A 223713-nucleotide genomic window follows, 5' to 3' on the forward strand; every position below is an offset into this window, starting at 1 on the left:
GCTTTTACCTCGCCACCCGGCTTTCTTTTAGCGATTAAGCCAGTCAGCAACCTCGCCGTACGTCCCGCGATACACAATCTTCTCCGCTTTCTTCTCCAGCTGATAGCCGTACATCGGGTCGTAATAGTCCTTCAGCAGCGGCGCAAGCCAGCTGAAGTGCGCGTTCGTGCTGCCAGAGCGTTGCTGTTCCAACAGCGCGGAATCTAACAGCGCGGTGAATTCTGCATACCGCTGCAGCCCCAGACGGCGGCGAATGGCGAACAGGCCGTGATGCAGGTACTCGCTGTACGCCTTCCAGCCTGCCTCTTCACCGTAGGCAGCAGAAAAATCCGCCCACATATGGTCGAAATACTCTTCGCGCAGGCGCTCAAGGCGGACGTCAAACGGGTCTTCGACGACAACGATAGGGGCTTCAGCCATGCGATCGCGCAGGCACTCCGGCAGGTGGTTGGAGCCAATCATCCGGCCCTCGTCTTCCAGCACCCAGCGAGAGGCGTCTTTTTTCAACAGCTCAACCGCAAGATGGTTTTCAAAGCTGGCCTGGGAAAGCTGCGGCGTGAGCGTGCGGCCAAACGACGAACCGCGGTGGTGCGCCAGCCCTTCCAGATCGATGCCCTGCGCGTGCTGCTTCACCAGCAGGGTTTTACCGTTCCCGGTGCAGCCGCCGATAAGCACCATCGGCTTTTGTGACTGCTCGAGGGTCACCTGAATCGCCGTCTGACGCAGGGCCTTATAGCCGCCGCGGATCAGCGGGTAGTCGACACCCGCCTCTTTTAGCCAGGCCTGTGAGATATGCGAGCGTTGGCCGCCGCGCGCGCAGCAGAGATAGCCCTCCGGGTGGGCAAGGCTGGCCTCGCGCCAGGCGTTGATACGTGCCTCACGCGTCTCGCCGTTCACCAGGCTATGGCCGAGCGCCAGTGCGGCGTCCGGTCCCTGCCGTTTATAGCAGGTGCCGACGGCAGCGCGCTCGTCATCGTTCATTAAAGGCAGGTTAAACGCCGCAGGCATCGCGCCCTGGGCGAATTCGATCGGCGCGCGAACGTCGATTAAAGGGGTATCAGACGCGAGGATCGCGCGATAGTCCGTTCCATCGTTCATGGTTATTCCAGAAGAAAACTCAGCAGCAATGGGCGGGGATTGTACGCCGGGGAAGGGGAAGGTCAACTCCCCGGCGTAGATGTCTTACCTGAGCTTTGACTGTGCCCAGACAATTCCGCTCGCGTATTCCGGCGGCAGGAGAGGGATCATCGCTTCCAGCGTGGCGCTCAGGCGATCGGTATCACTGTCGTTCAGGTTCAGGTGACCGACCTTACGGCCTGCGCGAACCTCTTTGTCATACCAGTGCAGATGCACCAGCGGTAGCTTCAGCCAGTCGTAGTTCAGATCGGTGCCGATCAGGTTGATCATCACCGACGGGCTGTTCACCACCGGCTGCGGCAGCGGCAGGTCGGTGATCGCGCGCAGGTGCAGCTCGAACTGGCTGATGGACGCGCCGTTTTGCGTCCAGTGGCCGCTGTTGTGCACGCGCGGTGCCAGCTCGTTAATCAGCAGGCCGGACGGGGTGATAAAGCACTCCATCGCCATCACGCCGACATAGCCCAGTTCGTGCATGATGGCTGAGAGCATCTCTTCCGCCTGCGCCTGCTGGTCAGCATTGGCGTGCGGGAAGGCGACGCTGATGCGCAGAATGCCATCCTGATGCAGGTTATGCGTTAGCGGGTAAAAAACGGTGTGCCCGTCATGCCCGCGCGCGCCCACCAGGGACACTTCACCGCTGAAGTTAATGCCCTGCTCAACGATGCACTCGCCGTAGCAGTCGTCCGGCAGCTCGGCGGTGTCGTCTGCGCGTAAACGCCACTGGCCGCGGCCGTCGTAGCCGCCCACGCGACGCTTCACGATCGCCAGCTCGCCCAGCATCGCGAAGACGTCATTCCACTCGCTTTTATCGGACAGGAGCTGCCACGGTGCGGTTGCCAGGCCGAGTTTGTCGAACAGCTGCTTTTGCGTCAGACGGTCGGCGATGACAGGGAACACGTCGCGGTTAACGAAGGCGTTATGACGCGCCAGCTCGCGGGTCAGCGCGGTTTCCGGCCAACGTTCGATCTCGGCGGTGATCACGCTCTGGTGGAACGGTACGGCTTCAGGTTCAGCATCCAGCCCGACGGGCCAGACGGCAATACCCAGCGGCTCACCGGCCTGACGCAGCATGCGGCCTAACTGGCCGTTACCGAGAACGCAAACCTGCTTCATGCCGCACCCCGCGGGTCCGGGTTATCCAGCACCTCGTCGGTCTGGGCTTTACGCCATTCGGCCAGACGCTGGTGCAGGTCTTTATCGTGAGTCGCCAGGATTTGGGCTGCAAGCAGGGCTGCGTTTGCCGCACCCGCTTTGCCAATCGCCAGCGTGCCGACCGGAATACCGCGCGGCATCTGGACGATGGAGTAGAGGCTATCCACACCGCTTAACGCGGCGCTTTGTACCGGGACGCCCAGAACCGGCACCAGGGTTTTGGCGGCAATCATGCCTGGCAGATGTGCTGCGCCGCCCGCACCGGCAATAATCACCTCGTAACCGTTCTCTTCGGCGCTTTCGGCGAAGCTGAACAGTTTGTCCGGGGTACGGTGCGCGGAGACCACTTCGACGTGGTGCGGAACATTCAGGATGTCAAAGATTTCGGCGGCGAACTGCATGGTAGCCCAGTCGCTTTTGGACCCCATCACGATGGCGACACGCGCCGGATTATTGCGGGAAGACATGCGTCTTAAAACTCCTGTGGTGCGAAACACACTGCTTTCGAGGGCACAGAGAATAGCATGTTATACGGGCAAGGAAAACGGTTGCGTGGCTGAGAAATAAGCGAAGCGACGAGAAAAGGTTAAAACGGAAACGCGATCAGTTCGACACCTTCTGGGGTGACTTTGACCATCGATCCCTCAGTGTGCCAGGCACCTAATACCACGCGGTGGGCGGGTTCGCCGTTGGCGGTAAGGGAATGCACGTCAGGACGATGGGTATGGCCGTGGATAAGCCACTGGACGTGATGCTTCTCCATCACGTTCACGACCGCCTGCGGGTTCACGTCCATGATGGTCATGGATTTGCTGCTGTTGGCGGCCTTGCTGCCCGCGCGCATTCTTGCGGCGATGCGGTTGCGGATAAACAGCGGCAGGGCGAGGAATAGCGTCTGGATCCACGGTGTATGGACCTTAGCACGAAACGCCAGGTAGCCGGTATCATCGGTGCAGAGCGTGTCGCCGTGCATGATCAGGACGTTGCGGCCATACAGGTCGAGCACCTGCTCTTCCGGCAGCAGCGTCATGCCGCTTTCGCGGGCGTAGCGCTGGCCTATCAGGAAGTCACGGTTGCCGTCAATGAAGTAGCAGGGGACGCCGGAATCTACCAGCGCGCGAATGGCGGCTGCCATTTCACGGTGCAGCGGGTTAGGGTCGTCGTCGCCAATCCAGGCTTCAAAGAGGTCGCCCAGGATGTACAGCGCGTCGGCGCTTTTCGCTTCACCGCGTAAAAAACGCAGAAAACCGGCGGTGATCGCCGGTTCTTCCGTTTGCAGATGCAGATCCGCAATAAAGAGTGTCGCCACGAATTACTCGCTGACGGTCACGCTTGTAATCACAACGTCTTCTTTAGGAACGTCCTGGTGCATACCGCTGCGGCCAGTAGAGACGGCTTTGATCTTGTCAACCACGTCCATACCTTCAACCACTTCTGCGAATACGCAGTAGCCCCAACCCTGCAGGCTTTCGCCGGAGAAGTTCAGGAAGTCGTTGTCAGCCACGTTGATGAAGAACTGCGCGGTTGCAGAGTGTGGTGCCTGAGTACGGGCCATCGCCAGCGTACCGCGGGTGTTTTTCAGACCGTTGTTCGCTTCGTTTTTGATCGCTTCTTTGGTCTCTTTCTGGTTCATGCCAGGTTCAAAACCGCCGCCCTGGATCATAAAGCCGTTGATCACGCGGTGGAAAATGGTGTTGTTGTAGAAACCTTCGCGGCAGTAGTCCAGGAAGTTTTTAACTGTTTCAGGCGCTTTGTCATCAAAGGTCTTGATTACGATATCGCCATGATTAGTGTGGAAAGTAACCATTTTTGCATCCTGTTCCGTTATTGTGGTACGTCGACCCGCGTTCGGGTCATCTATAGGGGCTTGTTATAGCATAACCACAGGATGCGATCACCTTGCATTGTGTGCTGCTTCGGGTTTGAATTACGGGTAGAATACCCGGTTTTCGTCCACACACGTGTTTACATGGAATCTTCGATGTTAAAAATCTTTAATACAATGACGCGCCAAAAAGAGGAATTTAAACCTATCCATGCCGGGGAAGTCGGCATGTACGTGTGTGGTATTACGGTTTACGATCTCTGTCACATCGGCCATGGCCGTACCTTCGTCGCTTTCGACGTGGTGTCCCGCTACCTGCGCTTCCTGGGCTATACGCTGAAATATGTGCGTAACATCACCGATATCGACGACAAAATCATCAAGCGCGCTAATGAAAACGGCGAAAGCTTTGTGGCGCTGGTGGACCGTATGATCGTTGAAATGCACAAAGATTTCGACGCCTTAAACATTCTGCGTCCGGACAGCGAGCCGCGCGCGACCCACCATATCCACGAAATTATCGACATCACCGAAAAGCTGATCGCACGCGGTCACGCCTACGTTGCGGACAACGGTGACGTGATGTTCTCCGTGCCGACGGACCCAACCTACGGCGCGCTTTCCCGTCAGGATCTGGACCAGCTCCAGGCCGGCGCGCGCGTTGACGTGGTTGACGTGAAGCGTAACCCGATGGACTTCGTGCTGTGGAAAATGTCCAAAGAGGGTGAACCAAGCTGGCCATCCCCGTGGGGCGAAGGCCGTCCGGGCTGGCACATTGAATGTTCGGCAATGAACTGCAAACAGCTGGGCAAACATTTCGACATTCACGGCGGCGGTTCAGACCTGATGTTCCCGCACCACGAAAACGAAATCGCGCAGTCCACCTGCGCCCACGGCGGCGAGTACGTTAACTACTGGATGCACTCCGGGATGGTAATGGTTGACCGCGAGAAGATGTCGAAATCGCTGGGCAACTTCTTCACCGTGCGCGACGTGCTGAAGTACTACGACGCGGAAACCGTGCGCTACTTCCTGATGTCCGGCCACTATCGCAGCCAGCTGAACTACAGCGAAGAGAACCTGAAACAGGCGCGCTCGGCGCTGGAGCGTCTGTACACCGCGCTGCGCGGTACCGACAGGTCTGTTCCTGCGGCAGGCGGTGAGGCGTTCGAAGCACGCTTTGTTGAGGTGATGAACGACGACTTCAACACCCCGGAAGCCTATTCCGTGCTGTTCGACATGGCGCGCGAAGTGAACCGCCTGAAGTCAGAAGATATGGCCGCGGCGAATGCGCTGGCGTCCCATCTGCGTAAGCTCTCTTCCGTGCTCGGCCTGCTGGAGCAGGAGCCGGACGCGTTCCTGCAGAGCGGCGCGCAGGCGGACGACAGCGAAGTGGCGGAGATTGAAGCGCTGATTAAGGCGCGTCTGGAAGCGCGTCAGGCGAAAGACTGGGCGGCGGCCGATGCGGCGCGTAACCGTCTGACCGAGATGGGCATCATTCTGGAAGACGGCCCGCAGGGGACGACCTGGCGCCGTAAGTAAGTCTGTAACGCCCGGTGGCGCTTACGCTTACCGGGCCTACAAAATCACGATCGTAGGCCGGGTAAGGCGTAGCCGCCACCCGGCTTTCTTTTACCGCCGTCTCCACCACAACAATCCCATCAGCACGACTCCCGGCAGCCACACCCACAGCAGTTCCGAGATAATGACCTGATGCCCGTACGGCGTGGTGTAGCGCGACAGCGCAAACGGCGCGACCTTGATCACCTGCCACGGCGCAAAGAAACGTTCATCCGACCACGGCCACAGCCAGCCGACGCCTTTCCCGCCTGTCGTTATTGAATCCAGCAGGCTGTGCGACAGCAATGACACCGTTAAAAACAGCCAGCAGCGCGTCAGGCTGGCCCGGAACCATCGTCTGCCAATCAGCACGCAAAGTATTGGCACCACAAAGGCGAACAGCAGTGAGTGGGTAAAGCCGCGATGGCCAAAAATATTCCCGTAGGCGACGCCGAATTTGAACGCCAGCACGTCAGCGTCGGGCAGCATGGCGAGCACGATACCGGCAAACAGCAGGCGGGGAGGGATGACTTTAGTTCCCAGACCTAAGCCCAGGCAGAGCGGAACAGCAGCGTGCGTAATAACGGTAGGCATTGCGATTATCCATGGCAAATCATGGAAATATAGCAGCGAATTCGCGTTTACAAACCTGTGCTAAATTCTGATTTTACGCCGATTCGCGCGCGATAAGCTGTCCGGAGAGGGTAATGCGCTGGGTTTGCAAGTCCGGCTCTTTCAGCTTGCGGATTATCAGCCCCGCCGCCTGACGCCCGGTTTCGTCACTGGCCGAGGAGACGTAGGTGAATGACGGTGATGTGAGGTTAACGTGAAGCATATCTTCAAAACCGATCAGCGCCACCTGCTGAGTTAAGAACACATCTTTCCCCACGGTGCGACCCACCTGATGAATGCCGGAGATAGAGCCGATCATGGCATCCGGCGAATGGCAGAGCAGGGCGGTGATGGCGTTATTTTTTTCCAGCAGCTGGCGAGTCGCCATCGCGGCGGCCTGCGTGTCGTCGCTGCAGGCCGGTGAATAGTCATCGCGCCAGACCAGTCCGCTTTGCGTCATCGCGCTGCGAAAACCGAGCAGGCGCTGCTCGCGGATAAGGCAGCCCTCGCGTCCGCCAATATAGGCGATCGTGCGGTGTCCGCGCTCGATGAGATAGCGCGCGGCCAGGTTCGCCGCCTGGCGGTTGTCGCGCATCACCAGATTGCATTTTTCATCAATCAGAGACTGCGAGACCACTACCAGCGGAAGCGGACACTGGCGAATTTGCTCCGGCAGAGCAGAGGTGCGGGTGTCAGAAGCAAGATAAATGACGCCTGCGACACCCTGCTGCTTAAACGACAGCAGGGTCCGTTCCAGATGTTCCCGGTCGTTCAGCGGCTGACCGAGAAAAACCATGTATCCCTGCTTCTCCAGTTCCTGAACAATGCTTGCCATCACCTTGATGGAAAAGCTGTCGCTGAAGTCGCGCAGGATCAGGCCGATAAGATTGGAGGTGTTGGCGCGGAGGTTGGCAGCGGCGACGTTATGAACATAGCCCAGCGTATTGATGGCAGCGTTGACCTTCCCGATCGTTGCCTCTGAGATTTTCCCTTTCTGGCGTAGCACCAGCGAGACGGTTGAGACCGACACGCCCGCGTGCTTTGCGACATCAATAATGCTGACTTTCTTCAAAACCGCTCCCTGAAATTAACCGATAATCAGCCAGATAAGACACGTCTCTCAGCGTACAGGAGACGTGTCGTTCAGGCATCTTATTATTTGCCGATCATGGTGGACATGGTCTGGGCGATAAACTGTGCTCTGGCACCGAAAATCACCTGAATACCGTTATCGCCGACGAAGACCACGCCGCGCGCACCGAGTCCGTTAAGACCGTCTTTATCTACCGCGTCGCTTTTTGCCACTTCCAGACGCAGGCGGGTGATACAGGAGCCAACCGAATCGATATTCTGCGCGCCCCCCAGCAGGCTGATGATTTCGGTGGCAAGTTCGGAATCGGACTTGTCATTCGCACTGGCGGTCACTTCGGTACGGCCCGGCGTTTTCACGTCGAAACGGCGGATCACAAAGCGGAAGGTAAAGTAGTAAATCAGCCCCATTGGGATACCGATGATAACGGCGCTCAGGAAGTTGGTCTGGTAGCCGTTAAACGACGGCAGGATCCCGAAAGACAGGTAGTCGATAAAGCCTGCCGAGAACGACTTGGCGATGTGCGCATGCAGCAGGTACATGGTCATGTACGCCAGGCCCGCCATGATGGCGTTGAAGACGTACAGGATCGGCGCCACGAAGATAAAGGTGAACTCAACCGGTTCCGTAATACCCGTCAGGAAGCAGGTCAGCGCCGCAGAGAACAGAATACCGGCCGCGATTTTCTTATTCTTCGTGTGCGCTTCGTGGTACATCGCCAGGCACGCCGCGGGCAGCGCAAACAGCATCAGCGGGAACTCGCCCTGCATGAACTTACCGGCGTTCTGGTAGGTGTCGCTGCTGAAGGATTTCACCCCTTCTTCCAGCATCTTGAACCAGATGGTCTGGTCGCCGTGGATCACCTGGCCCGCCTGGGTGGTGTAATCCCCGAACGAATACCAGAAGGACGGATACCAGATGTGGTGCAGGCCGAGCGGGATCAGCGCGCGCTCCACCAGACCGAAGATAAAGGTCGAGGCCGCCTGGTTGTCGCCGTTCACCACCACGGAGAGGGCGTCGATACCGGCCTGGATATGCTGCCACACGTACGGCAGCAGCAGACCGAGCAGGAACGACAGTAACGCCGTCGCAATCGCCACAAAACGTTTACCGGAGAAGAAGCCGAGGAACTCCGGCAGCTGCATGGTGTGGAAGCGGTTATAGCACCAGGCCGCGAGAATACCGCAGATCAGGCCGCCGAAGACGCCCATCTGCAGCGTCGGGATGCCGACCACCATGGCGTATTTCCCGCCCTGAGAGGCCATTTCCGGCGTGATGCTTAGCACGGTGCTGATGGTGATATTGGTGACAAACACCGACACTGCCGCAGAGAGCGCCGCGATGCCGGACTCCGACGCCAGACCCACGGCAGAGCCGATGGCAAACAGCATCGGCAGGTTATCAAAGATAACCCCGCCTGCGTTCATCATCAGCGGCAGGTGGAACTTATCGCCGAAGGCCAGAAGCAGGCCCGCAGCGGGAAGCAGTGAAATTGGCAGCATTAAGGCGCGACCAATCATCGATAACTTAGACAGCGATTTAACAAACCCTGATATCAGACTCATGCTGATTTCCCCCGAGTAGCGCTTTTTTGGCGCTGTTATTGTAAGTAGAACGTTTTAGTAGAACGTTCTACTTATCGTGGGGAAAGAGTGAAAAACGCGCAACTGAAATCTCACCTTTCAACAGATGAAATAGTGATTATTTGAAGTTGATCGATAAATAACCGTGATGGGTGTGAGGGGATGGTGAGTGAAATTGCCGGGTGGCGGCTTCGCCTTACCCGGCCTACAAACGGAGAGAGTACGTAGGCCCGGTAAGCGCAGCGCCACCGGGCATCAAACGGCTCAGGCCGTAACGGTCACGCTCTGACCTTCAAAGCTCACGGTCTGACCCGCGACAATCTTGCAGCGCTTGCGGGTTTCCACCGCACCGTCGACTTTCACTCGCCCGTCGGCAATAACGATTTTGGCCTGCGCACCGCTTTCGCTCCAGCCTTCCAGCTTGAGCAGATCGCACAGCTCTACGTGCGGGTGTTTGCCTAATGAAAATGTGGCCATCTTATGCTTCCTCTACGTCGTGGTACTCTTCGCATGCCTGCAAAGTATTCTGAATCAGTGTTGCAACGGTCATCGGGCCCACGCCGCCCGGGACCGGCGTAATGTATGAGGCACGCGCCGCGGCATCTTCGTACACCACGTCGCCGACCACTTTGCCGCTTTCCAGACGGTTGATGCCCACGTCCACAACAATCGCACCCTCTTTAATCCACTCGCCCGGAATAAAGCCCGGCTTGCCGACCGCGACGATCAGCAGATCGGCATTTTCGACGTGGTGACGCAGGTTTTTGGTGAAGCGGTGGGTCACGGTGGTAGTGCAGCCCGCCAGCAGCAGCTCCATGCTCATCGGACGGCCCACGATGTTAGAGGCGCCAATCACCACGGCGTTCAGGCCGTAGGTGTCGATGTTATAGCGCTCCAGCAGCGTCACAATGCCGCGCGGCGTACACGGGCGCAGACGCGGCGCGCGCTGGCACAGGCGACCCACGTTGTACGGATGGAAACCGTCCACGTCTTTATCCGGTGCGATACGTTCCAGCACCTTCACGTTGTCGATGCCCGCAGGCAGCGGCAGCTGTACCAGAATGCCGTCGATCTCGTTATCGGCATTCAGGGTGTCAATAAGTTCCAGCAGTTCCGCTTCGCTGGTGGTTTCAGGCAAATCGTAAGAGCGGGAGACGAACCCCACCTCTTCACACGCTTTGCGTTTGCTGCCGACATAAATCTGCGATGCCGGGTTGCTGCCAACCAGCACAACGGCCAGCCCGGGGGCGCGTTTTCCGGCGGCTTTACGCGCCTTCACTTTTTCAGCGACCTCAGAGCGCACCTGCTGCGCAATCGTTTTACCGTCAATAATCTTTGCTGCCATCAGAGAGAAGATTCCGTCTGTAACGTTTGAAAGGGGGGATTGCCTATATTTTGTCAGAAGCGAGCGCCGCTGTCAGTCACCCTTTGCGAGATTTCATCACGGGGCCGCAAAACCTTGTGGAAGGTATGGTCAATTTCCTAGGTGGGAATAGGATGTGACCTGGTAAAATGGCAGTGTTTTGACATATTTTAAAATAGTTTCCTGAGCTACTTTGTCTCCTCCGAAATAAGCTTTCAATTAATCAATTGAACGTATTTCTTATTCCCGATTATCCGCGGGAAGGGTTATTTACATTTTAAAGGAATAGACATGAAACTCAGCAACATTGCTTCTACTGTTATTGCAACTTTGGCCCTGGTCGCGGGTGCCGCTCATGCAGAAGATACCACAACGCCTGTTTCCGTTAATGGCGGTACCGTGCATTTCAAAGGTGAATTAGTGAATGCTGCGTGTTCAGTAAATACTGATTCTTCCGAGCAGACGGTTAATCTCGGTCAGTACCGTACCGCGAAATTCACCAAAGTGGGTGACACCACCTCCAATATTCCGTTCACCATCGAACTGAACGATTGCGATCCGCTGGTTGCGAAAACCGCTGCGGTGGCATTCACCGGTCAGATCGACGCGACGGATAAAACCCTGCTGGCGGTCACCTCTGGCAACAACGACAACACCGCGAAAGGCGTGGGTATCGAGATCCTCGACAGCAAATCCAGCGTCCTGACCCCAGACGGTGCCACCTTCTCTGCCGCGCAGAGCCTGATTGAAGGTACTAACACCCTGAACTTCACCGCGCGCTATAAAGCCACTGCTGCGACCACCGAGCCAGGCCAGGCGAACGCTGACGCTACCTTCGTGATGAAATACGAGTAATGCCTGAGTACAGGGATGTGGTCGACCTCAGGGAGGAGGTCTTTTAATCGCTAATGCCGGGAACGAAGGATGACAAGGACTGGGATACTGTTTTTTGCCCTTGCGATTGCCTCAGCGGTAAACGCACATACCGTGGTAATCGACGGCGGCAAGGTTCACCTGAGAGGGGAACTGGTCAACGGCGGCTGCGCCGTGGCGCCTGATAGCCAGAATATGCGCGTGGATATGGGGCAGTACCGCACCAACTCATTTTCCGGCGTCGGCAGTTTTTCCACGGTAAACGTGCCTTTCACCGTACGGCTGCTCGACTGCAGCGTGGACGTTTCTCGTACCGTGGGGATCCAGTTTCAGGGCGCAACCCCTGCAGAAGATCCGCAGGTTTTCCTGGCGACATCGCGGCCAGGTGAAGCTCCTGTCAGCAGCGGCGTTGGTCTGGCGCTTTTCGACGAACAACAACGTCAGATTATCCCGAACGCCACGGCGGTCAGCTGGCTGCCCATTGATACCCGCGAGCTGGCGTTTCATTTCAGCGCTCGCTACCGGGCGATTTCCGAACACCTCGTGCCAGGCAATATTCAGTCGGATGTCTGGTTTACGTTGATTTATCCCTGACGCCTGCGAACACATTATTAAAGGTACGGTTGTGATGAACACCCTGATTAAACCCGGACTGTTTTTATCTTTTATTTTGATGATGGTTTCTGCCTGTGCAAATGCATCCGGCGGAATTGCGCTGGGCGCGACGCGCGTGATTTATCCGGCAGATGCAAAACAGACATCGCTGGCGATCACCAACAGTAACAAGCAGGAGCGTTATTTAATTAACGCGTGGATTGAAAACGCCAGCGGGCAAAAAGAAAAAACCTTTGCCGTCACGCCGCCGCTGTTTGTGAGCGAGCCGGACAGCGAAAACACACTGCGCATTATTTATGCCGGGCCGACCCTGCCCGCCGATCGCGAATCGCTTTTTTACATGAACGTGAAGGCAATTCCGTCAGTGAGTAAGGCGAAAACAGAGAACAATAACGTGCTGCAGCTGGCCATTCTGTCACGCATCAAGCTGTTTGTGCGCCCGGCTAACCTGTCGATGCCACCGGAAGAGGCGCTCTCCCAGCTGCGCTTTGAGCGCGTCGGGAACCACCTGAAGGTGAGCAATGCTTCGCCCTACTACGTCACGCTGGTCAACCTGAAGCTTGGCGGCCAGACGCTGGAAAACCTGATGGTCGCGCCGAAAAACTCCGCACAGCAGGTGCTGCCAACCGCAGCCAGCGGCACGCTCTCCTGGCAGAGCGTCAATGATTACGGCGCTATTACTCCGGCGCGTAGCGTCAATCTATGAGCAGAGTCAGGGCGATGAACACTCAATGGCGTTACTGCCCGGTTGCACTGGCATTGATGACAACGCTCTGGCCGCACGCCGGCTGGAGCGAAAGCTACTTCAACCCGGCTTTTTTGTCCGACGACGCCGCCAGCGTGGCGGATTTGTCGCGTTTTGAACAAGGACACCAGCAGGCGCCGGGCGTCTATCGCGTGGACATCTGGCGCAACGATGAGTTTATCGGCACGCAGGACGTGCGTTTTGAACAAGCCGAAAACACGCCACCCGTCGCGGGCGGGTTAGCGCCGTGCATTACGCGCGCGATGCTCGACCGTTTCGGCGTCAACATTGCGGCGTTCCCGGAACTGGCAAACGTGCAGGGGGAGACCTGCGTTCCGCTGACGACGGCTATTCCCGGCAGCGAAACGGCCTTCAACTTTGCGTCATTGCGCCTGAACGTGAGCCTGCCGCAGGTGGCCATGCAAAACAGCGCCCGGGGCTACATTCCGCCTGAACAGTGGGATGAAGGCATTCCCGCCGCCCTGTTGAATTACAGCTTTACCGGCAACCGCGGCAGCGATGACGACAGCTATTACCTGAACCTGCAGAGCGGGCTGAACTATGGTGCCTGGCGATTACGCAATAACGGCGCGTGGCGTTACACCCAAAGTAACGGTCAGCGTCACAGCAACTGGCAGAATATTGGCACCTGGGCTCAGCGCACCGTCATTCCGCTGAAAAGCGAGCTGGTGCTGGGCGACAGCAATACCGGTAACGATGTTTTCGACAGCGTCGGCTTTCGGGGCGGGCGGCTCTTTTCCTCCGACAGCATGTACCCGGACAGCATGCAGGGCTACGCGCCAACCGTACGCGGTATTGCCCGCACGCCAGCCAAGGTAGCGATCCGCCAGAACGGTTATGTCATTTACCAGAGCTATGTCCAGCCTGGGGCGTTTGCCATTACCGACCTTAACCCAACCTCATCAAGCGGCGATCTTGAGGTAACGGTAGAAGAGAAGGACGGTAGCCAGCAGCGTTACACCGTGCCTTACTCCACCGTGCCGTTGCTGCAGCGTGAAGGACGCTGGAAATATGACCTGGTGGCGGGGGATTACCGCAGCGGCAACAGCGAGCAGGACACGCCGTTCTTCGCTCAGGGAACGCTCATTACCGGCCTGGCCGACGGCTATACGCTGTACGGCGGCACGCAGCTGGCGTCACGCTATACCGCGATTGCCCTCGGGGCCGGGAAAAACCTCGGGGACTGGGGGGCGGTCTCGCTCGATCTCACCCATGCCCGCAGCCAGCTCGCGGATGACAGCCGCCATGAAGGGCAGTCCCTGCGCTTCCTCTACGCAAAATCCCTTAACGGCTTCGGCACCAACTTCCAGCTGCTGGGCTATCGCTACTCTACCAAAGGGTTCTACACCCTGGACGATGTGGCGTGGCGCTCAATGGAAGGCTACCAGTATGGCGAAGGTCAGGACGATGACGGCGTGCCGGACGTGCAGAGTTATCACAACCTGACGTGGAACAAAAAGGGGCGCTTCCAGCTCAACATTTCCCAGTCGCTGGGGGATTACGGCTCGGTTTACCTCTCCGGTAGCCAGCAGAGCTATTGGGGCACCAGCGAATCTAACGTCTGGTATCAGCTGGGCTATGCGGGTGGCGTGAAGGGGATCAACTACTCCGTCTCCTGGTCGTGGAACAAGGCCGTTGGGATCGACGGTACGGACCGGATTGCATCGTTTAACGTCTCCGTGCCGTTCAGCCTGTTTACCCGTCACGGCTATCGCCGCGATAGCGCCATCGACAGAGCCTACGCTACCGCTTCTGCCAGCCGTAACAGCGACGGCGATACCAGCTGGCAGACCGGCGTGAGCGGAACACTGCTCGAAGACCGCAACCTGAACTACAGCGTCACGCAGGGGCACGCCAGCAATAATGGTGCAAGCGGCAGCGCCAGCGCCAACTGGCAGGCGACCTACGGCACGCTGGGCGTGGGCTACAACTACGCCCGCGACCAGCACGATCTCAACTGGCAGCTTTCTGGCGGCGTGGTGGGGCATTCAGACGGGGTGACCTTCAGCCAGCCGCTGGGCGACACCAACGTGCTGATCAAAGCACCGGGGGCATCAGGCGTCAGTATTGAAAACCAGACCGGGGTGAAAACCGACTGGCGAGGCTATGCCGTGATGCCGTATGCCACCGTCTACCGCTACAACCGCGTGGCGTTGGACACCAATACCATGAGCAACAACACCGACATCGAAAATAACGTGAGCAGCGTGGTGCCGACCAAAGGGGCGCTGGTGCGCGCCAGCTTCGATACCCGTATTGGCGTGCGCGCCCTGCTGACCGTCACGCTCGGCGACCAGCCCGTGCCGTTTGGCGCGGTAGTGCGTGAAACGCAAAGCGGCGTCACCAGCATGGTGGGGGATGACGGGCAGATTTACCTCAGCGGGCTGCCGCTGGAAGGTGAGCTGCTCATCCAGTGGGGCGACGGAAAACAGTCCCAGTGCCGTGCAAGCTATCACTTACCACCGGAAAGCCTGAACCAGGCCATTACGCTGGCGGGGGCACGCTGTGAACGCTAACAGGAACCCAATCATGACCATTATCCGTAGCATAGTTGGCGCGGCAGTGTTGTGCAGCGCACTGCCCGCATGGGCCACGGTGTGCCAGAACTCCACCGGCGTGGCGAAGGATATTTCCTACGATCTCTCCAACGTGTTTAACAGCGCTAACAACAGGCCGGGGGAGATTGTCACCCTGGCGCAAAAATCTGGACTGGTGGGGGTGAATGCCATTTGTCCCCGCGGGACAACCGGTAAATCCACCATGCGCAGCTATGTCACCGACTTGCCCATTACCACGGTGATCGACAGCTATAAATATGTGAAGCTGAATGAGTACCTCGACGGCGCCATGCAGATCCACGATGACTTTGCGGGCACGTTCTACCCTCCCGCGAATTATATTCAGATGGGGCAGCACCCCAACGTACCGAATAACAAGGCTTTTCCGGTAACCGATTCCAAGCTGGTTTTCCGTCTGAGGGTAACGCGGCGCTTTATCAATATGGTGGTGATCCCGCAGCAGACCATGTTCAGGGTCTATGTCACGACGAAAACCGCCGATCCGCTTAATACGCCGGTCTATACCATTAGCTACAGCGGAACGATTCAGGTACCGCAAAGCTGTGCGATCAACGCAGGCCAGGTCGTGGAATTTGATTTTGGCGATATTGGTGCGTCGTTGTTTAGCCAGGCCGGTGCCGGAAATCGACCGCAGAAGGTTACGCCTCAAAGCAAAACCATTGCCATTAAATGCACAAACGTTGAAGCCAATGCGTATCTGACGATGCGTATCGAAGCGGAGAAAGTGTCCGGTAATGCGCTGGTTTCTAATAATCCCGATCTGGGGTTTGTGGTCGCTAACGAAAGCGGCACGCCGCTGACGCCTAACACGCTCACCAGCAAAATTCCGTTCCGCCTGGATGACAGCGCTCAGGCACAGGTCGGCATTCGGGTCTGGCCTGTGAGCGTGACGGGCAACAAGCCTGCCGAGGGCCGTTTCACCTCGCGCGGCTATCTTCGCGTGGATTACGATTAAGGAGGAGCAATGGGACACTGGAGCAGGTACATTGCTGCGGGAGTACTGATGATGCTTCACGCTGGCGCTCAGGCGGCCACGGCGTTGGGGGAAATCAATATTGAGATGTCCGGCAACATCGTCGATTTCACCTGCGTGGCCGAAGGCAATGACAGCGATAAGGTCGTCACGCTCGGCACCTGGCCGACGAAACAGCTTAGAACCACGGGGAGCCGCACGCAGCCCATGCCGTTTACGCTGAAGCTGACCGGCTGTCCTCCTGGCGCAGCCTCCATTACGTTTTCGGGAAAAGCAGACGGCAGCGACAGCGGTTTGCTGGCGCTCAATGATGGCAGTACGGCGGGTCAGGTTGCCGTGGAGATCCGCGATGCGGATAAAACACGGCTGGATCTTCAGCAGGCCAGCCAGCCGGTGACGGTCGATGCAGAAGGTAATGCGGTACTGTCGTTCTATGCCAATTATATTGCCACAGCGGATAACCCTCAGCCGGGACGGGCAGATGCGGATGCCACGTTTATGATCAATTATAATTAGCGCTGACCGCACTCCCTGCAACTCACTTAAGTTGCGGGGAGTGAATTCAGTTTATAGCAGTTCGTGTGCTTTCGCGTAATCTATTAATTCTACAATGCTCTGGACGCCGAGCTTGGAATAAATATTGGATTTGTGCGCGCTAATGGTTTTGTTGCTTAATAGCAACTGCTCGGCAATCTCCTTATTGGATAATCCATTCGCCAGATAGCGTAACACCGTGACTTCGCGATTCGATAATGGCATATCCGGCGTGATACCTTTCCCGGAGCCCAGATGATTTATAAAGTTCAGCGTTTCTGACGGGAAAAAAGAATAGCCCATCAGTATCATTTCCACCGCGTTGTAGATCTCACCCAAATCTTTTCGCTTACTGACAAAGCCATTGGCCCCTGCGCGAATGGCGCGTCCTGCGTAAAACGACTCTGATTTTGACGAGAGGAACAGAACCTTGATGTCTTTGTTTAGGTTTCTGATTCTCTTGAGTAATGAAAACCCATCGGTTCCCGTCAGTTCGATGTCCAGGATAACCAGGTCGATGGGGTGATTGCGAATACAATCAAGCACTTCATGGCTATCGCCAGACTTGAGTTTGACGATGATATTTTATTTTTCTGTAGCAGGACTTCTATCGACATTCTGACAATAGGGTGTTCGTCCATAATGATAACGGATGCCGGTTTCATTTTTAATGCCTCAGATTGTTAAAAGCGTTATGCGGAGTTTTGTTCAAACTCTCGAAATGCCGGAAGGATATAGATGGTGATCCTTATACGGTAGTAATTCCCTGGAAAGAGCGAAAGCATCCTTGTTAACGTAGCGAGTAAATTAATGCCTCAGCGCGGTTATCTCATTTGGCTGGTGTGGCAAAAAGGTTTTTCTTATTCATATTTGCAACGCATCTTATTATACCGTGTAAGTTTTCTCCGAAAACCCTGTAAATTAATCCTGGTCCATTGCTTTGTATTATCTTCTGGATCTGAATCGCTATTATTTTAAATTTAGCGCAAATGTCCTGCTATTCCATTTACCACATTTTTTCATCTTTATGTAATAACAAAAAATGACATATATCACTTTATGTTAATTGTTTGTTAACAAAACGAGGTGGGGAAAGTGGTGCGGCGCGTGCACGGCAAGCGCAAAAAATAGGCGGGATCGGGCGTGGCATCTTCATCTGAAAGCCAGGAGTGGCCCGCAAGATAAACCTAAAATTGAACAGCAGGATATGCTGTAACCTGCGCTTACCGCACCTGACCCGTACAGATCAGTCGCTTGTTTTTACATCATTATCATCTTTTTAACGGACTCCCTCATCGCTTAACGGATGGTGGAAAGTGCTGAGATAGGCATTTTCAGTGATATTTCACGTGGTTCAAGAGGATAATTTAGGAATAGTTGCAAATTCGATGAAATTGTTAAATTAAAACAAAAAATTAACATTATCGGTAAGTTATTTCTTAAAGGTCTTTAGGAATGAACGGGTTAATGCCTAAGTCAAAACGTGCAGTCTGAGAGATTATTAAGAAGGTGCAGCAATTCCTGGCGGTGGTTTAACCCCAGCTTGGTCAAAATGCAGCCGAGACGATAGATAATGCGGCTATAGGGGTGGTTTTGAATCAGAGCAATCTGACGTAACGTTTTGCCACGAGACAGCTCTTGTAAAATGGGCCATTCACTGCGCGTGAACCACTCTTTCACCGAGCCTTGCGGCGGCTTTGTTTCCAGCAGGTACTGCTGCAGTGCCGCAGCGGGCAACTGACGTTCAAGCACATGAAAGGGCCCCGCCGCTTTGCAGAACAGGCGGGTATCGTAATCATCTGCCCTGACAAGCAGATGAGGGGTAAGAAAAGGCGGGTAGAGACTATATCGTCTTAGCTGATCCAGTTTGTCGATCAGAGCCGTGGCGCGGCTGTCGATATCGACTACCAGACGCGCGGATGGCCACTGATTCAACGCGCTTAAGGCATCTTCCAGCACTGGATAGTCAGAGCAACAGCTTAGCGGGAAATTCCCGTTCAGCATTCCGGTGCGCAGGTAATGATCTTCCGTGACCAGAATGATAAACGGGGCGTCAGTTTTATGGGTCAGGTTGGTGGACTGGCTCAAAAATTCGAGTCGGTCAAAGAAGGGGGGAGCAAAAGGCGAGCGTGTAAATCCCAGTGCGTCACTTCCTGTACGACGCCGACGGTAACGGCGCACTGTCATTCCCATGGCCTCCCTCCTGGAGATGGCTGTTTAATCCTCCGGCCATGTCCAGGATGGCCAGTAATACCCCTGGCCGAGTTGTGCCCCTGCCTGGCGTGCGCAGGAACGATCCCGTTCAGTCTCAATACCTTCGATAAGCACCTTCCCGGCAAGCCGAAAACAGCGGGAAACCAGTTCCCCCAGCGCAGGGGTGGCGCGCATACGCCAGAAGGTTTCTTTATCGATCTTTATGCCGCTGAGTGGCAGCGGCCAGGATAAGAAGGGCTGGACAACGCTATCGTCAACGTCATCCAGCCAGATGCGGTGACCCTTTATGGTCAGCTGCTTCAGGCGCTGGGCCACCACTTGCCGCTGTGTATCGGAGAGTGTGAAAAAGTCGACAGGGTCGACAATCTCTATATTCAGCGGCGGGCTTCGCAGTTGCAGCAGACGCTGAAAAAGTTCTGGCACCATGAGTACGGTTATCGGCAGATTGATGAAAATATTGTGACAGGCGAGCGCGTTTTTTAGCACACGGAGCTGCACTTCCAGCAGCATAAGCGACTGTTCTGCCGATTGTTTGCGGAAAAAATCTTCACTTTGCAGCGTGGGTGACAGAACGCTGAGCACCTCAACGCCGATCCTGTGTGAAGAGGCGAGGGCAACGATGGGCTCAAGTTTGATGCCGGTGATATCATGAGAAATGTGCTTTAGCCGGGGAGGCGTATAGGTCAGGTTTTGCGCTGTCACTCCATTGTCCTGTTGTCTGTCAGCCTCCAGGCGGCCGGGATACCTTGCACCAGTGTGACGAGGTGGCCTACAGGAAAACAGCAGGCGTTACTTAAAAGCAGCTAAGCCTTTTCGCAGCGGTAAATTCTACGTGGGATGTAGTGAAAATGTTGAAAAAACAGCCGTATTTACAATCAGCTAGCCGTTATCGATACAGATCGGGGAAAAGGCATTGACTCACCTGCCATTGACCGTATAATTCCACGCGTTTCACCACCGCGAAGTTCACGCTTCTCTGTGCGCCCTTAGCTCAGTTGGATAGAGCAACGGCCTTCTAAGCCGTAGGTCGTAGGTTCGAATCCTACAGGGCGTACCATTTAGAAACAGGTACTTACGCCAGTTTCAACCCAGCCTGATTTTCTCCTTGTGTCGTATTTGTGTCATGGTTGCCAAAAATGGCATCTATTTTCCGCGCGTGTTCACTTAAATGGTTCGGCGCCAGGTGAGCATAACGACGGACCATCTCGATCGACTCCCAGCCGCCCATTTCCTGCAGAACTGACAGCGGCACACCGGACTGAATTAACCAGCTCGCCCAGGTATGCCGGAGGTCGTGAAAACGGAAGTCCTCTATACCCGCTTTTGCCAGGCCAATGCGCCAGGCGCTGTTATCGTCCACGCGCATTTTCCGGACCGCCGGAGTGACAGTTTTATCCGGGCGCGTCGATGGTTTCGTGTGAACGAATACCCACCTGGAACTTTTCCCGATCTGATCCCTTAACACCCTGCATGCGGTATCATTCAGAGCCACGCCGATAGCTTTGCCCGCCTTCGCGTTCTCCGGATTTACCCATGCAACCTTTCTCTGCATATCGACCTGCTGCCACTCCAGATCAATGATGTTGGAGCGGCGCAGGCCGGTTGCCAGTGCAAATATCACCACCGGCTTTATCGACTCCGGCATGCAGGCGATAAGCCGTTCTGCCTCTTCCCTGGTCAGCCAGCGGATGCGTTTGCTGATTGGCTTTTTGGTCTTAATGACGGGGGGCGCCTTTATCCATCCCCAGTCATTGGCTGCAGTTTTCAGCAGCGATCGCATAAAAGACAGGTGCTGGCTCTTTGTGGCCTGGCTTACTGGCTTTTCAGTGTACGGCGGCGGCTCCTTTCCCCGACGTATAGCAGCGTCCCGGCGCGACTCCCACACCTGGATGTGCTTGCGGTTGACCATCTTTGATACTGCTTCGTTTACCTGGTCCGCCGTGATGGTCGAAATATCCAGGCCGGAGAAATGCCGAAGGAAGTATTCGATTTTGGTCTTATCGTCATCGAGGGACCGCTTATGCTCTTTCTCACGGATCCACCTGATGCAACATTCCTCAAACGTCCTTGTCGGCAACTCCCCGATTTTATCCACACGCCACGCTTCTGCCTTTAGCCTGTCGTGCAACTCCTGCGCTTGTTTCTTGTCCCCCGTACCAAGAGATCGTCTAATTCTTTTCCCTGACGGCGTAACGAAATGACAGTGCCAGACGCCGCCTCTGAGGGTGATTGACATAAAATTTCTCCTTTATGTTCACCCGCGCTCGCGGAAACAGGATCGCGCGGGTCATGTAAATACGCAATACAGGCGACATCGGTTGTGCGGTATTTATTACCGATCTTCTTGCCTGCAAGCTGGCCTGAGTCGATGAGCCGATAGACGGTCCTAGGTGAAACCTTCAGGAGTTTTGCCGCCTTTTGCGCAGTGAGTGGCTCTGCTGTAACCATCTCCCCTCCTATGACATCGTTTTATAAAACTGCGGCTGGTCTGGCGTTGCCGCGCGGAGTTCGTATTCGAAGTGGATCTGGTAAGTGCCGCCGTCCCATGCGACATAAACCCGCGCCTTATCGTTTTCCGGCTCCAGCAGGCTTTCGACTATCCCCGTCAATCCACCGGTCTTCTTCTGGACTATTGCGCCCACATTAAAAGCAGCCATTGCACACCTTCCGGTTCGTGAAGAAATGAGATGAGAGCGCCCAGCACCATAAGTGCGGCGATGAGCCAGGTCATGGGGTTTGATTGCATGGTGAACTCCCAAAAAGAAGCCCGGCGCGGGGCCGGGCAAAAGGGATTGCGTGGCAGTGCTTTCGCACCCAATAGCCAGCTCATAACTGGCTATCAGTTGCGTCATGGTTTGATGTGGAGGCGCGGCTCGCCGTCTTTCGGCTCCGGCCACTGGCGCGCCATATTCACCTTCAGCTTTTCTTCCAGCGCCGCGGTGATTTGCTCATCGGTGATACCGGCGCGCCGCTGTGCGTCCCATAGCAGGAACTGCATATCAGCCCATTCGCTGAGGTCGCCGGGATCGGCGGCAGCTTCCAGCGCTTCTTTCGAAAGGTGTTTCAGCGGTCCGATAGGTCCGACATTACCGAAGGTCTTTTCTGACCATTCAGCGTGGCGCCGCCGGATCAGGTTTCTGGTGAACTGTGATTTCTTCGATTCGTAAGGTTTCACGCTCTCTCCTCATGCCGCACGCTGGGCGCGCAGCGTAAAATTACTTCCGCCAGGCGAAGGCAATCGGCTCTGGCGTAATCCACAGGTGGCGCATGTTCGCCACGTTCACCACATCAGAACCCCGCGGGTAAATCTCCACGGCATCCCGATCCCCATATCCAACGGCTGACTTTATCTCCTGCAACGCATCCCAGCTGATGCCATCCTTCCACCGGCCAGAACTGCCAATGCTGGTGGTGTTCACCGTTAGGCGGATGACGCCGTTCTCTTCCTGAAACTCCTGGACCAGAAAGTAAGAGTTAGCCCACACGTTGCTCCGCTTGGGGTCGTGGCATCGTACCGGCCACTGCGATTCCGGTACCGGCTTGAGTATTCCGATCACTTTTAAACTCCCCTCTGCTTATTCCTTAACTCGATAACACCTTGGCAATCCGCGCACGTTTGGCAGCCGGGGACGGCAACGCGCCTCGGATCGGGAATTGGTTCGTCGCATCCTTCACAACGCTCAGCTGATACGGCCTTGCGGTTTACTCGGTGAGCGGAAAGGGCAGCGTTGCGCTGAAGCTCTTCAATCTCTGCTGCTGTATCGATGATATCGGCCATGGTCAATGCTCCCGGAACTGTCGGTTAATTCGGTTGAAGGTGAACGCCAGCAATAAAAAAGGAGCCTTAAGCTCCTGGGTGATTAGTGCCTTCATGCTGCACCGCCTTGATTCTTCTCGGCTTCGACCGCCATCCGCTTAAGCCGTCGAGATAGCTCGGCGGCCAGAGTCTGGAATTCTTCCTCGGTCGCCACCGGGATCGGCACAAAGCGAATTCCGATGTGTGCGAGGTGGTTGGCGATTTCGAGGCTCTTCCTCAGATCAACTGGAGAGGCTTTGTTCATGCGGCTTTCTCCCCGGGTAATGGTTTCAGACCATCATTCAGCGTGCGCTCAAGGTTGGACAATATTCCTCGCAACCTCTTTACCTCTTCATCCTCTGTCAGGCGGCGCGTTGCTTCCCATAGCGTCCTTGTCAGTACATAGATAGGGACATTCGGGTCGAGGCCAAGCGCTTTCGCCAGATCTTGCTGAGCGTCGGTTAACCTTTCCTCAGATTCCTCCCGGCGCTTACGTCGGCGTTGCAACTCCTCTTCACTTTCCTGGCGCAGGTTCTTCAGCCTTTCATCGTTATCCCTAATGTGCTGCTCAAGGCGCTCCTTTGAACGATGTGCTCGACAAACAAGATCGGCGATTTCGTTGCCATGTCGCTTCATTAGTTTTTGGTCGCTGAGGTAGGTGTTGATTACGCGGCTTTTTATTTGGGTTCTCTCTGCCTGCCGGGTCATGCCGTCCATAAGCAGCTTCATCCAGGCATCGCGAGGAAGGGTATCAATCTGGCGCATGGTCGGCCCCTTGAGGGTATGCCATCCAGATTCCTTCCGGATCATCAAGCCACAACCATCTGGAATGTCGCTTTTCTTGAGCATGCCTTCAGGAACAGCAAAAACAACGCCGCCTGCGTAGTTGAAGTATTTGGTGTATTTGCCTGCTGTAACGTCAGCCCGGAAATCACTTACGCTGACTTTTACCTCATAGACGACAGGGCAGAACTTGCTGTAACTGTGAGCAATAGAGTAGACATCCGGTCGACACGTACCGGCGGGCCCTAGCTGCATGTCCTCCCAGCAGATGCGCGCTGTGTTCTGGCGCAAATGCTCTGCAAGGTCATGAGCAAGCTCGTTATGACCCCATTTTTTTGTTGTCATTGTTCGGCTCCAAACCGCCCGTTAAGGCGGCCAGTTTTGACGACGAACTCCAGGAGGCTAACTCCCAGAGCTTCAATTTTCTTGTGATGCTTGTTGATGATGGGAGGCACCGTTTCGTTCCAGTTTGGCTTTGGCTTCTTGCGCATGGCCTGCTGGATTTCTTCGGTGCAGCGGCGGCAGGCGGCGCGGATGGCGTTTTCATTTGCTGGCGTCATGCGGCCTCCGTTTTCACAACTTGGATGGCGCAGCCGGGCAGCAGTTCTACCGCGGCGGTGTCGCACTGATTTCCCCAGTGATCCCAGCCCGGCGCTGCGCTTCGGCTAAACAGCTCAATGCGCGGCACATCGCCGTAAAGCAGCTCCAGCCGGTGGCGCACCTCCCAAGGCTTTTCGCTGTGCGCGCCGAGCGGGCTGTAGACCACCTGCTTAATCCCGGCGTGCTTTCGCTCAAGCCCGGCGCCGCGGGTAGCAATCAGCAGGTCTTCAGTATTGGCCCGGGTGTGGTTGCCGCCGTTCATGCGCGTCTCGGCGTTAAGCAGATCGAGGAAGTCGTAAAAGTCGGTGATTTCACCCTCGGCCAGCGCCTTGCTGATGCGCAGCTCGGCGTTCTGATTCAGCTTCACCCAGGTAAAGCCCTTCATCGTGCGAATGGTAAATCCCCAGGCCTCGGCCAGTTCGATAGCCTCCTGGTTATGCGTGCCGGTGTACCACATCGCCAGCACCGCGTTTTCGGCGACAAGCTCCCACACAGGCAGGCGCTTGATGTCGATGAGCTTCATGGTGGGGTAGTGGTCGGCGGCGGCCCCGTTGCTGATGGTGTTGCCGTAAGACCAGGGAGGATCTGCATAGATAAGGGAGTATTTTCCAGTCATTACGAAACCTCACTCACAGAGTCCATAACGGGACGAACAAACAGATGTATCCATGCTAGCTTTCACAAGGTCATACACCTTTCCTCCTCTCCCTGTTTTTGCCCACTCTAGGACTTCATCAACTCCAGGGGTGTTCATTCCGCCGCGCGGGCCATAGAAGCCAGACCATTCAACTCGTTCAACATCAGGTGTAAGTCCATATAGTTGCACTTCCCTCCCTAGAGGAAGGCTGAACTGCTTCATCCACCTTTGGCTTATTTCTCCTACGCTCATCCAGTGAACCCAGCGACTTACAAGGCGAACCTTTAACTCCCATTGCCTGTGCTTTTCGATGTATTCAGGCCAGCGAGCTGCCGTCTCAGCTATTTCCTCTTTATTGCACAGCACGCAGTTCATGCACCCAACGCGCGCAGCTCCTTGCAGGTAAAGCGGATTTGGATTTATGCCAAAGTGCTTGTGAAGCGCGAAAACATCAGAAGCAGTCCATTGGTGGATTGGCAGGAAGTTATAAAGAAACTCCGGGTCCCGCTGATCAGTTGAAAACCTCTCGTACCCGGCACGCTTCGACGACTCATCCGACCGCACTCCGGACCACTGAACGATAATCTCACCATCATCCAACATGGGTTGCATGACAGCGTCGAATGCTATTTGGATCTTTAACTCATCTGTGCAGAAGCGGTCCCGTAGTTGAGGGAACTTGCCATGAAGCAAACAGGCATCAAGAAATGAATTTCCGCTTGGATGCAGAACAGAAAGCGCTGCCTCAAGTGGTGTCTGAAATTCAATACCCCACTTTTCAGCAGTACGCTGCCAGGCCTTGCCAAATTTGGTATCACTTCTTGCCAGGGAAGGCATGATAATCCCCCGGTAGGAGCCCATTCTTATTGCCTGTCGTTTGGTCCATGCTGAGCTGATGGCTTCGCGCCGACGTGAGAAATGCTCCTCTGAGTAAACTCGTTTAACCACGCTTATCGGTTTGCATCCGATTTGCTCATGAATCGTTTTACCGAACTCGATTGTCAGCTCGTGTTCGTTGTCGGTATCGGCCATGACACCTTGTACCTTGTCGCCGAACAGCGCGTTGGCGATCGCCATGGTGGCAGTGGAATCTTTACCGGCAGAAAAGTTAACGATAATTTTGTGGTCTTCGGGGATCCTGAATTCATCGACGTAATGCTGGTAAGCAGATTCGATTTCTTTAATCTTCTGGCCAATATCTGTCGGCACGATAATAATTGGTGCTTCGATCATGCTGCCTCCTGCCTTTCCCGATATTCCTCAGCGAGCCGCTGCGCCTTTAATGGATTGCTGACCACTTCACCCCATGGCATTAGCCAGCCGTTACCAATGAAGGGAAGGCAGAGTGTGCCAACCCTGATGTCGTCGTGAGCGTGAGTCATAGCGATGCCTTTCAGAAGGGGATGTCATCGTCGAACTGAGGATGCTGATTGCTCTGCGATACCTGACGGTTGGCCTGCTGCAGGCGCGATTCAGGGACCGCATTCGGATCCTGCTGATTACCACCCCATCCGCCGCCGCTATGTGATGGTGCGCCCCAGCCACCGCGAGACGAATCGTGAGGTTTGCGGTCGTCTTTGTCTTTCATGGTGCGCTCGAGTGTGGCGATCGCTTCCGCAGGTGTTTTGTCAGTGAATTCTTTATAGGTCAGACGACTTCCCGGCTGGAAAACATGTCTGACTTCGAATTTGTAGCTGTCACTGCCATCTGTCTTGGTGGTGAGGATTTTTTGCAGGAACAAGCCGACACGCTTACCTTCAAGAGCTGGCAGACACCATTCAGGACCGCTTTGCCCCTGTCGCTGTTGCGCCTGAGCGTCTTTAACCTGCGCAGCCCACATGATGGCGGCGATCAAACCCATACCAAAAGTCTGCGTGCCGTCGCGCCCGAGGAAGTTGATGCGCAGGAAGTTTGCTTTCTGGCCGTCAGCGTCGAGCGAAAGAACAAGCGCCTGCGACTGTGAGCCGTCCTTGCCGAACTCATACACAGCGGAGGTGATCACCCCTTCGTATGCGCCGGTTTCAGAAATGCCAGCGGAGGATCCTGCTTTGAGCGCTGCTTCTGCCGACTGCTGGTTCCAGGTAAAGCTGATTGGTTGGTTCATCGTTATCTCTCTTATAAGTCAGTGAATTCAGAAATTGCGTTGTCGAACGCCGCCAGGTCGTTATCCATGTCAGTCACTTCTGGCCCGAACAGGTCAGGAGGACATTTCACGGTGTCGTTGTCGTCGCCCTTCAACAGGAAAAGGTGTTTTCCGTCGCGCTTGATGATGCGCAGAACGATTGGGAAGTAGCCTTCGGGTGTGAGCTTTTCGTTAAGCATCTTGCCGACGGTCTTCATCCTGATTTTCCCTTCGCTCTCTTCGGTGTGAGCGAGGAAGTAAACGCGGAAGTCGTCAGGGAGCTGGGTTGCAGCTTCGATGATGCGCCAGGCGTGCTCCGCCATTTCGGTGAACTTGGTGTAGCCAGTCTCATAGGCCCGGTCCATGTTCTCGTGCTGCATGATGGCCTGGAAGTCATCAATGATGAGCATCCGGCGACCGCTACGCGCAGCGTTTTGGATTACTTCGAACAGATGCCGGGCATTTCTGATGTCGACCACGTTCCCTCGCTGAATAGAGTTATCCGGCAGGCGTTTACCGTGAAGCTTCCAGCCGTTATTGCGGAACGGAAGGGCCTTACGAATACATCGAGCGAGAATGGCATTTTCCGGGTTAACGTTGCGGATGCTGTACGTCTTGCCATACCCGGAGTCGGCAAGGATGAGAGTCATCACCGCCATAAGTCACCCCTTAATCCAGTGTTTGATGGTGAAGAGAATGTCTTCGTCGTCGCTGTTGCTGGACAACCAGCGGAGATAGCCAGGGTCGACCTTCGCAATTTCTTCAAAAGTCAGGCCCTTGTGCTTGCCGAACCGGATCGCCTTAATCAGTGACGGGCTGTTTGAAATGGCGCGCATTTCGCCAAATGTCCATTTCGCCAGGCGGCCCATGTAAAGAAGCAATTCAGCAGTGACGTAGCAGTCATACAGCGCGCGGTGTGCATACAGGCCTTCGGGTAGTTCAGGTTTCAGGCCAAGGCTGTAGCGCAGGTACTGGTTACTGTGGCTTGGGTGATCAGGGAGAAGGGCGCGGGCCAGCTTTGCAGTACAAATCCATGGCGCGTCGATTTGCGGCAGTTTAGACTTGTCGAACTTCGCGTTGTGCGCGACGTAAGCCTGCGCGCCAAGGTAACGCCCGATAACCTCGCCAATCAGCGGGGCGTCAGCGACCATATCTTCGGTGATGTGGTGGATGGCCATAGCCTCGAAACTGATCGCTTCAGTGGGCTTCACAAAGTCGCTCATGGGATTGCAAATAACACCGTCAACAATATCCACGCTGGCAATCTCCAGCACACTGCCTTCCAGGCTGGTAGTTTCGGTATCAATAACTCGCAACATGCTTAATCTCCGTAAGGTGGTCGTTAACTGCGTCAAATTCTGCGAGCTGGTGGGCCAGTGATTCGAGGTCTGCCGGCTGCAGGTCATACAGCAGGCAGAGCATGGCAACCATCAGCAATCCTGTCTGCTGAGTTACCATCGCGTTCTCCGTGATGTTTTGGTGCGGGAAGGGTTCTGGCGGAAGAACTTCTCAGCGCAGCCTTTGTCGTTGCAGAAATGTTTTTGTGACGTCGACATGTAGGTCGATACCGTCTGAACAATGCAATCGCTCTTATGGCGCCGCGCGCCGCAGTAAGCACACATTACAGAGCTGAGGTACTCGGTAGCCGAGTCGAGAATGATGCTTTCGGCAAAACTGCCGGGCACGCCACGGGAATCTACATACTCAATCATGTTCTCGGTGCGCCCGGCGCTGTTGGTGAATGACCCGCGCCCGGTAAGTTTGATGATTTGCCCGCCGAGTTTGAGTCGGGATCCTTCTGGCAAACTTGCCAGACGTTCAGAGGTTAATCGCTCGTAAGGTTGCATAAATACTCCTTAAAAAGTGCGTGCGAAGGACGCCCGCGTAATGCCAGGCCGATCGGTTGAATAGGGTGGTTACTGCTGCGCGATGGATTTCGCCGGGAACTCGCCGTTGCGGAGGATGCTTTCTACCGGCCAGCACTCAGCTGACACTTTCTGCTCTGTCGCTGCCTGGCTGCATTCCTGCTGGCTGTCGTATACGCCGAGAATCACATCCTGATAATCACCGTTGGTCATTGCCACGGTAAGGACGAGCGCGAATAAAGTTTCCATCAGTGAAGAGTCCTCCCGATGGCGACGGCGTAAAGACGCTTTGCTTCTTCCCACGCCGGAGCATTGCGATGGAGTACCGCGAACGACGCGAGCCGTTGGGCTTCTCTGATCTGCTGCTGGTTTACCATGATTTCCTCTTGGCCTTATCGCGGCGAACGGAACGGTTAATACAAGACTTCTGCGCTTGTGCGAAAAAAAAAAAAGTGGCGGTGGATGGCCGCCGGTTGTCATAACTAAGCCGCCTCGGTGAAGCGACTGAGGTATGAAAAAAGCCGCTGGTTAGGCGGACTTGATGGTGATGTCATCTGAATCGAGTATTCCTGAAACATCTATATGGGTTATCTTTATGCCCTCGCTGCCGTCCATTGGAGGCCAGCCTTCAACCCCTTCACCCTTCGACCAGTCGAACTCACTAACAACTCCGTAGGTGTTGTAGTTTTGACTCAGTGCAATGAGCAGAGCCTCCTTTGCCAGCATTACCAGCACCGCATTCAAAACTGATCCCTGGCGCTCCAGCCGGTAATCGGCGTTCGACCAGAAATTGTTAATCTCATGCAGCTTTTCATCGGTCATTACGTCGTGGTCTATCTCAACCGTTAGCTCCGCCTTCCAGTCATAGTCGACTGTGTATTTTTTAACGTTCCCCATCGCCTTACCCTCTGTCGTTACCCGCTGATGCGGGAGAAATGTTTTGGTGGTCTGGTGGCTGGAGTCGAACCAGCTTCCATCGGTGCGCTGCCGATTGGGTTACGCGCGCCTTGCGGTTTTCATCGCGAATTTTTGCCGCAAGCCTATTCCCTAGCTCGCCGTTGAGCTTCACCACACCCCAAAACATTCCACGGTGTGCCCCGGCATAATCCGGGGCTGAATGTTGGTTTTCAGTCGTCACTGTTACCTGTTACATAACTCCTCCGATACGGTGCGCCGCGTCGAAAAGGGTGGCAGCGGCTAGCCATTTGAACGTGATGCCCAATCGGGCGTGAAAGATTCTGTGATTCAGCCCAACCCACTCAACTTCGAATGGACTGGAATAAATCTCTTTGCGCTTCGCACCTCTCATCCCGTCAGTGTTGCCCGTTCCCACGCCTTTATCGCTCTCGCGAGGGGGTAGCCTTCTCACCGACCGGTTCGCCGCCGGTGATACGCCGCATTTTGTGCGTTGGGGTCTAAACAGGATTACTGAGTGCTGTTCCGACTTTGTATGTTGTTAAAAAGCAGGCGACTTGCTGTCCGCCGCTGGCTAACTTCGCTCAGCTGTCGATGTTTCGTTTCGATGAGTTGATAATCACAGAATGTGTTTATGTAGTCAACACGAAATGTGATTATAGTTGAACACAAATTGTGTTGTTATTGAATTCTATGGAAATTTATTTTTCGACAGGCATAAAAAAAGCCCACCTAAGTGGGCTTCAATCATGATGATGGTTCTGGAGAGGTTACTTGTATGTAGTGGTCCCTGGGTTTGTATACGCGTGATTAACAACGACGCCATCTCGGATCAATACCTCAAGAACCTTTTTCGAAACATCGACTTTTGGCTTAGTGGAGAACATTCTTACGGCTGCATTAGAAGTTACGTATTCGTAGATCCACTTAACTTCATTGTCGCTAACGATCTCCTTTTTCACTGGTTCACCCATCAAGCGGAGAAGGTCTGCTTCTGTAGTCTGCTTACTAACGATTTGAGAAATCTTTGTTTCATCAAAGTCTTTTCCAGCATGGGCTGTGCTCTTCATAACACATCCAGATAACAGCGCGGAAACTGCCAAAGCCAAAAATATTTTTTTCATTCCTAGTTCCATCCTCATTGGTCTTCAAAGCTTCATCATAGTTTGAATGGCAACACCAATAATTCTGCAGTTACCATTAATTGGGATCAGGGGATACTGCGGATTGAGGCCTTTGAGGTATTTATTACCGCCGTCGATAACCAACTTCTTGAATGTCGCCTCATTAGCGTCGGTAAGTTTAGCTATTACCAGGCTTCCATTTACTGGTTCTTTCCCGGTATCGACTAGAACCATCATACCCTCAGGGATGCTTAGTCCAACGGATGATGTCATAGAGTCACCCTGAACACGCAACCAGAAAGCCGTTCCCTCTATATGAGCGTCAGATTCATACCATTCCTCTATGTCTTTCAGAGTATATGGCTCATTAGCCTCACACCACGCCCCTGCGCTTACCCAGCTAATCAACGGATACTTTGCTCCTGGCTTGTAATGTCCGACAAAGTCATCCCCAAATAATAGCTCAGGGGCGGATATACCCAAAGCTTTGGCGATAACCTCTGCATCATCAACGCTCACACTACGTGTGCCCGCCTCATAGTTTCCTATGCGTGATTGCGAAGCCCACCCGCAAAGATCAGCCAAAGCCCTCTGAGAGAGGCCTTTTGACTCACGAATACGCTTAATTCTGCTGGCTATAGATTCATTTTTTTTCATACGCATATTTTTATCACGTAGCGTGTTGAAATGCCTTTCACGATTTGTGTTGATTAATAATCACGAATTGTGTTTAATGATGCTGAGTGACCATTCTTGAAAGGATCAGCATGAACAATATCGCCAACGAACGTAAGAAGCTTGGCATCACTCAATCAGAGTTAGCAGGTTCGTGCGGCTGGAACCAGTCCCGCCTTGCTAACTATGAAGCTGGCATACGAGCACCAGACCTGGATTCGTGCCGCCGCCTGGTTGAGGCGATGAATAAGCTTGGGAGCAATACATCTCTCGATGCGTTGTTTCCACCAAAAAATAACGCCGCCTGATTGGCGGCCCTAACCACGAAAGGGAAAGCAATGCATTCACTTGCGTATCAACACAATACCGGAATACACCCGGGAGCGGTGATAAACCGCGCTCAACCTAAGGCGGCGCCAGACCACGAAAAGATCCGCGATGCGGTCCGGGCATGGTCGTCGGCGCTGGACAATCAGGACGTGGTGTCAGCGCTGATCATCAACGAATACCGGGAGCAGGGCGGGACCGCCATCAGCTTCCCGGAGGACATCAGCCGGGCGCGCCAGAAGCTTTTTCGCTTTCTGGATAACCGTTTCGACTCTGAGCAGTACCGCGAGAACGTTCGCCAGCTGACGCCCGCAATCATGGCGGTACTTCCACTGGAATTTCGCAACCGCCTGGTACCGAAGAACGACACGATGTCGCTGATCGCATCAGCGATGAAAGAGTGTGCTGAAGCTAAACAGGCCGTGCTGCTGGACGCTCCAGAGCATCAAAAGCTGAAAGAGGTAAGCGAGGGTATAGCGTCGCTGTTCCGCCTCATGCCGGAGCAGGTGGGGCCTCTTATGACGATGGTTACGTCGATGTTGGGGGTTATGTGAGAACTACAGAAATGGCGAAAGCCGGTCTGCGCGAACAGAACCGACTTTCTGGTGCAAAAACGAGAGTAGTTGCAGGAGGAATAATGGCAAAAAAACCACGCTATTTCCATACCGCTGTACATAAAAACATTACCCGTGACCGCTTTGTCCGTTCCGTTAACCCGGAAGTGGCCGAAAAGATGCGCGCCATCCTGGAAGAACTGAAACGCAAGGAGAGCGGTCGTGGATAATCTCGCAAAAGTAATACCTTTCAGACCGTCTGTATCGGTCGTGGAGCGTCAGGTGGCAGATATCGATGATGGGTATACCCGCATCGCTAACGAGCTGCTGGAAGCGGTTATGGCTGCTGATTTAACGGCTCGCCAGCTGAAGGTCGTTCTGGCGGTGATCCGCAAAACCTACGGGTTCGGGAAAAAGTTTGACCGCATTACCAATACCCAGATTTCAGCGATGACCGGTATTCACCATACACATGTCTGCAAGGCCAAAAACGAGATGATTGCAATGAACATCATCGTTACCAATGGCCTGGCGATCGGGGTGAATAAGGTGATTTCTGACTGGAATTTCAGCATTAGCCAACATGGCAAAACATTAGCCGAAACAGCTAATGAAACATTAGCCGATTCAGCTAATACCCATAAGCCAACTCAGCTAAACACAAAAGAAACTATTCAAAAGAAAGAAAGAAAAGATCCCCCTAAATCCCCCAATGGGGGATGTGGCGGGCAGGAAGAGAAACCGGCTTCACAGAAAAAACCAGCAATCGACTATCAGGCTGTGATGTCAGCATACAACTCAACCCTGGGAGACAGATTGCCGCAGGCAGAGGCCCTTAACGACAAGCGTCGCCGTAATATCAAGCGTCTGTTGTCTGAGTTGAAAGAACCAACGGTAGAAGCAGTTGAGAACTATTTTTCAGCGTTCTCCCGTACTGCAAAGCCGTTTTATTTTGGTGACAACGACACCGGCTGGCGTGCCAGCTTTGACTACCTGTTGCGTTCCGAAACACTGGTTAAAACGCGGGAGGGTTCACTTTGAACACTGAACTCCTGACCGTACCTCATAACCTCGAAGCAGAGCAGAGCGTACTGGGTGGCATCATGCTGGATACCGGCAGCGAACGTTGCCAGAAAGCCATGGCCATGTTGAAACCTGAATCTTTCTATCTGCGTGCACACCAGGTGATCTTTGCAGAGATGCGCGAGCTGGTGGCAAAACAACGGCCGGTTGACCTGATCACCCTCATTGAGTCGCTGGAGGCTAAGAGTCTTGAAGAGATGGCTGGCGGTTTTGCCTATATGGCTGAGTTGTCCAAGAACACGCCGAGCGCAGCGAACATCGTTCACTACGCCATGGTGGTTCGCGAGAAGGCCATGGAACGCTACGGCATCGACATGACAACGAAGGCAACCGAACTGTTGTATGCGCGAAACGGGATGACTACAGCTGAGAAGTTTGAAGCAATTCAGAGCCTGTTCACGGAGATCAGCGATTACGCACGCACCGGTAAAAAGACCGGGCTCCGCTCATTCCATGACGCGGTATCTGACTGGACTGAAGAATTTGACGAACGCTGCAAGCCTAACGGTCGTAGTCGTGGGCTTTCTTCCGGGCTGCCGTCCCTTGACGATTTGCTGGGCGTTAAGCGCATCGTGCGAGGCAGTCTTTTCGTCATCGGCGCGCGACCAAAGATGGGGAAAACCACGCTGTACACGCAGATGGCCGTTAACTGCGCCACCGTGGAGAACGAGCCAGCATTGATGTTTTCGCTGGAAATGCCTGAAGGGCAGATGGTCGAGAAGATCACAGCCCAGCAGAGCCGCCTTACGCCAAACCTGTTCTACCCGGACATGACCAAAGAAGATTTCGGTTACCGCGGCGACTGGGATGGGGACATCCAGAAAGCGACCGGAGTGATGAGCGCGCTGATCGACACCAATAACCTGATGATTGACGACACTCCTGGCATTGGGCTGGCACATATCGTGGCTGAGGCACGCCGTATTAAGCGCGATCGAGGCAAGGTTGGCATGGTTCTGGTCGACTACCTGACACTGATGACTGCCGATAAGGCTGAGCGTAACGACCTGGCGTACGGGCTGATCACTAAAGGCCTGAAGATGCTGGCCAAGGAATTGGACTGCGTTGTCGTGCTGCTGACCCAGCTTAACCGAGATCTGGAGAAGCGCACCAACAAACGCCCACTGCCGAGCGATTCCCGCGACACCGGGCAGATCGAACAGGACTGCGATTACTGGTTGGCCATCTACCGCGAAGGTGCCTACGACGAAACCGTAAACCAGAGCGAAACAGAACTGCTTCTGCGACTAAACCGGCACGGCGAGACCGGTGTCGTGTACTGCCAGCAGCGCCACGGCGCGATTTATGACTGCGATCAGGAAGCTGCCAGTCAGCGCCGTCGCGAGAAAGAAACAAAACCTGCACAGCGAGGTGGATTCTGATGACTGGAAGAGAGGCTATCGAGTGGTATCTGGAAGGTTACGGCTCATTCACTGCGGAGCTGGTATGCGAAGCAACCGGAGTGTCCCGCTCTCAGGTGCTGGCGGCATCGTTCAAGATGCGACAGAACGGCGAGATCGTCCTTCGCGAACGTAACTGGCGCACCAATGTATACGTGGCAGCCGAAGACGACGAAGGGAAGCCGATCAACCGCGACGGCGAGAACACAATTTTCCAGGAGTGCCGCAACAGCGCGGCGATGAAGCGAGTATTGATGGTTTGGGGGAGGGTAGGGGTATGAGCGTGAAACGTTATGACGTAATGAGCTACAGCTTGGATGTGGACGGAAATTCAGGCCCATTTGTGAAACACGAAGAATACGCAGCACTTGAAGCCAGGTGCGCGGCACTGGCTGCGGAGTTGAGTGCATTCGAAAGAATCTGCAACGAGGCAGTGTTCATCACAGATGAGCACTATGAGCAATGCCCGCCAGAAGTGCAGAAAATGATTCGCTTTCTGGTTGTGTTGAAAATTCCTTCGTACCAGGCTTTCATGGCTGAAGTGCGGGCTCAGGGTGTGGAGATGTTAAGAGATTCTATTGCTGAAATTGAGGGCGGCATTGAAGACACGATCGATCTGCATCACTACTGCTCTGACTTCGCCGCCGAAGTTCGCAAAGGAGCGCAGTCATGAGCAACGCTATCGACGCGCACCTGACTGATGAGGTGATCAATGCAGCATTCGAAAACACGAATTTCGGTCGCTCTGATTTCCATACCATCCTGGCTGAAACAGTCATGAAGCGTGCGGCCGGGTATCACTCAGGATGGACCGCAACGACAATCTGCGCGCGCCTCGGCCTACTCGGTAAACAGGAGCGGCCAACCAAGCTCGGGCTGACGTTCGCTTTCCATCACTACTACAAGCCATGCGTGCGTGAAGCGCTGATGCCTTCCCAGGAGTCCGCCCAATGAGCAACATCGACAAACAGGCTGTGCAAGCAGTTGCCGATTTGAAAGCTGGTTACACCATCGGTCACGCTGATGTGGCAATCCTGAATGAGCTGATGCGTATCGCGCTGGCATCGCTCGAAGCGGAGGCTGTTTATTTTGTTGAAATTGAGGACGGGCAGGACATAAATGCTGGTCGCATAGAAGGGGGAAATAGACCTGATTTGAGCCTTCTTCCTGATGGCATTAACCATCTATACGCCGCCCCGCCAGCGTCGGTAGAAAACACAGGACTCCAGCGCAAGGCAGCAATTCACGATGCACTGTGCGAAAAGTACAACGTCGAATCACTCATTGATTTTGTTGAATGGCAAAGGAATCACATTGCTGAACTTGAAGCAGCACCGCCCGCTCCTGTTGGTCATGGTGAGGCAGAAGTAATGCCGGATTATCCTGGCTACGTAATGACGCAGCGCGAGTGCTTTGAGGCTGGCAAGAAGGCGGGGATGGCTGAACTTGTAACGACGGCTAACAAGTTGCCACCGCATGTTTACCGCGAGCTTGTTAATAGCCTGCGCGATACAGCAGTTAAGTATCAAGGATGTCAGCAGTTACGCGAGCAATTAAGCCGCACCTTGCAGGAGGTAATTGAGCCAGCAGCACCTCAGCAGGAGGTGAAGTGATGGACGCATTCAGAGAATTCAGCGCGACGGACTGGTTATTTTTCGCAACGCTGTTGATCGTATGGTTTTACATGGTCGCAAAAGCGTATAGCTGGTTAATAGGAGTACTGCTTCGCCGCGGTTGGAGATTGTGGAATCGCAAGGACGAGCAAACCCTGGCTATGGACTCGTTTTATGAGGCGTTCAGGCTGGCAGACATCGAACCTGGGCAGAGGGTGGTCATTACTACCGAAAGCGGAATGACGATCCATATCATCCGGCCAAAAGGTGATCGACATGCCTAACCCATTCGACGCAGGAAGGCTGTAAGAAAAAATAGCAAACTATTTCTAACTCATTGATATATACACATGTTTTACAATTTAACTGCTTCATTTCCTCTTGCTTGGTGGTACATTCATTTGGCGATGTAAAACCAACAGGAGGCGTTATGAGTATCGATCAACTTTGCATGAAACAAGAGTGTTGGGCATTGGAGATGCTTGGTAGGGTTGGCGCTTTAACACAGTGCCCTCATCATGAGGGCGCTTATGTTGATGAGGGCATAGAAGAGTCCGACATCTACAAATACGCAGCCGGAGCTTATAAAAAAAGCAACGGTAGTCATCTATTCGAAAGCTTTAAAGAGATGACTGATGCTGTTAAAAGCGCATACGAAGAGCACGGTGGAAATGATGTTTGCCCGCTGTGCTTTAAACGCGTGGACGACTAACTCATTGGCCTCTCCGGAGGCCTTTCTCTTCAGTTGATTTTGTTGAATCAACCGTCCATACTTTCTTTGCTGATGGTCTGAACACCCATTGGTGACTTCTGCGCATTTAAGGGGACTTAAATGCGACCACAATCTGAACTCCTCACCTTGTCACAGATGCAGAAATGCACCTGCGATTTCCTGCATTCTGCGTTACCTCTAGGAGGTGGCGTATGAAACAGCACTACTACATCGTTAACGACACCGTTAAACACAACCTTATCGAATACATCCGCACCCTACCGGTAAACCCTCGCGCGCCGATGGTAGTCGAGGCCCGGGATGAGACCCGCACCGACAAGCAAAACCGTCTGATGTGGCCACTGCTTAAGGACCTGTCTGATCAGGTGGTCTGGCACGGAGAAAAGCTAACCCGCGAAGAGTGGAAAGACCTCATTACCGTTCTGGTAAACCAGACGCAAGACCAGGAACAGAAATCCGCGCCGGGCATCAACGGCGGCCGCGTTTATTTCGGCGTCCGCACATCCAAATCCAGCAAACGCTACATGGTCGACGTCATCGAGGCGATTTACTGGTTCGGTACCGACCGCGGCGTGAAGTTCTCCGAAGCATCCAGTAAGCGCATCGCCTGGGCGCAAGAGTGGAGGGCTTCCCGTGGGTAGTCCTCTCGCACGCGTCATCACAAACGAAATCTTCCGCGTCCCGGCGCGCCGCCAGCGCAAGCAAGCGGTTAAGCCTTCCGACATCCCGACCATTAAGGGCTACACCGCCCGCCTGGTGGATCAGAAATGGCTGCGTCTCGCGGCACGGAGGAATCATGCGTAAACCATCCCGCCGTAAGTGCAAAGTATGCGGTGAATACTTCGTGCCGAAATTCCACGACATCCGGATCCGCTGGTGCTGCCCGGAACACGGCGCAATCCTCGCAATGGAAGAACGCGAGAAGGAGAAGGTGAAAGCCGCCGCTAAGCGAATCAAGGAGCAGAAAGAGGCAGAGAAGGCCGGGCGCAAACGCCGCAAGGAACGCCTGGCAGAGCTACGGCCTGCCGGGTACTACAAGGCGCAGGCTCAGCAGGCATTCAACGCCTACATCCGGGCGCGTGATGCTGATTTGCCATGCATCAGCTGCGGAGAGACCAATCCCCCGGATCTGCACGGCGGCCAGTGGGACTGCGGCCACTTCAAAACGGTCGGCGCTAACCCTGAATTGCGCTTTGAAGAGCGTAACGCCCATAAGCAGTGCAAATCCTGCAATGCCGGGGCTGGCAAGTACACCGCCAAAGAGGCGACGGTCGCGCAGCAATACGAAGCTGGTTTGGTCGCTCGTTACGGCCAGGAATACGTTGACTGGCTCAACGGTCCCCACGAAATGACCAACTACCGCCGGGAAGACTTCATTCGGATCCGCGATGAGTACCGCGTCAAGCTCAAAGCACTGAAACAGCGGGAGGCCGCATGAAACTTGAGTCTTTATTTCTGCTGGCCTTTTACCTCATTCCGCTGATCGCGATGGGCATTATCAGTCATATCAATTACAAAAAATGTCGCATTCAGTTCTCAGCAATCAGCAAAGGCATTCGGTTTCAAAGAAAGTACCAAATGCTGAAAAGCCTTCACCCAGACCGGGAGGACTTATGAATTTTTCAGAACTTCTCCGGTACCAGGCAGAAAGCGTTAAGCGCGCCAGCCTGCCGCCAGTAGCAAAGCATAGCCAGACCAAAACCAACCAGCCACATAAGGAAGCCGCATGAACAGTCAGCAACTGGAATACGTACGTCAGCAGCTCATTGTGGCGACCGCAGATCTGAGCAGGGCGACGAAAGGGCAGCTGGTAGCTTTCGCCGAGAACGCGCAATTCACCGCGACGGCGCGCAGCCGGGGACGGAAAAAGGTATTCGACAAGGATAAGCAGCACATGGTCAACCCTGACGGACCACCGATGAGCGGCAGCCAGTCCCGCGCCAAAGGCTCATCAATCGCGCTGGTTGGGCCGGTGGAGTTCGTGACCGCTTCCTGGCGCCGGGCTGTGCTGTCGCTTGAAGAGCACCAAAAAGCCTGGCTTCTGTGGAACTACAGCGAGAACATCCGCTTCGAGTACCAGGTGGCGATCACCCAGTGGGCGTGGGCAGAGTTCCGGGAACAGCTCGGCGCGAAGAAGGTGGCCGGCAAGACGATGGAGCGGCTGAAAAAACTGATATGGCTGGCCGCGCAGGACGTCAAAGAGGAACTGGCAGGGCGTGAGAAGTACGAATATCAGGCGCTGGCGTCGCTGGTTGGCGTAACGCCAAAGAACTGGTCAGAGACGTTTACGGACCGCTGGGTAGAGATGCGCCGCATCTTCCTGCGCCTGGACAGTGGAGCTTTATTGCAGGTTACGCGATCACGTTCACAACAAAAGGCGACAAATTTAGACTCAAGTCTTGCAAAACTGGATTGAAACGCATATATTTCATGTAAATCTGATATCGTCGCCATAGCTTCGTAGGTCGACAAAAAATTAAGAGCCTCGCTATCGTGCGGGGCTTTATTTTACATCCGAGAATTTTGCCCAAAGGTATTCCTTGAGGCGAGCGTTTCGGGTTGGGTGCGCCAAAGGAGCCATCGTAGGCCAGACCTCTTTGAGGGCGGCAGTGTCGCGAGAGCTGCAAACCGATGACCGCCGGGAAAGTCCGGCACCAGAAAGAATGACAGAGCCCGAGGTTTACACCTTGGGCTTTTTTATTTGCGGTACGCCGCACTCAGAACCCACTACCTGGGACCCTTCGGCCAGAGAGCCGACATTGCCTTACCCTCATCTTCCCGGCCTGTCGCCGGGTTTTTTTATTCAGGCCGCAGACAATCAATTCCAGATGCCCCGTAGCTATCGTGTCTGACGGCCTTTCCCCACTACACAAACAGCACCCCGTTTTTTCGGAGGTGATATGGCTAAACGTATGCAAGATAAAGAAAGCATTGCCGGAGTGTCATGGCTGATTGTCCTTGCTCTGTCATGCTGGGGCGGCCTGGTCCGATACCTTATTGACGTTAAGCAGAACAAAGCCACCTGGAGCTGGATCAACGCGCTGGCGCAAATTGCAGTGTCCGGCTTTACCGGTCTTATTGGTGGCCTGATCAGCGTTGAAAGTGGGCTGAGCCTTTACATGATTCTGGTTACGTCTGGCATTAGCGGAGCGATGGGCTCCGTGGCGCTAACGTACTTCTGGGAACGCCTGACGGGGATGAAGAATGCAAACCAGTGATAAAGGCATTGTCCTGATCAAAGAGTTCGAAGGCTGCAAGCTCACCGCCTACCAGGATAGCGTCGGCGTCTGGACGATCGGCTATGGCTGGACTCAGCCTGTCGACGGGAAACCAATCCGCGCCGGGATGACGATTAATCAGGAAACGGCAGAGCGTCTGCTGAAGACAGGACTGGTCAGCTACGAAAGCGACGTTTCCCGCCTGGTTAAAGTTGGCCTGACTCAGGGGCAATTCGACGCCCTGGTGTCGTTCACGTATAACCTCGGTGCCCGGTCACTGTCGACATCGACTCTCCTGCGAAAACTCAACGCCGGTGATTACGCTGGTGCAGCCGATGAGTTCCTGCGCTGGAATAAAGCTGGTGGCAAAGTCCTGAATGGCCTGACCCGTCGGCGTGAGGCGGAGCGTGCTCTGTTCCTGTCTTGATTGGCGCACTGGTTAAGCGTTACTGGCTGCAGTTGCTGGTGGTGGCGTTAATCGGTGTGCTGGCGTTCTTCGTGAACCACTACCGCGACAATGCCATCACCTACAAAGACCAGCGCGATAAGGCCATCAAGAACCTCACCCTGGCTAACGCCACCATCAAAGACATGCAGGCCCGCCAGCGCGATGTCGCTGCGCTGGATGCCAAATACACCGGAGAACTGGCTGATGCCAAAGCTACTATCGATCAGCTTGAGCGCGATGTTGCTTCTGGCAAGCGTCGGCTGCAGCTCAACGCCAGATGTCCCGCGAACGGAACGGCCAGCACCGGCGGCATGGGCGATGCTTCCGGCCCCAGACTTACTGACTCTGCTGAACGGGATTATTTCACCCTCAGAGAGCGAATCGTCACAGTGACGAAGCAGGTTGGCTATCTGCAGGACTACATCAAAGAACAGTGCCTTAATTAAAGAGGATTTATGAGCGAAGCAAAACCGCAAGACGGTAGCACCGTAAAGGGCTATCGAACTCTTACCGCTGACGATATCGCGCAAATGAATGAGCTGAAAGAAATTAGCCGTGATTTCTGTGAGAAGCTCGATATCGAACGCACTCACCTCTCTCTTGAGGTTGTAGAGACCAACTCTCAGGAGGCTGGCGAGCGTGCTAAAGCGCTGCGTTGCCTCGCCATTGCGCGTACCAAAATGCAGGAGGCCTGCATGTGGGCCTGTCGTGCTGTAGCGCGTCCAGATGCCGACTGCTAGCCATTACAGGAGCCCTTCGCTGAGGGGCTTCGATAATGATCTGTGTAACCCCGCAAGGATGGTGATCACATCTTGCTGACGGGTAAGCCGTAAGTGGCTAAGCACTTCTGAGAAGCAGAGCAAACGCTGCGACATAATTTATAAAATTCTGCAAAAGCCATTCTTTGAGTGGCTTTGACAGAATAACCGATCTGTTTATTCCTGGCTCTGTATCGATGTTTGCGGGGCTTATATTTCACAAAGCAGCAGGATATTCCAAAAATGGCTGACATCTACCAAATCACGCTAACCACCCAAACAGGAGAAACCTTCATCGGGAAGATGTCACGACGTCAGCCTGAGCTGGTTAACGGCTTTGTTCCGCTGGCTACTGAGACGGGCGAGTGGTTGTATTTCGCTCCAGCCGATGTGAAGCGCGTTCAATTCACGCCAGTACCGGCAGAGCAGCCAGCGGAAGATAAAACGGAGTAGCCAATGATTATGTCAACTAAAGTTTCTATCCGCCCGAAAATGAAGTCGATCCTTATCATTTCTGCTCTGCTTCACTGGGACTGGCTGGCTAACAAGTGCTTCAAAATCGAAACGGTAACGAGCGAAACTGTACAACTTTAAAGCGGTGAAACCCATGGCTAACGATGACGAGCGCAGGCCATTACCTAATCCGGCATTCGTCGACGAGTTCGCACCATACATCCGGCTGGCTCCAGCCTCTGGCGTGTGGGAATGGGTGCAGTCACAGTTCATTGCCGACACAGGCCATCTACATAACCCTGACCACTTTCACCTCGCAGATGCTGATATCGGCTTCCTGTGGGCTTCTCACGGATTCAGTAAAAAAGGCCGCATTGTGCTGGGGCAGGCTGAAGAAGTGATGTTTCGCGCCGGAGGCTGGCAGAAAGCCCGCATGGAGCAGCAAATGTATGAGTGGTTCGGGCATCAACCAGCCTACATCATCACACTGGCCGCTGATTACTGCCTGCAATGCTCTGACCTCGAATTCTGCGCACTGATAGACCATGAGCTCTATCACATCGCGCAGGAGGTTGATGAATTCGGAGCTCCGAAGTTCTACCGTGACAGTGGCTTACCCAAGCTATGTATGCGCGGTCACGATGTAGAAGAGTTTATCGGCGTGGTTCGTCGATACGGCGCGAGTGCAGATGTGCAGGAGTTGGTCGACGCCGCCAGGCAACCGGCTGAGGTGGCAAAAATTAACATAGCCAGAGCATGCGGAACGTGCCTGATGAAACTGGCTTAACCTTTGGATTGATCTGGAAGAATGGTGATTTATGGCTGCGCTAAAACCTGAAGTGAAAGCCTTCATCGTTCAACAGCTTGCCTGCTTTGATACGCCTTCGATTGTTGTCGAGGCCGTCCAGAAAGAATTCGGCATCCGGATCACCCCACAGCAGGTTGAGACACACGACCCGACGAAGGTTAGCGGCCGTGGACTGGCGAAAAAATGGGTGGCGCTATTCAATGCAACGAGAACCCGCTTTCAAACCGAAATAGCAGAAATCCCTATCGCGAATAAAGCGTATCGCCTGCGTGTGCTTGATCGCATGGCAACGCGCGCCGAGGGTATGAAGAATATGGCGCTCACTGCCGCGCTAATGGAGCAGGCGGCGAAGGAAGTAGGCGACGTCTACACCAACAAGCAGAAGGTGGAGCAAAACGTCATCGCCACACATAACGTCATGCCGGTTCCGTCATGCGACAACGTAGATGACTGGGAAAAAGCGGCGCAGAAACAGCAGGGCGAGGTATTAGGTGGATGAATTACAAAGCAGTATGGAAGCCACTGCCTGGCTCGCAATCCCTGTCGCTGAGTTGCCCGTGTAACGAGATTCTCTACGAGGGAACGCGCGGGCCCGGTAAAACTGCCGCGCAGCTTGCGAGATTTCGTCGCCTTGTTGGACTGGGCTATGGCTCATTCTGGCGTGGCGTCATTTTCGATACCGAGTATAAAAACCTCACCGACATCATCACGCAGTCAAAGCGTATGTATCGCCTGTTTAACGACGGTGCTCGCTATCTGGCATCAGCCAGTGAGCTGCGTTGGGTCTGGCCTACTGGTGAAGAGTTACTTTTCCGCTTTGGGAAAGAAGAGAGCGACTACTGGGATTATCACGGCCAGGAATTCCCGTTCATTGGCTTTAACGAGCTTACGAAACAGCAGTCGCCTGAATTCTACGAGATGATGTTTTCCTGCCGACGTTCATCGTTCCGGCCAGAAAACTACCCGCTGGCTGATGGTGGCCTGCTAAAGCCTATACCGCTGGAAACATTCAGCACGACAAACCCCTTCGGCATTGGTCATACGTGGGTTAAGAAGCGCTTCATTGAGCCAGCGCCACGCGGCACCATCATCCGCGAAACGCAGAAGGTATTTAACCCGCAGACCGAGAAAGAAGAGAACGTGACGCTAACTCGCGTTGCCATTCACGGCTCGTTCAAAGAAAACCCTTATCTCGACCCGCAGTACATCGCAACCCTGATGGCTATCAAAGACCCGAACCGGCGCAAAGCATGGGTAGAGGGATCGTGGGATGTGACAAGCGGCGGGCGTTTTGACCACCTGTGGAATGAGGCGCTGCACGTCATTAAGCCGTTCTGCGTACCGGATAGCTGGACAGTTGACCGATCGCATGACTGGGGTGAGTCGAAGCCGTTCTCTAACCTATGGTGGGCGCAGGCTGACGGCACAGCCGCCGAACTACCTGATGGTCGTCAGTTCTGCCCGCCAGCAGGATCGCTGATTCTGATTGGCGAGTGGTACGGTTGCCCGCCGGATGAACTGAACAAAGGGCTCAACATGTCATCGACGAACGTCGCTAAAGGCGTAGCGTGGATTGATAAAAGACTGGCTGGTGAAGAGGTAGACGAGCCGGAAGAAATTCAGCTCGATGGCGTGACGCAGGGGCAGCTTCATATCATGCCTAGCATATGCAGCGAGGTTATTCCTGGCCCGGCTGATGGTGCCATTTTCAATACCGGCGACAACGAGCTTTCCATCGCACAAAAAATGGAAGCGCAGGGCGTTACCTGGTTGCCAGCTGATAAGAAGCCTGGCTCCCGTATCAACGGCGCATCTCTTTTTGCGGATATGCTCGAAGCGGTGGTTGAAGGCGTGAAGCTGGAATCAGGTATGCCTGAGAAGCCAGCATTCTACGTTTTTGACTATTGCCGTGGCTGGATAAGCCGCATTCCGGTGCTCGTTCGTGACGATAAAAACCCCGATGACGTCGACACCCAGCAAGAAGACCACGACTGGGATGGAACACGTTATCGCGTACTGCATTCACCACAAAAAATCACCGGCATGTTGGTGCGATCGCGCTGACGGAGGACATCGTGACCGAAAGCGAAATGAAACAACAGCGCGCCAGTAACTCCAGTGTTGAGAGGGAGCGGAATAAAAACCTCTCAATGCTGTTTAACGGCACCAGTAATACCAAACGCCAGCGGCTCTATCAGGAGTTCGGTTACCCGCTGCACCTCACGTTTGATGATTTTTACCGGGCGTACAGGCGTAATGCCGTGGCCGGTGCTGCCGTGACGCGGATGCTTGACGGGTGCTGGGAAGACTACCCTGATATTTACGAAGGCGACCAGACAAAGGATGCGTCGAAGCAAACGGCGTGGGATAAGCGCGTCAATAAACTTCTGAAGCGCTGCTGGGAACAGATTAAAGGCTCAGACCGCCGTAACCTGGTTGGGCGTTACTCTGCGATCCTGCTGCAATTACGGGACAATAAAAACTGGTGGGAGCCAGTTGATAAGGTGGTGGTTGGCCGTCAGGAGGAAAAGGCACTCGTTAAGCTGATTCCTGCATGGGAAGCGCAAATCGACCCGGTTAACTGGGACGATAACCCTGACAGTGAGACGTTCGGCGAAGTGACGATGTATTCGTTTACCGAATTGCCGGTTGACGGAAACTTTGAGGCCAGACCAGGCCGAATCATCAACGTGCATCCGGATCGCGTAATAATCCTGGCTGAAGGCTCTGATGATGGCGTGATGACGTCAGGCAAGTCGTTGCTTGAGGCTGGATTCAACAAGCTGCTTGATATCGAGAAGGTTAGCGGTGGCGCGTCTGAGGGCTTCCTGAAGAACGCCAGTCGCCAGCTCAACTACTCGTTCAGTGAGAAGACGAACTTCTCCGCGCTTGCCAAAGCCCTTGGCGTTGCTGAGGGGCAGCTTGCTGAAGCGCTTGATCAGCAGGTCCGTCGCCTTAACGACAGCACCGACAGCGCCAGCTTTATGCAGGCTGGTACCGCTGAGGTGTTGAGTGTTGCAGCAGCTGACCCGGAGCCGACCTGGCGTACCGCGCTGAGCGAGTTCTGCGCGACCGTTCCTATCCCTGTGAAAGAGCTCGTTGGGATGCAGACGGGTGAGCGCGCCAGCACTGAGGATGCAAAGGGCTGGGGGCGCACAAGGATGAGCCGCCGAAAAGGCTTCCTGACCGACGTAATCACGGATGTGGTTTCACGCTTCTGGACGCTTGGCATTATTCCACCGGCTCAGAATGAAGAAATCACCGTAGGTTGGTCTGATCTTCTGGCACCGAGCCAGGCAGAGAAGATTGCCAACATGGACAAACTCGCGGACGTGGCCGTTAAGTCGACAAACGCGTTTGGACGCTCGGCTATCGAAGAGAACGAAATCCGCGCTGCTGGCGAACTGCAGCCACTGCCTGAGCTTGATGATGAGGTTCCGCCTGATGGCAACAAACCAAAACCTGATCCTCTGGCCGACCCTCAGTCAGAAGCCGAAAAGTCCGGTGATACCACGGTCGAAAGTTGACCCAACAATGTCGCGCAAGTCCGTCAGCAAGATGGAGCGCGATATTGAGGATCGGTATTACGCGATAAAGGTGGCGCTGAAAGCCCTGTTAGACCAGCGCCTTACCGGGCGAGAGCGAGAGGGAAACAGCCATAACTGGCACTTCCTTTGCCATGACCATGGCGAGGATATGCGGATCTACCAGGTCAACGCAGGCAAGTTCATCTACGACATGTCGAATCAGGAGCTGGCTGACCTGCTGGAGGCAGTGCAGGCCATTCTCGATGACCATCTGTTGGATGGCGGCGAGCAAAACCTTTGGGCGATGGATTACGTCGTCGCAGAAGCGCAGCGAGGCACGCTGGAGGCATTCAATAATCTCTCTCAGCAGTCGCAGGTGTACGCCAGCCAGACGACGCTACAGCAGCTTTTAAGCAGCCCCGGTTATCTGAACCAGATATCGGCAGCCAGGCTGACAACGTTCAGTGACTGGAAGGTCATCAGCGATACAGCCCGCGGCGACCTGACCAACATCATCACCGATGCGGTGGCTCGCGGTGTTAATCCTCGCGAGACGGCCAACGTCATCAGTAAGCGCCTCGATGTGTCGATGTCGAAGGCCAAGACCATCGCTCAGACTGAGCAGGTCGGCGCACTGCGGCAGGCACAATGGAACGAAACCGACTGGGCTGCAGACAGGCTGGGGCTGAATACCGGCCTGCTGTGGCTTTCAGCGCTCAAGCCAACGACGCGTACCTGGCACGCCAGCCGTCACGGTAAGGTCTACACCACCGAAGAGGTGCGCGACTTCTACGCCGAGAACGGTAACCGGTACAACTGCTACTGCAGCCAGATTCCGGCGCTGCTCAACGACGACGGCAGCATCTTCAACGAGGGCCTGGCGGATAAGCTGGCGAAAGAGCGTCAGCAGTGGACCACAAAGGAGGGCCGCATGATCGTAGTCATTGGCCTTTTACTGTTGCTTCTCGTGGTTCTGATTGTTATGGCGGCGGGTTCGGGATCAGCGGATCCTTGTTCGTGTCATCGCTGCGGTAAATATGTTCCTGCGCCAGCGCGCTTTTGCGGCGGCTGCCGACCAGCGCCACTAAGCGGGTATCAACCGAGTAAAACAACCTCATCAGGCAAAGTGCTGCCACCACCAAAACAACGCTAAGAGGACGCAACGTGAAGCTATCCAGCATCCACGTTAAATCCCTCGCCATCAACGCCTCCAACATCTCAACGACCACCATCAACGGCCAGGAACACTACGTCATTCGTGGTGCGGTTCCGATCGTCGATGACATCGTGATGAATGGTGGCCTGTACCCGGCGGAGGAGATTAACAACAGCTACCAGACGATGGAGCGCAAGTTAATGCCGATCGGCCACCCGATGGTGAACGGCAAATACGTCAGCGCCAACGACCCACAGGCGGTCAACGACTACTACGCCGGAGCGTGGGCTCAGAACGTCAGCAAGGCCAACGACAAGGTCGTGATGGACGTTTACGTCAATAAGGCTGTGGCAGACACCAAGCCTGACGGTAAGCGCCTTATTCAGCGCCTGGACGACATGATTTCCGGCAATAACGCCGACCCGATTCATGTCTCTACCGGTCTGCTGCTGAACAAAGAGCAAAAGGCCGGGGAGTCGAAGCAGAAGAAATACTCCTGGGTCGCTCACAACATGCAGTTCGACCACATCGCGATCCTGCTCGACGAGCCCGGCGCCGGGACGCCTGAAGAAGGTGTCGGCATGTTCGTTAACGCTGACGGTCAGGAGGCCGATGTTGAATCGACAAGCCTCATCGATGCGGCCAACAGCATGAAAGATGGCTGGTGGAATAAAGTGAAGTTCTTTATCAGCAACGCGTCAGAGATGTCATTCGACGACATCTACCAGGCGCTGCGCATGTCCATCAAGCAGGACGACAAAAAGTGGCGCTACGTCGTCAGCGTCTGGCCTGACCATTTCGTTTACGAAGAGGATGGTGAAAACGCCAAGCCGAAGCTCTTCGACCAGAAGTACCTCATCTCTGACAAGGTCGTAACGCTTGTCGGCGATCCAGTAGAAGTCGTGCGCAAACCAACTGAGTACGAAGTCAAAACCAACGGAGAAACAAACCCGATGAAAGAGAAGATGATCGCCGCGCTCAATGCCGCAGGCGTTAAAACCGAGGGGCTGACCGACGATCAGGTCTGGGATGCCTACAACCAGCAGATGCAGAAGAAAGAAGGTGGCGGCGACCCGGGCCAGGCTCAGATTAACTCTGACGCTATTACTGCCGCAGTGAATCTGGCACTGAAGCCGCTTACCGATGAAATCAGCACGCTGAAATCTCAGCTGCAGGCGAACGCAGAAAGCGACCTGAAAACTAAGCGCGATGCGGTTAAAGCGAAATTCTCGTTCATGACTGAAGCTGCGATCAACTCGCTGGCTGGCGACGCGCTGAACGACCTGTACTCACAGTGCCAGACCAGCACTGGGTTGAACCCATCGTTCCAGCAGGTCAATGCTGAAAACGACCAGTGGAAAGACTACGACCTCAACGCTGGCATCGATCAGGAGAAAAAATAATGGCTAACGTCATCTATCGTGGCCCGGTCGAGCGTGAGCCGGAAACCATCAACCTGCCTGTTGCTGCGGCGCTTAACCCAGGCGTGGCAGTGAAGGTTGCATCAGGAAAGCTCGCAGCAGCCGCTGATACTACAGGCCGCTGGCTCATCCTGGGCAACCGTCGTTTCATCGGTCAGGCAATCACCACCGCATATGCAGCTAACGAAACCGGCGTTGCATACCGCGTTGAAGGTGAGCAGGAATACAACGTTCGCCTGGCGGCAGCGGCCTATACGGTAGGCCAGGAACTGACCATCGGTACCGGCGGCGTATTCAAAGCGGCCGCAACCGGCAATCAGGTCGTCGCAACGTTCGACGAAAAAGCAGGGCGCACTCTGGCGGCGGAAGGTTTCGCCGACGTGGTGATCCTCTCCACTCCGTACGCCAAGGCATAAGGAAAACAAGAATGTTAAAGTTTACTCCACAACAGCAGGGGCTGATCATCAACGCGCGCCGTCGCTGGGACATGATGCAGCGCAATATGGCTGCACAGCATGGCTTTGCAGTCAACGACGCTGGCGGTCAGTTCATTGCGTTTGATGACCTCGTCGGTAACGCCTCCGTGCTGCCGAAAGATGTCTGGGGCGAATGGGACCGCTCTGCGATTACCGTTCAGCGCGACGTACTGTCAGTGTTTAACGACCTGGCCGCCAGCGTTTCCCGCCCGATGGCACTCGGTAAGATCGTTCACTACTTCATGACCCTGTCCGATTCCGGCGATGTAAACATCAGCCTGGATGGCCGCGGCAAGGCGAAGGGCGATCAGCCTGTCATGGATTACGAAGGTACGCCACTGCCTATCATCGACAGCGAGCTGACTTTCGGCTGGCGTCAGATGCTGGCAGCGCAGACTGAAGGATACTCTCTGGACAGCGATGCCATCTCCAACCATCAGCGCAAAGTGGCTGAGAAGCTGGAAGACATGGTGCTGAACGGCGATCCAAACATCAACGTCGGAGGCGCGACCATTTACGGCCTGCGCACTGCGCCAAACCGCGCAACCGGCACGCATGGTCTTGACCTGAACGGCGCAACCGGCGCTCAGTGGGTAGGCGCCATCTCCGCGCTGATTGCTCTGCTGCAGTCCAAGAATTTCTACGGCCCGGTAACCATCTACGTGAACTACAAAGACTGGTTCTACGCGTCTGTGAACGACTACGCGGCAAACTATCCGAAGACCATCCTGTCCCGCATCATGGAAATCCCTGGTGTTGCGGCGCTGGTTCCGGCTTCGAAGGTACCACAAAACGAACTGCTGGGTGTGGTTAAGCGCCGTGACGTTGTGCAGATCCTCAACGGCATGCCGATGACCATGCGCCCGAAAGCTCGCCAGAATCCGGAAGACGATTATGTCTTCTCCGTGCTGGCTGCTGCGGCGCCGCAGTTCAAACACGACGCGAATGGCCAGGCCGGTTACGCCCAGCTGACCAAAGCATAATTCATGGGGCTCAGGCCCCATCTTTTTTACGGAGGCCGTATGGCTGGTAAAGAACAAAAATGGTTGCTCACCCACGACAGCCACGAACTGAAAAAGGGTGAAGTATACAAAGGCGAGACTCTCCCGCTGTGGCTGGCAGGAAAAGCGATCCCGGTAAGCGACCAGGTCCTGGAAGTGGCGACACCTGCCGACGTGCAAAAGCTGCAGGCTGACCTCGACGAGGCCAATGGCAAAGTTGAGTCGCTGACCGCTGACAACACGAAGCTGCAGGCTGACCTCGAAGAGGCTCAGAAACAAATCGACGAGCTGAAGAAAAAGGCGAAATAACCATGGCTGACCCAATCACAGCGGCAGACGTGCAGGCGTTCCTCGGTGAATTGGGTTACACCATCCCGGGCGCGCTGCTGGAGCCGATTCTCTGCGTGGTGAACAAGATTATCCCGTGCCTCGATGGTGCGGGATATGACGACTGCACGGCAAAGCTCATCCTCATGTATGCCGCTGCGCTCATGGCGACGTCTTCCGGTGCCAGGCGAATAAAATCGCAGGGAGCGCCATCAGGAGCGTCACGTTCGTTCGATTATGGCAATGACAGCATCAATTGGTTGCGCGACTCACTGGCCCGGCTTGATACAAGCGGCTGCACCAGTGAGCTGCCGATCAGTGCGGGTAACAGCGTCGGCCTGTTCATGGTGGTCGGGGGCTGCTGATGACGTACAAATCAGTCAAGCACGGCCTGCCGCGTTCTTTCACCCGCGTCTGGGTGATGACCGATACCGGGCGGGAAACTACCGGCTACGTTAAATCGGACGGCGAGTGGTTCATCAACTGCCCGCGCATCCGGGCGACCGGCGCGAAGGTGCTGCGCTGGAAGGAGGGGTGATGTCATCGGTAGCGAACTGGAGCTATACCGCCACGGCGACCATCTGGCGCAAGCTGGAAGGCAATGACGAATGCGGCGATCCGCTGGGTTATGCCGAGCCTGAGCAAATCCTCTGTGATTACGAGGGCGGGCTCAGCAAGAAGTTAGCCAACCTTGGCGCTGAAATCGTCGTGAAGAACACTGTCTGGACTGAGTTCGCGCTGGCGGCAGCTGGTGATTACTTGCTGATTGGCGTATCGACGGAAGCCGACCCGGTTGTGGCCGGCGCCGACGAGGTGCGGCAGGTTATCCGTTACGCCGACACGTTCGAGCGAGTGGCGGATGATTACGCCATCCTGACGGGAGTGTAGCCATGGGCATAAAAGTGAAGGGCGTCAGCCAGGCGAAGAAGCACCTGAATGATGTCATCAACGACGTGAAGGGGCGCAAGGTGATTCGCGCGCTGCAGTCGGCGATGATACTCATCGGCGCCCGGGCGGCCTATTACACCCCGATCGACACCTCCACGCTGATTAACAGCCAGTTCCGCGAAATCGACGCTGGCGGCGTGTTCATCACCGGGCGCATTGGCTATTCAGCCAACTATGCCGCGTACGTCCATGAGGCGTCAGGTAAGCTGAAAGGCCAGCCGCGCGCGCACTTCGGTACAACCCGTGCCGGTCAGCAGTTCGGCGGCGGGACCGGAACGGGCAACTACTGGGATCCGCATGGTGAGCCTCAATTCCTGACCAAAGGCGCGAATGATGAGCGCGACAATGTCGACGCGGTGATGCGCAAGGAGCTTTCGCTATGACGCCTCTGATGCACGAGCGGGTGCGTAACATGTTCGTCGACGCCGGGCTAACGACCGGCTTCACGGTCCAGCAGTTGATGTACGACGACCCTAAGGATTTGGCTAAAGCCATAATCGTCTTCAGACCAAACGGCGGCTCGAATATCCGTACTGACCTCGGCTCTGAGTATCACGTCCTGGTTGATGTCGTAGGCGCGAAGGACAAGCGCAAAGACGCGCTCAATGCCGTGCAGCGCATCGTCGATTACGTCCAGGCCAACCCCATGGCTGACGAGTGTGTCGGCTACATCCAGAACATGGGCGCAATTCCCGCGCCGGTGCTCACAGAAGAAGGGCGAATAGTCTTCCGGCTCCAGTTCGCCTGCACTTACGGCGAATAGCCATACCAACCAAATAACCCGCTTCGGCGGGTTTTCTTTTATACGTCAAAGAGGAGTTTCACATGGCTAATTGCCAGAACTCGAACGAGCGCCTGTTCGGCGGTGCGGTCGTGCTGGAAGTCGCCGATGGCTGCCCGGACGTCAAACCACTGGAAAGTGAGTGGAAGGCGCTGGCTGCTGGTACGTCGAAAGGCTTCGACTTCAACCCGAACTCGGTTACCTCTGATGCGGATGACGGCGGCGGCTATGTCGAGACCATCATCACCAACAGTGACTTCACCCTGAGCTTTGAAGGTGAGGTGCGCAAGAAGGACAAGCTGGATCAGTACGGTGTCGGCAAGTTCATCAAGTACTTCGCTGACGAGCTGAAGGCCAAGCGCCAGCCTGGGATCTGGGTGCGCATGGACTATGGCCCGGTCGAATTCATCGGCTACATGAACATCACGGCGCTGAGTTCTGATGGCGGTACCAACGATATCGTCACCTTCTCTACCGAGTTCAAAGTCGGCGACGCGAGCACCATCGAAGTGAACGAAATCACTGCGGTTGCGGTGACTGGCGTGACGGTAACCCCGACAACCAGCACCGGCACGGCAGGCGGTACCAGCACCTTCACGGTGAATATCGCACCAACCGGCGCTACCAACAAAGACTTCACTGTAGCGACTACCGATGCGACCAAAGCAACGGCAACCGCCTCAGGCAACACCGTTACCGTGACGCGTGTCGCCACCGGCAGCGCGCAGATCATCATCAACACCGAAGACGGCAACTTTGTGGCCGTGCACACGGTTACCGTTACCTAGCGGACATTCCAAAGGGCGGCGTGCTGCCCTTGATAATGACCGTTTACTGGAAGGCTTATGACCGCTTTAACCGATATTGGCGAACTTTCCATCAGCGACAGCCGCGAAGGCGGGAAAGACTACCTGTTGCGACCTTCATTCGAGGCTATGACGAGGATCGGCACTCCGGAAGAGATTGTGCAGGCGTACGCCACCATCCACGGCAATGATGTCGCTCAGCTCATTGAGGTGTGCGCAGGCACGCTGGGGCGTTTCCCGGACTGGCTATCTCCATCATTCAATCGCGCTGCTGAGAAGCTGTTATCAACGAGCATGCTGGTGCTGCAGGCATGCTGCGATGACGATCTGACGCCAATGATTGGCGAGTGGAAGGGTTGGCGACACTGCGTCGTCTACCGCCCGGGCCAGATGCCGAAGAACGACATCATCGTGCTGGCGCAGCACCTCATGCAGCATGGCGTCGTCGGAAAGGCAAAGGTTCGCCAGCTACAGCGCCACGAAACAGGCGACAGAACTAACGAATTTAAAGCCTTCGACTACATCAGCGCGGCACGCAGCCACTTTGAAATGAACCGCGCAGAAGCATCGCAGTTAACGATGACCGAATTTCAGATGCTGCTGGCGGCGAAATATCCTGACCAGAAAGGCTTTACTCGCGAAGAGTACGACAGCATCGCCGACGAGTACCTGGCTAAACAGGCCGCACGCAGGGCAAAAGCAAAGCAATAACCGGAGAATGACATGGCAGGTGAGAAAAACGCCGGTAGCATCGTTTATGAAATCAGCGCCGACGTTGAGCCGCTGCTGCAGGGCGGGAAACAGGCCATTGATGCTCTGGATAAACTGGGTGCTGCAGCCCAGCAGTCCGGAAAGGGAATGGATAACCTCGATCAGAGCGCGTCCCAGACCGGTTCCGCGTTTACTGAACTGGCCGGTTATGCCAACTCCATGGACAACCAACTGCGCAAGCTGAACACCAACGTTAGCGGCATTGCCCGCGCAATGGAAGAGGCCCGCAGCGGTACCGGCGGCGCGAGCAGTGAATTTAGCCGTGCCGAATCCATCATCGAGGCGCTGGGTAACCAGCTGGCTGTGCTTGACGAGGCGCAGGAAAATGGCGCGCGAAGTGCCGCAGTTCTGGCTGCGCAGTTGCGCGCCGGGTCGAAAGCGACAGACGAAGAAAAGCAGAAGATCGGCGAATTGACCGGTCGACTGTTCGACATGAAAGGCGCTGCTGACACATCGATGGGCAGCAACAAGGGCTGGAAGTCCAGTATGCAGCAGGCCGGGTACCAGGTTCAGGACTTCATCGTGCAGGTGCAGGGTGGGCAGTCTGCGCTGGTGGCGTTCGCTCAGCAGGGCTCGCAGCTTGCCGGTGCATTTGGCCCTGGTGGCGCTGTATTGGGTGCGGTAATTGCGTTGAGCTCAGTTATCGCTGGCGTGCTGATTACTTCGCTGAATGGCGGTAAGAACGCCATGGATGCGCTGAAAGACGCAGCTGAAGCGATGGATAAGGTGATAACCATTTCCTCGCAAGGCGTGGCCGCTCTTTCCGACAAGTATGCTGCCCTGGCGCGTGTAAATGCCGACGTGGCAACTTTGCTACGTAATCAGGCGCTTCTTGAGTATAACCAGGCCATCTCGAAGATACCGAAGGCCATTAGTGACGCTTCTGATGCTTTCATTACGTTAGGCGATCGCGCACTGGCTGCGGTTGGCGGGGCGTCTCCAAGCATCAAGAAGTTCAACGATGAGCTTTCTGCGCTTGGTGTTACCACCACAGACTGGAGCCAGGCCATTCAGCAGGCCAACAGCCAGGGTCAATATGCCTCTGGTATTGTGAATTCGCTGTCATCAACGGTGAGCACCCTTTCTTCTCGCCTGGGCATCAGCAAGCAGTCAGCGTTTGATCTGGCAAGAGAACTCTCAGACCTGAGCAATAATCCTTCCCCGGAAGCACTTCAGGAACTGGCGAAAAAACTCCAGGAAATGAAGTCCTCCTCAAAGGATGGTCAGTCAGCCATTGCTGAGCTGGCAGGTAAGCTTGTCGATCTGGCGAGAGAGGCGGCCAACGCGAAGATCAACGTAGACAGCCTTAATAAGTCCACGGATAACCTCACTGCCGGGCAGAAGAACCTCATCAAGCAGTCAGAGCGCAACCTGGCACTTTCGAAGTTGCAGGGGGAGGCCCGGGCGCGGCTGCAGGCGCAATACGCCGCTGAAGATGCCGGGTTTGCGAAGGAAGATCCGCACGCCAAGCAGATGGAAGATGATGCTGCCGCTACGTACAAAAATACGCAGGCGCAGAAGACGCTTCAGTCCGAGCAGAAGAAAGGCGCAACACAGGCTGATTCTATTGCCCAGAAGCTGGCGAACCTCAAACAGCAGTCAGAACTTGCCGCCGACTCAACGAACAAGCTGAGTCGCGAACAGGCCATCCTGGCTGCACAGCAGTCGCTCGGGAAAGGCGCCACCAAGGAACAGGTAGCCCTGGCAGGTAAGTACGCGGCTGCAAAATGGGATACGGCCAACGCCCTCAAGGCGCAGGCAGCTGCCGAGAAACTCCTTCCAGAAGCGCGCGAAAACGCCAGCTATAAGCAGGATATTGAGGAACTGAATACGGCTTTGGCTGCGAAGAAAATCAGTCAGGAGCAGTTCAATCAGACTTCCGAGCGACTGGAAGCAACCCACCAGGCCAACCTTGCGAAAATCCGTGCCGATCAGGCTGTCAGCCCACAGCAGGAAGCCGCTGGCGGCGTAGACCCAGTGCAGCAACTGGCGAATGAAAATGCCCGTAAACTCGCGCTTATTCAGGCCTACGAGCAGCAGGGGATTATCACTCACCAGAATGCGCTCATGCTGCGCGCTACAGCTGACAAGGAGTATGAGCAGGCTCGCATCGCTGCACAGTGGGAGATTTTCCGTAATCAGAGCGCAGGTAATGAAGCATTGGCGGCGTCCTTCGATGCATTGGCCGGTAATGCGTCCAACGCCTTAACCGGCATCATTACCGGGAGTATGTCAGCGTCTGATGCCCTGCGCTCGATCGGGAATACCGTACTGAACAGCCTCATCAACACCTTCGTTCAGATGGGCGTTGAGTGGGTGAAGTCAGCCATCATGGGGCAGACGGCCACCACTGCAGCGGTTGCAGCATCGACCACTGCTCAGGCGGCAGGCATTGCCACTACCACGGCGACGTCTACCGCGGCGGCGGCGGCTACGACAGCGGCCTGGACTCCGGCAGCCATTATGTCATCCATAGCCTCATTCGGTGGTGCGGTGGCGATCGGCATCGGAGCTATGGCTGGCATCCTGGCGCTGTCTGGTAAGCGAAAGAACGGCGGGCCTGTTTCAGCAGGTGGGATGTATCAGGTAGGCGAAGGCGGCATGCCTGAGATTTACCAGGCCAGTACCGGTAAGCAGTACATGATACCGGGCGACAACGGCAAGGTGATCAGCAACAAGGATATGACTGCAGGAGGTGGCGGCGGGGTGATTTTAAACATCAACAATTACTCTTCAGCGTCGGTTGATGCTCAGGCTACGCAAGGCAGTGACGGTACCTGGACCATCGATGCATTCATAGCTGACATGAATAATGGTGGGCCAGCAAGTCAGGCCATTACCAGCAATTTGAACGTTAAGCGCACGCCAAGGGGGCAGGGCTGATGCCAATTATCGACTATCCCGACTGGCTGCCGCTGGCGCAGAAGGCCAGCAAAAACATGACGCTCGATACCGGGTTTCAGACCGATCAGCCAGCGGTCGGCCCGGCTATCTTCGAGAATCAAACCGACGACCTGAAAGTGACCTGGTCGCTGACGTGGATATTCACCCTGGCGCAGGAGCGCGCTTTCCAGCAGTGGCTGCGCAGCCCGAACTATCTCAACAGGGGCCTGAACTTGTTCCGTATGAATATCAACCTTGGCGGCAGTGGCCTGCAGTTGCAGGAGCTTCATTTCACACAGATGCCGGTGCAAACCAGTATCGACGGTGGGGTGGTGACCTGGACGGGGACGGTTATTGCGAACCACCTCTACAACGCCGACGACGAATTCGACGACGTGATTGTTGAGTTGCCGCCGCCATGGCCTTCAGTGCTGGATATCGTGGTTACGGGCTATCCAGATGGGCGCGATCCGGAATCATTACCGAGGGTGCCGTAATGCCGAGCTTCAGGGAGTATAAGCAGCAGCGACCGACGCGCGGGCTGTACGACACCATCATGTTCTACCATCCATCCTTTGGCTATGTGCGCCTGGTCGATAAGCAGTTCTTCCCGAAGACGCTTGGCGGCCAGACGTACACACCAGCCCGTTTTGAAATCGAAGAGAGCCAGCAGAGCGGTACGCCGGTGATCGACGCGACGGTGAAGCTTGGGCGGCTGTCTTCGGATATCAAAGTGCTGATGAAGCAGTGGAAGGGCGCAGCCCGTCTGACGGCCATCACAGCCACGCGGCAGATCTTCGACAGCGGCGACGTGTCTGTGCCGATTAAGTCCTGGCAGTTATACGTCAAGACGGTGGACATCGACGCTGATGCCGCATCGGTAACCCTTTCTGTCACCAACCCGCTGAACAACAACATCGGAAGGCTCTATGACCCAACGGAATATACCGGCCTGCAGTACCTCTGATTTCATCAGCAGGATGATCGGCGTGCCGTGGGCTAACCGTGCCTGCTCGTTCGATAAGGTGGATTGCTGGGGCTTGTGCGTGCTGTATTACCGGCACGTTCTCGGAATTGAGCTGCACCAGACGCCGGACTACGAAGCCGGTGAGGACTTCTTCACCTGCTATCAGGGTGATGTCGTTTTCTGGAACCAGGTCGACAAACCGGTCGAGGGCGGGATATTCGTCGGATACCGCGGTGCGCAACCGGCGCATGTTGGCCTGGTGCTGAACCGGATGGCGCTGCACTCGCGCGGCGAGAACGGAAGCGTACGCATGGACTCGTTGCTGGTCATTCAGCGGGCATTCACCAAAGTGGAGTTTTTTTCTTATGGCGTTGATTGAGCTTCAGCGTTTCCCGGGAACGCCAAAAGAACGCTACAGGGTGCCAAACGGCACCCTTTTTTATGACTGGCTTGCGGCCAATGACGCTACCTTTCACCGCGATCTGCTGATCGTCCGCAACGGCGTGAAGCTTAGCGATGACGATGAGCTGGAGTTTGAGCTGAGAGAACTGGACCGCATCCAGATATTCGACCAGCCAAAGGGGATTGTAGGCGACATCCTGAGCCCGATCTTTAAAGTGGTGGGGCAGGTATTTTCGTTCCTGGCGCCGAAGCCAGCCATCGCCAACAACGGCGGTAATACCGTCGACTCGCCAAACAATAGCCTGACCGGTCAGACAAACACCGCGCGTGTCTATAAGGCAAAACCGGACATTTACGGGCAGATTCGCTCTTTCCCGGATCTGATTCAGGAGTCGGTTTTCGAATACGTTCACCAGACATCTACGGATGGCGGCCTGAAGTACGTTACTGAGTGGATGTGCGTCGGTATTGGAAAATATGACCGTGAATCTATTCGCTACTCAGAATCTAGTCTGGGGAGCATGGCCGGTGCTGAATATCAGTTCTTCGAGCCAGGTGAAGTTATCCCGCAGATCGTTGAAGGCTACGGGTTCGATGATGTCGATGGGCAGGAGGTGCCGGGGCAGAACGAAGCCAGTGACTTCCCGATCGAAACAGCCACCGCAACGACTGTAGTCAGCGGCACCTACTCCGGCGGTCAGATAGCGATGAAAATCGTTAAGCAGGCTGATTTCGATTACTTCATGGGGCTGGTGTTGCCTCACGCGGTGACCTTCACCATCAACGTGACGTATAACACTGCATCAGGCAGCGTTACTACCGATGCGACATTCTCCGGAACGCTTATCTCCGCCGTTGAAACAAACGACGGTGCAGTGGTGAATCCGGTACGCTGGTACACGTTCACGATGAACCAGCTGGAGGGGCCGCAGGACATCCCGGCGAATGCCACGATCAACACCACGAAGTTCATCCTCAACGATAACGAGGCGCTGGTGGTAGGCCCGTTCTTCTCCCCGGTCGAGTCGACGCAGCTGTGGCTGCATACCCAGTCCAGCCTCGGCGGTAAGAAAGAGACCAACTGGAAGGTTGTCATCTGGAAAATTGACGATGACTACAACCAGGTGCCGGGCACGCAGCAGACGTTTACGTACCGGCAGACCACGCCTCACCAGTCGACGAGTGAGGTTTTCTACCGCACCGATAAAATCACGCCGACCGGCGGCTTCGGGAAGTATGCGGTCAGCTTCCAGCGCACGGATAACTCCGGCGACGCGTCACTGCTGAAGGTCGAAGAGATCCACAGCATCAACATCCGTACGAACGTTGTTCACCCGACCGACACGCTGGTACGGGTGAAGGTGAGGGCGACAGAGAACGCCCTTGGCAGCCGAGAGCGCAAATATAACGCGCTGGTGACCCGCCATACCATCACCTACGACCTTGACACGCAGACGGTGGATTACACGCTGCGACCGTCTCGCTCGTTCGCTGATGCGGTAGCACACACCTGGCTGATTATGGGTGGGCAGCCGGTCAGCAGCATTGACCTGTACGGGCTGTACTCGATTGCTGAAAGCCTGCCTGATGAGCGCTTGGGTTATTTCGACTATACCTTCGACGACGAGAACGACTCTCTCGGAGACCGGGTGCAGGCAATATGTAATGCGGCGTCTGTGTTGGCTTACTGGGATGACGGGGTGCTGACATTTACACGAGATCAGAAGGTAGACTACCCGGATGCAGTGTTCAACCGGGCAAACATGAAGACGGACGAGTACAAAATGACGTACGAGGCCACTTTGCCTGGTGGTTATGAAGGTGTGCAAACGTCATACGTTCACCCGACCACGAACAACAAGACGTACATCAACTACCGCGTGTTGAACGGCGATATCGTCGAACAGGAAGCCGAGAACCCGAACAAGCTGGAGATAGTCGGCTTCCGTAACGAGTATCAGGCGCGGGAGCGCGCGCTGCGCGAAACGAAGCGTCTGATCTACTCCCGGGTGAAGATGAACGCCAAGGTGTTCGAAGACGGGATAATTCAGGTTGGCAGCGTCATTCAGATGCCTGATATCTACGACAGCAACCAGCAAGGTGGTTACGTCACCGGCCGATCAGGGAATGACTTCGATACCAGCGAGCCGATCACCTTCACCGGTTCGATGTATGTACTGGTGACCGACAGCCTGGGTAATCCGACGCTGCGCTATCCTGCGGAGGCGCGGGCCGACACGAAGTACGGCTTCACTGCGGCAATACCCGACATTCAGCTCAACATATGGAACGGAGACACTGTACAGCTCCCGTCGCGCTACCTCATAGCGACCGTAGAGGAACTGGACAGTCAGCTATGGACGGTCAACAGCATCAAACCGAACACAGATAACACGGTATCTCTGACCGTCGCGGAATACAGCGACGCCATCTACCAATAAGAACCGTCCCCGACCAACCGAACCCGGACAACGTGCCGGGTTTTTTTATGGAATCAATATGGCTACGCAACCTACCAATTTGCCAGTTCCAAGCGAATCCTATCGCGACCTTAAATATAACGCCGGAAAAATTGACGAGTTCGTTACCTCACTGGTAAACACTTATGTAGACCGTTTCGGTAACGAGCATTACACCATCGAAGGTCTTCGCTGGCTGGCTCAACAGGCTATTGCTCAGTACGGATGGATCCTTGTCGACTCTTTCCAGGATGGCGCAGACATCACTCTGCCTAATCAGGCTCTTCGTGACGAAGATACCGGGGAATACTATCGCTGGGACGGTGCATTACCAAAGCATGTAGATGCTGGGTCAACCCCTGCCACATCAGGAGGAGTTGGTGTCGGTGCATGGATTGGTATTGGTGATGCTAGTCTTCGCGCATTGCTCGCAACGGTAGCAGGCGCCGGGATGGTTGGTGCAGCCGACAAGGATGGAAACCCGTCTACCGTTCAGGCTGAACTGGATGATCTGCATGAGCAGACGTCACATATCGGCGGTGACATTTCTGTAGTCGACTCAGTAGTGACTGCTGGCACATACAGTGATATGAGGTTCCTTGAGGGATTAAACCACTATACTGTCAGCAACTCTATTCCAAAGGATGTAGCCCTGCCTTACGATCATTTCGGCCTCACTATGAAGCTGCGAGATGGAAGAATAATTACCCTTTTCCGTAGGGCTCCAACTCATGTTGGTTCAAAAGGGGTAATTATGAAAACGGAGCTTCAACCTACAGGATGGAGCGCCCCTGTTCAGGTGTTATCTGATCCAACTCTTGATATGAGATGCGCCTCTGGTGGGGTTATGCCTAACGGTAACATTGTGCTCTGCACAAACCTTATGCAGACAGATAATACACCCAGAGACGTTGTGTTTTATGTGTCTAAGGATTGTGGGGACACCTGGACATTGATAAAAACGGTCACTGTAAGTCAGGCTGGAGGGTATGCGTACACAATTCCTTATGGTCTTGCCAATGTAATTGGAAATAAAGTAGTTATTCCTTTTTACAAAAGGGTCGGCACGGTCTTCTCTGTTTCATTTTTCCAGAGTAGCGATAGTGGAGAAACATGGTCAGATGGACCTGTTATTTACTCAGGTGCAAATGACTACAACGAAACTCAAATAGCTTGCATTGGTAAATACGCAATCGCCATATCAAGGGTAGCATCAGGAATAAGTGGTAAATTCCATATCTTTACCTCTACTGATGGAGGGGTAACCTGGGTTGATGCTGGCGACAGTAATTTTACTGGTGGTGACGGAGCTTATGTTGTTGCCCCTTCTCTTTTTGTAAGAAGGACGAAGTCAGGGACACCATATATTTTATTCCTCTATGTAGACAGAACGGCTCAGGTTCTTTACTACAGATATTCCACTCTGGCAAAAATAATCGCATCTGACCTGTCGTTTAGTGAGAGGGCGCGTGTTACTGGAGGACTGGCAAACAGCAGTGGTTACCAATCAGGATATTTCGAAGGGAACAGGCTGATAGGCATTGTCTGGAAAGAAACTGTCGAGCAAGCTGCAGCGCAGGGTGATTCTTTCGAGATATTTACTCCAGATATTCCAGACTTTGACTCTGGCTGGGTTAGCGTGGCTGCACTTCAGAACTACACCCTCTCTACTGGTTTCAATCAGAAGATCAGAGATCTTGATGTATTCTTTTCTCCTGATGCCAGTGCGGGCACAGTGCACAAGGTAAGCACTGGCCAGGTATCAACAACCGGTGCAGGTGCAGCGGTAGCATTGACCGATACGCAAATTGTATTGCGAACAGGCACCTATCCATATAGCAACTCTTTGTTTGGTTCATCAGGTGGGACAAACTACACTACCGGTTACTATAGGGTATATGGCTGGCTGTAATCGCTGGCAAGTGCTATATTCCCTCCAGGAATTATCCTGGTGGGAATGATGAAAACTAACAACAAGCTTGAATCAATACAGATACTTAGAGCCTTGGCTGCCTTTCTTGTGGTGTTCAATCACGTTGGCGCATATGTATACAGCCAGATGAAAGGAGACTCGTTCTTTATGTCTACCGGGTTCGTTTACATGGGTGGGTTCGGAGTGCATGTTTTTTTCTGCATAAGCGGATTCATCATGGCATATTCGCATAAAGGCGATCATGGCATAAGAAGTGCGCTGTCGTTCATGGGTAAGAGAGTGTGGAGGATATACCCTATATACTGGGTGTGGACTATTATCACTTTGTTCGCTCTCAAGCAGCAATATCTTTCAGATTTCAACCTGCTGGTCAACAGCTTAATTCTTACGCCTGACATCTATCCAAACGGCCAGGGTAGGTTGATTCTTGGTCAGGGGTGGACACTGCAGTATGAGATGTACTTCTATCTCGTGTTCGGTTTGTGCGTAGCCTTTGCGAATCGGTATTTATTCACGCTGATATCTTTAATTATTGTAGCAGTCATGATTTATGCCCCATCGCATATAGAAGGTCAATATTCATTTTTCTTCGGTAACAATATTGTTCTCGACTTTATTATGGGGATTTTATGCGCCTGGATTTATCGTAAATATTCTCATCTTTCTATCAATAACATAATCCCTGTAAGCATCTGCGTTCTTGGGTTTGCCGCATCATGCTGGCTAACGCTAAGCGTAGGAGGAATGGATCGCCTTTACTCTATGGGATTGCCTGCATTCATCATAGTGTTAGCATGCCCATTCATAAAAGTTAAAGATGGTGCATTCACCCGATTCCTGGTGTTCTGCGGCGAGGCATCCTATACAACCTATCTTTGCCACTTGATTTTCATTCCATTGGTGGCCTTATTGATACCCGCACTTCTACGACTTGGCGCACCGGTCGACATTTACATGGTTGCCGCATCTTTAATCGTTGCGACACTAACCCTCCCTGCATATTTATTGCTTGAAAAGCCAATCATCAACATAGCAAGAAAAATGACTTTCAGTCCAAACAGGATGCAACAGGCTGCATGAACAAGAACCCGCTCCGGCGGGTTTTTCACAACTAAATTTCAAGTATCTCCATCCACTTACCAATCAGCTTACTCGTCTCGCTTGATCTGCGCCCATGAACGATAATACTGTATGCACATACAGTTATTACCGGAGGTGCATCATGGGTTTTCCATCGCCAGCAGCAGACTACGTTGAAGAGCGCATATCGCTCGACAAGAGGCTCATCTCTCATCCATCATCCACGTACATGATGATAGCGGGCTCTACATACCTGCGAGCTGGCATAATGAAGGGCGCAATGCTTATCGTCGACTCGTCGCTGACACCAAAAGACGGCTCTCTTCTGGTGTGCGCACTTGATGGTGAGTTCAGGATCATGCGCTACAGAACACATCCGCAGCCGCATCTGGAAAACCCTGAGAATGGAAGGAGGGAGTCGTTACCGTTGAAGGACGATGTGTCGGACACATCGCGGCCGGTGTTTGGAGTGATCACCTACAGCATCAACGATGCTCGCTCAGGCGAGTTCGACGACTGCCCGGTGATGTGATGGGGAAAGGGCATAGCTATACCAGGCGGCATGGCTGTGCACTCTCTGTGTCACGGATGTGTCATGCATAGATGAATCATAACGAAACGCAGAAGCATATAACGACACGTAATGACACAAACCACGTGCGAGCGCGGAAAAACTAATGACATTACAGTGTGTTAAATAGTACTCTACGTTCTTCTAAGCCGTAGGTCGTAGGTTCGAATCCTACAGGGCGTACCATTCCGCATTACTGTCTTTCCAGCATGTTCATTTTCGTCTGTTTTCACGCTCAACCCTCTGCTCTTTCCTGAGCCCTGTACCTATTGTTTCTTATCCCTGATGCGTTCCTTTAATTAACGGAATAATAAATAGAAAGCTAATTAAAACCTGTTATTTTCCGTCTTAAGGTTTTCTTAATCTTATATCCAGCTCGCTTTCTAAATTAGATTTTTATCACCTTAAACCCCGGCGTGAAGATATTTTCCACTTTTACGACTAAACTGGATTGATACTAATTATCATTAGCGTTTTTGTATGCTTTAATCCTGTCGCACAACCCCTTCAGGGGTGAATCTCGTCGGTCTATTAAGGATATGTTCATGAATTCTCGCCTGCTGTCATGCTTCTCGCTTGCCTTGTTGTCTTCATCACTTTTCCTTTCTACACAATCAGTTGCTGCTGATAATAATCAGGGTATCGTTGTGTATAACGCACAGCATGAAAACCTGGTGCAGTCATGGGTTGATGGCTTTACGAAAGAAACGGGAATTAAAGTTACTCTGCGAAACGGCGGTGACAGCGAGCTGGGCAACCAGCTGGTTCAGGAAGGCAGCGCATCGCCTGCGGACGTATTTCTGACGGAAAACTCGCCGTCCATGGTATTGGTTGATAACGCTAAATTATTTGCGCCTTTAGATGCCGATACGTTAAAGCAGGTACCAGCGGAATTTCGTCCAGCGCACGGTCGCTGGATAGGCATCGCCGCGCGTAGCACCGTGTTTGTCTATAACCCGCAAAAATTAAATGAGACACAGCTGCCAGCATCGCTGATGGATCTGGCGAAACCTGAGTGGAAAGGGCGCTGGGCCGCGTCTCCGTCAGGCGCGGATTTCCAGGCGATCGTTAGCGCAATGCTGGCGCTGAAGGGCGAGCAGGCCACGCTGGACTGGCTCAAGGCGATGAAAACCAATTTCGTTGCTTACAAAGGTAACAGTACCGTGATGAAAGCGGTCAACGCGGGCCAGATTGATGGCGGCGTGATCTATCACTACTACCGTTTTGTCGATCAGTCCAAAACGGGTGAAAACAGCAAAAATACCCAGCTCTACTATTTCAAACACCAGGATCCGGGCGCATTTGTCAGCCTCTCTGGCGGTGGCGTGCTGGCATCCAGCAAGCATAAAGCGCAGGCGCAGGCCTTCATCAAATACATCACCGGCAAAGAAGGTCAGGAAAGCCTGCGTACCAACAACGCCTTTGAATATGCCGTTGGCGTGAATGCCGCGTCCAACCCGAAACTGGTTCCGCTGAAGGATCTGGATGCGCCAAAAGTGGAACCTTCCACGCTCAACAGTAAGAAAGTTATCGAGCTGATGACGCAAGCTGGCCTGCTGTGATCCTGAACGCAAAGTGAATGTCTTATGTCTGGTTTGAGTCTCGACATCGGTAAAAACCGCGTGCGGAAGCCTGTTCGCAGGCGTCCCGCGCTGCCGATGGTTGCGTTAGCTGTCTTGTTTTCATTACTGGCGCTTCTGCCTTTGGGCTTTATCATTGCCATCGGCATTGAGACCGGCTGGGAAACGATTAAGACGCTGGTGTTCCGCCCGCGGGTGGCTGAGCTGCTCAGCAACACGCTGTGGCTGATGGCGTTAGCGGTTCCGCTATGCATTGTGTTGGGCGTGGCGATAGCCTGGCTGACGGAGCGCACAATGCTTGCGGGACGAGGCGTATGGTCGGCGCTGGCGGTGGCCCCGCTGGCGATCCCCGCGTTTGTGCAAAGCTATGCCTGGGTAAGCGTGGTACCGGGCATGCACGGCCTTTCTGCGGGGGTGTTCCTCTCCGTTCTGGCCTACTATCCGTTTATCTACATGCCGGTTGCGGCGGTGCTGCGCCGTCTCGATCCCACGCTTGAAGATGTCGCCGCTTCGCTCGGATCGCCTCCCTGGCGGGTCTTTTCCCGCGTGGTGCTGCCTCAGCTTAAACTGGCGATCTGCGGCGGCGCGCTGCTGGTGGCGCTGCACCTGCTGGCGGAGTATGGCCTGTACGTCATGATCCGCTTCGACACCTTCACCACGGCCATTTATGACCAGTTCCAGTCTACGTTCAGCGGCTCGGCCGCGAACATGCTGGCGGGCGTACTGGCCTTATGCTGTCTGGCTATCCTGATGCTTGAAGGCGTCACGCGCGGAAAAACACGCTATGCGCGGATTGGCGCAGGCGCCGCGCGCGAGCAGAAGCGCTGGCCGCTTGAGCCTGCTATGGCGTGGCTGGGACAGCTGCTTTTTCTGACGCTGGTGCTGCTGGCGCTGGGCGTACCCTTAATCGTGTTGTGTCGCTGGATCTGGCTGGGCGGCGTGGAAAACTGGATGAGCGCCGATCTCTGGCACTCGCTGCGCCAGACGCTGATGCTCGGCGTGGGCGGAGCGCTGCTGACGACGGCGTGCGTGATCCCCATCGCGTGGCTCGGGATCCGTTATCCACACCGTATTTTCCGTATGCTGGAAGGGTGCATTTATATCACCAGCTCGCTGCCGGGTATTGTGACCGCGCTGGCGTTGGTCACGGTGACTATCCACTATGCCCGTCCGATTTATCAGACGGAAGTGACGCTGTTCCTCGCCTACCTGCTGCTGTTTATGCCCCGCGCGCTGATTAACCTCCGGGCCGGCATTGCGCAGGCGCCGGTTGAGCTGGAAAACGTGGCGCGCAGCCTTGGCAGCACGCCCGCTGAAGCATTATGGCGCGTCACCCTGCGGCTGGCCGCACCGGGCGCGGCGGCGGGCGCGGCGCTGGTTTTCCTCGGCGTCAGCAATGAACTGACCGCAACGCTGCTGCTGTCGCCACTGGGAACGCGTACGCTCTCCACCGGCTTCTGGGCTCTCACCAGCGAGATCGATTATGTGGCTGCGGCCCCTTACGCCATGCTGATGATCCTTATCTCACTGCCGCTAACCGCCATTCTTTATATGCAGTCTAAAAAAATTGCAGGGCTATGACATGCTTGAATTAACGTCCATTTCGAAATCGTTTTCCGATGCGCGGGTGCTTGATAATGTGAATCTGAGCGTTGCACCGGGGAGCCGAACGGCGATTGTCGGGCCGTCAGGGTCGGGAAAAACCACGCTGCTGCGTATTCTTGCCGGATTCGAAATGCCGGACAGCGGGCGCATTGTCATGCAGGGACGCACGCTGTTTGATGAACACAATTTTGTGCCCGCCCATCTGCGTGGGATCGGTTTTGTCCCGCAGGAAGGGGCGCTGTTCCCGCACCTTAATGTGGCTGACAACATCGCCTGGGGGCTGGACGGCACGCGGGATGAAAAACGTCAGCGGGTGGACGCGCTGATGGAGAAAGTCTCTCTGGACAGGCAGCTGGCAACGCACTGGCCGCATGAGATTTCCGGTGGACAGCAGCAGCGCGTTGCGCTGGCCCGCGCGCTGGCCCAGCGTCCGTCAGTCATGCTGCTCGACGAACCCTTTTCTGCGCTGGATACCGGGCTGCGCGCCATGACGCGCAAAGCGACCGCCGACCTGCTGGCGGAAGCAGGTGTGGCCTCCATTCTGGTGACGCACGACCAAAACGAAGCCTTGTCCTTTGCCACCCAGGTAGCAGTGATGCGCGGCGGGCGCTTCAGCCAGGTGGGTACGCCTTACGAGGTCTACTCCCGGCCCGTTGATGAAGAGACCGCGCTGTTTCTTGGCGATGCGGTGATCCTGCCTGCCCAGCTCTCCAGCGGGTACGCGATGTGCGCGCTGGGTGAAGTGCCCACGGACAATGCCCGTGCGACAGGAGAGGGCAGAGTGATGATGCGCCCGGAACAGCTGCGCGTAACGGCATGTGCCCCACATGAAAGCCCGGTCTCGATTATTGAGGTCGATTTCACGGGCCATTTGTCCACGCTCACCCTTGCCTTAGCCGGGCGACAGGAGCCTGTTGTTCTGAAAACGGTCAGTCAGGCTGGGTGGAACCCCGGCACGGCGGTGCGCATTGATATTGCGGGCGTCGCACGCGTTTTTGAATATTCTTAATATTCGTTAGTTATTTCATGCAATGGGTTGTTATAGAAGAATTTTCCTGTACGTGTGGAATTTCCTGAGATTCTCTACCATGCTCAATACACCTCATCATCGTGTGTGAGGTTTTTCGTAGTTGCTGATTAATCTCAAGGAAAAAAGGTTATGAAAAAAACGACTGCTATTTTGTTGGGAACCGCGTTTCTGTTTACCACTAATGCCTTTGCTGCAGAACTGCTGACGAAAAATGAATTTGAGAAAGTAGAATCACAGTATGAAAAAATCGGTACTGTTAATACTTCAAATGAAGTATCGATTGATGATGCGAAGAAAGAGCTGATTGAGAAAGCAGACAAACAAGGCGCTGATGTGCTGGTACTGACGTCCGGTAATACCAACAACAAAATTCACGGCACCGCCGATATCTACAAGAAAAAATAATGTTATTGCAGCCACCCCCAATGCGGGGTGGCTGTTCTCGTCCTGCTCCTCGTCATCATCCCTCCATTCTGATTAACCTCTTTTCGCGACCAGAAATGCGCGGTTACACTTGATAACGCATGGATAATGCGTATAGTTCTCATTTGCATTGCATTTACACCATTCTAAGGCCCGACCACGGGTCATTTTTGCGCGCACATTTAAACGAGTTAATTATGAACAACACCACAATGCATAAAACGCTGCTGGCGCTTGCCATTGGCGCAGTGACCCATTCCGCTCTGGCGGCGGATGAGAAAAAAGAGGACACCCTCATCGTCCAGGCTGCGGCGGAGAGTGATTTCACCCCCGGCGGTGACCAGCTGGTGCCTGCCTTCCTCGACGGGCAGGTGGCAAATGGCGGACGCATGGGGATGCTCGGTCAGCAGAACGCCATGGACGTGCCGTTCAACATCATCAGCTACACCTCGAAGCTGGTGGAAGATCAGCAGGCTAAGACCATTGCCGATGTCGTCGCCAACGACGCGGGCGTGCAATATGTTCAGGGCTACGGCAACAGCGCCGAAACGTTCCGTATTCGTGGCCTGAAGTTCGACGGCGATGACATGACCTTTGGCGGCCTGTCAGGTGTGCTTCCGCGTCAGGTGGTGGATGCCCAGATGGTCGACCGCATTGAGATCTTCAAAGGGGCCAACTCGCTGATGAACGGTGCGGCAAGCTCCGGCGTGGGCGGGATGATCAACCTTGAGCCGAAACATGCGGGCGAGACGCCGCAGGCAAAAGTGGGCGTCGACTACACCTCGGATTCCCAGATTGGCACCACGCTGGACGCGGGCCGTCGCTTTGGTGATAACGACCAGTTTGGCGCACGCGTGAACCTCGTTCATCGCGAAGGGGAAACCGGCGTGCCGAATGACCGCCGCCGCACCACGCTGCTTTCCACCGGCCTGGACTACAAAGGCGACCGCTTCCGCACCTCGCTGGACATGGGCTATCAGAAGAAAACCTTCCACGGCAGCCCTACCAGCGTCAATATTTCAGGGGTGGATTTCGTCCCTGAGCCGCCGAAAAATGACCGCAATTTCTCGCAAAAGTGGGCCTACAGCAATATCGAAAACGAATTCGGGATGTGGCGCAGCGAGTACGACATCACCGATGGCTGGACCGCCTATACCGGTCTGGGCGCGCAGCACGCGCACGAGGAAGGGATCTACAGCGCGCCGAAGCTGCTGGACAAGAGCGGCAAGGCCACGGTCAGCCGCCTCGACACCAACCGCATCAGCGACTCCGTCAGCGGGATGGCGGGCATTCGCGGTAACTTTGACACCGGTTTTGTCTCGCACAAGGTCAACGTCGGGTATTCAGCGATGACCAAAAACGAAAAAATCGCGTGGAAAATGTCGGCGGCGGCGGATAACCCGACCACTAACATCTATCACAACACCGGCGTTGATATGCCGGACAGCACCAACTTCAACGGCTCTGGCGGGAAATACAGCGATCCGCTGACCAGCGGGCGCACCCGTACCCAGGGCTGGCTGCTGAGCGATACGCTGGGCGTACTGGACGACAAGCTGCTGTTCACCGCCGGGGCGCGCCATCAGAAGGTGGTCATCCGCGGCTACAACAAAATCACCGGTGCGGAAAACGCGGCGGACGGTTTCGACGGCAGCCGCTGGATGCCCACCTACGGCGTGGTCTACAAGCCGTGGGAGGAAATTTCCCTCTACGCCAACCACGCCGAAGCGCTGCAGCCGGGCAAAACTGCACCTAACACCGCCACCAACTACGGCCAGAGCACCGGTATCGTTCACTCTAAGCAGAACGAAGTGGGCGTGAAGGCGGACTTCGGCCGCTTGGGCGGATCGCTTGCGCTGTTCGAAATCAAAATGCCGTCGGCAATCCTCGACGACAGCGGCCACTACGGCCTGGATGCCGAGCAGCGTAACCGTGGCGTTGAGCTGAACGTCTTCGGCGAGCCGATGCTGGGTATGCGTCTGAACGCCAGCGCCACCTGGCTGCAGGCCGAGCTGACCAAAACCAAAAACGGCGTCAATCAGGGTAACGATGCGATCGGTATTCCGAATTTCTACGCCGTGCTGGGCGCGGAATACGACATCAAGCCCGTTGACGGTTTGACAGCGACCGCTCGCGTGAACCACTCCGGCACGCAGTACGCTGACCTGGCAAACACCAAAAAGCTGGACAGCTACACCACGCTGGATCTGGGCATGCGCTATCGCTTCGCGGTGAACCACAATGCAAACCAGATGACCGTGCGCGCAGGCATCGACAACGTGACCAACGAGAACTACTGGGCCAGCGTAGACGATTCCGGCACCTACATCACTCAGGGCGAACCGCGGACCTTTAAGGTCTCGGTTGGCTACGAGTTCTAAGCGTTCCACCTCGTTATCCGGGGCAGGGATGCCCCATCCTTCCGTTATCGTGTTATAAAATTGTAACAAAAGCTTCTTACACTGGTCGCCACATTCTTACCAATTGCCAATGACAGGAAGCCGCTATGGGCAGACCCCTCAAATCCGTTTTCAAAAAAGAACATCGCGACGATATCGCTAACCGCAGCGCCAACCCGGTTTTCTCCGAGGTTGCCGAGGTGTTCCTTTCCCGCCGCCGTTTTTTGCAGGTGGGCGCCGTTGCGGGGGCTGCCGTTTCATTCCCCTTTCTGATCAAACCTGAAAGCGCTATTGCCGCGGTATCGAAGCCTTCCACGCTGGCGAAAGCGGTGTCGCTTGGGTTTAGCAGCATCCCCGTTTCCACGGAAGATACGGTAAGGGTGCCGGAAGGCTATATTGCTCGCCCGTTTTATCGCTGGGGTGACCCGACGGGAATTAAAAACAACATGCCAGCCTTTAAGCCGGACGCCAGCAACACCACGGACGAGCAGGCGGTGCAGGCGGGCATGCACCACGACGGGATGGCGTGGTTTAGCCTGCCTCAGGGAGCGCAAAACCCGGAGCATGGGCTGCTGGCGCTGAACCATGAATACATCGACAACGGAATGCTGTTTACGGACGGCACCGCGAACTGGAACCTCGACAAAGTCCGCAAGGGGCAGAACGCGATGGGCGTGTCGGTGGTGGAAGTGAAAAAAACGGGCAGTGAGTGGCAGGTGGTTCGCCCGTCCTCTCTCGCCCGCCGTATAACCGTCAATACGCCGATGCAGCTTACTGGCCCGGCGCGGCATCAGCCCTTAGTGAAAACCGCCGCCGACCCGCAGGGGGAACGCGTGCTGGGCACCATGCAAAACTGCGCTAACGGCCATACGCCGTGGGGCACCTATCTCACCTGCGAGGAGAACTGGTCGGATATTTTTGTCAAAAAAGCCGATCTTAACCCGCTGGAAAAACGCTACGGCATCAGCGACAGCGACGAGTCCTACCGCTGGAACGAAGTGGATGACCGGTTCAGCGTCGATAAAACCCCGAACGAACCTAACCGTTTTGGCTGGGTCGTGGAGATTGATCCCTACGACCCGACCTCCACGCCACGCAAACACACCGCGCTTGGCCGCTTCAAGCATGAGGGGGCGGCCGTCACGCTCGCTGCCGATAAGCGCGTGGTGGTGTATATGGGTGACGATCAGAAGTTTGAGTACATCTACAAATTTGTCTCGGACAACAAATACGATCCTGCGAACCGTGAAGCCAATATGCAGCTGCTGACGTCCGGCACGCTGTACGTCGCCAGGTTCAACGAGGAGGGGAGCGGCGACTGGCTGCCGCTGATCTTCGGGCAAAACGGCCTGGATAAAAGCAACGGATTTGAAAGCCAGGGCGACCTGCTGATTAAAACCCGCCTGGCGGCTGATGTGGTGGGGGCGACGAAAATGGATCGCCCCGAGTGGATAGCCGTCGATCCGCACGCCAGCGGCAGCGTCTACTGTACGCTTACCAATAACAGCGATCGCGGCAAGGAGGGCAAGGCGCCAGTCGATGCCGCCAACCCGCGCGCCAACAACGTGTTTGGTCATATTATGCACTGGCACGAAGACGGGGCCGATCCTGCCGCCGCACGCTTTAAATGGGATATTCTGGTCATGGCCGGGCGCACCGACGGCGACGATCCAAAGGCCAAAGGCTCCATGCAGGGCGCGGAATTCGGCAGCCCGGATGGCCTGTTGTTCGATCATCAGGGCGTCCTGTGGATCCAAACAGACGTCTCTTCCAGCACCATCAATAAGAAAGCGTACGAGGGGATGGGCAATAACCAGATGGTCGCTACCATTCCGGGCACTAACGAATACCGCCGTTTCCTTACCGGACCGCGCGGGTGTGAAATCACCGGCATTGCGTTTACGCCGGACAACCGAACGCTGTTCATTAACATTCAGCATCCAGGGGAGGGTGGGGATGATATTACCGATCCGGCCAATCCGCGCGCCGTCTCCAACTGGCCAGACGCCAGCCCGAACGGGCGTCCGCGATCGTCAACGGTGGTGATCGTCAAAGCGGACGGTGGGATCATCGGGTCGTGACCTTTATCTGCCGGGTGCATGCAGTGGCCCGGCGTTAAACTTGCTACCTCCAGCATGAAGTGTTAAAACGTGCCCCTTCTAAAAAAGAGACAGGGGTAGGGCGTGAAAGACGCGTCATCCGCTTCAGGCCATGGTAGCGCTGAAGCTTCGTCGGATCAGAATCCGACGCTGCAACGTGGTTTGCAAAATCGACATATTCAGTTAATTGCCCTTGGCGGCGCAATCGGTACCGGGCTGTTTCTCGGCATCGGCCCCGCCATTCAGATGGCGGGCCCGGCGGTTCTGCTGGGTTACGCTATCGCCGGGATTATCGCCTTCCTGATCATGCGCCAGCTTGGCGAGATGGTCGTTGAAGAGCCGGTTTCAGGCTCCTTCGCGCACTTTGCTTATAAATACTGGGGGCCGTTCGCAGGCTTCCTGTCCGGCTGGAACTACTGGGTCATGTTCGTGCTGGTCGGGATGGCAGAGCTGACCGCCGCGGGCATCTACATGCAGTACTGGCTGCCGGACGTGCCGACGTGGATCTGGGCAGCAGCCTTCTTCATCATTATCAACGCCGTTAACCTCGTAAACGTGCGCCTGTATGGCGAAACCGAGTTCTGGTTTGCGCTGATCAAGGTGCTGGCGATTATCGGCATGATCGGCTTTGGCCTGTGGCTGCTGTTCTCCGGTCACGGCGGCGAGCGGGCCACAATCGACAACCTGTGGCAGCACGGCGGCTTCCTGGCAACCGGCTGGAAAGGGCTGATCCTCTCACTGGCGGTGATCATGTTCTCCTTCGGCGGGCTGGAGCTGATTGGCATTACCGCGGCTGAAGCGCGCGACCCGCAAAAAAGCATTCCGAAAGCGGTCAACCAGGTGGTGTACCGTATTCTCCTGTTCTATATCGGTTCGCTGGTAGTGTTGCTGGCGCTCTATCCGTGGGTGGAAGTGAAGTCCGACAGCAGTCCGTTCGTGATGATTTTCCACGATCTGAACAGCAACGTGGTAGCCTCGGCGCTGAACTTCGTCATTCTCGTGGCGTCGCTGTCGGTCTATAACAGCGGGGTTTACTCCAACAGCCGCATGCTGTTTGGCCTCTCGGTGCAGGGCAACGCGCCGAAGTTCCTCACCCGCGTCAGCCGTCGCGGCGTGCCGGTCAACTCGCTGTTCCTTTCCGGCGCGATTACCTCTCTGGTGGTGCTGATCAACTACCTGTTGCCGAAACAGGCCTTTGGCCTTCTGATGGCGCTGGTTGTCGCGACGCTGCTGCTGAACTGGATCATGATCTGCCTGGCGCACCTGCGCTTCCGCGCGGCGATGCGCCGCAAGGGACGCGAGACGCAGTTTAAAGCGCTGCTCTACCCGGCGGGGAACTACATCTGCATCGCGTTCCTGGGGCTGATTCTGGTGCTGATGTGCACCATGGATGAGATGCGCCTGTCAGCGATGGTGCTGCCGGTGTGGGTGGTGTTCCTGTTTATTGCATTTAAGCTCTCGCGCAAAAAGTAGCGCGGTTTTCTCCCTCTCCCTGTGGGAGAGGGCCGGGGTGAGGGCACCAGACCGCACCACACTGCCTGCCTCCACGCCCGGTGGCGCTGCGCTTACCGGGCCTACAAAATCCCAAATAACCTCCAACCCAACCTTTATCGTGACCTCCCTCCCAATTCCGTTTCGATCCACAGGATTTTTATTTTGTAATCGATTACTTTTTATTTGAACTGTTTTGTAATCGATTACTTTTCCTGGGTGAGGCTCATCATGGTGTCAACAACTGAAAGTAGTGGAAAGGCGATAGCGCAGCACCGGCTGCTGGTGCCGCGACTGTCGCTGATGATGTTTCTGCAGTTTTTTATCTGGGGTAGCTGGTCGGTCACGCTCGGCCTGGTGATGACCCAGCACAACATGTCGCTGCTGATTGGCGATGCCTTCTCCGCCGGGCCAATTGCGTCTATTCTCTCGCCGTTCGTGCTCGGGATGCTGGTGGACCGCTTCTTCGCCTCGCAGAAGGTGATGGCGGTGATGCATCTGGCGGGCGCGGCCATCCTCTGGTTCGTGCCGGGGGCGCTGATTGCCGAGAACGGCGCACTGCTGATCGGCCTGCTGTTTGGCTACACGCTCTGCTACATGCCGACGCTGGCGTTGACCAACAACATCGCGTTCCACAGCCTGGCGAACGTGGATAAAACCTTCCCGGTGGTGCGCGTGTTCGGCACCATCGGCTGGATTGTCGCGGGCATTTTCATCGGCGTGACCGGCGTGGCGTCCAGCGTGACCATCTTCCAGGTGGCGGCGGCCAGTTCCGTGCTGCTGGCGCTTTACAGCCTGACGCTGCCGCACACGCCAGCCCCGGCGAAAGGCCTGCCGGTTAAGGTGCGCGATCTCTTCTGTGCGGATGCCTTTGCGCTGCTCAAAACCCGCCACTTCTTCGTCTTCTCCGTCTGCGCGATGCTGATCTCCGTCCCGTTGGGCACCTACTACGCCTATACCGCCTCATACCTGGCGGATGCCGGGATTGCCGACGTCAGCACCGCCATGTCCTTCGGGCAGATGTCGGAAATCTTCTTCATGCTGGTGATCCCGCTGCTGTTCCGCCGCCTGGGCGTGAAAGTCATGCTGCTGATTGGCATGCTGGCGTGGTTTGTGCGTTACGCCATGTTCGCGCTGGGCGTGAGCGAGGAGGGGCGCTTCCTGCTCTATATCGGCATCCTGCTGCACGGCGTGTGCTATGACTTCTTCTTTGTGGTGGGCTTTATCTATACCGACCGCGTGGCGGGTGAAAAGGTCAAAGGTCAGGCGCAGAGCATGATCGTGATGTTCACCTACGGCATCGGCATGCTGCTCGGCTCACAGATTTCCGGCGCGCTATATAACCGTCTGGTGGCGGGGCAAACCGTGCCGCAGGCGTGGGTGACATTCTGGTGGATCCCGGCGGTGGCAGCCGCGGCGATCGCGCTGATTTTCCTTCTCACGTTCAAGTATGACGATGACAAGGCGTAACGTTCAGGAGGTGGTATGAGGACGATGAAAGGACCCGGCATTTTTCTGTCGCAGTTTATTGGCGGGGAAGCGCCGTTCAACTCGCTCGACGGGCTGGCCGGGTGGGCAGCCGGGAAGGGTTATAAAGCGGTGCAGATCCCCTGCAATCATCCGCACATTTTTGATGTCGAAAAAGCGGCCGAGAGCCAGACCTACTGCGATGACATTACCGGCAAGCTGGCAGCGTACGGGCTGGTCATCAGCGAGCTGTCGACCCATCTGGAGGGGCAGCTTGTGGCGGTAAACCCGGTCTACAGCGACGCGTTTGACCACTTCGCGCCCGCCGCCGTGCGCGGCAACGATGCGGCGCGACGGGCGTGGGCGACGGAGAAGCTGAGGCAGGCGGCGGTTGCCTCGGCCAGGTTAGGCCTGAAAGCGCACGCGACCTTCTCAGGCTCGCTGGCATGGCCGTTTTTCTACCCGTGGCCGCCGCATAACGAGCAGCGTTTTCAGGATGCATTCGGGGAGCTGGCAGCCCGCTGGCGGCCGATTCTGGATGCGTTCGACGAGCAGGGCGTGGACGTTTGCTTTGAGCTGCATCCGGGGGAAGATCTGCACGACGGCGTGACCTTCGAGCGTTTTCTGGCGCGGGTAGATAACCATCCTCGCTGTAACATCCTTTTTGACCCAAGCCACATGCTGCTGCAGCAGATGGACTACCTGACCTTTATCGACATCTACCACTCGCGCATCAAGGCGTTTCACGTGAAGGATGCCGAGTTCCGCCCCAGCGGGCGCAGCGGCGTTTACGGCGGCTACCAGCCGTGGATCAACCGCGCCGGACGCTTCCGCTCGCTCGGTGACGGGCAGATCGACTTTAAGGGCATTTTCAGCAAGCTGACCCAGTACGACTATGACGGCTGGGCGGTGCTTGAGTGGGAGTGCTGTCTGAAGGACGGCGAAACCGGCGCGAGGGAAGGCAGCGAGTTTATCCGCCGCCATATCATCCCGGTCTCCGGGCGCGCGTTTGACGACTTCGCGGCAGGAGGCAAGCATGATTAACGTCGGGATTATCGGCAGCGGGTTTATCGGCCCGGCGCATATCGAGGCGCTCAGGCGCCTCGGTTTTGTGCAGGTGGTTGCCCTGTGCGACGGCACGCCTGCGCAGGCGCAGGAAAAGGCGCGAGCCTTAAATGTGCCGCATACCTACGGCAGCGTTGAGGAACTGCTCGCGCACCCCGATCTGCACGTGGTGCACAATTGCACGCCGAACCACCTGCACGCGGAGATTAACCGCCAGATCCTGCGGGCGGGCAAGCACGTGTTTTCCGAAAAGCCGCTGTGTATGACCCCTGACGAGGCGCGCGAGCTGCTGGCGCTGGCGGAGCAGGCGAGCGTGGTGCACGGCGTGAGCTTTGTCTATCGCCAGTTTGCAATGGTGCGCCAGGCGGCGAGCATGATGCGCGCGGGCGATATCGGACGGCTGTTCGCCTCGCACGGCAGCTATCTCCAGGACTGGATGCTGCTGGAAACCGACTACAACTGGCGGGTGGATGCCGCGCTCGGCGGTGCATCGCGCGCGGTGGCGGACATCGGCTCCCACTGGTGCGACACGGTGCAGTTTGTCACCGGGCGACGCATAACCGAGGTGATGGCCGATCTCGCCATCGTCTGGCCGACGCGCAAAGCCAGCGTGTCGGGCAATCAGACCTTTACCCACGATGTGCACGCGCAGTATGAAGACAAGCCGGTCACCACCGAAGACTTCGGTTCGGTGCTGTTCCGCTTCGACGACGGCAGCAAGGGCAGCTTTAGCGTCTCGCAGGTGAGCGCGGGGCGCAAAAATCGCCTGACGTTTGAGATCAACGGCAGCGAGCGGTCGGTGGCGTGGGATCAGGAGATCCCGCAGCGGCTGTGGGTCGGCCATCGCGCGCAGGCCAACCAGACGCTCACCGACGATCCGGGCCTGATGAACCCTGACGTGGCCGACAGCGCCCACTTCCCCGGCGGGCATATCGAAGGCTGGCCGGACGCCTTCAAAAACATGATGGCGCAGTTCTACCGCACCGTGCAGGCGGGCGCAATGCCGGAAAACCCGCCGTTTGCAACCTTCTACGACGGCGCAAACGTGATGTATATCATTGATGCGATAGTGAAAAGCCACCAGCAGCAGCGCTGGGTGCGCGTGGCGTATTGACGTGTTGCCCGGTTCGCCGGGCAACCGTTTTATGGTAGCCTGCATAAAACGCTAACCGCAGGATGTGTCGTCGCTATGTCAATTCAGAAAATCGCTCAGCTCGCCGGGGTCTCCGTGGCGACGGTCTCCCGCGTGCTCAACAACAGCGACACCGTGAAGGCGAAAAACCGCGAGCGCGTTCTGCAGGCGATCCAGGAGAGCAACTACCAGCCGAACCTGCTGGCGCGCCAGCTGCGCACCGCCCGCAGCTATATGATCCTGGTGATGGTCTCCAACATCGCCAACCCGTTCTGCGCCGAGGTGGTGAAGGGCATTGAAGAAGAGGCGGAGAAAAACGGCTACCGCATTCTGCTGTGCAACTCCGGTTCGGATATCGAACGTTCCCGCTCGGGCTTAAGCCTGCTGTCGGGAAAAATTGTCGACGGCATTATCACCATGGACGCCTTCTCGAAGCTGCCGGAACTGGCCGCGCTGATTGGTGCCGCGCCGTGGGTGCAGTGCGCCGAATACGCCGATGCGGGTGCGGTCTCCTGCGTGGGGATTAACGACGTCGATGCCTCTCAGCATGCCGTCAGCCAGCTGGCCGAGAGCGGCCGTACGCGTATCGCGATGATCAATCACGACCTCAGCTATAAATATGCCCGCCTGCGCGAGCGCGGCTACAAGAGCGTGATCCACCTGAAGGATCTGGACTATCAGGCGGTGGAATACGCCAGCGATCTCAGCTCGCGCGCCGGGATGGCGGCGATGGAAAATCTGCTGAAAGAGAACCCGCCGGACGCGGTGTTTGCGGTATCGGACACCCTGGCCGCAGGCGCACTGCGCGCGATTCAGCAGGCGGGGCTGCGGGTACCGGAGGATATCGCGGTCGTGGGGTTTGACGGCACAGAGCTGGCGGACATGATCTCGCTCACCACCATCGAGCAGCCGTCGCGGGATATCGGGCGCAAGGCGGTCGATCTGTTACTGAACAAAGTCGACAACCCGGATGCGCCCACGGAAAGGGTGATGATGGACTGGCGCTTTATTTCCCGCGCCAGTACCTGATTATTTTGCGATAACGCCCGCCAGGGAGCGAATATCGTTCCCGGTTGGCGACTGGTGAATACGCAGACCAAATTCATCCACCACCGCAAAAATATGGTCGAAGATGTCGGCCTGAATTTCCTCATATTCTGCCCAGATCACCGTGTTGGTGAAGGCGTATATTTCAATCGGCAGGCCGTTGGCATCCGGCGCGAGCTGGCGCACCATTAGCGTCATATCTTTGCGAATGCGCGGGTGGTTGCGCAGATATTCATTCAGGTAGGCGCGGAAGGTGCCGATATTGGTCATCTTGCGCAGATTTAATATCGATTCCCCCTCGCCGTTCTGCTGGTTCCAGAGGTTAATTTCCTCGTGGCGCGCGGCCAGATAAGGCTTCAGCAGCTTCGCCTGAATCAGCTTCTGCTGTTCCTGCTCGTCGAGAAAATGAATGCTGGTGGTATCGATATTCAGGCTGCGCTTAATGCGTCGACCGCCGGAGGCCGACATGCCGCTCCAGTTGATAAAGGCGTCGGAGACCAGCGCCCACGTCGGAATGGTGGTGATGGTGTTATCAAAATTGCGCACTTTTACGGTGGTCAGGCCGATGTCCGTCACCGTGCCGTTGGCACCGTATTTCGGCATTTCCAGCCAGTCGCCGAGCTTCAGCATGTCGTTGGCGGAGAGCTGAATGCCCGCCACCAGCCCAAGTATCGGGTCTTTAAACACCAGCATCAGAACGGCGGCCATGGCACCCAGACCGCTGATCAGAATCGCCGGGGACTGGCCGATCAGCAGGGAGATAATCAAAATCCCCACCAGGATAGCGCTCACCAGCTTGATGCCCTGGAAAATCCCTTTCAGCGGCAGCTGCGACGCGGTGGCCATTTTCTGGGACAGATTGAAAATCACGTCCAGCAGCGAGAAGAAGGAGAGCAGGGCATACACCATCACCCACAGCTTCGCGCAGGTGGTGAGCATTTCCGCCGCTTCGCTGCCTTTTTGCAGCCACAGTACCGCCTGAACGTTGACGATTATCCCCTGTAGGGTAAAGGCCAGACGGTGAAATAACTTATTCTGGGTAATGATCTGCAGCCACAAATGGCTGCTGGCCTGCGCGCGTTTTTCGAAAGCGCGGAGCACCAGCTTGTGCAGAATAAAATGAACCACGATGGCGGTAAGAAAAATGATACCAAAGATAATCACTAACGAGGTGGTGTGATTAATTTCAATCCCTAACTCTTCAACCTGAGCAATTAATTCCTGCATAACGTCTCCTGTATTGATGCAGCCCCATAATGGCGGCTGCGGATCTATTATGCAAATTCACAGGCTTATTTGGTGGCCTGACAGACCTTCACCGCGGGTAAACAGAGGCGATGACGCATGCGCAACGTCGCCAGCGCCAGCACCACCATCATCACCGTTTCCACCGTCAGGAAGACGTTAACCGCCTGAGTGTAGTCCCCGTGATGGTTTTGCAGCGCGTGCAGCAAGATTGCGCCAAAAATGGCCGGACCCAGCCCCAGCGCGGCCTGCTGCAGCGTGCTGAGAATGGCGCTCGCGGCACCCGCATCATCGGGCTGAATATCGCGCATCCCGATGCGGTAGAAGCTGTTCACGATCAGCGCCTGCCCGTAGCCGACCAGCCCGGTCGCAGGTGCCAGCGTCAGGGCGGTGTTATCCATTCCCCACACCCGGAACGTAACAATCAGCGCCAGCAGACCGGTAATCTGGATCGCCAGACCGGTCAGCAGAATGGTGCTGGTGCTGTAGCGGGCGATCAGCCGAGGGGCAAACCACGCGGAGATAAAGTAGGTCACGCCCAGCGCGATAAAACTGTTCCCGGACTGCCACGGCGCCATGCCAAGGCCGGTCTGCATGGTCAGTGCCATGCAAAACATAAACCCGGACCAGACGCTGAAAAAGAGCATCGCGATCAGCACACCAAAACGGATGCTGCTGAGCTGCATCAGACGCGGCGGGATCAGCGGGTGCGCATCCTCACGCTCTTTTTTACGTGCGTTCAGCATCATTAAATATGCCAGTGGAATAATGGCTAGCAGCGCGGCCTTCAGCGGCCACGACCAGTGCCACTGCGGGCCGAGCGCCATCGGGAACAGGAGGCAGCAGAGGATCATCGCCAGCAGCACGGTGCCGGTCCAGTCAATGCGTGACGGGGTATCGCGACGGGTTTCCGGCACGTAGCGGCGGCTCAGTGCCAGCACCACCAGACAAATCGGCACGTTGATGAAGAAGGCGTTCCGCCAGCCCAGCCCGGCGATATCCGCCGATACCAGCCAGCCGCCGCCCATTTGGCCGACGATAAACGCAATTCCGCCGATGCCGCCGAACAGGCTAATCGCTTTCGCGTGGGCGGTGCCTTTTAGCGTGACGTGCAGCGTCGCAAGAATTTGCGGCATGATCAGCGCCGCGCCTGCGCCCTGAACGATGCGCGCGGCCAGCAGCTGTTCGATGTTTCCCGCCATGCCGCACAGCAGCGAGGCCAGGCCAAAGCTCGCCACGCCCCACATAAACAGGCGACGGCGGCCAACGTTATCCCCCAGCTTGCTGCCGAGTGCCAGGCAGACGGCGAAGGCCACGCCGTAGAGCGCGACGATCAGCTCCAGTTCTGTAGCGGTGGCGTGCAGTGAGTGGGTGATGGAGTCCAGCGCGACGTTGGTGATTGAGGTATCAATCAGCGGCAGCATCTGGCCGGTTAACAGCAATATCAGGCCTGCGCGGCCCGGTGAAACAACTGACGTATTCATGGGATCTCCATTGCGTCATTCATCAGATGGTCGTAGCATCAACCATCTGATAAACGGGTACCAGTTCTTACTTATACTGGTACTGGCACTACCATGCAGGGGGATTTATGGCCTTGATGTCTGAACCCGTCATCTCACTTCAGGATGACACCCGAAAACAGCTGGGTGCTTTTTTACGCGCACGACGCGAAAGCCTCGATCCCCAGCGTCTCGGCTTGCCGCGCAGCGGTCGCCGCCGCACGCCGGGTCTGCGCCGTGAAGAGGTGGCGATGCTGGCAGACGTGGGCGTGACCTGGTACACCTGGCTTGAGCAGGGCAGGGACGTCAACCCGTCGAGCGCGGTGATGGCGGCCGTGGCGAAAGCCTTGCAATGCACCCCAACCGAGGCCCGACACCTGTTTGTTTTAGCCGGTTTGCCGCCGGGTGAAGCCCCGCAGGCGGTCTGCTGCGAGGGCATCAGCGAAGGCACGCGCCGCCTGCTTGATACCCTGCTGCCAAAACCTGCCAGCATCCAGAAGCCCAATTTCGATATCGTGGCGTGGAACGACAGCTTCGGCCACTTGATGGGCGTCGATTTTAATGAAATCCCGCCGGAAGACCGCAACTGTATTTACCTGTTCCTCACCCACCCGGCGTGGCGCGCGCGGCTCGGCAGACGCGACGACGTGCTGCCGATATTTGTCTCCTATTTCCGCGCGGCGATGGCCGAGCACCGGGGCGACCCGCTGTGGGAAGCGAAGCTGGCGCGCTTCTTTGCGGTGTCCGAAGAGTTTAAAACCCTGTGGCACCAGCGCAACGACGTGCGCGGCGTGGAGAACCAGCTCAAGCTGTTTACCCATCCCGAGCTGGGAGATTTCACGCTGCAGCAGATGTACTGGTACTCCGCGCCGCGAAACGGCTCGCGGCTGCTGGTCTATTTACCGGTGGATGAGGCGGGGGAAAGGGCGATGGCGTGGCTGGCGGAGCAGGGGAAATAAGTTTTTTGCGAGGTGTTTTCAGGGAATCAAAGCGGATCCGGTTCAGCTTTTTAAAAACGGGTAAGGTGGGACACGAAAAGCTAAATTAGCCTTTAATGCAAATTGCCTTATATGCTAATATCATCAGGGATGAATAACCGTGTTCAGACTCATCGTTCATAAGGCAGTCAGAGAAGAGATCCTCTTACTGCCCGCTGGGGTGAAGGCGAAGCTGATTCGCCAGCTTGATAAATTACGCGCTAACCCGACAGCACTGCGGGAACCTGACAGCAAACCCTTACCGCATGGTTTGTTCGAAATCAGAACCGTCGGGCTGATCCATACTCGGAGGATTTACGTTTATCAGCGGGACAAGACAATTTTTCTGCTGCGAGTGTTTATCAAGAAAACGCAAAAAACGCCCTCTGCTGAACTTCGTCTGGCACTGAAGCGACAACAGGAGATGTTGGATGAGCAAGAAGATTATTGACTGGGATGAACTCCGATCTGAGCTGTTAAGCGATTCAGAGGTACAGGCCTCTTTTGATGCTGAAGAACGAAAAGAGCGTTTGCGCGAAATGTTGGCGCAATGGCGAAACCAGGCCGGTCTGACGCGCGCACAGGTGGCGGAGCGAATGGGCGTCAGCGCACCCACCGTATCAAGAATGGAAGCGAATATAACCCGGGCGAGTCTTGATACCTTAACGCGTTATGCACTGGTGTGTGGGGTTAAACACCCGCAGATTACGCTCTATTGAAAACAGGCACGCCGGTAACGGGCGCGCCTGTAGAGATTAGCACTCAGTCACAATCGTGCTCAGCGGCAGGCGGGACTTCGGCAGCGTGGCGTTGAAATCTTCCACGCTGTGGTGCCCAACCGGCACCACCACCAGGCTGGTGAAGCCTTTCTCTTTCAGGCCAAACTCTTCGTCGAGAATAGCGGCGTCGAAACCTTCAATCGGCACCGCGTCCAGACCCAACGCGCCCACGCCCAGCAGGAAGTTGCCGACGTTCAGGTAAACCTGTTTCGCCATCCACTGGTCGTCATCTTTCAGATCCACGCGGTGCATGTCGGCGAAGTAGTGGCGGCCTTTATTGTTGGCGGCTTTGGCTTCCGGCGTGTTGAAACGGCCATCGGCCTCTTCCTGATCGACAACGCGCTCAAGCCAGGCATCGTCCATCGCGGTTTTCGCGCAGAACACCACTACGTGAGAAGCATCCAGCATTTTGCGTTCGTTGAACACATAGGTGCCCGCAGCGGATTTCGCCACGCGCGCTTTACCTTCCTCGGTGCTGGCAACAATAAAATGCCAGGGCTGGGAGTTGGTGCTGGACGGGCTGTACTGCAGCAGGGTTTTGATTTTTTCCGCTTCTTCAGCGGTCAGTTTTTTGGCTGGGTCGAACGCCTTGGTAGAGTGGCGTTTCAGGGCGACAGAAATGATATCCATAACAACTCCTGGTGATGAAATTCGCCCGCTCGCGGGCGCGAAAGGAAAGCAGAGTAACGCGCGAAGCGGGAAAAGATAAGGGCGATTCGAGCGCTTAATCTGTTCGGCTTAGCCGAACAATCAGGCCGGGCGTATCCGTTTCTGATCTTTTTTCGGCAGCTTATCGACCACCAGATTCCACGAGTCGTTGATGAAATCAGCGACCACCTCAGGCGTGATGTCATCGGTGCCGTAGAGTGAGATCCAGTGCTTTTTATTCAGGTGATAGCCAGGTTCAACGCCGCGATAAATCTGCTGATTCAACAGCGATTTTTCCGGATCGGATTTCAGGCTGACGTGAGGGCGTCCGCGTACAACCGCCATCAGCATAAAAATCTTTCCACCTACTTTAAACACGTCGTACTCGGGGCCGAACGGCCAGCAGTGTTCGGTGAAAGGCATCTCCAGCGCCACGCGTTTCGCGTGCTCCTGCAAGGACTTACCGTCCATCGCTATCCTCCTGAGCCAGCCCGCGCCACATGGCCTCAAAACCGAGCGCTTTAAAATCGACGGCGCGGGACGGATCGCGGGTAGCAAATTCCATTGTGGTTTCGGCCAGCGATAAGAAAATCGCATCGCCAAAGGTTTTAAATTCGTCGGACATAAACACCTGGCGCACCGAACGGCGGCACAGCTCGTGCAGCTCCGGGAACATATCTTTCACGGCCTGCTCCGTCTCGGCGTTGATCTTCTCACTGACGCCCAGCTGGCGAATGGCGGCGTGTGCGAGAGGGTTTTTGATCCCCCAGTCGACATAGCTGTTCCAGATGTTACGCGTATGCTCTTTTGGGCTGGTGAGTGAGCGATCCAGATTAGACAGCATCGCCTGGCAGAGATCCTGCTTCAGGTGGAGGTAAAGGGCATTCAGCAGATCGTCTTTGGTCGCAAAGTAGCGAAACAGGGTGCCTTCGGCGACGCCCGCATTACGGGCAATGAGCGCCGTTGAGGCGGCAATTCCCGACTGCGCAAACGCAGCGGTTGCTGCTTCCAGTAAGGCCTGTTTTTTATCTTCACTCTTCGGACGTGCCACTCAATTCTCCCCTTTGTCAAATGTAAAAAAACGTATTGAAGCATGCGGTTCATACCGCTGCAACGCGGAATGTCAAAGATCGAAAACGTCTTGACGATATATTCATCATATCTAATAATGAGTGCTTACTCACTCATAATCAAGCTTAACCCGCGTAAACCATCGGATGGGGCGCGTATTCGGGTCAGGAAATGAAAAAGCCTCTATTCATCTGCGTGGTGTTTGTCATGATTGTTGCTTCAGCTGCGAGTTTACCTTTTGTTCTGAACGCCGGATTCGGCCAGCCACCGCAGGGTGAGCAGCTCTCCGAAGTGGAAGCCTCCCCGCAGTATCGCGAGGGGAAATTCCACAATACGCTGCCGACGCCGGGTTATAACGGCGACAAAAACATGCTGGTCGCGACGTGGGAATTTCTGACCAAAAAAACCGAAAATGCGCGCCCGGCGCAGCCGCTGCCGCTGGTGAAAACCGATCTTGCGGGCCTGCCGCTGGAGCAGGACACCCTGGTGTGGCTCGGTCACTCCTCGTGGTACCTGCAGCTCGCGGGTAAACGCATTCTGATTGACCCGGTGCTCAGCAACTACGCCGCGCCATTCTCGTTCCTCAATAAGGCCTTTGCCGGTGAGTATCCGTGGCGCGCTGAAAGCATGCCGGAGATCGACCTGCTGATTATCTCGCACGATCACTACGATCATCTGGACTACGCCACCATCAGGGCGCTACTGCCAAAGGTGAAGCGCGTGGTGACGCCGCTGGGCGTGGGATCCCACCTGCGCTACTGGGGCATGAAGCCTGAGATTATTGACGAGCGCGACTGGAACCAGTCGGTGCGCGTCAGCGATGAATTGACGGTGCATGTTCTTCCGGCGCGTCACTTCTCCGGGCGCGGCATCAAGCGCGACCAGACCTTGTGGGGCAGCTTTATGTTCGTCACGCCAGAGCAGAAGGTTTATTACAGCGGGGATTCCGGCTACGGCCCGCACTTTAAGGCCATCGGCGAACAGTTTGGCGAGGTGGATTTAGCCATTATGGAAAACGGCCAGTACGACCAGGACTGGAAGTACATCCACATGCTGCCGGACGAAACGGCGCAGGCCTCGGCGGATCTCAACGCCAAAGCGGTGGTGCCGGGGCACAACGGGCGCTTCGTGCTGGCGAAACACACGTGGAACGATCCGCTGATCCAGCTGGCGCGCGCCAGCAAGGACAAAAATTATCGGCTGCTGACGCCGGAACTGGGTGAGCCCGTGCGGGTGAGTGATACCACTCAGGCATTTCGCGAGTGGTGGGAATAATGTTTAAGCGAGAAGCAGAGGGGGACAGCGGTATGACCATTTCCGCTCAAGTCATCGACACTATCGTCGAATGGATCGACGACAATCTGCACCAGCCGTTACGTATCGAAGAGATCGCCCGCCATGCGGGATATTCGAAGTGGCACCTGCAGAGGCTGTTTATGCAGTACAAAGGGGAGAGCCTCGGGCGCTATATTCGCGAGCGCAAGCTGCTGCTGGCGGCGCGCGACCTGCGTGAATCCAACGCTCGCGTGTACGATATCTGCCTGCGCTACGGGTTTGACTCGCAGCAGACGTTTACCCGCATATTTACCCGCACCTTCAACCAGCCGCCGGGTGCGTACCGTAAAGAGAACCATAGCCAGACACATTAACATGTCGCGTGTAGGCCGGGTAAGGCATAGCCGCCACCCGGCTTTTTTGTGGGCACAGTGCCCGTAAGTTGCCCGGTGGCGCTGCGCTTACCGGGCCTACAGATAACTACCAGCGATAATTCACCGTTGCCGTCACCGTACGGCCAATCCCGTAGAAGCACGCCGTATCGCTTGCGCACGACGCAACATATTTCGTGTCCGCCACGTTATTGACGTTGAACTGCACGCTCGCCCCTTTCAGGCTGCGGTTTATCTCGCCCAGATCGTAGCTCAGCATCGCGTCATACAGATCCACCGACGGCACTTTGAAGGTATTCTTCGCATCGCCGTAGCTGGTACCGATGTAGCGCATCCCCACGCCAGCGGTCAGGCTCTTCAGCGCGCCGCCCGGAACGGTATAGCTGGCAAACGCCGATGCCATATGCGCCGGAATACGCGCCGGGGTTTTGCCCTCGGTGCCCACGACCGTGGTGCTTTTGGTTTTTGCATCGGTGTAGGTGTACGAGCCAATCAGGTTGATGTTGTCCATCAGCGTGGAGTGGATTTCCGCCTCAACGCCTTTCGAACGCACTTTACCCGCGTTCTCGAACCAGCCTTCGGCGCTGTTGTAGGTCGCCACGTTGTCCTGGGTTAAATCGTACAGCGCGAGGGTCATCAGCGTACTGTCGACCGGCTGATACTTCAGGCCAATCTCGGTCTGCTCCCCGGTGGTTGGCTTGAAGGGGGCAACGCCCGGCGCGCGGTTGGTTTGCAGGTTCGGTTCAAACGAGGTGCTGTAGCTGACGTACGGCGACAGGCCAGAATCGAACGCGTACAGCAGGCCGGTTCGCCAGGTGAACTTGCTGTCGTTCTGCTGGGTTAAGCTGCCGTCGGTGAAGTCGTGAGTTCGCACTTCGCTCCAGTCGTAGCGCCCGGAGACCAGCCATTCCCAGCTGTTCCAGCTCATTTGATCCTGCAAATACAGCCCCATCTGGTCGAGATTTTGCTGCTCGTCGCTGGCGGTTTTGAAGGTGCTTTCATCCACGTTCACGCCGTACACCGGGTTCGTCCAGTCGAGGTCATACTGTGAACCGCTCCCGCGTTCCAGCAGCTGTTTATCTTTGCTGGTCTTGTAGTCGAACCCGCCGAGCAGGGTGTGGCTGACGCTGCCGGTCTCCAGCAGATACTCAAGCTGGTTATCCAGGCCAAATTCGTTGGTGGTGCGCTCTTCATGCTGCGCGCGTCGCGTCAATACCGTGCTGTTGGCCGCGCTGCTGGCGTAAACGAGGTAACGGTATTTTTGTTTGATGCTGGCGTAACGCGCGTTCTGGCGGAAGGTGAGGTCGTCGGCGAACTGATGTTCCAGCTCGTAGCCGATCGTCGTCTGCTCGCGCCAGGACTGGTTGTAATTCGGATCGCTGACGTTAAAGTCGCGCGGGATGTATTTCCCGTCGACGCTTTTGACCGTGCCGTAGGCGGGCAGGAAGTTGCGGTAGCCCGCATCCGGATCCTTCTGGTAGCTGGTCAGCAGCGTAAAGCGGGTCTGGTCGTTCGGGTACCAGGTGATAGCAGGCGCGATCGCCATCCGCGTCTCTTTATAATCATCCACCTGATTATGCTGGGTACGGGCGATACCGTTGACGCGATACAGCACGCGGCCGTCGTCGCTCAGCTTGCCGCCGAAATCAAACGCGCCTTCTGCCAGATCGTTATTGCCGGTACGGAACTGCACGTTATGGATGGATTCCGCGGTCGGGCGTTTGCTGGTCATGCTGATTAACCCGCCAGGGTTGACCTGACCAAACAGCACCGACGCCGGGCCACGCACCAGCTCCACGCGCTCCAGTAACCACGGGTCAATCGTACCCGTCTGGGACGAGGCTGTCGCGCCGAAGCTCAGGCCGTCGAGGAATTTCGGCACATAGCTAAAGCCGCGCACGAACACCTCGTCGTTACGGTTCGATGAGCCGCGGTACTCGGTAAACACGCCCGCCGAGTAGCGAAGCGCCTGCGATACGGACGTCACGTCCTGCATGTTCATCTGATCGCGGGTGATCACCGATACCGACTGCGGCGTTTTCACGATCTCCGCGCGGGTCTTGGTTGCGGAGAGCGTTTGGGTTGCCACAATCCCTTTTACCGGAGCGGTGGGGTCTTCACTCACGCTCTGCGTCACCGTTATGGTTTCTTCTCTATTTTCAGCCTGAGCCGCCACGCTGGTCGTCGCCAGACTCAGCAGCCAGAGTTGCATTATCTTATTATTCTTAAACATTTTTTCTACTCATCCTTGGTTGCTATCGCCATAAAAACACCGTTAAAACGCGTTAGATGATATTGCAAATTATTACCATTTGCATTAGCGTTGATAACAAATTTCGTCAGGGAACAAGCGGTAATGAAGAGGGTATGGAGCGGATTATTACTCGGGATAGGTGTGCTGCCTGCGGTGGCGGCAACCTGCGAACACTCTTCCCGGCAGGGAGACGTTCAGGGGAAGTTTGATGCCAGCGGTGAAGTCTGTTTTATGCTGCCAGAGCTTGCTGAAAATTATGTCTCCGCCACGCTGCATGGCGTAACGGATGCCCGCCTGCTGGATGGGCAAAACCGCCGCATTCGTACGCTGGTTGAAAATGGGCCCGCCGATGGCGAACACACGCTGCTTTTTGCCCTACCGGTAAAGCAGAGCACCTCGCTGGTCCTGCACGGCGAAGCGGGTAAACCCTGGCGTTTTCAGTGGCGGATGAAAGAGACATCTGCGCTACCGCGCGTACAGATGCTTGCACCTGAAAGCCCGACGCTTCAGGCGCTGGCAAAAGAGATTGCTGCCGGAGGGAGTACCGACGCGTTCTGGCAGACGCAGATTCGGCAGGGAACGCCGATGGTGGAGCCGGTAGACGCAGAACATAAGCGCGTCACCTTCCTGTGGCGCGGCGCGCGGGATAACGTCTTTATTCTCGGCTCACCGGCGGGGGATCACGACCCGCTGTTCCGCCTGGGCAACAGCGACGTCTGGTTCCGCAGCTATGTGGTGCCCGCCGACACGGTGATGCAGTACAAGCTGGCGCCCGATGTGCCGATCGTCGAGGGTTCCTCACGCGATCAGCGCCGCGCGATCCTCGTCAGTGCCCAGGCCGATCCGCTCAACCCGAATACCTTTGGTGAACAAAAGACGGATCGCTGGAACCGCTATTCGCTGCTCGATCTCAGCCCGGCACGCTATTGCTCCGTGCAGGCCATGGCCCAGCCGCTGGTCCACGGATCGTTAAGTCGCCAGAGCATCACCAGCAAAATCCTCGGTAATTCCCGCGAGGTGATGATCTATAAACCGCGCGGCGCACAGCCTGCACGCTGGACGCTCATCCTCTTCGACGGGCAGATTTATCAGGACGAGTACCATTTGGCTAACGTGCTGGATGGTCTGATCGCCCGCCATCATCTTCCGCCGATTAACGTGGTGTTTATCGACAGCCTCGATCACGCCCGACGCGGCAACGAACTGCCGCCGAACCCGGATTTCGCCGACTTTATGGCGCACGAGCTGCTGCCGTGGCTGCGCGGGCAGGGCATTGCGATGCAGCGGCAGAAAACGGTGCTGGCGGGGTCGAGCTACGGGGGAATCGCGTCGTCATGGGTCGCGCTGCGCTATCCGCGCCTGTTTGGTAACGTGCTGAGTCTTTCAGGTTCGTACTGGTGGGCACCGAAAGGGGAGGCTCCCGGCTGGCTGACGCGGCAATATCAGCAGTCGCCGCCGTATCCGGTGCGCTTCTGGCTGCAGGCCGGAAAGTTTGAAACCACGGGGCCGGGCGGGGGCATTTATCGCACTACGCAGGATTTCGAACAGGCGTTGAGGGAGAAGGGATATCGCGTCAGCTTCCATCCCTCATCCAGCGGTCACGACTACGCGGCCTGGTGTGAAGCGCTGATCCACGGTATGCGTGACTTCACCGGCTTACGACGCCAGTGAAAACCAGCGGCGCCAGACGAAACGCAGGATAAAGAATTCGATGGCGCCGAGGGCTAAAAACCACAGGCAGAACAGAATGGTGTAGAGCTGGTTCAGATCGACCATGTGAAAGGTCGTCATCAGCTTCTGCGCCAGCACCAGACCCAGCGACGGCGCGGGTAACAGCAGGCAAGAGATCAGGGCCAGCAATAAAATGCCCCCCGCCGTAAGCAGCGATTCTAACGGGTGTTTCATCGTAATGTTAATCGTCAGTTAAAAATGTCATTGTCCGGCATTCTGTAACGTAAAGCAATATCAGCCCCGCTGGCCTTTTTGAATAAAACAAAGACATTATTACTGCGAATAAATAACACTATACGACCCGGTGTTCATATTAATATCGCGTTATGTAAATAAATGTCCGTATCAGGAAAATAATTTTACAAATGTATAGGTGCTATAACCAATTAACGTGGCAATAACAATGGCTGCGACAATGTATAACGCCAGGCGTCGTCCGCGATAAATACCAAACATGGTTCCCCCTCGTTTAGCGTTGGTTTAGAAATATTTTGTAAAAATCAGGTCATCGAAATAGTTTTAATCAGTTTTGAATAACCGAGAAGTCATTATATTGCGGTAGATCAATTTTACCCGCAAGACTAAAAAATGAATTTATTTAGCCAGAAAGGAATTCAGGCTTCTGTTCACCGGATATTGAAGGAAAAATACGATGACCGAAAAAAAATTGTCCCCAAACATGCCGCCTTCCGGCGGGCTGGCATACCAGCAGACCGTCGAGCAGGTGCTCACTCACACGCAGAGCCAGGCCAGCGGTCTGGATCGTGCAGAGGCGCAGGCGCGTCTGCAAAAATCAGGTCCGAACGCGCTGCCGGAGAAAAAAGGTAAACCCGCCTGGCTGCGTTTTTTGGCCCATTTTAATGATGTGCTGATTTATGTCCTGCTGGCCGCCGCCGTATTAACGGCAGTAATGGGCCACTGGGTTGATACGCTGGTTATTCTGGGCGTCGCGGTAATCAATGCCTTAATTGGCCATATTCAGGAAAGCAACGCGGAAAAATCCCTGAAGAGTATTCGCAATATGCTCTCCAGCGAGGCGCGCGTTATTCGTAACGGCAGCCACGAAACGATACCCACAACTGCAATAGTTCCGGGCGATATTATTGTATTACGCGCGGGGGATCGTATTCCGGCGGATATGCGTTTAATCGAAGCGCATAATTTACGCGTGGAAGAGGCGATTCTGACCGGTGAATCCACCGTGGTGGATAAGCACACGAATCCGCTGAGCGGCGAACTGCCGCTGGGCGACCGCACCAATATGGTCTTCTCCGGGACGACCGTCAGCGCGGGCGGCGGCGTCGGCCTGGTCACCGCGACCGGTAAGGATACGGAGCTTGGCCACATCAACCAGATGATGGCGGGCATTGAAAAACACCGCACGCCGCTGCTGGTGCAGATGGACAAGCTGGGTAAAGCGATCTTCGCCATTATCCTGGCGATGATGGCCGCGCTGTTTATCTTCAGCCTGGTGTTCCGCGAGATCCCGATGGGCGAGCTGCTGCTCTCCCTGATTAGCCTGGCGGTGGCCTCCGTGCCGGAAGGTCTGCCAGCGATTATCTCCATCATCCTCTCGCTGGGCGTGCAGGCGATGGCGCGCAAGCGGGCCATTATCCGCAAGCTGCCGACGGTCGAAACCCTGGGCGCGATGACCGTGGTTTGCTCGGATAAAACCGGCACTCTGACCATGAACGAAATGACGGTCAAAGCCATCATCACCGCCGACGCCTGCTACCGCGTGGACGGCAACAGCTACGAGCCGGTGGGCAACATCTACCTGGAAGGCAGCGACGAGCCGGTCCACATCCAGCCGGGCACCGTTCTGGAGCAGTACCTGCGCACCATTGACCTCTGCAACGACAGCCAGATGATTCAGGACGAGCGCGGGCTGTGGGGCATTACCGGTGGGCCGACCGAGGGCGCGCTGAAGGTGCTGGCGGCGAAGGCCAGCCTTGAGCCGATGATGACCACGCTGGTTAACAAGATCCCGTTCGACTCGCAGTACAAGTACATGAGCACCCACTACCAGATTGGCGGTGAGGAGCAGATCCTGATCACCGGCGCGCCGGACGTGATTTTCGCCCTGTGCGCCGAGCAGCAGACCCGTAACGGTGCGGAAGCCTTCAACCGCGCGTACTGGGAAAGCGAGATGGAGCGCTATGCGCGTCAGGGGCTGCGCATGGTTGCCGCGGCGTTTAAACCGGCGAACGGCGAGCAGGAGCTGACGCACGACGACCTGAGCCACGGTCTGATCTTCCTCGGCATCGCCGGGATGATGGATCCGCCGCGTCCGGAAGCGATTGACGCGATTAACGCCTGCCAGCAGGCGGGGATCCGCGTGAAGATGATCACCGGGGATCACCCGCAGACGGCGATGAGCATCGGCCAGATGCTGGGGATCACCAACAGCGAGCAGGCGGTGACCGGCTACGAACTGGAGAAAATGGACGACGCCGCGCTGGCGGACGCGGCGGTGAAGTATGACATCTTCGCCCGCACCAGCCCGGAGCATAAGCTGCGCCTGGTGAAAGCGCTGCAGGATAAAGGCGAAATCGTCGGCATGACCGGTGACGGCGTGAACGACGCCCCGGCGCTGCGTCAGGCTGACGTGGGCATTGCGATGGGCATCAAGGGCACGGAAGTGACCAAAGAGGCGGCGGACATGGTCCTGACGGACGATAACTTCGCCACCATCGCCAGCGCGGTGAAAGAGGGGCGTCGCGTTTACGACAACCTGAAGAAGACCATCCTCTTTATCATGCCGACCAACCTCGCGCAGGGGCTGCTGATTGTGATTGCGCTGCTGGCGGGGAATATCATTCCGCTGACGCCGGTACTGATTTTGTGGATGAACATGGCGACCTCCGCCACGCTCTCCTTCGGCCTGGCCTTTGAGGCCGCCGAGCGCAACATCATGCGCCGTCCGCCGCGTCAGACCGGGCAGCACGTGATGGACGCCTACGCCGTCTGGCGCGTGGCCTTCGTCGGCACCATGATTGCCATCGCCGCCTTTGCGCTGGAAGCCTGGCTGGCCCCGCGCGGCCACAGCGCGGAGTTCATCCGCACCGTGCTGCTGCAGATGCTGGTCTGCGCCCAGTGGGTGTACATGATTAACTGCCGCAACACCGAAGGGTTCTCCCTGAACCGCGGCCTGCTGGCAAACAAAGGTATCTGGCTGGTGACGGGCGTGCTGTTCCTGCTGCAGGCGGCGATTATCTACCTGCCGTTTATGCAGATGCTGTTCGGCACCGAAGCGCTGCCGCTGCGCTACTGGTTCGTGACCCTGGCGGTGGCGGGCGTGATGTTCTTCGTCGTCGAAATCGAGAAGCGACTGACCCGCAGGTTCCGTAAGGCTGCATAACCTTTTGCCCTCACCCTAACCCTCTCCCACGGGGAGAGGGGACTCTGACCTCCCTCTCCCTGTGGGAGAGGGCCGGGGTGAGGGAAAACAACGCCGAGGTACTCCCATGAAATTCCCACTCCTGTTCGCGCTCCTCGCCTGCACCCTGCAACCCGCATTTGCCGCCGCCATTCCCGTCCGCGTCGCCGCCGTGGAGCAGACCGCCCACGCCGCCGAGCGTCAGATCCCGGGTCGCATCGAAGCGATTCACACCGTTGAGCTGCGCGCCCGCACGGAAGGCGTGATTACCAAAATCCACTTCCGCGACGGGCAGTACGTGAAAAAAGGTGACGTGCTGTTTGAGCTCGACGACGCCGAGCCGCGCGCCGCCCTGCGTCTCGCGCAGGCCGAGGTGAGAAGCGCCGAAGCCACGCTGCGTCAGGCGCAGCAGCAGCTTTCCCGCTTTGAAAGCCTGGGCAGCAACAACGCCATTAGCCGCCACGATGTGGACAATGCTCGCATGCAGCGCGACGTTGCCAGTGCCGCGCTGGAGCAGGCCAAAGCCCGCCTCGACACCCGCAGCGTCACCCTGAACTACACCCGCATCGCCTCGCCGATTGACGGACGCGTGGGGCACAGCAGCTTCCACGTCGGTAGTCTGGTCAATCCGGCGAGCGGCGTTTTGGTGGAGGTGGTCCAGCTCGATCCGATCCGCATCGCCTTTGCGCTGGAAGAGGGCGCGTTTGCCACCAAAGCCGGACAGCATGCGGATATCAGCGCCATGAAGCAGGCCTGGCAGGCGTTAATTGACAGCAACGGCCAGCGCGTCAGCGGTGAACTGACCTCCGTGGATAACCGCATCGACCCGCGCACCGCCAGCGTGATGCTGCGCGCCGAGTTTGCCAACCCGCGCCATCAGCTCCTGCCCGGCGGCAACGTGAACGTGACCCTGCGCCCGGCAAGCGAGCAGCCGGTTCTGACCCTGCCCGCCGCCGCGGTACAGCAGAACGGCGACGGGTTCTTTGCGTGGGTGGTTAACGCCGACGGCAAAGCCGAAATGCGCCCGCTGAAGGTCGCCGGACAGATCGGCCAGCAGTTCCAGATTACCTCCGGCGTGAAGCCCGGTGAGCGAGCAATCACTGACGGCGCGCAGCGCGTGCAGCCCGGCGCTGCCGTCCAGATACTGAATTAAGGAGCCATCATGCTGACGTTTTTCATCAAACGCCCGCGCTTTGCGATGGTGATTGCGCTGGTCATCACCCTGCTCGGGGCCATCGCGCTGAGGATTATTCCGGTAGAGCAGTACCCGCAGATCACGCCGCCGGTCGTGAATGTGTCAGCGTCATGGCCCGGCGCCAGCTCGGCTGACGTGGCGGAGGCCATCGCCACGCCGCTGGAGACCCAGCTGAACGGCGTGGATCACATGCTTTACATGGAGTCCACCAGTTCGGACGAAGGCACCTACAGCCTGAACATCACCTTTGCGGCGGGTACCGATCCGGATCTTGCCGCCATCGACGTGCAGAACCGCGTGGCGCAGGCCGTGGCGCAGCTGCCGACCGAGGCGCAGCAAAACGGCGTACAGGTGCGCAAGCGGGCCACCAACCTGATGATGGGGGTAAGTCTTTACTCACCGAATAACACCCACACGCCGCTGTTCGTCAGCAACTACGCCAGCACCCAGGTGCGCGAGGCGCTGTCGCGTCTGCCGGGCGTCGGGCAGGTGCAGATGTTCGGCGCGCGCGACTACAGCATGCGCATCTGGCTGCGTCCGGACCGCATGAACGCCCTGAACGTCACCACCGACGACGTGGCGCAGGCGCTGCGCGAGCAGAACGTGCAGGGGGCGGCAGGCCAGGTCGGCACGCCGCCGGTGTTTAACGGCCAGCAGCAGACCCTGACCATCAACGGGCTGGGGCGACTGAACCAGGCCGAAGACTTTGCCGACATCATCATCCGCGCCGGGGAGATGGGCCAGCTGGTGCGCCTGAAGGACGTCGCCACCATCGAGCTTGGCTCGCGCAGCTACAGCTCCGGCGCGCAGCTCAACGGGCACGACTCCGCCTACCTCGGCATCTATCCGACCCCATCCGCCAACGCCCTGCGCGTGGCCGACGCGGTACGCGCGGAGCTGGAACGCCTTTCGACGCGCTTCCCGGACGACCTGGTCTATGAGGTGAAATTCGACACCACCTCCTTTGTTGCCGCCACCATTAAGGAGATCGGCGTCTCGCTGGCGCTCACCATGCTGGCGGTAGTGGTGGTCGTTTCCCTGTTCCTGCAAAGCTGGCGCGCAACGCTGATTGTCGCGCTCGCCATTCCGGTGTCGCTGGTGGGCACCTTCGCGGTGCTCTACACGCTCGGCTACTCCGCCAACACCCTCAGCCTGTTCGCCATTATTCTGGCGCTGACCATGGTGGTGGATGACGCCATCGTGGTGGTGGAGAGCGTCGAAACGCTGATGGCGGAAGGGCAGAGCCGCACGGCGGCGACCGCGCTGGCGCTGCGCCAGATTGCCGGGCCGGTCATCGCAACGACGCTGGTGCTGCTGGCGGTGTTTGTGCCGGTGGCGCTCCTGCCGGGGATTGTCGGCGAGCTGTACCGCCAGTTCGCGGTGACGCTCTCGACTGCCGTGACGCTCTCAAGCCTCGTGGCGCTGACCCTGACGCCCGCCCTGTGCGCGCTGCTGCTGCGCCCGCGTCCGGAGAAACCTGCGGCACTCTATCGCGCCTTTAACCGCGGGCTGGACGCCACGCGCGGTTTCTACATCCGCATCGTGAACGTATTAAACCTGCGTCCGTGGCTGGCGCTGCTGGCCACCGCAGGCGCGGCGGCTGTGGTGGCGTTCAGCTTTACGTCGATGCCTAAAGGCTTCCTGCCGCAGGAAGATCAGGGCTACTTCTTCGCCAGCGTCCAGTTGCCGGAAGCGGCCTCGCTGGAGCGCACTGAGGCGGTGATGACCACGGCGCGCGAATTAATCGCCAAAAATCCGGCGGTGGAGGACGTGATTCAGGTCTCCGGATTTAACATCCTCAACGGCACTAGCGCCTCCAACGGCGGGTTTATCTCCATCATGCTCAAAGACTGGAGCGAGCGTCCGTCGCTGGACGAGGTGATGGGCACCCTGCAACGCCAGCTGCTGGCCCTGCCGGAAGCGACCATCATGACCTTCGCGCCGCCGACGCTGCCGGGGCTGGGCAACGCCTCCGGCTTTGACCTGCGCATTCAGGCGCAGGCGGGGCAGAGCCCGGCGGAGCTGGAGCGCGTGACGCGTGAGGTGCTGGCGAAAGCCAACCAGCACCCGCAGCTGAACCGCGTGTTCACCACCTGGAGCAGCAACGTGCCGCAGCTGACGCTGACCGTTGACCGCGAGCGCGCCGCCCGTCTCGACGTGCCGGTGTCGCGCATCTTCAGCAGCCTGCAAACGGCCTTTGGCGGCACGCGCGCCGGGGATTTCAGCGTGAATAACCGCGTTTACCACGTCGTCATGCAGAACGAGATGCAGTGGCGCGAGCGCGCGGAGCAAATCAGCGAGCTGTTCGTGCGCAGCAACAGCGGCGAGCGGGTGCGCCTCAGCAACCTCGTTACCATTACGCCGACAGTCGGCGCGCCGTTCCTGCAGCAGTACAACCAGTTCCCGTCCGTGTCGGTGAGCGGCTCGGCGGCGGAAGGGGTGAGCAGCAGCACCGCGATGGCGGCGATGGGCGAGATTCTGGCGGAAAACCTGCCCGCCGGGTACGACTATGCCTGGAGCGGCATGTCGTATCAGGAGCAGCAGACCGGCAATCAGGCGATATGGATCGTGCTGGCGGCGGTGGTGATGGCGTGGCTGTTCCTCGTGGCCCAGTACGAGAGCTGGACGCTCCCGGCGAGCGTGATGCTCTCGGTGCTGTTCGCCATCGGCGGGGCGCTGGTTTGGCTGTGGCTGACGGGCTATGCCAACGACGTGTACGTGCAGATCGGTCTGGTGCTATTGATAGCCCTTGCCGCCAAGAACGCAATTCTTATCGTGGAGTTTGCCCGCGCGCGGCGCATGGACGGGATGGCGATTGTCGATGCCGCGCGGGAAGGGGCATCACGCCGCTTCCGCGCGGTGATGATGACCGCCGTGTCGTTCATTATCGGCGTATTGCCCATGATGCTGGCGACCGGGGCGGGTGCCCAGAGTCGCCGCATCATCGGCACCACGGTGTTCAGCGGCATGCTGGTGGCGACCATGGTAGGGATCCTGTTTATCCCGGCGCTGTTCGTGCTGTTCCAGCGCCTGCGCGAGTGGGGCCACGGCCTTACGGACTCGTCGCCCACAGCTCGCAGTGCTTCTGAACCAGAGAAATAAGCGAACCGCCGTCGGCGATAAACTCCCGCATGCGCTGCGCCTCGCTCTTGCCCTGCTTTAACAGCAGGGCGATTTCATTGATTGCGCTCGTCGCGCCGAGCTTCTCGGCCGACGGCGCAACCTGCTCAAGGAGCCAGGCGATATCTTCCGCCACGGTTTTGTGCTCGCCGGTGTGCACGTCCGTCAATATCCCCTCCAGCCCGTAGCGACAGGCCTGAAAACGGTTAAAGCGGTACAGCAAAAAATCTTTTTCCTGATGCTTATAGGGCCGTGTGGTCAGCAGCCAGTGGGACGTCGCCTGAATCAGTCCGGCGATGTTAATCGCGTGGCCGAGCGTCAGCGGCGTATCCATCACCCGCACCTCGACGGTGCCGAAGTGCGGGCTGGGGCGGATGTCCCAGTGCAGATCTTTAATGCTGTCGATCATGCTGGTGGAACTCAGGCGGCGGAACAGCCCTTCGAACTCCTGCCAGCTGTTGACCCACGGCATCTGGCCGTTATCCGGGAACCCTGAAAAAATGTTCAGCCGCGACGAGGAGAACTTCGTGTCCGTGCCCTGCATGTACGGCGAGGCCGCCGCCAGGGCGATAAAGTGCGGGACAAAGCGCGACAGGCCGTGCAGCAGGTAGATGGCGTCATCCCCGGTCCGACAGCCGACGTGCACGTGCTGGCCGAACACCGTTGCCTGCAAAATCAGGTAGCCGAAGCGCTCAAGCGTGACGTTATAGCGCTCGTCGTCGCACACCTCCTGACGCTGCCACTTCTGGAACGGATGCGTCCCGCCGCCGCAGATCTGGATATGCTGCTCCGCCGCCGCGCGCAGAATGCTCTGCTGCATCACCGAGAACTGCGCGGCCGCCTGGTCGATGTTCTGGCACACGCCGGTGGCGATTTCGAGCATGCTTTCGGTGATATCGTGTTTGACCTCGCCGCCTTTGATGTCGTCTTTGACGGCGGCGATAAGCGCGGAGGAGTCCTGGCTCAGATCGAAGCCCGGCGGGTTAACCACCTGCAGTTCGAGTTCGATGCCGAGGGTAAAAGGTTCAGAGGATTTGAAATCAGGTAAAGGCATGGCGCACTCCGTTGTCTGTTGTGTGTTGAGTATAGACAACGGCGTGGCGCTCACTTTTCAGGGTGGTATAACTGTTAGCAGGCTTAGCGAAAAGGGGAGTTAACCATGTCTGACAATCCAGTGATTGCGCTGATTGGGCCTGGCGCAATTGGTACTACCATTGCCGCAGTGCTGCACGACGCGGGCCGCACGCCGCTGCTGTGCGGACGCACCGCGCATCCTGAACTGCGTTTGCGCGACGACGAGGGGGAAACCGTGGTGCCGGGTCCGGTATTAACCGATCCGGCCGTCATCACGCGCCCCGCCGATCTGGTGTTTGTGGCGGTGAAAACGACGCAAAATGCCGACAGCGCCGGGTGGCTGCGCGCGCTGTGCGATGAAAGCACGGTGGTCTGCGCCCTGCAAAACGGCGTGGAGCAGAAAGCCCAGCTGGAGCCGTGGGTCAACGGCGCGACGGTGCTGCCGTCGGTGGTCTGGTTCCCGGCGCAGCGCGAGCCGGACGCCTCCGTGTGGCTGCGGGCGAAGCCGCGCCTGACGCTGCCGGACGTGCCGCAGGCGCAGCGGGTGGTGGAGGCGCTTCACGATACGCGCTGCGCGGTTGAGCTCTCGGCAGATTTCGCCACTGTCGCCTGGCGCAAGCTGCTGCAAAACGCGGTCGCCGGGCTGATGGTGCTTTCTAACCGCCGCGCCGGGATGTTCAGGCGCGAGGATATCAGCGAGCTTTCACTGGCCTACCTGCGCGAGGGGCTTGCCGTCGCCCGCGCCGAAGGGGCGAAGCTGGGCGATGACGTGGCCCAGGAGATCCTGGCGAACTTCCAGCGTGCGTCCGAGGACCTGGGCACGTCGATCCTGGCCGACCGTCAGGCGGATCGCCCGATGGAGTGGGATATCCGCAACGGCGTGATCCAGCGCTACGGCCGCAAGCACGGGATTGCGGTGCCCATCAGCGACGTGGTGGTGCCGCTGCTGGCGGCGGGGAGCGAGGGGCCGGGTTGAGATACGGTAAAGACCCGGCCATTGTGCGCCGGGTGACTCTTACTTAGCCTGACGGGCTTTCTCTGCTTTCAACTCTTCCATGGTGGCCTCCAGAATCCAGAGGCATTGAGCACCGTCTACGGTTTCCAGCAGCGCCCTGCGGGTACGCTGATAAAACGCGTCGATTTCGGCGGGTGATTTCTCTAAAGGCGGAGTACAGACAATATCGCTGCCTACCATGTGCGGCCATTTTCCGGCATCAATGGAGCGGAGCGCTTTCAGCGCGGCGTCCGTATTTGTTGTGAGCGCAGCGGCCAGGGCATCCTCTAGCCGCTGCGCCTGATTCCCATCAGCCACGGCAGCCAGCGCTGGGGCTTGCTCAATCCAGTGTGCATCACCCGAGGCGATTCCCTTAAGTGCAGAAGACCAGTCAGTTACGCCAGCGAATGCCGGGGCTATAAAAGCAGATAGCAGCAGTACGATCGGGTATTTCATCGTACAACCTCAAGCTCGCCGCCGTCGCGGAGGATCTTACGCCTCGTTGACGGTGAGAGAATGATGCATCCCTCAGATGCAAAACCGGCGGGACCATACTTGTGGTCACCATGAATGCGAAATTCTGAGCGACCAAAACTTTCTCCCGAGGTTTGCTCAAGAATGATGATTATCGGTCCTTTAGAACCTATCCCAGAAGGGATTGTCAGAATGTCGTAACTGATAATTTCTGAAGGTGAAAAGATGACAGGCAGCAAATGGCGGATCAGCGATGAACTTTGGGAAAAAATGGCACCGCTTATCCCTGAGCACAAAACCTGCCATCCACTCGGTACGCACCGGAAACGCGTTGATAACCGCGCTGCCATGGACGCCATATTCTTCGTCCTCAGGACCGGTTGCCAGTGGAACGCCCTGAACGCCACCGGGATATGTTCATCGAGTTCTGCACACCGGCGCTTTCAGGAATGGCGCGATGCCGGAGTCTTCGAGCGCTTCTGGCAGAACGGTTTGCTTGCCTGCGGGCATCTGGACAGCATTGACTGGTCCTGGCTGTCAATGGACGGCTGTATCACCAAATCGCCGCTGTCAGGAACAAAAAAACAGGCCGTAACCCCACTGACAGAGGGAAACAAGGCGTAAAGCGCAGCCTTTTGACGGACGCCTGCGGGCTTCCTCTGTCGCTGGTTGTCTCAGCAGCGAACACGCACGACATCAAACTGGTTGCGGATACGCTCGATGCCCTTCAGACGGGTCGTCCGGGGCAAAAACTCAGACTCTGCCTGGACAAAGGTTACGATGCAGGCTGGCTGAAAACATATCTGCAGAGCCGCCGCTACGAGCCGCATATCCAGTCCCGTAAAGAAGAGTCAGATGCCAGTAAAAACACGGACTTCAAAGCCCATCGCTGGGTTGTCGAAAGAACTCATAGCTGGATGAATCGCTTTCGCCGGGTTCTGACACGATGGGAAAAGAAGACTGAAAATTACGAGGCCATGTTGCATTTTGCCTGTGGTCTTATTGTCTGGAATAAAGTCCTATTGAGATAGGCTCTTAGAATTCGAATGACCCGCGATTTTATACGTCCCGCGAGGCAGTGGCCCCAGTCCTTTCACATGCTGACGGTCCGGGTTGTTTTTATTTGTCAGAGCACCGGAATACCCGGTCTCAATTAATTTACCGTCTTTATACATCTTGCCGTTATGCTTGTCGGTTGGTTGCGCCACGCCGTGATTCAGTCCGATTATCTCGATACTTCCTTCACGACCATATATATCGACAGAGCCTTTTATATCGGCACCGCCATCATCTTTAAGCCATAAATAAGCGGGAATAGCCATTTGTATAAACTCCATTTAAGGAAATCCTGAAAAATCCTTTTGGTTTAGTGGGTTATGTAACTATTGCAACGCTAGCGTTTTCAAAGTGGCCCGTCAATTTTTGTACGGTATGGATATAAAACGATCTGCGGTTTCGTTGATGAAAATTAAGAAATGATGGGATCTTACAGTTTGGATCTGGATAAAGGGTTAATGATTAATATCGTGGTTTAACTTAAAATTTGATTAAGTGAATAAATGATTGCAAGTGTAATAAATAGTGGATCTGTTATTAGCGCTACATGAATTTGACGATTTATGAGTTAATTAATAGCTCCTGATAGCTCGTCAGAATACCCGCCAGCAAGTAGCGACAGGTTTGAAAAGGGTTAAAGCGGGAGAGCAGAAATCCTTTTCCTGCGTTTAAATGCCGCAATATGCGCGAAGGAATCCTGGCTCAGATCGTACCCCGCCGGGCTAACGGCCGCTGTTTTTCCGTTCGGCAAAGTAGTGGGCGGGCGTGCTGCCCATCGCTTTTCTGAACATGGTGATAAACGCATTCACCGATTCGTACCCGAGCGTTGTCGCCACGTTCTGGACGGGCACGCCGCTTGCCAGCTCCCGCAGGGCAATAATCAAATGCAGCTGCTGGCGCCATCGCCCGAAGCTTAGCCCCGTTTCGCGCTGCATCAGGCGGGCAAACGAGCGCTCGCTGAGGGCGAGCCGTTTCGCCCAGTCTTTCAGGGTGCTTCTGTCCTCAGGGCGGCTAACCAGCGCGTCGGCCATGGCGCGAATTTTCGGGTCGGCTGAGACCGGCAGGCTCAGCTTCTGCTGGGGCATGCTGGCGAGCTCGTCCAGCGTGACTTTGGTCAGCCTGGCGACGTGGCCGTCGAGGGAATAATCAACGCCCTCATGCGTCAGTCGATCGACCAGCTCCTTAATCAACGGCGAGATCGCCAGCGTGCAACACTTCTCCGGCAGCGCCGCCGCGCCGGGCTCAATAAACAGATAGTTCAGGTGCGCGTTCCAGGTCGCTTTCGCGCTGTGCGGGATCCCGCCTGGGATCCAGACGGCGCAGTCCGGCGGCACGATCCAGATATCGTTTTCCGCATAACAGCTGACCGCGCCGTAGCGGGCAATAATCAGCTGCCCCTTGCGGTGGGTGTGTACCGGCACTTCCGCGGCGTAATCCACGAAGTCCAGATGACGCGCCACGGCAGGAGAGGCGCTAGAGTCAGGGTCATACAGCGTATGAGCATGTTGAGGCTTCACGATTCTGGCAACTTTTAGGTATTTTTTGACAGAATAGAGTATTTAAGCGGGTCTGCAAGCCGGTAATAATCCCGGCATGAAAAACATTTTCTCTCATCCCGCGCTGCGAAACGACGCAGGGGCGCTGATCTACGCCGCGAAGAGTTTTGCCGCGGCGATGCTGGCTTATTACCTCGCGCTGTCGATCGGCCTTGAACGTCCTTCGTGGGCCATTATTACGGTTTACATCGTGTCGCAGACGTCGGTCGGGGCATCGCTGAGCAGAAGCCTCTACCGGCTGGCCGGTACGGTTGTCGGGGCCTGCGCGACCGTTCTGATTATCCCCACCTTCGCGAATACGCCGATCCTGTGCAGCGTTGTACTGACGGGTTGGATCGCGTTCTGCCTGTGGCTCTCCCTGCTGGAACGCACGCCCCGGGCGTACGCCTTCGTGCTGGCGGGCTACACCGCGAGCCTGATTGGCTTTCCGGCGGTGTCCGATCCCGGCGGCATCTTCAACGTCGCTATTGTCCGCGTGCAGGAGATCGCTATTGGGATTCTCTGCGCGGCGCTGATCCACCGCTACGTGCTGCCCGCGCGGGTATCGGGCCAGTTCAACGCTAAGCTATCCCAGACGCTACGGGCCGCGCGCGGGCGGGTGGCGGATACCTTAGCGGGCAAACCCGACGCGGCTTCCGGCCCGCTGCATCTGGCCCTGGCGCTGCAGTTCCTGCAGGGCATCAGCCACCATATTCCGTACGATTTTGCCCTCTCAGCCCCGGTGCGGCAGGCCAGAAACGCCATTCACGACCGGCTGGCGCGGCTCGTTATTGTCAACTGTGAATTACACGATCGCCTGCCCATGATAGGAACCCTGCCCGCCGACGTGCAGACGCTGCTGGAGAACGTTCGGGCCTGGCTCGCCGCTGAAAGCGACAGCCGCGGCGGCGAGGCGCTGCGGCACCGCAGCGCGAAGCTCATCGCGCGGTATGCCGCGCAGGCGCAGACGTTTGACGACGCGCTGCGGGTCAGTTTTATCCGCTACCTCTCGGAGGCCATCGCTCTTCTGCAGCAGTGCGAGCGCCTTTCCGGGGCCATCCGCCACGCGAAGCCTGTCTTCGGGGAGAAACAAACCCGTGCGGCAAAAGGCTACGTGTTCCACCGGGATCCCCTTACCGCAGCCCGCACGGCGCTGGGGGCTTTCGCCATTATCCTGAGCGGCTGCCTGGTATGGATCTTCTCTGCGTGGCCGGATGGCGCAACGGCGGTGTCAATACTGGGGGTCTGCTGCACGCTGTTTGGCAGCTTCGACACCCCGGCACCGCACATTGTGAAGTACATCGTTGGCTCGTTCTGGGGCGTGCTGATAAGCCTGCTCTACAGCTTTGCGCTGCTGCCGCAGGTGAGCGATTTCCCGGTGCTGGTGGCGGTGCTTGCCCCGGCGTATCTGCTGGCCGGGTCGCTTCAGGCGCGCCCGCCTACCACGTTTATGGCGATGGGGATCACCCTGACGCTGCCCATTCTGTGCGAGCTGGGTGCGCGCTACAGCGGAGACTTCGCCGTTGCGGCCAACACCGCCATTGCGCTCTTTGCCGCGACCGGCTTTGCCGTCATCAGCATGAGCCTGTTGCAAACCGTGCAGGCGGACGCCGCCATTGCGCGTCTGCTGAGCATCTGCCAGCGCGACATTCGCCGCAGTGTGAAGGGCACGCTGCGGGTGGATGAAACGCACTGGATCAACCTGATGATGGACCGCACCGCCCTGTTGCTGCCGCGTTTGCAGCGGAGTGAACATGCGCCAGAGCAGGCGCTTGACCGGCTGCTGCACGCGCTGCGTCTGGGGCTTTCGGTCATGCATTTACGCCGTGGTGACACACCGCCCGGCAGGGAGGTTGACGCGCTTTTTCATCAGATAAACGCCGCAGACCGCCACGCCTCACGCGAACGCATCGCAACACTTATCGCGCGCCATCTGCCTGCGGCAGATGAACATACGCGCCAGTTTGTCTTCAGGCTGGTGGATCTGCACTGTGCATTACGGGGGCCAGACCATGGTTAACGATCTCAATATCGGCGGTGTTTTTATCCCCGGGCTGCTGACGGTCGCCCTTGCCGCGCTGGTCTGCACGCTGAGCCTCGTGGCGCTTTTCTCTCTCAGCAGGCTCTACCGGCACCTGCCGTTTCGCCCGCTGCTGGACGTTTCCACCTGGATTGTCACCTTTTTCCTGCTGATGCAGGGCCTGACCGCGTTGGGGTTATTGTCATGAAATCACTGCTCTCTTTACTGGCTCGCTATGCGCTGACGTTAAGCGCGGCCGCAGCTGCCACGCTTCTGGCGTTTATGATGTGGAAACACTATGCGCAAACGCCGTGGACCCGCGACGGCCGCGTGCGGGCGGACGTGGTGCAGATTGCGCCGGACGTCTCCGGGCCGATCATCAGCGTGGCCGTGCGGGATAATCAGTGGGTGAACCGGGGCGATGTGCTCTACACCATCGATCCGCGCTGGCTAAGGCTGGCGGTGGCCAGCGCGCAGGCGGACGTCGAGTCGAAACGCCATGAAATGCTGATGCGCCAGGATGCGGCCCATCGCCGCACGCTGATTAAAAACGCCATCTCCAGCGAAGATTTGCAGCAAACCGGCAGCGCGGCGAACGTCGCGGCGGCCAACTATCACGGTGCGCTGGCCGCGCTGGATCTGGCAGAGCTTAATCTGGCGCACGCCACCGTCCGTGCGCCGGTTTCGGGGTACGTCACGCACCTGCGGCTTCGCCCCGGAGACTACGCGACGGCGGGGGAGACAAAGGTTGCCATCGTCGATGCCCACAGTTTCTGGGTGGTGGGATACTTTGAGGAGACCAGGCTGCGCCATATTCACGTCGGGGATGCCGCGCAGGTTGTGCTGATGGGGTATGAGCCTGTCATCACGGGTCACGTGGAGAGCATTGGGCATGGGGTTGGGGACAGCAATGATGAGACGGGCGGGCTGGGTCTGCCCGACGTCGAGCCTACCTTCAGCTGGGTGCGGCTGGCGCAGCGCGTGCCGGTGCGCATTCATATCGACACGCTGCCGCAGGGGATTGAGCTGGTGGCGGGGCTGTCGGCGAGCGTGGCGGTGGGGCAATAATCTGGGGATAGTCAGCCTTAAACACATATGCGAAACTTACCGCTTCTGAAAATATGTGGTGGGACCCGCTCAATGTCAGAACAACATTCGCAGTGCCTGTTCAGTGAAGGACTGATCAACGTTCCTGAGGGTTATCAGGATCGTACCGTCAACGTATTCGCGCCGTCCGCGGCGGATGCGCCGGCGTTCAACATCTCCCGCGATGCCCTCAATCCCGGCGAAGCGCTTGCCGCGTATATCGATCGCCAGCTCGCCCTGATGGCAAAGCACATCAAGGGCTGGAAGCAGGGTGAGCGCAGCGCCACTACGCTGGGCGACGGCCTTTCACAGGGTGAAACCGTCCATGCCAGCTACCTGCGCGACGGGAAACGCATCTGGCAGCAGCAGGCCGTGTTTAACGTCGACGGCGATAACATTCTGGTGTTCACCATGACCTGCACCCGCGCGCTGGGCGATGCCGACGGCGCGCTGTTTGGCGATCTTCTCAGGAGCTTCCGCTTCCACCATTAACTTCAGGGACCGTTGTTATGTTTGAAGCAGCACGCGTTGGTGATGATATCGGCCACTCCGGTGCGCTGGCCGGGATGATTGCCGGAACGATTGTCGGTGGCCTGATTGCCGCCGCCGGGGGCATTCTGGCGGGGGCCATGTTTATTGCGGGTCTCGGCGCTTCCTGCCTTGGCGTGGGCGTCCTGCTCGTCGGCGCCAGCCTCGCCGTGGGGTATTACACCGGGGAGCTGGCAACCGCCGCCCGGGACAGCATCGCGGACGCCGGGGCATCCAGCATGACGAAGAAAGGCGTCATCACCTCCGGCTCGCCCAACGTGTTTATCAACGGTAAACCCGCCGCGCTTGCCACCGATAGCACCGTCGACTGTTCTGACGACGGCTCGCAGCAGATGGCCGAAGGCTCTAAGCGCGTCTCCATTAACAGCCAGCCTGCGTCCCGCATCGGGGATCGCACCACCTGCGACGCGAAGGTGATGACCGGCTCGGACAACGTCATTATCGGCGGCGACCCGCAGCAAACCCTGCCCATTCAGTCTGAAGTGCCCGAGTGGCTCTACAAGGTCTCCGATCTGACCCTGCTGTTCGCCGGCCTGCTCGGCGGGTGGGGCGGTGCCGCTGGCAAAGTCGGGGCGCTCTCTAAGCTGCTGGGCAAAATCCCCGGTATCAACAAGCTGGCCCGTATCGCCTGTCGCGCCGGGACGCTGATGACCGGCGTGGCGGCCGCGGGGATCATCGCCCGCCCGGTGGATATCGTCAGCGGACAGAAGTTTCTCAGCGGGGATGATGAGCTGGACTTCGTCATGCCTTCCCGTCTGCCGGTGCGCTGGCAGCGCTACTGGCGCAGCGGCAACCCCGGCGACAGCGTGCTGGGCCGCGGCTGGAGCCTGTTCTGGGAAAGCCGCCTGGAGACGTATCAGGACGGCCTGGTGTGGCGCGCGCCGTCCGGCGATTACGTCGCCTTCCCGAAGGTCCCGAAAGGGCTGCGCACCTACTGCGAAAGCGAAAAAAACTGGCTTGAACATCATCAGGACGACAGCTGGTCGGTGTATGACGTTAGCGGCGAGCGCTGGCACTATGCGCCGCTTAAGGATGATGCCCCGTCGCTGCTCCAGCGCATCTCTGAACCCTGCGGCAACGATATCCTCTTCGAGTGGAATGCGGATAATACCCTGCATGCCCTGACCGACAGCGCGGGCCAGCGCGTGGTCTGCCGCTACGACCGTGACAGGCTCGTCGGCGTCTGGCTGGATGACGAGATCTGCATGGTCAGTTACGCTTATGATGAACAGCGCCAGCTGGTCTCCGTGACCGGCCGGGGCGGTAGCGTGCGCCGACGCTTCAGCTGGCAGGACGGGCTGATGAGCGCCCACGAGGACGCCAACGGCCTGCTGAGCGAATACCGCTGGCGGGAGATTGACGGCCTGCCGCGCGTGGTCGGCTTCCGCCATAGCGGCGGCGAACAGCTGACGTTCGAATACGATTTTGATAACGGCACCCGCCGCGCGACCCGCGAAGACGGCGCGCAGGCGCACTGGCTGGTGGATGACGACGACAACGTCGCGCGCTTCACGGATTACGACGGCCGCCAGACGACGTTTGTTTACCGCGACGGCGAGCTCTGCGACGTCATTCTGCCGGGCGGCGCAATGCGCCGCAGCACGTGGGACAAATATGGCCGCATGACCAGCGAGACGGACCCGGCGGGCCGCCGCACGGAGTATCACTGGCATCGCCTGACCGACCGCATCACCCGCACGGTGTACCCGGACGGCACCTCTGCGCAGGCCATGTATGACCTTCGCGGTCGCCTGCTGTCGGAAACGGATCCGGCCGGTAGCACCACCGCGTATCGCTATCCCGATGATGAAGAAAACCTGCCGGAGAGCATCACCGACGCCATCGGCGGCGTGGTGCGCCTGGTCTGGAACCACCAGGGGCTGCTGACGCAGCGCACCGACTGCTCCGGCAGCGTCACCCGTTTCACCTACGATCGCTTCGGGCAACTGATTGCCAGCGAGGATGCGGAAGGGAATATCACGCGGCGGGAGTGGAGCCGTGCCGGGCTGCTGAGCGTCGTGATCCATCCGGACGGCAGCCGCGAGTCGCTGGTGTGGAACGAACGCGGCCAGCTCACGGGCTGGCGCGACCCGCTGGAAAGCGAGGTGAGCTGGGCCTATAACGCGCTCGGCCTCCCGGTCAGCCTTACCGACCGTATTGGCCGCGTGCGCCAGTGGCGCTACGACCCGCGGGGTAACCTGCTGCGACTCGATAACGGCAACGGCGCGGAATACCGCTTCACCTACGACGCCGTGGGCCGCCCGCTCAGCGAAACGCGCCCGGACGAGACCGTGCGCCATATGGAATGGGACGCGCGAGGGTTCCTCTGCGCGCTCGAAGAAAACGGCCGGCCTGCCGCCGACGGCGGCATCGCCCGTCGCGTCCAGCAGTTCAGCTATGACGACAGCGGGCTGCTGATCGGGCGCACTCAGCGCCACGCGGAGTACCGCTACTTCCGCGACCTGAGCGGCCAGATTACCCGCATTCGTCGCACGCCAACCGCCGAAGGCGTTGCCCTGGGTATCGAAAGCGATGAGATCGCTTACCGCCACGATGCCGCCGGGCGCGTGCTGAGCGAGTCCGGTATTAACGGCGCGGTGGGCTACGAATGGGATGCCCTGAGCAACCTGACCGGCCTGACGCTGCCCGGCGAGCAAAAGCTGGCCTGGCTGCACTACGGCTCCGGCCACGTCAGCGCCATCCGCTTCGGGCAGCAGCTGGTGACCGAATTTACCCGCGACCGCCTGCACCGCGAGGTGCGCCGCACCCAGGGCGCGCGCGAGCAGATCCGTCAGTATGACAGCCTCGGCAGACGCACTCTGCAGCGCAGCGAATTGAGCACGGACGTGACCCTGCCGGAGCAGGCGCTACTGGAACGCCTGTACCGCTACACCGCGCGCGGCGAGCTTTCCGGCGTCAGCGACACCCTGCGCGGTAAGGTGGATTACGGCTACGACGCCGAAGGGCGCCTGCTGAAGCACTACGAGGCCCGCCAGGGGCACAGCCGCGCGCAGTTCAGCTACGACGCCGCGGATAACCTCGCCGCCAATGACGATCCTGTACCGGTTACGGATAACCGCCTGCAGCACTGGCAGGCGCTGTTTATGAAATACGACCACTGGGGCAACCTGGTCAGCCGCCGCAACGGGCTGTATGAGCAGCATTATGCGTATGACGCCGAGAACCGTCTGGTGTCAGCCCGGGGAACCGGGCCGGAAGGACGGTTTGAGGCGCGCTATCACTACGACGTGCTGGGCCGCCGCACGCGCAAAATCGTCACCACGACGCACGGCACTACCAACACCCGCTTCCTGTGGCAGGGCTACCGCCTGCTGCAGGAGCAGCAGGAGAGCGGGCTGTGCAGCACCTATGTATACGACCCGAATGAAGCCTGGAGCCCGCTGGCGCGGGTGGATCACCTTCGTGACCAGAGCAGCGGTGAGATTTACTGGTTCAACACCGACCTGAACGGCGCGCCGCTGGAAGTGACCGACGAGCGCGGCGCGGTGCGCTGGAGCGGCCAGTACGGCAGCTTTGGCGAGGTACGCCACCAGAGCGAAGGGTTCTCACGGCTTGTGAATCGCTCGGCGATGGCGCACCAGCCGCTTCGCTATGCCGGGCAGTACGCTGATGGGGAAACGGGGCTGCACTATAACCTGTTCCGCTACTACGACCCGCAGGTCGGGCGGTTTATTGTGCAGGATCCGATTGGGTTGAATGGTGGGTGGAACCTTTATCAGTATGCGCCAAATCCGTTGGGGTGGATTGATCCGTGGGGGTTAGCAGGTGTCAGGCTCCCAAGAAATAATGGCCATTGGGACGGTATACCAGGAGAAAGTAACTGGTATTCATATAATGACAAAGTTAATGCAGTTACATCGAACCAGCCTATACCTTTCAGTGAAGGAAGGCCTGATTTTTCTGCGTGGTCAAAAGGTACACTTACTTTCGAAGATGGTGTGCTGAATGGGACGGATAAAGATTTTTCAAAAGTATATAGTGCCATTGCAGAGAAAAAAGGCATTACGCAGAAAGCGGCTCAGAATTTGTTAAGGGAAAAAATGCTTACTCCACATCATCTGAGTGCGAATACTATAATTCTTGTCCCAAGAGATCTTCATGGCAATGTGCCACATATTGGCTCCGCATCAGATATGAGGAGGAAAGGAAAATGTTGAAAAAATTAGAGCACTTTGGAGCGAAACCGACATCATTACCATTAGATGAGCTGAAAAAGAGTTTAAATACATTAGAAACATCAATAGGGCCAATTCCTGAAAGTTATCGTGCCTATTTACTTCATTTTGGCGTTTCTGTTCTTTTTGATGTAAATATTGTTTTCAAGGCGTTACAACCATCTCCGTGGTCTGATGAGCAAGGAAACGATACGCTTGAGTCTTTGTACGGCCTTGCAGAATCGGGTAAAGAATATACTGTCTTTGAAATGGCTGATACATACCGGAATGATTTTCGCGATCAATGGTTACCGATAGGAGCCTCGTCTGGTGATAATCAAATCTGTCTTTGCCTCAAGGGAGGTATGTCGGGAGAGATTTGGTTTTGGGATCACGAGTCTGATCCAATATTCAATCATTCAGTAGTGACCTCCGGGCTGACGAAAATAGCAAACTCCTTCGATGAGTTTGTTGATATGCTTACTGCTCAGGATGATAAAATAGATGCATCAGGGGTAGTTAAAGTCGATCTTGATTTTTAATAAAAGTGTACTTGCGGTGATCCTGGCGAAGCCCATCTATTGCTGTAAGGTGGGTGTAGCTGGTGCAGCATATCACAGCAGCAACAGCCGCTTCGCTATGCCGGTAATATATACTTTGCCTTTTAAAAATAGCAATCTATAAAAGATTGGTGCGGGTACTATCTTCGGTTACTCTTAGGATACTAGCCATCTTAATGAACGCCAGACTTCCGATAAAATCTGTCAGGAGCAAAACGATTCAAGATAAGGACAACTGATGAGTAATGTTAAAAATCTTATCGCAGCGTGTATTAACTGCTATGAAGAAAATGATGTATTCACCATCGGAATAGGGGATGACAGTCATGATCCAAAAAATTTTATCATTATCGGACGATTCGATGAAGATGAATTACCCGTTAACGAATGCATTGGATTCCAGAGTGAGTCAACGAAATATGAGTTAACAGACTCTATTCGTTCTGTTCAGCTCACTGAAGACAAACTTGTGATCGTGCTTAATGAAGATGCCGTAAAAATGATTGGTATCAGGGAATATCATGTGGTCATTCCTGCAGCAAAAGACTCTAAATCGCTTGGAAAGTGTTTGAGGGGAGTGTTTGAAGGCAGTGACGTGCCTCTACAATTACCATAGGAGTTTTAGCCGCGACATGGCCAGCTTGGCTGCGTCACTTATTCTTAATATAGGAAAATATCATCCTAATCAATTCCCCACAAATGCACTTACCGGCACGCCAAAACGCTTCGCCAGCGCGCGCATATGATCCAGCGTTAACGTGCGCTGTCCATTGAGGATTCGACTCACCAGAGATTTCTTGCCTATCTCATTCTCAAAATCGCTCTGTGTGAGTTGGTACTGATCCATCAGCGTTCGCAATAACGCAACGCCTGACGGAATGCTGGCTACACGCGCGTTAAATTCTGCACACTCCGGAGACTCGTTTTCGTATTTATCGATCTTCGTAGTGAGCATCTCTACCAGCGGGCTATCGGGGTCATGCTCAATCAGATATTCCACCAATCCCAGAGCATCCTCGTAATCCTGACGCGACGGTCTTGAACCCAGGAAAGGAAGCTCGCTTGTCAGATCGTTTGCCGCTTTGATGGCTGCCGCATAGTTCATTCTTTCGTTCTCCGGTAGAGGTCCGTGAGCTTGTCATACTCTGCGTGAGTACTGATGTGTTTGATAAAGATCTTTCCCCGCTCAAAATCAGCAAAAAACATCACTCTTAAATGCCCGCCACCTACATCAATGACCCACCATTTTTCCCGGTATTTCATTCGATCCAGGCTGGGAAAGCGCTTTCGCATGTCGTCTGGTGATGGATAGTGTTTCTTTTTTAGTACCCGTTAGAGATCGTCCAAGGGCGTGCTTGATTAGGAAATTGTCAGGTGGCCGCGTCGAAAGGTGCTGTTGAGACTACGTGCATCTTTGCCCCTTGTTTCCAGACTGGAAGCATTATAGGTGATGGTTGGCGGGTTGACAATGTGGAAACTTTGATGGAATGCAGTTTTCATATACTCGTGATGACGTCGTTCATTTAATGAGTGTGAACACTGAATGAGGTGACCGTGAAAGAAATGTCCGCTTTGTGCCAGGAGCGGATGTTCGTTGCACTCCTGGATAAATACACAGCATTTTTTGCTTTAATCATAAAAAGCTAAATAGCTGCGCCGAATAGTAGATCACTTAAAGGGAACTCAGCCCGAATTGTGCGATCTGATCAATCGCCAAATCAAAACAAATCACCAACCGGACTGAGCGATGCCGATCATAGCACCAATACCCCGCGACGAACGCCGCCTGATGCAAAAAGCTATCCATAAAACACGCGATAAAAATTATGCCCGCAGACTCACCGCTATGCTGATGCTGCACCGGGGTAACAGTGTTAGTTGCGTTGCCAGAACGCTCTGTTGCGCCCGTTCATCTGTTGGGCGCTGGATTAACTGGTTCACGTTATCGGGTGTGGAAGGCCTCAAATCCTTACCGGCAGGACGCTCCCGACGCTGGCCTTTTGAGCATATTTGCACCTTGTTACGTGAACTGATAAAGCACTCTCCCGGCGATTTTGGTTATCAACGTTCACGCTGGAGCACCGAATTACTGACAATAAAAATCAATGAGATAACCGGGTGTCAGTTGCATGCAGGCACTGTGCGTCGCTGGTTGCCCTCTGCCGGACTGGTATGGCGCAGGGCTGCGCCAACGTTGCGTATCCGCGATCCGCATAAGGACGAAAAGATGGCGGCAATCCATAAAGCACTGGACGAATGCAGCGCAGAACACCCGGTCTTTTATGAGGATGAAGTGGATATCCACCTTAATCCCAAAATCGGTGCAGACTGGCAGTTGCGTGGACAACAGAAACGCGTGATAACGCCGGGGCAGAATGAAAAATACTATCTGGCCGGAGCGCTGCACAGCGGCACGGGCAAAGTCAGCTATGTGGGTGGAAACAGCAAGAGTTCGGCACTCTTCATCAGCCTGCTGAAGCACCTGAAAGGCACATATCGACGGGCAAAAACCATCACGCTCATCGTGGATAACTACATTATCCATAAAAGCCATGAAACACAGCGGTGGCTGAAAGGGAACCCGAAGTTCAGAGTGATTTATCAGCCAGTTTACTCACCGTGGGTAAACCATGTTGAGCGGTTATGGCAGGCGCTGCATGACACGATAACGCGTAATCATCAGTGCCGTTCAATGTGGCAGCTACTGAAAAAGGTTCGTCATTTTATGGAAACCGTCAGTCCCTTCCCGGGAGGACAGCATGGACTGGAAAAAGTGTAGCGGTATTAGGCGCAGCTATTTAGCTTTGAGCAAATTATCAGGTATATTTATTTGTTGCTGATTAAGAAAAATAACTATAATTTAGGTGATTAGCTTGTAGCAAACTAGAAATTTTAGGTCAGATATAGACATTACTTTTTCAACACATTTTGGTTGCAGTTAGCAGTAATTAATTTTAAATAACTACATTTCACCAGCAAGTTACCACACGACGTGTCATCTGATTAAACCAGAGAAAGCGGGCCAGTACATATACAACTGTTAGGCTGACAATTAACTTTCCCGAAAATTATAGAGGTAGCAGTGAGCGGAACAAATCGAGCAAAGATAACATTTTTAGAGTTGGTTATTCCTCCCATCTCTAATCAAGAAGCAGTTTGGTTTAAAGACGAACCTTTTGCCGAATATATGAAGCAAAGCGATTTCTACATGATTGGTGGAAAAGCCAAGTCAAAATTTTCTAATATTCGTGCCAATGAAGACAATAGCCAAATTTTCTTTGATGTTTTTGTAGGCGATGTTCATAAAAGCAGCGGGGTCATTCATATATATAAGTTGAAGCCAGTTATTGATTTTGAGGGTAATGACTTTGGTGTTGGTTGCGGGGGAGGGGCAATAGAGTTTTTCTACAAAAAAGATGGCGAAAAATTCTTATTGGCTAGATTTACACCAGAAAATATTCTATGGTATCGATCTAGAGGAGAAGAAGGCATATCAGGTTTAGATAATTATGCAGATGTTTTGGTCTATGATCTACTTTATGTCGGAATAGCAAAAAAAGGAGATAGTTATAGTCGTCTAATAGCTAAAGGACATCATGCGCGTCAAGAAATACTTTCTAATGAGCCACAGCGCTATCCTGGAGCTAGGGTTACTGATGAGATTTTTCTTTTCCTATTCCGCCCAGAGCCTTTATTTATCACTACGTTCGGCCCTGATAGTGATATAGATCTGGACTTTGGCTACGATCACAAAAAAATTATTGCAGATGCCGAGAAAGCCTTCGTAAGTTTGTTGCAGCCAAACTATAACACAGTCAGATTTAAACAATATCCAAAAGGTTCAGACGGATTATACGACTCTAAGCTAGATAGGTATGGTTACTCTATAGGGGAAGCTATCACTTTTAATACCCCTCACGGTCAAATTAAAGGAGGTAGAAATGGAGATTTAGGGGGGTTAAGTAACAAAGCTGATTTTATATCAGTCGACAAGGAATCTGCCAAAATTTTCATTTCAGGCGTTGATTTTCCTAATGATGAACCTAATGTCTAACAATCGCATGTTGGCGGACTGGTTTTCTGCTGCGATCTAAACCAGCCGCAAATATGGGCCTTATGTCTGCAATTCGCTCTTAACGAAAACTCAACAAACAACGCTGTACTTTGCATAAGGCCGAAATCCTGTTTTTTACCCAGCAGAACTCCGGCCTCCCATCACTCGCCTCAATGCGCCGTTATATACGGCTCCTTCACAAACTCCGCCAGCAGCCAAACCATATCATGCAGCAGCCCGGTCAGCTCTTTCGCTACACTAGGCGGCAGCGCACCGCCCAGCACCGCCAGCGTTAACGCTACGGCATAGTCCACCTGCAGCGTCGTCTCCTGCCAGCAGTCCGGCACGCAGGAGGTAATCTTTTCCCCTGCGATCAATAGTTCAACCAGATACGAAGGCAGTTTGGCATCGCAGCATTCCCGCAGCCGCTTCAGCGCAGCCAGCAATCGATTACAGAGTGTGGCAAACGTCACCGCGTCGTCAGTTTCCACCAGCACGCTTACATACGCAGTGCAGGCGTCAGCTAGTTCAAAGAGATCCGCAGAATCGGGAAGTTGTACGTGGAGAAGGTGATAAATAGCGCTTTCTTCAGTAAGCGCGTAAGAAAATCCAGGGATAGTAGCCATAAGGCATCCTCTTTATGCAAAAAAATATTAACCGCCCGATGAGTTCCTACGCTCAGAGGGGGTAGCGCTGACGGAGGTAGGAATACCGTGCATAAAGAAAAACGGCCAGCCTTTCGACTGCTCCGTCAGCGCCACCGTGATTCTAACGGGATATGCGCTGTCGCGACAAAAAATATCGCTTTATGCTAACGGGTTCCTACGCCCGGTTACGGATGTGCCGCAACGCAAGCACTTTACGACCGTGAAGAAGGGATGAAAAGGGATGCCCCTGAATTACATCAGGTTGCTTGCAGGTTTGCGAGGCGGCTTCCAGAAGGGCATTGCCGGGTGGCGGCTACGCCTTACCCGGCCTACAAAAACCACCAACCAAACCGGCGCTACCCCTCGCTCATCATCGCCAGAAACCGCTTCACCGTCCGCGAGCGTTCAAAACGCCGCCAGCAGAGCGCGATATCGGTATAAAGCTCCGGTGAGCTCAGCGCGTGGTAGGTGACATTCGGCGGAGAAATGGCCGCCATCGATTTCGGCACCAGGGCGAAGCCGCCGCCGGCGGAAACCATGCTCAGGGAGGATGAAAGCTGTGACGACTGCAGCGCGTGCTGCACGTCAATCCCGGCCCGTTCGCAGTTGCCGTAAACCCTGTCGTACAGGCCGGGCGCGACCTCCTGCGGGAAAAGCACCACCGGCGTATCACGCAGCTGATCCAGCGCCAGATCGCCGCTTGCTGCCAGCGGATGGTCGCGATGAAGCGCCACCACCATCGGCTCCCGGTCGAGGATTGTTAACTCGAACGCCTTGCTGCTCTCGCACGGCAGGCGCACGAAGGCGATATCCAGCTCACCCTCCGCCAGCATCGTCGTCAGCGAAGACATATTGGCTTCCACCTGGTGAACCTGCACCGCCATGTTCTGCACCTGGTACTGACGGATCAGGGCAAAAATTTTGGGATGAAAGGCGTCGGAGCTGGTGATGCCAATCGACAGGCTGCCGTTCAACCCGCGCGCGATGCCGCGGGCTTTCTCCAGCGCGGCATCGCTCAGCGCCAGGATCTTGCAGGCGTCCTCGTAGAAGGCTTCTCCCGCTTCGGTCAGCTCCACGCCCCGCGTCAGGCGTCTGAACAGCGGCGTACCCACTTCCTCTTCGAGCCGTTTGATCTGCTGACTCAGAGGAGGCTGTGAAATACCCAGCGCTTCGGCCGCCCTGGTGAAGTGTCGCTCGCGTGCAACCGCGACAAAATACCGCAGATATCGAAGTTCCATATCAAAAACGTCTCAAACCAGCATGGTTTCTATATTGGAACTCTCTGCTGAATCGGGTCAACATTTATTTAACCTTTATAAATAAAGTTGAAGAGGACCAGCACGATGCTGCATTCATCTGCCTGCGACTGTGAGGCCAGCCTGTGCGAGACCCTGCGGGGGTTCTCCGCCCAGCATCCTGACAGTGTGATCTATCAGACATCGCTAATGAGCGCCCTGCTAAGCGGCGTGTACGAGGGGGAGACCACGATCGCCGACCTGCTTTCGCACGGCGATTTTGGCCTTGGCACCTTTAACGAGCTGGACGGCGAGATGATCGCCTTCAGCAGCCAGGTCTACCAGCTGCGCGCCGACGGCAGCGCCCGGGCCGCGAAGCCGGAGCAGAAAACGCCGTTCGCGGTGATGACCTGGTTCCAGCCGCAGTACCGCAAAACCTTCGACGGGCCGGTCAGCCGCCAGCAGATCCACGACGTCATCGACCAGCAGATCCCCTCCGATAACCTGTTCTGCGCGCTGCGCATCGACGGCAACTTCCGCCACGCCCACACCCGCACGGTGCCGCGCCAGACGCCGCCGTACCGGGCGATGACCGACGTGCTGGACGACCAGCCGGTGTTCCGATTTAACCAGCGCGAAGGGGTGCTGGTCGGGTTCCGCACGCCGCAGCATATGCAGGGCATCAACGTGGCGGGCTATCACGAGCATTTCATCACCGACGATCGCCAGGGCGGGGGACATCTCCTCGACTACCAGCTGGAGAGCGGCGTGCTCACCTTCGGCGAAATCCGCAAGCTGATGATTGACCTGCCCGCCGACAGCGCGTTTTTACAGGCCAACCTTCACCCCAGCAATCTTGATGCAGCGATCCGTTCCGTCGAAAACTAACAGGAGAACTACCGTGAACAGTGAGAAACAGTCACGTCAGTGGGCGCACGGCGCCGATATGGTTGTCGGCCAGCTGGAAGCGCAGGGCGTGAAGCAGGTGTTTGGCATTCCGGGCGCGAAAATCGACAAGGTCTTTGACTCCCTGCTGGACTCCTCCATTGAGATCATTCCGGTACGCCATGAGGCCAACGCGGCGTTTATGGCGGCAGCGGTAGGGCGGCTGACCGGCAAGGCCGGGGTGGCGCTGGTCACCTCCGGGCCGGGCTGTTCCAACCTGATCACCGGCATCGCCACCGCCAACAGCGAAGGCGACCCGGTGGTGGCGCTGGGCGGGGCGGTGAAGCGGGCAGATAAAGCCAAGCTGGTGCACCAGAGCATGGACACCGTCGCCATGTTCAGCCCGGTCACCAAATACGCCGTTGAAGTGAATTCACCGGACGCGATTGCCGAGGTGGTATCGAACGCGTTTCGCGCCGCCGAGCACGGCAGGCCGGGGGGCGCGTTCGTCAGCCTGCCGCAGGATATTGTTGACCAGCCCGCGACGGGGGCGATTTTACCCGCCAGCGGCCCGGCGCTGATGGGCCCGGCACCGGAATCCGCCATTAACGACGTGGCGAAGCTTATCGAAAACGCCAAAAATCCAGTCATTTTGCTCGGCCTGATGGCCAGCCAGCCCGCGAACAGCGCCGCGCTGCGCACGCTGCTGGAGAAAAGCCGCATTCCGGTGACCAGCACCTATCAGGCCGCCGGGGCGGTGAACCAGGAACACTTCACCCGCTTTGCCGGACGCGTCGGTTTGTTCAACAACCAGGCAGGCGACAGGCTGCTCCACCTGGCGGATCTGATTATCTGCATCGGCTACAGCCCGGTGGAGTACGAGCCGTCCATGTGGAACAGCGGCGACGCCACGCTGGTGCACATTGACGTGCTGCCCGCTTATGAAGAACGTAACTACGTGCCGGATCTGGAGCTGGTGGGGAACATCGCCGAAACCCTGAACCTGCTCGCTAACCGCATCGAGCGTAAGCTGGAGCTGAGCCAGCGGGCATCAGAGATTCTGGTCGACCGTCAGCATCAGCGGGATCTGCTCGACCGCCGCGGCGCCTCGCTCAACCAGTTTGCCCTGCACCCGCTGCGCATCGTGCGCGCCATGCAGGACATCGTGAACAGCGACGTGACGCTCACCGTCGACATGGGCAGCTTCCACATCTGGATCGCCCGCTACCTCTACAGCTTCCGGGCGCGTCAGGTGATGATCTCCAACGGTCAGCAGACCATGGGCGTAGCGCTGCCGTGGGCGATCGGCGCGTGGCTGGTGAATCCGGGGCGCAAAGTGGTGTCGGTCTCCGGCGACGGCGGCTTCCTGCAGTCGAGCATGGAGCTGGAAACCGCGGTGCGCCTCAACGCCAACGTGCTGCACATCATCTGGGTGGATAACGCCTACAACATGGTGGCAATCCAGGAAGAGAAAAAATACCAGCGTCTTTCCGGCGTCGAGTTCGGGCCGGTCGATTTCAAAGCCTATGCCGACGCCTTCGGCGCGAAGGGCTTTGCCGTGGAGAGCGCGGACGCGCTTGAGCCGACGCTGCGCGCGGCAATGGATGTCGATGGCCCTGCCGTGGTGGCCATTCCCGTCGACTACAGCGATAACCCGCTGCTGATGGGCCAGCTCCATCTCAGCCAGATTTTGTGAATCAATATAAGGACAGAGAAATGCAAAAAGTTGCTCTCGTAACAGGCTCAGGCCAGGGGATTGGTAAAGCGATCGCGCTTCGCCTGGTGAAAGACGGCTTTGCCGTCGCCATCGCCGACTATAACGTTGAGACGGCGAAAGCGGTCGCCGATGAAATCACCCGCAACGGCGGTAAAGCCGTCGCCGTGAAGGTGGATGTTTCTGACCGCGAGCAGGTGTTTGCGGCGGTGGATAAAGCCCGCACCGCGCTGGGCGGCTTCGACGTGATCGTTAACAACGCCGGGGTCGCGCCGTCTACCCCTATCGAATCCATCACCCCAGAGATTGTCGACAAGGTTTACAACATCAACGTGAAAGGGGTGATCTGGGGCATTCAGGCCGCGATTGACGCGTTTCGTAAAGAGGGGCACGGCGGCAAGATCATCAACGCCTGCTCCCAGGCGGGCCACACCGGCAACCCGGAACTGGCCGTCTACAGTTCCAGCAAGTTCGCGGTGCGCGGCTTAACCCAGACCGCCGCGCGGGATCTCGCGCCGCTGGGGATCACCGTTAACGCCTACTGCCCGGGCATCGTCAAAACGCCGATGTGGGCGGAGATCGACCGTCAGGTCTCCGAGGCGGCGGGTAAACCGCTCGGCTACGGGACCGAAACCTTTGCCAAACGCATTACGCTTGGCCGCCTGTCCGAGCCGGAAGACGTGGCCGCCTGCGTTTCATACCTCGCCGGGCCTGACTCTGACTATATGACTGGCCAGTCGCTGCTGATTGATGGTGGGATGGTGTTCAACTAATAACGTAATACTAATAAGCTCTGACATGAGTTTTCCCCTGCCCCCGTGCAGGGGCTTTTTTTTGTCTCCTCCGCCATTGTGCATTACACTGCGCGCTGCAAAACTTTAGTCATTACGATCTGACAGGCGGTAACAGCGATGAACGGTACAATCACAACGTGGTTTAAAGATAAAGGCTTTGGATTTATCAAAGATGAAAACGGCGACAACCGCTATTTTCATGTGATTAAGGTCGCGAACCCCGATCTGATTAAGAAAGATGCCGCGGTGACCTTTGAGCCAACCACCAATAACAAAGGCCTCTCCGCCTATGCGGTGAAGGTGATCCCCGAAAGTAAGCACCTCTATATTGCGGGCGAGCGCGTGAAGCTCACTTCAATCAAATCCTTCGTGGTGTTCAGCGAAGAAGAGCCGGTTGATGCCAAAATCGACAAAGAGAACGCGGTGCTGTCGGTAGGGCTGCTGATGAACAGCATCAAGCCAAAGTCCGATAAAAAGCCGGGCGAAACGCGTTCGGTGAAGAAGCTGGCGATCACCACCTTCCAGAACACGACGATGATCTTTACCGAAGACGAGATCGACATCGACGCCACGGTGAAGCTGCTGAAGTGATTTTTTGCCGGGTGGCGGCTGCGCCTTACCCGGCCTACACGTTCTCTCTTCTCGTCCGCTTTTTAACCTGCTATAACAAATCCCTTACCTTTCAGGGAGTCAACGCCGTGCCCGAAATCAATCAACATGGTCAAACCGTTAACGATATCGTCCCGGACTGGAAATGCGCCCGCGTGTTAACCCGCACGCCGCTTACCGGCCAGTACTGCCGTCTTGAGCCGCTGGATGCGGAGCGTCACTCTTCAGATTTGTTCGAAGCCTATGCTCTGGGCGACGACAGCGACTGGACATGGCTTGCCAGCACGCAGCCGGAAAGCGTGGAAGCGACCGCGCACTGGGTACTGGGAAAGGTGCTGGACGATGACCTGGTGCCCTTTGCGGTGATCGATTTACGCACCGAAAAAGCGGTAGGGCTGGTGAGCTATATGGCGATCGAGCGGTTTCTCGGCTCGGTAGAAATCGGCCACGTCACTTGGTCGCGCAAGATGAAAGGCACCCGCATCGGCACCGAAGCGGTGTGGCTGCTGCTGAAAAACGCCTTCGAGCATAAGTACCGTCGGCTGGAGTGGAAGTGTGATTCGATGAATATCGCCTCACGTAGCGCGGCAGAGAGGCTGGGGTTTGTCTGGGAGGGACGGCTGCGCCAGAAGTTGGTGCGCAAAGGCCGCAACCGCGATAGCGATATGCTCTCTATTATTGACAGCGAGTGGCCGCAAAGGGACGCGGAGCTGCGCGCCTGGCTGGCGGCGGAGAATTTTGACGGGGAAGGGCGGCAGATTAAGCGGTTAGAGGAATTTCGGCAGTAATTTTCCCTCACCCTAACCCTCTCCCATAGAGAGAGGGAATAGGTTGTCACCCTCTCCCTGTGGGAGAGGGTCGGGGTGAGGGCATCAGGCAACTCAACGGCGAACCGGCGCCCCGTTCGCCACATAATACGCCGCCGTGCTCTTCGCCAGCGGCTCGCGCCCGCGAATGGCGTCGGCAATCTTTTCGCCAATCATGATGGTGGTGGCGTTCAGGTTGCCGGTGATAATCTGCGGCATAATCGACGCATCCACTACGCGTAACCCTTCCAGCCCGTGAACCCGGCCTTCGCCGTCAACCACCGCCATTTCGTCGTAGCCCATTTTGCAGGTGCCGCACGGGTGGAAGGCGGTTTCAGCGTGGTTGCGCACGAACTCGTCCAGCTGTTCGTCGGTCTGGCATTCGACGCCCGGGCTGATTTCACGACCGCGATACTTGTCCAGCGCAGGCTGGTGCATGATCTCGCGGGTGATGCGGATCGCGTCGCGGAACTCCTGCCAGTCCTGCTCGTGGGACATGTAGTTGAACAGGATCGCCGGATGCTGGTGCGGATCGCGCGACTTGATGCGCACGTGGCCGCGGCTCGGCGAGCGCATGGAGCCAACGTGGCACTGGAAGCCATGTTCTTTCACCGCGTTCGAGCCGTTGTAGTTAATCGCCACCGGCAGGAAGTGATACTGAATGTTTGGCCACTCGAACTCCTCGCGGCTGCGGATAAATCCGCCCGCTTCGAAGTGGTTGCTCGCGCCCACGCCTGTGCCGCCAAACAGCCACTCCGCGCCAATCTTCGGCTGGTTCCACCATTGCAGGGCAGGGTAGAGTGAGACCGGCTCCTTACATTCATACTGAAGGTACATCTCCAGGTGATCCTGCAAGTTTTCACCCACCCCGGGTAAATCATGTACCAGCGGGATATCAAACTGCTTCAGCAGTTCAGCGTTGCCCACGCCGGAGCGCTGGAGGATCTGCGGAGACGCGATGGCGCCCGCGCACAGCAGTACCTCTTTCTTCGCTGTCGCTTTTGACGGAATGGTGCTTTCGCCTTCCAGCCACTCGACGCCCACCGCGCGCTTGCCGTCAAAGATAATGTGATCGGTCATGGCGTGGGTGCGGATGGTCAGATTCGGGCGCGGTTTGGCCTGGTCCAGATAGCCGCGCGCGGTGCTGGCGCGTCGGCCCTGCGGCGTGACCGTACGGTCCATCGGGCCAAAGCCTTCCTGCTGATAGCCGTTAAGGTCGTCGGTGCGCGGGTAGCCCGCCTGCACGCCCGCCTCTACCATCGCTTCAAACAACGGGTTCACGCCCGGCTTAGAGGTGGTGACGCTCACCGGACCGTCGCCGCCGTGGTAGTCGTTCGGCCCCACGTCGCGGGTCTCTGCCTTGCGGTAATAGGGCAGGCAGTTGAGGTAGCTCCAGTGCTCCAGACCCGGTTCTATCGCCCAGTTGTCCAGATCCATCGCGTTACCGCGCACGTAGCACATGCCGTTGATCAGCGACGAGCCGCCCAGCCCTTTACCCCGTCCGCATTCCATGCGGCGATTGTTCATGAAAGGCTCAGGCTCGGTTTCATACGCCCAGTTGTAGCGCTTGCCCTGCAACGGGAAGGCCAGCGCGGCAGGCATCTGGGTGCGGAAGTCAAAGCGGTAGTCCGGCCCGCCCGCCTCAAGCAGCAGGACGGTGGTGTTCGGATCTTCAGTCAGTCGTGTTGCCAGTACGTTGCCGGCAGAGCCGGCTCCGATAATGATGTAGTCAAATTGCAAATAAACCTCCCGGTTAAAATATGGACTGGAATTTACCCATCTCAACCTGGATGGACTTCACCTGGGTGTAGCTCTGGAGCGTCATCACCCCGTTCTCACGGCCAATGCCGGAGTGTTTGTAGCCGCCGACCGGCATCTCTGCGGCGGATTCACCCCAGGTGTTGATCCAGCAGATGCCCGCTTCGAGCTGATGAATAGCGCCGTGGGCGCGGTTCAGATCGGCGGTGACGATGCCCGCCGCCAGACCGTAGTCGGTGTCGTTGGCGCGGCGGATCGCTTCTTCATCGGATTCATAGGAGAGGATGGACATCACCGGGCCGAAGATCTCTTCGCGCACGATGGTCATCTCGTCGGTGCAGTCGGTGAACACGGTCGGGGCCACCCACGCGCCGTTGTCAAAGCCGTCACCCTTCAGCACGTCGCCGCCGCACAGCAGGCGCGCGCCTTCCTCTTTGCCTTTGGCGATGTAGCGCAGCACGCTGTCGCGGTGCGGGAAGCTGACCATCGGGCCAAAGTTGGTGCGTTCATCGAACAGGTCGCCCGCGCGGATGCGGCCCACGCGCTCAACGATTTTCTGCTCAAACGCCGCCTTAAATTTCGCGGGCACGAACACGCGGGTGCCGTTGGTGCACACCTGGCCGGAGCTGAAGAAGTTCGCCATCATGGCGATATCTGCCGCGAGATCCAGATCCGCATCGTCAAACACTATCAGCGGCGATTTGCCGCCCAGCTCCATTGTCACTTCTTTAAGGGACGAGGCCGCCGAGTTCGCCATCACCTTTTTGCCGCTGGCCACGCCGCCGGTAAAGGAGACTTTCGCGATGCCCGGATGCTCGGTCAGGAACTGGCCGGTCTCTGCGCCCACGCCCGGCAGGACGTTAAACACGCCGTCCGGCACGCCCGCTTCGGTGTAGATTTCAGCAAGCTTCAGGGCGGTAAGCGGGGTCACTTCGCTCGGCTTGAAGATCATCGCGTTGCCCGCCGCCAGCGCCGGGGCCGATTTCCACAGGGCGATCTGGATCGGGTAGTTCCACGCCCCGATGCCCGCCACCACGCCCAGCGGCTCGCGGCGGGTGTAGACGAATGAGGTGTCGCGCAGCGGGATCTGGCTGCCTTCCAGCGCCGGGATCAGCCCGGCGTAATACTCCAGCACATCCGCGCCGGTGACGATGTCGACGGTGGAGGTTTCGGAATACGCTTTACCGGTGTCGAGGGTTTCCAGTTTTGCGAGCTCGTCGTTACGCTCGCGCAGGATATCGACGGCGCGACGCAGGATGCGCGAGCGCTCCATGGCGGTCATCGCCGCCCAGATTTTTTGCCCGCGCTGTGCGCTTTCCACGGCGCGGTCGACGTCTTCTTGCCCGGCGGCCTGCACGGTCGCCAGAACTTCACCGTTGGCCGGGTTGATGGTCTCGAAGGTGCGACCGCTGGTGGCGGATGTATAACCACCATTGATATAAAGCTGCTGTTCTGCCATTCGGGACATAAATCCTCCTCGGTTATTCGGTCGGTAAATGCTGGCTGATAAAGTGGCTGGTGAGCGATTGCGCCAGGGTTTTATCCAGCGGCTTGCCGCTCAGCGCGGCGCGCAGCCACAGCCCGTCGATCAGCGCCGCCAGCCCGTAGCCCGCCTCTTCGGCCTGTTCACGCGGCAGCTCGCGGCGGAACTCGTACACCAGGTTCGACAGAAGACGGCGGCTGCTCACCTGCTGCAGGCGGTAGAGCATCGGCTGGTGCATGCTGCTCGCCCAGAAGGCCAGCCAGGCCTTCATCGCCGCGCCGCTGGTCTGGGTTTCATCAAAGTTGCCGCCGACAATGGCCTGCAATCGCTGCTCCGCGCTGGCGTCCGGCAGGGCGTGCAGACGACTCAATACCGCGTCGCGCAGCTGGCCGGTGATGTCGCGCATGGTCGCTTCCAGCAGACCGTTTTTGTCTTTGAAGTAATGGCTGATGATCCCCGTGGAAACGCCCGCCCGACGGGCGATCTGCGCGATCGTCGCGTCATGCATACCCACTTCATTTATTGCTTCCAGCGTGGCGTCAATAAGCTGCCTGCGCCGGATCGGCTGCATTCCCACTTTGGGCATTTTTGCCACTCCATTCATCAGCGTTGGTTAACCATTAAAGCGGTTTTTGATTGGACGTTCAATATAAAATGTGTCTTAATTGTTGCGGATTTGAATTTCAATAGTTACAAAAACAGTGGGGATACTGGATGACAGACCTTTCACAGGACAGAGAAAAAGACAAAATCAATCCGGTCGTTTTTTATACTTCCGCCGGGCTGATTTTGTTGTTTTCCCTGACGACGATCTTCTTTCGTGATTTTTCTGCCGAGTGGATTGGGCGCACCCTGAACTGGGTGTCGAAGACCTTCGGCTGGTACTATCTGCTGGCGGCGACGCTCTATATTGTCTTCGTGGTCTGCATTGCCTGCTCGCGCTTCGGTTCGGTGAAGCTCGGCCCAGAGCAGTCCAAGCCCGAGTTCAGCCTGCTGAGCTGGGCCGCGATGCTGTTTGCCGCAGGCATCGGCATCGACCTGATGTTCTTCTCCGTGGCGGAACCGGTCACGCAGTATATGCAGCCGCCGGAAGGGGCAGGGCAGACGATGGAGGCCGCGCGCCAGGCGATGGTCTGGACGCTGTTCCACTACGGTCTGACCGGCTGGTCGATGTACGCCCTGATGGGCATGGCGCTCGGATACTTTAGCTATCGTTATAATTTGCCCCTCACCATCCGCTCTGCGCTGTATCCGATTTTCGGTAAAAAAATTAACGGCCCGATTGGCCACAGCGTCGACATTGCGGCGGTGATCGGCACCATTTTTGGTATCGCGACCACGCTCGGGATTGGCGTGGTGCAGCTCAACTACGGGCTGAGCGTGCTGTTTGACATCCCGGATTCGATGGCGGCGAAGGCGGCGCTGATTGCGCTGTCGGTGATTATCGCCACCATCTCGGTGACCTCCGGCGTGGATAAAGGGATTCGCGTGCTCTCCGAGCTGAACGTCGCGCTGGCGCTGGGGCTGATCCTGTTCGTGCTGTTTATGGGCGACACCTCGTTCCTGCTCAATGCCTTAGTGCTGAACGTGGGTGATTACGTGAACCGCTTTATGGGAATGACGCTGAACAGCTTCGCCTTTGACCGTCCGACAGAGTGGATGAACAACTGGACGCTCTTCTTCTGGGCGTGGTGGGTGGCGTGGTCGCCGTTTGTCGGCCTGTTCCTGGCGCGTATTTCGCGTGGGCGCACCATCCGTCAGTTCGTGATGGGCACGCTGATCATCCCGTTCACCTTTACCCTGCTGTGGCTGTCGATTTTCGGCAACAGCGCGCTGCACGAGATCATCCACGGCAATGCGACTTTTGCCCAGGAAGCGATGGCGCACCCGGAGCGCGGCTTCTACAGCCTGCTGGCGCAGTATCCGGCGTTTACCTTTAGCGCGTCCGTAGCGACCATTACCGGCCTGCTGTTCTACGTCACCTCGGCGGACTCCGGCGCGCTGGTGCTGGGGAACTTCACCTCGAAGCTCAAGGACATTAACAGCGACGCGCCGAACTGGCTGCGCATCTTCTGGTCCGTCGCCATCGGCCTGCTGACGCTCGGCATGCTGATGACCAACGGTATCTCGGCGTTGCAGAACACCACGGTGATCATGGGCCTGCCGTTCAGCTTCGTGATCTTCTTCGTGATGGCCGGGCTGTATAAATCGCTTAAGGTGGAAGACTACCGCCGCGTCAGCGCCAGCCGCGACACCGCCCCGCGTCCGCTGGGCGCGCAGGACAGGCTGAGCTGGAAAAAACGTCTCTCGCGCCTGATGAACTACCCCGGCACGCGCTACACCAGCCAGATGATGGAGACGGTCTGTTTCCCGGCGATGGAAGAGGTGGCCCAGGAGCTGAAGCTGCGTGGCGCCTACGTGGAGCTGAAAAACCTGCCCCCGGAAGAGGGCGAAAATCTGGGGCACCTGGATCTGCTGGTGCACATGGGCGACGAGCAGAACTTTGTCTATCAGATCTGGCCACAGCAGTATTCGGTTCCCGGCTTTACCTACCGGGCGCGCAGCGGGAAGTCGACCTACTACCGGCTGGAGACCTTCCTGCTGGAAGGCAGCCAGGGGAACGATTTGATGGATTACAGCAAGGAGCAGGTGATCACGGACATTCTGGACCAGTATGAACGGCACCTGAACTTTATCCATCTGCACAGGGAAGCGCCGGGGAATAGCGTGATGTTTCCGGATGTTTGAGGCTTGATCTGAAGAACCTACAAAGGCAGCGCCGCTGCCCTCATGCCGGGTGGCGGCGATGCCTTACCCGGCCTACAAAACCGGTTTATCGTAGGCCTGATAAGCGAAGCGCCATCAGGCGTTTAATGAGCATTGGATCTGAAGGGCAATATTTCCTTTCTTTATCTTCACCATTTTATTTTTCTTTATTTACTCGAGCCGCCTCGCATTTCCCTAATATTCGACCCCTGTACATTTATCCATGGCAGTATAATAGCGCCAGTTAACCCAGCACTGAGAACTTGAAAGAATAGGTAAAAAGGTAAGAAAAGGAATCGCGGTACAAAGGTGTGCGACCACCTCCATACCGCTAACCACAAACAACTAATACGGAGTTGATTATGGCTGCGAAGAATTCTATGCCAGAGCGAGCTATTGCCCAAACAGAAAATACAGATTTAGAGATTCAGCAAGAAAATCGCGAGAAGCTACGCAAAAAACGCATCCGAGCATTGCATGACGAGCCGGTTCACTCTGCGTATCTTCATGAAAGAGGAGAGGCGGATTCCGCCTGTGTGGAACTTTATACTCGAATGGAGCGCAACTATCTGCCGTTAACCGGCGCGTGGATAACCCGCGCAGGGTTTAAAGCAGGAATAGCCGTGAAGATCCGCGTGATGCCGGATTGTATTGTGATTACGCCGCAAAATTCCCGTGAGCTGTGGGGCTGTCTGGAAGGCGTCAGCGCGACATATACCAATAAGCTGAAGGTGATGAAGTGGCTGGAGACATTTCCGGGAGCGTTAATTGATACAGGGGATTTGCCCGTTAACGAAAGTGGAAAAGGGTAACGCTAAAGATTAACCAAGCGATCCTGGAAATGCCAGGATCGCCGTTTCTGAGCGGCAGCATGCATTGATCTTTATGAGCCAGGTAAATTATGCGTTACTCTTCTCTTTCTGAGCTGGTTTCATCCATGCATCGCCATAAAGAATATTGCCTTTCACATAATTCCACTGAATGCCCCGGAATCGAAGTCCCACCACTTCATGCATATTCGGGGCTGAGCTGCCCGGGTAATAAACATGCGTGAAATCCAGAGATGAGATCACCACGCTATCAAGCGTAATGGTGTAGATCTCTCTTTCTGCTCCCGCTTCAACAATTTCATAATATTTGATAATGGCTTTTTGGAGCCGTCTGCCCTCGCAGGCGGCAACGGCAAGATAAGGGCTCACTTTATCTAATTGCTTATGCACGGTAACCGGACTATGCTGCCGTGTTCCGGTCATATTCCCGGTATGGCTGTCCACTGCCTGTTTTATGCCGTAACTGCTGTTCATAATTTCGATAGCACCTTCCCGGCCTGGCATCATACAGTCGCCCTGAACCTGCATTCCGTTCTCATCGTAGAGAAATAAGTAAGCGGGTAATGACATTATAATTCTCCTAAATTAGTAAGCTGTCCGTCATTATCAATGAAAAATTCGTGGTGATATTTTTTATTATTTAAACCATAGCTAATAACATACGTATAGCCATACTCCCAATTCACATCTATGCAACTGTTAGGATAAGACCAACTGATTTTATTCCTTCCCGAACTTGTGATGGTAGTAATGTCGGGACCTTTGATGGAATCAATAGTGTAATAGTTCACGACATCTTTTTTATCATTACTAAAGCAAACATGGTTACCATCAATAAAAGTAGCTCTGGGATGAGACAACGGCGGGCAACCAGGGCACCCCGTCAGGAGAATACATAATGGTGAGATGAGCGTTATAGTTTTCATCCTGGGAATCCTTTCAGAATATTTTTATATTTTTGCAGCAGAGAATAAACGGGTTCATTCGAATTTATATCTCGATATTTTGGCAGGAATGTATATTTTTCAAACCCATAAAATTGTAATAACCAGTAGTCACTTACGATCGATGCTTGCTGTTCTAATCCGTAATGCAATAGATCTGCTTTATCAAAGCTATAGGTGTAGTCAGCAATACCAGAGAATAATCCCCTTGTTCTGACAAACATCCCTTTTTGGGCCTGCCAGACATGCATCATTTCATGCATGAATAGGTGTTTTTTATCTAACAATTTTTCTAATGAAAAATCCGGAGAATATGTGTCTTCTCTAAACCACATTTCCCCATTGGGACTCATCGCCACATCAACGGGTTGCAGATTAAAAGGAAGATAGCTTTCCCTGTGTACCCACACCAGATGATAACGGATGCTGTAACCGTAAAGCGTCTTCGCCAGGGCGATTTCACCAATTGTGAGCTGTCGGATCCCGCCCGGATTAATCGGGGTTCCCGAAGTGGGGTGAATTCTTTCATTAACCGGCATGTCAATTCCCTTTTATTAATATGGGTATTGGCCGTAAATAATACTCCTGACCGTGAGAGAAAAAAGAAAGCACATTTCCTAAAAATTCCGTCTGACAGTCCAGGTTGACACAACTTTAATGATAACCATTTTCATTTAAATATAGCCTGTGCTATACCTTATGGCACGGGCTAATTTTGCTTTGAATTTAATCACCTCAGGAGACTTCTGCGATGCACCCACGGCAAGGATTGAAGCGTCTGTTGCTCGGCGCGCTGCTCATGACTGCGACTACGACCGGCGCGCTGGCGGCTGAAAAGTTTCAGGTTATCACCACCTTTACCGTTATCGCTGATATGGCGAAAAACGTGGCGGGGGATGCCGCAGAGGTCACCTCCATCACCAAACCGGGCGCGGAAATTCACGAGTATCAGCCCACTCCGGGCGATATAAAACGCGCACAGAAGGCGCAGCTGATTCTGGCGAACGGCATGAATCTGGAACTCTGGTTCCAGCGCTTTTATCAGCACCTGAACGGCGTGCCGGAAGTGATTGTCACTAACGGCATTACGCCGATGGGGATCGGCGAGGGGCCGTATAACGGCAAGCCCAACCCGCACGCGTGGATGTCGCCGGACAACGCCCTGATTTACGTCGATAACATCCGCGACGCGCTGGTGAAGTATGATCCGGCCAACGCTCAGACCTACCAGCGCAACGCTGATGCTTACAAGCAGAAGATCACCGCCACTCTCGAACCGCTGCGCAAGCAGGTTGCGGAGATCCCGGAAGACAAGCGCTGGATGGTAACCAGCGAAGGTGCCTTCTCCTATCTGGCGCGGGATCTGGGGATGAAAGAGCTTTACCTGTGGCCGATCAACGCCGATCAGCAGGGCACGCCCCAGCAGGTGCGCAAGGTGATCGACCAGGTGAAAAAATATCATATCCCGGCGGTTTTCAGCGAAAGCACGGTCTCCGATAAGCCCGCGCGTCAGGTGGCGCGGGAAACCGACACCCACTACGGCGGCGTGCTGTACGTCGACTCCCTGAGCGCGGAAAACGGCCCGGTACCGACCTATATCGATCTGCTGAACGTCACCACCCGCACGCTGGTGCAGGGTATCCGTGACGGCATGAAGGAGTAACCATGCACAAGGGGATTGTTGTCACAGATGTGACCGTGACCTACCGCAACGGCCACACGGCGCTGCGCGACGCGTCGTTCAGCGTACCGGGCGGATCGATTGCCGCCCTCGTAGGCGTGAACGGTTCCGGCAAGTCCACGCTGTTCAAAGCGGTGATGGGCTTTGTGCGGGCGGCGAGCGGCACTATCACCATTCTGGGGCTGCCGCCTCACCGGGCGCTGCGCCAAAATCTGGTCGCCTACGTGCCGCAGTCGGAAGAGGTTGACTGGTCGTTTCCGGTGCTGGTCGAAGATGTGGTGATGATGGGCCGCTACGGGCACATGGGGTTTCTGCGTCGGCCCAAAGATCGCGACAGACAAATCGTGACCGACGCCCTGAAGCGCGTGGATATGCTCGAGCTGCGCCATCGGCAGATTGGCGAGCTGTCCGGCGGGCAGAAGAAGCGCGTGTTTCTGGCCCGGGCGATTGCCCAGCAGGGCGAGGTGATCCTGCTCGACGAGCCGTTTACCGGCGTGGACGTCAAAACCGAAGCCAGGATCATCAGCCTGCTGCGCGAGCTTCGCGACGAGGGCAAAACAATGCTGGTCTCGACCCATAACCTGGGCTCGGTCTCGGAGTTTTGTGATTACACGGTGATGGTCAAGGGCACCGTTCTGGCGAGCGGCCCGACGGAAACCACCTTTACCGCCGAGAATCTCGAGCGCGCCTTTAGCGGCGTGCTGCGCCACGTGGTGCTCAGCGGTTCGGAAGATCGCATTATTACCGACGACGAACGCCCCTTCGTGACGCACCGACAGGAGGCCAAATGAACGCGCTTCTCGAACCCTTCGGCTACGAGTACATGCTCAACGCGATGTGGGTCTCGGCGATGGTGGGCGGGCTGTGCGCGTTTCTCTCCTGCTACCTGATGCTTAAAGGCTGGTCGCTGATCGGCGATGCACTGTCGCACTCCATCGTGCCCGGCGTGGCGGGCGCTTACATGCTCGGGCTGCCGTTCTCGCTGGGGGCGTTCCTGTCAGGCGGACTGGCGGCGGGCAGCATGCTGTTTCTCAACCAGCGCAGCCGCCTGAAGGAGGATGCCATCATCGGGCTGATCTTCTCCTCCTTTTTCGGGCTGGGGCTGTTTATGGTCTCGCTCAACCCGACCTCGGTGAACATTCAGACCATCGTGCTCGGCAATATTCTGGCTATCGCCCCGGAGGATATCGTCCAGCTGGCGATTATCGGCGTGGTGTCGATGGTTATCCTGCTGTTCAAATGGAAAGATCTGATGGTGACCTTTTTTGATGAGAACCACGCCCGCGCCATCGGCCTGCGTCCTGAACGCCTGAAAATCCTCTTCTTTACCCTGCTGGCGGTCTCTACCGTGGCGGCGCTGCAAACCGTCGGCGCGTTTCTGGTGATCTGTCTGGTGGTCACCCCCGGCGCGACCGCGTGGCTGCTGACCGACCGCTTTCCGCGCCTGCTGATGATTGCGGTCGCCATTGGTAGCATCACCAGCTTCCTCGGCGCGTGGGCCAGCTACTATCTGGACGGCGCGACCGGCGGCATTATTGTCGTGGCCCAGACGCTGCTGTTCCTGCTGGCGTTCGTCTTTGCGCCGAAGCACGGGCTGCTCGCCAGCCGCCGTCGCGCACGTCGCGCGCAGGAGGCACATCCATGATGGCGCTGCTCCTTGAACCCTTCCAGTTTGCGTTTATGAACAACGCGCTGCTGATTTCACTCCTGGTGGCCGTGCCCTGTGCGCTGCTGTCGGTTTTTCTGGTGCTGAAAGGCTGGGCGCTGATGGGCGACGCCATGAGCCACGCGGTGTTTCCCGGTGTGGTGCTGGCGTGGATGATGGGCCTGCCGCTGGCGCTGGGGGCGTTTGTGGCCGGGTTGTTCTGCGCGGTCGCCACCGGATACCTGAAGGATAACAGCCGAATCAAGCAGGATACGGTCATGGGGATCGTGTTTTCCGGCATGTTCGGCGCGGGCCTGATCCTCTATATCGCCGTCAAACCCGAGGTGCATCTCGACCACATTCTGTTCGGCGATATGCTGGGCATTAACGGGATGGACATTCTGCAAAGCGGGATCGTGGCGGGGCTGATCGCGCTGGTGATTGGCCTGAAGTGGCGCGACTTTCTGCTGTTCTGCTTTGATTACCAGCAGGCGCAGGCGAGCGGGCTGCGCACCCGCTGGCTGCACTACGGCTTACTGTGCATGGTCTCGCTGACCATCGTGGCGACGCTGAAGGCGGTGGGGATTATTCTGTCGATTTCGCTGCTGATTGCCCCCGGCGCGGTGGCGGTGCTGATCACCCGACGCTTCCACATGGCGCTGCTGGTCGCGGTCGCCGTTTCAGCCCTCGTGTCGGTAAGCGGTGTGTATGCGTCGTTTTATCTCGACAGCGCGCCTGCGCCGACCATTGTGGTCCTGTTCGCGATGGTGTTTATCGTGACGTTTGTGGTGACCAGCGTGAAGGCTCGTCGCCAGGAGCGTGTGACAGCAGGGTGATGACCTGTTCACCGTGCTGCTGCCAGTGCAGGGGGAAGGCGGTGCCTTCTTCAAAGCCTGCCAGTTGACGGGTCAACGCCAGCGTGAGCGTCTTGTCGTCGAGCTTGGTAACGCGGGCGCAGTCAAAACCCATCCAGGCCTGTACCTGCGGAAAGTGGGCCTTAAACAGGCTCTCTTTGGCGCTGAAGACCAGCGTCAGGGCGAGGGCGAACGGGTATCCCTGGCGGGAAAGCACAGGTTCTTCCTGCGTATCAATAATGCCGTCTTTGATTTCCCTGGCTTCGTTTTCGGAGAGGATCGTTTCACAATCGATGCCGATAAGCGCCGGGTATTGCGTGACGACGGCTATCGCCTGCGTGCCGCTGTGGGTGATGCTGCCGGAAATACCTTGCGGCCAGAGCGGTTCCCCGCTGGGGCCGATGGCGGGCATGGTGTGGTCAGGTAAGGCGTGCGCGGCGGCGATGCGGCCTGCCAGGTGGTCGGCCTTGCGTTTGCGTCCGGCGTCAGCGAGCTGCGCGTGATGGGGGAGCCAGAGGAGATCGGCGTCGGTAAAGGTGGCGGGGTCGAAAGTGATGCGGTGGAGGGTGTGGCCGGCGAGAGAAAATGTGCTGTGGGTGGTGTGCATGGTTTTCCCTTCAGTATTGTGCGGCCTGATGCCCTCACCCCGGCCCTCTCCCATGGGGAGAGGGGGAAGTCACTGCCTTTATCAGAACCTCGTATTCACGCTCATATACCAGGTCCGGCCCGGTTCATTATACGTATACGCACCCGCACCGTACATATACGCACCGGTAGTGGTGTTGCCCGTGGTCTGGGCATTACCCGCGCGCCACTGGCGTTTGTCGAAGACGTTATCCACGCCGCCGGTCAGGCTGACGTTTTTGGTCATGTCCCAGGTCGCGCTCAGGCCCACGATGCTGTACGGGCTGACTTCGTCTTTCTCAGACCCGGTCACCGGCTGACCTTTGTAGTTGTACTTCTTCGGCTGCTGCTTGCCGTACCAGGTAAAGGTCGACTGGAGCGACACGTCCTGATGCACCTGCCAGCTCAGGGTGGAGTTCAGCGTGTACTCCGGAATGATCGACAGACGATCGCCGGTCTCCTTGTTCTTGCTCTGCAGCATGTAGGTGATGTTGTTGGTCCAGTTGATGGTGTCGCTGACCGGCACGTTCAGGGAGCCTTCCAGACCTTCGACCACCGCCTTCGGCACGTTTTCCCACTGGTAGATATCGGTGGTGACTTTGCCGGTGGACGTCTGGCCAATCGGCGCGTAGCCCGCTTCAATCTTGTTGCGATAGTCGTTGCGGAACCAGGTCACGCCCGCCAGCCAGCCGTCGCGTTTCCACTCCAGGCCAATCTCTTTGTTGATGCTGGTTTCAGCTTTCAGGTCGTCGTTGCCCATCATGTAGCAGCCCACGCCGTCGGAGCTTGCGTAGCAGCCCTGACCTTTGCTGTAGAGCAGGTAGTTCGGGTTGGTCTGGTACAGGCTCGGCGCTTTGTAGGCGCGCGCGATGCCCATCTTCAGCGTGAAGTCATCACCCAGACCTTGCGACAGGTTGAGCGACGGGCTCCAGTTATTGCCGACGATGGTGTGGTGGTCGAAGCGCAGCGCCGGGGTCAGCATGGTGCTGTCGGTCAGCTCCATGTTGTTTTCGGCGAACAGGGAGAAGATCTCCGCCGAGGTGTACGGGCTGCGGTCGTCGCTCATGCCCGGGATGGTGCCGCCCTGCAGGGTTTGCGAGAAGGAGGTGGAGTCCTTCATGCGCTGCTGGTTCCACTCGGTGCCCAGGGTCAGGTTCTGGTTGACGATGAAATCAATCGGCAGGTTGATTTCGCTGTGCAGCATCACGTCGGCCAGGTCGGTGTCGGTGAATTTATTGCTGTTGAACAGGCCTTCCGTACCGCCCGCCAGCCCTTCGCCCAGGCGGGAGTTGCGGGTATGTTCGTACTGCGCCCAGTTGCTGGTGGTGATACCGTTATCCCAGCCGCCGTTCCAGGTCACCGCGAAGTTCTGGCGGTAGATACGGTTAGTCTCTTTACCGTAGTTCTTCTTCACCAGCGCGTTGTCGTTGTTGGTGTTCTGCGTGTCGCCCGCGTAGAGGTTGTTCTGGCGGCTGTAGCCCGCCTCAAACTCAAGGGATTGCATAGGCGCGAAGTCCCAGCGCACCACGCCGTTGATGTCCTTGTTTTCCACGCCCTCACGGCCAGCCGGCAGGGTGTTGGCGTAGGCACCGGTACGATCGGACTGGTGGCCCTGGTTGATGTCCCATGCGTCGGCCTGGGTTTTGTCCAGGTTGCCGAACATGCGGAAGCTGAAATCGCCGCCCAGCGGACCGCTGAGGCTGAAGTTGGTGCGCTTGGTGGAACCTTCGTCCTTGTGTTCTGGCGCATTCAGGTAGGTGTTCCAGGAACCGTGCCACTGGTTGTCGAATTTTTTGGTGATGATGTTCACCACGCCGCCAGCCGCGCCGTTACCGTAGCGCGCGGCGGCCGGGCCGCGGATCACTTCGATGCGTTCGATCATCTCTGGCGGCACCCAGCCGGTATCGCCGCGGGTGTCACGCTCGCCGCGCCAGCCCAGACGGATGGAGTTACGGCTGGTCACCGGCTTGCCGTCGATCAGGATCAGGGTGTTTTCCGGGCCCATGCCGCGGATATCAATCTGACGGTTGTTCCCGCGCTGGCCGCTGGTGGAGTTTCCGGTCAGGTTAACGCCCGGCATGGTGCGGATGATTTCCGCCACGTCCCGCGCGGGCGGGTTTTTGCGGATTTCATCGGCGGTGATGGTCGACACGCCTGGCGCCTGCAGGTTCTGCTCGGCGGCGGTGATCACCATCGTGTCTTCGTGCTGCGCGGCGGTGGCGGTGTTGTCGTCTGCCAGAGCGGGCAGCGCGACACCATAAATCCCTAAATTGACCAGCAAGGCCAGAGAGTGAATCTTCTTATTCATTGTACGTCCCGCTTTTATGGTTATTTAATGAGCGCGCTTCCCACAGCGCGGGCATTACGCTATTGCAAATGCAAATAGTTATCAATAATATTATCAATAAAATTTGTCCTGAAACAAAAAAGACTGTTAAACATGAGGTTATAAGGGTGACGGCGTTAACAACGGGAAGTGAAGCCTGGTGGCAGTCGAAAAACGGGCCAGAATGGGAACGTCTGAAGGCGAGCTATCGCGTCACCTTCTGGTGGCGTGACCCGGCAGGAACGCAGAAAACGTCAACGGTTAAACGCGTCTGGCTCTACATCACCGGCGTGACCGATCATCATCAAAATGCCCGTCCGCAGTCCCTTGAACGTATCTCGGATACCGACGTCTGGCAGTGGCGGGGCGAGTTCAGCCCTGAATGGCGCGGCAGCTACTGTTTTATCCCCTCCGATAACGAAAATGATTTTGCCAGCGAAGTGTTTGAAGGCGAGCAGCCGGACCGCATGGCGCTGCGCGAAGGTTGGCGCAAGCTGTTGCCGCACGCGGTCTCCGACCCGCTGAATCCGCAGAGCTGGCGCGGCGGGCGCGGTCATGCCGTCTCGGCGCTGGAGATGCCGGACGCGCCCGTTCAGCCCGGCTGGGATCGTCCCGATACACCGTATCAGTCGCCGGTCTGCATTGAGTGGAACAGTGCACGTCTCAACAACCGCCGCCGCGTGTGGATTTTTACCACCGGCGATGATGACCCGGAGCGCCCGCTGGCGGTGCTGCTCGACGGGCAGTTCTGGGCCGAAAGCATGCCCGTCTGGCCTGCGCTGGCGTCGCTGACCCGCGACGGCAAACTGCCGCCTGCGGTCTACGTCTTAATTGATGCGATCGACACGGAACATCGCAGCCGGGAACTGCCCTGTAATCCCGATTTCTGGCTGGCGGTGCAGGAAGAACTCCTTCCTCTTGTGACAACAACCGCCTCGTTCAGCGACCGCGCCGATCGGACCATCGTGGCAGGCCAGAGCTTTGGTGGCCTCTCTTCGCTCTATGCGGGCCTCAACTGGCCGCAGCGTTTTGGCTGCATCCTCAGCCAGTCCGGCTCCTACTGGTGGCCGCACCGCGGCGCGCAGCAGGATGGGCTGCTCATCGAACAACTGAAAGCGGGTGAAAAAACCGCACGCGGGCTGCGCATTGTCCTCGAGGCCGGGCGCAACGAGCCGCTTATCTTCCGCGCGAATCAGGCGATTTTCGCCGAACTACACACGCAGCAGCCGATTTTCTGGCGTCAGGTTGACGGCGGACACGATGCGCTTTGCTGGCGCGGTGGGCTGACGCAGGGGCTGATGACCCTCTGGCAGCCGCTTATTCACTAACGGAGTCTGTATGGAATTCAGCAATCCTTTCGATAATCCGCAGGGACAGTTCGCCATTCTGCAAAACGACCAGGGGCAGTACAGCCTGTGGCCGCAGCAGTGCGAACTGCCCGCAGGCTGGCGCGTTGTCTGCGAGCCGCAGTCCCAGGAGGCGTGCCAGCAGTGGCTTGCCGGGCATTGGCAAACGCTTATCCCGTCCCATTTTGCGGAGGGGAGCGCATGAACCGTCTTCCTCTCGTTGCCGCCCAGCCGGGTATCTGGATGGCGGAGCAGCTTTCCTCCCTGCCAAACGCCTGGAGCGTGGCGCACTACACCGAACTGAAAGGCGACATTGACGCGCCATTGCTGGCAAAAGCGATTGCTGAAGGCATGATGCAGGCCGATACCCTGCGGATGCGTTTTACCGAGGATAACGGCGAGGTGTGGCAGTGGGTGGATGACACCTTCATTCTGCCGGAGCCGTCCATCGTTCGCGCTACCTCTCACGACGACGCCGTGGCGCTGATGGAGGCCGATCTTAACCAGAACCTGCGCGTCGACAGCGGGCAGCCGCTGGCGTTTCACCAGCTGATTCAGGTGGGGGCAAGCCACTGGTACTGGTATCAGCGCTATCACCATCTGGTGGTGGATGGCTTCAGCTTCCCGGCCATTACCCGCCAGATCGCCGCGATTTATACCGCCTGGAAAAAGGGTGAACCGACGCCTGCATCCCCGTTTACACCGTTTGCCGAGGTGGTGGACGAGTATCAGCGCTATCGCGACAGCGAGGCATACGCGCGCGACGGTGCCTTCTGGGCAGAGCAGCGCAAGCAGCTTCCTTCTCCGGTCTCGCTCTCTTCCGCGCCGCTGCCGGGACGCGCCGCCACTACCGACATTCTGCGCCTGAAAATTGCAATGGACGGCCGCGCCTTTAGCCAGCTTGCACAGGCGGCAGGGCAGGCGCAGCGCACCGATCTGGCGCTTGCGCTGGTGGCGCTGTGGCTGGGCCGCCTGACCGGACGGCTGGACTACGCCGCCGGGTTTATCTTTATGCGCCGCATGGGTTCCGCGGCGCTCACCGCGACCGGGCCGGTGCTCAACGTCCTGCCGCTGGCGGTCAATATCGACGCGCAGGAGAGCCTGCCCGCGCTGGCGCTGCGACTGGCTAACCAGCTGAAAAAAATGCGCCGCCATCAGCGCTACGACGCCGAGCAGATCGTACGCGACAGCGGGCGTGCCGCAGGCGACGAAGCGCTGTTTGGCCCGGTGCTGAACGTTAAGGTTTTCGATTATCAGCTGGATATCGACGGCGTGGAGGCCATCACCCATACGCTGGCAACCGGCCCGGTGAACGATCTCGAGCTGGCGCTGTTCCCGGACGAGCAGGGCGAGCTCCGCATTGAGATCCTCGCCAATAAACAGCGTTACGATGAGGCGACGCTTACCCGTCACGTGGCGCGCCTGAACGCGATGCTGCTGCAGTTTTCGGCTAATCCGGACCTGCGCTGCGGCGAAGTGGAAACCGTTTCAGAACAGGAATACGCGAAGCTCGCCCGCATCAACGATACCGGGCTGGCGCTGCCGTCTACCACGCTGGCGGATCTGGTGGCGGAGCAGGCGAGCAAAACGCCGGACGCCCCTGCGCTGGCGGATGTGCACATCGAACTGAACTATCGCCAGATGCGCGAGCAGGTCGTCGCGCTGGCAAACCTGTTGCGCGCGCGCGGTGTGAAGCCGGGCGACAGCGTGGCGGTGGCACTCCCGCGATCGGTGTTCCTGACGCTGGCGCTGCACGGCATCGTCGAGGCCGGTGCCGCGTGGCTGCCGCTGGATACCGGCTACCCGGACGACCGCCTGCGGATGATGCTGGAGGACGCGAAGCCGTCCCTGCTCATTACCACCGACGAGCAGCTCCCGCGCTTTAGCGATCTGCCGATTACGACGTTTAGTTACAACACACTGTTACCGGCTGAGAATGCGGAACCGCTGCGCCTGGCGACGCCGGAGCAGACGGCGTACATCATCTTTACCTCCGGTTCGACGGGACGCCCGAAAGGGGTCATGGTCGGCCATACCGCAATCGTTAACCGCCTGAAGTGGATGCAGGACCATTACCCTCTGACGGCGTTTGACGTGGTGGCGCAGAAAACGCCGTGCAGCTTTGACGTGTCGGTGTGGGAGTTCTGGTGGCCGTTTATCGCCGGGGCGAAGCTGGTGATGGCCGAGCCGGACGCGCACCGCGATCCGCAGGCGATGCAGAGTTTCTTCGCGCAGTACGGCGTGACCACCACCCACTTCGTGCCGTCGATGCTGGCGGCGTTTGTCGCCTCGCTGACGCCGGAAAACGCGGCGTGCTGCAAAACCCTTAAGCAGGTGTTCTGTAGCGGCGAAGCGCTGCCGACCGAGCTGTGCCGGGAGTGGGAACAGCTCACCCGTGCGCCGCTGCACAACCTCTATGGTCCAACGGAAGCGGCGGTGGATGTGAGCTGGTATCCGGCGTTTGGCCCCGAGCTGGCGGCGGTGGAGGGCAACAGCGTGCCCATTGGCTTCCCGGTGTGGAACACGGGGCTACGCATCCTTGACGCGATGATGCGCCCGGTGCCGTTCGGCGTGGCGGGGGATCTGTATCTCACCGGCATTCAGCTGGCGCAGGGGTATCTGGGCCGTCCGGACCTCACCGCCAGCCGCTTTATCGCCGACCCGTTTGCCCCCGGCGAGCGCATGTACCGCACCGGCGACGTTGCCCGCTGGCTGGACAACGGCGCGGTGGAATATCTCGGCCGCAGCGACGATCAGCTGAAAATTCGCGGCCAGCGCATTGAGCTCGGCGAAATCGACCGGGCGATGCTCGCGCAGCCTGATGTGGCCCAGGCGGTGGTGCACGCCTGCGTGTTCAACCAGGCGGCTGTCACGGGCGGCGATGCCCGCCAGCTGGTGGGATACGTTGTCTCCGAATCCGGCTTACCGCTGGATCGCGACGCGCTGCTGGCGTCGCTCAAAGCCCAGCTGCCGCCGCACATGGTGCCGGTGGTGCTGCTGCAAATCAGCGCTCTGCCGCTCAGCGCGAACGGCAAGCTGGACCGCAAGGCGCTGCCGCTGCCGGAGCTGACCAGTAAAACCTCCGGCCGCGCGCCGGAGACGGAAACCGAAGCCGCCGTCGCGCAGGCGTTTTCCGCGCTGCTGGGCTGTGAGGTGAACGACATTGAAGCCGACTTCTTTTCCCTCGGCGGTCATTCGCTGCTGGCGATGCGCCTCGCGGCACAGCTCAGCCGCGCGTTTGCCCGCAAGGTCACGCCGGGGCAGATTATGGTCGCCTCCACGGTGAGCAAGCTCAGCGCGCTGCTGGACTCGCAGATGAGCGACGAGCAGGCGCAGCGTCTGGGGTATGAAACCCTTCTGCCGCTGCGCGAAGGTAATGGCCCAACGCTGTTTTGCTTCCATCCGGCGTCCGGCTTTGCCTGGCAGTTTAGCGTGCTAGCGCGCTACCTCAGCCCGCGCTGGTCCATCATGGGCATTCAGTCATCGCGCCCGGAAGGGCCGATGCAGCAATGTGCGGATCTGGATGGAGTAATCAAACATCACCTGAATACGTTGCGTAAGCAGCAGCCGCAGGGGCCGTATTACCTGTTCGGCTATTCCCTCGGCGGCACGCTGGCGCAGGGCATTGCGGCGCGTCTTCGCGAGTTGGGTGAAGAGGTGGCCTTCCTCGGCCTGCTGGATACCTGGCCACCGGAAACCCAGAACTGGGCGGAGAAAGAGGCCAACGGCCTCGACCCGGAGGTGCTGGCGGAAATCGAGCGCGAGCGCCAGGCGTTTATCGCCGCTCAGCAGGGGCAAGGCTCCAGCGAGCTGTTTAGCGCCATTGAGGGCAACTACGCCGACGCGGTGCGGCTGCTCACCACGGCGCACAGCGCGCGGTTTGAGGGTAAAGCGACGCTGTTTGTCGCCGAGCGCACGCGAACGATGGATCCGCAGGTCGCGTGGGCACCGTGGGTGTCGGAGCTTGAGGTGTACAGCCAGGACTGCGCCCACGTGGATATCATTTCACCGCAGGCGTTTGAGAAGATTGGGCCGGTACTGAAGGAAATTTTAGTATAGTGCAAATGCCCGGTGGCGCTGCGCTTACCGGGCCTACGGGAGCCGAGTGTAGGCCGGGTAAGGCGCAGCCGCCACCCGGCAATTACCGCCGACCTAACGGCACCACCAGCGGCGTGCCCGCCACCGGATCGTCAATAATCATGCAGCGCATGCCGTAGATCCGCTCGATCAGCTCCGGCGTCACAATCTCCTTCGGCGCGCCCTGTGCCACAATCTCACCGTCTCGCAAGGCGATCAGATGCGTGGCGTAGCGGCACGCCTGGTTTAAATCGTGCAGCACCGCTGCCAGGGTATAGCCCTGCGTGCGGTTCAGCTCGCTCAGCAGCTCCAGCAGGTCAATCTGATGGCTGATGTCGAGCCAGGTCGTCGGCTCGTCCAGCAGCATGATGGAGGTCTCCTGCGCCAGCACCATCGCGATCCACGCGCGCTGACGCTGCCCGCCGGAAAGGGTGTCCACGCTCTGCTGGGCCAGGTCGGTAATCCCCGTCGCCTGCATCGCGCGGTTCACCGCCTCGTCATCCTCTTTACGCCAGCGGGTGAACAGCGGCTGGTGCGGGTAGCGCCCGCGCGAGACCAGCTCCTGTACCGTGATGTCTCCCGGCGTGGTGGCGTTTTGCGCCAGCAGCCCGATGCGCCGCGCCACCTCTTTGCTGGCGAAGCGCTGGATCTGCTCCCCGTCGAGGAACACGCTGCCTTCAGCCGGCGTCATCAGGCGGCTCAGCGTGCGCAGCAGGGTCGATTTGCCGCAGCCGTTCGGCCCGATGATTGCCGTAAAATGACCGTCCGGAATGGCGACGGATAAGTCACGGGCAATGATTTTTTTGCCGTAGCCGAGGGTAAGATTTTCGCCGCGCAAGCGGGTGGTTGTGTCTGTCATTTCTTGCGTGACTCCTGAACGAGCAAGACGATGAGGTAAATCCCGCCGAGGCTGACGGTCACCACGCCTACCGGCAGTTGATAAGGCATAAACAGCCGCTGGGCGCAGAGATCGGCGGCCAGCAGCAACAATGCGCCGCACAGCGCCGCCTGGGTTAAGCCCCAGCGCGCCGTCCCGCTAAGGCGGCGGGCGATGTGCGGTGCCACGAGGGCGATAAACGAGATCGGCCCGGCGATAGCGGTAGAGGCGGCAGTCAGCAGTACGGCGACCAGCATCAGCATCAGGCGCGAGCGCTCGACGCCCACCCCCAGCGCGCAGGCGCTGTCGTCGCCCATCTCCAGCAGGCGCATGCGTCGCACCAGCAGCAGCGCGCCGATAAACATCAGCAAAATCAGCGGCGCGGCGGGCCAGGTTTTACCCCACGTCAGGCCGTTGAGGGAACCGGCATACCACAGCCCGGCGGAGAGCGCGGTTTCCAGCGAAGCCTGTAGCAGAAGCCAGGTGTTAAACGCCATCAGCATGGCGCGGATGCCGATCCCGATGATGATCAGGCGGAAGGTGTCGATGCCGTTGCGCCAGGCCAGCGCCCAGATCAGTAATGACGTCAGAATGCCGCCCGCCATCGCCGTAAAGGTAATCGCCGTCAGGTGCTGACCAAACAGCACCATCGCCACCAGCACGCCGCTCCAGGCCCCGGTGTTGAGGCCCATCACGTCCGGGCTGCCGAGCGGGTTGCGCATCAGCGACTGGAATATCGCACCGCTCACCCCGAGCGCCGCGCCCACCAGAATCGCCATCGCCACGCGCGGCAGTCGCCACTCCGTCACCACCATGGTGATGTTGCGCGGCGCGCTGCCGAGCAGGGCGTTGAAGACCTGAGTGAAGTCGAGCGTCACCGCGCCGCTGCGCAGGCTCCAGACCGCCAGCAGCAGAATGGCGATAAGCAGCAGCGAGACGCTGGTGAGTAAACGACGGGACGGGGCCATCATGCGCCACCTCCGCGTTTACGGCGTACCAGGAAGATCAGCACCGGCGCGCCGATAAAGGCGCTGACCACCGAGACGCGCAGTTCACCGGGCACCAGCAGGCGGCCCAGCACGTCGGCAAACAGCAGCAGGGCAGGGGTCGCCAGCAGCGTGACCGGCAGCGACCAGCGGTGATCCGCCCCCACCAGCCAGCGCGCCATGTGCGGCATCATCAGGCCAATAAAGGCGATCGGGCCGACCACCGCGGTCGCGCTGCCGCACAGCACGGTGATGGCAAGCAGACCAATCAGCTGCGTGCGCGCCACGCGGTTGCCGAGGGCGGTCGCGGTGTCGCTGCCGAGACTCAGGCTGTTGAGCGCGCGGCTTAAAAACAGCGCCACGGCGGCAGCGATAATGACCGGGATCGCCACCACTTTTAACGTTTCAAGGGTGCGGATATCCAGCGAACCGGCCTGCCAGAAGCGCAACTGGTCGTAAACGTCCGGGTTGAGCAGGGCGATGCCGTTGGATAAGCCTTCCAGCACCGCCGCGAGCGCCACGCCCGCAAGCGTCAGGCGGACCGGACTCAGCTGGCCGCCGCCCTGGCTGCCGGTAAAGGCGACGACCAGCGAGGCGGCCAGCGCGCCGCAGAAGGCCATCGCCAGCTGTTCGGACGGAGAGGTCAACCCGAACAGCGCCGCGCCGAGCACGATGGCAAAGCTGGCGCCGGAGTTAACGCCGAGAATGCCGGGGTCCGCCAGCGGGTTACGGGTAAGGGTTTGCATCAGGGCACCGGCAAGGCCGAGCGCGCCACCCGCCAGCAGTCCGGCAAGCGTGCGGGGGAGTCGGGCGTCGAGCACGATAATGCAGTCGGCGCTCTGGCAGGTGCCGGAGAGTGCATCAACGATAACGGATGCGGGCAGCGGCTTCGCGCCGACCAGCAGGCTGAGTGCAACCGCAAGGCTCAGGAGCAGCAGTAAAACGGGCACGGCAACGGCGCGCACCGCAGAAGAGGAAAACGACATAGCAACATCCATGATTTGATAATGATAGTGATTATCGTTATCTATCTTATTTGGCTATGTTAGCATGTGCGCCCATGGAAAGGGTAGAAATAGACTCAAGGCTTTGTCATGAATCAAAAATCCTGGCTGCTCAACCTCAGCCTTCTGAAAACGCACCCGACGTATCGCGCCGTATTTATCGCTCGCTTTATCTCCATTTTGTCCCTCGGGCTGCTCGGCGTGGCCGTGCCGGTACAGATCCAGACCCTGACGCACTCCAGCTGGCTGGTGGGGTTATCCGTCACCTTAACCGGCGGGGCGATGTTCATCGGCCTGATGGTCGGCGGCGTGCTGGCGGACCGCTACGAGCGTAAAAAGCTGATCCTGCTGGCGCGCGGCACCTGCGGCGTGGGCTTTATCGGGCTGTGTCTGAACGCCATGCTGCCGGAGCCGTCGCTGATCGCCATTTACGCCCTGGGGCTGTGGGACGGTTTCTTCGCCTCGCTGGGCGTGACGGCGCTGCTGGCGGCAACGCCCGCGCTGGTCGGGCGCGAGAATCTGATGCAGGCGGGGGCGATCACCATGCTCACCGTGCGCCTCGGCTCGGTGATTTCGCCGATGGTGGGCGGCCTGCTGCTGGCGACCGGCAACGTGGCGTGGAATTACGGGCTTGCGGCGGCGGGGACCTTTATCACCACTCTGACCCTGTTGCGCCTGCCGAGGCTGCCGCCTCCGCCGCAGCCGCGCGAGCATCCGCTGAAGTCCCTGATGGCCGCTATTCGTTTCCTGTTCAGCAACCCGCTGATTGGCGGCATTGCGTTGCTCGGCGGCCTGCTGACGATGGCGAGCGCCGTGCGCGTGCTCTACCCGGCGCTGGCGGGAGAGTGGCAGATGAGCGCCTCGGAGATTGGCATTCTTTACGCCGCCATTCCGCTCGGCGCGGCCTGCGGGGCACTGACCAGCGGCAACCTGGCGCAAAGCGCGCGTCCGGGGTTGATTATGCTGCTTGCCACGCTGGCGTCGTTTATCGCCATTGGCTTCTTTAGCCTGATGCCGGTGTGGGCGCTGGGGGTGCTGTGTCTGGTGATTTTCGGCTGGCTGAGCGCCATCAGCTCTCTTTTACAGTACACCCTGATCCAGACCCAGACGCCGGAAGGGATGCTCGGGCGCATTAACGGCCTGTGGACGGCGCAGAACGTGACGGGGGATGCGATTGGCGCGGCGATCCTCGGCGGGCTGGGGGCGATAATGACCCCGGTGGCCTCGGCGAGCTGCGGCGGGTTTGCGTTAGCGATGGTTGGCGTAATTTTATTGGCGGTTTTGGTGGAGTTGCGTCGGTTCAGGCAGATCCTGTAGGTCGGGTAAGGCGTAGCCGCCACCCGACAAAACGCCCGGTGGCGCTGCGCTTACCGGGCCTACGGGAAACGTGCCTCTTATTTAAAAATTGAATTCAAACGCTGCAACACCAACATCGCGCTGTAATAATCCAGGCGGAACGTCTCGGTTCCCAATGCCCAAACCCGTTTGTTTTTCACCGACGGCAGATGCGCCAGCAGCGGGTTGGCGTAAATCGCATCCACGTCTTTCTGGTCGCCCGCAAACACAAACAGCCCCTCGCCGTTCAGCCCCGTCGCCAGGTTTTCTCCACCCAACTGAATAATGTCGTGGCGTTTGCCCTGGCTTTTGGAGGTCTGCAGCCCGGCGGGCAGCTCCGCCAGCGTAAAGCCCAGCTGGTGCAGCAGCTTGCCCTGCGCGGATTCAGCGGTCCACAGGTTGGCGCTGTGCGCGGCGGCGGTGTAGACGATGGCGTTCACCGGCTGCGGCGGCAGCTTCATCTGCTCTTTTACCTGCGCGAGCTGTTTATCAAAGGCGGCAATGCGCCCGGCGGCCTGTTTTTCCTTACCGGTGATGGTGCCCAGCTGGGTCAGCAGTTCCTGCCAGCTCTTGTCGTCGTAGTTGATGATAAGCGTCGGCGCGATGGCGGAGAGCTGGTCGTACAGCGCCAGCGCGGAATCCCCGCCAGTGGCGCTTACCAAAATCAGGTCCGGCATCTGGGCGGCAACCGCTTCGGCGCTCGGCTCGCCGATGTACAGCCGCGCAACCTTGCGCTGTTTCGCCATATCCCCCCACTGGCGCAGGAAACCCTGCCCATCCGCCACGCGGTTGTTCGGCGTGGTGGCGCCGCTGGCGATGACCGGGGCGTCAATGGCCAGCAGGGAGCCGGTTAAGGTCACGCTGGTGGAGACAATGCGCGTCGGCTTGCTCTCAAGGGTATGCACGCCGCGGCTGTCGGTGACCTGGCGCGGCCAGTCGGCGGCGGTCGCTGAGGTTAGTCCTAAAACAAAAAGACCTGTCAGAAGAAAGGCATTACGGCAAAGGGCAGGGAATTTCACTGAGCGGCATCCTGTTATCGTTGAAGTTAATGCTTCTCATTTTCATGATTGCCGGGAAGGGATGCAAGCGTTTGTCGCACAAGTTGTTTGACCGACGGTTGACAGCGGGGCGCTGTGGGATTAGGTTAGCCGACGAAAATATAAATGATAATCATTATTGCTTCTTTTATCATTTTGAGGAGGATGATATGGATACGTCCCTGGCTGAGGAAGTTCAGCACACCGCAACCACGCTGCAATCAGACAGCTTTTTCTTTATGTCGCCTTACCGCAGTTTTACAACGTCCGGCTGCGTTACCCGCTTTTCTGAGTCCGCCGTTGGCGGCGACGATCCGGCAGGCCGCTTCCAGCAGAAATTAGCTCAGGCTTTTCAGAACGCGAAGGCCAGCGGCATCGCCCATCCGGTCATGGTAGGGGCAATCCCATTCGATACCCGCAAGCCGTCGTCGCTGTTTATTCCCGAACGCTGGCAGACGTTTTCTCGCCCGGCGCGTCAGCAGTCTTCACGCTATTTCTCCGGCGCGCAGTCACTGAATATTGAAAAACGTACCGAGATCCCCCCGCAGCCTGTGTTTGAAGAGATGGTCGCCCGCGCCGCGGCGCTGACCGCCACGCCGCAGGTGAACAAGGTCGTGCTGTCGCGCCTGATTGATATTGCGACAGATAACAACATTGATAGCGGTGCGTTGATGGAGCGTCTTATCGCTCAGAACCCGGCGAGCTTTAATTTCCACGTGCCGCTGGAAGACGGAGGCGTGCTGCTGGGGGCAAGCCCCGAACTGCTGCTGCGCAAAGAGGGCGCGCACTTTAGCTCGCTGCCGCTGGCAGGCTCGGCGCGTCGTCAGCCGGATGACGTATTGGATCGCGAAGCGGGCAATAAGCTGCTGGCATCCGAAAAAGACCGTCACGAGCACGACCTGGTGACCCAGGCGATGAAGGCCATTCTGGCACCGCGCAGCCACCATCTCAGCATGCCGGATTCTCCTCAGTTGATTACCACGCCGACGCTGTGGCATCTGGCAACGCCGGTAGAGGGCGAGGCGCGTGAAAATGAAAACGCCCTGACGCTGGCCTGCCTGCTGCACCCGACGCCGGCGCTGAGCGGTTTCCCGCATCTGGCGGCAAAACAGCTGATTGCCGAGCTGGAGCCGTTCGACCGCGAGCTGTTCGGCGGCATCGTCGGCTGGTGCGACAGCGAAGGCAACGGCGAGTGGGTGGTGACCATCCGCTGCGCGCGTCTGCATAAAAACACCGTTCGCCTGTTTGCCGGTGCGGGCATTGTTCCCGCCTCCTCGCCGGTGGGCGAGTGGCGCGAAACCGGTGTGAAGCTCTCCACCATGCTCAACGTATTTGGTTTGCACTAAGGAAGACTCATGACCATCCCTTTTACCCGCTGGCCTGAGGAATTTGCCCGCCGATACCGCGAAAAAGGCTACTGGCAGGATCTGCCGTTGACCCACATCCTGACGGATCGCGCAGACAGCGATGCCGTGGCGATAATCGACGGCGAGCGGCACATCACCTACCGCGCGTTTAATCAGGCGGTCAACAACCTGGCGTCCGCCCTTGAAGCGCAGGGGCTACACCGCGGCGAGACCGCGCTGGTGCAGCTCGGCAACGTGGCCGAGTTTTACATCACCTTCTTCGCGCTGCTGCAAATCGGCGTCGCGCCGGTGAACGCGCTCTTTAGCCATCAGCGCAGCGAGCTGAACGCCTACGCGGAGCAGATCAAACCCGCCGTGCTGATTGCCGATCGCGACCACACGCTGTTCGCGGGTGATGATTTTCTCAATACCTTTGTGGATGCGCACCGCTCGGTACGCGTCGTGCTGCTGCGCGGCGATAAGGGCGAACATGCTCTGGAAGCGGCGATTGCTCGTCCGGCGGATAACTTCATTCCGAACCCGACGCCCGCCGACGAAGTGGCCTTCTTCCAGCTCTCCGGCGGCAGCACCGGCACGCCGAAGCTGATCCCGCGCACGCATAACGATTACGACTACAGCATTCGCCGCAGCAACGAGATTTGCGGCATTACCGCCGAGACCCGTTATTTGAACGCGCTGCCCGCGGCCCATAACTACGCCATGAGCTCGCCGGGATCGTTAGGCGTCTTCACGGCGGGCGGCTGCGTGGTGCTGGCGAACGATCCGAGCGCCACGCTCTGCTTCCCGCTGATTGAACGGCATCAGGTTAACGTCACCTCGCTGGTCCCTCCGGCGGTCAGCCTGTGGCTACAGGCAATTGCCGACGGCGCGGGGAACGCGCAGCTCGCATCCCTCAAGCTGCTGCAGGTGGGTGGCGCGCGCCTCTCCGCCACGCTTGCGGCGCGCATTCCGGCGGAAATCGGCTGCCAGCTTCAGCAGGTGTTCGGCATGGCGGAAGGGCTGGTGAACTACACCGCGCTCGACGACGCGCCGGAACGCATCATCAACACCCAGGGCCGTCCGATGTGCCCGGACGACGAAGTGTGGGTGGCGGACGAGCACGGTAACCCGCTGCCGCGCGGGGAAGTCGGACGTCTGATGACGCGCGGGCCGTACACCTTCCGCGGCTATTTCAACAGCCCGGAACACAACGCCAGCGCTTTTGACGCCGACGGCTTTTACTGCTCCGGCGATCTGATTGCCATTGACGAGCAGGGCTACATCACCGTGCAGGGGCGCGAGAAGGATCAGATCAACCGCGGCGGGGAGAAGATCGCCGCCGAAGAGATTGAAAACCTGCTGCTGCGCCATGAGGCGGTGATCCACGCCGCGCTGGTGAGCATGGAGGACAGCCTGCTGGGCGAAAAAAGCTGCGCGTATCTGGTGGTAAAACAGCCCCTGCGCGCGGTGGAGGTGCGCCGCTTCCTGCGCGAGCAGGGCGTTGCCGAATTTAAGCTGCCGGACCGCGTGGAGAGCGTGGATGCGCTCCCGCTAACGCCGGTCGGCAAAGTCGATAAGAAACAGTTGCGCCTGTGGCTTGCAGAACGCGCCCGGGGCTGAGGAACAGAGAATGGCTATCCCAATATTAACCGCTTACGCGCTGCCGACCGCCGCAGAGCTGCCGACTAACAAGGTGAACTGGAGCTTTGAGCCGGAACGCGCCGCGCTGTTGATCCACGATATGCAGGAGTATTTCCTGAACTTCTGGGGCGAAAACAGCGCGATGATGCAGCAGGTGGTGGCGAATATCGCCAGACTGCGCGCTTACTGCAAAGCGCACAATATTCCGGTGTACTACACCGCCCAGCCGAAAGAGCAGAGCGATGAAGACCGCGCCCTGCTGAACGACATGTGGGGGCCGGGCCTGACCCGCTCGCCGGAGCAGCAGCGCATCGTCTCTGAACTAACGCCGGACGAAGCCGACACGGTGCTGGTCAAGTGGCGCTACAGCGCGTTTCACCGCTCGCCGCTGGAGCAGATGTTGAAAGAGACGGGCCGCAACCAGCTGCTGATTACCGGCGTGTACGCCCATATCGGCTGTATGACCACCGCCACTGATGCCTTTATGCGCGACATCAAGCCGTTCTTTATTGCCGACGCGCTGGCGGATTTCACCCGCGACGAGCACCTGATGTCGCTGAATTACGTAGCAGGGCGCTCGGGACGCGTGGTGATGACCGACGAGCTGCTGCCGTCCGTTCCGGCCTCGAAGGCCGCGCTGCGCGAGCTGATCCTGCCGCTGCTGGACGAATCCGACGAGCCGATGGATGACGAAAACCTGATCGACTACGGTCTGGATTCGGTGCGCATGATGGCGCTGGCCGCCCGCTGGCGCAAAGTGCACGGCGATATCGACTTCGTGATGCTGGCAAAAAATCCCACAATCGACGCCTGGTGGGCGCTGCTGTCCCGCGAGGTGAAGTAATGGCGGGTTTCGATTTTACCGGTAAAACGGTCTGGGTGACGGGCGCGGGCAAAGGGATTGGCTACGCGACGGCGCTGGCGTTAGTGGAGGCGGGCGCGCAGGTGACCGGCTTCGATCTGGCGTTTCCGCTGGGTGATTATCCGTTCGCCACCGAAACGCTGGACGTGGCGGATTTTGCCCTGGTCAGCGATGCGTGTGGCCGTTTGCTTAATACCCTTGAGCGTCTGGACGTGCTGGTTAACGCAGCGGGCATTTTGCGCATGGGGGCGACGGACCAGCTCTCGCAGGAGGACTGGCAGCAGACCTTCGCGATCAACGTCGGCGGCGCGTTCAACCTGTTCCAGCAGACGATGGGCCAGTTTCGCCGTCAGCAGGGTGGGGCGATAGTCACCGTGGCGTCCGACGCGGCGCACACGCCGCGCATCGGCATGAGCGCCTACGGTGCCTCGAAAGCGGCGCTGAAAAGCCTGGCCCTGACCGTCGGGCTGGAGCTGGCGAGCAGCGGCGTGCGCTGTAACCTGGTGTCGCCAGGCTCAACGGACACCGACATGCAGCGCACCCTGTGGACCAGCGACGACGCGGAGCTGCAGCGTATTCGCGGCTTTGGCGAGCAGTTCAAGCTCGGCATTCCACTGGGCAAAATCGCCCGCCCGCAGGAGATTGCCAGCACGGTGCTGTTCCTGGCATCCGATGCCGCCAGCCATATCACCCTGCAGGATATCGTGGTGGACGGCGGCTCCACGCTGGGGGCGTGATGATCTGGAAACGTCATTTATCGCTTGAGGAGCTGAATTCCACCAGCCAGAACACGATGGTGGGGCATCTCGGCATCGTCTATACCCGTATCGGCGACGACACGCTGGAAGCGGAGATGCCGGTGGATGCGCGCACCCATCAGCCGTTTGGCCTGCTGCACGGCGGCGCGTCGGCGGCGCTGGCGGAAACGCTCGGCTCAATGGCCGGGTATCTGATGACCCGCGACGGGCAGAGCGTGGTGGGGACGGAGCTGAACGCCACGCACCATCGCGCGGTCTCTCATGGTAAGGTGCGCGGGGTGTGTCAGCCGCTGCATCTGGGGCGCTCAAGCCAGAGCTGGGAGATTGTGGTATTCGACGAGCAGGGGCGGCGGTGCTGTACCTGCCGGTTGAGTACGATGGTGTTGGGTTGAACGGTGCAGAATTGCCGGGTGGCGGCTTCGCCTTACCCGGCCTACACCTCACACGTAGGCCCGGTAAGCGAAGCGCCACCGGGCAATGTTTACAGCATCGATACCACCCGCTTCAACAGACGAATTCGCGGGACAATCGACGCTTTATCCAGCCATTCCGCAGGGCTGTGGAACCCGGCGCCAATCGGCCCCAGGCCGTCGAGCGTCGGGATGCCCAGCGCGGCGGTGTGGTTGGCGTCGCTGCCGCCGCCGACCGCCTGCCAGGTAATGTCGATACCCTCCGCTTTTCCTGCCGCTTCAACCTGCTGCATCAGGGCCTGAGTCGCTTTACTGGTTGCCATCGCCGGTTTGTGATTCACCCGCGCAAGCGTAGAGGTCACGCCGTCTAAAAAGCCTTTTTCACATAACGCCTCCAGCGCCTGATTCACCCGGTCATACTCGTCGTTTTCCCAGAAGCGCACGTCCAGTTCTGCCACGGCGCTGTCCGCGACCACGTTGGCCGCGCTGCCGCCGTGAATCACCCCGACGTTGAGCGTGGTGCCGCGATCCCAGTCGGTTAGCGCATTAATCGCGATGACGCTGTTTGCCAGCGCGGTAATTGCCGAACGACCTTTCTCCGGGTCGTTGCCCGCGTGTGCCGCCACGCCGCTGAAGGTGAGGTGATAGCCCGCCATCCCTTTACGCGCTTTCACCAGTGAACCGTCGGCGCGGGCGGCTTCGCAGACCAGCACGCAGCGTGAACGCTTCGCCAGCTCGCCAATCCATTCGTGGGAATGGACAGAGCCGGTCTCTTCATCCGGGTTCATCGCCACGGCAATCGCGAGACGATCGTTGTCTGCGGCGTCGAGCCCGCGCATTGCCCACAAAATATTCAGAAGTCCGCTCTTCATATCCGAGACGCCGGGGCCGTACAGGCGGGTATCGTCCTCGCTCATCGGGCGCTCGGCGACGGTGCCGGGGGCAAATACGGTATCCAGGTGCCCGACCAGCAGCACGTCAAAGCGTTCGGCCTGCGGTTTGTTGCTGACGAACACGCCGGGGCCCACCTTATCGCCCAGATTAACCTGCTCGGTGTGCCAGCCTTCGCGTTGCCAAAGCTGCTGCATGATGCCTGCCACGGCGGCAACGCCCGCAATGGTCTGGGTGCCGCAGTCCATGTTCACCAGGGTTTTCAGCTCTTCAATGTAATGGTCAAGATTCATGTTCACGTCCTGTTCAGAGAATAATGCGCATCAGCAGCATGGCTAAAAACGCGTTGACGACCGAGATGGCGATCATCAGCGGGATACGTTTAGCGCGGGTGCCGATCACGCCCAGAATGCGGCCCAGATACTGCACCTGCGAGCCCATCAGGTAGATGGCGGGTGCCAGGATCGCCAGATGCTCGCCAGTGATAATGCCTTTATCAAACAGGCCAATGGCGACGCCTATCCCGCCGCCCATCGACATCCAGCCGCCAATCAGTACCGCGGCGGCCTCACCTGGCAGGCCGAACAGGCCCATTAACGGGGCGAAGATCATGCCCAGCCCTTTCAGGGCACCGGTAATTTCCAGCGCTTTGATGATGATAAACGCCATCACCACGTTGGGCAGGGTGCTGCTGGTGGCAATGCTCCAGCCTTTGCGCGCGCCTTCGACGAAGACATCGGTAATGACGGGGTTAGACTGTGGGGCAGTCATGCGGCGTCTCCTTTACGGGTGAAGGACAGGATCAATCTCAGCAGATTTGCGCCCACGATTTTTATGATGAACATGACGGCGATACAGGCTCCGATGGACGTGGGAACCGCCGCCGTGCCGTCAACGGCGACCAGCGTGAAGAGGATCGCCCCGGAAGAGAAAAAGTTGGTGATCATCGCCCCGGCGGAGAACTGGAACATGGCGAAAACGTCTTTCTCTTTTTCGCTGATTTGCCCTTCGTCTGACAGATTACGGGTAAGCGACGCGCCCACGTCGGTGCTTTGCAGGCTGCCAATCAGCGCCAGCCCGGTGGTGCCGGGAATGCCCAGTAGCGGGCGCAGCAGAGGGGTTAAGAGTTTGCGGGCGGCACGCAGCGCGCCATAGTGTTCCAGCACGTTGATCATCCCCAGCGCGAACATCACCGCGGGAATTAAACCGAGCGCGAAGAGAAACCCGTCCATCGCGCCGCTGCCGCCGGTGCCGCGAAAGGCGCTGCTGGCTGTGGTTAACGTACCGTCATCCAGACTGGCTTTACTGACCACTTTGCCAAACGCGCCGTTGAGGGTGGTGAAATCAAAGACGCCGTACCACTCTTTTCCGCCTAACAGGCCGGAGAAGAAAACGGCTGCAAACGCCAGGGCGAAGTACGCGCCCGGCCCGACCTTATGATCCTGAGGTACAGAACTGTTCATATCCTTTTCCTTGTATGTACGCGATTGCGCAGGATCATTCTGGCGAGGTTATGAACAAAAAAAATGATACAAATCATTCCGTAAGGCGGCGCAGGGATGAAAAAGGCAAAAGTGTGACCGAGGACGTCACGAAAGTGATCGGCTTAACAATGTGGTGTAAATGTCTGGTTTGACCACGCATTATTGCGTTTCAAAGTTGTTAAATTTTTCCGGTTGTTCTAGAAACAAAATGTAACATCTCACTGTTTCACAACAACGGATAACCACTATGAACAACTCAGGGAAATACCTTACATGGGCAGGGCTCTCCGTTGTGGGAGCCTTTGCCCTGGGCTATATCGCCCTCAACCGGGGGGAACAGATCAATGCGCTCTGGATCGTCGTCGCCTCCGTCTGCATTTATCTGATCGCGTACCGTTTTTATGGCCGCTATATCGCGAAGAACGTATTAGGGGTTGATGCGACGCGCATGACGCCTGCCGTCCGCCATAACGACGGGCTGGACTACGTGCCGACCGACAAAAAGGTGCTGTTTGGCCACCACTTCGCGGCGATTGCCGGCGCGGGCCCGCTGGTGGGGCCGGTGCTGGCGGCGCAGATGGGCTACCTGCCGGGGATGATCTGGATCCTCGCGGGCGTGGTGCTGGCGGGGGCGGTGCAGGACTTTATGGTGCTGTTCGTCTCCACCCGCCGCGACGGTCGTTCGCTGGGCGAGCTGGTGAAAGAGGAGATGGGGGCAACCGCCGGGGTGATTGCGCTGGTGGCGACCTTTATGATCATGGTGATCATCCTCGCGGTGCTGGCGATGATCGTGGTGAAAGCGCTGACCCACAGCCCGTGGGGAACCTATACCGTTGCCTTCACCATTCCGCTGGCGCTGTTTATGGGGATCTACATTCGCTATCTGCGCCCGGGGCGCATTGGTGAAGTGTCGGTGATTGGTCTGGTGTTCCTGGTGTTCGCCATTATCTCCGGCGGCTGGGTGGCGGAAAGCCCGACCTGGGCACCGTTCTTCGACTTTACCGGCGTACAGCTGACCTGGATGCTGGTGGGCTACGGCTTTGTGGCGGCGGTGCTGCCGGTGTGGCTGCTGCTTGCCCCGCGTGACTACCTCTCTACCTTCCTGAAAATCGGCACCATCGTCGGGCTGGCCATCGGCATTTTGATTATGCGTCCGACCCTGACCATGCCTGCGCTGACCAAATTTATTGACGGCACCGGCCCGGTCTGGACCGGTAACCTGTTCCCGTTCCTGTTTATCACCATCGCCTGCGGTGCGGTGTCTGGCTTCCACGCGCTGATTGCCTCCGGCACCACGCCGAAGATGCTGGCGAATGAAAATCAGGCCTGCCTGATTGGCTACGGCGGCATGCTGATGGAGTCCTTCGTCGCCATCATGGCGCTGGTCTCGGCCTGCATTATCGATCCGGGCGTGTACTTCGCGATGAACAGCCCGATGGCGGTGCTGGCACCTGCCGGAACCGTTGACGTGGTGGCATCCGCTGCACAGGTGGTGAGCGGCTGGGGCTTTGCCATTACCCCTGAAACGCTAACGCATATTGCTAATGAGGTGGGCGAGCAGTCGATCATCTCCCGTGCGGGCGGTGCGCCGACGCTGGCGGTGGGGATGGCCTACATCCTGCACGGCGCGCTGGGCGGGCTGATGGACGTCTCCTTCTGGTATCACTTCGCCATCCTGTTCGAGGCGCTGTTTATCCTGACGGCGGTGGACGCAGGAACCCGTGCGGCGCGCTTTATGCTCCAGGACCTGCTGGGGTGATCACGAGGACGAGTCGTAGGACGACGGGGGAGGGGGTGGACCTGCTGGGGTGATCTCCCCAAACCTGAAGCGTACCGATTCGCTCCCGGCTAACCTGCTGGCGACGGCGCTGTGCGTGCTGGCGTGGGGCTACTTCCTGCACCAGGGCGTGGTCGACCCGCTGGGTGGGATTAACACCCTGTGGCCGCTGTTTGGTATCGCCAACCAGATGCTGGCGGGCATGGCGCTGATGCTCTGCGCGGTGGTGCTGTTCAAGATGAAGCGCCAGCGTTATGCGTGGGTGGCGTTAGTGCCAACCGCATGGCTGCTGATTTGTACCCTGACGGCAGGCTGGCAGAAAGCCTTCAGCCCGGACAACAAGGTGGGCTTCCTGGCGATCGCCAACAAGTTCCAGGCGATGATCGACAGCGGTAAGATCCCGGCGCAGTACACCGAGTCGCAGCTGTCGCAACTGGTGTTTAACAACCGTCTGGACGCCGGGCTGACTATCTTCTTTATGGTGGTGGTCGTGGTGCTGGCGTTGTATTCTCTCAAAACCGCGCTGGCGGCGTTGAAAGTCGACAAGCCAACGGCGAAAGAGACGCCGTACGAGCCGATGCCTGAAAACCTGGAAGAGATTGTCACCCAGGCCAAAGGGGCGCATTAACCTGTGAGCCGGGGGGCGCTAGCGCTTACCCGGCCTATATTTCCTGTGAGACCAAAATTATGTTCGACACCCTCTCCAAAGCAGGTAAATACCTGGGCCAGGCCGCCAAAATGATGATTGGCGTGCCGGACTACGACAACTACGTCGAGCATATGCGCGTCAACCATCCGGACCAGACGCCCATGACCTACGAAGAATTTTTCCGCGACCGTCAGGACGCCCGCTACGGCGGCAAGGGCGGGGCGAAGTGCTGTTAACCCTCTTTCGGTAAATAGAGGCTGATTTGCTCCTGCTTGCAGCCGTAAATGGCTGCCAGTTTTTCACGGGTGCGCTTTTGTGGGCGAGAGTCCAGCGCTTCCAGTTGTGACACGGCGGACTGGCTGATGCCGAGTTTCTCCGCCACTTCCTGCTGGGACATGCCGCGCAGGATGCGCCATGCGGCCTGCAGGCTGACGTTCTGCCAGGTCATGATGCTGCACACTTCTCCCGGCAATTCCACGTCATCCAGACTATCGTGTTCGACCTCAATATCCTCCAGATCGTCGTCGGTTTCGTTGTCAATTTCTGCCATCTGTAAGAGCATACGAAAATATTCGTGATAGGGAATAACGACGTACTGCGTTTTCCCGTTATCGTCCTTGATTAGCTGTACAGCCATAGTTGGCACTCTCCTCATGCAGGTAAGTCGTTGAAGTTCTGCGCTTGACGGCCAAAACATAACAATGGTCATTGGGATCGTCCCGAAGCGTATAGACGATGCGGTAATCGCCTACGCGAAGCCGGAAATGATTTTCTGTCGTCGATATTTTTTTGATATCGGGCCGGGGAGCCGCGCGGTCATCCAGCTCGGAGAGCTTTACCTCAATGCGACGCTGATACCGCTCGTCAATCTTTGAAAACGCCTTCTTTGCACCATTGGACCAGACAATCTTCATCCGTACCTCCACTGTACGCCCACACAAAATATAAGGAAATAATAAGGCTATTAGATAAATTCCGAATTTCTAATGGGGTACTGTAGAGCGGCGAAAAAACGGGAGAAAGCGGCAAAATGCGAACCGTCGAGAGCGCTCGAGAAGGCCTCTGTCGGGCGACAGAGGCTTGCAGGAAAAATGCGATCAGGCGTTCAAACCGCCGTCCACGTCCAGGCCGGTACCGGAGATCTGCCCGGCAGCCGGGCTGGCAAGAAACGTGACCGCCGCTGCGACGTCTTCCGGCTGACCGTAGTGGCCCAATGCAATAAGCTGACGCTGAGAGTCAGCCTGGTCCCCGTCCTCCGGGTTCATATCGCTGTTGGTGGGGCCGGGGTGGACCAGATTAACGGTAATGCCGCGCGGCCCTAAATCACGGGCCAGCCCGCGGGTGAGGGAGTTGAGGGCCGATTTGGTCATCGAGTAGACGGCGATACCCGGCTGCGCCACGCGGTTTGCCAGACAGCTGCCGATGTTGATGATGCGCCCGCCGTCGGACATATGCACCAGCGCTTCCTGAATGGCGATCACCACGCCGCGGATGTTGACGTTGATAAGGGCGTCAATGTCCGCCAGCGTCATGGACTCCAGCGGGCCGCCGCGCGCGATACCCGCGTTGTTAACCAGAATGTCCAGACCGCCAAGGGAGCGCGCCGCATGGGTGACGGCATCCTGAATCGCCTGCGCGCTAGCGCTGTCCGCCTGCACGGCTTCGCTGTGTCGTCCCAGCGCCTTAATCTCATCGGCGACCGCCTGGGCTTTATCGGCCGATTTTTCATACGTAATAATCACATCTGCACCGGCGCGCGCCAGCGAGAGTGCAATTGCCCGACCCAACCCGCGGCTGGCACCGGTAACCAGCGCCTTTTTACCTGTTAAATCGATCTGCATGATGACCTCGTTGCAAGAGTAGAAAGAATCATCATTAGGTATAGCCTGTCGGCGCGATTAACGGCTGAAGGATTCTACTTTCTCAAACGCGGCGCGCAGAACGTCAGGCGTTAGCGCAACCGGCAGATAGTGAATCGACTCCACCGGGCGCAGGGTGTGGGCAATGACCTGATCCAGTTCGTCGCGGTTATTGATGTCGACGTCCAGCGCGCGAAGCGTGGTCGGCAGGTTAAAACGCCGGTACGCCGTCACCAGCTGCGCCAGCACGTCGTCCTGGCCGAGCAGGGCGCTCTGCACCAGAATCCCGTAGGCTACCTTGGTGCCGTGCAGGTATTTTTCCGTCTGCGGCAGCACAGTTAAGCCGTTGTGTACCGCATGTGCTGCCGCCACGCGGGTATAGCGTTCGCCCAGACCGCCGACCATCCCGCCGCCGGCAATAATCGCATCCACCACGTTCCTGAACGCCTGGGTTTGTTCGCCGCGCTGCTGGTCAGCCAGCGCTTCCTCGCTGTGCTCCAGCAGCACGTCGCGTATCGCCAGCGCGCCGTTGATGCCGAGCCGCACGGTCAGCGGCAGGTTTTCAGGCTGTGGGGCGAGCACTACCGCTTCGTACCACTTCGCCAGCGTATCGCCGATGCCCGCCAGCAGATATTCCGCCGGGGCGTTAAGGACGATCTGCGGCTCCACCAGTACCAGGAAGTTGGCGTCGTCGAAGATCTCAAAATGCAGCGCCTGACCGGCATCGTTGTACCAGACGGAGAGCGGAGTCCACGCCGCGCAGGTGGCGGCAATGGTGGGGATGCCCACGAACGGCACCCCTAAGCGGCGCGCCACGGCCTTCACGGTATCTATCACCGCGCCGCCGCCGACGCCAATCACCACGCTGGCATCGCTGCCGGATTCATTCACCAGATGGCTGACGTCGCGCTCGCTGCAGTGGCCCTTAAACAGCAGGTGCTTCGCGCCCGGCGCGTTAAAGCTCTCCGGCAGGAAAGGACGCGCGCCTTCGATAGCGCGCTCGCCGTAGATCCACACCGCGCGGGAAAGCTGTTCCGGGGTAAAGAAATTTTCCAGCTGCGCAAGGCTTCCGGGGTGAGAGAAGTAGTTCGCCGGGCCAGGCACGACGCGGATATCAGTGTTGCTCATGGTGTTGTCCTTTTTTAGCAAGCGCTAACCCGATGTTATGTCTGGACATCCGGATGGCTAATAATATTTCGCTTTATCTTATGCCTTTTCCGTCGTTGTCAGTCAACCGGAGCTGTGAAAAATTCGATAAATCAGAAGAGTAATGAAGGATTTACGCGGATGGTTTCCAGTCGCCTTGAGATGCGCGGTATCAGCCTGGCCTTTTCCGGCTTTCAGGCGCTGTCGCGCGTGAATTTCACCTTAACCGGCGGATCCGTACATGCGCTAACTGGTGCCAACGGTGCGGGGAAATCGACCCTGATGGCGGTGCTGTGCGGCACGCACAACCACTATGAGGGTGAGATCAGCATTAACAACCAGCCGGTGACGATCCGCGAACCGCTTGATGCCAAACGGCTGGGGATCCACCTCGTGCAGCAGGAGGTGGACGTAGCGCTGATCCCGGGGTTGAGCATCGCCGAAAACATCATGCTCGACCAGCTGGCGCTGCCGGGGCATCGCTTCAACTGGCGCGCGACCCGCCAGCAGGCGAGACAGGCGCTGGCGCAGCTCGACGTGACGCTGGACGTTCGCCGTTCCATCGACGGCTGTTCGCTGGCCGAAAAGCAGCAGATTTTGCTGGCGCGGGCGCTGTCCCACCACTGCCGTTTTTTGATTCTTGATGAACCCACCGCGCCGCTGGACGCGCACGAGAGCGAGCGCCTGTTTGCGGTGGTGAGACGTTTAAAGCAGCAGGGCATCGGCGTGGTGTTTATCTCCCACCGCATTCACGAGCTGAAGGCCATCTGCGACACCTTAACGGTGCTCCGCGACGGCAAGCTGATCGAGTCCGGCCCGATGGCCGATCTGAGCGGCGAAGCGATCGTCGAGAAGATGCTCGGACACGTGCTAAGCGATATCTACCCGCCCGCGCGGCCACCGCACGGCGACGAAACGCTGCTGCGCGTTGAGGGGCTTCACGATGACGCGCTGCTGAAAGATATCTCCCTGCACCTGCGCAAAGGCGAAATCCTCGGCATCGCCGGGCTGGCGGGCGCAGGGAAAACCGAACTCTGCAAGGCGCTGTTTGGTGCCAGCAAAAGCCGCGTGGCAAACGGAGAGTTGAATCATCAATCCTGGCAGCCGCGCGACCCGGCCGACTCCGTGCTGCGCGGGCTGGCGCTGGTGCCGGAGGAGCGCCGCAAAGAGGGCATTTTTATCGACGAGCCGGTGAGCATGAACCTTGCCGTGTGTGCCGATAACAGCTTTTCGCGCTGGAGCCTGTTTGGCCATCGTCAGGCGTGGCGCTGGGCGGAAGAGGTGATTGCCCGCGTCGGCGTTCGGGCGCGCGGGCCGGGGCAGATCCTGCGCCGTCTGTCCGGCGGCAACCAGCAGAAGGTCGCCATCGGCAAATGGCTGCGCAATGACGCCAGCGTGCTGATATTCGACGAGCCGACCAAAGGCGTGGACGTGAAGGCCAAAACCGACCTGTTCCAGCTGATTGACGGCCTGGCGCGCGAGGGCAAAGGGGTGATTTACGCCTCGGGCGAATTTGCCGAGCTGGTCGGGCTGTGCGACCGCATATGCGTGCTGTGGGACGGGCGCATCGTGGCGGAAATCGCCGGGGCCGAGGCCCGCGAAGAGACACTACTTTATTATTCAACCGGAGGAACGGCGTCGTGAGCAAGGCCCTTTCAGTGAACGCGGCGGCGTCTGGCCGCCAGCAGATTTTCGATTTTCTCTACAGGTGGGGCATGCTGTTGACCGTCGTCGCGCTGGTGGCCGTCTTTGGCCTGGCGTCGGACAGCTTCCTCGATCCGAACAACATCATCAATATTCTGCGCTCGATTGCCATCGTGACGGTGATTGCCATTGGCGTGTCGATTTCATTGACCATCGGCGGGTTCGATCTCTCCGTTGGATCCACCGCCTCGCTGGCGAACGCGCTGGTGATTTCCCTTTTCGTCTGGCACGGCTTTGGTACCACCGAGTCGATTCTTATAACCCTTGCGCTCTGCACGCTGGTGGGGCTGTTTAACGCTTTTCTGATCGTCATTCTGCGTATTCCGGACATGCTCGCGACGCTTGCCAGCCTGTTTGTGATCCAGGGCGTGGCAATGACCTACAGCTACGGCGGGTCGATTACCGAGAACATGGTGCTGCCGAGCGGCGACATGGCGGAAGGAACCATTCCGGCGGCGTTCAGCCTGCTGGGGCAGGTGCCGACGATTGTGATCGTCATGCTGGTGGTGACCGTCCTTGCGCAGCTGGGGCTGTCGTTGACCACTCACGGACGCCGGATGTACGCCATCGGCGGCAACCCCGAAGCCGCGCGTCTCTCCGGCATTCGCACCACGCGCTACAAGGTGGCGGCCTACGTGATCGCCTCGCTGCTGGCGGGACTGGGTGGGATTTTGCTGGCTTCGCGCATTGGCTCCTCGCAGGTGAATGCGGGTGGCGGATACCTGATGGACGCGGTGGCGGCGGCGTGGATTGGCTTCTCGCTGGCCGGATCCGGCAAGCCGAATGCGCTGGGAACCTTGGTCGGGGCGGTCATTCTCGGCGTGCTGTCGAACGGGCTGGTGATGCTCTCCGTGCCGTATTACGCCATGGACATTATAAAAGGGCTGGTGCTCGCGGTGGCACTGGCGATTACCTACATACAAAAACGCTGACAACACAACGGGATAAAAAATGAAAAAGATTGCACTCTCTTTAGTGGCACTTGGGTTGCTCACGGCTCTGCCTGGCTTCGCGGCTACGCCCGCGCCGCTTCCGGCCGCCATTGCCAACCATGACGGCCCGATCCGCATCGCGGTGATCCGTAACCTTGGCTCAGACGACAACACCACGCAGTTTATTGCCGGAGCAATTCAGGAAGGGAAAAAGCTCGGGTTTAAGGTCAGCACCTTTTTAAGCAACGGGGACGACGCCAAATTCCAGGACTTCGTGAACCAGGCGATCAGCCAGAAATATGACGGGATTATTCTCTCTCAGGGGCGCGATCCGTACTCCACCGCGCTGGTGAAGAAAGCGGTGGATGCCGGGATCAAAGTCTCGGTATTTGATACCGCCGTTAACGGTGAGATCCCGGGCGTGACCGTCACCCAGCAGGACGATGCCTCTCTGACAAATCTCTCCTTCGGCCAGCTGGCGAAAGATTTCAACGGCAAGGCCAATATCGTCAAGCTGTGGGTGGCGGGCTTCCCGCCAATGGAGCGTCGTCAGGCGGCGTATAAAGAACTGCAAAAGCAGTATCCGGACATCAAAGAGCTGGAGTCTATCGGCGCGGTCTCGTCTGACGTGCAGGGTGATACCGCCAACAAGGTGGGGGCGATCCTGGCGAAATACCCGAAAGGCAAAATCGACGCCATCTGGGGCACCTGGGACGCCTTCAGCCAGGGCGCGTATAAGGCGCTGAAGGAGAACGGCCGCACCGAGATCAAGCTCTACAGCATCGATATCTCCAACCAGGATCTGCAGCTGATGCGCGAACCGGGCAGCGCGTGGAAGGTGAGCGTGGCGGTGGATCCGAAGCTGATTGGCGCGACGAACGTGCGTCTGGTAGCGAACAAGATAGCCGGGGAAGCGACGCCAGCAACCTACGATTTTAAAGCGGCGGCCATTCCGCAGGCGCTGCTGACCGCCCAGCCGGGCCCGGTGAACGTGGCGTCTCTGGGCAAAATCATTCCGGGCTGGGGCCAGACGGAAGATTTTATCGCGCCGTGGTTTGCGACGCTGGAAGCCAGGTCAAAATAATGCCCGGTGGCGCTTCGCTTACCGGGCCTACGGTGTTGTAGGCCGGATAAGGCGTAGCCGCCATCCGGCGAAAGGACTTATACATGTCTGCATTACCTCAACCCGAATACAGCCGCAATATGCGGCTGATTGGCCATAGCGACCAGGGCGGTCGTCCGGACGGCGTACAGCTGATGGTGCACCGCGGTTTCGCCTATATCGGCCATATGGTGTCGCAGGGCTTTTCGATTGTCGACGTGCGCGACCCGAAGAACCCGAAAGCGGCGGGCTACGTGCCCGCGCCGCCCGGCACCTGGAACGTGCACCTGCAGGCGCATGACGACCTGCTGCTGGTGATCAACGCCCGGGATCTGTTTGCCGATGCCCGCTTTGCCGACGAGAAGGTCTACTACACCCGCCAGGTGGGGGAGACCGTCAGCGACGTGCAGGACAAAGGCTGGAGCGCCGGGCTGCGCGTGTTTGATATCTCCACGCCGGATAAGCCGCGCGAAATCGGCTTTCTGTCGCTGAGCGGCATCGGCATTCACCGCATCTGGTACGTCGGCGGGCGCTGGGCGTACGTCTCGGCGCTGATCGACGGCTTTACCGACTACATCTTCCTGACCATCGATCTTGCGGACCCACGTAAGCCTGAAGTGGCGGGGCGCTGGTGGCTGCCGGGGATGAACCAGGACGAAGGGGAAAAGCCGAACTGGCCGGAAGGGAAACGCTACGCGCTGCATCACGCGATTATCGCCGGGGATACCGCCTACGGAAGCTGGCGCGACGGCGGCCTGACGCTGCTGGACGTGAAGGACCGCACCCAGCCGAAGCTGATTAGCCATCGCAACTGGAGCCCGCCGTTTGGCGGCGGGACGCACACCGCGCTGCCGCTGCCGGATCGCGATTTGCTGGTGGTGCTGGACGAGGCGGTGCTCGACAATCAGGAAGACGGCGAAAAGCTGATCTGGCTGTTTGATATCCGCGAGCCGTCGAACCCGGTGAGCATCTCGACCTTCCCACAGCCGGATGAAACCGACTACGTGGCGAAAGGGGCGCATTTCGGCCCGCACAACCTGCACGAGAACCGGCCGGGGAGCTTTGTCAGCTCAACGCTGATTTTTGCGACGTATCAGAACGCGGGCGTGCGTGCGTATGACATTTCGAACCCGTATCGACCGGTGGAAACGGGGGCGCTGGTGCCCGCCGCGCCGGAGAAGATGATGGACACGCGGCCCAATCGCCCGCAGGTGATCCAGTCGTGCGACGTGTTTGTGGATGCGCAGGGGATTATTTACAGCACGGATTATAACGGCGGGTTATCGGTGATTGAGTATTTGGGGTAAGTGCGGTTTGGTGCCCTCACCCCGGCCCTCTCCCACAGGAAGAGGGAGAAAATCAGCTGTACTGCCGCACCCGTGCCACCAGCTCTTCCGCGCTGTCGATGCGGTCGGCAATGACGATCAGCGCTTTACCGAGCGTAATGGCGTGGCGCAGGCATTCGTGGCGCATGGCGTCATCCGCAATGGTGTCGATATCCGCCACGTGGGAAAGCCCGACGCTGCGGCGAATGAGCTCGGTGCCGCAGAAGCCAATGGCATCGTGCCAGACCTTTTTCAGAAACGCGGAGGCATAGCCCGGCGCGCTCAGCGCGGCGTCACGGGCTCTCTCGTTTGCCAGTGCCTGGAAGCGTTCCGCAAAGGTATTCCAGAGTTCCTGAATATCGGTCAGGCGCTGTTCGCGCGCGGCGGCGGCATCGCGAATGCCCAGATGCCCCGGCAGGCCGCAGAAATTGAGCAGCAGGTTGCCGATGGCGGTGCCGATATCAAAGCCAATCGGCCCGAAATAGCCGAACTCGGCGTCGATGGCCTTCAGGCTGCCGTCCGCCACGAAGATTGACCCGCTGTGAATATCGCCGTGCAGGAGCGCTTCGGCGTGCGAGAAGAAGCGATGCTTCAGGGAGGCCACGGCAATCTTCAGCTGGGCGTCGTCGCGCAGGGCCGCTACGTCGTTTTCCAGCTCGGCCGGGTAGCTGTTGCGCTCGTGGATCTGGTACGGATCGTTGAAGAACAGATCTTCGGTGATCTCGCACATCTCCGGGTTGATGAATTTCGCCACCTGCGCTTTTTTCGCGTGCGGGTGCAGGTAGAAATCGCTGGTGTGGAACAGCGCGTGCGCGAGGTATTCGCCCAGCTGCTGCGCCGCCTGCGGGTAGTAAATGTTGTTGATCAGCTCGCCGCGCCAGATGCGATGGCTGGAGAGATCTTCCATCACCATTACCGCCAGCTCCGGGTCGAAATGGTGGATTTTCACGGTGTGCTGCGGGCTGTGCTGGTAGTGCTCGACCAGCGTTTGCGCCTCAAGACGGGCGCGGTCCAGCGTCAGCGGCCAGGACTCCCCGACGCAGCGCACGTAGGGCAGCGCCTGCTTAACGATGATGCGGCTCACGCCCGCGCCGTCGAAAATTTTAAAGACCAGATTGAGGTTGCCGTCGCCTACCTCCTGCGCCTCCACCAGCGATGATGGGTCATCAAGGCCGCCAAACTGCCTGGCATATTCCACGGCGTCCTGAGCGGTAAAGGTACGGTATTGCGACATGGCCTGTTCCTCACGGGTTTGCTAATAAAGACATATGGACGTCTATACATCTGGATTTCATCCTGACACAATGTGCTACATCAACGCAACAGGGAATTAACGACATGCAGACATTACAGACGACCAGCCTGCGGGTGGCGGATAATCAGCTCTTTATTCTCGACCAGCAGGCGCTTCCGCAGGAGAAACGCTGGCTGGACGCCTCGACCGTAGAGGCGCTGGTTGGGCACATTCATGCCCTGCGGGTGCGCGGCGCGCCGCTGATTGGTCTCTCTGCAAGCCTGCTGCTGGCGCTGCTGGCGGAAAACGGCAAAAGCCGCGACGAGCTGGCGGCGGCGCTGGAAACCCTGCGCGCCTCCCGCCCGACGGCGGTGAACCTGATGAACAATCTCGACCGCATGAAGATTGCGCTGTGGCAGGAAGATTATGTTCCGGCGCTGGTGGCTGAGGCGCTGCGCCTGATTGACGAAGATAAACAGCTCTGCGACGCGATTGCGAAAGCCGGTAGCGCGCTGGTAAAACCCGGCAGCCGCCTGCTGACCCACTGCAACACCGGCGGGCTGGCAACGGCGGGCGTCGGTACCGCGCTCGGCGTCATTGCCCGCGCGCATCAGGACGGCAACGTCAGCAGCGTCTGGGTCGATGAAACCCGTCCGCTGCTGCAGGGCGGCAGACTGACCGCGTGGGAGCTTGGCGAGCTGGGCGTGCCGTATCAGCTCATCACCGATTCCATGGCCGCCAGCCTGATGGCGAAAGGGCAGGTCGACGCCGTATGGGTGGGCGCAGACCGTATTGCCGCCAACGGCGATGTGGCAAATAAAATTGGTACCTACTCTCTGGCGGTACTGGCGAAATTCCACGGAATTCCGTTCTACGTCGCCGCGCCGCATACCACGCTCGACCCGGACTGCCCGAACGGGAACGCGATCCCCATCGAGCAGCGTGCCGCCAGCGAAGTCACGGGCGTGGCAGGAAGCTTTGGCGCGGTACAGTGGGCACCGGAAAATGCACGGGTCTATAACCCGGCCTTTGACGTTACGCCTGCCTCGCTGATTAGCGGCTGGGTACTGGATACGGGTGTGGTCACGCCGCAAGAGGTGGCGGAAGGGAAATTCGCCTGAGTCCGGCTATCCTTTAAGGGTTTCCCTTAAGAGGACAATATCGTGAGGCTCGATCCTGAAACAGACTTAAAACTGGAGCGCGTGGTGGACGCACCGCGCGACCTGCTGTGGCTGTGCTGGACTACGCCCGAACACATCAAAAACTTCTTCATTCCTGCTCCCCATAAGGTGACCGAATGCGATCTCGACCTGCGCGTGGGCGGGCGGTTCAACACCGTGTTTGAGGTGGACGGTCAGCGTATGGATAACCGCGGTGTCTTCCTTGAAATCGATCCCGGTAAAAAGCTGGTCTTTACCGACGGTTACGGGGAAGACTGGAAACCGGCTGAGAAACCGTTTATGACGGCGATCCTGCTGCTGGAAGACGTAGGTGAGGGCAAAACCCGCTACACGGCGATTGCGCGTCATCCGACGAAGGAAATTCGCGAACAGCATGAGCAGATGGGCTTCCACGAAGGGTGGGGGATTGTGCTGGATCAGCTAGTGGGGTATGTGAAGTCTCTTCGACCCCCTCTCCCTTGAGGGAGAGGGTTGGGGGGAGGGGGAGAATTCATTGATCAAGTCGAAGATAGGTTTCTCTTTTTGGTATTCCTCATCTGACGAAATATTGGCTCTCCCTTTTCATCAAAGTATCTTTCCGGCCATATCACATCGGGCGGAATGTTTAGCGCCTGAGCGATAAGCAATTCACCTTTGGGCCATGGTCGGGTAAGCGCGTTTGCCAGTGTGGATGAGGAAAGGCCAGCCTTTCGGGACAACGCAGCCAGGCTTGTTCCGTGTTTCTTTAGTGCGGCGATGATATCGGCAGGATGCCAGTTCTGATGACGCATTGTGTCCTCCTTACATGTGTTTGTTACGTGCTTAATTATCCTGTTTTGGGATAAATACGCAATAAGAGGATATTCGATTTCAGGATATTTGTATGGAATCGGAACAATGGCCTCAGTTTACTCGGATGAATATCAGCGTGTTATCAATGCGTTGAAGAAAGCGCGTAAGGAGAAGGGGATTACTCAGGCACAGCTTGCTGAGGCTCTGGGTAAACCGCAATCGTTTATTGCTAAAGTGGAAAGCGGTGAACGCAGGTTAGATGTGGTGGAATTTGTGCATCTGGCGAGGTTGGTGGGGTTAGAACCAGCATATGTGATAGATTCTATTTAATAATTTAGGGTATTTTTATGTTTGATAAAGCTTCGGAATTATTAGAGCAGTTTATAGCAATTGAGAGTCGTGAAGTTAGTAAAATGGACATGCCTCATATGCCAACATTAGGTTCTGCTTATGAAGAGATTACCAAACAAGGAATCGATCAGGAATTTATCATTCCTAAAGGGCTAAATCTTAAAGTCGTTTCAGGTTTCATTTCTATAGGAGATAAGTTATTAAAACAACAAATAGATGGAATGCTGGTTCATGGCGAAGGGAAGCAATATGGAAGAACATCTGAGTATATTTATTCTATAGATCAAGTTCTTTGTATTTTTGAAGTCAAGAAGACGCTAAATAAAAGTGACTACATCGATGCTTTTGATCACCTTCGGATAATTAGGAATGAGTATTCAGAGTATTTTGAATCAAAATTTCAAGATCCAGATTTTGAACCCGATATCAGTGTTGCAAGTAAACATTTTTCTCAAATAACAGGTAGGAATGCTCCTGCATGTTATAGTGATATTCACTCTTTATCAAAATCAGATGGCATTTTGTTTTACTCGTTAGTACAAGAAACTCTTGCTCCTTGTAGTATTATCCATGGGTATGGTGGATATACAACTGAAGCAGGAATGAGAAACGCATTTCTTGATATATTAACTGATAAGGGCGAAGTTTCTGGAAATGGGCTTGGTGTACCAAGCCTACCAACTTTGGTGATTTCTAATCATATAAGCATAGTTAAAGCCAATGGTATGCCTTTTTTAGGTATCAGCCATGATAGACAATGGGCAGCACTTGTCTCTATGAGAGAAAATTCTGCTAGAATTATGTTAGAGATCATTTGGTCAAAAATATGGTGATGCATCTAATTAGTTGAATCTGATGTATAATACGGGCTTTTGAGGTTATCTCATGGCCAGCGTTAACGTTCATTGTCCCCGTTGTCAGTCTGCACAGGTCTACCGCCATGGTCAGAACCCTAAAGGCCATGACAGATTTCGCTGCCGTGACTGCCACCGTGTGTTTCAGCTCACTTATGCTTATGAAGCGCGTAAGCCGGGTATTAAAGAGCAGATCACTGAAATGGCCTTCAATGGTGCCGGGGTTCGCGATACCGCCAGAACACTGAAAATTGGCATTAACACCGTCATCCGGACTTTAAAAAACTCGCGCCAAAGCGAATAACGTCTTCGCCTGTTGCCCATGCTGATGTGGCGCTTATCTGCGAACTTGATGAGCAATGGAGCTTCGTTGGCAGTAAAGCCCGGCAGCACTGGCTCTGGTACGCGTACAACACCAAAACAGGCGGTGTACTGGCCTACACTTTCGGTCCTCGAACCGATGAAACTTGCCGGGAGCTACTGGCACTGCTTACACCATTCAACATCGGCATGATCACCAGCGACGACTGGGGCAGCTATGGCCGGGAGGTGCCGAAGGATAAGCATCTGACCGGCAAAATATTCACCCAACGCATTGAGCGTAATAACCTGACGCTCCGCACCCGCATTAAGCGATTGGCTCGTAAAACAATCTGCTTCTCACGCTCAGTTGAGATCCACGAAAAAGTGATCGGAGCGTTTATCGAAAAACACATGTTCTACTAATTGGATGCGCTACCAAAAATATCTATGTTTTTTGACGTGAAAATGCCGTGGGGTGATGATTCCAAAATTGAGAATATGGCTCCTTTATTGTATGCAATTCCATTAGAAAAAGGAAATGAAGTTGGTTGGCTTTATAAGTCTGTGGAGTTGAAAGAAAGTGAATTAAAAGTCAGAGAAGTTGTTAAAGAATGGCAGCCTGAACGCATTGATAAAGATATACAGACTGTGTTTTATAGAATGATGTTCAATGGAGGAATCCTGGATATCAATGCTCTCGCAGGTATTGCGGCAGATAATGATGAAGAAGAAAGCGTTTTATTATTAAAGCTTGAGAAAACATTTTTATTTAAAAGGGATGAGGAATATATTAGACCAATAACACCTATTTTAATAATGGTTGAGGATGATAATGAAAATTGTTATCTGTCGTCAAGTCGGGAGCATCTTGATGTTTGGTGTGATAAATATGATATTTCAAAAAACTATATGCAATTGATGATAATGGAATAAATGTATACCTAATCCAGTCACCCTCATAATTTGTAAGTGGTGACTGGATTACTAATTCAATTCTCAACTCAATTTCGGATACGCATCCGCGATCGCATCGCCCGTAAACTGGGCCACCCAGCCTTCCGGGTTATCGAAAATACGAATCGCCGTAAAGTTCGGCTCTGAACCCATATCGAACCAGTGTGGCGTACCCGCGGGCACGGAAATCAGGTCGTTTTTCTCGCACAGCACCTGATACACCTCATCGCCAATATGCAGGCAGAACAGCCCCGCGCCTTCTACGAAGAAGCGCACTTCGTCTTCGCCGTGGGTGTGTTCGTTCAGGAACTTCGCGCGCAGCGCCTCTTTCTGCGGGTTGTCGGCGCGCAGGCTGATCACGTCCCAGCTCTGGTAACCCTTTTCTGCGACCAGTTTGTCAATTGCATGTTGATACGCCTCGATCACGGCTTCGGGCGCGGGATCGTGGCCTAAATCGCGATCCGCAGCCCAACGTTCAAACCGCACGCCTTTGGCGTTGAGCTGTTGGGCAATTTCGGCGGCGTCGGTGCTGTGCCACTGGTGTTGGCTGGCGTCTTTATCGGAATAAATGGTCAATGCGCTCATGAAGGGATCTGCTCCGGATTAATCTCGTCAAACTGGTGGACCTGATGGTGATGGCTTGCGCCGTCATCATCGCCGCGAATCAGCTGCAGGGTGCGAAAACCTGCCCGTTCAGCCGCGTCCAGCTCCTGATGGATATCGGACAGGAACAGGATCTGCGACGGGGCGATGCCCGTTTGCGCCGCAATGTTCTGATAAGACTGCACCTCGCGCTTGGCGCCGATGTGGGTGTCAAAATAGCCGCTGAACAGATGAGTAATATCACCTTCGTCGCTGTAGCCAAATAACAGTTTCTGCGCGGCGACGGAGCCCGAGGAATAAACATAGAGATCAATCCCTTGCGCTTTCCACTTTTCCAGCGCAGGAAGGACGTCCGGGTAGAGGTGGCCGGTAAAGTCGCCGTTCACGTAGCCGTCGTGCCAGATGATCCCCTGCAGGGCTTTGAGCGCCGTGGATTTGCGATCTTCGTCCATAAAGGCAAACAGGGCATCGATAAGCTCGCTGACGCTGGCGTGCGGGTGACCGATTTCATCGCGCAGGTTGTCCAGAATGGATGTGACCGGCTCGGCGTACTGCTGCGCGGTGACGAAGGCCGCCAGCCGCTCACGCGCATAGGGGAACAAAACATCATGGACAAAACGGATATCGCTGGTGGTGCCTTCAATATCCGTCACAATTGCGCGAATCATACTCTCTCCAGTTGTCGTAAACGCATTTCACATTCAAACAGGAATTCCAGTCCTTCCAGATGACGGCGGGCTTCGGCCACGTCGCGTCCCCAGCAGGTTAAGCCATGACCGCGCAGAAGAAAACCATAATTAAGCGGGCGTTCCTGTGCGTAATGGGCGATGCGCGAGGCGAGGGCATCGATGTCCTGGTCGTTATCAAATACCGGGATGGAAACCGTATCCAGATGCGTGGTCTGTCCGGTGAGGGATTTTTGCATCTCAAAGCCGCTAATATTCAGTTCAGCCTCTTTCACCAGGCGCGACAGTACCGTGGCGTTGACCGTGTGCACGTGCAGCACGGCATTGGCCTCCGGGAACAGGCGATAAATAAGGGTGTGTAGCCCCGTTTCGGCTGATGGCTTACGACCAGACGGCGCGCGGTTGGTGGCGATCTCCACCTGCAGAAAATCCTCCGTCGTCAGGCTGCCTTTGTCTTTGCCGGATTCGCTGAGCCAGCACAGGCGTTCGTCCTGACGCACCGACATGTTGCCGCCGGTGGCGGGTGCCCAGCCTTTGGCGCCAATCCAGCGGCAGGCGTCGACCAGATGTATGAGTTGCAGGTTGTATGTCATTTCCTTTTACCCTCGCGGCCAGGAATATTCATATGGTATAGACGTCTAAGCGTCTTGATTGCCAAAGACTAACATCGTGTTATAGTGGCAGCAACATAAGTATTACAAGCAGGCACGACACGATGAGCAATAACGCATTGATTCCGCAGAGTAAACTTCCCAATCTCGGGACCACCATCTTTACGCAGATGAGCGCCCTGGCACAGCAGCACAACGCCATTAACCTTTCGCAGGGGTTCCCGGATTTCGACGGTCCGACCTATCTGCAGGAGCGTCTGGCTTACCACGTGGCGCAGGGGGCGAACCAGTACGCGCCGATGACCGGCGTGCAGGCGCTGCGTGAAGCCATTGCGGATAAAACGGAGGAGTTGTATGGCCATAAGCCCGATGCGAACACCGACATTACGGTGACGGCAGGGGCGACCGAAGCGCTGTATGCGGCCATCACTGCGCTGGTGCGGACGGGCGATGAAGTCATCTGCTTTGACCCGAGTTACGACAGCTACGCGCCAGCCATCGAGCTTTCCGGCGGCGTGGTGAAACGCGTGGCGCTCCAGCCACCGCATTTCCGCCCTGACTGGCAGGCGTTTGCCGCGCTGCTGAGCGATAAAACCCGTCTGGTGATCCTGAATACGCCGCACAACCCGTCGGCGACGGTGTGGCAAAAGGCCGATTTCGCCGCGCTGTGGCAGGCCATTGCCGAACGTGAGATTTACGTACTGAGCGATGAAGTCTACGAGCACATCTGCTTTGCAGAGGAAGGGCACGCCAGCGTGCTGGCCCATCCGCAGCTTCGCGAGCGCGCTATCGCCGTCTCATCATTCGGTAAGACTTACCACATGACCGGCTGGAAAGTGGGCTACTGCGTCGCACCAGCCGCCATCAGCGCTGAGCTGCGCAAGGTGCACCAGTACCTGACATTTGCCGTGAATACGCCTGCTCAGCTGGCGCTGGCGGACATGCTGCGTGCGGAACCTGAGCACTATCGCGAGCTGCCGCGTTTCTACCGTGAAAGACGGGATCTGTTTGTGTCTGCGCTGAGCCAAAGCCGTCTTGAGATTTTGCCTTCCGAAGGGACTTACTTCCTGCTGGCGGACTACAGCGCCATTTCCGATCTGGACGACGTGAGCTTTTGCCAGTGGCTGACAAAAGAGGTGGGCGTGGCCGCCATTCCGCTGTCGGTGTTCTGCGCCGATCCCTTCCCGCATAGGCTGATTCGCCTTTGCTTTGCGAAACAGGAATCGACGCTGCTGGCGGCGGCAGAGCGCCTGAACAGGCTCTGATTATTTTACCGTCCAGGCTTCTGAGTAACGACGGTCTGCGAAGAGTTCCAGCAGGCCGTTGATTTGCTTGAGGCGCAACACTTCATCGTTATCCATCCCCAGCTCCTTGCCAATCCTCTCGTCGTTCCAGCCAAGCTGAACCAGTTCACGAACAATCTCTGACATGGCGTTGATCTGGTGCCGTCCGCGCGCGCGGTTATGGCGAATGGTCGCCGCCATGCGGTTATGTTTGTCCTGCCGATCTTCGCGCAGGCAGGTGACGGGCAAGTACCCTTTGAGCTGGCGCTTTAACGACGCCCGGTTGGTGCCAATCTCATGGCGATGAAAACCATCGACAATTTCGTAGTGCTGAGATGCATTTTGCGTCACAACGATAGGTTGCGTGAATCCATCAAGTTCCAGGGATTTACTTAGTAGCCGTTTTTCCGGTGGCGCAACGTTATTGGGGTTGTAGTCGTTGGCGGTGATATCGTCCTGTTTCACCCAGAGCACGCAGTCTACAGGTTGCTCGCTAAATGGGCTGTTTTTGTGTATCGCGACTCGCAGGGCGTTAATGGCGTTTATTCGATCCTCTTCGGGAAGTGACTGCAGGTAGATATCTATTTCGTTGATTATTCGCTGTCGCATAAAATGCCCCACTCCTTGCGTTTTGCCTTCACTCTGTCGCTGTAGCGCTGATAATGTTTGGGTTTATTTGGGCTGAACGAGAGCGCCCGGCACCAGTAGTCGTTATTGAGTAAAACCTTACAAATACGTCGCCACGAGGGAATATCTTTTGCGCCGATGTCATCTTCCTGCGTGTCGGGAATATCGTCCATACCTCTCTTTTGATACCAGTGAAGATACACCGCGATTTTATTGCGGTAATGCTCAGCGGTATTTTGCGGCATGCTGTCGAGCAGCAGCATGGCGTATTCGCGCCAGCATAGATGTTCGGGTTTGAGTATTTTGCGGTGACCATAAAAATGGTTGTCGTGACCAGCGTAAATTCCCCCGCTGCGTACCCCGCTGACGCGTTCGCACATGGCGGCCCAGCGATCGGGTTCGACCACATGGTAGAGCCAGAGTCCCTGACGCTGCTCGGGACCAAAAGGTTCGCAGATACGCATGTAGCGCGGGGGCACGCCGGCCTGGTACATCAGGTCGTAAAGTGGGTTGTAGCAGCAGCCGGTTTTTGCAAACCAGGTCCAGATATCGGCCGTTTTCCAGTCATAAAGCGGGTAGATATACCAGGCGTGCCCGCCCGGTGCGACCGTCGTCCAGGGTTTGTCATCAGAGAACCGCTGTTTACGCGCTGAAGCGATGGCCAGAAAGCGGTTATAGGATTCATCGGCGCGGATCCCAACCATGACTGCTGCAGGGCGTTTTTGTGCGTACCATTCCGCAAAATCGCGGACGAAGGCTTCGAACGTCATACCCTGCTGATAAAAATCGAAATAGTGTGGATCGGTAATGGCATCTTCTGGCGGTTGACGAACCCAGTGAGTGTCGGGCGCCCAGCATTGCCATTCAGGTTGAAACTGAGACAGGGAGTTCTGGGTGGTTATCGGTAGCGCGACCCACCAGAACTGATTAATGACGTCCTGATAAAGCGCTCGCACTGTTTCAATATGCTTAATGGTTAATGAGAACTGCGCTTCCCAGTCCAAAAATAAGATATCTATTTTTCGTTTTAGCCGCCGTGCCTGCCGGGCGACAAGGTGTAGCATCACGGTAGAATCTTTTCCGCCAGAAAAGGAGACGCACACCCTTGGAAAATTGTTAAGCGTCCAGTCTATGCGTTCTACAGCGGCTTCAAGAACATTTTCCCGTAGTGGGATTTTATAGATCGACATGGTTCATCGCATCCTGCGTGGTAAATGCCTAAATGAAATTCAAGCTTATTATGAAAGTAATTTCCCTTACTTTCACGAAATCATTTTTTCAATGTGTGATTTTTTTATTTCCCATCCTGGAAATGATTCTTAGAGCCTATCTCAATAGGACTTTATTCCAGACAATAAGACCACAGGCAAAATGCAACATGGCCTCGTAATTTTCAGTCTTCTTTTCCCATCGTGTCAGAACCCGGCGAAAGCGATTCATCCAGCTATGAGTTCTTTCGACAACCCAGCGATGGGCTTTGAAGTCCGTGTTTTTACTGGCATCTGACTCTTCTTTACGGGACTGGATATGCGGCTCGTAGCGGCGGCTCTGCAGATATGTTTTCAGCCAGCCTGCATCGTAACCTTTGTCCAGGCAGAGTCTGAGTTTTTGCCCCGGACGACCCGTCTGAAGGGCATCGAGCGTATCCGCAACCAGTTTGATGTCGTGCGTGTTCGCTGCTGAGACAACCAGCGACAGAGGAAGCCCGCAGGCGTCCGTCAAAAGGCTGCGCTTTACGCCTTGTTTCCCTCTGTCAGTGGGGTTACGGCCTGTTTTTTTGTTCCTGACAGCGGCGATTTGGTGATACAGCCGTCCATTGACAGCCAGGACCAGTCAATGCTGTCCAGATGCCCGCAGGCAAGCAAACCGTTCTGCCAGAAGCGCTCGAAGACTCCGGCATCGCGCCATTCCTGAAAGCGCCGGTGTGCAGAACTCGATGAACATATCCCGGTGGCGTTCAGGGCGTTCCACTGGCAACCGGTCCTGAGGACGAAGAATATGGCGTCCATGGCAGCGCGGTTATCAACGCGTTTCCGGTGCGTACCGAGTGGATGGCAGGTTTTGTGCTCAGGGATAAGCGGTGCCATTTTTTCCCAAAGTTCATCGCTGATCCGCCATTTGCTGCCTGTCATCTTTTCACCTTCAGAAATTATCAGTTACGACATTCTGACAATCCCTTCTGGGATAGGTTCTTAATCAGAGGGCGCAGCAATACAGAGCTTATGCATTTTTTCAATGAATGTTGAAAAAACGCTGCTGTTCAGTGATGAACGACTGTAGAGCATATAAATATGTATTTCGGGCAGTGTAAACGGGGTCTCAACCCTTTTTAGTTTCAACGCCTCTTTATATGTTTCATAGATGGATACGGGAATGAAGCCTAAGAGCTCGGATGAGCTAACCATGGAGATAAGCGAACTGACGGAGTCCGTGCGAAAAGCAATGTTTCGTTCCGGGAAAACCCCATTGGCGCGATTCTGAAACTCTTTAACGCCCGGGTGAGCACTCCGATAAAAGGTGTACTTCTCGCGGTATAACGCCTCGGTACTGGCCTGCTCGCCGATCCTCGGATGGTCTTCTCGGCAGATCAGCACGATAGGCACCGTCGTAAAGAGGGTACACACAACAGAGTGGTTTTTCACCGGTGCAATCGTAAAGATCAGGTCCGCTTTACGGTACGCAAGCAGGTCCTCCGCTGATTCCGGAGAGATAAGCATATCACGTTGTTCTACCTCGTAATCTTCCTCAGACATTAACAGCTTCATCGGTTCGAGCATATAACCGGGCGACACCATTTGAGAGCAGTAAATGACGAAGTTTTTCTTGACCCCAGAGTGATGCATCAGGTTGATCGTTTGCTCAATCTGGTTGAGATTCTGTTCAAGATGGTGGTGCAGGTTGATGCCTACCGTGGTCGGTGTAATCCCCTTACCGGAACGGATAAAAAGGGGGTCATTGAGCTGGTTGCGCAGGCGTTGCAGCGATTGGCTCACGGCAGAAGGCGTGATATAGAGCGTCTCGGCGGCCTTACTGATACTGAGATGTTGGTAAATACATTCGAAAATGACTAACAGATTGAGATCGAATTTTTTAAGCTCATAGAGATTTGCCATTTTTAGTCCTGCGGATGCCGGGTTTGCTGAAGTTATCACATTACTGATAACTATAGATTGAAGTTAACCATTTACAATCTTTGTGGTTCACTGACTTAATTTTATTTTAAAATCATCTTAATATATCACGGCGTCAGATTAATGAAATAGAACTTCAAGAGCGATTAAGATAATTTTATCTTTAAAGTCTGATTGGCTTTTTTGAATGACAAGCGACATTTATATATGGCGGGAAATTCATAATAAAATTAAATCTATAACCTTCCGAAATTATTTTCGATTTTGCCTATCACAGTCATAGGCAGGAATGTCACTCTTATGGATTGCTCAACGCCGGGACGGATGGTGTAATCAAAGCGCTGTTACCGCCTTGATACTCTAGGTTGTAGAGCGCAACGCAACGCCAGTTTCGGCTGGCACTGAATGTACCTGCGGGGAATTCAGGTATCAGGGCCGCCCGTTGAGGCGGCCTTTTTACTTTCAGGCTTTCCTGTAAAAGGTTCACCTTGTTGTCTTGTCGAGGTTGTAAGGTTTGGCTGATTGATTTGATAAAGCATACGCATTAGCCCCGATGAATAAAGTTGGTTACCTTACATCTCAACGAAAACACGGAGGAAGTACAGATGTCTTTGATTAATACCAAAATTAAACCTTTCAAAAACCAGGCGTTCAAAAACGGTGAGTTCATCGAAGTTACCGAGAAAGATACCGAAGGCCGCTGGAGCGTCTTCTTCTTCTATCCGGCTGACTTTACCTTCGTTTGCCCGACTGAACTGGGTGACGTAGCGGACCATTACGACGAACTGCAGAAGCTGGGCGTAGACGTTTACTCAGTGTCTACCGATACCCACTTCACCCACAAAGCATGGCACAGCAGCTCTGAAACCATCGCGAAAATCAAATACGCGATGATCGGCGACCCGACTGGCGCCCTGACCCGTAACTTCGACAACATGCGTGAAGATGAAGGCCTGGCTGACCGTGCCACCTTCGTTGTTGACCCGCAGGGCATTATCCAGGCTATCGAAGTTACCGCTGAAGGTATCGGCCGTGATGCTTCTGACCTGCTGCGTAAAGTGAAAGCTGCTCAGTACGTGGCTTCTCACCCAGGCGAAGTGTGCCCGGCGAAATGGAAAGAAGGCGAAGCGACGCTGGCTCCATCCCTGGACCTGGTCGGCAAAATCTAAGTCTGTAAAGCCTGGCGGCGCTGCGCTTGCACAGGCCTACAGTATCGTAGGCCGGGTAAACGAAGTGCCACCCGGCAATCAATGGGCGCCCCCGCGCCCATTTCATTCCAGCACCATGATGCAAGCTGCATTCAGGCCGCCCGTATAAGGCAGCTTGCATGATGACGTCTTAAGAGAGGGAAGAACAATGCTCGACACAAACATGAAAACCCAGCTCAAGGCCTACCTTGAGAAACTGACCAAACCCGTTGAGCTGATTGCCACGCTGGATGACAGCGCCAAATCGGCAGAGATCAAGGAACTGCTGGCGGAGATCGCCGAACTGTCGCCGAAAGTAACTTTCAAAGAAGACAACGCGCTGGCCGTTCGTAAGCCCTCTTTCCTGATTACCAACCCAGGCTCTGACCAGGGACCGCGCTTTGCCGGATCTCCGCTGGGTCACGAATTTACCTCACTGGTGCTGGCGCTGCTGTGGACCGGTGGTCATCCGTCAAAAGAAGCGCAGGCGCTGCTGGAGCAGATCCGCGATATCGACGGTGATTTCGAGTTTGAAACCTATTACTCGCTCTCCTGCCACAACTGCCCGGACGTGGTGCAGGCGCTGAACCTGATGTCAGTTCTGAACCCGCGCATTAAGCACACGGCGATTGACGGCGGTACCTTCCAGAATGAAATCACCGATCGCAACGTGATGGGCGTTCCGGCGGTCTACATGAACGGTCAGGAGTTTGGCCAGGGCCGTATGACCCTGACGGAAATCGTGGCCAAAGTGGACACCGGCGCAGAAAAACGTGCGGCAGAAGAGCTGAACAAACGCGATGCCTACGACGTGCTGATCGTCGGTTCCGGCCCGGCGGGCGCAGCGGCGGCGGTTTACTCCGCACGTAAAGGGATCCGCACCGGCCTGATGGGCGAACGTTTTGGCGGTCAGGTGCTAGATACCGTGGATATCGAAAACTACATTTCCGTGCCAAAAACGGAAGGTCAGAAACTGGCAGGCGCACTGAAGGCGCACGTCAGCGACTACGACGTGGACGTGATCGACAGCCAGAGCGCCAGCAAGCTGGTTCCTGCTGCGGTTGAAGGTGGTTTACACCAGATTGAAACCGCGTCCGGCGCAGTGCTGAAAGCGCGCAGCATTATCATTGCCACCGGCGCGAAATGGCGCAACATGAACGTCCCGGGCGAAGATCAGTACCGCACCAAAGGCGTGACCTACTGCCCGCACTGCGACGGCCCGCTGTTCAAAGGCAAGCGCGTGGCGGTGATCGGCGGCGGTAACTCCGGTGTGGAAGCGGCAATCGACCTGGCGGGTATCGTTGAACACGTGACCCTGCTGGAATTTGCCCCGGAGATGAAGGCCGATCAGGTGCTGCAGGACAAAGTACGCAGCCTGAAAAACGTCGACATCGTGCTGAACGCGCAGACCACGGAAGTGAAGGGCGACGGCAGTAAAGTGACGGGGCTGGAATACCGCGACCGCGTGAGCGGCGATGTTCACAGCGTGGCGCTGTCAGGCATCTTCGTGCAGATTGGTCTGTTGCCAAACACCACCTGGCTGGAAGGCGCGATTGAGCGCAATCGCATGGGCGAAATCATCATTGATGCGAAGTGTGAAACCAGCGTGAAAGGCGTGTTTGCGGCGGGCGACTGTACCACCGTGCCGTATAAGCAGATTATCATCGCTACCGGCGAAGGTGCGAAGGCGTCTCTGAGTTCGTTTGACTATCTGATTCGCACCAAAACCGCATAATAAAAGAAAGTAAGACAACACCTGCAATAGCAAGAGGCCACCGAAAGGTGGCCTCTGTTTTTTTTACCGAACCACCATCACCGGAATGTGGGTGTGGCGGATCACGCTGGAGGCGTTAGAGCCCAGCAGGTGAGTGGTGATCGACGGATTACGCGAGCCAATCACCACCACGTCGGCTTTCAACTCACCGGCCAGTTCGTTTACGGCATCACGCACGCTGCCAAAACGGACGTGGGTTTTGATGCGCGATGGGTCAATGCTGAAGTGCTCAGCCATGGTTTGCAGTCGGGTTTCGGCTTCGTGCTGAAGGTGCTCTTCGAAGCGGCGCACGTCGGCGGCAAAACGATGCAGGCTCAGGCTGGCCGAACCCGGTAATACATGAAGAAGATGAATAATGCCGTCCTGCTGCGCAAGGAACTCCGCGTGGCGAACGGCCTTGTCGCTCAGCTCCATCTCAAAAACATCAACCGGCATAATGATTGTCTGATACATACCCGTTTCTCCTTGTTTATAAACGCTGAATTCATTCAAACATAAAATATTATCGCTTTCTGTAATCTGAACAGCACTTTTCTATTCCGCCAGGATAAATCTCAAAACGGCCTGATTTCATGGCTGACCTTCAGAGGACGCTACCCTTTTAGAAGCTTACTCACATCCTTTCGGAGGTCGCATGAAAGCACTCACGTACCACGGTCCACACCATGTTCGCGTGGATAATGTTCCCGATCCCGTCATTGAACAACCTGACGATATCATCCTGCGCGTCACGGCGACGGCGATTTGTGGATCCGATCTGCATCTCTACCGCGGTAAGATCCCGAAGGTCGAGCATGGCGACATTTTTGGTCATGAGTTTATGGGTGAAGTGGTCGAAACCGGCAGGGATGTGAAGAACGTGCAGAAGGGTGAGCGGGTCGTGATCCCCTTCGTGATTGCCTGTGGCGACTGCTTTTTTTGCCGTCTGCAACAGTATGCGGCCTGCGAGAAAACCAACGCCGGGCAGGGCGCGGCGCTGAACAAAAAGCAAATACCTGCCCCTGCCGCACTGTTTGGTTACAGCCACCTTTACGGCGGCGTGCCGGGAGGACAGGCGGAATACGTTCGCGTGCCGAAAGGCAATGTCGGACCGTTCAAGGTGCCGCAACTGTTGTCAGATGACAAAGCGCTGTTCCTCTCGGATATTTTACCCACAGCCTGGCAGGCAGCAAAAAACGCGCAGATTACAAAAGGCTCGAGCGTGGCAGTTTTCGGCGCGGGGCCAGTCGGTTTACTGACCATCGCCTGCGCGCGACTGTTAGGGGCTGAACAGATCTTTGTCATTGACCATCATCCGTACCGGCTGCAGTTTGCTCAGGAACGTTACGGTGCCATTCCCATAAACTTTGATGATGATAACGACGCGGCGGAAAAAATCATTGAGCAGACGGCGGGGCAGCGCGGCGTGGATGCGGTGATTGACGCGGTCGGGTTTGAAGCCAAGGGCAGCACCACGGAAACCCTCCTCAGTAATCTCAAGATTGAAGGAAGCAGCGGCAAAGCGCTACGCCAGTGTATCGCGGCCGTACGACGTGGCGGGGTGGTGAGCGTGCCGGGCGTCTATGCCGGGTTTATTCATGGGTTCTTATTTGGCGACGCATTTGATAAAGGGATCAGCTTTAAGATGGGGCAGACACACGTTCATGCCTGGCTGGGCGAACTGCTGCCGCTGATTGAAAAAGGGCTGCTGACGCCGGAGGAGATCGTCACGCATTATTTGCCTCTGGCCGACGCTGAACGTGCGTACAAGATTTTTGAGAAACGGGAAGAGGCATGTCGCAAAGTCATTCTGGTTCCCGGCGCGGAAAGCCCCGAGGCGGCGGAGCAGCAGGTTAAGGGGCTGGTTAACGCTTTCCCCGGCGGGGTAGTGTGAGCGTAGTCGTTTACCAGTGGCGCTCAAGATACAGCACGGCCATGACGATAATCGCCAAAAAAATGAGAAAAATAAGTGTGATAGCCAGTATCTCACTCATAACCGTCCCCGCGGCAACAAAACAGATTAAGCGTGGATTAAGGTGATTTTGAGCGATATAGGACAATCGGGTGAAATGACGAAAAGAGGATGCAAGAGCATCCTCTTTGCAGGGCGGAAAGCGCGGGATTAACGGAGGTAATCGCCTGCGGCTTCTGGCTGGTAGAGCAGCTCAAGCACTTCCAGATGCGTCGACGCGCCACCCGGTAGTTCCCAGTGAATGGTATCACCTGTGCGCAACCCAAGCAGGGCCGCACCCACAGGTGCCAGTACGGAAAGCTGTGTGCTGCTGTCGGTCATTTGCGTCGGATAGACCAGCGTGCGGGTCAACTCTTCGCCCGTCGTCAGGTTACGAAATTTCACCTGGCTGTTCATGGTAACCACATCCTGAGGCATGGTCTCAGGCGTGCACATCTGCGCCCGGTCAAGCTCCTCGTTCAGCGCATCGGCTACCGGGAGAGAAGCGAATTCGGGTTTCTCCAGAAGACGGTCAATACGTTCTGCGTCGAGCTCATTAATGATAATTGTGGGTCTGGACATTTTTTACTCCATGTCGTTAATACTGCGTGTAACGCAGAAACCAATCCAAAAGAAAACCCTCGCCGTCTGGCAGCGAGGGTTTAACTCTCCCGATGATACTGGCTGAGCGTGCAAGTTTGAAGTGATGAAGGTCACATTCATGGTCCATATGAATTTTCGCTGAAATTTATTCAGTCTTCATTCCGGGCGGAATACGTTACGCTGAGTCTCCTGAACCTGGGCGTTGCGCCCCATAAATGAGAGAGAACGATGTACTTCTACCAACCGTCTCAGGGTCACGGCCTGCCGCACGATCCGCTGAACGCCATTATTGGCCCGCGCCCGATTGGCTGGATCTCGTCCTGCGACACGAACGGCCTGCTTAACCTCGCGCCGTACAGCTTCTTTAACTGTTTCAACTATCGGCCACCGATCATTGGTTTTTCCAGCAACGGCTGGAAAGACAGCGTGCGCAATATTCATGAAACGGGCGAGTTTGTCTGGAACCTGGCCACGCGCGATCTGGCTGCTGCGATGAACAAAACCTCGGCCATGCTCCCCCATGATGAAGATGAGTTTACCTTTGCCGGACTCACGCCCGTCGCCAGCCAGCTGGTGAAAGCGCCGCGCGTGGCAGAAAGCCCGGTGAATTTTGAGTGCCGCCTGTCGCAGTGCATCCAGCTGACCGGCGCAGACGGTACGCCGGTGGACACCTGGCTGGTATTGGGAGAAGTGGTCGGTATTCATATTGCTGATACGCTGCTGGAAGAGGGGATCTATCAGACCGCAAAAGCGCAGCCCATCCTGCGTGCGGGTGGGCCGACGGCGTATTACGGCATCAGCGATGAACACCGGTTCGATATGGTACGTCCGGGCGCGGGTCAGTAACCGGCTTTATCAATAACGAACTGTTTGCCGCAGTTGCCTGGATGCGGTTGCGGCGCAAAAGAGGCCGACGAGAGAGGGGCATTAATGGTGTCGGCTTTCAGGGAGATCTGCATCTCGGTCAGATAAGCCGGATTGCCGTTACAGGTAAGCTTAATGGCTTTGACGTTCTGTTTGCCCCAGCTTTTCGCGACGGCATTATCAAAGTCACGGCGGCTGACGGTCTTGCCGTAGTTATCCGCCAGAAATTTACCGACTGCGCTGGTTTTAACATCCTGATTTAAACGCACCATGGTGCCGAAGTAAGCGTCGGGATCAAAACCAAAGCAGACGCCATGTTTGGCATATTCGTAACGTTCCAGGCAGGAGTTCCCGCCCGCGCCGGGCATCACGCTGTTAAGCTTTGCGGCGCCTGAAAGTGACAGCCCGGTTTCTGCGGCAGAACATTTACGGCTTGCTTTTGCTTCAGGCATGTTCGGGACGGGGCGGGTGGCACAGCCAAAGCGCATCCAGCGGCGTTCATCTACCCCGCGTGACGCGATGGATTTTGGCAGGCCAGGCCATAAGCCGTGCACGGTCAGGAAATCAGTTTTGCTGGCGCTCTCTTTTTGCAGGCGACATTCATCGGGTTCATTGCGATTGCGTTCGACCATGCTTTGACAGAATCCGGTTTGCCAGGAAAGCGCCAGAACGTAGCGATCGAAATCGCCATATTGCGTTGCCTTGAGGGGTTCTGCTTGTGCGGAGAGGACACAAAGGGCAAGCGCCATAGCGCCAGAGGGGATAGCGATATCCTTACTGAACATTTGATTTCCTGATCGATTGAGTGCAATTAATTTCTGGAAATTATTAAAGCACAAAAAGCGCCCGCAGGCGCTTTTTGGTTATCAGGAATTTCGCTTAGGCGGCGCCGGGAACCAGCACTTCAGTGGCGATGATCACGATGATCAGGCCAACCAGCACGGGTACTGACGTCCGTTTCACGACCTCAAACGGCGAGATTTTTGCCATACCGGCGACGGCAACCACCACACCCGATACCGGAGAGATGGTACGGCCCAGGTTTGAGGCCTGAAGCATCGGGATGGAAAGGTAAGCCGGGTTAATGCCAGAGGAGTGAGCCAGTTTCGGGATCATCTCAACGAAGGCGTAAAACGGTGCGTTACCGGAACCCGTGGTCATTGCCGCCAGCATGGTGAGGATCACCAGGACCAGCATCAGGATAATGCTGGCAGAGCCGAACGAGGTGGCGATGGAGATCAGGCTCTGAATAAAGCCGATGGTGCTGAGACCCTGGGCAAACACGCCCGCGGCAACCAGCAGCATCACGACGCCAGCAAACGCATCCGCCATCCCGCGATAGGCCACTTCCAGTCCTGAGAACACCTTCTGCGTGTTGAAGCCGCGCACAAATTCCAGCAAGGCAGCCAGCAGCATACAGATTACCAGAATGGTGATGATGTGCAGCTGTGGACCCCATTTGCCGTCAAAAATCAGTACCCCGATAATCGGGGTGAACGGCAGAATGGCGTAAAACGCGGGCGCAGTGGTGGTGATTTCACTCACGTCCAGCATTTCATGGCTGATGTTCTCTTTCTTATCGAGATAGCGCTGCCAGAAGAAGTGGGCGATGCCCATACCCACGATGGCAACAATGGAGATGGGCAGCGTGGTCTTAAAGGCGAAATCGATGAGTGACATCTCCGCCGCCTTTGCCGCCAGCACAACGTCGCCGGAGGTTGGGGAGAGAATAATGGCTGCTGGAGAGGCACAAATTGCCGCGGCCGCGCCACGGCTGATACCGACGTTGACCATAACCGGGAACAGGGTTGCCATTAACAGTACGCCAAGGCCGGTTGCAGACGACACCGCAAGGGACATCAGGCAGGCGAGGAAATAGGCCGCGACCATAAGCAAATAGGGGGAGTTGATGTACTGCAGTGGTTTCGACGCCAGTTTGACCACCATATCGTTTGCGCCGATATGGGTCATATAGGCGGCAAAACCGCACAGCATCATAATCATCATGCCCAGGTCGCCACCGCGGCTCATGAGCAGAATTTTTATATATTCAACAATGTCGGTGGCCGTGTAGCCGGTGCTGGCTGCGCTGGCAGGTAACACCTGATGACCCATTAGCGCGCTAACAATCAGCAGGGTTAAGCCGCCGACAAATAACACGCCTGTGGCTGAGTACCCTTTAATGATGTAGCGAGCTACACCGACAATGACGACGACTCCGATAAGGAGTTCGATAAACGTAAGCATGATTTCCCCTGTCTCCTTGCTACCCGAGAGCACAAATAATCAATAAAAAAGAAGGATGAGAATGTGCCGAATTATTGCTCAGTCCTTGCTGATTAAAATCAATAAAAAGACTACTAAAGAAGGCATTGACGCTATTTTTGCCATCACTCCGGCATTTATGTCATATGGGTATTGACCGCCGGATACACCATTATATGTCATTTAGCGCACGGCAGGTCGGGAACGTGCGGGGCGCTGAAGCCTGTCTCTTCTGTGCACCTGGCAGCCTTTTCCCATAAGCCATATGATGCGTTTGGTTCAAAATCCTTTATTCTTCTCCGGGTATATTATTATTTTGGCGCAACGTATAAATATCTTTCACATACAATGTAAATTTAAAAAGACTTTGTGGGTTGTATTGAAAGTTATATTTTATTGTGCGAATTAATTGTCTTTAATATAGCGTCATTGGCCTTCAGGTTTTGTGGCTGAATATAGTAGTTATGAGGTAGAAGTGCTACGAATATGGACAAAGGTGAGAACGGCTGGCGGGCTTACTGACGAGTGCTGAGGGCGGCGGCAGAGCCCGGCAGGGCTGGAGAGCATCTTCTCATCCTTTTTCTAAGAATATTCTCGGATTTAGGGCCATTAATTAGGAATAACGCTGATGTTGTTAAGGATTCATTCAACTATTCTATGGTAAACTTTGCCTTGAATACTAAGAGCCTATCTCAATAGGACTTTATTCCAGACAATAAGACCACAGGCAAAATGCAACATGGCCTCGTAATTTTCAGTCTTCTTTTCCCATCGTGTCAGAACCCGGCGAAAGCGATTCATCCAGCTATGAGTTCTTTCGACAACCCAGCGATGGGCTTTGAAGTCCGTGTTTTTACTGGCATCTGACTCTTCTTTACGGGACTGGATATGCGGCTCGTAGCGGCGGCTCTGCAGATATGTTTTCAGCCAGCCTGCATCGTAACCTTTGTCCAGGCAGAGTCTGAGTTTTTGCCCCGGACGACCCGTCTGAAGGGCATCGAGCGTATCCGCAACCAGTTTGATGTCGTGCGTGTTCGCTGCTGAGACAACCAGCGACAGAGGAAGCCCGCAGGCGTCCGTCAAAAGGCTGCGCTTTACGCCTTGTTTCCCTCTGTCAGTGGGGTTACGGCCTGTTTTTTTGTTCCTGACAGCGGCGATTTGGTGATACAGCCGTCCATTGACAGCCAGGACCAGTCAATGCTGTCCAGATGCCCGCAGGCAAGCAAACCGTTCTGCCAGAAGCGCTCGAAGACTCCGGCATCGCGCCATTCCTGAAAGCGCCGGTGTGCAGAACTCGATGAACATATCCCGGTGGCGTTCAGGGCGTTCCACTGGCAACCGGTCCTGAGGACGAAGAATATGGCGTCCATGGCAGCGCGGTTATCAACGCGTTTCCGGTGCGTACCGAGTGGATGGCAGGTTTTGTGCTCAGGGATAAGCGGTGCCATTTTTTCCCAAAGTTCATCGCTGATCCGCCATTTGCTGCCTGTCATCTTTTCACCTTCAGAAATTATCAGTTACGACATTCTGACAATCCCTTCTGGGATAGGTTCTAAGAATGGTAATTGCATTGTGATGGTACGTAATAAATTTTTCCTGATTTTATTGTTTATTTTTGGGCAGTTAACTTTCTCTTCTGTCGCCAGGGCAGAGGATAACGCGGCGGATAAAGGTTGGTTCTCAACGTTTACGGATAACGTCGCGCAAACCTGGAAGGAGCCAGAACATTACGATCTCTATATTCCGGCGATAACGTGGCATGCACGTTTTGCCTATGACAAAGAAAAAACGGACCGCTACAACGAACGTCCCTGGGGAGCGGGTTTTGGTCAGTCCCGTTGGGACGACAAAGGAAACTGGCACGGACTGTACCTGATGGCGTTTAAGGACTCCTACAACAAGTGGGAGCCGATTGGCGGTTACGGCTGGGAGAAAACGTGGCGTCCATTAGCGGATGACAACTTCCATCTTGGCCTGGGCTACACGGCAGGCTTTACGGCGCGTGATAACTGGAAGTACATTCCGGTCCCGGTCTTGCTGCCGTTGGCCTCCATTGGCTATGGTCCCGCGACGTTCCAGATGACCTACATCCCGGGAACCTATAACAACGGAAACGTTTACTTTGCCTGGATGCGTTTTCAGTTTTAACTGACAAAACGTAACAAACTGGCGAAAAAATGCACTCTCGTTGAATCATAAAGGATAAAAATCCGTCAACGAAAATTAACGCGACTTTTGTCACTTTTTAGCAAAGATCCGCTGGACAAAAGGTTCCACAATTGATGTACTGATACCCGACACAGCATTTGTGTCGTTTTTTAATGTAAAGGTAATTTTGATGTCTAAGATTAAAGGTAACGTTAAGTGGTTTAATGAGTCCAAAGGATTCGGTTTCATTACTCCTGAAGATGGCAGCAAAGATGTGTTCGTACACTTCTCTGCAATCCAGTCTAATGGTTTCAAAACCCTGGCTGAAGGTCAGCGTGTTGAGTTTGAAATCACTAACGGTGCCAAAGGCCCTTCTGCTGCTAACGTAATCGCTCTGTAATTCAGACGCGTCAGCAAGAATTTCAAAACCCGCTCTCTGAGCGGGTTTTTTTCGTTCTGAATCAACCAATCAGATACATTTTCAGGAAGCTGGCGACGATTGCCACGCTCAGCAAAACCATTCCTGCGCTCATCAACTGTTCTTTCATACTGTCACCCTCGCTCCGTATTACGTCCAGAGTGGCAGAGAAAAATTAAGCCAACATTAACGTCGGGCGATTAATGCGCGCTGGCGGAAGAAAAGAGCCAAAATGCGATCCCGGTCATCGCAAATGAACCGAGCATATTGATGGCAATGTTCGTAAATGCCCAGCCAATGCGACCTTCCTGAAACAGGAACACCACTTCAGCAGAGAAGGTGGAGAACGTCGTTAAACCGCCACAGAAGCCGGTGGTAATCAATACCTTCCACACCGGGTCGATATGTGTCATGCGGTTAAACCAGGCTAGCCCCATACCGATAATAAAGGCACCAATCAGGTTTGCTGCCAGGGTTCCCATGGGAATGGCCTGATGAAGAGGGTTAAACCGCATACTCAAAAACCACCGCGCAACGCTACCCGTGCCTCCGCCAATAAAAACGGCTATAAGTAGTTGTAACACTGTCAATACCTGCTATTGGATGTGTAAGTACGTCGAGTGTAACGCTGTTTTTGACCGGGGGACAAATATGTATGTTGCGGTAGGGCAGTTTGCGGTAACGCCGGACTGGAATGAGAATGCGGGAACATGCGTCTCCCTGATGGCCCAGGCGCGACAGAAGGGGGCATCCTTGCTGGTGCTTCCCGAAGCGCTGCTGGCACGGGATGATAACGATCCTGATATGTCGGTTAAGTCGGCGCAGTCGCTGGACGGGGCGTTTTTACAGCAGCTGCTGGCAGAGAGCACTGGCAATCTCATGACGACCATTTTTACGGTGCATGTACCTTCTGCTCCGGGCAGGGCAGTGAATACGCTTGTGGCTATCCGTGGCGGCGAGATTATTGCACGCTACGCTAAGCTTCATCTCTATGATGCGTTCAACATTCAGGAGTCGCGACTTGTCGATCCCGGCGACAGCGTTTCACCCCTGCTGGAGGTCGATGGATTTAACGTGGGATTAATGACCTGCTACGATCTGCGTTTTCCAGAAATGGCACTGAATCTGGCTTTACAGGGTGCCGACGTCCTGGTATTGCCAGCGGCCTGGGTTAAAGGGCCCCTAAAAGAGCACCACTGGGCGACGCTGTTAGCCGCAAGGGCGCTTGATACCACCTGCTACGTGGTCGCTTCAGGAGAGTGTGGGAATAAGAATATTGGGCAGAGCAGGGTTATCGATCCGTTGGGTGTGACCATCGCCTCAGCAGCCGAAACGCCAGCGCTTTTAATGACTGAGATATTATCAGAGAGAATTGCGCTTGCACGTCGGCAGTTACCCGTTCTTCGCAATCGACGGTTTGCGCCACCGCAATTATTGTGATGTTTTTTTCAACAATGCTTGATTCACCTTGTTACAGATTGCTATTGTGTGCGCGCGTCAAATGTCCGTTAATACGATCGGGTTTTTGGCGCTTAATGCAGCCTGTTTTATGTAAAGAAGGTATCTATGGGTGAGATTAGTATTACCAAACTGCTGGTGGTTGCCGCACTGGTCGTCCTGCTGTTTGGTACCAAGAAGTTACGCACGTTGGGTGGAGACCTGGGTGCTGCCATTAAAGGCTTTAAGAAAGCGATGAATGACGATGACGCGGGCCGCGAAGAAAAGCGCCGAAGATAGTGTTCCTGCAGAGAAGCTTTCGCACAAAGAGTAATGGCAATCCTGCAAGGCTTGCATAAAAAAACCGGCTCATGAGGCCGGTTTTTTTGTGTTTCTGTAAAAAAATATTACAGGTTTATTTTACTTCTTCGCCTTTCGCCTGCATATCGGCGTGGTAGGAAGAGCGAACAAACGGGCCACACGCTGCATGGGTAAAGCCCATCGCCATGGCTTCGGCTTTCATCTCGTCGAACTCATCAGGGCTAACATAGCGCTGTACCGGCAGATGGTGACGGCTTGGCTGCAGATACTGCCCCAGCGTCAGCATAGTGACACCGTGGCGGCGCAGATCGCGCATCACTTCGATGATTTCTGCATTGGTTTCACCGAGACCCACCATCAGACCGGACTTGGTCGGAATATGCGGATGCGCTTCTTTAAAACGCTCCAGCAATTTCAGAGACCAGTTGTAGTCTGCGCCTGGACGCACCTGACGGTAAATCCGCGGCACGTTTTCCAGGTTGTGGTTGAATACGTCTGGTGGGGTTGCGGTCAGGATATCCAGCGCACGGTCCATACGTCCACGGAAATCGGGAACCAGCGTCTCAATCTTGATGCTTGGGCTTTTCTCACGGATGGCAGTAATGCAGTCTGCAAAGTGCTGTGCACCACCATCACGCAGGTCATCACGGTCAACCGAGGTGATAACGACATAACGTAACGCCATGTCGGCGATGGTTTGCGCCAGTTTCTGCGGCTCGTTCACATCTGGCGCAACAGGGCGGCCATGAGCAACGTCGCAGAACGGGCAGCGGCGGGTACAGATAGCACCCAAAATCATAAATGTCGCGGTACCGTGATTGAAACATTCAGCAAGGTTAGGGCAGGAGGCTTCTTCACACACGGAGTGGAGGCCATTTTTGCGCATCGCCGCTTTGATCCCCTGGATACGCGAAGAGTCCGCCGGCAGTTTGATTTTCATCCACTCCGGTTTTCTTAACAGCGCTTCGCGCTCTGTAGCCACGTTTTTAACCGGGATAAGGGCCATTTTATCGGCATCGCGGTATTTAACACCGCGTTCCATCACAATGGGTTTACTCATAGCGTGCGTGTTCCAGTTGCGAATATCGAAGGAAAGCGTTTCAATTCAAGGGAATGTTGTATTTATCAACTATTTTTGAACGAACGACAGGCAGTATATCATTGAAACGGTCGGTAAAGCAGCCTGCCAGGTCGCCAATTTGTAAAATAGTTGTTGTTTTGTGCGTTTTGCCCCGCATACAGCAGGGGCTTGTGCTGCCAGGCGGGTTCAGAAGGCCTGGCGGATAACGTTGATGACGTTTTCCAGTACCGGATCGCGCAGGCTTAGCTTGTTGTAATGCAGCGAAATTTCAAGCGTTTCGTCATTTAACTGATCGAGAGGAATGCTCTCCAGCGGCCAGCATTTGCGCAGCAGGTTAAAGAGGCGCAGAGGCATTACGCACAGCATGTCGCTACTGCCAATCAGGGATGCAACGGTAAACATATTGTAACTGCTGAAGCTCACCTGGCGCTCCGGGAAGAGTTCATCAATGCGCTGCCGTAGCGGGTTGGATCCCTGGCCTTCTGCCATAAAAGAGGAATGCTCGTAGGCACGCAGGTTTTCTAGCGTCAAAGGCGCATTGAACGCGGGATGATGCTGACGGCATACCAGGATCAGGCTGTCGGCGTACAGGACATGCTGGCCTAAAGCCCTTGCACTGAAATTATTGCTGTCAATGATCAGGTCGGTCTGGAACTGCGCCAGCTGGGTTTCAGGATCATTCACGGTGACGTTGCGGATCAACAGCTGCGGCGCATGTTGCTTTATTGTCTTGTAGATAGCAGGCATCACCAGCACGCCCAATGATGGAGAGGTACCAATAGTGATGGTTCTGTGTTTATCGTAGCTGCCCGTGAGGTCCAGCGCACCGAGAATCGATTCCAGTCCCTGGCTAATGTATTCGTGCAGATGTGTGGCATAAGCCGTAGGGGTTACGCCCTGGCCCTTACGTATAAATAACGGATCCGGGAAAATAGCGCGCAGCTTTTGAATTGACTGGCTAATTGCTGAGGGGGTCAGATTAAGAATTTTCGCAGCGTTAACGATACCCTTATGGACATAAACTGCCTCAAAAATAGTCAACAAGTTGAGATCAATATTACGTAAAGTCCGAAAAATTTGTGGCTTATCTTCACCGCCGGGTTCATTCAGGCGTTTGGCTGGTAAATTAGTAGACTCCACGCTTTCACTCCGTATCCATTCACAATATGAATGATAGTTGAATTTATTTATTATGCTTGCAGAGATTCGTAAAGTGTTTCACATGTTTAACGAAAACAGACAGTTGGGTGATTGTCACGCAAGTAATATGGGATCCGCAGGCGGCACTATCAAATTGATGAATAATATGTATCGCTAATATGCGGGCGCTTCGAAAATATAGAATCTGCTGATTGTTGTAAAGCGTAAATGCGGGAAATAGCCGTGGCCCGTCAAATAATCGAGCCACTAGCAAGCATATATTAAGCAGGGATATATTCGTGAGGAGGATTGTTAAGCAGTGCTAAAAAGTTCTTCAAAAGTACAGGACGAATAATATCCGGGGTGGCGGTGGCTACCCACTGGCACATTTGCGTCATCTCCATACCCGCATAGCCGCACGGATTGATGCGCAGGAAGGGGGCGAGATCCATATTGATATTGAGCGCCAACCCATGGAAGGAACAGCCTTTACGAATGCGCAGACCCAGCGAACAGATCTTCATCTCTCCCACATATACGCCCGGCGCATCCGCACGCGGATGGGCATCAATGCCGTATTCTGCGAGGGTGTTTACGACGGTTTGCTCCAGCAGGGTGACAAGTTCACGGACACCCAACTTTCTGCGCTTCAGGTTGAGCAACACGTACATCACCTGCTGACCCGGACCATGATAGGTGACCTGCCCACCACGATCGCTTTGGATCACCGGGATATCGCCTGTCATCAACAGATGTTCGGCTTTTCCTGCCTGCCCCTGGGTAAACACAGGAAGGTGTTCAACTAACCAGATTTCATCGGGTGTGGTTTCATCGCGTGAATCAGTGAAGTCATGCATAGCCTGGGAGACAGGCTCGTAAGGTTGAAGCCCGAGATGGCGGACAAGAATGTTATCCTGGTACAAAACGACGTCTCCGAAGACGGGGAGAAAAGGGTGCGGAAAGTATATCACAGCAGGGAGAGGGGTTACCCGGCAAACCGGGTAACCGCAGAGGGACTACAGCACCATACGAACGATTTCGATATTGCCGAGTTCTTCGTACAGCGTCTCAACCTGCTCAATGTGTGTCGCAGTGATGGTAATAGAAACCGAGTGGTAGTTGCCCTTGCTGCTTGGTTTTACTGACGGAGAGTAGTCACCCGGCGCATGGCGCTGTACCACTTCAACCACCTGATCAACCAGCTCAGGCTTCGCCAGACCCATTACTTTGTAAGTAAATGAGGTAGGGAATTCAAGCAGTTCGTTAAGTTTGGTTTTCATGTCAGCTCCGGCGTAACGTCAAAAAATAATAACTCCCACGTCGTGTGGGAGTTATCAGGATACTTAGTATATGGGGATCAAAATCACACTTTCAAGTGTTCAGTTTTTAGCCAAACCAGTGGTGGAACATCAATTTAATGTAATCAATGATTTTGCTGAAGAAATTGCCTTCAGGAATTTCATCCAGCACCACGAGCGGACGCTGATCGATGGTTTTGCCGTCAAGCTGGAAGTTGATGGTGCCCACAACCTGGTTCTTCTGCAGCGGGGCGTGCAGTTCGGTGGTGTTGAGCACGTAGCTCGCTTTCAGATCTTTCATGCGGCCACGAGGAATGGTCAGATACAGATCTTTATCCACACCCAGGGAAGCACGGTCATTATCACCGAACCAGACTGGCTCTGAGGCGAACTCTTTACCCGCTTTCAGCGGATTGACGGTTTCGAAGAAACGGAAGCCCCAGGTCAGCAGTTTTTTGCTTTCGGTTTCACGGCCTTTGAAGGTGCGACCGCCCATCACGGCGGAAATCAGGCGCATCTGGCCTTCAGTCGCAGAGGCCACCAGGTTGTAACCCGCTTTATCGGTATGGCCAGTCTTGATGCCGTCAACGTTCAGGCTGTTATCCCACAGCAGGCCGTTACGGTTGGTCTGACGGATACCGTTGAAGGTGAACTCTTTTTCTTTATAGATGGTGTATTCGTTCGGGACATCACGGATCAGCGCCTGGCCAATCAGGGCCATGTCACGTGCGGAGCTGTACTGACCGTCTGCGTCCAGGCCGTGTACGGTCTGGAAGTGACTGTTTTTCAGACCCAGTGCGGAAACATAGCTGTTCATCAGGCCAACAAACGCGTCCTGGCTGCCTGCTGCGAAATCTGCCATGGCGACGCAGGCGTCGTTACCAGACTGCAGGTTGATACCGCGGATCAGCTGGGAGACGGGAACCTGCATGCCAGGTTTCAGGAACATCAACGATGATCCTTTGAACACCGGGTTACCGGTCGCCCAGGCATCGTTACCGATGGTAACCAGGTCGGTTTCTTTGAATTTACCTGCCTTCATGGCCTGGCCGATAACGTAGCTGGTCATCATTTTAGTCAGGCTGGCCGGATCGCGACGAGCATCGGCATTCTGTTCTGCCAGAACTTTGCCAGAGTTGTAATCGATCAGGATGTAGGATTCCGCGTCGATTTGCGGAACGCCAGGGATCATGGTCTTGATGTTCAGGTCATCCGCGTGAGCTGCAGAGAGAGCAGCTGCGCAAAGGGCCGCGGTCAGCGCCATGCGCTGCACAAAACGAGCAGAAAAAGTGGTCTTCATGGTCAGAACTACGACATCCGTGATGGAATTAAAAAAAGTGCCTTACTATAGCAAATGCTATACAGGCAGGCATCCGACTTTCATCATGAGATTGTGAATGTGTTTCACACAAATTGACATTTCGGATACCGCCGATTCATTACTTCGCAACAGTGATAAATGACTGGAGCTGCGCTTCACTTTGCAAACGCTGTTGCAGGGAAGCTGCCTGAGATTTGCTGGCAAACGGCCCCATCTGAATACGCCAGACCGCGCCGTTTTGCTCAACGCGGCCCGGGACATCAAACTGCTGGGTTAAGCGCTGCTGATACTGTTGCGCACGTGCCCGATCGCTGACGGCGCCGACCTGAACCACGTAACTGCCGCTTGCGGCCGCAGGGGCGGGAGTACTTTGCGTGGTCGCTGGTGCGGTCACGGGAGCAGGTTGCGTGACTGGGGCTGCGACAACCGGGGCTGGCGTGGGTTCACTGCCTTCAAGAACGCCAGAGGATAAAGTTGTCGGCGCACCGAGGAAACCGCTGCTTTTCACCGGGGCACCGGTACTGTCATCGCTTTGTAACGTATCGTTACTGATGGCGCGGACTTCGCCCTGCGGTTGAGCTGGCTCTGCAGGGGTAGACGCGCCTCCCATTCCGCCACTCAGGTCAGGGCGAGCCGGCAGGGCATAGGTTTGTTTCGCAACAGTCGTACAGGCGGTGCCTGGACCTGAAAGGGTACCATCCTGCGCGACGATAATCGGATCGATACGCACTTTGGTGTTGTTCGAGGTGTTCAGACGGTCAGCCGCTGCGCGGGACAGCGAGATCACGCGGTCATTCCCGTATGGGCCACGATCGTTGATACGCACGACGATCATACGGCCGTTCGCCAGGTTGGTGACGCGAGCATAGCTTGGGATCGGCAGCGTAGGATGCGCCGCCGTGATTTGCATCGGATCGAAGGTTTCGCCTGATGCGGTCAGGTTACTACCCGGCTCGGCATCATAAATGGCGGCAAAGCCAGCCTGGCTGAAACGGGAAGGATCCTGAACAATTTTGAAGCTTTTGCCGTCGCGCTGATAATCCTGATTCGCCGTTGCGTTCAGCGGTTCATAGATCGGATCGGCACCGCTAATTTCGACAATCGGGCCGTTACAGACCGCAGGCTGCGGCGGCGCGACGGTTGCCTGTTGCTGACCATCATCACTTGTGCAGGCTGCAAGTAAACTTGCTGCGATGCAGATCCCCAGCCACTGCTTACGCATTGCGATCCCCTTATTTTTATACGCTTTTGGACAACATTTTTCTGTGGGTATGGATCGACATGACGATACCAAACCCGGCCATCAACACGATCAGTGCCGAGCCCCCGTAACTCACCAGCGGCAGCGGTACGCCTACAACTGGCAGAATACCACTCACCATACCAATATTTACGAAGACATAAACGAATAAAATCAACATCAATCCGCCTGCCATCACGCGACCAAAGGTGGTTTGCGCTCGTGCGGCAATCCACAGACCTCGCATGATCAGCAGCACGTAGAGCGCCAGCAGAATTAAGATGCCAACCAGCCCTAACTCTTCCGCCAGTACGGCAAAGATAAAGTCGGTGTGGCGTTCCGGTAAAAACTCCAGCTGCGACTGTGTACCGTGCAGCCAGCCTTTCCCGCGCAGGCCACCGGAGCCAATCGCAATCTTCGACTGAATAATATGATAGCCCGCACCCAGCGGATCGGTTTCCGGATCGAGGAGCATCATCACGCGCTGGCGCTGGTAATCATGCATCAGGAAGAACCAGAGGATGGGGATAAAGGCGGCAACCAGCACCACCGCGATACCGATCAGACGCCAGCTCAGGCCTGACAGGAACAGGACAAACAGGCCGGACAGTGCGATAAGAATCGAGGTGCCGAGGTCAGGCTGTGCTGCAACCAGCAAGGTCGGCAGGAAAATCAGCACCAGCGCGATCGCGGTATTTTTTAGCGAAGGCGGGCAGACGTCGCGGTTAATAAATCGCGCGACCATCAGCGGTACGGCAATTTTCGCGATTTCCGACGGCTGGAAGCGGACGATCCCCAGATCCAGCCAGCGCTGTGCGCCCTTGGATATCGCACCAAAGGCATCAACCGCAACAAGCAGGATGATACAGAAAATATAGAGGTAGGGCGCCCAGCCTTCGTACACGCGGGGGGGGATCTGCGCCATCACCACCATGATGACCAGGCCCATCGCGATTTGGCCGATTTTGCGCTCCATCATGCCGATGTCCTGACCGCTGGCGCTCCAGATAACCAGGGCGCTGTATACCAGCAAAGCCAGCAGAATCAATAGCATGGCAGGGTCAATGTGGATCTTGTCCCACAGCGATTTTTTATTCGGATTATCCGTCATGATTATTGGTCCTCCGCCGCAGCGGCTGCCGGGTTTTCTGCCGGCAGTTCGGTGTTGTTATCACCCAGCATAATGTGGTCGAGAATTTGACGCATGATGGTACCTACAGCCGGACCTGCACCGCCGTTTTCGAGAATCATCGCCACTGCAACCTGCGGGTTATCATAAGGGGCAAACGCCGTCATGAGCTTGTGGTCACGCAGACGTTCAGCAATTTTGTGCGCGTTATAGGTTTCGTTTGCCTTCAGGCCGAAGACCTGCGCGGTACCCGATTTAGCAGCCACTTTGTAGGGTGCGCCAGCGAAGTATTTATGCGCCGTCCCGTTTGGACGGTTTGCCACGCCGTACATACCGTCTTTGGCGATTTCCCAGAAGCCGGAATGGATATCGCCCACCGGTGCTTCATGCGGCTGGATCCACGGGACTTTCTTGCCATTCTCAACCGTACTTTGCAGCAGATGCGGAACCTTCACTACGCCGTCGTTGATGAGGATCATCATCGCTTTGTTCATCTGCAACGGGGTGGCTGTCCAGTAACCCTGGCCGATCCCGACCGGAATGGTATCACCCTGGTACCACGGCTTCTTAAAGCGCTTCAGCTTCCATTCGCGGGTGGGCATATTGCCAGAACGTTCTTCCGCAAGATCGATACCGGTGTAGTGTCCGTAGCCGAATTTACTCATCCACGTCGACAGACGATCAATACCCATGTCATAGGCGACCTGGTAGAAGAAGGTATCCGCAGACTCTTCCAGTGATTTGGTCACGTTCAGATGACCGTGACCCCATTTCTTCCAGTCGCGGTAACGTTTTTCAGAGCCTGGTAGCTGCCACCAGCCGGGGTCAAACAGGCTAGTATTGCGATTGATCACGCCCGCACTCAGTGCAGAAACCGCAACGTAAGGTTTTACCGTTGACGCAGGCGGGTAAACACCCTGTGTCGCACGGTTCACCAGCGGGGTGTTCGGATCGTTAAGCAGACCGGAATAATCTTTGCTGGAGATACCGTCCACGAAGAGGTTAGGGTCGTAGCTCGGCATGGAGACCATGGCCAGAATTCCACCGGTGCGCGGGTCGGTGACGATAACGGCGGCACGGCTGCCTGCCAGCAGGGTTTCGATATACTGCTGCAGCTTAAGGTCGAGTGTCAGGTACACATCATGGCCCGCCTGCGGCGGAACCTCTTTCAGCTGGCGGATTACGCGGCCACGGTTGTTAACTTCAACCTCTTCATAACCGGTTTCGCCGTGCAGCACATCTTCATAATAACGCTCAATTCCCAGCTTACCGATATCATGCGTTGCGGCGTAGTTGGCCAGCTTGCCGTCTTTATCAAGGCGGTCAACGTCTTTATCGTTAATCTTGGAAACGTAGCCAATCACGTGCGTCAGCGCAGAGCCGTAAGGATAGAAGCGGCGCTTATAGCCTTTCACTTCCACGCCGGGGAATCGATACTGGTTCACGGCAAAACGGGCCACCTGCACTTCTGTCAGGTTGGTTTTGACCGGAATAGACGTGAAGCGATGAGAACGGGAACGCTCTTTTTTAAAGGCGGCGATATCGTCATCGTTGAGATCGACCACGCTTCTCAGCGCGTTCAGCGTATCCTGCACGTTGTCGACCTTTTCCGGCATCATCTCGATTTGATAGATGGTGCGGTTTAAGGCCAGCGGCGTGCCGTTACGGTCGTAGATAATGCCGCGGCTTGGCGCGATCGGCACCAGCTTGATGCGGTTCTCGTTTGAACGCGTCTGGTAGTCGGTAAAGCGGACAATTTGCAGATTATAAAGGTTGGCGATCAGCACGCCGGTCAGCAGCAAAATCCCCGTAAAGGCGACCAGCGCCCGGCGCACAAACAGCGCGGACTCAGCCGTATAGTCGCGAAAAGAATTCTGTAGTTTCATCCGCTGCTTAATCTACCCTGGTCAGTCATTACTCGCGGTGGTAGGGGTGGTTGGTAGTAATGCTCCACGCGCGGTACAGGCTTTCTGCCACCAGCACCCTGACAAGCGGGTGGGGGAGCGTCAGCGCGGAGAGAGACCAACTTTGTTCTGCTGCCGCTTTGCAGGCGGGGGATAATCCTTCAGGTCCGCCAATCAACAGACTGACATCACGACCGTCCTGCTTCCAGCGCTCCAGTTCGTGCGCCAGCTGCGGCGTATCCCAGGGTTTACCTGGAATATCGAGGGTAACGATGCGGTTTTTGCCTGCGGCAGCCAGCATCAGTTCGCCCTCTTTATCGAGAATACGTTTGATATCCGCGTTCTTGCCGCGCTTACCGGCAGGAATTTCCACCAGTTCGAACGGCATATCTTTTGGAAAACGACGCAGATACTCAGTAAAACCGGTTTGTACCCAGTCCGGCATTTTGGTGCCGACAGCGACCAGCTGCAACTTCACGCATTAACCCCAGAGTTTTTCCAGCTCATACAGGCGACGACCTCTCTTCCTGCATGACATGGACAATCACATCGCCGAGATCGACAACCACCCAGTCGGCGGTCGCTTCACCTTCAACGCCAAGCGGTAACAGCCCTGCTGCACGAGATTCCTGAACGACGTGATCGGCAATCGAAACCACATGGCGAGTAGATGTACCGGTGCAGATAATCATGCAGTCGGTGATGCTGGATTTACCTTTAACGTCGATAGCGATGATGTCCTGACCTTTCAGGTCATCAATTTTGTCGATAACAAAATCCTGGAGTGCTTTACCCTGCAAGTTTTCCCCCTGGGTGAATGAGATTATGTAACTATAAATTCGTAGCCAGACAGTATACCTGAACTGACGCCAGTATCGGGACAAATGTCACCGGCCGGGCTTTTGAAGGCGGGTATCATCCCACCCTCCGCCGGAGATTGCATCGCCATTTTTGTAAAACAATTTCTGTAAAGCAATGATCGGCGGGAAAGTCTGGCAGCGGAGGATAACAGTATGGCTTACCCTGTCAAGGCAGGATAATCAATCAGCCGCTTTTTCTTGCCTCAGGCTATGCGTCTGCGCTTTTCTGATACAATCCGTGCTGATTGATATACGCCAGCACTGACGAAGGCAGCATATCGTCACAGGCTAAACCCTGCTGCAGGCGCTCGCGAATGAGCGTCGCAGAAATATCAAACCACGGTGTTTCTGCCAGATAAATTTTCCCGGCTGGCTGATTATGCAGATCTTCCACGTTGTCGGTGAGATGAGCTTCAAGCCATTGCTGGTACTGTGGTTCGCGCATGGTCAGCGGATACCCGGGGCGACGGCACACGAGAAGGTGGCTGTTCTCCAGTATGGTTTCATACTGATGCCAGGTAGGAAAGTTGAGCAGGGAATCCTGACCGATAATAAAGGCCAGCGGTTTATCCGGCCCTTGTTCAGCTCGCCACTCCTGCAGCGTCTGGGACGTCCAGGACGGGGTGTTGCGACGTAACTCCCGTTCGTCAAGACGGAAAAGGGGTTTATCCGCAATCGCCAGCGCGAGCATCTCTTTTCGCTGTTCGCTGGTGGCCTCTGGCTGAGGACGGTGCGGCGGAACGTTATTGGGCATAATGATTACGCGCTGCAGGCCGATCAGATTCGCCAGAATTTCAACCGGCTTAAGATGCCCGTAATGCACCGGGTCGAAAGTTCCGCCGTACAGCGCTTGTAGAGAATGCATGCTATCCATCGATAAATACGTCTGCCAGCGCCTTGTGGCAGAGCAGCAGTGAAAGGCTTTCCAGCTCCGACCAGACCGACTGACCGTAATCTTGTTTCAACGTGAGCTCGGCGCGCATCAAAAGCTGTACAGCCTGGCGCAGCTGTTCATGGCTCAGGCGGTTGATGGCCTCGGTGGTCATCGCCCTGCGGTTTTGCCATACACGGTGTTTATCAAACAGTGAACGCAATGGCGTATGGGCAGACTGACGCTTGAGCGTATTCAGTAACAACAGCTCTCGCTGGAGCGTGCGCAGCAAAATGACAGGTTCACTGCCTTCAAGGCGCAGCTGCTGCAATATGTGTAGCGCGCGTTTGCTCTTTGCTGACAGCAGCGCGTCAACCCAGTGAAATGGCGTAAAGTGGGCTGCATCGTTTACCGCTTGCTCAACACGCGGTAACGTCAGTTTACCGTCAGGCCAAAGCAGAGAAAGCCTGTCGAGTGCCTGCGCCAGCGCCAGCAGGTTACCTTCATAGCAGTAGCAAAGCAGCTGGTTCGCCGCCTCATCCAACTGAAGATTGTGCTGTTTTGCTCGCGCGGCTACCCATTTAGGCAGATGTGCCTGTTCAGGTGTCTGGCAGGTGACCTGCACAGCGTTGGTCGCAAGTTGAGTAAACCACGCTGCGTTTTCCTGCGCCTTGGTGAGCTTGTTGCCGCGCACAATCAGCAGCAGATCGCTGTGTAACAGGCTGACCAGGGTGGCGAGTTGCTCATTCATGGCCGCGTTAGGGCCATTTTCCGGCAGCAGGATCTGGATTGTCTGGCGCGATGCAAACAGGCTCATTGCCTGGCAAAGTGAAAAGACGGCGTTCCAGTCGGTGTTATTGTCCAGTTGGACTGTGTGGTGTTCATCAAAGCCCTGAGCGACCGCCGCATGACGAACGGCATCCAGACTTTCCTGAAGTAATAGAGGATCGTTTCCGAGCAGCAGATACGCCGCGCGCAGCCCTTCATTGAGCTGCGCGCGGAGTTGTTCAGGATACAGCCTGATCATCAGTTACCCATCGACGTTGACATGGTCGGCGCGTTAGCGTCCGGTGTGTCGATAATGTCAGAGCCTTGTTTCGTCGACGCAGCAATGCTTGGCAGTTTACGGATCAGCTGTTCCGCTGCCTTATCATACATTTCGTTGATGATAATCTGCTGCTCGGCATCTTTTGCCAGCGCCGTTTGCGGGTTATCGAAGAACGAACGGTAGACTTTAGTACTGATTGGATAAATATCTTTACCCGGGATCAATACGGCCGCTTTCACGTTAAGCACCATCTGATATTCCGCAGTACGGCCATCCTGGAAGATGGACGCGGTATCTTTAGACAACGTCGAGGTCAGGATGCGGAATGACGGAACATCCTGGCGCAAAGTGCCTTTCTCGATCAACTCAACATCGTTCAAACGGAGCTGGTTACGAACAGCCCGGCTGAGTGGGCCATTTGGATCCGAAGAGTCGAAGATCAACGTTTTCATCTGAGGCGGAACTGCCGTGGTATTGCGCAGATGCCACCCGCAACCTGCGGTGACAAGCACCGCCAGGGATAAGAGTATTGTTGCCAGTTGTCGCACGTTTCCTCCCGCGCTTAGCCAACGACCAGATTAAGCAGTTTACCTGGTACGTAGATCACTTTACGTACGGTAACGCCCTCAAGATATTTTGCAACCAGCGGTTCCTGACCTGCGCGTTCGCGAACCTGCTCTTCGGTTGCATCAACAGCCACGGTGATTTTACCGCGCACTTTGCCGTTGACCTGCACCACAACCAGGGTGGTGTTTTCCACCATCGCTGATTCGTCTGCCACTGGCCACGGCGCGTTGTCGATATCGCCTTCGCCTTTCAGCTCCTGCCACAGGGTGAAGCTGGCGTGTGGTGTGAACGGGTTAAGCATGCGAACAACGGCCAGCAGCGCTTCACGCATGATGGCACGATCCTGCTCGCCATCCTGCGGGGCTTTCGCCAGCTTATTCATCAGTTCCATAATAGCCGCAATTGCGGTATTGAAGGTCTGACGACGACCAATATCATCGGTTACTTTCGCAATGGTTTTATGAACATCGCGACGCAGCGCCTGCTGATCTTCAGTCAGTGCCGCAGCGTTCAGTGCTGGCGCATCACCCTGTGAGGTGTGCTCGTAAACCAGTTTCCAGACGCGTTTCAGGAAGCGGTTAGCACCTTCAACGCCGGATTCCTGCCATTCGAGGGTCATGTCGGCCGGTGAGGCAAACATCATGAACAGACGCACGGTGTCAGCGCCGTAACGCTCAACCATGACCTGCGGGTCGATACCGTTGTTTTTGGACTTGGACATCTTGCTCATGCCGGTGTAAACCAGTTCATGACCTTCAGCGTCTTTCGCCTTCACGATACGGCCTTTTTCGTCGCGCTCAACGATCGCATCAACCGGAGAAATCCAGTTACGTTCGCCGTTCGCGCCTACGTAATAGAACGCATCTGCCAGCACCATGCCCTGACACAGCAGCTGTTTCGCGGGCTCGTCAGAGTTAACCATGCCCGCATCGCGCATCAGCTTATGGAAGAAGCGGAAGTAGAGCAGGTGCATGATGGCGTGTTCGATACCACCGATGTAGATGTCTACCGGCAGCCAGTAGTTTGCCGCATCGGAATCCAGCATACCGTCCTGATACTGCGGGCAGGTGTAGCGCGCGTAGTACCAGGAGGATTCCATAAAGGTATCGAAGGTGTCGGTTTCACGCAGCGCAGGCTGACCGTTGACGGTGGTTTTTGCCCACTCAGGATCGGCTTTGATCGGGCTGGTGATGCCGTCCATGACCACGTCTTCCGGCAGGATCACCGGCAGCTGATCTTCAGGCGTTGGCATGACGGTGCCGTCTTCCAACGTCACCATTGGAATTGGCGCACCCCAGTAACGCTGACGGGAAACCCCCCAGTCGCGCAGACGGAAGTTCACTTTACGCTCGCCTACGCCCAGCGAAGCCAGCTTGTCGGCAATGGCGTTGAAGCCGTCTTCAAAGCTCAGGCCGCTGAATTCGCCGGAGTTGAACAGGGTGCCTTTTTCGGTCAGCGCTTGCTCGGACAGGTCGGGTTCAGAACCATCGGCGGCCAGAATAACGGCTTTAATCGGCAAGCTGTATTTGGTAGCAAACTCGTAGTCGCGCTGATCGTGGCCCGGTACGGCCATTACCGCACCAGTGCCGTATTCCATCAGAACGAAGTTGGCTGCCCACACTGGAATGGCTTCGCCAGTCAGTGGATGTTTGGCATAGAAGCCCGTTGCAACGCCTTTTTTCTCCATCGTCGCCATGTCGGCTTCGGCCACTTTGGTGTTACGGCATTCGTCGATGAAGCGAGCCAGTTCCGGATTGTTCTCTGCCGCTTTCTGCGCCAGCGGGTGACCTGCGGCTACGGCCAGGTAGGTCGCGCCCATGAAGGTATCCGGACGGGTAGTGTAGACGGTCAGGGTCTGGTCGTAGTTCTCAACGTTGAAGGTAATCTCCACGCCTTCAGAACGGCCGATCCAGTTGCGCTGCATGGTCTTGACGGTATCTGGCCAGTGATCCAGTTTATCCAAATCGTTCAGCAGTTCGTCGGCGTAAGCGGTGATTTTGATAAACCACTGTGGGATCTCTTTACGCTCAACTTTAGTGTCACAGCGCCAGCAGCAGCCGTCGATAACCTGTTCGTTCGCCAGAACGGTCTGGTCATTCGGACACCAGTTAACGGCGGAGGTCTTCTTATACACCAGGCCTTTTTTGTACAGCTCGGTGAAGAACTTCTGCTCCCAACGGTAATATTCCGGGGTGCAGGTTGCCAGCTCGCGGCTCCAGTCATAGCCAAAGCCCAGCATTTTGAGCTGGTTTTTCATGTATGCGATGTTGTCGTACGTCCACGGCGCCGGTGCGGTGTTGTTTTTAACCGCCGCGCCTTCAGCAGGCAGACCGAATGCATCCCAGCCGATTGGCTGCAGGACGTTTTTGCCCAGCATGCGCTGGTAGCGTGCAATCACATCACCGATGGTGTAGTTACGCACGTGGCCCATGTGTAGTCGACCAGAAGGATAGGGAAGCATCGACAGGCAGTAATACTTCTCTTTGCTCTCGTCTTCGGTTACTTCAAAGGTGCGCTTCTCGTCCCAATGTTGCTGGACTTTTGATTCTATCTCTTCCGGGCGGTATTGCTCTTGCATGGCAGCCAGTGGTCCTGTTTTCAATACAGCTACTAAATGTAGCCAATGGATGTGGTGATTCAGATCCGCATAGCATAGCCCAAACGCCCGCGTCAAAACAGCCTTTCGCACAAATGCACTTTGCAGGAATTTACCGGGTCTGTGCTTCACCTGACAAAGCGGCGGCGAAATAAGGTCTATTATTAGAAATAGTTACTTACCCGGGAGGCAAAATGATGAACAAGGTTGCTCAATTTTACCGCGAACTGGTATCGACACTGACGGAACGGCTGCGCAACGGCGAGCGCGATATCGACGCGCTGGTCGAACAGGCTCGCTCCCGGGTGGCGCAAACGGGTGAGTTAACGCGAACCGAAGTGGAAGAGGTGACGCGCGCCGTGCGCCGTGATCTGGAAGAGTTCGCGCGCAGTTACGAGGAGAGCCAGGACGAGGTCGCGGACAGCGTCTTTATGCGGGTGATTAAAGAGAGTCTGTGGCAGGAGCTGGCGGATATCACCGACAAAACGCAGCTGGAGTGGCGCGAGGTGTTTCAGGATTTGAACCACCACGGCGTCTACCAGAGCGGTGAAGTGGTGGGGCTGGGGAACCTGGTCTGCGAGAAGTGTCATCACCATATTGCGGTGTACACGCCGGACGTGCTGCCGCTGTGTCCGAAGTGCGGGCACGATCAGTTCCAGCGTCGGCCGTTTGAGCCATGAATAAAAGCAAAACGGCAACTCCGTTGCCGTTTTTTGTGTTTGCGCCCTCTCCCTGTGGGAGAGGGCCGGGGTGAGGGCATCAGGCCGCAAAAGGTAAAAGCAAAACGGCAACCCCGTTGCCGTTTTTAGTGTCTGCTCCCTCTCCCCGTGGGAGAGGGTTGGGGTGAGGGCATCAGGCCGCACTATAGTAAGCCAGTCTCTCCGCCAGCAAATCCACAAACGCCTCCCGGTCGATATCCACCATCACCGTTGTATTCGGTTTATTCCCCGTCAGCGAGTAGTAGTCCACCACCGTCATGCCCTGGGTGTATTTTCCCTGCGTCTCAACGCCAACCCATCTGTCCACCGTGGTGAACATCTCAGGTTTTAACAGCCAGGCAATGGTGCACGGGTCGTGCAGCGGTGCGCCGTGGAAGCCCCACTTCTCGGCTTTGTGATACTCCATAAAGAAGTCGAGCAGTTCGGCCACGGTTGTCGCAACCGGGTTGCCCACCGAGCGGAAGCGCTCAATATCGTCCGCCATAATCTGCGCGCGGTGGGTAACATCCAGCCCCGCCATCACAATCGGTAATCCTGACTGGAAGACAATCTCCGCCGCTTCCGGGTCGACAAAGATGTTGAACTCCGCCGCAGGCGTCCAGTTCCCCAGCCCCATGGCCCCGCCCATCATCACGATCCGGGCAATTTTATTATGCAGCTCAGGATGGCTGTTCAGCAGCAGCGCAACGTTGGTTTGTGGTCCGGTTGCCACCAGCGTTACGGGCTCCGCGCTTGCGCGCAGCACCTTCGCCATCAGCTCGACGGCGGTACAGTTTTGCGGTGCAAACCCCGGCTCCGGTAGCGTAGGGCCGTCCAGCCCGCTTTCACCATGAACGTTGTCGGCAATAATCAGCTCGCGCATCAGCGGCTTCACGGCCCCGCCCGCAACCGGAATATCGGTGCGTTTAAGCAGCGTGAGCATGCGCAGCACGTTGCGCAGGGTTTTTTCAGGCGTCTGGTTTCCGGCGGATGAGGTGACGGCTTTTACGTCGAGTTCAGGGGAGGCAAGTGCAAGGACGAGTGCGATCGCGTCATCATGACCTGGATCGCAATCGAGAATGATCGGCTGTGCCATAGGGTTCTCCATTCTTAGCGTTATTTGTGACAAGGTTAACGCTGCAATGTGACGCCGACGAGAAGCAGAGTGTGAAAGCGTGAAGCAGTGCGCAATCCGCAGATCGCGCACCGGGAAGATTAGTGCAGGATTTTGGCGAGGAAGTCTTTGGCGCGGTCAGATTTCGGGTTGGCAAAGAACTCTTCTTTCGGAGAGTCTTCCACAATTTTCCCTTCGTCCATAAAGATCACGCGGTTGGCCACTTTACGGGCGAAGCCCATTTCGTGGGTTACGACCATCATGGTCATCCCTTCGTGCGCCAGCTCGACCATTACGTCCAGCACTTCGTTGATCATCTCAGGATCGAGCGCCGACGTTGGCTCATCAAACAGCATCGCCACCGGATCCATACACAGCGCGCGGGCGATCGCCACGCGCTGCTGTTGGCCGCCAGAAAGCTGTGCCGGGAACTTATCGGCATGTGCCGAGAGACCCACGCGTTCCAGGAGCTTCAGCCCTTTCTCGCGCGATGCCTTTTTATCACGCTTAAGCACTTTAACCTGTGCCAGCGTCAGGTTCTCGATGATAGAGAGGTGAGGGAACAGCTCAAAATGCTGGAACACCATGCCGACGTGTGAGCGAAGCTGAGCAAGATTGGTTTTCTTGTCGTTCACTTTGGTACCGTTGACGACAATTTCACCCTGCTGCACCGGCTCCAGGCCGTTAACGGTTTTGATCAGCGTCGACTTACCGGAGCCGGACGGCCCGCACACCACGACGACGTCGCCTTTTTTCACTTCGGTGGAGCAGTCGGTCAGCACCTGAAAGTGCCCATACCATTTCGAAACATTTTTCAGGGAAATCATTATACAGTCCTTTTCTTCAGCCAGCTGACCAACAGCGACGCGCTTAAACTAATCACAAAATAGACCCCACCCGCGAAGAGGACCATCTCAACCTGCGTACCATCACGCTCGCCGATGGTGGACGCGGTACGGAAGAAGTCTGCCAGGCTCAGGACGTAGACCAGAGAGGTATCCTGGAACAGCACGATGCCCTGTGTCAGCAGGAGCGGAACCATGGCGCGGAACGCCTGCGGCAGAATAATGAGCTGCATGGATTGCCAGTGGGTCATCCCCAAAGCCAGTGCGGCGCTGGACTGCCCGCGGGAGATACTCTGAATGCCCGCACGGATAATCTCGGAGTAGTAAGCGGCCTCAAACATCGAGAATGCCACCATGGCGGAGATCAGGCGGATATCGGTTTTCGGCGACAGTCCCAGTACGTTCTGCAGGAAGCCGGGAACAATCAGGTAAAACCACAGCAGCACCATCACCAGCGGAATGGAGCGGAAGACGTTAACGTAGGCAGTCGCAAACCAGGCGAGGGGTTTAAAGCTCGACAGGCGCATCACCGCCAACAGGGTGCCCCAGACGATACCGATGATGATGGCGATCACGGTGATCTTTAAGGTGATTACCAGGCCATCCAGCAGGTAAGGCATGGATGGAACGATAGAACTCCAGTCAAATTCGTACATTATTTGCCCCCCAGATTGCCCGGCAGGCGAATTTTGCGTTCAACCAGGTTCATCACCAGCATGATGAAAGCGTTAATCAGAACGTAAGCGAGGGTAATCGCGGTGAAGGATTCCCACGCGTGGGCGGAGTAGTCCAGCAGCTTACCCGCCTGCGCCGCCATATCCACCAGACCAATCGTCGAGGCGATGGCCGAGTTTTTCACCAGGTTCATCATCTCTGACGTCATCGGTGGAACGATAACGCGATAGGCGTTAGGCAGCAGAACGTAACGGTAGGCTTGCGGCAGCGTCAGGCCCATCGCCAGAGCCGCGTTCTTTTGCCCGCGCGGCAGTGATTGGATAGCTGCACGCACCTGTTCGCAAACGCGCGCGGCGGTGAACAGCCCCAGGCACAGCATGGAAGAGACAAAGAACTGAACGTTAGGATCCAGTTCCGCCTTGAACCACATGCCGATATTTTCCGGCAGCAGTTCCGGAATGACCAGATACCAGGTAAAGAACTGCACGATTAGCGGAACGTTACGGAACAGTTCCACGTACAGGGTGCCGAGTGTTGAAAGAAAGCGATTGGGAACGGTGCGCAGAATACCGAACAGCGAACCGACAAGAAACGCGATAATCCACGCCGTTATCGATAGCGCAACGGTGACCTGAAAGCCGCTCCACAGCCAGCCAAGATAGGTGGTGTTGCCGAACGGGGCTTGTTGCAGAAAGATGCCCCAGTTCCAGTCAATTGACATAATAAACTCCAGAAAAAAAAGGGTAGCAGCGCTACCCTCGAAGATTGGTGAGAAGCTCATTTTCGCGCTGAGTGGGGAACGACCACTCAACGTATAGTCTGTCCATGCTTCCCGACAATCGAGAGGGCAGGAGATCCCGCCCCTGTCGTTCTAATTAGTTAAGCGCTTTATCGTTTGGTGATTTGAACAGTGCTTTCATGTCGTCAGACAGTTCAAAGTTCATGTTGAGGTTCTTTGGTGGAATCGGGTTCTTGAACCATTTGTCGAACCATTTTTCCGCGTCGCCGGATGTCTGTGCCTGCGCGATGGTGTCATCAATCAGCTTTTTGAAGTCAGCATCGTCTTTACGCAGCATACAACCGTAGGCTTCTTTCGACTGCGCGGTGCCCACGATTTCCCAGTTGTCTGGTTTCTTCGCTTTCGCCCGTTCGCCCGCCAGCAGGGCGTCATCCATCATAAACGCGACGGCACGACCGCTTTCCAGGGTACGGAAGGAGTCGCCATGGTCTTTCGCGCTGATGATGCGCATATCCATTTTCTTCTCGTCGTTCAGCTTGTGCAGCAGCACTTCGGAAGTCGTACCGGAGGTCACAACGACCGCTTTGCCTTTCAGGTCAGCAAAATCTTTGATTGCGCCGCCTTTCTTGGTCAACAGACGGGTACCCACGACAAAGATGGTGTCGGAGAAGGCGGCCTGTTTCTGACGCTCAAGGTTGTTGGTGGTGGAGCCACACTCGAAATCAAAGGTGCCGTTTTGCAGCAGTGGAATACGGTTTTGTGAAGTGATTGGGATCAGCTTCACCTGCAGGTCAGGTTTGTTCAGCTTTTTCTTCACAGCTTCAACGATGGCGTTGGAGTAATCCTGTGAATAGCCTACGACTTTTTGCGTGTTGTCGTAGTAAGAGAACGGGACAGAAGATTCACGGTGGCCGACCACGATGACGCCGTTTTTGGCAATCTTGTCCAGAGTGCTGCCTGCTGCCGGAGCATCTTCAGCGTGAACGACGCCAGCAGACATTCCCATAACCAGCATTGCTGTGGCCAGTTTACGTAATTGCATACCCAACTCCTTTCTTATCAGCGCCAGTGACGCATTGATACCCATTGTGATGTTGTTATATCTCGCGCTATGCGAGTGCAGTGTTATGCAAGCTTGTTAACATTTAGTCTGGCTTAATGTAAAGATTTTGCTGCGTTATTGTTTATTTTTGCGAAGCGCGCCGCACCATTCAGAGGCAATAATCTTTCGTTGCACCGTTTCGGTGCTGCCGATGATCGACGCTGGTGCGACAAGGTTGCACGTTAAGCCAAACTGCGTTTGCGCGAATAAACAAAGCAATAGGCGTGCCAGAATGGGAGTTTGGAGGGTATTGTCGGGGGGCCGCTACGCCTTACCCGACCTACGGGAGCAAAAATGTAGGCCGGGTAAGCGTCAGCGCCACCCGGCAACAGAAGGTAAAATTATTTACGACGCTGACGCAGACTCATCAGCACCGCGGCAAAGCCGAACAGCGTGGTCAAAATCCACAGCGGCCAGTTGCCGGTACGCGCGTACGGCGTCAGCCCCGTGGTAGGCGTGACTGTAGTGGTCAGCACCTCGCGGGTGAACTGCGGGATCATCGCCTGAATGTCACCCTGCGGACCAATCACAGCGGTGATGCCGTTGTTGGTGCTGCGCAGCAGCGGACGCGCCAGCTCCAGGGAGCGCATGCGCGCCATCTGGAAGTGCTGCCACGGGCCGATTGACTTACCAAACCACGCATCGTTGGAGATGGTCAGCAGATAGTCAGTATCCGGGCGGAAGTTATCGCGCACCTGTTCCCCGAGAATGATTTCGTAGCAGATGGCCGCCGTCAGGGCGAGACCGTGCGCGTGCAGCTGAGGCTGAACGTACGGACCGCGGCTGAAAGAGGACATCGGCAGGTCAAAGAACGGGGCCAGCGGGCGCAGAATCGACTCCAGCGGGACAAATTCACCAAACGGTACCAGGTGATTCTTATTATACCGGTCGGTGGAGTTGTAGCTGTATTCGCTGTCTTTGCCGAGCGTAATGATGGTGTTGTAGGTGTCGTAGCGGTTTTGCTGATTCAGGCGTGCATCAACGATGCCGGTAATCAGTGTGCTGCCGCGCGCCACAAGCAGATCGTTCATCATGTTGAGGAACGGCTGCTGGTTAATTTCCAGATCGGGAATGGCGGACTCCGGCCAGATAATCAGCTGCGATTTACCCATCACCTCTTCGGTGGCGTTGGCGTAGATCTTCAGCGTATTCAGCAGCTCTTTCTCATCCCACTTCATGGACTGTGGGATATTCCCCTGCACCATGGAGACCTGCATGGCGCGCTCGGGTTCAGGCGTGAACCACTGGATATAACGCAGCGGGAAGGGCAGGACGAAAAGCACCAGCGCCACAGCCAGCGGTTTCCAGCAGCGCGTGACCAGCGCCAGCACCAGCAGGCCGCTGACCACCATCAACAGGAAGTTAATGGCTTCAACGCCCATCACCGGTGCCAGCCCTTTCAGCGGGCCGTCAATCTGGCTGTAGCCGAACTGCAGCCACGGGAAGCCGGTAAGCACCCAGCCGCGCAGGAACTCGGTAATTTGCCAGACAACCGGTGCGGCAATCGCGACGCGCAGCCAGGTGGTTTTAGGCCACAGACGCGAGAGGATCCCTGCGAACAGTCCGGTATAGAGCGAGAGATAGGCGGCGAGCAGCACAACGAGGAAGATGTTAACCGGCCCCGGCATGCCGCCAAACTGCGCGATGCTGACGTAGACCCAGTTGATGCCTGAGCCAAACAGCCCCAGCCCCCAGAAGTAACCGATGGCGGCAGCCTGTACCGGACGCCGATTCAGGGTTAAACCCTGAAGCCCCATCAGGGAGAGAAGGGCCGCGGGCCAGATGTCATAAGGAGAAAAAGCCAGCGTACCGCTGGCTCCGAGCAACAGCGCCAGCAGCAAACGGACGCGCTGGCGTTCAAGTAATGGGGCAAATGCCATTTACATTAATCTTCCAGTTTTGGCACCGGTGAGTCGTCCGGCGTTCTGACGTGAACCTGAATAATACGTCGGCTGTCGGCCATGGCGACTTTGAATTGGTAACCGTCGATGTCAACGGTCTCTCCGCGCGCCGGAAGATGACCAAAGGCCTGCATCACCAGTCCGCCTATGGTATCGACCTCTTCATCGCTGAAGTGAGTGCCGAAGGCGTCGTTGAAGTCTTCAATCGAGGCCAGCGCACGCACGGTCCATGTGTGGCGGCTAAGCTGACGGAAGTCGATATCTTCTTCTTCGTCATACTCGTCTTCGATTTCGCCTACGATCAGCTCAAGAATATCTTCGATCGTGACCAGACCTGAGACGCCGCCGAATTCATCAATAACAATCGCCATGTGGTAACGCTGAGAGCGAAACTCTTTCAGCATCCGATCCACACGTTTACTTTCCGGCACAACCACGGCCTGGCGTAACACTTTTTCCATGCTGAAGGCTTCGGCATCGCTGCGCATAAACGGCAGCAGATCTTTGGCCATCAAAATCCCTTCGATGTGATCTTTGTCTTCGCTGATGACCGGGAAACGCGAGTGGGCGGATTCGATGATCACATCGAGGCACTCGTCCAGCGTCTGGTTACGTTTCAGGGTGATCATCTGCGAGCGGGGGATCATGATATCGCGGACGCGCTGGTCGGCGATGTCCATGACCCCTTCGAGCATTTCGCGCGTATCTTCGTCGATAAGGTCGTTCTGCCCGGAATCACGAATCAGCTCCAGCAGTTCATCACGGTTTTTCGGTTCGCCGTGGAAAAGCTGGTTCAGAATGAGGGAGAAAAATCCCTTTTTACTGTTTGTCGTGTCGCTACTGTGTGAATTGTCGTCGCTCATGGCGTTTGTTAAGGGTTCTCTTGTGAGTTCAATGTTTACCGCCGCGCGATGTCCTTACGCGGCGGCATGTTAGTCAGGCGTTAGACCGACTATTCTTTCTCGGCAATGTACGGATCCTCATAGCCCAGAGCAAGCATTATCTCTGTCTCGAGGGACTCCATCTCTTCCGCTTCGTCATCTTCAATGTGATCGTAGCCCAGCAGGTGCAGGCTGCCGTGTACCACCATATGCGCCCAGTGGGCGTCGAGCGGCTTTTGCTGCTCTTTGGCTTCCTGTTCAACCACCTGACGGCAGATGATCAGATCGCCAAGCAGCGGCATCTCGATGCCCGGTGGCGCTTCGAACGGGAAAGAGAGCACGTTGGTCGGCTTATCTTTCCCGCGGTAGGTCAGGTTAAGCTCATGGCTTTCTGCTTCATCCACCAGGCGAATCGTGACTTCTGATTCTTCCTGAAACTGGGGGATAACCGCATCCAGCCATTTCTGAAACTGTGCCTCATCTGGCATGCCGGAATTGTCTTCACAGGCCAGCTGTAAATCGAGGATCACCTGACTCATTTCTGTTCTTGCTCCTGCGCTTCGCGCTTACGTTCCGCGGCCTGTTCGGCCCTGCGTTTTTGATCTGCCTCTTCCCAGGCTTCATAGGCGTTAACGATACGTGCGACCACCGGGTGGCGAACGACGTCTTCACTGTGGAAGAAGTTGAAGCTGATTTCATCGACCTCGGCCAGGACTTCAATGGCGTGGCGCAGGCCAGATTTGGTGCTGCGCGGCAGGTCGATCTGGGTGACATCACCGGTGATAACCGCTTTCGAGTTAAAGCCAATACGCGTCAGGAACATCTTCATCTGTTCGATGGTGGTGTTCTGGCTCTCATCGAGAATGATGAACGCGTCGTTAAGCGTACGGCCACGCATGTAGGCCAGCGGCGCAACTTCAATCACGTTACGCTCAATCAGCTTTTCAACTTTCTCAAAGCCTAACATCTCGAACAGCGCGTCATAAAGCGGACGCAGGTAAGGGTCCACTTTCTGACTTAAATCGCCCGGCAGAAAGCCCAGTTTTTCACCCGCTTCAACGGCAGGGCGGGTCAGCAGAATACGACGGATATCCTGACGCTCCAGCGCATCCACCGCAGCGGCAACGGCGAGATAGGTTTTACCCGTACCTGCCGGGCCCACGCCAAAGGTGATGTCGTGGTCGAGGATATTGGCGATATACTGCGCCTGGTTCGGCGTACGTGGCTTAATGACGCCGCGTTTAGTCTTGATGTTGATCGCCTTGCCGTAATCCGGCACGCTTTCCGCGCTTTGCTCAAGCACGCGTGCCTCTTTAATGGCGAGGTGAATTTGTTCCGGTTCGATGTCCTGAATCTCGCCACGCATTGGGGCGGTATCGACATACAGGCTGCGCAGAATATCCGCAGCCGCGTTGACGCAGATAGGGCGTCCGGTGAGTTTGAAATGGTTATCGCGACGATTGATTTCGATACCCAGACGTCGTTCCAGTTGTTTGATGTTGTCATCAAACGGCCCGCACAGGCTCAGCAGGCGAGCGTTGTCTGCGGGCTCAAGGCTAATTTCACGCGTGTCTATATTCAAACCGTTCCTCTTTGAGTGTTTTGTAGGCCTGGCGACATAAAACTGTCATTACCGAAAGTATTCACGCCTTAGATTAAAGGCGCAAGCATTGCTATGCATATTGGGACGACGAGAGGAAATACAAGGCCTGCCGGAAAGGCAGGCCAGAAGGATTACGGCTGGTAAATGCCCACGCCTGAATCGTTGACTTTGCGAGTGCGAGAGATAACGGATTCCGGAGATTCAGCAATTCGCAGGCCCATTTCGTCTTCGGTGCGTACCAGCTTCGCGCGCAGCGAGTTGGTCAGCACGTCGACAATCTCGACGTCCACGAATTTACCGATCATGTCCGGGGTGCCTTCAAAGTTCACCACGCGGTTGTTTTCGGTACGACCGGACAGTTCCATAATGCTCTTGCGCGAGGTGCCTTCCACCAGAATGCGCTGAACGGTGCCGAGCATACGGCGGCTCCACGCGTTGGCCTGCTGGTTAATACGCTCCTGCAGAATATACAGACGCTGCTTTTTCTCTTCTTCCGGCACATCGTCAACCATATCGGCCGCAGGTGTTCCAGGACGCGCAGAGAAGATGAAGCTGTAGCTGACGTCAAAATTCACTTCACCAATGAGCTTCATGGTGCGCTCGAAGTCATCGGTGGTTTCGCCAGGGAAGCCAACGATAAAGTCGGAGCTGATCTGGATATCCGGACGCGCGGCAAGCAGCTTACGAATGGTGGATTTATACTCCAGCACCGTATGTGGACGGCCCATCAGGTTCAGCACGCGGTCAGAGCCACACTGAATCGGCAGGTGCAGGAAGCTCACCAACTCTGGCGTATCGCGATACACGTCAATAATGTCGTCGGTAAATTCCATCGGGTGGCTGGTGGTAAAGCGAATGCGGTCAATGCCGTCAATCGCAGCCACCAGGCGCAGCAGTTCAGCAAAGCTGCCGGTGGTGCCGTCGTAGTTCTCACCGCGCCAGGCGTTAACGTTCTGGCCCAGCAGGTTCACTTCGCGAACGCCCTGTGCAGCAAGCTGCGCGATTTCAAACAGAATGTCATCCGCCGGGCGGCTGACCTCTTCACCGCGGGTGTAAGGCACCACGCAGTAAGTACAATATTTGTTGCAGCCTTCCATGATGGAGACGAAAGCAGTCGGGCCATCAGCGCGCGGCTCTGGCAGACGGTCAAATTTTTCGATCTCCGGGAAGCTGACGTCAACGACCGGGCTGCGATTGCCGCGCACCTTATTGATCATCTCTGGCAGGCGGTGCAAGGTCTGTGGGCCAAAGACAATATCCACATACGGCGCTCTCTGGCGGATCAGCTTACCTTCCTGCGATGCGACGCAGCCGCCCACGCCAATGATCAGGTCCGGATTTTTACGCTTGAGAAGCTTCCAGCGGCCTAATACGTGAAAGACTTTCTCCTGCGCTTTTTCACGAATCGAACAGGTGTTCAGCAGCAGCACGTCCGCTTCTTTCACGTTTTCTGTCAGCTGGTATCCGTGGGTTGAATCCAGCAGATCGGCCATCTTGGATGAATCGTATTCGTTCATCTGACAGCCCCAGGTTTTTATATGGAGTTTTTTAGTCATCGACTTGCTCAGCTCAGGATTGCAAGCCGCGTATTGTAATGCTTTGGTGGGGTTGTGACCAGTATGAAGGTTATGGGCCTCAAGACCACAAAAATCCGGTAAACTTAAGGGATTCTCCAATAAGGAAAATTGACCATGACACTCCTACACACCGAAGTTGCCGTTGTCGGCGGCGGTATGGTCGGCGGCGCGCTGGCGCTGGGGCTGGCGCAACAGGGATTTGAAGTAACGGTAATTGAACAGTCTGCTCCGCCAGCCTTCGATCCCGCCAGCAAACCGGATGTGCGCATTTCCGCGATCAGCGCGGCGTCTGTCGATCTGCTGCGCGGGCTGGGCGTCTGGGAGGCGGTGCTGGCGATGCGCGCGCATCCTTACAGCCGTCTCGAAACCTGGGAGTGGGAAAATGCCCACGTCGCGTTTGATGCCGCCGAGCTGAAGCTGCCGCGTCTGGGCTATATGGTAGAGAACAACGTGCTCCAGCTCGCGCTCTGGCAGGCGCTGGAGGCGCACCCGAACGTCACGCTGCGTGTTCCTGACTCCCTCAAGGCGTTGCATCATCAACCGGGGGGATATGTGCTGACGCTGGATAACGGCGATGAGCTGACCGTGAAGCTGGTGGTGGGGGCGGATGGTGCCAATTCGCAGGTCAGACAGATGGCGGGCATTGGCGTTCATGCCTGGCAGTATCAGCAATCCTGCATGCTGATCACCGTTCAGTGTGAAAATGCGCCCGGTGAGAGCACCTGGCAGCACTTTACCCCGAACGGCCCGCACGCCTTTTTACCGCTGTTTGATAACTGGGCCTCGCTGGTGTGGTACGACAAACCGGCGCGCATTCGCCAGCTGCAGGGGCTGAGTATGGAACAGCTGCAGCGTGAGATTCTGCTGCACTTCCCGAGCCGCTTAGGTCACGTCACGCCGGTTGCGGCTGGCGCATTCCCGCTCACGCGCCGTCACGCTTTACAGTATGCCCGTGAAGGGCTGGCGCTGGTGGGCGATGCGGCGCACACCATTCACCCGCTGGCCGGGCAGGGGGTGAATCTGGGATATCGTGATGTCGACGCGTTACTGGACGTGTTAGGTAATGCGCGCACTCATGCTGAAGCCTGGGCCAGCCATCAGATTCTGAAACGCTACCAGACGCGACGTATGGCGGATAACTTCATCATGCAGTCGGGGATGGATCTGTTCTACGCCGGGTTCAGTAACGACCTGGGGCCGGTGCGCATTTTGCGTAACATTGGGTTGATGGCGGCAGAGCGAGCCGGTGGTTTGAAGCGCCAGGCGCTGAAATACGCTCTCGGACTCTAATCCTTTTTCCCTCTCGCCGTGGGAGAGGGAAAAAGGCCACACAATTCTGTACAAAAACAAAAAAGCCCGCAGAGCGGGCTTTTTTGTTACTTAAGTGGCTGGGGTGCAGGGATTCGAACCCCGGAATGCTGGTATCAGAAACCAGAGCCTTACCGCTTGGCGACACCCCAATTGCGTTAAACAGACTGCTTAACGACTTTTTTAAATTGGCTGGGGTACGAGGATTCGAACCTCGGAATGCTGGTATCAGAAACCAGAGCCTTACCGCTTGGCGATACCCCAACAATTTTTTCTAGTCTATCGAATAACTCGACAGATTACTAATTTGGTGGCTACGACGGGATTCGAACCTGTGACCCCATCATTATGAGTGATGTGCTCTAACCAACTGAGCTACGTAGCCAGTACTGCAATCTTCGATGGCTGGGGTACCTGGATTCGAACCAGGGAATGCCGGTATCAAAAACCGGTGCCTTACCGCTTGGCGATACCCCAATACCGCGGAGAACCGCAAAATCGAAGAAATATGGCTGGGGTACCTGGATTCGAACCAGGGAATGCCGGTATCAAAAACCGGTGCCTTACCGCTTGGCGATACCCCATCCGTGCAACGCTATCCTGGGAATGGTGCGGGAGGCGAGACTTGAACTCGCACACCTTGCGGCGCCAGAACCTAAATCTGGTGCGTCTACCAATTTCGCCACTCCCGCAAAAAAGATGGTGGCTACGACGGGATTCGAACCTGTGACCCCATCATTATGAGTGATGTGCTCTAACCAACTGAGCTACGTAGCCATCTTTTTTCGCGTTACCTTATCGGCGTTGCGGGGCGCATTATGCGTATAGACCCTTGCAGCGTCAACACCTTTTTCAACGAAAATAGCCGGAATGTGACTGTTTGGTTAGGTTGCGAACAGCGTGGCCGAATATTCGGCAATTATTGGTTATTAATCGGTTTTAGCAGGTGAAAAGTGGGGAAAAAAATCAGGCCCCGGAGGGCCTGACGTCTTCATATTGATTATTTGTAGGCAGACTGGTGAACGCCGACCGCACGTCCTGACGGATCGTTCATGGATTTGAACGATTCATCCCATTCAATCGCTTTGGCAGACGAGCAGGCAACGGAAGGACCACCCGGTACACATTCGGCAGCACTCGGTACCGGGAACAACTCTTCGAAAATTTCACGGTACAGATACGCCTCTTTCGAGCCCGGCGTGTTGTACGGGAAGCGGAAGCTTGCGGTTTCCAGCTGTTGGTCAGAAACCTGTTTCGCCGCCACCTCTTTCAGGGTGTCGATCCAGCTATAACCTACGCCATCAGAGAACTGCTCTTTCTGACGCCACGCCACGCTCGCCGGCAGGTAGGATTCAAAACATTCGCGCAGGATATGTTTTTCCATCTTACCGTTGCCGCACATTTTGTCCTGCGGGTTGATGCGCATCGCCACGTCGAGGAATTTCTTATCGAGGAACGGCACGCGCGCTTCCACGCCCCAGGCGGACATCGCTTTGTTGGCGCGCGCGCAGTCAAACATATGCAGCGCCTGTAGCTTACGCACGGTCTCTTCGTGCAGCTCTTTGGCGTTCGGCGCTTTGTGGAAGTACAGGTAGCCGCCAAACACTTCGTCAGAACCTTCACCGGAGAGCACCATTTTGATGCCCATCGCTTTGATCTTACGCGACATCAGGTACATCGGCGTTGAGGCGCGGATGGTGGTCACGTCATAGGTTTCAATGTGATAGATCACATCGCGGATCGCATCCAGACCTTCCTGCACGGTGAAGTGAATTTCATGGTGCACGGTGCCGAGGTGGTTCGCGACTTCCTGCGCGGCTTTCAGGTCAGGAGCCCCTTCCAGGCCTACAGCGAAGGAGTGCAGCTGCGGCCACCAGGCCTCAGAGCGCTCCTGATCTTCCACGCGACGGGCTGCGAATTTTTTGGTGATCGCGGAGATCACGGAGGAGTCCAGGCCGCCGGAGAGCAGTACGCCGTAAGGCACGTCTGACATCAGGTGGCTTTTTACGGAATCTTCCAGCGCCTGACGCAGCTCGGCTTTGTCAGTCACGTTGTCTTTTACCGCGTCGTAGTCGAACCAGTCGCGCTGGTAGTACTGGCGGATCTCACCGTCTTTGCTCCACAGGTAGCTGCCTGCCGGGAACTCTTTAATGGTGCGGCACACCGGGACCAGGGCCTTCATTTCAGACGCAACGTAGAAGTTGCCGTGCTCATCGTGGCCCATGTACAGCGGGATAATACCGATGTGGTCGCGGCCAATCAGATAAGCGTCTTTTTCACTGTCGTACAGCGCGAAGGCAAACATGCCCTGCAGGTCGTCCAGGAACTCCGGGCCTTTTTCCTGATACAGCGCCAGGATCACTTCACAGTCGGAACCGGTCTGGAACGCGTAGCGATCGCCGTATTCGGCGCGCAGCGCCTGATGGTTGTAGATTTCACCATTTACCGCCAGCGCGTGCGTTTTTTTCTCGTTATACAGCGGCTGTGCACCGGCGTTGACGTCAACAATGGACAGACGTTCGTGAGCCAGAATCGCTTTATCGCTGGCGTAGACGCCTGACCAGTCCGGGCCGCGATGGCGCATCAGGCGGGACAGTTCGAGTGCTTTCTTACGCAGTTCGCCTGCGTCAGTTTTAATATCCAGTACGCCAAAAATTGAACACATAACCTTCTCCGTTAACCCTGTTGCTTTGTAATGTTGCTTGCTTATGAAAATGCCGCAAAGGGTGAGGGCGCGCAAGCGTTTTACCGGGGAAAACGCAAATAGCGCAATGGTGATTGCAGAATGTTGAAAAAAGCGTACGCCTGACGCGCTTTTATTGATGATTATTCAATGGATGACGTTTTTTATTAGATGGCGATTTGGTTTTGCGAGCCAGAAATGAAAAACCACGCCCTGAGGCGTGGTTCGGTATCAGATAATGTCGATTTCATCGACGGAGGGGTAAATCCAGCTTGGCCGGAACGGCATCGCGTCAATGTCATCAAGTTGAGAGACGCCAGAAAGCACCAGGATGGTCTCAAGACCTGCCTGAAAACCGGCCAGAATATCGGTGCGCAGGTTATCGCCGACAATCACGGTTTCTTCGGAGTGGGCCTGCATCTTGTTCAGCGCGGCACGAATGATCCACGGGCTCGGTTTACCGACCACAAACGGCTGACGACCGGAGATTTTCTCAATACCGGCGCACAGCGCGCCGCAGGCCGGATAAAAACCACGGCCGTGCGTATCCGGGTTGGTGGCGATAAAGCGCGCGCCGCTGGCGACAAAATACGCAGCTTTATGCATCATCTCCCAGTTAAAGGAGCGCGTTTCGCCGACAATCACAAAGTCCGGGTTCACATCGGTAATGGTAAAGCCTGCTTTATACAGCTCGTGGATCAGCGCGCCTTCACCGACGACATAGGCCTTTTTTCCTTCCTGACGCTTCAGAAAATCAGCGGTTGCCATCGCGGAGGTATAAAACACGCTGTCCGGCACGTTGACGCCCGCCGTGGCAAAGCGGTTTGCCAGATCCTGACCGGTTTGGGAAGGGTAGTTCGTGAGAAGAACCAGAGGCATTCCTTTGTCGATGATGCGGTGAAGAAACTCCGCAGCACCCGGCACGGCAACGTTGTCGTGCATCAGCACGCCGTCGATATCACAAATTACATTCTTAATGGTCATGGACAATCCGGCATCAAAAAAGAAGGCGTTACTATAAGTCCCGATCAACTTTCCAGCAAATGCTGGAGCAGGATCCCGTTGAG

233 protein-coding genes, 8 tRNA genes and 9 pseudogenes (1 of these 250 only partly in view) are annotated in these 223713 nt (G+C 56.4%); 130 read left to right on the plus strand and 120 right to left on the minus strand.

From position 1 onward, the window contains the following. Positions 1-27: 27 nt before the first annotated feature. The 5 genes from mnmH to ppiB all read right to left on the minus strand — a co-directional run bounded on the left by mnmH (position 28) and on the right by ppiB (position 4096). Positions 28-1098, minus strand: coding sequence for a tRNA 2-selenouridine(34) synthase MnmH (mnmH, locus tag EXW94_RS15170; RefSeq protein ID WP_174340425.1), 1071 nt, complete (start codon positions 1096-1098; stop codon positions 28-30). A gap of 84 nt (positions 1099-1182) precedes the next feature. After that, the gene (purK, locus tag EXW94_RS15175) at positions 1183-2250 is read right to left on the minus strand and encodes a 5-(carboxyamino)imidazole ribonucleotide synthase (RefSeq protein WP_174340426.1); all 1068 of its coding nucleotides are present in this window, start codon (positions 2248-2250) and stop codon (positions 1183-1185) included. After that, positions 2247-2756 carry a 5-(carboxyamino)imidazole ribonucleotide mutase gene (purE, locus tag EXW94_RS15180; RefSeq protein WP_010428244.1) on the minus strand — a complete coding sequence of 170 codons (510 nt, stop codon included), beginning with the start codon at positions 2754-2756 and terminating at the stop codon, positions 2247-2249. The genes purK and purE overlap by 4 nt, the downstream gene beginning before the upstream one ends. Positions 2757-2875: 119 nt before the next feature. Next, positions 2876-3598 carry a UDP-2,3-diacylglucosamine diphosphatase gene (gene lpxH / locus EXW94_RS15185; protein ID WP_174340427.1) on the minus strand — a complete coding sequence of 241 codons (723 nt, stop codon included), beginning with the start codon at positions 3596-3598 and terminating at the stop codon, positions 2876-2878. 3 nt (positions 3599-3601) lie between these two features. Next, on the minus strand, positions 3602-4096 hold the full coding sequence (gene ppiB / locus EXW94_RS15190; protein WP_010428247.1) for a peptidylprolyl isomerase B: 495 nt from the start codon (positions 4094-4096) through the stop codon (positions 3602-3604). 174 nt (positions 4097-4270) lie between these two features. Here ppiB and cysS point away from each other — a divergent pair, with 174 nt between their 5' ends. Beyond that, a complete protein-coding gene (cysS, locus tag EXW94_RS15195) occupies positions 4271-5656 on the plus strand; it encodes a cysteine--tRNA ligase (protein ID WP_174340428.1) in 1386 nt (461 codons plus the stop codon). 90 nt (positions 5657-5746) lie between these two features. Here cysS and EXW94_RS15200 read toward each other — a convergent pair whose 3' ends face one another. From EXW94_RS15200 to folD, 5 genes are all read right to left on the minus strand, one after another. Beyond that, entirely contained in the window at positions 5747-6268 is a 522-nt protein-coding gene (locus EXW94_RS15200; RefSeq protein ID WP_120159056.1) for a metal-dependent hydrolase, read from the minus strand. A gap of 73 nt (positions 6269-6341) precedes the next feature. Then, complete coding sequence (gene malI / locus EXW94_RS15205) at positions 6342-7358, minus strand: Mal regulon transcriptional regulator MalI (RefSeq protein WP_174340429.1); 1017 nt, start codon at positions 7356-7358, stop codon at positions 6342-6344. 83 nt (positions 7359-7441) lie between these two features. Then, entirely contained in the window at positions 7442-8941 is a 1500-nt protein-coding gene (locus EXW94_RS15210) for a PTS transporter subunit EIIC (protein ID WP_089599406.1), read from the minus strand. 282 nt (positions 8942-9223) lie between these two features. Next, positions 9224-9436, minus strand: coding sequence for a ribosome-associated protein YbcJ (gene ybcJ, locus EXW94_RS15215; RefSeq protein WP_010428256.1), 213 nt, complete (start codon positions 9434-9436; stop codon positions 9224-9226). A gap of 1 nt (position 9437) precedes the next feature. Beyond that, positions 9438-10304, minus strand: a complete 867-nt coding sequence (folD, locus tag EXW94_RS15220; RefSeq protein WP_010428257.1) for a bifunctional methylenetetrahydrofolate dehydrogenase/methenyltetrahydrofolate cyclohydrolase FolD — start codon at positions 10302-10304, stop codon at positions 9438-9440. A gap of 309 nt (positions 10305-10613) precedes the next feature. On the opposite strand from folD, the gene fimA reads away from it, so the two are divergent. The 6 genes from fimA (at position 10614) to sfmF (ending at position 16644) form a co-directional block, all read left to right on the plus strand. After that, entirely contained in the window at positions 10614-11177 is a 564-nt protein-coding gene (gene fimA, locus EXW94_RS15225; RefSeq protein WP_174340430.1) for a type 1 fimbrial major subunit FimA, read from the plus strand. A gap of 69 nt (positions 11178-11246) precedes the next feature. Then, the gene (gene fimI, locus EXW94_RS15230; protein WP_010428261.1) at positions 11247-11789 is read left to right on the plus strand and encodes a type 1 fimbrial protein subunit FimI; all 543 of its coding nucleotides are present in this window, start codon (positions 11247-11249) and stop codon (positions 11787-11789) included. A gap of 34 nt (positions 11790-11823) precedes the next feature. Next, positions 11824-12516 carry a type 1 fimbria chaperone FimC gene (fimC, locus tag EXW94_RS15235; protein WP_010428263.1) on the plus strand — a complete coding sequence of 231 codons (693 nt, stop codon included), beginning with the start codon at positions 11824-11826 and terminating at the stop codon, positions 12514-12516. 14 nt (positions 12517-12530) lie between these two features. After that, positions 12531-15092, plus strand: a complete 2562-nt coding sequence (locus EXW94_RS15240; RefSeq protein ID WP_174340431.1) for a fimbrial biogenesis usher protein — start codon at positions 12531-12533, stop codon at positions 15090-15092. A gap of 13 nt (positions 15093-15105) precedes the next feature. Beyond that, positions 15106-16110, plus strand: a complete 1005-nt coding sequence (gene fimH, locus EXW94_RS15245) for a type 1 fimbria D-mannose specific adhesin FimH (protein ID WP_174340432.1) — start codon at positions 15106-15108, stop codon at positions 16108-16110. A 9-nt stretch (positions 16111-16119) separates the two neighbouring features. Continuing rightward, positions 16120-16644: a fimbria assembly protein gene (gene sfmF / locus EXW94_RS15250; protein WP_010428269.1), complete on the plus strand. Its 525-nt coding sequence runs from the start codon at positions 16120-16122 to the stop codon at positions 16642-16644. Positions 16645-16695: 51 nt separating this feature from the next. On the opposite strand, the pseudogene fimZ reads toward sfmF, so the two are convergent. The 3 genes and pseudogenes from fimZ to EXW94_RS15265 all read right to left on the minus strand — a co-directional run bounded on the left by fimZ (position 16696) and on the right by EXW94_RS15265 (position 19578). Continuing rightward, positions 16696-17327: pseudogene (gene fimZ / locus EXW94_RS15255) on the minus strand (fimbria biosynthesis transcriptional regulator FimZ). Between the two features lie 811 nt (positions 17328-18138). Continuing rightward, positions 18139-18855 (minus strand): response regulator transcription factor, encoded by a 717-nt coding sequence (locus EXW94_RS15260; RefSeq protein WP_109081090.1) that lies wholly within the window; start codon positions 18853-18855, stop codon positions 18139-18141. A 24-nt stretch (positions 18856-18879) separates the two neighbouring features. Then, the gene (locus EXW94_RS15265; RefSeq protein ID WP_174340433.1) at positions 18880-19578 is read right to left on the minus strand and encodes an EAL domain-containing protein; all 699 of its coding nucleotides are present in this window, start codon (positions 19576-19578) and stop codon (positions 18880-18882) included. A 278-nt stretch (positions 19579-19856) separates the two neighbouring features. On the opposite strand from EXW94_RS15265, the gene EXW94_RS15270 reads away from it, so the two are divergent. Continuing rightward, positions 19857-19933, plus strand: a tRNA-Arg gene (locus tag EXW94_RS15270). 15 nt (positions 19934-19948) lie between these two features. Here the strand turns inward: EXW94_RS15270 and EXW94_RS15275 are convergent. The 18 genes and pseudogenes from EXW94_RS15275 to EXW94_RS15360 form a co-directional block, all read right to left on the minus strand. After that, the gene (locus EXW94_RS15275; RefSeq protein WP_309232512.1) at positions 19949-21106 is read right to left on the minus strand and encodes a site-specific integrase; all 1158 of its coding nucleotides are present in this window, start codon (positions 21104-21106) and stop codon (positions 19949-19951) included. Further along, the gene (locus EXW94_RS28520) at positions 20989-21324 is read right to left on the minus strand and encodes a helix-turn-helix domain-containing protein (protein ID WP_174340435.1); all 336 of its coding nucleotides are present in this window, start codon (positions 21322-21324) and stop codon (positions 20989-20991) included. Before EXW94_RS28520 ends, EXW94_RS15275 begins: the two co-directional genes overlap by 118 nt. An 8-nt stretch (positions 21325-21332) precedes the next feature. Further along, positions 21333-21533 carry a hypothetical protein gene (locus EXW94_RS15285; RefSeq protein ID WP_174340436.1) on the minus strand — a complete coding sequence of 67 codons (201 nt, stop codon included), beginning with the start codon at positions 21531-21533 and terminating at the stop codon, positions 21333-21335. A 197-nt stretch (positions 21534-21730) separates the two neighbouring features. Continuing rightward, a pseudogene (locus tag EXW94_RS15290) lies at positions 21731-22003 on the minus strand (DUF550 domain-containing protein); the annotation flags it as partial. A gap of 88 nt (positions 22004-22091) precedes the next feature. Further along, entirely contained in the window at positions 22092-22433 is a 342-nt protein-coding gene (locus tag EXW94_RS15295; RefSeq protein ID WP_174340437.1) for a hypothetical protein, read from the minus strand. Positions 22434-22435: 2 nt separating this feature from the next. Further along, positions 22436-22654, minus strand: coding sequence for a TraR/DksA family transcriptional regulator (locus EXW94_RS15300; RefSeq protein ID WP_174340438.1), 219 nt, complete (start codon positions 22652-22654; stop codon positions 22436-22438). 91 nt (positions 22655-22745) lie between these two features. After that, positions 22746-22937 carry a DUF1382 family protein gene (locus EXW94_RS15305; protein ID WP_174340439.1) on the minus strand — a complete coding sequence of 64 codons (192 nt, stop codon included), beginning with the start codon at positions 22935-22937 and terminating at the stop codon, positions 22746-22748. Continuing rightward, complete coding sequence (locus EXW94_RS15310) at positions 22934-23800, minus strand: MmcB family DNA repair protein (RefSeq protein WP_174340440.1); 867 nt, start codon at positions 23798-23800, stop codon at positions 22934-22936. Before EXW94_RS15310 ends, EXW94_RS15305 begins: the two co-directional genes overlap by 4 nt. Further along, entirely contained in the window at positions 23797-24015 is a 219-nt protein-coding gene (locus tag EXW94_RS15315) for a hypothetical protein (RefSeq protein WP_032680689.1), read from the minus strand. The genes EXW94_RS15310 and EXW94_RS15315 overlap by 4 nt, the downstream gene beginning before the upstream one ends. After that, a complete protein-coding gene (locus EXW94_RS15320; RefSeq protein ID WP_174340441.1) occupies positions 24012-24671 on the minus strand; it encodes an MT-A70 family methyltransferase in 660 nt (219 codons plus the stop codon). The genes EXW94_RS15315 and EXW94_RS15320 overlap by 4 nt, the downstream gene beginning before the upstream one ends. A 9-nt stretch (positions 24672-24680) precedes the next feature. Next, positions 24681-25925, minus strand: a complete 1245-nt coding sequence (locus EXW94_RS15325) for a phosphoadenosine phosphosulfate reductase family protein (protein ID WP_174340442.1) — start codon at positions 25923-25925, stop codon at positions 24681-24683. Continuing rightward, the gene (locus EXW94_RS15330; RefSeq protein WP_006809793.1) at positions 25922-26074 is read right to left on the minus strand and encodes a DUF1317 family protein; all 153 of its coding nucleotides are present in this window, start codon (positions 26072-26074) and stop codon (positions 25922-25924) included. Before EXW94_RS15330 ends, EXW94_RS15325 begins: the two co-directional genes overlap by 4 nt. A gap of 11 nt (positions 26075-26085) precedes the next feature. Further along, positions 26086-26796 carry a hypothetical protein gene (locus tag EXW94_RS15335; RefSeq protein ID WP_045307572.1) on the minus strand — a complete coding sequence of 237 codons (711 nt, stop codon included), beginning with the start codon at positions 26794-26796 and terminating at the stop codon, positions 26086-26088. An 11-nt stretch (positions 26797-26807) separates the two neighbouring features. Next, the gene (locus EXW94_RS15340; RefSeq protein WP_174340443.1) at positions 26808-27473 is read right to left on the minus strand and encodes an ATP-binding protein; all 666 of its coding nucleotides are present in this window, start codon (positions 27471-27473) and stop codon (positions 26808-26810) included. A 3-nt stretch (positions 27474-27476) separates the two neighbouring features. Next, the gene (gene exoX, locus EXW94_RS15345) at positions 27477-28133 is read right to left on the minus strand and encodes an exodeoxyribonuclease X (RefSeq protein ID WP_174340444.1); all 657 of its coding nucleotides are present in this window, start codon (positions 28131-28133) and stop codon (positions 27477-27479) included. After that, complete coding sequence (locus EXW94_RS15350) at positions 28117-28272, minus strand: hypothetical protein (RefSeq protein ID WP_162876078.1); 156 nt, start codon at positions 28270-28272, stop codon at positions 28117-28119. The genes exoX and EXW94_RS15350 overlap by 17 nt, the downstream gene beginning before the upstream one ends. Then, positions 28266-28661 carry a hypothetical protein gene (locus tag EXW94_RS15355; protein ID WP_174340445.1) on the minus strand — a complete coding sequence of 132 codons (396 nt, stop codon included), beginning with the start codon at positions 28659-28661 and terminating at the stop codon, positions 28266-28268. The genes EXW94_RS15350 and EXW94_RS15355 overlap by 7 nt, the downstream gene beginning before the upstream one ends. Before the next feature lie 69 nt (positions 28662-28730). After that, positions 28731-28928 carry a DUF1482 family protein gene (locus EXW94_RS15360; RefSeq protein ID WP_028013595.1) on the minus strand — a complete coding sequence of 66 codons (198 nt, stop codon included), beginning with the start codon at positions 28926-28928 and terminating at the stop codon, positions 28731-28733. A 68-nt stretch (positions 28929-28996) separates the two neighbouring features. Between EXW94_RS15360 and EXW94_RS15365 the strand changes: the two genes are divergently transcribed. Next, a complete protein-coding gene (locus tag EXW94_RS15365) occupies positions 28997-29161 on the plus strand; it encodes a hypothetical protein (RefSeq protein ID WP_174340446.1) in 165 nt (54 codons plus the stop codon). A 46-nt stretch (positions 29162-29207) separates the two neighbouring features. On the opposite strand, the gene EXW94_RS15370 is transcribed toward EXW94_RS15365, so the two are convergent. From EXW94_RS15370 to EXW94_RS15380, 3 genes are all read right to left on the minus strand, one after another. Beyond that, complete coding sequence (locus EXW94_RS15370; protein WP_174340447.1) at positions 29208-29576, minus strand: DUF2528 family protein; 369 nt, start codon at positions 29574-29576, stop codon at positions 29208-29210. 788 nt (positions 29577-30364) lie between these two features. Further along, a complete protein-coding gene (locus tag EXW94_RS15375; protein ID WP_174340448.1) occupies positions 30365-30718 on the minus strand; it encodes a hypothetical protein in 354 nt (117 codons plus the stop codon). Positions 30719-30742: 24 nt separating this feature from the next. Next, positions 30743-31381 carry a LexA family transcriptional regulator gene (locus EXW94_RS15380; RefSeq protein WP_110108193.1) on the minus strand — a complete coding sequence of 213 codons (639 nt, stop codon included), beginning with the start codon at positions 31379-31381 and terminating at the stop codon, positions 30743-30745. Between the two features lie 104 nt (positions 31382-31485). Between EXW94_RS15380 and EXW94_RS15385 the strand changes: the two genes are divergently transcribed. The 58 genes and pseudogenes from EXW94_RS15385 to EXW94_RS15660 all read left to right on the plus strand — a co-directional run bounded on the left by EXW94_RS15385 (position 31486) and on the right by EXW94_RS15660 (position 79617). Then, positions 31486-31701 (plus strand): helix-turn-helix transcriptional regulator, encoded by a 216-nt coding sequence (locus EXW94_RS15385; protein ID WP_032676295.1) that lies wholly within the window; start codon positions 31486-31488, stop codon positions 31699-31701. Positions 31702-31731: 30 nt separating this feature from the next. Next, positions 31732-32274: a toxin YdaT domain-containing protein gene (locus tag EXW94_RS15390; RefSeq protein WP_174340449.1), complete on the plus strand. Its 543-nt coding sequence runs from the start codon at positions 31732-31734 to the stop codon at positions 32272-32274. 11 nt (positions 32275-32285) lie between these two features. Continuing rightward, positions 32286-32363 (plus strand): annotated as a pseudogene (locus tag EXW94_RS15395) (replication protein); the annotation flags it as partial. Continuing rightward, complete coding sequence (locus EXW94_RS15400; RefSeq protein ID WP_165569684.1) at positions 32358-32504, plus strand: hypothetical protein; 147 nt, start codon at positions 32358-32360, stop codon at positions 32502-32504. The pseudogene EXW94_RS15395 and the gene EXW94_RS15400, both read left to right, overlap by 6 nt. Further along, entirely contained in the window at positions 32497-33315 is an 819-nt protein-coding gene (locus tag EXW94_RS15405) for a replication protein (protein WP_174340450.1), read from the plus strand. The genes EXW94_RS15400 and EXW94_RS15405 overlap by 8 nt, the downstream gene beginning before the upstream one ends. 11 nt (positions 33316-33326) lie before the next feature. Beyond that, the gene (locus EXW94_RS15410; RefSeq protein ID WP_174340662.1) at positions 33327-34739 is read left to right on the plus strand and encodes a DnaB-like helicase C-terminal domain-containing protein; all 1413 of its coding nucleotides are present in this window, start codon (positions 33327-33329) and stop codon (positions 34737-34739) included. Then, positions 34739-35038 carry a hypothetical protein gene (locus EXW94_RS15415; protein WP_080395566.1) on the plus strand — a complete coding sequence of 100 codons (300 nt, stop codon included), beginning with the start codon at positions 34739-34741 and terminating at the stop codon, positions 35036-35038. Before EXW94_RS15410 ends, EXW94_RS15415 begins: the two co-directional genes overlap by 1 nt. Further along, entirely contained in the window at positions 35035-35430 is a 396-nt protein-coding gene (locus tag EXW94_RS28255) for a hypothetical protein (protein ID WP_254797845.1), read from the plus strand. Before EXW94_RS15415 ends, EXW94_RS28255 begins: the two co-directional genes overlap by 4 nt. Then, positions 35427-35711: a hypothetical protein gene (locus EXW94_RS15425; protein ID WP_254797846.1), complete on the plus strand. Its 285-nt coding sequence runs from the start codon at positions 35427-35429 to the stop codon at positions 35709-35711. The genes EXW94_RS28255 and EXW94_RS15425 overlap by 4 nt, the downstream gene beginning before the upstream one ends. Beyond that, positions 35708-36370, plus strand: coding sequence for a hypothetical protein (locus EXW94_RS28260; protein WP_254797857.1), 663 nt, complete (start codon positions 35708-35710; stop codon positions 36368-36370). Before EXW94_RS15425 ends, EXW94_RS28260 begins: the two co-directional genes overlap by 4 nt. Next, positions 36370-36654, plus strand: a complete 285-nt coding sequence (locus EXW94_RS15430; protein WP_174340663.1) for a DUF4752 family protein — start codon at positions 36370-36372, stop codon at positions 36652-36654. The genes EXW94_RS28260 and EXW94_RS15430 overlap by 1 nt, the downstream gene beginning before the upstream one ends. Positions 36655-36800: 146 nt before the next feature. Then, positions 36801-37082, plus strand: coding sequence for a hypothetical protein (locus tag EXW94_RS15435; RefSeq protein ID WP_097414431.1), 282 nt, complete (start codon positions 36801-36803; stop codon positions 37080-37082). 212 nt (positions 37083-37294) lie between these two features. Further along, entirely contained in the window at positions 37295-37744 is a 450-nt protein-coding gene (locus EXW94_RS15440) for a recombination protein NinB (RefSeq protein ID WP_174340451.1), read from the plus strand. Beyond that, positions 37737-37907, plus strand: coding sequence for a NinE family protein (locus tag EXW94_RS15445; protein WP_174340452.1), 171 nt, complete (start codon positions 37737-37739; stop codon positions 37905-37907). Before EXW94_RS15440 ends, EXW94_RS15445 begins: the two co-directional genes overlap by 8 nt. After that, complete coding sequence (locus EXW94_RS15450) at positions 37900-38541, plus strand: recombination protein NinG (protein ID WP_174340453.1); 642 nt, start codon at positions 37900-37902, stop codon at positions 38539-38541. The genes EXW94_RS15445 and EXW94_RS15450 overlap by 8 nt, the downstream gene beginning before the upstream one ends. Continuing rightward, positions 38538-38720, plus strand: coding sequence for a hypothetical protein (locus EXW94_RS15455; protein ID WP_045332559.1), 183 nt, complete (start codon positions 38538-38540; stop codon positions 38718-38720). The genes EXW94_RS15450 and EXW94_RS15455 overlap by 4 nt, the downstream gene beginning before the upstream one ends. Next, complete coding sequence (locus tag EXW94_RS28265) at positions 38717-38833, plus strand: hypothetical protein (RefSeq protein ID WP_254797847.1); 117 nt, start codon at positions 38717-38719, stop codon at positions 38831-38833. The genes EXW94_RS15455 and EXW94_RS28265 overlap by 4 nt, the downstream gene beginning before the upstream one ends. Further along, positions 38830-39519, plus strand: a complete 690-nt coding sequence (locus tag EXW94_RS15460; RefSeq protein WP_174340454.1) for a bacteriophage antitermination protein Q — start codon at positions 38830-38832, stop codon at positions 39517-39519. The genes EXW94_RS28265 and EXW94_RS15460 overlap by 4 nt, the downstream gene beginning before the upstream one ends. 496 nt (positions 39520-40015) lie before the next feature. Then, positions 40016-40321: a phage holin family protein gene (locus tag EXW94_RS15465; protein WP_122008274.1), complete on the plus strand. Its 306-nt coding sequence runs from the start codon at positions 40016-40018 to the stop codon at positions 40319-40321. Further along, positions 40308-40748: a lysozyme gene (locus EXW94_RS15470; protein WP_058647153.1), complete on the plus strand. Its 441-nt coding sequence runs from the start codon at positions 40308-40310 to the stop codon at positions 40746-40748. Before EXW94_RS15465 ends, EXW94_RS15470 begins: the two co-directional genes overlap by 14 nt. Continuing rightward, on the plus strand, positions 40745-41215 hold the full coding sequence (locus EXW94_RS15475; RefSeq protein ID WP_174340455.1) for a lysis protein: 471 nt from the start codon (positions 40745-40747) through the stop codon (positions 41213-41215). The genes EXW94_RS15470 and EXW94_RS15475 overlap by 4 nt, the downstream gene beginning before the upstream one ends. A gap of 9 nt (positions 41216-41224) precedes the next feature. After that, the gene (locus EXW94_RS15480; RefSeq protein WP_174340456.1) at positions 41225-41509 is read left to right on the plus strand and encodes a hypothetical protein; all 285 of its coding nucleotides are present in this window, start codon (positions 41225-41227) and stop codon (positions 41507-41509) included. 261 nt (positions 41510-41770) lie between these two features. Then, the gene (locus EXW94_RS15485) at positions 41771-41980 is read left to right on the plus strand and encodes a hypothetical protein (protein WP_174340457.1); all 210 of its coding nucleotides are present in this window, start codon (positions 41771-41773) and stop codon (positions 41978-41980) included. 154 nt (positions 41981-42134) lie between these two features. Then, positions 42135-42767, plus strand: a complete 633-nt coding sequence (locus tag EXW94_RS15490) for a putative metallopeptidase (RefSeq protein ID WP_174340458.1) — start codon at positions 42135-42137, stop codon at positions 42765-42767. Positions 42768-42798: 31 nt separating this feature from the next. Beyond that, a complete protein-coding gene (locus EXW94_RS15495) occupies positions 42799-43287 on the plus strand; it encodes a DUF2280 domain-containing protein (protein WP_174340459.1) in 489 nt (162 codons plus the stop codon). Then, positions 43284-44852, plus strand: a complete 1569-nt coding sequence (locus EXW94_RS15500) for a terminase (RefSeq protein WP_174340460.1) — start codon at positions 43284-43286, stop codon at positions 44850-44852. Before EXW94_RS15495 ends, EXW94_RS15500 begins: the two co-directional genes overlap by 4 nt. Before the next feature lie 11 nt (positions 44853-44863). After that, positions 44864-46315: an anti-CBASS protein Acb1 family protein gene (locus EXW94_RS15505; RefSeq protein WP_174340461.1), complete on the plus strand. Its 1452-nt coding sequence runs from the start codon at positions 44864-44866 to the stop codon at positions 46313-46315. Continuing rightward, positions 46251-47228, plus strand: a pseudogene (locus EXW94_RS15510) (phage minor head protein); the annotation flags it as partial. The gene EXW94_RS15505 and the pseudogene EXW94_RS15510, both read left to right, overlap by 65 nt. Before the next feature lie 251 nt (positions 47229-47479). Continuing rightward, positions 47480-48874, plus strand: coding sequence for a DUF2213 domain-containing protein (locus tag EXW94_RS15515; protein ID WP_174340462.1), 1395 nt, complete (start codon positions 47480-47482; stop codon positions 48872-48874). Further along, positions 48874-49308 (plus strand): hypothetical protein, encoded by a 435-nt coding sequence (locus tag EXW94_RS15520; protein WP_001752667.1) that lies wholly within the window; start codon positions 48874-48876, stop codon positions 49306-49308. The genes EXW94_RS15515 and EXW94_RS15520 overlap by 1 nt, the downstream gene beginning before the upstream one ends. A gap of 11 nt (positions 49309-49319) precedes the next feature. Continuing rightward, complete coding sequence (locus EXW94_RS15525) at positions 49320-50351, plus strand: major capsid protein (RefSeq protein WP_174340463.1); 1032 nt, start codon at positions 49320-49322, stop codon at positions 50349-50351. A 39-nt stretch (positions 50352-50390) separates the two neighbouring features. Further along, a complete protein-coding gene (locus tag EXW94_RS15530; protein WP_174340464.1) occupies positions 50391-50678 on the plus strand; it encodes a hypothetical protein in 288 nt (95 codons plus the stop codon). Between the two features lie 2 nt (positions 50679-50680). After that, on the plus strand, positions 50681-51061 hold the full coding sequence (locus EXW94_RS15535; RefSeq protein WP_174340465.1) for a hypothetical protein: 381 nt from the start codon (positions 50681-50683) through the stop codon (positions 51059-51061). Continuing rightward, positions 51061-51234: a hypothetical protein gene (locus EXW94_RS15540; protein ID WP_006820518.1), complete on the plus strand. Its 174-nt coding sequence runs from the start codon at positions 51061-51063 to the stop codon at positions 51232-51234. The genes EXW94_RS15535 and EXW94_RS15540 overlap by 1 nt, the downstream gene beginning before the upstream one ends. Beyond that, positions 51234-51584: a hypothetical protein gene (locus EXW94_RS15545; RefSeq protein ID WP_174340466.1), complete on the plus strand. Its 351-nt coding sequence runs from the start codon at positions 51234-51236 to the stop codon at positions 51582-51584. Before EXW94_RS15540 ends, EXW94_RS15545 begins: the two co-directional genes overlap by 1 nt. 2 nt (positions 51585-51586) lie before the next feature. Then, entirely contained in the window at positions 51587-52027 is a 441-nt protein-coding gene (locus EXW94_RS15550) for an HK97 gp10 family phage protein (protein ID WP_174340467.1), read from the plus strand. Further along, positions 52024-52407 (plus strand): hypothetical protein, encoded by a 384-nt coding sequence (locus tag EXW94_RS15555; protein ID WP_174340468.1) that lies wholly within the window; start codon positions 52024-52026, stop codon positions 52405-52407. The genes EXW94_RS15550 and EXW94_RS15555 overlap by 4 nt, the downstream gene beginning before the upstream one ends. A 62-nt stretch (positions 52408-52469) precedes the next feature. Beyond that, positions 52470-53213 carry an Ig-like domain-containing protein gene (locus EXW94_RS15560; protein WP_047028460.1) on the plus strand — a complete coding sequence of 248 codons (744 nt, stop codon included), beginning with the start codon at positions 52470-52472 and terminating at the stop codon, positions 53211-53213. A 57-nt stretch (positions 53214-53270) separates the two neighbouring features. Further along, positions 53271-53942, plus strand: coding sequence for a DUF6246 family protein (locus tag EXW94_RS15565; RefSeq protein WP_174340469.1), 672 nt, complete (start codon positions 53271-53273; stop codon positions 53940-53942). Between the two features lie 12 nt (positions 53943-53954). Continuing rightward, complete coding sequence (locus EXW94_RS15570) at positions 53955-56885, plus strand: tail protein (tape measure) (protein WP_174340470.1); 2931 nt, start codon at positions 53955-53957, stop codon at positions 56883-56885. Next, positions 56885-57382, plus strand: a complete 498-nt coding sequence (locus EXW94_RS15575) for a hypothetical protein (protein ID WP_174340471.1) — start codon at positions 56885-56887, stop codon at positions 57380-57382. Before EXW94_RS15570 ends, EXW94_RS15575 begins: the two co-directional genes overlap by 1 nt. Further along, complete coding sequence (locus EXW94_RS15580; protein WP_174340472.1) at positions 57382-57852, plus strand: hypothetical protein; 471 nt, start codon at positions 57382-57384, stop codon at positions 57850-57852. The genes EXW94_RS15575 and EXW94_RS15580 overlap by 1 nt, the downstream gene beginning before the upstream one ends. A gap of 13 nt (positions 57853-57865) precedes the next feature. Further along, positions 57866-58231 carry an NlpC/P60 family protein gene (locus EXW94_RS15585; protein WP_174340664.1) on the plus strand — a complete coding sequence of 122 codons (366 nt, stop codon included), beginning with the start codon at positions 57866-57868 and terminating at the stop codon, positions 58229-58231. Further along, on the plus strand, positions 58218-60695 hold the full coding sequence (locus EXW94_RS15590; RefSeq protein ID WP_174340473.1) for a host specificity factor TipJ family phage tail protein: 2478 nt from the start codon (positions 58218-58220) through the stop codon (positions 60693-60695). Before EXW94_RS15585 ends, EXW94_RS15590 begins: the two co-directional genes overlap by 14 nt. 58 nt (positions 60696-60753) lie before the next feature. Beyond that, positions 60754-62625, plus strand: coding sequence for a hypothetical protein (locus EXW94_RS28270; RefSeq protein WP_254797848.1), 1872 nt, complete (start codon positions 60754-60756; stop codon positions 62623-62625). A 45-nt stretch (positions 62626-62670) separates the two neighbouring features. Continuing rightward, positions 62671-63726, plus strand: a complete 1056-nt coding sequence (locus EXW94_RS15600; protein WP_254797851.1) for an acyltransferase — start codon at positions 62671-62673, stop codon at positions 63724-63726. 142 nt (positions 63727-63868) lie between these two features. Continuing rightward, positions 63869-64258, plus strand: a complete 390-nt coding sequence (locus EXW94_RS15605) for a S24 family peptidase (RefSeq protein WP_174340475.1) — start codon at positions 63869-63871, stop codon at positions 64256-64258. Positions 64259-64842: 584 nt separating this feature from the next. Beyond that, entirely contained in the window at positions 64843-65859 is a 1017-nt protein-coding gene (locus tag EXW94_RS15610) for an iron ABC transporter substrate-binding protein (protein ID WP_108415756.1), read from the plus strand. Between the two features lie 24 nt (positions 65860-65883). Next, the gene (locus EXW94_RS15615) at positions 65884-67458 is read left to right on the plus strand and encodes an iron ABC transporter permease (protein ID WP_174340476.1); all 1575 of its coding nucleotides are present in this window, start codon (positions 65884-65886) and stop codon (positions 67456-67458) included. A gap of 1 nt (position 67459) precedes the next feature. Beyond that, positions 67460-68491, plus strand: a complete 1032-nt coding sequence (locus EXW94_RS15620; RefSeq protein ID WP_174340477.1) for an ABC transporter ATP-binding protein — start codon at positions 67460-67462, stop codon at positions 68489-68491. A 150-nt stretch (positions 68492-68641) separates the two neighbouring features. After that, positions 68642-68917: a DUF1471 family periplasmic protein YahO gene (gene yahO / locus EXW94_RS15625; RefSeq protein ID WP_010428286.1), complete on the plus strand. Its 276-nt coding sequence runs from the start codon at positions 68642-68644 to the stop codon at positions 68915-68917. 215 nt (positions 68918-69132) lie between these two features. Then, positions 69133-71316, plus strand: coding sequence for a TonB-dependent siderophore receptor (locus EXW94_RS15630; protein WP_174340478.1), 2184 nt, complete (start codon positions 69133-69135; stop codon positions 71314-71316). 125 nt (positions 71317-71441) lie between these two features. After that, complete coding sequence (locus EXW94_RS15635; RefSeq protein WP_174340479.1) at positions 71442-73415, plus strand: PhoX family phosphatase; 1974 nt, start codon at positions 71442-71444, stop codon at positions 73413-73415. A 102-nt stretch (positions 73416-73517) separates the two neighbouring features. Beyond that, positions 73518-74906 (plus strand): phenylalanine transporter, encoded by a 1389-nt coding sequence (gene pheP, locus EXW94_RS15640; RefSeq protein ID WP_174340480.1) that lies wholly within the window; start codon positions 73518-73520, stop codon positions 74904-74906. A 249-nt stretch (positions 74907-75155) separates the two neighbouring features. After that, positions 75156-76394: an MFS transporter gene (locus EXW94_RS15645; protein ID WP_120159066.1), complete on the plus strand. Its 1239-nt coding sequence runs from the start codon at positions 75156-75158 to the stop codon at positions 76392-76394. A gap of 15 nt (positions 76395-76409) precedes the next feature. Further along, on the plus strand, positions 76410-77435 hold the full coding sequence (locus EXW94_RS15650; RefSeq protein ID WP_174340481.1) for a sugar phosphate isomerase/epimerase: 1026 nt from the start codon (positions 76410-76412) through the stop codon (positions 77433-77435). After that, positions 77428-78570: a Gfo/Idh/MocA family protein gene (locus EXW94_RS15655; protein ID WP_174340482.1), complete on the plus strand. Its 1143-nt coding sequence runs from the start codon at positions 77428-77430 to the stop codon at positions 78568-78570. Before EXW94_RS15650 ends, EXW94_RS15655 begins: the two co-directional genes overlap by 8 nt. A gap of 75 nt (positions 78571-78645) precedes the next feature. Further along, on the plus strand, positions 78646-79617 hold the full coding sequence (locus tag EXW94_RS15660) for a LacI family DNA-binding transcriptional regulator (protein WP_174340483.1): 972 nt from the start codon (positions 78646-78648) through the stop codon (positions 79615-79617). Here EXW94_RS15660 and EXW94_RS15665 read toward each other — a convergent pair whose 3' ends face one another. Both EXW94_RS15665 and EXW94_RS15670 read right to left on the minus strand, forming a co-directional pair. Next, positions 79618-80862 (minus strand): mechanosensitive ion channel family protein, encoded by a 1245-nt coding sequence (locus tag EXW94_RS15665; RefSeq protein ID WP_010428305.1) that lies wholly within the window; start codon positions 80860-80862, stop codon positions 79618-79620. Between the two features lie 65 nt (positions 80863-80927). Beyond that, on the minus strand, positions 80928-82364 hold the full coding sequence (locus EXW94_RS15670) for an MFS transporter (RefSeq protein WP_174340484.1): 1437 nt from the start codon (positions 82362-82364) through the stop codon (positions 80928-80930). Positions 82365-82471: 107 nt separating this feature from the next. On the opposite strand from EXW94_RS15670, the gene EXW94_RS15675 reads away from it, so the two are divergent. The 3 genes from EXW94_RS15675 to EXW94_RS15685 all read left to right on the plus strand — a co-directional run bounded on the left by EXW94_RS15675 (position 82472) and on the right by EXW94_RS15685 (position 84078). Further along, positions 82472-83341, plus strand: coding sequence for a helix-turn-helix transcriptional regulator (locus EXW94_RS15675; protein ID WP_174340485.1), 870 nt, complete (start codon positions 82472-82474; stop codon positions 83339-83341). Between the two features lie 139 nt (positions 83342-83480). Further along, positions 83481-83810, plus strand: a complete 330-nt coding sequence (locus EXW94_RS15680; RefSeq protein WP_174340486.1) for a type II toxin-antitoxin system RelE/ParE family toxin — start codon at positions 83481-83483, stop codon at positions 83808-83810. Beyond that, positions 83791-84078: a helix-turn-helix transcriptional regulator gene (locus EXW94_RS15685; protein ID WP_023334796.1), complete on the plus strand. Its 288-nt coding sequence runs from the start codon at positions 83791-83793 to the stop codon at positions 84076-84078. Before EXW94_RS15680 ends, EXW94_RS15685 begins: the two co-directional genes overlap by 20 nt. A 36-nt stretch (positions 84079-84114) precedes the next feature. Here the strand turns inward: EXW94_RS15685 and nfsB are convergent, their stop codons facing one another. The 3 genes from nfsB to EXW94_RS15700 all read right to left on the minus strand — a co-directional run bounded on the left by nfsB (position 84115) and on the right by EXW94_RS15700 (position 85837). Then, on the minus strand, positions 84115-84768 hold the full coding sequence (gene nfsB, locus EXW94_RS15690) for an oxygen-insensitive NAD(P)H nitroreductase (protein WP_108415769.1): 654 nt from the start codon (positions 84766-84768) through the stop codon (positions 84115-84117). A gap of 120 nt (positions 84769-84888) precedes the next feature. Then, positions 84889-85257: an MmcQ/YjbR family DNA-binding protein gene (locus EXW94_RS15695; RefSeq protein WP_108415770.1), complete on the minus strand. Its 369-nt coding sequence runs from the start codon at positions 85255-85257 to the stop codon at positions 84889-84891. After that, positions 85247-85837: a TetR/AcrR family transcriptional regulator gene (locus EXW94_RS15700; protein ID WP_010428315.1), complete on the minus strand. Its 591-nt coding sequence runs from the start codon at positions 85835-85837 to the stop codon at positions 85247-85249. The genes EXW94_RS15695 and EXW94_RS15700 overlap by 11 nt, the downstream gene beginning before the upstream one ends. A gap of 191 nt (positions 85838-86028) precedes the next feature. Here EXW94_RS15700 and EXW94_RS15705 point away from each other — a divergent pair, with 191 nt between their 5' ends. Next, complete coding sequence (locus tag EXW94_RS15705) at positions 86029-87132, plus strand: MBL fold metallo-hydrolase (RefSeq protein ID WP_174340487.1); 1104 nt, start codon at positions 86029-86031, stop codon at positions 87130-87132. Between the two features lie 32 nt (positions 87133-87164). Beyond that, positions 87165-87506, plus strand: a complete 342-nt coding sequence (locus EXW94_RS15710; protein ID WP_148400346.1) for a RamA family antibiotic efflux transcriptional regulator — start codon at positions 87165-87167, stop codon at positions 87504-87506. 106 nt (positions 87507-87612) lie between these two features. Here EXW94_RS15710 and EXW94_RS15715 read toward each other — a convergent pair whose 3' ends face one another. Next, complete coding sequence (locus EXW94_RS15715; protein WP_174340488.1) at positions 87613-89757, minus strand: TonB-dependent siderophore receptor; 2145 nt, start codon at positions 89755-89757, stop codon at positions 87613-87615. Between the two features lie 123 nt (positions 89758-89880). On the opposite strand from EXW94_RS15715, the gene EXW94_RS15720 reads away from it, so the two are divergent. After that, entirely contained in the window at positions 89881-91449 is a 1569-nt protein-coding gene (locus tag EXW94_RS15720; RefSeq protein WP_174340489.1) for an alpha/beta hydrolase-fold protein, read from the plus strand. Here EXW94_RS15720 and EXW94_RS15725 read toward each other — a convergent pair. Further along, positions 91435-91683, minus strand: a complete 249-nt coding sequence (locus tag EXW94_RS15725) for a DUF1158 domain-containing protein (protein WP_010428319.1) — start codon at positions 91681-91683, stop codon at positions 91435-91437. The genes EXW94_RS15720 and EXW94_RS15725 overlap by 15 nt on opposite strands. Before the next feature lie 478 nt (positions 91684-92161). On the opposite strand from EXW94_RS15725, the gene EXW94_RS15730 reads away from it, so the two are divergent. The 3 genes from EXW94_RS15730 to EXW94_RS15740 all read left to right on the plus strand — a co-directional run bounded on the left by EXW94_RS15730 (position 92162) and on the right by EXW94_RS15740 (position 99185). Next, a complete protein-coding gene (locus EXW94_RS15730) occupies positions 92162-94870 on the plus strand; it encodes a cation-transporting P-type ATPase (protein ID WP_174340490.1) in 2709 nt (902 codons plus the stop codon). A gap of 106 nt (positions 94871-94976) precedes the next feature. After that, entirely contained in the window at positions 94977-96041 is a 1065-nt protein-coding gene (locus tag EXW94_RS15735) for an efflux RND transporter periplasmic adaptor subunit (RefSeq protein WP_174340491.1), read from the plus strand. Between the two features lie 9 nt (positions 96042-96050). Beyond that, positions 96051-99185: an efflux RND transporter permease subunit gene (locus tag EXW94_RS15740; RefSeq protein ID WP_174340492.1), complete on the plus strand. Its 3135-nt coding sequence runs from the start codon at positions 96051-96053 to the stop codon at positions 99183-99185. Here the strand turns inward: EXW94_RS15740 and EXW94_RS15745 are convergent. Further along, positions 99136-100257, minus strand: a complete 1122-nt coding sequence (locus EXW94_RS15745) for a YbdK family carboxylate-amine ligase (protein WP_174340493.1) — start codon at positions 100255-100257, stop codon at positions 99136-99138. The genes EXW94_RS15740 and EXW94_RS15745 overlap by 50 nt on opposite strands. A gap of 105 nt (positions 100258-100362) precedes the next feature. On the opposite strand from EXW94_RS15745, the gene EXW94_RS15750 reads away from it, so the two are divergent. Further along, the gene (locus EXW94_RS15750; RefSeq protein WP_174340494.1) at positions 100363-101253 is read left to right on the plus strand and encodes an oxidoreductase; all 891 of its coding nucleotides are present in this window, start codon (positions 100363-100365) and stop codon (positions 101251-101253) included. Positions 101254-101292: 39 nt separating this feature from the next. Here the strand turns inward: EXW94_RS15750 and EXW94_RS15755 are convergent, their stop codons facing one another. Both EXW94_RS15755 and EXW94_RS28525 read right to left on the minus strand, forming a co-directional pair. Beyond that, positions 101293-101727, minus strand: coding sequence for a hypothetical protein (locus tag EXW94_RS15755; protein ID WP_174340495.1), 435 nt, complete (start codon positions 101725-101727; stop codon positions 101293-101295). Continuing rightward, positions 101724-101912: pseudogene (locus EXW94_RS28525) on the minus strand (DUF2778 domain-containing protein); the annotation flags it as partial. The gene EXW94_RS15755 and the pseudogene EXW94_RS28525, both read right to left, overlap by 4 nt. Before the next feature lie 58 nt (positions 101913-101970). On the opposite strand from EXW94_RS28525, the gene EXW94_RS15760 reads away from it, so the two are divergent. Next, a protein-coding gene (locus EXW94_RS15760) for an IS5 family transposase (RefSeq protein ID WP_174339605.1) occupies positions 101971-102776 on the plus strand; the annotation gives its coding sequence in 2 pieces (ribosomal slippage) (positions 101971-102321 and positions 102324-102776; 804 coding nt in all). 141 nt (positions 102777-102917) lie between these two features. Here EXW94_RS15760 and EXW94_RS15770 read toward each other — a convergent pair. Beyond that, positions 102918-103067 (minus strand): annotated as a pseudogene (locus EXW94_RS15770) (type VI secretion system tube protein Hcp); the annotation flags it as partial. Positions 103068-103523: 456 nt separating this feature from the next. Then, positions 103524-104318, minus strand: a complete 795-nt coding sequence (locus tag EXW94_RS15775) for a helix-turn-helix domain-containing protein (protein ID WP_174340496.1) — start codon at positions 104316-104318, stop codon at positions 103524-103526. A gap of 76 nt (positions 104319-104394) precedes the next feature. Here EXW94_RS15775 and EXW94_RS15780 point away from each other — a divergent pair, with 76 nt between their 5' ends. From EXW94_RS15780 to EXW94_RS15810, 7 genes are all read left to right on the plus strand, one after another. Next, entirely contained in the window at positions 104395-106356 is a 1962-nt protein-coding gene (locus EXW94_RS15780; RefSeq protein WP_174340497.1) for an FUSC family protein, read from the plus strand. Continuing rightward, entirely contained in the window at positions 106349-106564 is a 216-nt protein-coding gene (locus EXW94_RS15785; RefSeq protein ID WP_120159082.1) for a DUF1656 domain-containing protein, read from the plus strand. The genes EXW94_RS15780 and EXW94_RS15785 overlap by 8 nt, the downstream gene beginning before the upstream one ends. Beyond that, the gene (locus EXW94_RS15790; RefSeq protein WP_174340498.1) at positions 106561-107424 is read left to right on the plus strand and encodes an HlyD family secretion protein; all 864 of its coding nucleotides are present in this window, start codon (positions 106561-106563) and stop codon (positions 107422-107424) included. Before EXW94_RS15785 ends, EXW94_RS15790 begins: the two co-directional genes overlap by 4 nt. A gap of 72 nt (positions 107425-107496) precedes the next feature. Next, on the plus strand, positions 107497-107934 hold the full coding sequence (locus EXW94_RS15795) for a DcrB-related protein (protein WP_174340499.1): 438 nt from the start codon (positions 107497-107499) through the stop codon (positions 107932-107934). A 17-nt stretch (positions 107935-107951) separates the two neighbouring features. Continuing rightward, the gene (locus tag EXW94_RS15800; protein WP_254797849.1) at positions 107952-112169 is read left to right on the plus strand and encodes an RHS repeat-associated core domain-containing protein; all 4218 of its coding nucleotides are present in this window, start codon (positions 107952-107954) and stop codon (positions 112167-112169) included. After that, the gene (locus EXW94_RS15805; protein WP_174340500.1) at positions 112163-112708 is read left to right on the plus strand and encodes an SMI1/KNR4 family protein; all 546 of its coding nucleotides are present in this window, start codon (positions 112163-112165) and stop codon (positions 112706-112708) included. Before EXW94_RS15800 ends, EXW94_RS15805 begins: the two co-directional genes overlap by 7 nt. Before the next feature lie 256 nt (positions 112709-112964). After that, positions 112965-113342: a hypothetical protein gene (locus tag EXW94_RS15810; RefSeq protein ID WP_174340501.1), complete on the plus strand. Its 378-nt coding sequence runs from the start codon at positions 112965-112967 to the stop codon at positions 113340-113342. 69 nt (positions 113343-113411) lie between these two features. Here the strand turns inward: EXW94_RS15810 and EXW94_RS15815 are convergent, their stop codons facing one another. Both EXW94_RS15815 and EXW94_RS28570 read right to left on the minus strand, forming a co-directional pair. Next, a complete protein-coding gene (locus EXW94_RS15815; protein ID WP_174340502.1) occupies positions 113412-113831 on the minus strand; it encodes a type II toxin-antitoxin system HigA family antitoxin in 420 nt (139 codons plus the stop codon). Next, entirely contained in the window at positions 113828-114019 is a 192-nt protein-coding gene (locus tag EXW94_RS28570; RefSeq protein WP_073000837.1) for a type II toxin-antitoxin system HigB family toxin, read from the minus strand. The genes EXW94_RS15815 and EXW94_RS28570 overlap by 4 nt, the downstream gene beginning before the upstream one ends. Positions 114020-114473: 454 nt before the next feature. Between EXW94_RS28570 and EXW94_RS15825 the strand changes: the two genes are divergently transcribed. Both EXW94_RS15825 and EXW94_RS15830 read left to right on the plus strand, forming a co-directional pair. Further along, on the plus strand, positions 114474-115505 hold the full coding sequence (locus EXW94_RS15825; RefSeq protein WP_174339222.1) for an IS630 family transposase: 1032 nt from the start codon (positions 114474-114476) through the stop codon (positions 115503-115505). 303 nt (positions 115506-115808) lie between these two features. Continuing rightward, positions 115809-116780 (plus strand): hypothetical protein, encoded by a 972-nt coding sequence (locus EXW94_RS15830; protein WP_174340503.1) that lies wholly within the window; start codon positions 115809-115811, stop codon positions 116778-116780. Positions 116781-116950: 170 nt separating this feature from the next. On the opposite strand, the gene EXW94_RS15835 is transcribed toward EXW94_RS15830, so the two are convergent. The 3 genes from EXW94_RS15835 to EXW94_RS15845 form a co-directional block, all read right to left on the minus strand. Further along, positions 116951-117406: a hypothetical protein gene (locus EXW94_RS15835; protein ID WP_174340504.1), complete on the minus strand. Its 456-nt coding sequence runs from the start codon at positions 117404-117406 to the stop codon at positions 116951-116953. 27 nt (positions 117407-117433) lie between these two features. After that, on the minus strand, positions 117434-117541 hold the full coding sequence (locus EXW94_RS28575) for an ash family protein (protein ID WP_157843337.1): 108 nt from the start codon (positions 117539-117541) through the stop codon (positions 117434-117436). A gap of 242 nt (positions 117542-117783) precedes the next feature. Continuing rightward, positions 117784-118665, minus strand: coding sequence for a LysR family transcriptional regulator (locus tag EXW94_RS15845; protein ID WP_174340505.1), 882 nt, complete (start codon positions 118663-118665; stop codon positions 117784-117786). 105 nt (positions 118666-118770) lie between these two features. Between EXW94_RS15845 and budA the strand changes: the two genes are divergently transcribed. From budA to EXW94_RS15870, 5 genes are all read left to right on the plus strand, one after another. Further along, positions 118771-119550 (plus strand): acetolactate decarboxylase, encoded by a 780-nt coding sequence (gene budA / locus EXW94_RS15850; RefSeq protein WP_174340506.1) that lies wholly within the window; start codon positions 118771-118773, stop codon positions 119548-119550. Continuing rightward, on the plus strand, positions 119522-121243 hold the full coding sequence (gene alsS, locus EXW94_RS15855; RefSeq protein ID WP_217436470.1) for an acetolactate synthase AlsS: 1722 nt from the start codon (positions 119522-119524) through the stop codon (positions 121241-121243). Before budA ends, alsS begins: the two co-directional genes overlap by 29 nt. Before the next feature lie 20 nt (positions 121244-121263). Then, on the plus strand, positions 121264-122034 hold the full coding sequence (locus EXW94_RS15860; RefSeq protein WP_174340508.1) for a (S)-acetoin forming diacetyl reductase: 771 nt from the start codon (positions 121264-121266) through the stop codon (positions 122032-122034). A 138-nt stretch (positions 122035-122172) separates the two neighbouring features. Further along, positions 122173-122646: a cold-shock protein gene (locus tag EXW94_RS15865; protein ID WP_010428355.1), complete on the plus strand. Its 474-nt coding sequence runs from the start codon at positions 122173-122175 to the stop codon at positions 122644-122646. Between the two features lie 107 nt (positions 122647-122753). Next, positions 122754-123452 (plus strand): GNAT family N-acetyltransferase, encoded by a 699-nt coding sequence (locus EXW94_RS15870; RefSeq protein WP_174340509.1) that lies wholly within the window; start codon positions 122754-122756, stop codon positions 123450-123452. 93 nt (positions 123453-123545) lie between these two features. Here the strand turns inward: EXW94_RS15870 and betA are convergent, their stop codons facing one another. From betA to betI, 3 genes are read right to left on the minus strand one after another with little or no spacing between them, the layout of a single operon-like run. Further along, positions 123546-125210: a choline dehydrogenase gene (gene betA / locus EXW94_RS15875; protein WP_174340510.1), complete on the minus strand. Its 1665-nt coding sequence runs from the start codon at positions 125208-125210 to the stop codon at positions 123546-123548. A 13-nt stretch (positions 125211-125223) separates the two neighbouring features. Then, a complete protein-coding gene (betB, locus tag EXW94_RS15880; RefSeq protein WP_174340511.1) occupies positions 125224-126696 on the minus strand; it encodes a betaine-aldehyde dehydrogenase in 1473 nt (490 codons plus the stop codon). A 13-nt stretch (positions 126697-126709) separates the two neighbouring features. Next, positions 126710-127297: a transcriptional regulator BetI gene (gene betI / locus EXW94_RS15885; protein ID WP_010428377.1), complete on the minus strand. Its 588-nt coding sequence runs from the start codon at positions 127295-127297 to the stop codon at positions 126710-126712. A 128-nt stretch (positions 127298-127425) separates the two neighbouring features. Between betI and betT the strand changes: the two genes are divergently transcribed. Continuing rightward, positions 127426-129459 (plus strand): choline BCCT transporter BetT, encoded by a 2034-nt coding sequence (gene betT / locus EXW94_RS15890; RefSeq protein ID WP_023296083.1) that lies wholly within the window; start codon positions 127426-127428, stop codon positions 129457-129459. Positions 129460-129839: 380 nt separating this feature from the next. Beyond that, a complete protein-coding gene (locus tag EXW94_RS15895) occupies positions 129840-130289 on the plus strand; it encodes a SymE family type I addiction module toxin (RefSeq protein WP_174340512.1) in 450 nt (149 codons plus the stop codon). A gap of 87 nt (positions 130290-130376) precedes the next feature. On the opposite strand, the gene EXW94_RS15900 is transcribed toward EXW94_RS15895, so the two are convergent. The 3 genes from EXW94_RS15900 to EXW94_RS15910 are packed head-to-tail and all read right to left on the minus strand — an operon-like array spanning position 130377 to position 131790. Beyond that, positions 130377-130877: a type VI secretion system tube protein Hcp gene (locus EXW94_RS15900; protein WP_026080547.1), complete on the minus strand. Its 501-nt coding sequence runs from the start codon at positions 130875-130877 to the stop codon at positions 130377-130379. Further along, complete coding sequence (locus EXW94_RS15905) at positions 130877-131233, minus strand: putative T6SS immunity periplasmic lipoprotein (protein WP_174340513.1); 357 nt, start codon at positions 131231-131233, stop codon at positions 130877-130879. The genes EXW94_RS15900 and EXW94_RS15905 overlap by 1 nt, the downstream gene beginning before the upstream one ends. Further along, positions 131230-131790, minus strand: a complete 561-nt coding sequence (locus EXW94_RS15910) for a hypothetical protein (protein WP_045339332.1) — start codon at positions 131788-131790, stop codon at positions 131230-131232. The genes EXW94_RS15905 and EXW94_RS15910 overlap by 4 nt, the downstream gene beginning before the upstream one ends. Positions 131791-132002: 212 nt before the next feature. On the opposite strand from EXW94_RS15910, the gene EXW94_RS15915 reads away from it, so the two are divergent. From EXW94_RS15915 to sitD, 4 genes are read left to right on the plus strand one after another with little or no spacing between them, the layout of a single operon-like run. Beyond that, positions 132003-132914 (plus strand): metal ABC transporter substrate-binding protein, encoded by a 912-nt coding sequence (locus EXW94_RS15915; RefSeq protein WP_174340514.1) that lies wholly within the window; start codon positions 132003-132005, stop codon positions 132912-132914. Between the two features lie 2 nt (positions 132915-132916). Continuing rightward, complete coding sequence (gene sitB / locus EXW94_RS15920) at positions 132917-133723, plus strand: iron/manganese ABC transporter ATP-binding protein SitB (protein WP_108415807.1); 807 nt, start codon at positions 132917-132919, stop codon at positions 133721-133723. Beyond that, on the plus strand, positions 133720-134577 hold the full coding sequence (gene sitC, locus EXW94_RS15925; RefSeq protein WP_174340515.1) for an iron/manganese ABC transporter permease subunit SitC: 858 nt from the start codon (positions 133720-133722) through the stop codon (positions 134575-134577). Before sitB ends, sitC begins: the two co-directional genes overlap by 4 nt. Continuing rightward, a complete protein-coding gene (sitD, locus tag EXW94_RS15930; protein WP_174340516.1) occupies positions 134574-135413 on the plus strand; it encodes an iron/manganese ABC transporter permease subunit SitD in 840 nt (279 codons plus the stop codon). Before sitC ends, sitD begins: the two co-directional genes overlap by 4 nt. Here sitD and entD read toward each other — a convergent pair. Both entD and EXW94_RS15940 read right to left on the minus strand, forming a co-directional pair. Next, complete coding sequence (gene entD / locus EXW94_RS15935; RefSeq protein WP_174340517.1) at positions 135349-136038, minus strand: enterobactin synthase subunit EntD; 690 nt, start codon at positions 136036-136038, stop codon at positions 135349-135351. The two genes, sitD and entD, sit on opposite strands and share 65 nt — an antisense overlap. Before the next feature lie 81 nt (positions 136039-136119). Then, on the minus strand, positions 136120-138363 hold the full coding sequence (locus tag EXW94_RS15940) for a TonB-dependent siderophore receptor (RefSeq protein ID WP_174340518.1): 2244 nt from the start codon (positions 138361-138363) through the stop codon (positions 136120-136122). A gap of 146 nt (positions 138364-138509) precedes the next feature. On the opposite strand from EXW94_RS15940, the gene fes reads away from it, so the two are divergent. Genes fes through entF form a run of 3 tightly spaced genes read left to right on the plus strand, consistent with a single transcriptional unit; the run spans position 138510 to position 143786 of the window. Continuing rightward, positions 138510-139709: an enterochelin esterase gene (gene fes, locus EXW94_RS15945; protein WP_148400378.1), complete on the plus strand. Its 1200-nt coding sequence runs from the start codon at positions 138510-138512 to the stop codon at positions 139707-139709. A gap of 10 nt (positions 139710-139719) precedes the next feature. Beyond that, entirely contained in the window at positions 139720-139932 is a 213-nt protein-coding gene (locus tag EXW94_RS15950; RefSeq protein ID WP_174340519.1) for an MbtH family protein, read from the plus strand. Then, a complete protein-coding gene (entF, locus tag EXW94_RS15955; RefSeq protein ID WP_174340520.1) occupies positions 139929-143786 on the plus strand; it encodes an enterobactin non-ribosomal peptide synthetase EntF in 3858 nt (1285 codons plus the stop codon). The genes EXW94_RS15950 and entF overlap by 4 nt, the downstream gene beginning before the upstream one ends. A gap of 82 nt (positions 143787-143868) precedes the next feature. Here the strand turns inward: entF and fepC are convergent, their stop codons facing one another. Genes fepC through fepD form a run of 3 tightly spaced genes read right to left on the minus strand, consistent with a single transcriptional unit; the run spans position 143869 to position 146653 of the window. Further along, the gene (fepC, locus tag EXW94_RS15960) at positions 143869-144663 is read right to left on the minus strand and encodes an iron-enterobactin ABC transporter ATP-binding protein (RefSeq protein WP_148400379.1); all 795 of its coding nucleotides are present in this window, start codon (positions 144661-144663) and stop codon (positions 143869-143871) included. After that, a complete protein-coding gene (gene fepG, locus EXW94_RS15965; protein ID WP_126815882.1) occupies positions 144660-145649 on the minus strand; it encodes an iron-enterobactin ABC transporter permease in 990 nt (329 codons plus the stop codon). Before fepG ends, fepC begins: the two co-directional genes overlap by 4 nt. Further along, on the minus strand, positions 145649-146653 hold the full coding sequence (gene fepD, locus EXW94_RS15970; protein WP_174340521.1) for a Fe(3+)-siderophore ABC transporter permease: 1005 nt from the start codon (positions 146651-146653) through the stop codon (positions 145649-145651). Before fepD ends, fepG begins: the two co-directional genes overlap by 1 nt. A 108-nt stretch (positions 146654-146761) precedes the next feature. On the opposite strand from fepD, the gene entS reads away from it, so the two are divergent. Further along, entirely contained in the window at positions 146762-147988 is a 1227-nt protein-coding gene (gene entS / locus EXW94_RS15975; RefSeq protein WP_174340522.1) for an enterobactin transporter EntS, read from the plus strand. 77 nt (positions 147989-148065) lie between these two features. Here entS and fepB read toward each other — a convergent pair whose 3' ends face one another. Further along, on the minus strand, positions 148066-149025 hold the full coding sequence (fepB, locus tag EXW94_RS15980) for a Fe2+-enterobactin ABC transporter substrate-binding protein (protein ID WP_174340523.1): 960 nt from the start codon (positions 149023-149025) through the stop codon (positions 148066-148068). 188 nt (positions 149026-149213) lie between these two features. On the opposite strand from fepB, the gene entC reads away from it, so the two are divergent. The 5 genes from entC to entH are packed head-to-tail and all read left to right on the plus strand — an operon-like array spanning position 149214 to position 154042. Continuing rightward, complete coding sequence (entC, locus tag EXW94_RS15985) at positions 149214-150389, plus strand: isochorismate synthase EntC (protein ID WP_174340524.1); 1176 nt, start codon at positions 149214-149216, stop codon at positions 150387-150389. A 9-nt stretch (positions 150390-150398) separates the two neighbouring features. Continuing rightward, the gene (gene entE, locus EXW94_RS15990) at positions 150399-152009 is read left to right on the plus strand and encodes a (2,3-dihydroxybenzoyl)adenylate synthase EntE (protein WP_174340525.1); all 1611 of its coding nucleotides are present in this window, start codon (positions 150399-150401) and stop codon (positions 152007-152009) included. A gap of 10 nt (positions 152010-152019) precedes the next feature. Next, positions 152020-152874 (plus strand): isochorismatase, encoded by an 855-nt coding sequence (locus EXW94_RS15995; protein WP_174340526.1) that lies wholly within the window; start codon positions 152020-152022, stop codon positions 152872-152874. Continuing rightward, entirely contained in the window at positions 152874-153629 is a 756-nt protein-coding gene (gene entA, locus EXW94_RS16000) for a 2,3-dihydro-2,3-dihydroxybenzoate dehydrogenase EntA (protein WP_174340527.1), read from the plus strand. The genes EXW94_RS15995 and entA overlap by 1 nt, the downstream gene beginning before the upstream one ends. Continuing rightward, entirely contained in the window at positions 153629-154042 is a 414-nt protein-coding gene (gene entH / locus EXW94_RS16005; RefSeq protein WP_174340528.1) for a proofreading thioesterase EntH, read from the plus strand. Before entA ends, entH begins: the two co-directional genes overlap by 1 nt. Before the next feature lie 89 nt (positions 154043-154131). Here entH and EXW94_RS16010 read toward each other — a convergent pair whose 3' ends face one another. Genes EXW94_RS16010 through EXW94_RS16020 form a run of 3 tightly spaced genes read right to left on the minus strand, consistent with a single transcriptional unit; the run spans position 154132 to position 156414 of the window. Continuing rightward, the gene (locus tag EXW94_RS16010) at positions 154132-155244 is read right to left on the minus strand and encodes a M20 family metallopeptidase (RefSeq protein ID WP_174340529.1); all 1113 of its coding nucleotides are present in this window, start codon (positions 155242-155244) and stop codon (positions 154132-154134) included. A 13-nt stretch (positions 155245-155257) separates the two neighbouring features. Next, positions 155258-155722: a YjiG family protein gene (locus EXW94_RS16015; RefSeq protein ID WP_174340530.1), complete on the minus strand. Its 465-nt coding sequence runs from the start codon at positions 155720-155722 to the stop codon at positions 155258-155260. Then, positions 155719-156414 (minus strand): nucleoside recognition domain-containing protein, encoded by a 696-nt coding sequence (locus tag EXW94_RS16020; protein WP_174340531.1) that lies wholly within the window; start codon positions 156412-156414, stop codon positions 155719-155721. The genes EXW94_RS16015 and EXW94_RS16020 overlap by 4 nt, the downstream gene beginning before the upstream one ends. 268 nt (positions 156415-156682) lie before the next feature. On the opposite strand from EXW94_RS16020, the pseudogene cstA reads away from it, so the two are divergent. Together cstA and EXW94_RS16030 are read left to right on the plus strand one after the other, a co-directional pair. Then, a pseudogene (cstA, locus tag EXW94_RS16025) lies at positions 156683-158840 on the plus strand (pyruvate/proton symporter CstA). Between the two features lie 59 nt (positions 158841-158899). Then, positions 158900-159097 (plus strand): YbdD/YjiX family protein, encoded by a 198-nt coding sequence (locus tag EXW94_RS16030; RefSeq protein ID WP_006809671.1) that lies wholly within the window; start codon positions 158900-158902, stop codon positions 159095-159097. Here the strand turns inward: EXW94_RS16030 and EXW94_RS16035 are convergent. From EXW94_RS16035 to EXW94_RS16050, 4 genes are all read right to left on the minus strand, one after another. Beyond that, complete coding sequence (locus EXW94_RS16035; protein WP_174340532.1) at positions 159094-159498, minus strand: helix-turn-helix domain-containing protein; 405 nt, start codon at positions 159496-159498, stop codon at positions 159094-159096. The genes EXW94_RS16030 and EXW94_RS16035 overlap by 4 nt on opposite strands. Then, positions 159470-159775, minus strand: a complete 306-nt coding sequence (locus EXW94_RS16040) for a type II toxin-antitoxin system RelE/ParE family toxin (protein WP_174340533.1) — start codon at positions 159773-159775, stop codon at positions 159470-159472. The genes EXW94_RS16035 and EXW94_RS16040 overlap by 29 nt, the downstream gene beginning before the upstream one ends. A gap of 183 nt (positions 159776-159958) precedes the next feature. Then, positions 159959-160702: an SDR family NAD(P)-dependent oxidoreductase gene (locus tag EXW94_RS16045; protein WP_120159123.1), complete on the minus strand. Its 744-nt coding sequence runs from the start codon at positions 160700-160702 to the stop codon at positions 159959-159961. 57 nt (positions 160703-160759) lie between these two features. Further along, positions 160760-161848 carry an oxidoreductase gene (locus EXW94_RS16050; protein ID WP_174340534.1) on the minus strand — a complete coding sequence of 363 codons (1089 nt, stop codon included), beginning with the start codon at positions 161846-161848 and terminating at the stop codon, positions 160760-160762. Positions 161849-162007: 159 nt separating this feature from the next. Between EXW94_RS16050 and EXW94_RS16055 the strand changes: the two genes are divergently transcribed. From EXW94_RS16055 to EXW94_RS16070, 4 genes are all read left to right on the plus strand, one after another. Then, positions 162008-163510 (plus strand): sugar ABC transporter ATP-binding protein, encoded by a 1503-nt coding sequence (locus tag EXW94_RS16055; RefSeq protein ID WP_174340535.1) that lies wholly within the window; start codon positions 162008-162010, stop codon positions 163508-163510. Next, the gene (locus EXW94_RS16060) at positions 163507-164502 is read left to right on the plus strand and encodes an ABC transporter permease (protein WP_023334863.1); all 996 of its coding nucleotides are present in this window, start codon (positions 163507-163509) and stop codon (positions 164500-164502) included. The genes EXW94_RS16055 and EXW94_RS16060 overlap by 4 nt, the downstream gene beginning before the upstream one ends. Before the next feature lie 19 nt (positions 164503-164521). Further along, positions 164522-165586, plus strand: coding sequence for a sugar ABC transporter substrate-binding protein (locus EXW94_RS16065; protein WP_174340536.1), 1065 nt, complete (start codon positions 164522-164524; stop codon positions 165584-165586). An 83-nt stretch (positions 165587-165669) separates the two neighbouring features. Next, positions 165670-166911, plus strand: a complete 1242-nt coding sequence (locus EXW94_RS16070; protein ID WP_174340537.1) for an LVIVD repeat-containing protein — start codon at positions 165670-165672, stop codon at positions 166909-166911. Positions 166912-166963: 52 nt separating this feature from the next. Here EXW94_RS16070 and mtnK read toward each other — a convergent pair whose 3' ends face one another. Continuing rightward, entirely contained in the window at positions 166964-168163 is a 1200-nt protein-coding gene (gene mtnK / locus EXW94_RS16075) for an S-methyl-5-thioribose kinase (RefSeq protein WP_174340538.1), read from the minus strand. Positions 168164-168267: 104 nt separating this feature from the next. Here mtnK and mtnA point away from each other — a divergent pair, with 104 nt between their 5' ends. Further along, the gene (gene mtnA, locus EXW94_RS16080; RefSeq protein ID WP_174340539.1) at positions 168268-169284 is read left to right on the plus strand and encodes an S-methyl-5-thioribose-1-phosphate isomerase; all 1017 of its coding nucleotides are present in this window, start codon (positions 168268-168270) and stop codon (positions 169282-169284) included. Positions 169285-169326: 42 nt separating this feature from the next. Then, positions 169327-169806, plus strand: a complete 480-nt coding sequence (locus EXW94_RS16085; RefSeq protein WP_174340540.1) for an SRPBCC family protein — start codon at positions 169327-169329, stop codon at positions 169804-169806. A 35-nt stretch (positions 169807-169841) separates the two neighbouring features. Here the strand turns inward: EXW94_RS16085 and EXW94_RS16090 are convergent, their stop codons facing one another. Beyond that, entirely contained in the window at positions 169842-170114 is a 273-nt protein-coding gene (locus EXW94_RS16090; protein ID WP_109844974.1) for a helix-turn-helix transcriptional regulator, read from the minus strand. A 106-nt stretch (positions 170115-170220) separates the two neighbouring features. Between EXW94_RS16090 and EXW94_RS16095 the strand changes: the two genes are divergently transcribed. The 4 genes from EXW94_RS16095 (at position 170221) to EXW94_RS16110 (ending at position 172556) form a co-directional block, all read left to right on the plus strand. Then, a complete protein-coding gene (locus EXW94_RS16095; protein ID WP_063861184.1) occupies positions 170221-170445 on the plus strand; it encodes a helix-turn-helix domain-containing protein in 225 nt (74 codons plus the stop codon). Positions 170446-170462: 17 nt separating this feature from the next. Further along, positions 170463-171299 carry a DUF6602 domain-containing protein gene (locus EXW94_RS16100; protein ID WP_174340541.1) on the plus strand — a complete coding sequence of 279 codons (837 nt, stop codon included), beginning with the start codon at positions 170463-170465 and terminating at the stop codon, positions 171297-171299. A gap of 52 nt (positions 171300-171351) precedes the next feature. Next, a protein-coding gene (locus EXW94_RS16105) for an IS1 family transposase (protein ID WP_174340542.1) occupies positions 171352-172046 on the plus strand; the annotation gives its coding sequence in 2 pieces (ribosomal slippage) (positions 171352-171598 and positions 171598-172046; 696 coding nt in all). A 24-nt stretch (positions 172047-172070) separates the two neighbouring features. Further along, the gene (locus EXW94_RS16110) at positions 172071-172556 is read left to right on the plus strand and encodes a hypothetical protein (protein WP_174340543.1); all 486 of its coding nucleotides are present in this window, start codon (positions 172071-172073) and stop codon (positions 172554-172556) included. Positions 172557-172619: 63 nt separating this feature from the next. On the opposite strand, the gene EXW94_RS16115 is transcribed toward EXW94_RS16110, so the two are convergent. From EXW94_RS16115 to EXW94_RS16125, 3 genes are read right to left on the minus strand one after another with little or no spacing between them, the layout of a single operon-like run. Beyond that, positions 172620-173162 carry an acireductone dioxygenase gene (locus EXW94_RS16115; RefSeq protein WP_174340544.1) on the minus strand — a complete coding sequence of 181 codons (543 nt, stop codon included), beginning with the start codon at positions 173160-173162 and terminating at the stop codon, positions 172620-172622. Further along, on the minus strand, positions 173159-173848 hold the full coding sequence (gene mtnC, locus EXW94_RS16120; protein ID WP_148401336.1) for an acireductone synthase: 690 nt from the start codon (positions 173846-173848) through the stop codon (positions 173159-173161). The genes EXW94_RS16115 and mtnC overlap by 4 nt, the downstream gene beginning before the upstream one ends. Continuing rightward, positions 173845-174459 (minus strand): methylthioribulose 1-phosphate dehydratase, encoded by a 615-nt coding sequence (locus EXW94_RS16125; RefSeq protein ID WP_174340545.1) that lies wholly within the window; start codon positions 174457-174459, stop codon positions 173845-173847. The genes mtnC and EXW94_RS16125 overlap by 4 nt, the downstream gene beginning before the upstream one ends. A 122-nt stretch (positions 174460-174581) precedes the next feature. Here EXW94_RS16125 and EXW94_RS16130 point away from each other — a divergent pair, with 122 nt between their 5' ends. Then, on the plus strand, positions 174582-175742 hold the full coding sequence (locus EXW94_RS16130; protein ID WP_174340546.1) for a pyridoxal phosphate-dependent aminotransferase: 1161 nt from the start codon (positions 174582-174584) through the stop codon (positions 175740-175742). Here the strand turns inward: EXW94_RS16130 and EXW94_RS16135 are convergent, their stop codons facing one another. The 4 genes from EXW94_RS16135 to EXW94_RS16150 all read right to left on the minus strand — a co-directional run bounded on the left by EXW94_RS16135 (position 175743) and on the right by EXW94_RS16150 (position 179500). After that, on the minus strand, positions 175743-176369 hold the full coding sequence (locus tag EXW94_RS16135; protein ID WP_174340547.1) for a ParB/RepB/Spo0J family partition protein: 627 nt from the start codon (positions 176367-176369) through the stop codon (positions 175743-175745). Beyond that, a complete protein-coding gene (locus EXW94_RS16140) occupies positions 176354-177577 on the minus strand; it encodes a phosphoadenosine phosphosulfate reductase (protein WP_174340548.1) in 1224 nt (407 codons plus the stop codon). Before EXW94_RS16140 ends, EXW94_RS16135 begins: the two co-directional genes overlap by 16 nt. A 136-nt stretch (positions 177578-177713) precedes the next feature. Further along, a protein-coding gene (locus EXW94_RS16145; RefSeq protein WP_174339605.1) for an IS5 family transposase occupies positions 177714-178519 on the minus strand; the annotation gives its coding sequence in 2 pieces (ribosomal slippage) (positions 177714-178166 and positions 178169-178519; 804 coding nt in all). Between the two features lie 60 nt (positions 178520-178579). Further along, positions 178580-179500, minus strand: coding sequence for a LysR family transcriptional regulator (locus tag EXW94_RS16150; RefSeq protein ID WP_108415845.1), 921 nt, complete (start codon positions 179498-179500; stop codon positions 178580-178582). A 623-nt stretch (positions 179501-180123) separates the two neighbouring features. Here EXW94_RS16150 and ahpC point away from each other — a divergent pair. Together ahpC and ahpF are read left to right on the plus strand one after the other, a co-directional pair. Further along, complete coding sequence (gene ahpC / locus EXW94_RS16155) at positions 180124-180687, plus strand: alkyl hydroperoxide reductase subunit C (protein ID WP_008501015.1); 564 nt, start codon at positions 180124-180126, stop codon at positions 180685-180687. Positions 180688-180874: 187 nt separating this feature from the next. Continuing rightward, complete coding sequence (ahpF, locus tag EXW94_RS16160; protein WP_089598876.1) at positions 180875-182440, plus strand: alkyl hydroperoxide reductase subunit F; 1566 nt, start codon at positions 180875-180877, stop codon at positions 182438-182440. Positions 182441-182503: 63 nt separating this feature from the next. On the opposite strand, the gene uspG is transcribed toward ahpF, so the two are convergent. Beyond that, positions 182504-182932, minus strand: a complete 429-nt coding sequence (uspG, locus tag EXW94_RS16165) for a universal stress protein UspG (RefSeq protein ID WP_174340549.1) — start codon at positions 182930-182932, stop codon at positions 182504-182506. 181 nt (positions 182933-183113) lie between these two features. Here uspG and EXW94_RS16170 point away from each other — a divergent pair, with 181 nt between their 5' ends. Further along, entirely contained in the window at positions 183114-184352 is a 1239-nt protein-coding gene (locus tag EXW94_RS16170) for a zinc-dependent alcohol dehydrogenase (protein WP_148401332.1), read from the plus strand. Positions 184353-184362: 10 nt separating this feature from the next. Here EXW94_RS16170 and yldA read toward each other — a convergent pair whose 3' ends face one another. Both yldA and rnk read right to left on the minus strand, forming a co-directional pair. After that, positions 184363-184452: a small membrane protein YldA gene (gene yldA, locus EXW94_RS28475; RefSeq protein ID WP_283095801.1), complete on the minus strand. Its 90-nt coding sequence runs from the start codon at positions 184450-184452 to the stop codon at positions 184363-184365. Between the two features lie 128 nt (positions 184453-184580). Then, positions 184581-184991, minus strand: coding sequence for a nucleoside diphosphate kinase regulator (rnk, locus tag EXW94_RS16175; protein ID WP_010428502.1), 411 nt, complete (start codon positions 184989-184991; stop codon positions 184581-184583). A 249-nt stretch (positions 184992-185240) separates the two neighbouring features. On the opposite strand from rnk, the gene EXW94_RS16180 reads away from it, so the two are divergent. Then, positions 185241-185858 (plus strand): flavin reductase family protein, encoded by a 618-nt coding sequence (locus tag EXW94_RS16180; RefSeq protein WP_148401331.1) that lies wholly within the window; start codon positions 185241-185243, stop codon positions 185856-185858. On the opposite strand, the gene rna is transcribed toward EXW94_RS16180, so the two are convergent. From rna to EXW94_RS16195, 3 genes are all read right to left on the minus strand, one after another. After that, positions 185852-186625, minus strand: a complete 774-nt coding sequence (rna, locus tag EXW94_RS16185) for a ribonuclease I (protein WP_371317572.1) — start codon at positions 186623-186625, stop codon at positions 185852-185854. The two genes, EXW94_RS16180 and rna, sit on opposite strands and share 7 nt — an antisense overlap. 130 nt (positions 186626-186755) lie before the next feature. Further along, positions 186756-188123: an anaerobic C4-dicarboxylate transporter DcuC gene (gene dcuC / locus EXW94_RS16190; RefSeq protein WP_089598881.1), complete on the minus strand. Its 1368-nt coding sequence runs from the start codon at positions 188121-188123 to the stop codon at positions 186756-186758. 705 nt (positions 188124-188828) lie between these two features. After that, positions 188829-189634 (minus strand): IS5 family transposase gene (locus EXW94_RS16195; protein WP_174339605.1). Its coding sequence is split into 2 segments (ribosomal slippage): positions 188829-189281 and positions 189284-189634, totalling 804 coding nucleotides; the frame shifts between segments, so codons are not numbered across the junction. A gap of 82 nt (positions 189635-189716) precedes the next feature. Between EXW94_RS16195 and pagP the strand changes: the two genes are divergently transcribed. Continuing rightward, complete coding sequence (pagP, locus tag EXW94_RS16200; protein ID WP_172411113.1) at positions 189717-190289, plus strand: lipid IV(A) palmitoyltransferase PagP; 573 nt, start codon at positions 189717-189719, stop codon at positions 190287-190289. 190 nt (positions 190290-190479) lie between these two features. Then, complete coding sequence (gene cspE, locus EXW94_RS16205) at positions 190480-190689, plus strand: transcription antiterminator/RNA stability regulator CspE (protein ID WP_002439184.1); 210 nt, start codon at positions 190480-190482, stop codon at positions 190687-190689. A gap of 218 nt (positions 190690-190907) precedes the next feature. Here cspE and crcB read toward each other — a convergent pair whose 3' ends face one another. Then, complete coding sequence (crcB, locus tag EXW94_RS16210) at positions 190908-191291, minus strand: fluoride efflux transporter CrcB (RefSeq protein ID WP_089598882.1); 384 nt, start codon at positions 191289-191291, stop codon at positions 190908-190910. 67 nt (positions 191292-191358) lie between these two features. Between crcB and EXW94_RS16215 the strand changes: the two genes are divergently transcribed. Together EXW94_RS16215 and tatE are read left to right on the plus strand one after the other, a co-directional pair. Further along, the gene (locus EXW94_RS16215) at positions 191359-192147 is read left to right on the plus strand and encodes a deaminated glutathione amidase (protein ID WP_174340550.1); all 789 of its coding nucleotides are present in this window, start codon (positions 191359-191361) and stop codon (positions 192145-192147) included. A 126-nt stretch (positions 192148-192273) separates the two neighbouring features. Further along, positions 192274-192478: pseudogene (gene tatE / locus EXW94_RS16220) on the plus strand (twin-arginine translocase subunit TatE). A gap of 81 nt (positions 192479-192559) precedes the next feature. Here the strand turns inward: tatE and lipA are convergent. The 14 genes and pseudogenes from lipA to leuS all read right to left on the minus strand — a co-directional run bounded on the left by lipA (position 192560) and on the right by leuS (position 207502). Next, complete coding sequence (gene lipA, locus EXW94_RS16225; RefSeq protein WP_010428570.1) at positions 192560-193525, minus strand: lipoyl synthase; 966 nt, start codon at positions 193523-193525, stop codon at positions 192560-192562. Between the two features lie 207 nt (positions 193526-193732). After that, positions 193733-194686 carry a YbeF family transcriptional regulator gene (locus EXW94_RS16230; RefSeq protein ID WP_010428572.1) on the minus strand — a complete coding sequence of 318 codons (954 nt, stop codon included), beginning with the start codon at positions 194684-194686 and terminating at the stop codon, positions 193733-193735. A 281-nt stretch (positions 194687-194967) separates the two neighbouring features. Continuing rightward, positions 194968-195609, minus strand: a complete 642-nt coding sequence (lipB, locus tag EXW94_RS16235; RefSeq protein ID WP_010428573.1) for a lipoyl(octanoyl) transferase LipB — start codon at positions 195607-195609, stop codon at positions 194968-194970. Between the two features lie 93 nt (positions 195610-195702). Further along, on the minus strand, positions 195703-195966 hold the full coding sequence (gene ybeD / locus EXW94_RS16240) for a DUF493 family protein YbeD (protein WP_006177135.1): 264 nt from the start codon (positions 195964-195966) through the stop codon (positions 195703-195705). A 106-nt stretch (positions 195967-196072) separates the two neighbouring features. Then, entirely contained in the window at positions 196073-197284 is a 1212-nt protein-coding gene (dacA, locus tag EXW94_RS16245) for a D-alanyl-D-alanine carboxypeptidase DacA (protein ID WP_042715190.1), read from the minus strand. Positions 197285-197423: 139 nt separating this feature from the next. Continuing rightward, entirely contained in the window at positions 197424-198527 is a 1104-nt protein-coding gene (gene rlpA / locus EXW94_RS16250; RefSeq protein WP_120159139.1) for an endolytic peptidoglycan transglycosylase RlpA, read from the minus strand. A 16-nt stretch (positions 198528-198543) separates the two neighbouring features. Next, complete coding sequence (mrdB, locus tag EXW94_RS16255) at positions 198544-199656, minus strand: peptidoglycan glycosyltransferase MrdB (protein ID WP_042715186.1); 1113 nt, start codon at positions 199654-199656, stop codon at positions 198544-198546. Between the two features lie 2 nt (positions 199657-199658). Further along, positions 199659-201560, minus strand: coding sequence for a peptidoglycan DD-transpeptidase MrdA (gene mrdA, locus EXW94_RS16260; RefSeq protein ID WP_089598886.1), 1902 nt, complete (start codon positions 201558-201560; stop codon positions 199659-199661). Positions 201561-201588: 28 nt separating this feature from the next. After that, the gene (gene rlmH, locus EXW94_RS16265; RefSeq protein WP_003858701.1) at positions 201589-202056 is read right to left on the minus strand and encodes a 23S rRNA (pseudouridine(1915)-N(3))-methyltransferase RlmH; all 468 of its coding nucleotides are present in this window, start codon (positions 202054-202056) and stop codon (positions 201589-201591) included. Positions 202057-202059: 3 nt separating this feature from the next. Then, positions 202060-202378 (minus strand): annotated as a pseudogene (rsfS, locus tag EXW94_RS16270) (ribosome silencing factor). Positions 202379-202646: 268 nt separating this feature from the next. After that, on the minus strand, positions 202647-203312 hold the full coding sequence (nadD, locus tag EXW94_RS16275) for a nicotinate-nucleotide adenylyltransferase (RefSeq protein ID WP_089598887.1): 666 nt from the start codon (positions 203310-203312) through the stop codon (positions 202647-202649). Then, positions 203305-204336 (minus strand): DNA polymerase III subunit delta, encoded by a 1032-nt coding sequence (gene holA, locus EXW94_RS16280; RefSeq protein ID WP_174340551.1) that lies wholly within the window; start codon positions 204334-204336, stop codon positions 203305-203307. The genes nadD and holA overlap by 8 nt, the downstream gene beginning before the upstream one ends. Beyond that, positions 204336-204905, minus strand: coding sequence for an LPS assembly lipoprotein LptE (gene lptE, locus EXW94_RS16285; RefSeq protein ID WP_041951371.1), 570 nt, complete (start codon positions 204903-204905; stop codon positions 204336-204338). Before lptE ends, holA begins: the two co-directional genes overlap by 1 nt. A gap of 14 nt (positions 204906-204919) precedes the next feature. After that, positions 204920-207502 carry a leucine--tRNA ligase gene (gene leuS / locus EXW94_RS16290; RefSeq protein WP_174340552.1) on the minus strand — a complete coding sequence of 861 codons (2583 nt, stop codon included), beginning with the start codon at positions 207500-207502 and terminating at the stop codon, positions 204920-204922. A 215-nt stretch (positions 207503-207717) separates the two neighbouring features. Between leuS and EXW94_RS16295 the strand changes: the two genes are divergently transcribed. Next, positions 207718-208200, plus strand: coding sequence for a zinc ribbon-containing protein (locus EXW94_RS16295; protein WP_174340665.1), 483 nt, complete (start codon positions 207718-207720; stop codon positions 208198-208200). A gap of 172 nt (positions 208201-208372) precedes the next feature. On the opposite strand, the gene rihA is transcribed toward EXW94_RS16295, so the two are convergent. The 10 genes from rihA to miaB all read right to left on the minus strand — a co-directional run bounded on the left by rihA (position 208373) and on the right by miaB (position 218634). Further along, positions 208373-209314, minus strand: coding sequence for a pyrimidine-specific ribonucleoside hydrolase RihA (rihA, locus tag EXW94_RS16300; protein ID WP_174340553.1), 942 nt, complete (start codon positions 209312-209314; stop codon positions 208373-208375). A 119-nt stretch (positions 209315-209433) separates the two neighbouring features. Then, a complete protein-coding gene (locus EXW94_RS16305) occupies positions 209434-210159 on the minus strand; it encodes an amino acid ABC transporter ATP-binding protein (protein ID WP_010428605.1) in 726 nt (241 codons plus the stop codon). Next, positions 210159-210833, minus strand: coding sequence for a glutamate/aspartate ABC transporter permease GltK (gltK, locus tag EXW94_RS16310; protein ID WP_042718003.1), 675 nt, complete (start codon positions 210831-210833; stop codon positions 210159-210161). The genes EXW94_RS16305 and gltK overlap by 1 nt, the downstream gene beginning before the upstream one ends. Beyond that, positions 210833-211573: a glutamate/aspartate ABC transporter permease GltJ gene (gene gltJ / locus EXW94_RS16315; protein WP_010428609.1), complete on the minus strand. Its 741-nt coding sequence runs from the start codon at positions 211571-211573 to the stop codon at positions 210833-210835. The genes gltK and gltJ overlap by 1 nt, the downstream gene beginning before the upstream one ends. Before the next feature lie 154 nt (positions 211574-211727). Continuing rightward, complete coding sequence (locus tag EXW94_RS16320; protein ID WP_010428610.1) at positions 211728-212633, minus strand: amino acid ABC transporter substrate-binding protein; 906 nt, start codon at positions 212631-212633, stop codon at positions 211728-211730. 401 nt (positions 212634-213034) lie between these two features. Then, positions 213035-214573: an apolipoprotein N-acyltransferase gene (gene lnt, locus EXW94_RS16325; protein ID WP_174340554.1), complete on the minus strand. Its 1539-nt coding sequence runs from the start codon at positions 214571-214573 to the stop codon at positions 213035-213037. Positions 214574-214578: 5 nt separating this feature from the next. Next, entirely contained in the window at positions 214579-215457 is an 879-nt protein-coding gene (corC, locus tag EXW94_RS16330; RefSeq protein ID WP_010428614.1) for a CNNM family magnesium/cobalt transport protein CorC, read from the minus strand. A gap of 89 nt (positions 215458-215546) precedes the next feature. Further along, positions 215547-216014, minus strand: coding sequence for an rRNA maturation RNase YbeY (ybeY, locus tag EXW94_RS16335; RefSeq protein WP_010428616.1), 468 nt, complete (start codon positions 216012-216014; stop codon positions 215547-215549). Continuing rightward, positions 216011-217057, minus strand: coding sequence for a PhoH family protein (locus EXW94_RS16340; RefSeq protein WP_010428617.1), 1047 nt, complete (start codon positions 217055-217057; stop codon positions 216011-216013). The genes ybeY and EXW94_RS16340 overlap by 4 nt, the downstream gene beginning before the upstream one ends. Before the next feature lie 152 nt (positions 217058-217209). Continuing rightward, positions 217210-218634: a tRNA (N6-isopentenyl adenosine(37)-C2)-methylthiotransferase MiaB gene (gene miaB / locus EXW94_RS16345; RefSeq protein WP_120159149.1), complete on the minus strand. Its 1425-nt coding sequence runs from the start codon at positions 218632-218634 to the stop codon at positions 217210-217212. A gap of 135 nt (positions 218635-218769) precedes the next feature. On the opposite strand from miaB, the gene ubiF reads away from it, so the two are divergent. Further along, the gene (gene ubiF / locus EXW94_RS16350; protein WP_174340555.1) at positions 218770-219945 is read left to right on the plus strand and encodes a 3-demethoxyubiquinol 3-hydroxylase; all 1176 of its coding nucleotides are present in this window, start codon (positions 218770-218772) and stop codon (positions 219943-219945) included. A gap of 95 nt (positions 219946-220040) precedes the next feature. Here the strand turns inward: ubiF and EXW94_RS16355 are convergent. The 10 genes from EXW94_RS16355 to EXW94_RS16400 form a co-directional block, all read right to left on the minus strand. Further along, a tRNA-Gln gene (locus EXW94_RS16355) sits at positions 220041-220115 on the minus strand. Between the two features lie 37 nt (positions 220116-220152). Next, a tRNA-Gln gene (locus tag EXW94_RS16360) sits at positions 220153-220227 on the minus strand. 44 nt (positions 220228-220271) lie between these two features. After that, positions 220272-220348, minus strand: a tRNA-Met gene (locus tag EXW94_RS16365). Between the two features lie 17 nt (positions 220349-220365). Next, a tRNA-Gln gene (locus EXW94_RS16370) sits at positions 220366-220440 on the minus strand. A gap of 32 nt (positions 220441-220472) precedes the next feature. Beyond that, positions 220473-220547 (minus strand) — tRNA-Gln (locus tag EXW94_RS16375). 23 nt (positions 220548-220570) lie between these two features. Continuing rightward, positions 220571-220655: transfer RNA gene (locus tag EXW94_RS16380), tRNA-Leu, on the minus strand. Positions 220656-220663: 8 nt separating this feature from the next. Further along, positions 220664-220740, minus strand: a tRNA-Met gene (locus EXW94_RS16385). A gap of 223 nt (positions 220741-220963) precedes the next feature. Then, positions 220964-222628: an asparagine synthase B gene (asnB, locus tag EXW94_RS16390; RefSeq protein ID WP_010428626.1), complete on the minus strand. Its 1665-nt coding sequence runs from the start codon at positions 222626-222628 to the stop codon at positions 220964-220966. A 249-nt stretch (positions 222629-222877) separates the two neighbouring features. Continuing rightward, positions 222878-223630, minus strand: coding sequence for a ribonucleotide monophosphatase NagD (nagD, locus tag EXW94_RS16395; RefSeq protein WP_010428628.1), 753 nt, complete (start codon positions 223628-223630; stop codon positions 222878-222880). A 44-nt stretch (positions 223631-223674) separates the two neighbouring features. Next, positions 223675-223713, minus strand: the 3' portion of a protein-coding gene (locus EXW94_RS16400) for an N-acetylglucosamine repressor (protein ID WP_010428629.1). The gene runs 1182 nt beyond the window's last position; 39 of the gene's 1221 nt are visible here — the last part of the coding sequence; its start codon lies off the right edge, out of view; it ends in the stop codon at positions 223675-223677.

It is taken from the genome of Enterobacter sp. JMULE2 (assembly GCF_013337145.1).
Lineage (GTDB): Bacteria > Pseudomonadota > Gammaproteobacteria > Enterobacterales > Enterobacteriaceae > Enterobacter > Enterobacter mori.

Bases quoted from the DNA above. Each gene is read 5' to 3' on its own strand.
- EXW94_RS16095 (WP_063861184.1), top strand. From the start codon at position 170,221: ATGGCCTCAGTTTACTCGGATGAATATCAGCGTGTTATCAATGCGTTG.
- entC (WP_174340524.1), top strand. From the start codon at position 149,214: ATGGATACGTCCCTGGCTGAGGAAGTTCAGCACACCGCAACCACGCTG.
- EXW94_RS16030 (WP_006809671.1), top strand. From the start codon at position 158,900: ATGTTCGACACCCTCTCCAAAGCAGGTAAATACCTGGGCCAGGCCGCC.
- EXW94_RS28570 (WP_073000837.1), bottom strand. From the start codon at position 114,019: ATGCGAAAGCGCTTTCCCAGCCTGGATCGAATGAAATACCGGGAAAAA.
- ahpF (WP_089598876.1), top strand. From the start codon at position 180,875: ATGCTCGACACAAACATGAAAACCCAGCTCAAGGCCTACCTTGAGAAA.
- EXW94_RS15305 (WP_174340439.1), bottom strand. From the start codon at position 22,937: ATGAACAAAGCCTCTCCAGTTGATCTGAGGAAGAGCCTCGAAATCGCC.
- EXW94_RS28260 (WP_254797857.1), top strand. From the start codon at position 35,708: ATGAGCAACATCGACAAACAGGCTGTGCAAGCAGTTGCCGATTTGAAA.
- EXW94_RS28265 (WP_254797847.1), top strand. From the start codon at position 38,717: ATGAATTTTTCAGAACTTCTCCGGTACCAGGCAGAAAGCGTTAAGCGC.
- EXW94_RS16010 (WP_174340529.1), bottom strand. From the start codon at position 155,244: ATGAATCTTGACCATTACATTGAAGAGCTGAAAACCCTGGTGAACATG.
- EXW94_RS15710 (WP_148400346.1), top strand. From the start codon at position 87,165: ATGACCATTTCCGCTCAAGTCATCGACACTATCGTCGAATGGATCGAC.
- EXW94_RS15560 (WP_047028460.1), top strand. From the start codon at position 52,470: ATGGCTAATTGCCAGAACTCGAACGAGCGCCTGTTCGGCGGTGCGGTC.
- leuS (WP_174340552.1), bottom strand. From the start codon at position 207,502: ATGCAAGAGCAATACCGCCCGGAAGAGATAGAATCAAAAGTCCAGCAA.
- lipA (WP_010428570.1), bottom strand. From the start codon at position 193,525: ATGAGTAAACCCATTGTGATGGAACGCGGTGTTAAATACCGCGATGCC.
- EXW94_RS15620 (WP_174340477.1), top strand. From the start codon at position 67,460: ATGCTTGAATTAACGTCCATTTCGAAATCGTTTTCCGATGCGCGGGTG.
- EXW94_RS15790 (WP_174340498.1), top strand. From the start codon at position 106,561: ATGAAATCACTGCTCTCTTTACTGGCTCGCTATGCGCTGACGTTAAGC.
- EXW94_RS15490 (WP_174340458.1), top strand. From the start codon at position 42,135: ATGGCTAACGATGACGAGCGCAGGCCATTACCTAATCCGGCATTCGTC.
- EXW94_RS15415 (WP_080395566.1), top strand. From the start codon at position 34,739: ATGACTGGAAGAGAGGCTATCGAGTGGTATCTGGAAGGTTACGGCTCA.
- EXW94_RS15550 (WP_174340467.1), top strand. From the start codon at position 51,587: ATGGGCATAAAAGTGAAGGGCGTCAGCCAGGCGAAGAAGCACCTGAAT.
- betT (WP_023296083.1), top strand. From the start codon at position 127,426: ATGACAGACCTTTCACAGGACAGAGAAAAAGACAAAATCAATCCGGTC.
- EXW94_RS16020 (WP_174340531.1), bottom strand. From the start codon at position 156,414: ATGAACAGTTCTGTACCTCAGGATCATAAGGTCGGGCCGGGCGCGTAC.
- EXW94_RS15780 (WP_174340497.1), top strand. From the start codon at position 104,395: ATGAAAAACATTTTCTCTCATCCCGCGCTGCGAAACGACGCAGGGGCG.
- EXW94_RS15460 (WP_174340454.1), top strand. From the start codon at position 38,830: ATGAACAGTCAGCAACTGGAATACGTACGTCAGCAGCTCATTGTGGCG.
- ybeD (WP_006177135.1), bottom strand. From the start codon at position 195,966: ATGAAAACCAAACTTAACGAACTGCTTGAATTCCCTACCTCATTTACT.
- ybcJ (WP_010428256.1), bottom strand. From the start codon at position 9,436: ATGGCCACATTTTCATTAGGCAAACACCCGCACGTAGAGCTGTGCGAT.
- pagP (WP_172411113.1), top strand. From the start codon at position 189,717: ATGGTACGTAATAAATTTTTCCTGATTTTATTGTTTATTTTTGGGCAG.
- EXW94_RS16305 (WP_010428605.1), bottom strand. From the start codon at position 210,159: ATGATTTCCCTGAAAAATGTTTCGAAATGGTATGGGCACTTTCAGGTG.
- EXW94_RS15805 (WP_174340500.1), top strand. From the start codon at position 112,163: ATGTTGAAAAAATTAGAGCACTTTGGAGCGAAACCGACATCATTACCA.
- EXW94_RS15580 (WP_174340472.1), top strand. From the start codon at position 57,382: ATGCCGAGCTTCAGGGAGTATAAGCAGCAGCGACCGACGCGCGGGCTG.
- mtnK (WP_174340538.1), bottom strand. From the start codon at position 168,163: ATGTCGCAATACCGTACCTTTACCGCTCAGGACGCCGTGGAATATGCC.
- EXW94_RS15285 (WP_174340436.1), bottom strand. From the start codon at position 21,533: ATGGCTGCTTTTAATGTGGGCGCAATAGTCCAGAAGAAGACCGGTGGA.
- cysS (WP_174340428.1), top strand. From the start codon at position 4,271: ATGTTAAAAATCTTTAATACAATGACGCGCCAAAAAGAGGAATTTAAA.
- EXW94_RS15915 (WP_174340514.1), top strand. From the start codon at position 132,003: ATGCACCCACGGCAAGGATTGAAGCGTCTGTTGCTCGGCGCGCTGCTC.
- EXW94_RS15455 (WP_045332559.1), top strand. From the start codon at position 38,538: ATGAAACTTGAGTCTTTATTTCTGCTGGCCTTTTACCTCATTCCGCTG.
- nagD (WP_010428628.1), bottom strand. From the start codon at position 223,630: ATGACCATTAAGAATGTAATTTGTGATATCGACGGCGTGCTGATGCAC.
- EXW94_RS15370 (WP_174340447.1), bottom strand. From the start codon at position 29,576: ATGGGGAACGTTAAAAAATACACAGTCGACTATGACTGGAAGGCGGAG.
- EXW94_RS15675 (WP_174340485.1), top strand. From the start codon at position 82,472: ATGGCCTTGATGTCTGAACCCGTCATCTCACTTCAGGATGACACCCGA.
- EXW94_RS15585 (WP_174340664.1), top strand. From the start codon at position 57,866: ATGATCGGCGTGCCGTGGGCTAACCGTGCCTGCTCGTTCGATAAGGTG.
- EXW94_RS15740 (WP_174340492.1), top strand. From the start codon at position 96,051: ATGCTGACGTTTTTCATCAAACGCCCGCGCTTTGCGATGGTGATTGCG.
- EXW94_RS16090 (WP_109844974.1), bottom strand. From the start codon at position 170,114: ATGCGTCATCAGAACTGGCATCCTGCCGATATCATCGCCGCACTAAAG.
- EXW94_RS15810 (WP_174340501.1), top strand. From the start codon at position 112,965: ATGAGTAATGTTAAAAATCTTATCGCAGCGTGTATTAACTGCTATGAA.
- EXW94_RS15695 (WP_108415770.1), bottom strand. From the start codon at position 85,257: ATGGACGGTAAGTCCTTGCAGGAGCACGCGAAACGCGTGGCGCTGGAG.
- EXW94_RS16110 (WP_174340543.1), top strand. From the start codon at position 172,071: ATGTTTTTTGACGTGAAAATGCCGTGGGGTGATGATTCCAAAATTGAG.
- EXW94_RS15240 (WP_174340431.1), top strand. From the start codon at position 12,531: ATGAACACTCAATGGCGTTACTGCCCGGTTGCACTGGCATTGATGACA.
- fimI (WP_010428261.1), top strand. From the start codon at position 11,247: ATGACAAGGACTGGGATACTGTTTTTTGCCCTTGCGATTGCCTCAGCG.
- EXW94_RS15535 (WP_174340465.1), top strand. From the start codon at position 50,681: ATGGCTGACCCAATCACAGCGGCAGACGTGCAGGCGTTCCTCGGTGAA.
- yahO (WP_010428286.1), top strand. From the start codon at position 68,642: ATGAAAAAAACGACTGCTATTTTGTTGGGAACCGCGTTTCTGTTTACC.
- purK (WP_174340426.1), bottom strand. From the start codon at position 2,250: ATGAAGCAGGTTTGCGTTCTCGGTAACGGCCAGTTAGGCCGCATGCTG.
- EXW94_RS16150 (WP_108415845.1), bottom strand. From the start codon at position 179,500: ATGGCAAATCTCTATGAGCTTAAAAAATTCGATCTCAATCTGTTAGTC.
- EXW94_RS16070 (WP_174340537.1), top strand. From the start codon at position 165,670: ATGTCTGCATTACCTCAACCCGAATACAGCCGCAATATGCGGCTGATT.
- entD (WP_174340517.1), bottom strand. From the start codon at position 136,038: ATGCACACCACCCACAGCACATTTTCTCTCGCCGGCCACACCCTCCAC.
- gltK (WP_042718003.1), bottom strand. From the start codon at position 210,833: ATGTACGAATTTGACTGGAGTTCTATCGTTCCATCCATGCCTTACCTG.
- EXW94_RS15450 (WP_174340453.1), top strand. From the start codon at position 37,900: ATGCGTAAACCATCCCGCCGTAAGTGCAAAGTATGCGGTGAATACTTC.
- entS (WP_174340522.1), top strand. From the start codon at position 146,762: ATGAATCAAAAATCCTGGCTGCTCAACCTCAGCCTTCTGAAAACGCAC.
- EXW94_RS15785 (WP_120159082.1), top strand. From the start codon at position 106,349: ATGGTTAACGATCTCAATATCGGCGGTGTTTTTATCCCCGGGCTGCTG.
- EXW94_RS15390 (WP_174340449.1), top strand. From the start codon at position 31,732: ATGCATTCACTTGCGTATCAACACAATACCGGAATACACCCGGGAGCG.
- EXW94_RS16295 (WP_174340665.1), top strand. From the start codon at position 207,718: ATGAACAAGGTTGCTCAATTTTACCGCGAACTGGTATCGACACTGACG.
- EXW94_RS16100 (WP_174340541.1), top strand. From the start codon at position 170,463: ATGTTTGATAAAGCTTCGGAATTATTAGAGCAGTTTATAGCAATTGAG.
- EXW94_RS15570 (WP_174340470.1), top strand. From the start codon at position 53,955: ATGGCAGGTGAGAAAAACGCCGGTAGCATCGTTTATGAAATCAGCGCC.
- EXW94_RS15545 (WP_174340466.1), top strand. From the start codon at position 51,234: ATGTCATCGGTAGCGAACTGGAGCTATACCGCCACGGCGACCATCTGG.
- EXW94_RS28520 (WP_174340435.1), bottom strand. From the start codon at position 21,324: ATGGTTACAGCAGAGCCACTCACTGCGCAAAAGGCGGCAAAACTCCTG.
- fepC (WP_148400379.1), bottom strand. From the start codon at position 144,663: ATGACAGACACAACCACCCGCTTGCGCGGCGAAAATCTTACCCTCGGC.
- entE (WP_174340525.1), top strand. From the start codon at position 150,399: ATGACCATCCCTTTTACCCGCTGGCCTGAGGAATTTGCCCGCCGATAC.
- uspG (WP_174340549.1), bottom strand. From the start codon at position 182,932: ATGTATCAGACAATCATTATGCCGGTTGATGTTTTTGAGATGGAGCTG.
- EXW94_RS15635 (WP_174340479.1), top strand. From the start codon at position 71,442: ATGGGCAGACCCCTCAAATCCGTTTTCAAAAAAGAACATCGCGACGAT.
- EXW94_RS15705 (WP_174340487.1), top strand. From the start codon at position 86,029: ATGAAAAAGCCTCTATTCATCTGCGTGGTGTTTGTCATGATTGTTGCT.
- EXW94_RS15310 (WP_174340440.1), bottom strand. From the start codon at position 23,800: ATGACAACAAAAAAATGGGGTCATAACGAGCTTGCTCATGACCTTGCA.
- EXW94_RS15365 (WP_174340446.1), top strand. From the start codon at position 28,997: ATGGAGTACCGCGAACGACGCGAGCCGTTGGGCTTCTCTGATCTGCTG.
- EXW94_RS15565 (WP_174340469.1), top strand. From the start codon at position 53,271: ATGACCGCTTTAACCGATATTGGCGAACTTTCCATCAGCGACAGCCGC.
- EXW94_RS16065 (WP_174340536.1), top strand. From the start codon at position 164,522: ATGAAAAAGATTGCACTCTCTTTAGTGGCACTTGGGTTGCTCACGGCT.
- EXW94_RS15845 (WP_174340505.1), bottom strand. From the start codon at position 118,665: ATGGAACTTCGATATCTGCGGTATTTTGTCGCGGTTGCACGCGAGCGA.
- EXW94_RS15660 (WP_174340483.1), top strand. From the start codon at position 78,646: ATGTCAATTCAGAAAATCGCTCAGCTCGCCGGGGTCTCCGTGGCGACG.
- EXW94_RS15210 (WP_089599406.1), bottom strand. From the start codon at position 8,941: ATGAGTCTGATATCAGGGTTTGTTAAATCGCTGTCTAAGTTATCGATG.
- EXW94_RS15825 (WP_174339222.1), top strand. From the start codon at position 114,474: ATGCCGATCATAGCACCAATACCCCGCGACGAACGCCGCCTGATGCAA.
- mrdB (WP_042715186.1), bottom strand. From the start codon at position 199,656: ATGACGGATAATCCGAATAAAAAATCGCTGTGGGACAAGATCCACATT.
- EXW94_RS15630 (WP_174340478.1), top strand. From the start codon at position 69,133: ATGAACAACACCACAATGCATAAAACGCTGCTGGCGCTTGCCATTGGC.
- EXW94_RS28255 (WP_254797845.1), top strand. From the start codon at position 35,035: ATGAGCGTGAAACGTTATGACGTAATGAGCTACAGCTTGGATGTGGAC.
- EXW94_RS15470 (WP_058647153.1), top strand. From the start codon at position 40,308: ATGCAAACCAGTGATAAAGGCATTGTCCTGATCAAAGAGTTCGAAGGC.
- EXW94_RS28270 (WP_254797848.1), top strand. From the start codon at position 60,754: ATGGCTACGCAACCTACCAATTTGCCAGTTCCAAGCGAATCCTATCGC.
- EXW94_RS15940 (WP_174340518.1), bottom strand. From the start codon at position 138,363: ATGAATAAGAAGATTCACTCTCTGGCCTTGCTGGTCAATTTAGGGATT.
- EXW94_RS16320 (WP_010428610.1), bottom strand. From the start codon at position 212,633: ATGCAATTACGTAAACTGGCCACAGCAATGCTGGTTATGGGAATGTCT.
- EXW94_RS16135 (WP_174340547.1), bottom strand. From the start codon at position 176,369: ATGCGACAGCGAATAATCAACGAAATAGATATCTACCTGCAGTCACTT.
- sfmF (WP_010428269.1), top strand. From the start codon at position 16,120: ATGGGACACTGGAGCAGGTACATTGCTGCGGGAGTACTGATGATGCTT.
- rihA (WP_174340553.1), bottom strand. From the start codon at position 209,314: ATGGCACAGCCGATCATTCTCGATTGCGATCCAGGTCATGATGACGCG.
- EXW94_RS15645 (WP_120159066.1), top strand. From the start codon at position 75,156: ATGGTGTCAACAACTGAAAGTAGTGGAAAGGCGATAGCGCAGCACCGG.
- EXW94_RS15950 (WP_174340519.1), top strand. From the start codon at position 139,720: ATGGAATTCAGCAATCCTTTCGATAATCCGCAGGGACAGTTCGCCATT.
- EXW94_RS15720 (WP_174340489.1), top strand. From the start codon at position 89,881: ATGAAGAGGGTATGGAGCGGATTATTACTCGGGATAGGTGTGCTGCCT.
- EXW94_RS15865 (WP_010428355.1), top strand. From the start codon at position 122,173: ATGAACGGTACAATCACAACGTGGTTTAAAGATAAAGGCTTTGGATTT.
- EXW94_RS15530 (WP_174340464.1), top strand. From the start codon at position 50,391: ATGGCTGGTAAAGAACAAAAATGGTTGCTCACCCACGACAGCCACGAA.
- EXW94_RS15495 (WP_174340459.1), top strand. From the start codon at position 42,799: ATGGCTGCGCTAAAACCTGAAGTGAAAGCCTTCATCGTTCAACAGCTT.
- EXW94_RS15590 (WP_174340473.1), top strand. From the start codon at position 58,218: ATGGCGTTGATTGAGCTTCAGCGTTTCCCGGGAACGCCAAAAGAACGC.
- entA (WP_174340527.1), top strand. From the start codon at position 152,874: ATGGCGGGTTTCGATTTTACCGGTAAAACGGTCTGGGTGACGGGCGCG.
- EXW94_RS15375 (WP_174340448.1), bottom strand. From the start codon at position 30,718: ATGAAAAAAATATTTTTGGCTTTGGCAGTTTCCGCGCTGTTATCTGGA.
- EXW94_RS16055 (WP_174340535.1), top strand. From the start codon at position 162,008: ATGGTTTCCAGTCGCCTTGAGATGCGCGGTATCAGCCTGGCCTTTTCC.
- EXW94_RS15260 (WP_109081090.1), bottom strand. From the start codon at position 18,855: ATGGGAATGACAGTGCGCCGTTACCGTCGGCGTCGTACAGGAAGTGAC.
- EXW94_RS15735 (WP_174340491.1), top strand. From the start codon at position 94,977: ATGAAATTCCCACTCCTGTTCGCGCTCCTCGCCTGCACCCTGCAACCC.
- EXW94_RS15540 (WP_006820518.1), top strand. From the start codon at position 51,061: ATGACGTACAAATCAGTCAAGCACGGCCTGCCGCGTTCTTTCACCCGC.
- fimH (WP_174340432.1), top strand. From the start codon at position 15,106: ATGACCATTATCCGTAGCATAGTTGGCGCGGCAGTGTTGTGCAGCGCA.
- EXW94_RS15795 (WP_174340499.1), top strand. From the start codon at position 107,497: ATGTCAGAACAACATTCGCAGTGCCTGTTCAGTGAAGGACTGATCAAC.
- EXW94_RS15655 (WP_174340482.1), top strand. From the start codon at position 77,428: ATGATTAACGTCGGGATTATCGGCAGCGGGTTTATCGGCCCGGCGCAT.
- EXW94_RS15815 (WP_174340502.1), bottom strand. From the start codon at position 113,831: ATGAACTATGCGGCAGCCATCAAAGCGGCAAACGATCTGACAAGCGAG.
- EXW94_RS15315 (WP_032680689.1), bottom strand. From the start codon at position 24,015: ATGACGCCAGCAAATGAAAACGCCATCCGCGCCGCCTGCCGCCGCTGC.
- purE (WP_010428244.1), bottom strand. From the start codon at position 2,756: ATGTCTTCCCGCAATAATCCGGCGCGTGTCGCCATCGTGATGGGGTCC.
- rna (WP_371317572.1), bottom strand. From the start codon at position 186,625: ATGGCGCTTGCCCTTTGTGTCCTCTCCGCACAAGCAGAACCCCTCAAG.
- EXW94_RS15525 (WP_174340463.1), top strand. From the start codon at position 49,320: ATGTTAAAGTTTACTCCACAACAGCAGGGGCTGATCATCAACGCGCGC.
- exoX (WP_174340444.1), bottom strand. From the start codon at position 28,133: ATGTTGCGAGTTATTGATACCGAAACTACCAGCCTGGAAGGCAGTGTG.
- EXW94_RS16125 (WP_174340545.1), bottom strand. From the start codon at position 174,459: ATGACATACAACCTGCAACTCATACATCTGGTCGACGCCTGCCGCTGG.
- EXW94_RS15605 (WP_174340475.1), top strand. From the start codon at position 63,869: ATGGGTTTTCCATCGCCAGCAGCAGACTACGTTGAAGAGCGCATATCG.
- EXW94_RS15725 (WP_010428319.1), bottom strand. From the start codon at position 91,683: ATGAAACACCCGTTAGAATCGCTGCTTACGGCGGGGGGCATTTTATTG.
- mnmH (WP_174340425.1), bottom strand. From the start codon at position 1,098: ATGAACGATGGAACGGACTATCGCGCGATCCTCGCGTCTGATACCCCT.
- EXW94_RS15440 (WP_174340451.1), top strand. From the start codon at position 37,295: ATGAAACAGCACTACTACATCGTTAACGACACCGTTAAACACAACCTT.
- EXW94_RS15685 (WP_023334796.1), top strand. From the start codon at position 83,791: ATGAGCAAGAAGATTATTGACTGGGATGAACTCCGATCTGAGCTGTTA.
- EXW94_RS15320 (WP_174340441.1), bottom strand. From the start codon at position 24,671: ATGACTGGAAAATACTCCCTTATCTATGCAGATCCTCCCTGGTCTTAC.
- EXW94_RS15670 (WP_174340484.1), bottom strand. From the start codon at position 82,364: ATGAATACGTCAGTTGTTTCACCGGGCCGCGCAGGCCTGATATTGCTG.
- EXW94_RS15745 (WP_174340493.1), bottom strand. From the start codon at position 100,257: ATGCCTTTACCTGATTTCAAATCCTCTGAACCTTTTACCCTCGGCATC.
- EXW94_RS16170 (WP_148401332.1), top strand. From the start codon at position 183,114: ATGAAAGCACTCACGTACCACGGTCCACACCATGTTCGCGTGGATAAT.
- EXW94_RS15380 (WP_110108193.1), bottom strand. From the start codon at position 31,381: ATGCGTATGAAAAAAAATGAATCTATAGCCAGCAGAATTAAGCGTATT.
- EXW94_RS16015 (WP_174340530.1), bottom strand. From the start codon at position 155,722: ATGACTGCCCCACAGTCTAACCCCGTCATTACCGATGTCTTCGTCGAA.
- betI (WP_010428377.1), bottom strand. From the start codon at position 127,297: ATGCCCAAAGTGGGAATGCAGCCGATCCGGCGCAGGCAGCTTATTGAC.
- EXW94_RS15430 (WP_174340663.1), top strand. From the start codon at position 36,370: ATGGACGCATTCAGAGAATTCAGCGCGACGGACTGGTTATTTTTCGCA.
- EXW94_RS15435 (WP_097414431.1), top strand. From the start codon at position 36,801: ATGAGTATCGATCAACTTTGCATGAAACAAGAGTGTTGGGCATTGGAG.
- mtnC (WP_148401336.1), bottom strand. From the start codon at position 173,848: ATGATTCGCGCAATTGTGACGGATATTGAAGGCACCACCAGCGATATC.
- yldA (WP_283095801.1), bottom strand. From the start codon at position 184,452: ATGAGTGAGATACTGGCTATCACACTTATTTTTCTCATTTTTTTGGCG.
- fepG (WP_126815882.1), bottom strand. From the start codon at position 145,649: ATGGCCCCGTCCCGTCGTTTACTCACCAGCGTCTCGCTGCTGCTTATC.
- EXW94_RS15755 (WP_174340495.1), bottom strand. From the start codon at position 101,727: ATGAAATACCCGATCGTACTGCTGCTATCTGCTTTTATAGCCCCGGCA.
- folD (WP_010428257.1), bottom strand. From the start codon at position 10,304: ATGGCAGCAAAGATTATTGACGGTAAAACGATTGCGCAGCAGGTGCGC.
- EXW94_RS15600 (WP_254797851.1), top strand. From the start codon at position 62,671: ATGATGAAAACTAACAACAAGCTTGAATCAATACAGATACTTAGAGCC.
- sitB (WP_108415807.1), top strand. From the start codon at position 132,917: ATGCACAAGGGGATTGTTGTCACAGATGTGACCGTGACCTACCGCAAC.
- miaB (WP_120159149.1), bottom strand. From the start codon at position 218,634: ATGACTAAAAAACTCCATATAAAAACCTGGGGCTGTCAGATGAACGAA.
- nadD (WP_089598887.1), bottom strand. From the start codon at position 203,312: ATGGATAGCATGCATTCTCTACAAGCGCTGTACGGCGGAACTTTCGAC.
- EXW94_RS15730 (WP_174340490.1), top strand. From the start codon at position 92,162: ATGACCGAAAAAAAATTGTCCCCAAACATGCCGCCTTCCGGCGGGCTG.
- EXW94_RS16130 (WP_174340546.1), top strand. From the start codon at position 174,582: ATGAGCAATAACGCATTGATTCCGCAGAGTAAACTTCCCAATCTCGGG.
- EXW94_RS16140 (WP_174340548.1), bottom strand. From the start codon at position 177,577: ATGTCGATCTATAAAATCCCACTACGGGAAAATGTTCTTGAAGCCGCT.
- EXW94_RS15895 (WP_174340512.1), top strand. From the start codon at position 129,840: ATGGCTGCGAAGAATTCTATGCCAGAGCGAGCTATTGCCCAAACAGAA.
- EXW94_RS16035 (WP_174340532.1), bottom strand. From the start codon at position 159,498: ATGGCTGTACAGCTAATCAAGGACGATAACGGGAAAACGCAGTACGTC.
- EXW94_RS15995 (WP_174340526.1), top strand. From the start codon at position 152,020: ATGGCTATCCCAATATTAACCGCTTACGCGCTGCCGACCGCCGCAGAG.
- EXW94_RS15650 (WP_174340481.1), top strand. From the start codon at position 76,410: ATGAGGACGATGAAAGGACCCGGCATTTTTCTGTCGCAGTTTATTGGC.
- EXW94_RS16115 (WP_174340544.1), bottom strand. From the start codon at position 173,162: ATGAGCGCATTGACCATTTATTCCGATAAAGACGCCAGCCAACACCAG.
- cspE (WP_002439184.1), top strand. From the start codon at position 190,480: ATGTCTAAGATTAAAGGTAACGTTAAGTGGTTTAATGAGTCCAAAGGA.
- EXW94_RS15575 (WP_174340471.1), top strand. From the start codon at position 56,885: ATGCCAATTATCGACTATCCCGACTGGCTGCCGCTGGCGCAGAAGGCC.
- EXW94_RS15330 (WP_006809793.1), bottom strand. From the start codon at position 26,074: ATGACTCACGCTCACGACGACATCAGGGTTGGCACACTCTGCCTTCCC.
- betB (WP_174340511.1), bottom strand. From the start codon at position 126,696: ATGTCCCGAATGGCAGAACAGCAGCTTTATATCAATGGTGGTTATACA.
- mrdA (WP_089598886.1), bottom strand. From the start codon at position 201,560: ATGAAACTACAGAATTCTTTTCGCGACTATACGGCTGAGTCCGCGCTG.
- EXW94_RS15485 (WP_174340457.1), top strand. From the start codon at position 41,771: ATGGCTGACATCTACCAAATCACGCTAACCACCCAAACAGGAGAAACC.
- fepD (WP_174340521.1), bottom strand. From the start codon at position 146,653: ATGTCGTTTTCCTCTTCTGCGGTGCGCGCCGTTGCCGTGCCCGTTTTA.
- EXW94_RS15860 (WP_174340508.1), top strand. From the start codon at position 121,264: ATGCAAAAAGTTGCTCTCGTAACAGGCTCAGGCCAGGGGATTGGTAAA.
- ppiB (WP_010428247.1), bottom strand. From the start codon at position 4,096: ATGGTTACTTTCCACACTAATCATGGCGATATCGTAATCAAGACCTTT.
- rlpA (WP_120159139.1), bottom strand. From the start codon at position 198,527: ATGCGTAAGCAGTGGCTGGGGATCTGCATCGCAGCAAGTTTACTTGCA.
- EXW94_RS15465 (WP_122008274.1), top strand. From the start codon at position 40,016: ATGCAAGATAAAGAAAGCATTGCCGGAGTGTCATGGCTGATTGTCCTT.
- gltJ (WP_010428609.1), bottom strand. From the start codon at position 211,573: ATGTCAATTGACTGGAACTGGGGCATCTTTCTGCAACAAGCCCCGTTC.
- EXW94_RS15905 (WP_174340513.1), bottom strand. From the start codon at position 131,233: ATGAAAACTATAACGCTCATCTCACCATTATGTATTCTCCTGACGGGG.
- EXW94_RS15555 (WP_174340468.1), top strand. From the start codon at position 52,024: ATGACGCCTCTGATGCACGAGCGGGTGCGTAACATGTTCGTCGACGCC.
- budA (WP_174340506.1), top strand. From the start codon at position 118,771: ATGCTGCATTCATCTGCCTGCGACTGTGAGGCCAGCCTGTGCGAGACC.
- EXW94_RS15500 (WP_174340460.1), top strand. From the start codon at position 43,284: ATGAATTACAAAGCAGTATGGAAGCCACTGCCTGGCTCGCAATCCCTG.
- sitC (WP_174340515.1), top strand. From the start codon at position 133,720: ATGAACGCGCTTCTCGAACCCTTCGGCTACGAGTACATGCTCAACGCG.
- entH (WP_174340528.1), top strand. From the start codon at position 153,629: ATGATCTGGAAACGTCATTTATCGCTTGAGGAGCTGAATTCCACCAGC.
- ubiF (WP_174340555.1), top strand. From the start codon at position 218,770: ATGACACTCCTACACACCGAAGTTGCCGTTGTCGGCGGCGGTATGGTC.
- mtnA (WP_174340539.1), top strand. From the start codon at position 168,268: ATGCAGACATTACAGACGACCAGCCTGCGGGTGGCGGATAATCAGCTC.
- EXW94_RS15520 (WP_001752667.1), top strand. From the start codon at position 48,874: ATGGCTAACGTCATCTATCGTGGCCCGGTCGAGCGTGAGCCGGAAACC.
- EXW94_RS15715 (WP_174340488.1), bottom strand. From the start codon at position 89,757: ATGTTTAAGAATAATAAGATAATGCAACTCTGGCTGCTGAGTCTGGCG.
- EXW94_RS15325 (WP_174340442.1), bottom strand. From the start codon at position 25,925: ATGATCGAAGCACCAATTATTATCGTGCCGACAGATATTGGCCAGAAG.
- fimC (WP_010428263.1), top strand. From the start codon at position 11,824: ATGAACACCCTGATTAAACCCGGACTGTTTTTATCTTTTATTTTGATG.
- alsS (WP_217436470.1), top strand. From the start codon at position 119,522: ATGCAGCGATCCGTTCCGTCGAAAACTAACAGGAGAACTACCGTGAAC.
- entF (WP_174340520.1), top strand. From the start codon at position 139,929: ATGAACCGTCTTCCTCTCGTTGCCGCCCAGCCGGGTATCTGGATGGCG.
- EXW94_RS15910 (WP_045339332.1), bottom strand. From the start codon at position 131,790: ATGCCGGTTAATGAAAGAATTCACCCCACTTCGGGAACCCCGATTAAT.
- EXW94_RS15360 (WP_028013595.1), bottom strand. From the start codon at position 28,928: ATGGAAACTTTATTCGCGCTCGTCCTTACCGTGGCAATGACCAACGGT.
- holA (WP_174340551.1), bottom strand. From the start codon at position 204,336: ATGATCAGGCTGTATCCTGAACAACTCCGCGCGCAGCTCAATGAAGGG.
- EXW94_RS15665 (WP_010428305.1), bottom strand. From the start codon at position 80,862: ATGCAGGAATTAATTGCTCAGGTTGAAGAGTTAGGGATTGAAATTAAT.
- ybeY (WP_010428616.1), bottom strand. From the start codon at position 216,014: ATGAGTCAGGTGATCCTCGATTTACAGCTGGCCTGTGAAGACAATTCC.
- EXW94_RS15480 (WP_174340456.1), top strand. From the start codon at position 41,225: ATGAGCGAAGCAAAACCGCAAGACGGTAGCACCGTAAAGGGCTATCGA.
- EXW94_RS15340 (WP_174340443.1), bottom strand. From the start codon at position 27,473: ATGGCGGTGATGACTCTCATCCTTGCCGACTCCGGGTATGGCAAGACG.
- sitD (WP_174340516.1), top strand. From the start codon at position 134,574: ATGATGGCGCTGCTCCTTGAACCCTTCCAGTTTGCGTTTATGAACAAC.
- fimA (WP_174340430.1), top strand. From the start codon at position 10,614: ATGAAACTCAGCAACATTGCTTCTACTGTTATTGCAACTTTGGCCCTG.
- dacA (WP_042715190.1), bottom strand. From the start codon at position 197,284: ATGAAGACCACTTTTTCTGCTCGTTTTGTGCAGCGCATGGCGCTGACC.
- EXW94_RS15200 (WP_120159056.1), bottom strand. From the start codon at position 6,268: ATGCCTACCGTTATTACGCACGCTGCTGTTCCGCTCTGCCTGGGCTTA.
- EXW94_RS15350 (WP_162876078.1), bottom strand. From the start codon at position 28,272: ATGGTAACTCAGCAGACAGGATTGCTGATGGTTGCCATGCTCTGCCTG.
- EXW94_RS16180 (WP_148401331.1), top strand. From the start codon at position 185,241: ATGTACTTCTACCAACCGTCTCAGGGTCACGGCCTGCCGCACGATCCG.
- EXW94_RS15800 (WP_254797849.1), top strand. From the start codon at position 107,952: ATGTTTGAAGCAGCACGCGTTGGTGATGATATCGGCCACTCCGGTGCG.
- EXW94_RS16215 (WP_174340550.1), top strand. From the start codon at position 191,359: ATGTATGTTGCGGTAGGGCAGTTTGCGGTAACGCCGGACTGGAATGAG.
- EXW94_RS16045 (WP_120159123.1), bottom strand. From the start codon at position 160,702: ATGCAGATCGATTTAACAGGTAAAAAGGCGCTGGTTACCGGTGCCAGC.
- nfsB (WP_108415769.1), bottom strand. From the start codon at position 84,768: ATGGATATCATTTCTGTCGCCCTGAAACGCCACTCTACCAAGGCGTTC.
- EXW94_RS15385 (WP_032676295.1), top strand. From the start codon at position 31,486: ATGAACAATATCGCCAACGAACGTAAGAAGCTTGGCATCACTCAATCA.
- EXW94_RS15300 (WP_174340438.1), bottom strand. From the start codon at position 22,654: ATGGCCGATATCATCGATACAGCAGCAGAGATTGAAGAGCTTCAGCGC.
- ahpC (WP_008501015.1), top strand. From the start codon at position 180,124: ATGTCTTTGATTAATACCAAAATTAAACCTTTCAAAAACCAGGCGTTC.
- EXW94_RS15425 (WP_254797846.1), top strand. From the start codon at position 35,427: ATGAGCAACGCTATCGACGCGCACCTGACTGATGAGGTGATCAATGCA.
- dcuC (WP_089598881.1), bottom strand. From the start codon at position 188,123: ATGCTTACGTTTATCGAACTCCTTATCGGAGTCGTCGTCATTGTCGGT.
- lnt (WP_174340554.1), bottom strand. From the start codon at position 214,573: ATGGCATTTGCCCCATTACTTGAACGCCAGCGCGTCCGTTTGCTGCTG.
- EXW94_RS15615 (WP_174340476.1), top strand. From the start codon at position 65,884: ATGTCTGGTTTGAGTCTCGACATCGGTAAAAACCGCGTGCGGAAGCCT.
- asnB (WP_010428626.1), bottom strand. From the start codon at position 222,628: ATGTGTTCAATTTTTGGCGTACTGGATATTAAAACTGACGCAGGCGAA.
- EXW94_RS15355 (WP_174340445.1), bottom strand. From the start codon at position 28,661: ATGCAACCTTACGAGCGATTAACCTCTGAACGTCTGGCAAGTTTGCCA.
- EXW94_RS15610 (WP_108415756.1), top strand. From the start codon at position 64,843: ATGAATTCTCGCCTGCTGTCATGCTTCTCGCTTGCCTTGTTGTCTTCA.
- EXW94_RS15900 (WP_026080547.1), bottom strand. From the start codon at position 130,877: ATGTCATTACCCGCTTACTTATTTCTCTACGATGAGAACGGAATGCAG.
- EXW94_RS15835 (WP_174340504.1), bottom strand. From the start codon at position 117,406: ATGGCTACTATCCCTGGATTTTCTTACGCGCTTACTGAAGAAAGCGCT.
- rnk (WP_010428502.1), bottom strand. From the start codon at position 184,991: ATGTCCAGACCCACAATTATCATTAATGAGCTCGACGCAGAACGTATT.
- EXW94_RS15750 (WP_174340494.1), top strand. From the start codon at position 100,363: ATGTCTGACAATCCAGTGATTGCGCTGATTGGGCCTGGCGCAATTGGT.
- EXW94_RS16040 (WP_174340533.1), bottom strand. From the start codon at position 159,775: ATGAAGATTGTCTGGTCCAATGGTGCAAAGAAGGCGTTTTCAAAGATT.
- EXW94_RS16050 (WP_174340534.1), bottom strand. From the start codon at position 161,848: ATGAGCAACACTGATATCCGCGTCGTGCCTGGCCCGGCGAACTACTTC.
- EXW94_RS15400 (WP_165569684.1), top strand. From the start codon at position 32,358: ATGGCAAAAAAACCACGCTATTTCCATACCGCTGTACATAAAAACATT.
- EXW94_RS15335 (WP_045307572.1), bottom strand. From the start codon at position 26,796: ATGAACCAACCAATCAGCTTTACCTGGAACCAGCAGTCGGCAGAAGCA.
- corC (WP_010428614.1), bottom strand. From the start codon at position 215,457: ATGAGCGACGACAATTCACACAGTAGCGACACGACAAACAGTAAAAAG.